The organism is Streptomyces sp. NPDC092296, assembly GCF_044755465.1.
Lineage (GTDB): Bacteria > Actinomycetota > Actinomycetes > Streptomycetales > Streptomycetaceae > Peterkaempfera.
This window is the reverse complement of the sequence record NZ_JBIVRB010000001.1, coordinates 1,098,267-1,322,651: the sequence shown is the minus strand read 5'-3', so window position 1 is coordinate 1,322,651 and position 224,385 is coordinate 1,098,267. Positions and strand designations below refer to the sequence as shown.

203 protein-coding genes and 4 pseudogenes (1 of these 207 cut by a window edge) are annotated in these 224,385 nt (G+C 72.7%); 81 read left to right on the top strand and 126 right to left on the bottom strand.

Annotated features, from left to right (window positions below; genetic code table 11):
- Window positions 1-406 carry the 3' portion of an NUDIX hydrolase gene (locus ACIQGZ_RS06140; RefSeq protein WP_402599629.1) on the top strand. Its footprint begins 167 nt before the window's first position, so the window shows 406 of its 573 coding nt (coding positions 168-573); its start codon lies beyond the left edge, outside the window; its stop codon occupies window positions 404-406.
- On the opposite strand, the gene ACIQGZ_RS06135 is transcribed toward ACIQGZ_RS06140, so the two are convergent.
- The 4 genes and pseudogenes from ACIQGZ_RS06135 to ACIQGZ_RS06120 form a co-directional block, all read right to left on the bottom strand.
- Complete coding sequence (locus tag ACIQGZ_RS06135; protein ID WP_402599628.1) at window positions 396-1,130, bottom strand: AIM24 family protein; 735 nt, start codon at window positions 1,128-1,130, stop codon at window positions 396-398. The two genes, ACIQGZ_RS06140 and ACIQGZ_RS06135, sit on opposite strands and share 11 nt — an antisense overlap.
- A 17-nt stretch (window positions 1,131-1,147) precedes the next feature.
- Window positions 1,148-1,825: an AIM24 family protein gene (locus ACIQGZ_RS06130; protein ID WP_402599627.1), complete on the bottom strand. Its 678-nt coding sequence runs from the start codon at window positions 1,823-1,825 to the stop codon at window positions 1,148-1,150.
- Window positions 1,826-1,839: 14 nt separating this feature from the next.
- Entirely contained in the window at window positions 1,840-3,186 is a 1,347-nt protein-coding gene (locus ACIQGZ_RS06125; protein ID WP_402599626.1) for a TerD family protein, read from the bottom strand.
- A gap of 265 nt (window positions 3,187-3,451) precedes the next feature.
- Window positions 3,452-4,012 (bottom strand): annotated as a pseudogene (locus ACIQGZ_RS06120) (M48 family metallopeptidase); the annotation flags it as partial.
- Between the two features lie 261 nt (window positions 4,013-4,273).
- Between ACIQGZ_RS06120 and ACIQGZ_RS06115 the strand changes: the two are divergent.
- Window positions 4,274-5,515 carry a ThiF family adenylyltransferase gene (locus ACIQGZ_RS06115; protein ID WP_402599625.1) on the top strand — a complete coding sequence of 414 codons (1,242 nt, stop codon included), beginning with the start codon at window positions 4,274-4,276 and terminating at the stop codon, window positions 5,513-5,515.
- A complete protein-coding gene (locus tag ACIQGZ_RS06110) occupies window positions 5,512-6,855 on the top strand; it encodes an ABC1 kinase family protein (RefSeq protein WP_402599624.1) in 1,344 nt (447 codons plus the stop codon). The genes ACIQGZ_RS06115 and ACIQGZ_RS06110 overlap by 4 nt, the downstream gene beginning before the upstream one ends.
- Window positions 6,856-6,962: 107 nt before the next feature.
- Here ACIQGZ_RS06110 and ACIQGZ_RS06105 read toward each other — a convergent pair whose 3' ends face one another.
- The 4 genes from ACIQGZ_RS06105 to ACIQGZ_RS06090 form a co-directional block, all read right to left on the bottom strand.
- Window positions 6,963-7,322: a hypothetical protein gene (locus tag ACIQGZ_RS06105; protein ID WP_402599623.1), complete on the bottom strand. Its 360-nt coding sequence runs from the start codon at window positions 7,320-7,322 to the stop codon at window positions 6,963-6,965.
- A complete protein-coding gene (locus ACIQGZ_RS06100; RefSeq protein WP_402600000.1) occupies window positions 7,319-7,678 on the bottom strand; it encodes a WhiB family transcriptional regulator in 360 nt (119 codons plus the stop codon). The genes ACIQGZ_RS06105 and ACIQGZ_RS06100 overlap by 4 nt, the downstream gene beginning before the upstream one ends.
- 142 nt (window positions 7,679-7,820) lie before the next feature.
- A complete protein-coding gene (locus ACIQGZ_RS06095; protein WP_402599622.1) occupies window positions 7,821-8,204 on the bottom strand; it encodes a hypothetical protein in 384 nt (127 codons plus the stop codon).
- Window positions 8,205-8,385: 181 nt separating this feature from the next.
- On the bottom strand, window positions 8,386-10,659 hold the full coding sequence (locus tag ACIQGZ_RS06090) for an ATP-dependent DNA helicase UvrD2 (protein ID WP_402599621.1): 2,274 nt from the start codon (window positions 10,657-10,659) through the stop codon (window positions 8,386-8,388).
- Between the two features lie 219 nt (window positions 10,660-10,878).
- On the opposite strand from ACIQGZ_RS06090, the gene ACIQGZ_RS06085 reads away from it, so the two are divergent.
- The gene (locus tag ACIQGZ_RS06085) at window positions 10,879-11,115 is read left to right on the top strand and encodes a mycoredoxin (protein WP_402599620.1); all 237 of its coding nucleotides are present in this window, start codon (window positions 10,879-10,881) and stop codon (window positions 11,113-11,115) included.
- A 116-nt stretch (window positions 11,116-11,231) separates the two neighbouring features.
- On the opposite strand, the gene ACIQGZ_RS06080 is transcribed toward ACIQGZ_RS06085, so the two are convergent.
- Window positions 11,232-12,035, bottom strand: a complete 804-nt coding sequence (locus tag ACIQGZ_RS06080; RefSeq protein ID WP_402599619.1) for a GntR family transcriptional regulator — start codon at window positions 12,033-12,035, stop codon at window positions 11,232-11,234.
- Between the two features lie 97 nt (window positions 12,036-12,132).
- On the opposite strand from ACIQGZ_RS06080, the gene ACIQGZ_RS06075 reads away from it, so the two are divergent.
- Entirely contained in the window at window positions 12,133-12,585 is a 453-nt protein-coding gene (locus ACIQGZ_RS06075; RefSeq protein WP_402599618.1) for an ATP-binding protein, read from the top strand.
- Between the two features lie 233 nt (window positions 12,586-12,818).
- On the opposite strand, the gene nudC is transcribed toward ACIQGZ_RS06075, so the two are convergent.
- From nudC to ACIQGZ_RS06050, 5 genes are all read right to left on the bottom strand, one after another.
- A complete protein-coding gene (gene nudC, locus ACIQGZ_RS06070) occupies window positions 12,819-13,916 on the bottom strand; it encodes an NAD(+) diphosphatase (RefSeq protein WP_402599617.1) in 1,098 nt (365 codons plus the stop codon).
- Entirely contained in the window at window positions 13,913-15,343 is a 1,431-nt protein-coding gene (locus ACIQGZ_RS06065; RefSeq protein ID WP_402599616.1) for a M20/M25/M40 family metallo-hydrolase, read from the bottom strand. The genes nudC and ACIQGZ_RS06065 overlap by 4 nt, the downstream gene beginning before the upstream one ends.
- A gap of 114 nt (window positions 15,344-15,457) precedes the next feature.
- A complete protein-coding gene (locus ACIQGZ_RS06060; protein WP_402599615.1) occupies window positions 15,458-18,295 on the bottom strand; it encodes an FtsX-like permease family protein in 2,838 nt (945 codons plus the stop codon).
- Entirely contained in the window at window positions 18,292-19,062 is a 771-nt protein-coding gene (locus ACIQGZ_RS06055) for an ABC transporter ATP-binding protein (protein ID WP_402599614.1), read from the bottom strand. Before ACIQGZ_RS06055 ends, ACIQGZ_RS06060 begins: the two co-directional genes overlap by 4 nt.
- A 55-nt stretch (window positions 19,063-19,117) precedes the next feature.
- Entirely contained in the window at window positions 19,118-19,792 is a 675-nt protein-coding gene (locus ACIQGZ_RS06050) for a PadR family transcriptional regulator (RefSeq protein ID WP_402599613.1), read from the bottom strand.
- Between the two features lie 139 nt (window positions 19,793-19,931).
- Here ACIQGZ_RS06050 and ACIQGZ_RS06045 point away from each other — a divergent pair, with 139 nt between their 5' ends.
- Window positions 19,932-21,098 (top strand): endonuclease/exonuclease/phosphatase family protein, encoded by a 1,167-nt coding sequence (locus ACIQGZ_RS06045; protein ID WP_402599612.1) that lies wholly within the window; start codon window positions 19,932-19,934, stop codon window positions 21,096-21,098.
- A 78-nt stretch (window positions 21,099-21,176) separates the two neighbouring features.
- Here ACIQGZ_RS06045 and ACIQGZ_RS06040 read toward each other — a convergent pair whose 3' ends face one another.
- From ACIQGZ_RS06040 to ACIQGZ_RS06020, 5 genes are all read right to left on the bottom strand, one after another.
- Window positions 21,177-22,337 carry a PP2C family protein-serine/threonine phosphatase gene (locus ACIQGZ_RS06040; RefSeq protein WP_402599999.1) on the bottom strand — a complete coding sequence of 387 codons (1,161 nt, stop codon included), beginning with the start codon at window positions 22,335-22,337 and terminating at the stop codon, window positions 21,177-21,179.
- Window positions 22,338-22,515: 178 nt separating this feature from the next.
- A complete protein-coding gene (locus ACIQGZ_RS06035; protein WP_402599611.1) occupies window positions 22,516-25,752 on the bottom strand; it encodes a UvrD-helicase domain-containing protein in 3,237 nt (1,078 codons plus the stop codon).
- Window positions 25,753-25,911: 159 nt separating this feature from the next.
- Window positions 25,912-26,679, bottom strand: a complete 768-nt coding sequence (locus tag ACIQGZ_RS06030; RefSeq protein ID WP_402599610.1) for a hypothetical protein — start codon at window positions 26,677-26,679, stop codon at window positions 25,912-25,914.
- Window positions 26,680-26,787: 108 nt separating this feature from the next.
- Window positions 26,788-30,498, bottom strand: a complete 3,711-nt coding sequence (locus ACIQGZ_RS06025; RefSeq protein WP_402599609.1) for a UvrD-helicase domain-containing protein — start codon at window positions 30,496-30,498, stop codon at window positions 26,788-26,790.
- Window positions 30,499-30,687: 189 nt separating this feature from the next.
- The gene (locus tag ACIQGZ_RS06020; protein WP_402599608.1) at window positions 30,688-31,134 is read right to left on the bottom strand and encodes an MGMT family protein; all 447 of its coding nucleotides are present in this window, start codon (window positions 31,132-31,134) and stop codon (window positions 30,688-30,690) included.
- 144 nt (window positions 31,135-31,278) lie between these two features.
- Between ACIQGZ_RS06020 and ACIQGZ_RS06015 the strand changes: the two genes are divergently transcribed.
- A complete protein-coding gene (locus ACIQGZ_RS06015) occupies window positions 31,279-33,891 on the top strand; it encodes a lysylphosphatidylglycerol synthase domain-containing protein (protein ID WP_402599607.1) in 2,613 nt (870 codons plus the stop codon).
- A gap of 1 nt (window position 33,892) precedes the next feature.
- On the opposite strand, the gene ACIQGZ_RS06010 is transcribed toward ACIQGZ_RS06015, so the two are convergent.
- The 4 genes and pseudogenes from ACIQGZ_RS06010 to ACIQGZ_RS05995 form a co-directional block, all read right to left on the bottom strand.
- Complete coding sequence (locus ACIQGZ_RS06010; RefSeq protein ID WP_402599606.1) at window positions 33,893-35,050, bottom strand: hypothetical protein; 1,158 nt, start codon at window positions 35,048-35,050, stop codon at window positions 33,893-33,895.
- An 87-nt stretch (window positions 35,051-35,137) separates the two neighbouring features.
- A complete protein-coding gene (gene moeZ / locus ACIQGZ_RS06005; RefSeq protein WP_402599605.1) occupies window positions 35,138-36,316 on the bottom strand; it encodes an adenylyltransferase/sulfurtransferase MoeZ in 1,179 nt (392 codons plus the stop codon).
- Window positions 36,317-36,462: 146 nt separating this feature from the next.
- The gene (locus tag ACIQGZ_RS06000; RefSeq protein ID WP_402599604.1) at window positions 36,463-37,425 is read right to left on the bottom strand and encodes an NAD-dependent epimerase/dehydratase family protein; all 963 of its coding nucleotides are present in this window, start codon (window positions 37,423-37,425) and stop codon (window positions 36,463-36,465) included.
- A gap of 383 nt (window positions 37,426-37,808) precedes the next feature.
- A pseudogene (locus ACIQGZ_RS05995) lies at window positions 37,809-38,075 on the bottom strand (ABC transporter ATP-binding protein); the annotation flags it as partial.
- Between the two features lie 88 nt (window positions 38,076-38,163).
- Between ACIQGZ_RS05995 and ACIQGZ_RS05990 the strand changes: the two are divergent.
- A complete protein-coding gene (locus tag ACIQGZ_RS05990; RefSeq protein ID WP_402599603.1) occupies window positions 38,164-38,643 on the top strand; it encodes a hypothetical protein in 480 nt (159 codons plus the stop codon).
- On the opposite strand, the gene ACIQGZ_RS05985 is transcribed toward ACIQGZ_RS05990, so the two are convergent.
- Window positions 38,634-39,599 (bottom strand): alpha/beta fold hydrolase, encoded by a 966-nt coding sequence (locus ACIQGZ_RS05985; RefSeq protein ID WP_402599602.1) that lies wholly within the window; start codon window positions 39,597-39,599, stop codon window positions 38,634-38,636. The two genes, ACIQGZ_RS05990 and ACIQGZ_RS05985, sit on opposite strands and share 10 nt — an antisense overlap.
- 178 nt (window positions 39,600-39,777) lie before the next feature.
- Between ACIQGZ_RS05985 and ACIQGZ_RS05980 the strand changes: the two genes are divergently transcribed.
- The 4 genes from ACIQGZ_RS05980 (at window position 39,778) to ACIQGZ_RS05965 (ending at window position 41,867) form a co-directional block, all read left to right on the top strand.
- The gene (locus ACIQGZ_RS05980) at window positions 39,778-40,095 is read left to right on the top strand and encodes a hypothetical protein (protein ID WP_402599601.1); all 318 of its coding nucleotides are present in this window, start codon (window positions 39,778-39,780) and stop codon (window positions 40,093-40,095) included.
- Window positions 40,096-40,352: 257 nt separating this feature from the next.
- On the top strand, window positions 40,353-41,057 hold the full coding sequence (locus ACIQGZ_RS05975) for a TetR/AcrR family transcriptional regulator (protein WP_402599600.1): 705 nt from the start codon (window positions 40,353-40,355) through the stop codon (window positions 41,055-41,057).
- A 136-nt stretch (window positions 41,058-41,193) separates the two neighbouring features.
- Window positions 41,194-41,421: a DUF3107 domain-containing protein gene (locus ACIQGZ_RS05970; RefSeq protein ID WP_402599599.1), complete on the top strand. Its 228-nt coding sequence runs from the start codon at window positions 41,194-41,196 to the stop codon at window positions 41,419-41,421.
- A 167-nt stretch (window positions 41,422-41,588) separates the two neighbouring features.
- On the top strand, window positions 41,589-41,867 hold the full coding sequence (locus ACIQGZ_RS05965) for a hypothetical protein (RefSeq protein ID WP_402599598.1): 279 nt from the start codon (window positions 41,589-41,591) through the stop codon (window positions 41,865-41,867).
- Window positions 41,868-41,903: 36 nt separating this feature from the next.
- Here ACIQGZ_RS05965 and ACIQGZ_RS05960 read toward each other — a convergent pair whose 3' ends face one another.
- A complete protein-coding gene (locus ACIQGZ_RS05960; RefSeq protein ID WP_402599597.1) occupies window positions 41,904-42,668 on the bottom strand; it encodes a ferritin-like fold-containing protein in 765 nt (254 codons plus the stop codon).
- A 635-nt stretch (window positions 42,669-43,303) separates the two neighbouring features.
- Between ACIQGZ_RS05960 and ACIQGZ_RS05955 the strand changes: the two genes are divergently transcribed.
- From ACIQGZ_RS05955 to ACIQGZ_RS05940, 4 genes are all read left to right on the top strand, one after another.
- The gene (locus tag ACIQGZ_RS05955) at window positions 43,304-45,001 is read left to right on the top strand and encodes a DEAD/DEAH box helicase (RefSeq protein ID WP_402599596.1); all 1,698 of its coding nucleotides are present in this window, start codon (window positions 43,304-43,306) and stop codon (window positions 44,999-45,001) included.
- Window positions 45,002-45,244: 243 nt separating this feature from the next.
- Window positions 45,245-46,111: an alpha/beta fold hydrolase gene (locus ACIQGZ_RS05950; RefSeq protein WP_402599595.1), complete on the top strand. Its 867-nt coding sequence runs from the start codon at window positions 45,245-45,247 to the stop codon at window positions 46,109-46,111.
- 290 nt (window positions 46,112-46,401) lie between these two features.
- On the top strand, window positions 46,402-46,548 hold the full coding sequence (locus tag ACIQGZ_RS05945; RefSeq protein WP_402599594.1) for a hypothetical protein: 147 nt from the start codon (window positions 46,402-46,404) through the stop codon (window positions 46,546-46,548).
- A 146-nt stretch (window positions 46,549-46,694) separates the two neighbouring features.
- Window positions 46,695-47,108 carry a VOC family protein gene (locus ACIQGZ_RS05940; RefSeq protein ID WP_402599593.1) on the top strand — a complete coding sequence of 138 codons (414 nt, stop codon included), beginning with the start codon at window positions 46,695-46,697 and terminating at the stop codon, window positions 47,106-47,108.
- A 64-nt stretch (window positions 47,109-47,172) separates the two neighbouring features.
- Here ACIQGZ_RS05940 and ACIQGZ_RS05935 read toward each other — a convergent pair whose 3' ends face one another.
- Window positions 47,173-48,432, bottom strand: coding sequence for an MFS transporter (locus ACIQGZ_RS05935; protein ID WP_402599592.1), 1,260 nt, complete (start codon window positions 48,430-48,432; stop codon window positions 47,173-47,175).
- Window positions 48,433-48,582: 150 nt separating this feature from the next.
- Here ACIQGZ_RS05935 and ACIQGZ_RS05930 point away from each other — a divergent pair, with 150 nt between their 5' ends.
- The 3 genes from ACIQGZ_RS05930 to ACIQGZ_RS05920 all read left to right on the top strand — a co-directional run bounded on the left by ACIQGZ_RS05930 (window position 48,583) and on the right by ACIQGZ_RS05920 (window position 51,026).
- Window positions 48,583-49,221, top strand: coding sequence for a DUF6758 family protein (locus ACIQGZ_RS05930; protein WP_402599591.1), 639 nt, complete (start codon window positions 48,583-48,585; stop codon window positions 49,219-49,221).
- Between the two features lie 139 nt (window positions 49,222-49,360).
- Window positions 49,361-50,218: a PHP domain-containing protein gene (locus tag ACIQGZ_RS05925; protein ID WP_402599590.1), complete on the top strand. Its 858-nt coding sequence runs from the start codon at window positions 49,361-49,363 to the stop codon at window positions 50,216-50,218.
- Window positions 50,219-50,411: 193 nt separating this feature from the next.
- Entirely contained in the window at window positions 50,412-51,026 is a 615-nt protein-coding gene (locus ACIQGZ_RS05920) for a MarC family protein (RefSeq protein ID WP_402599589.1), read from the top strand.
- An 85-nt stretch (window positions 51,027-51,111) separates the two neighbouring features.
- Here ACIQGZ_RS05920 and ACIQGZ_RS05915 read toward each other — a convergent pair whose 3' ends face one another.
- On the bottom strand, window positions 51,112-51,771 hold the full coding sequence (locus tag ACIQGZ_RS05915) for a suppressor of fused domain protein (RefSeq protein ID WP_402599588.1): 660 nt from the start codon (window positions 51,769-51,771) through the stop codon (window positions 51,112-51,114).
- Window positions 51,772-52,408: 637 nt separating this feature from the next.
- Between ACIQGZ_RS05915 and ACIQGZ_RS05910 the strand changes: the two genes are divergently transcribed.
- Complete coding sequence (locus ACIQGZ_RS05910) at window positions 52,409-53,521, top strand: magnesium and cobalt transport protein CorA (RefSeq protein WP_402599587.1); 1,113 nt, start codon at window positions 52,409-52,411, stop codon at window positions 53,519-53,521.
- A 27-nt stretch (window positions 53,522-53,548) separates the two neighbouring features.
- On the opposite strand, the gene ACIQGZ_RS05905 is transcribed toward ACIQGZ_RS05910, so the two are convergent.
- The 3 genes from ACIQGZ_RS05905 to ACIQGZ_RS05895 form a co-directional block, all read right to left on the bottom strand.
- Complete coding sequence (locus tag ACIQGZ_RS05905) at window positions 53,549-54,496, bottom strand: DMT family transporter (RefSeq protein ID WP_402599586.1); 948 nt, start codon at window positions 54,494-54,496, stop codon at window positions 53,549-53,551.
- Window positions 54,497-54,593: 97 nt separating this feature from the next.
- Window positions 54,594-55,262, bottom strand: coding sequence for a response regulator (locus tag ACIQGZ_RS05900; protein WP_402599585.1), 669 nt, complete (start codon window positions 55,260-55,262; stop codon window positions 54,594-54,596).
- 3 nt (window positions 55,263-55,265) lie between these two features.
- The gene (locus tag ACIQGZ_RS05895) at window positions 55,266-56,219 is read right to left on the bottom strand and encodes a histidine kinase (protein ID WP_402599584.1); all 954 of its coding nucleotides are present in this window, start codon (window positions 56,217-56,219) and stop codon (window positions 55,266-55,268) included.
- Window positions 56,220-56,451: 232 nt separating this feature from the next.
- On the opposite strand from ACIQGZ_RS05895, the gene ACIQGZ_RS05890 reads away from it, so the two are divergent.
- The 5 genes from ACIQGZ_RS05890 (at window position 56,452) to ACIQGZ_RS05870 (ending at window position 61,224) form a co-directional block, all read left to right on the top strand.
- Window positions 56,452-56,769, top strand: a complete 318-nt coding sequence (locus tag ACIQGZ_RS05890) for a TraR/DksA C4-type zinc finger protein (RefSeq protein WP_402599583.1) — start codon at window positions 56,452-56,454, stop codon at window positions 56,767-56,769.
- Between the two features lie 160 nt (window positions 56,770-56,929).
- Window positions 56,930-57,283 (top strand): TraR/DksA family transcriptional regulator, encoded by a 354-nt coding sequence (locus tag ACIQGZ_RS05885; RefSeq protein ID WP_402599582.1) that lies wholly within the window; start codon window positions 56,930-56,932, stop codon window positions 57,281-57,283.
- Window positions 57,280-58,101, top strand: a complete 822-nt coding sequence (locus ACIQGZ_RS05880; RefSeq protein WP_402599581.1) for a rod shape-determining protein — start codon at window positions 57,280-57,282, stop codon at window positions 58,099-58,101. The genes ACIQGZ_RS05885 and ACIQGZ_RS05880 overlap by 4 nt, the downstream gene beginning before the upstream one ends.
- Before the next feature lie 218 nt (window positions 58,102-58,319).
- Window positions 58,320-60,614, top strand: a complete 2,295-nt coding sequence (secD, locus tag ACIQGZ_RS05875) for a protein translocase subunit SecD (RefSeq protein ID WP_402599580.1) — start codon at window positions 58,320-58,322, stop codon at window positions 60,612-60,614.
- A gap of 58 nt (window positions 60,615-60,672) precedes the next feature.
- Window positions 60,673-61,224 (top strand): hypothetical protein, encoded by a 552-nt coding sequence (locus ACIQGZ_RS05870; RefSeq protein WP_402599579.1) that lies wholly within the window; start codon window positions 60,673-60,675, stop codon window positions 61,222-61,224.
- Between the two features lie 150 nt (window positions 61,225-61,374).
- Here ACIQGZ_RS05870 and ACIQGZ_RS05865 read toward each other — a convergent pair whose 3' ends face one another.
- A complete protein-coding gene (locus tag ACIQGZ_RS05865) occupies window positions 61,375-62,115 on the bottom strand; it encodes a hypothetical protein (protein WP_402599578.1) in 741 nt (246 codons plus the stop codon).
- A 339-nt stretch (window positions 62,116-62,454) separates the two neighbouring features.
- On the opposite strand from ACIQGZ_RS05865, the gene ACIQGZ_RS05860 reads away from it, so the two are divergent.
- The 3 genes from ACIQGZ_RS05860 to ACIQGZ_RS05850 all read left to right on the top strand — a co-directional run bounded on the left by ACIQGZ_RS05860 (window position 62,455) and on the right by ACIQGZ_RS05850 (window position 65,671).
- A complete protein-coding gene (locus ACIQGZ_RS05860) occupies window positions 62,455-63,744 on the top strand; it encodes a magnesium transporter MgtE N-terminal domain-containing protein (RefSeq protein WP_402599577.1) in 1,290 nt (429 codons plus the stop codon).
- Window positions 63,745-63,787: 43 nt separating this feature from the next.
- Complete coding sequence (locus ACIQGZ_RS05855) at window positions 63,788-64,417, top strand: DUF1003 domain-containing protein (RefSeq protein WP_402599998.1); 630 nt, start codon at window positions 63,788-63,790, stop codon at window positions 64,415-64,417.
- 84 nt (window positions 64,418-64,501) lie between these two features.
- Window positions 64,502-65,671, top strand: a complete 1,170-nt coding sequence (locus ACIQGZ_RS05850) for an Mrp/NBP35 family ATP-binding protein (RefSeq protein ID WP_402599576.1) — start codon at window positions 64,502-64,504, stop codon at window positions 65,669-65,671.
- Window positions 65,672-65,722: 51 nt separating this feature from the next.
- On the opposite strand, the gene ACIQGZ_RS05845 is transcribed toward ACIQGZ_RS05850, so the two are convergent.
- The 5 genes from ACIQGZ_RS05845 to sigE form a co-directional block, all read right to left on the bottom strand.
- Window positions 65,723-66,379: a hypothetical protein gene (locus ACIQGZ_RS05845; protein WP_402599575.1), complete on the bottom strand. Its 657-nt coding sequence runs from the start codon at window positions 66,377-66,379 to the stop codon at window positions 65,723-65,725.
- Between the two features lie 260 nt (window positions 66,380-66,639).
- Window positions 66,640-67,116 (bottom strand): sec-independent translocase, encoded by a 477-nt coding sequence (locus ACIQGZ_RS05840; RefSeq protein WP_402599574.1) that lies wholly within the window; start codon window positions 67,114-67,116, stop codon window positions 66,640-66,642.
- Between the two features lie 122 nt (window positions 67,117-67,238).
- Window positions 67,239-68,558 (bottom strand): S1C family serine protease, encoded by a 1,320-nt coding sequence (locus tag ACIQGZ_RS05835; RefSeq protein ID WP_402599573.1) that lies wholly within the window; start codon window positions 68,556-68,558, stop codon window positions 67,239-67,241.
- A gap of 238 nt (window positions 68,559-68,796) precedes the next feature.
- The gene (locus tag ACIQGZ_RS05830; RefSeq protein ID WP_402599572.1) at window positions 68,797-69,726 is read right to left on the bottom strand and encodes an anti-sigma factor family protein; all 930 of its coding nucleotides are present in this window, start codon (window positions 69,724-69,726) and stop codon (window positions 68,797-68,799) included.
- The gene (gene sigE / locus ACIQGZ_RS05825) at window positions 69,723-70,433 is read right to left on the bottom strand and encodes an RNA polymerase sigma factor SigE (RefSeq protein WP_402599571.1); all 711 of its coding nucleotides are present in this window, start codon (window positions 70,431-70,433) and stop codon (window positions 69,723-69,725) included. The genes ACIQGZ_RS05830 and sigE overlap by 4 nt, the downstream gene beginning before the upstream one ends.
- 288 nt (window positions 70,434-70,721) lie before the next feature.
- Between sigE and ACIQGZ_RS05820 the strand changes: the two genes are divergently transcribed.
- On the top strand, window positions 70,722-71,369 hold the full coding sequence (locus tag ACIQGZ_RS05820) for an O-methyltransferase (RefSeq protein ID WP_402599997.1): 648 nt from the start codon (window positions 70,722-70,724) through the stop codon (window positions 71,367-71,369).
- A 134-nt stretch (window positions 71,370-71,503) separates the two neighbouring features.
- Here the strand turns inward: ACIQGZ_RS05820 and ACIQGZ_RS05815 are convergent, their stop codons facing one another.
- Entirely contained in the window at window positions 71,504-71,671 is a 168-nt protein-coding gene (locus ACIQGZ_RS05815) for a DUF3117 domain-containing protein (RefSeq protein ID WP_271316856.1), read from the bottom strand.
- A 414-nt stretch (window positions 71,672-72,085) separates the two neighbouring features.
- On the opposite strand from ACIQGZ_RS05815, the gene ACIQGZ_RS05810 reads away from it, so the two are divergent.
- Window positions 72,086-72,961 carry an enoyl-CoA hydratase-related protein gene (locus ACIQGZ_RS05810; RefSeq protein ID WP_402599570.1) on the top strand — a complete coding sequence of 292 codons (876 nt, stop codon included), beginning with the start codon at window positions 72,086-72,088 and terminating at the stop codon, window positions 72,959-72,961.
- A gap of 15 nt (window positions 72,962-72,976) precedes the next feature.
- Here the strand turns inward: ACIQGZ_RS05810 and ACIQGZ_RS05805 are convergent, their stop codons facing one another.
- On the bottom strand, window positions 72,977-73,561 hold the full coding sequence (locus ACIQGZ_RS05805) for a DNA-3-methyladenine glycosylase I (protein WP_402599569.1): 585 nt from the start codon (window positions 73,559-73,561) through the stop codon (window positions 72,977-72,979).
- Window positions 73,558-74,028, bottom strand: a complete 471-nt coding sequence (locus ACIQGZ_RS05800; RefSeq protein ID WP_402599568.1) for a DivIVA domain-containing protein — start codon at window positions 74,026-74,028, stop codon at window positions 73,558-73,560. Before ACIQGZ_RS05800 ends, ACIQGZ_RS05805 begins: the two co-directional genes overlap by 4 nt.
- Window positions 74,029-74,200: 172 nt before the next feature.
- Between ACIQGZ_RS05800 and folP the strand changes: the two genes are divergently transcribed.
- A complete protein-coding gene (folP, locus tag ACIQGZ_RS05795; protein WP_402599996.1) occupies window positions 74,201-75,013 on the top strand; it encodes a dihydropteroate synthase in 813 nt (270 codons plus the stop codon).
- A gap of 57 nt (window positions 75,014-75,070) precedes the next feature.
- Here the strand turns inward: folP and ACIQGZ_RS05790 are convergent, their stop codons facing one another.
- Both ACIQGZ_RS05790 and dapE read right to left on the bottom strand, forming a co-directional pair.
- Entirely contained in the window at window positions 75,071-75,841 is a 771-nt protein-coding gene (locus tag ACIQGZ_RS05790) for a TIGR00730 family Rossman fold protein (RefSeq protein WP_402599995.1), read from the bottom strand.
- Between the two features lie 180 nt (window positions 75,842-76,021).
- Window positions 76,022-77,140 carry a succinyl-diaminopimelate desuccinylase gene (gene dapE, locus ACIQGZ_RS05785; protein ID WP_402599567.1) on the bottom strand — a complete coding sequence of 373 codons (1,119 nt, stop codon included), beginning with the start codon at window positions 77,138-77,140 and terminating at the stop codon, window positions 76,022-76,024.
- Between the two features lie 105 nt (window positions 77,141-77,245).
- Here dapE and ACIQGZ_RS05780 point away from each other — a divergent pair, with 105 nt between their 5' ends.
- A complete protein-coding gene (locus ACIQGZ_RS05780; protein WP_402599566.1) occupies window positions 77,246-78,175 on the top strand; it encodes a hypothetical protein in 930 nt (309 codons plus the stop codon).
- A 330-nt stretch (window positions 78,176-78,505) separates the two neighbouring features.
- Complete coding sequence (locus ACIQGZ_RS05775) at window positions 78,506-79,129, top strand: ATP-binding protein (protein ID WP_402599565.1); 624 nt, start codon at window positions 78,506-78,508, stop codon at window positions 79,127-79,129.
- Between the two features lie 111 nt (window positions 79,130-79,240).
- On the opposite strand, the gene dapC is transcribed toward ACIQGZ_RS05775, so the two are convergent.
- Together dapC and fdxA are read right to left on the bottom strand one after the other, a co-directional pair.
- Window positions 79,241-80,413, bottom strand: a complete 1,173-nt coding sequence (dapC, locus tag ACIQGZ_RS05770; protein ID WP_402599564.1) for a succinyldiaminopimelate transaminase — start codon at window positions 80,411-80,413, stop codon at window positions 79,241-79,243.
- Between the two features lie 20 nt (window positions 80,414-80,433).
- On the bottom strand, window positions 80,434-80,751 hold the full coding sequence (gene fdxA, locus ACIQGZ_RS05765) for a ferredoxin (RefSeq protein ID WP_055572727.1): 318 nt from the start codon (window positions 80,749-80,751) through the stop codon (window positions 80,434-80,436).
- Between the two features lie 112 nt (window positions 80,752-80,863).
- Between fdxA and ACIQGZ_RS05760 the strand changes: the two genes are divergently transcribed.
- Complete coding sequence (locus ACIQGZ_RS05760) at window positions 80,864-81,910, top strand: GNAT family N-acetyltransferase (RefSeq protein WP_402599563.1); 1,047 nt, start codon at window positions 80,864-80,866, stop codon at window positions 81,908-81,910.
- A 90-nt stretch (window positions 81,911-82,000) separates the two neighbouring features.
- Window positions 82,001-82,840, top strand: coding sequence for a transglutaminase family protein (locus ACIQGZ_RS05755; RefSeq protein WP_402599562.1), 840 nt, complete (start codon window positions 82,001-82,003; stop codon window positions 82,838-82,840).
- A 45-nt stretch (window positions 82,841-82,885) separates the two neighbouring features.
- Here ACIQGZ_RS05755 and ACIQGZ_RS05750 read toward each other — a convergent pair whose 3' ends face one another.
- A complete protein-coding gene (locus ACIQGZ_RS05750; RefSeq protein ID WP_402599561.1) occupies window positions 82,886-83,524 on the bottom strand; it encodes a response regulator in 639 nt (212 codons plus the stop codon).
- A 142-nt stretch (window positions 83,525-83,666) separates the two neighbouring features.
- On the opposite strand from ACIQGZ_RS05750, the gene ACIQGZ_RS05745 reads away from it, so the two are divergent.
- Window positions 83,667-85,919 carry an APC family permease gene (locus tag ACIQGZ_RS05745; RefSeq protein WP_402599560.1) on the top strand — a complete coding sequence of 751 codons (2,253 nt, stop codon included), beginning with the start codon at window positions 83,667-83,669 and terminating at the stop codon, window positions 85,917-85,919.
- Window positions 85,920-86,362: 443 nt separating this feature from the next.
- On the opposite strand, the gene ACIQGZ_RS05740 is transcribed toward ACIQGZ_RS05745, so the two are convergent.
- From ACIQGZ_RS05740 to ACIQGZ_RS05730, 3 genes are all read right to left on the bottom strand, one after another.
- On the bottom strand, window positions 86,363-87,643 hold the full coding sequence (locus tag ACIQGZ_RS05740; RefSeq protein ID WP_402599559.1) for a sensor histidine kinase: 1,281 nt from the start codon (window positions 87,641-87,643) through the stop codon (window positions 86,363-86,365).
- An 8-nt stretch (window positions 87,644-87,651) separates the two neighbouring features.
- Complete coding sequence (locus ACIQGZ_RS05735; RefSeq protein WP_402599558.1) at window positions 87,652-87,801, bottom strand: hypothetical protein; 150 nt, start codon at window positions 87,799-87,801, stop codon at window positions 87,652-87,654.
- A gap of 201 nt (window positions 87,802-88,002) precedes the next feature.
- Window positions 88,003-90,114, bottom strand: coding sequence for a prolyl oligopeptidase family serine peptidase (locus tag ACIQGZ_RS05730; RefSeq protein WP_402599557.1), 2,112 nt, complete (start codon window positions 90,112-90,114; stop codon window positions 88,003-88,005).
- Between the two features lie 337 nt (window positions 90,115-90,451).
- Here ACIQGZ_RS05730 and ACIQGZ_RS05725 point away from each other — a divergent pair, with 337 nt between their 5' ends.
- From ACIQGZ_RS05725 to ACIQGZ_RS05690, 8 genes are all read left to right on the top strand, one after another.
- Window positions 90,452-90,646, top strand: a complete 195-nt coding sequence (locus tag ACIQGZ_RS05725) for a DUF2304 family protein (RefSeq protein WP_402599556.1) — start codon at window positions 90,452-90,454, stop codon at window positions 90,644-90,646.
- Between the two features lie 52 nt (window positions 90,647-90,698).
- Window positions 90,699-91,682 (top strand): N-acetyl-1-D-myo-inositol-2-amino-2-deoxy-alpha-D-glucopyranoside deacetylase, encoded by a 984-nt coding sequence (mshB, locus tag ACIQGZ_RS05720; protein WP_402599555.1) that lies wholly within the window; start codon window positions 90,699-90,701, stop codon window positions 91,680-91,682.
- The gene (locus ACIQGZ_RS05715) at window positions 91,679-92,182 is read left to right on the top strand and encodes a DUF6113 family protein (RefSeq protein WP_402599554.1); all 504 of its coding nucleotides are present in this window, start codon (window positions 91,679-91,681) and stop codon (window positions 92,180-92,182) included. The genes mshB and ACIQGZ_RS05715 overlap by 4 nt, the downstream gene beginning before the upstream one ends.
- Window positions 92,183-92,504: 322 nt before the next feature.
- On the top strand, window positions 92,505-94,901 hold the full coding sequence (locus tag ACIQGZ_RS05710; protein WP_402599553.1) for a hypothetical protein: 2,397 nt from the start codon (window positions 92,505-92,507) through the stop codon (window positions 94,899-94,901).
- 709 nt (window positions 94,902-95,610) lie between these two features.
- Window positions 95,611-96,591, top strand: coding sequence for an ABC transporter permease (locus tag ACIQGZ_RS05705; protein ID WP_402599552.1), 981 nt, complete (start codon window positions 95,611-95,613; stop codon window positions 96,589-96,591).
- 48 nt (window positions 96,592-96,639) lie between these two features.
- A complete protein-coding gene (locus tag ACIQGZ_RS05700) occupies window positions 96,640-97,695 on the top strand; it encodes an ABC transporter permease (RefSeq protein ID WP_402599551.1) in 1,056 nt (351 codons plus the stop codon).
- A 65-nt stretch (window positions 97,696-97,760) separates the two neighbouring features.
- A complete protein-coding gene (locus ACIQGZ_RS05695) occupies window positions 97,761-99,869 on the top strand; it encodes a dipeptide ABC transporter ATP-binding protein (RefSeq protein ID WP_402599550.1) in 2,109 nt (702 codons plus the stop codon).
- Between the two features lie 71 nt (window positions 99,870-99,940).
- A complete protein-coding gene (locus ACIQGZ_RS05690) occupies window positions 99,941-101,656 on the top strand; it encodes an ABC transporter family substrate-binding protein (RefSeq protein WP_402599549.1) in 1,716 nt (571 codons plus the stop codon).
- Between the two features lie 65 nt (window positions 101,657-101,721).
- Here the strand turns inward: ACIQGZ_RS05690 and ACIQGZ_RS05685 are convergent, their stop codons facing one another.
- The 23 genes from ACIQGZ_RS05685 to ACIQGZ_RS05575 all read right to left on the bottom strand — a co-directional run bounded on the left by ACIQGZ_RS05685 (window position 101,722) and on the right by ACIQGZ_RS05575 (window position 124,559).
- Entirely contained in the window at window positions 101,722-102,741 is a 1,020-nt protein-coding gene (locus tag ACIQGZ_RS05685) for an ABC transporter ATP-binding protein (RefSeq protein ID WP_402599548.1), read from the bottom strand.
- Complete coding sequence (locus ACIQGZ_RS05680; protein WP_402599547.1) at window positions 102,734-103,795, bottom strand: ABC transporter ATP-binding protein; 1,062 nt, start codon at window positions 103,793-103,795, stop codon at window positions 102,734-102,736. Before ACIQGZ_RS05680 ends, ACIQGZ_RS05685 begins: the two co-directional genes overlap by 8 nt.
- 14 nt (window positions 103,796-103,809) lie before the next feature.
- On the bottom strand, window positions 103,810-104,799 hold the full coding sequence (locus tag ACIQGZ_RS05675) for an ABC transporter permease (protein WP_402599546.1): 990 nt from the start codon (window positions 104,797-104,799) through the stop codon (window positions 103,810-103,812).
- Window positions 104,792-105,715 (bottom strand): ABC transporter permease, encoded by a 924-nt coding sequence (locus tag ACIQGZ_RS05670; RefSeq protein WP_402599545.1) that lies wholly within the window; start codon window positions 105,713-105,715, stop codon window positions 104,792-104,794. Before ACIQGZ_RS05670 ends, ACIQGZ_RS05675 begins: the two co-directional genes overlap by 8 nt.
- A gap of 62 nt (window positions 105,716-105,777) precedes the next feature.
- Window positions 105,778-107,415: an ABC transporter substrate-binding protein gene (locus ACIQGZ_RS05665; protein WP_402599544.1), complete on the bottom strand. Its 1,638-nt coding sequence runs from the start codon at window positions 107,413-107,415 to the stop codon at window positions 105,778-105,780.
- A 243-nt stretch (window positions 107,416-107,658) separates the two neighbouring features.
- The gene (locus ACIQGZ_RS05660; RefSeq protein WP_402599543.1) at window positions 107,659-108,678 is read right to left on the bottom strand and encodes an ABC transporter ATP-binding protein; all 1,020 of its coding nucleotides are present in this window, start codon (window positions 108,676-108,678) and stop codon (window positions 107,659-107,661) included.
- Window positions 108,671-109,729, bottom strand: coding sequence for an ABC transporter ATP-binding protein (locus tag ACIQGZ_RS05655; protein ID WP_402599542.1), 1,059 nt, complete (start codon window positions 109,727-109,729; stop codon window positions 108,671-108,673). The genes ACIQGZ_RS05660 and ACIQGZ_RS05655 overlap by 8 nt, the downstream gene beginning before the upstream one ends.
- 15 nt (window positions 109,730-109,744) lie before the next feature.
- Window positions 109,745-110,704: an ABC transporter permease gene (locus ACIQGZ_RS05650; RefSeq protein ID WP_402599541.1), complete on the bottom strand. Its 960-nt coding sequence runs from the start codon at window positions 110,702-110,704 to the stop codon at window positions 109,745-109,747.
- Window positions 110,697-111,623 (bottom strand): ABC transporter permease, encoded by a 927-nt coding sequence (locus ACIQGZ_RS05645; RefSeq protein WP_402599540.1) that lies wholly within the window; start codon window positions 111,621-111,623, stop codon window positions 110,697-110,699. The genes ACIQGZ_RS05650 and ACIQGZ_RS05645 overlap by 8 nt, the downstream gene beginning before the upstream one ends.
- Window positions 111,624-111,746: 123 nt before the next feature.
- Window positions 111,747-113,396 carry an ABC transporter substrate-binding protein gene (locus tag ACIQGZ_RS05640; RefSeq protein ID WP_402599539.1) on the bottom strand — a complete coding sequence of 550 codons (1,650 nt, stop codon included), beginning with the start codon at window positions 113,394-113,396 and terminating at the stop codon, window positions 111,747-111,749.
- Between the two features lie 388 nt (window positions 113,397-113,784).
- Window positions 113,785-115,653: a translational GTPase TypA gene (gene typA / locus ACIQGZ_RS05635; protein WP_402599538.1), complete on the bottom strand. Its 1,869-nt coding sequence runs from the start codon at window positions 115,651-115,653 to the stop codon at window positions 113,785-113,787.
- Window positions 115,654-116,268: 615 nt separating this feature from the next.
- Window positions 116,269-116,544, bottom strand: a complete 276-nt coding sequence (locus tag ACIQGZ_RS05630; RefSeq protein ID WP_402599537.1) for a type II toxin-antitoxin system Phd/YefM family antitoxin — start codon at window positions 116,542-116,544, stop codon at window positions 116,269-116,271.
- Window positions 116,545-116,584: 40 nt separating this feature from the next.
- A complete protein-coding gene (locus ACIQGZ_RS05625; protein ID WP_402599536.1) occupies window positions 116,585-116,920 on the bottom strand; it encodes an NUDIX domain-containing protein in 336 nt (111 codons plus the stop codon).
- A gap of 203 nt (window positions 116,921-117,123) precedes the next feature.
- A complete protein-coding gene (locus tag ACIQGZ_RS05620) occupies window positions 117,124-117,777 on the bottom strand; it encodes a hypothetical protein (protein ID WP_402599535.1) in 654 nt (217 codons plus the stop codon).
- A complete protein-coding gene (locus ACIQGZ_RS05615) occupies window positions 117,774-118,157 on the bottom strand; it encodes a hypothetical protein (protein ID WP_402599534.1) in 384 nt (127 codons plus the stop codon). Before ACIQGZ_RS05615 ends, ACIQGZ_RS05620 begins: the two co-directional genes overlap by 4 nt.
- A gap of 1 nt (window position 118,158) precedes the next feature.
- On the bottom strand, window positions 118,159-118,593 hold the full coding sequence (locus ACIQGZ_RS05610) for an NUDIX domain-containing protein (protein WP_402599533.1): 435 nt from the start codon (window positions 118,591-118,593) through the stop codon (window positions 118,159-118,161).
- Window positions 118,594-118,676: 83 nt separating this feature from the next.
- The gene (locus ACIQGZ_RS05605; protein ID WP_402599532.1) at window positions 118,677-119,822 is read right to left on the bottom strand and encodes a radical SAM protein; all 1,146 of its coding nucleotides are present in this window, start codon (window positions 119,820-119,822) and stop codon (window positions 118,677-118,679) included.
- The gene (locus ACIQGZ_RS05600; protein ID WP_402599531.1) at window positions 119,809-120,507 is read right to left on the bottom strand and encodes a hypothetical protein; all 699 of its coding nucleotides are present in this window, start codon (window positions 120,505-120,507) and stop codon (window positions 119,809-119,811) included. Before ACIQGZ_RS05600 ends, ACIQGZ_RS05605 begins: the two co-directional genes overlap by 14 nt.
- A 276-nt stretch (window positions 120,508-120,783) precedes the next feature.
- Window positions 120,784-121,620, bottom strand: a complete 837-nt coding sequence (locus tag ACIQGZ_RS05595; RefSeq protein ID WP_402599530.1) for a helix-turn-helix domain-containing protein — start codon at window positions 121,618-121,620, stop codon at window positions 120,784-120,786.
- A complete protein-coding gene (locus tag ACIQGZ_RS05590) occupies window positions 121,604-122,128 on the bottom strand; it encodes a DUF6879 family protein (protein ID WP_402599529.1) in 525 nt (174 codons plus the stop codon). Before ACIQGZ_RS05590 ends, ACIQGZ_RS05595 begins: the two co-directional genes overlap by 17 nt.
- Entirely contained in the window at window positions 122,112-122,318 is a 207-nt protein-coding gene (locus tag ACIQGZ_RS05585; protein ID WP_402599528.1) for a hypothetical protein, read from the bottom strand. Before ACIQGZ_RS05585 ends, ACIQGZ_RS05590 begins: the two co-directional genes overlap by 17 nt.
- 425 nt (window positions 122,319-122,743) lie before the next feature.
- Entirely contained in the window at window positions 122,744-123,289 is a 546-nt protein-coding gene (locus tag ACIQGZ_RS05580; RefSeq protein WP_402599527.1) for an NUDIX hydrolase, read from the bottom strand.
- 646 nt (window positions 123,290-123,935) lie between these two features.
- Window positions 123,936-124,559: a hypothetical protein gene (locus tag ACIQGZ_RS05575; protein ID WP_402599526.1), complete on the bottom strand. Its 624-nt coding sequence runs from the start codon at window positions 124,557-124,559 to the stop codon at window positions 123,936-123,938.
- A 392-nt stretch (window positions 124,560-124,951) separates the two neighbouring features.
- Here ACIQGZ_RS05575 and ACIQGZ_RS05570 point away from each other — a divergent pair, with 392 nt between their 5' ends.
- From ACIQGZ_RS05570 to ACIQGZ_RS05555, 4 genes and pseudogenes are all read left to right on the top strand, one after another.
- On the top strand, window positions 124,952-125,893 hold the full coding sequence (locus ACIQGZ_RS05570) for a Scr1 family TA system antitoxin-like transcriptional regulator (RefSeq protein WP_402599525.1): 942 nt from the start codon (window positions 124,952-124,954) through the stop codon (window positions 125,891-125,893).
- A pseudogene (locus ACIQGZ_RS05565) lies at window positions 125,862-125,990 on the top strand (DUF397 domain-containing protein); the annotation flags it as partial. The gene ACIQGZ_RS05570 and the pseudogene ACIQGZ_RS05565, both read left to right, overlap by 32 nt.
- A gap of 110 nt (window positions 125,991-126,100) precedes the next feature.
- On the top strand, window positions 126,101-126,418 hold the full coding sequence (locus ACIQGZ_RS05560) for a DUF1778 domain-containing protein (protein WP_402599524.1): 318 nt from the start codon (window positions 126,101-126,103) through the stop codon (window positions 126,416-126,418).
- Window positions 126,415-126,966 (top strand): GNAT family N-acetyltransferase, encoded by a 552-nt coding sequence (locus ACIQGZ_RS05555; protein WP_402599523.1) that lies wholly within the window; start codon window positions 126,415-126,417, stop codon window positions 126,964-126,966. The genes ACIQGZ_RS05560 and ACIQGZ_RS05555 overlap by 4 nt, the downstream gene beginning before the upstream one ends.
- 34 nt (window positions 126,967-127,000) lie before the next feature.
- Here ACIQGZ_RS05555 and ACIQGZ_RS05550 read toward each other — a convergent pair whose 3' ends face one another.
- The 7 genes from ACIQGZ_RS05550 to ACIQGZ_RS05520 all read right to left on the bottom strand — a co-directional run bounded on the left by ACIQGZ_RS05550 (window position 127,001) and on the right by ACIQGZ_RS05520 (window position 136,831).
- The gene (locus tag ACIQGZ_RS05550; protein WP_402599522.1) at window positions 127,001-128,935 is read right to left on the bottom strand and encodes an ABC transporter family substrate-binding protein; all 1,935 of its coding nucleotides are present in this window, start codon (window positions 128,933-128,935) and stop codon (window positions 127,001-127,003) included.
- Between the two features lie 227 nt (window positions 128,936-129,162).
- Window positions 129,163-130,005: a siderophore-interacting protein gene (locus ACIQGZ_RS05545; protein ID WP_402599994.1), complete on the bottom strand. Its 843-nt coding sequence runs from the start codon at window positions 130,003-130,005 to the stop codon at window positions 129,163-129,165.
- Window positions 130,006-130,203: 198 nt separating this feature from the next.
- Complete coding sequence (locus tag ACIQGZ_RS05540) at window positions 130,204-131,292, bottom strand: Ldh family oxidoreductase (RefSeq protein WP_402599521.1); 1,089 nt, start codon at window positions 131,290-131,292, stop codon at window positions 130,204-130,206.
- 20 nt (window positions 131,293-131,312) lie between these two features.
- Window positions 131,313-133,043, bottom strand: coding sequence for a thiamine pyrophosphate-dependent enzyme (locus ACIQGZ_RS05535; protein WP_402599520.1), 1,731 nt, complete (start codon window positions 133,041-133,043; stop codon window positions 131,313-131,315).
- Window positions 133,044-133,056: 13 nt separating this feature from the next.
- Window positions 133,057-133,917 (bottom strand): amidohydrolase family protein, encoded by an 861-nt coding sequence (locus ACIQGZ_RS05530; RefSeq protein WP_402599519.1) that lies wholly within the window; start codon window positions 133,915-133,917, stop codon window positions 133,057-133,059.
- Between the two features lie 130 nt (window positions 133,918-134,047).
- On the bottom strand, window positions 134,048-135,259 hold the full coding sequence (lhgO, locus tag ACIQGZ_RS05525; protein ID WP_402599518.1) for an L-2-hydroxyglutarate oxidase: 1,212 nt from the start codon (window positions 135,257-135,259) through the stop codon (window positions 134,048-134,050).
- Window positions 135,260-135,382: 123 nt separating this feature from the next.
- Complete coding sequence (locus ACIQGZ_RS05520) at window positions 135,383-136,831, bottom strand: aldehyde dehydrogenase family protein (RefSeq protein ID WP_402599517.1); 1,449 nt, start codon at window positions 136,829-136,831, stop codon at window positions 135,383-135,385.
- Window positions 136,832-137,092: 261 nt separating this feature from the next.
- On the opposite strand from ACIQGZ_RS05520, the gene ACIQGZ_RS05515 reads away from it, so the two are divergent.
- Window positions 137,093-137,380 carry a putative quinol monooxygenase gene (locus ACIQGZ_RS05515; protein ID WP_402599516.1) on the top strand — a complete coding sequence of 96 codons (288 nt, stop codon included), beginning with the start codon at window positions 137,093-137,095 and terminating at the stop codon, window positions 137,378-137,380.
- Window positions 137,381-137,435: 55 nt separating this feature from the next.
- Here ACIQGZ_RS05515 and ACIQGZ_RS05510 read toward each other — a convergent pair whose 3' ends face one another.
- The 12 genes from ACIQGZ_RS05510 to ACIQGZ_RS05455 form a co-directional block, all read right to left on the bottom strand.
- Window positions 137,436-138,488: a methionine synthase II (cobalamin-independent)-like protein gene (locus tag ACIQGZ_RS05510; RefSeq protein ID WP_402599515.1), complete on the bottom strand. Its 1,053-nt coding sequence runs from the start codon at window positions 138,486-138,488 to the stop codon at window positions 137,436-137,438.
- 3 nt (window positions 138,489-138,491) lie between these two features.
- Window positions 138,492-138,962, bottom strand: a complete 471-nt coding sequence (locus ACIQGZ_RS05505; RefSeq protein WP_402599514.1) for a heme-binding protein — start codon at window positions 138,960-138,962, stop codon at window positions 138,492-138,494.
- Window positions 138,959-139,744, bottom strand: coding sequence for an alpha/beta fold hydrolase (locus ACIQGZ_RS05500; RefSeq protein WP_402599513.1), 786 nt, complete (start codon window positions 139,742-139,744; stop codon window positions 138,959-138,961). Before ACIQGZ_RS05500 ends, ACIQGZ_RS05505 begins: the two co-directional genes overlap by 4 nt.
- 25 nt (window positions 139,745-139,769) lie before the next feature.
- Window positions 139,770-140,141: a VOC family protein gene (locus tag ACIQGZ_RS05495; RefSeq protein ID WP_402599512.1), complete on the bottom strand. Its 372-nt coding sequence runs from the start codon at window positions 140,139-140,141 to the stop codon at window positions 139,770-139,772.
- Complete coding sequence (locus ACIQGZ_RS05490) at window positions 140,138-140,962, bottom strand: fumarylacetoacetate hydrolase family protein (RefSeq protein WP_402599511.1); 825 nt, start codon at window positions 140,960-140,962, stop codon at window positions 140,138-140,140. Before ACIQGZ_RS05490 ends, ACIQGZ_RS05495 begins: the two co-directional genes overlap by 4 nt.
- A 6-nt stretch (window positions 140,963-140,968) precedes the next feature.
- Window positions 140,969-142,417: an NAD-dependent succinate-semialdehyde dehydrogenase gene (locus ACIQGZ_RS05485; RefSeq protein ID WP_402599510.1), complete on the bottom strand. Its 1,449-nt coding sequence runs from the start codon at window positions 142,415-142,417 to the stop codon at window positions 140,969-140,971.
- Window positions 142,418-142,464: 47 nt separating this feature from the next.
- Window positions 142,465-143,382: a VOC family protein gene (locus tag ACIQGZ_RS05480; protein WP_402599509.1), complete on the bottom strand. Its 918-nt coding sequence runs from the start codon at window positions 143,380-143,382 to the stop codon at window positions 142,465-142,467.
- Between the two features lie 171 nt (window positions 143,383-143,553).
- Entirely contained in the window at window positions 143,554-144,465 is a 912-nt protein-coding gene (locus ACIQGZ_RS05475; protein WP_402599508.1) for a LysR family transcriptional regulator, read from the bottom strand.
- A gap of 163 nt (window positions 144,466-144,628) precedes the next feature.
- Window positions 144,629-145,579, bottom strand: coding sequence for a sugar ABC transporter substrate-binding protein (locus ACIQGZ_RS05470; RefSeq protein WP_402599507.1), 951 nt, complete (start codon window positions 145,577-145,579; stop codon window positions 144,629-144,631).
- Between the two features lie 98 nt (window positions 145,580-145,677).
- Window positions 145,678-146,694 (bottom strand): ABC transporter permease, encoded by a 1,017-nt coding sequence (locus ACIQGZ_RS05465; protein WP_402599506.1) that lies wholly within the window; start codon window positions 146,692-146,694, stop codon window positions 145,678-145,680.
- Window positions 146,691-148,232 carry a sugar ABC transporter ATP-binding protein gene (locus tag ACIQGZ_RS05460; RefSeq protein ID WP_402599505.1) on the bottom strand — a complete coding sequence of 514 codons (1,542 nt, stop codon included), beginning with the start codon at window positions 148,230-148,232 and terminating at the stop codon, window positions 146,691-146,693. The genes ACIQGZ_RS05465 and ACIQGZ_RS05460 overlap by 4 nt, the downstream gene beginning before the upstream one ends.
- 38 nt (window positions 148,233-148,270) lie before the next feature.
- On the bottom strand, window positions 148,271-148,834 hold the full coding sequence (locus tag ACIQGZ_RS05455) for a carboxymuconolactone decarboxylase family protein (protein ID WP_402599993.1): 564 nt from the start codon (window positions 148,832-148,834) through the stop codon (window positions 148,271-148,273).
- A gap of 229 nt (window positions 148,835-149,063) precedes the next feature.
- Between ACIQGZ_RS05455 and ACIQGZ_RS05450 the strand changes: the two genes are divergently transcribed.
- On the top strand, window positions 149,064-149,468 hold the full coding sequence (locus ACIQGZ_RS05450) for a cupin domain-containing protein (protein ID WP_402599504.1): 405 nt from the start codon (window positions 149,064-149,066) through the stop codon (window positions 149,466-149,468).
- Window positions 149,469-149,591: 123 nt separating this feature from the next.
- Here ACIQGZ_RS05450 and ACIQGZ_RS05445 read toward each other — a convergent pair whose 3' ends face one another.
- The 3 genes from ACIQGZ_RS05445 to ACIQGZ_RS05435 form a co-directional block, all read right to left on the bottom strand.
- A complete protein-coding gene (locus ACIQGZ_RS05445) occupies window positions 149,592-152,135 on the bottom strand; it encodes a SpoIIE family protein phosphatase (protein ID WP_402599992.1) in 2,544 nt (847 codons plus the stop codon).
- 454 nt (window positions 152,136-152,589) lie between these two features.
- A complete protein-coding gene (locus tag ACIQGZ_RS05440; RefSeq protein WP_402599503.1) occupies window positions 152,590-155,307 on the bottom strand; it encodes a SpoIIE family protein phosphatase in 2,718 nt (905 codons plus the stop codon).
- A 273-nt stretch (window positions 155,308-155,580) separates the two neighbouring features.
- Window positions 155,581-155,979 carry a (deoxy)nucleoside triphosphate pyrophosphohydrolase gene (locus ACIQGZ_RS05435; RefSeq protein ID WP_402599502.1) on the bottom strand — a complete coding sequence of 133 codons (399 nt, stop codon included), beginning with the start codon at window positions 155,977-155,979 and terminating at the stop codon, window positions 155,581-155,583.
- 503 nt (window positions 155,980-156,482) lie between these two features.
- Here ACIQGZ_RS05435 and ACIQGZ_RS05430 point away from each other — a divergent pair.
- The 5 genes and pseudogenes from ACIQGZ_RS05430 (at window position 156,483) to ACIQGZ_RS05410 (ending at window position 163,116) form a co-directional block, all read left to right on the top strand.
- Window positions 156,483-158,063 carry a cellulase family glycosylhydrolase gene (locus tag ACIQGZ_RS05430; RefSeq protein WP_402599501.1) on the top strand — a complete coding sequence of 527 codons (1,581 nt, stop codon included), beginning with the start codon at window positions 156,483-156,485 and terminating at the stop codon, window positions 158,061-158,063.
- Between the two features lie 238 nt (window positions 158,064-158,301).
- Window positions 158,302-160,722 (top strand): protease pro-enzyme activation domain-containing protein, encoded by a 2,421-nt coding sequence (locus tag ACIQGZ_RS05425; protein WP_402599500.1) that lies wholly within the window; start codon window positions 158,302-158,304, stop codon window positions 160,720-160,722.
- A 177-nt stretch (window positions 160,723-160,899) separates the two neighbouring features.
- Window positions 160,900-161,889: a hypothetical protein gene (locus ACIQGZ_RS05420; protein ID WP_402599499.1), complete on the top strand. Its 990-nt coding sequence runs from the start codon at window positions 160,900-160,902 to the stop codon at window positions 161,887-161,889.
- Window positions 161,890-162,276: 387 nt separating this feature from the next.
- On the top strand, window positions 162,277-162,825 hold the full coding sequence (locus ACIQGZ_RS05415) for a flavoprotein (protein ID WP_402599498.1): 549 nt from the start codon (window positions 162,277-162,279) through the stop codon (window positions 162,823-162,825).
- Window positions 162,826-162,895: 70 nt separating this feature from the next.
- Window positions 162,896-163,116 (top strand): annotated as a pseudogene (locus tag ACIQGZ_RS05410) (type II toxin-antitoxin system RelE/ParE family toxin).
- A gap of 441 nt (window positions 163,117-163,557) precedes the next feature.
- On the opposite strand, the gene ACIQGZ_RS05405 reads toward ACIQGZ_RS05410, so the two are convergent.
- The 4 genes from ACIQGZ_RS05405 to ychF all read right to left on the bottom strand — a co-directional run bounded on the left by ACIQGZ_RS05405 (window position 163,558) and on the right by ychF (window position 166,530).
- The gene (locus ACIQGZ_RS05405) at window positions 163,558-164,574 is read right to left on the bottom strand and encodes a hypothetical protein (RefSeq protein ID WP_402599497.1); all 1,017 of its coding nucleotides are present in this window, start codon (window positions 164,572-164,574) and stop codon (window positions 163,558-163,560) included.
- Between the two features lie 157 nt (window positions 164,575-164,731).
- A complete protein-coding gene (locus tag ACIQGZ_RS05400) occupies window positions 164,732-164,986 on the bottom strand; it encodes a Txe/YoeB family addiction module toxin (protein ID WP_402599496.1) in 255 nt (84 codons plus the stop codon).
- The gene (locus ACIQGZ_RS05395) at window positions 164,983-165,264 is read right to left on the bottom strand and encodes a type II toxin-antitoxin system Phd/YefM family antitoxin (RefSeq protein WP_402599495.1); all 282 of its coding nucleotides are present in this window, start codon (window positions 165,262-165,264) and stop codon (window positions 164,983-164,985) included. The genes ACIQGZ_RS05400 and ACIQGZ_RS05395 overlap by 4 nt, the downstream gene beginning before the upstream one ends.
- A 192-nt stretch (window positions 165,265-165,456) precedes the next feature.
- On the bottom strand, window positions 165,457-166,530 hold the full coding sequence (gene ychF / locus ACIQGZ_RS05390; protein WP_402599494.1) for a redox-regulated ATPase YchF: 1,074 nt from the start codon (window positions 166,528-166,530) through the stop codon (window positions 165,457-165,459).
- Window positions 166,531-166,726: 196 nt separating this feature from the next.
- Here ychF and ACIQGZ_RS05385 point away from each other — a divergent pair, with 196 nt between their 5' ends.
- Complete coding sequence (locus tag ACIQGZ_RS05385; RefSeq protein ID WP_402599493.1) at window positions 166,727-167,287, top strand: DUF6542 domain-containing protein; 561 nt, start codon at window positions 166,727-166,729, stop codon at window positions 167,285-167,287.
- Between the two features lie 20 nt (window positions 167,288-167,307).
- Here the strand turns inward: ACIQGZ_RS05385 and ppgK are convergent, their stop codons facing one another.
- Both ppgK and ACIQGZ_RS05375 read right to left on the bottom strand, forming a co-directional pair.
- Window positions 167,308-168,048, bottom strand: coding sequence for a polyphosphate--glucose phosphotransferase (gene ppgK / locus ACIQGZ_RS05380; protein WP_402599492.1), 741 nt, complete (start codon window positions 168,046-168,048; stop codon window positions 167,308-167,310).
- 69 nt (window positions 168,049-168,117) lie between these two features.
- Window positions 168,118-169,101, bottom strand: coding sequence for a 4-hydroxy-3-methylbut-2-enyl diphosphate reductase (locus tag ACIQGZ_RS05375; RefSeq protein WP_402599491.1), 984 nt, complete (start codon window positions 169,099-169,101; stop codon window positions 168,118-168,120).
- Window positions 169,102-169,253: 152 nt separating this feature from the next.
- Between ACIQGZ_RS05375 and xseA the strand changes: the two genes are divergently transcribed.
- Window positions 169,254-170,468 (top strand): exodeoxyribonuclease VII large subunit, encoded by a 1,215-nt coding sequence (gene xseA / locus ACIQGZ_RS05370; RefSeq protein WP_402599490.1) that lies wholly within the window; start codon window positions 169,254-169,256, stop codon window positions 170,466-170,468.
- 15 nt (window positions 170,469-170,483) lie between these two features.
- Here the strand turns inward: xseA and ACIQGZ_RS05365 are convergent, their stop codons facing one another.
- Window positions 170,484-171,011, bottom strand: coding sequence for a GNAT family N-acetyltransferase (locus tag ACIQGZ_RS05365; RefSeq protein ID WP_402599489.1), 528 nt, complete (start codon window positions 171,009-171,011; stop codon window positions 170,484-170,486).
- 87 nt (window positions 171,012-171,098) lie between these two features.
- On the opposite strand from ACIQGZ_RS05365, the gene ACIQGZ_RS05360 reads away from it, so the two are divergent.
- Together ACIQGZ_RS05360 and ACIQGZ_RS05355 are read left to right on the top strand one after the other, a co-directional pair.
- A complete protein-coding gene (locus ACIQGZ_RS05360) occupies window positions 171,099-171,377 on the top strand; it encodes an exodeoxyribonuclease VII small subunit (RefSeq protein WP_402599488.1) in 279 nt (92 codons plus the stop codon).
- A 132-nt stretch (window positions 171,378-171,509) separates the two neighbouring features.
- Complete coding sequence (locus ACIQGZ_RS05355; RefSeq protein ID WP_402599487.1) at window positions 171,510-172,121, top strand: malonic semialdehyde reductase; 612 nt, start codon at window positions 171,510-171,512, stop codon at window positions 172,119-172,121.
- Window positions 172,122-172,497: 376 nt separating this feature from the next.
- Here ACIQGZ_RS05355 and ACIQGZ_RS05350 read toward each other — a convergent pair whose 3' ends face one another.
- Window positions 172,498-173,025 (bottom strand): DUF4245 domain-containing protein, encoded by a 528-nt coding sequence (locus tag ACIQGZ_RS05350; protein ID WP_402599486.1) that lies wholly within the window; start codon window positions 173,023-173,025, stop codon window positions 172,498-172,500.
- Window positions 173,026-173,201: 176 nt separating this feature from the next.
- Here ACIQGZ_RS05350 and glpX point away from each other — a divergent pair, with 176 nt between their 5' ends.
- On the top strand, window positions 173,202-174,242 hold the full coding sequence (glpX, locus tag ACIQGZ_RS05345; RefSeq protein WP_402599485.1) for a class II fructose-bisphosphatase: 1,041 nt from the start codon (window positions 173,202-173,204) through the stop codon (window positions 174,240-174,242).
- 152 nt (window positions 174,243-174,394) lie between these two features.
- Here the strand turns inward: glpX and ACIQGZ_RS05340 are convergent, their stop codons facing one another.
- Together ACIQGZ_RS05340 and ACIQGZ_RS05335 are read right to left on the bottom strand one after the other, a co-directional pair.
- Window positions 174,395-174,808: a WhiB family transcriptional regulator gene (locus tag ACIQGZ_RS05340; RefSeq protein WP_402599484.1), complete on the bottom strand. Its 414-nt coding sequence runs from the start codon at window positions 174,806-174,808 to the stop codon at window positions 174,395-174,397.
- Window positions 174,809-175,110: 302 nt separating this feature from the next.
- Window positions 175,111-175,851 carry a DUF1707 domain-containing protein gene (locus ACIQGZ_RS05335; RefSeq protein WP_402599483.1) on the bottom strand — a complete coding sequence of 247 codons (741 nt, stop codon included), beginning with the start codon at window positions 175,849-175,851 and terminating at the stop codon, window positions 175,111-175,113.
- Between the two features lie 187 nt (window positions 175,852-176,038).
- Between ACIQGZ_RS05335 and ACIQGZ_RS05330 the strand changes: the two genes are divergently transcribed.
- Window positions 176,039-177,706, top strand: coding sequence for a fumarate hydratase (locus ACIQGZ_RS05330; protein ID WP_402599482.1), 1,668 nt, complete (start codon window positions 176,039-176,041; stop codon window positions 177,704-177,706).
- 69 nt (window positions 177,707-177,775) lie between these two features.
- Here the strand turns inward: ACIQGZ_RS05330 and ACIQGZ_RS05325 are convergent, their stop codons facing one another.
- Together ACIQGZ_RS05325 and ACIQGZ_RS05320 are read right to left on the bottom strand one after the other, a co-directional pair.
- A complete protein-coding gene (locus ACIQGZ_RS05325) occupies window positions 177,776-178,528 on the bottom strand; it encodes a DUF2637 domain-containing protein (RefSeq protein WP_402599481.1) in 753 nt (250 codons plus the stop codon).
- Window positions 178,529-178,637: 109 nt separating this feature from the next.
- Window positions 178,638-178,883 carry a hypothetical protein gene (locus tag ACIQGZ_RS05320; protein ID WP_402599480.1) on the bottom strand — a complete coding sequence of 82 codons (246 nt, stop codon included), beginning with the start codon at window positions 178,881-178,883 and terminating at the stop codon, window positions 178,638-178,640.
- Between the two features lie 176 nt (window positions 178,884-179,059).
- Between ACIQGZ_RS05320 and ACIQGZ_RS05315 the strand changes: the two genes are divergently transcribed.
- Together ACIQGZ_RS05315 and ACIQGZ_RS05310 are read left to right on the top strand one after the other, a co-directional pair.
- Window positions 179,060-180,457, top strand: coding sequence for a class II fumarate hydratase (locus ACIQGZ_RS05315; protein WP_402599479.1), 1,398 nt, complete (start codon window positions 179,060-179,062; stop codon window positions 180,455-180,457).
- A 128-nt stretch (window positions 180,458-180,585) separates the two neighbouring features.
- The gene (locus tag ACIQGZ_RS05310; protein WP_402599478.1) at window positions 180,586-181,803 is read left to right on the top strand and encodes an MFS transporter; all 1,218 of its coding nucleotides are present in this window, start codon (window positions 180,586-180,588) and stop codon (window positions 181,801-181,803) included.
- A gap of 64 nt (window positions 181,804-181,867) precedes the next feature.
- Here ACIQGZ_RS05310 and ACIQGZ_RS05305 read toward each other — a convergent pair whose 3' ends face one another.
- Window positions 181,868-182,821, bottom strand: a complete 954-nt coding sequence (locus ACIQGZ_RS05305; protein ID WP_402599477.1) for a LysR substrate-binding domain-containing protein — start codon at window positions 182,819-182,821, stop codon at window positions 181,868-181,870.
- Between the two features lie 207 nt (window positions 182,822-183,028).
- On the opposite strand from ACIQGZ_RS05305, the gene ACIQGZ_RS05300 reads away from it, so the two are divergent.
- Together ACIQGZ_RS05300 and ACIQGZ_RS05295 are read left to right on the top strand one after the other, a co-directional pair.
- Window positions 183,029-183,583 carry a peroxiredoxin gene (locus ACIQGZ_RS05300; protein ID WP_402599476.1) on the top strand — a complete coding sequence of 185 codons (555 nt, stop codon included), beginning with the start codon at window positions 183,029-183,031 and terminating at the stop codon, window positions 183,581-183,583.
- A 2-nt stretch (window positions 183,584-183,585) separates the two neighbouring features.
- Window positions 183,586-184,122: an alkyl hydroperoxide reductase gene (locus ACIQGZ_RS05295; protein WP_402599475.1), complete on the top strand. Its 537-nt coding sequence runs from the start codon at window positions 183,586-183,588 to the stop codon at window positions 184,120-184,122.
- A 79-nt stretch (window positions 184,123-184,201) separates the two neighbouring features.
- Here ACIQGZ_RS05295 and ACIQGZ_RS05290 read toward each other — a convergent pair whose 3' ends face one another.
- The 4 genes from ACIQGZ_RS05290 to ACIQGZ_RS05275 form a co-directional block, all read right to left on the bottom strand.
- Complete coding sequence (locus ACIQGZ_RS05290; protein WP_402599474.1) at window positions 184,202-185,701, bottom strand: AI-2E family transporter; 1,500 nt, start codon at window positions 185,699-185,701, stop codon at window positions 184,202-184,204.
- A gap of 175 nt (window positions 185,702-185,876) precedes the next feature.
- Window positions 185,877-186,563 (bottom strand): transglycosylase SLT domain-containing protein, encoded by a 687-nt coding sequence (locus ACIQGZ_RS05285; RefSeq protein WP_402599473.1) that lies wholly within the window; start codon window positions 186,561-186,563, stop codon window positions 185,877-185,879.
- Window positions 186,564-187,094: 531 nt separating this feature from the next.
- A complete protein-coding gene (locus tag ACIQGZ_RS05280; RefSeq protein WP_402599472.1) occupies window positions 187,095-188,414 on the bottom strand; it encodes a PhoH family protein in 1,320 nt (439 codons plus the stop codon).
- A 369-nt stretch (window positions 188,415-188,783) separates the two neighbouring features.
- Complete coding sequence (locus ACIQGZ_RS05275; protein WP_402599471.1) at window positions 188,784-189,575, bottom strand: isoprenyl transferase; 792 nt, start codon at window positions 189,573-189,575, stop codon at window positions 188,784-188,786.
- Between the two features lie 299 nt (window positions 189,576-189,874).
- Here ACIQGZ_RS05275 and ACIQGZ_RS05270 point away from each other — a divergent pair, with 299 nt between their 5' ends.
- Window positions 189,875-191,449, top strand: coding sequence for a chitinase (locus ACIQGZ_RS05270; RefSeq protein WP_402599470.1), 1,575 nt, complete (start codon window positions 189,875-189,877; stop codon window positions 191,447-191,449).
- A gap of 71 nt (window positions 191,450-191,520) precedes the next feature.
- Here ACIQGZ_RS05270 and ACIQGZ_RS05265 read toward each other — a convergent pair whose 3' ends face one another.
- The 3 genes from ACIQGZ_RS05265 to ACIQGZ_RS05255 form a co-directional block, all read right to left on the bottom strand.
- Window positions 191,521-192,072 (bottom strand): PIN domain-containing protein, encoded by a 552-nt coding sequence (locus ACIQGZ_RS05265; RefSeq protein WP_402599469.1) that lies wholly within the window; start codon window positions 192,070-192,072, stop codon window positions 191,521-191,523.
- Between the two features lie 4 nt (window positions 192,073-192,076).
- Complete coding sequence (locus ACIQGZ_RS05260) at window positions 192,077-192,532, bottom strand: excisionase family DNA-binding protein (RefSeq protein ID WP_402599468.1); 456 nt, start codon at window positions 192,530-192,532, stop codon at window positions 192,077-192,079.
- Window positions 192,533-192,638: 106 nt separating this feature from the next.
- Window positions 192,639-193,259, bottom strand: a complete 621-nt coding sequence (locus ACIQGZ_RS05255; protein ID WP_402599467.1) for a prepilin peptidase — start codon at window positions 193,257-193,259, stop codon at window positions 192,639-192,641.
- Between the two features lie 121 nt (window positions 193,260-193,380).
- Between ACIQGZ_RS05255 and ACIQGZ_RS05250 the strand changes: the two genes are divergently transcribed.
- The 3 genes from ACIQGZ_RS05250 (at window position 193,381) to ACIQGZ_RS05240 (ending at window position 195,771) form a co-directional block, all read left to right on the top strand.
- Window positions 193,381-194,595 (top strand): pyridoxal phosphate-dependent aminotransferase, encoded by a 1,215-nt coding sequence (locus ACIQGZ_RS05250; protein ID WP_402599466.1) that lies wholly within the window; start codon window positions 193,381-193,383, stop codon window positions 194,593-194,595.
- A gap of 132 nt (window positions 194,596-194,727) precedes the next feature.
- Window positions 194,728-195,234, top strand: a complete 507-nt coding sequence (locus ACIQGZ_RS05245) for a hypothetical protein (protein WP_402599465.1) — start codon at window positions 194,728-194,730, stop codon at window positions 195,232-195,234.
- 42 nt (window positions 195,235-195,276) lie between these two features.
- Entirely contained in the window at window positions 195,277-195,771 is a 495-nt protein-coding gene (locus ACIQGZ_RS05240; protein WP_402599464.1) for a hypothetical protein, read from the top strand.
- Between the two features lie 70 nt (window positions 195,772-195,841).
- Here the strand turns inward: ACIQGZ_RS05240 and ACIQGZ_RS05235 are convergent, their stop codons facing one another.
- Window positions 195,842-197,659 (bottom strand): phosphoenolpyruvate carboxykinase (GTP), encoded by a 1,818-nt coding sequence (locus ACIQGZ_RS05235; RefSeq protein WP_402599463.1) that lies wholly within the window; start codon window positions 197,657-197,659, stop codon window positions 195,842-195,844.
- A 408-nt stretch (window positions 197,660-198,067) separates the two neighbouring features.
- Here ACIQGZ_RS05235 and ACIQGZ_RS05230 point away from each other — a divergent pair, with 408 nt between their 5' ends.
- From ACIQGZ_RS05230 to ACIQGZ_RS05220, 3 genes are all read left to right on the top strand, one after another.
- Window positions 198,068-198,712, top strand: coding sequence for a hemolysin III family protein (locus tag ACIQGZ_RS05230; protein WP_402599991.1), 645 nt, complete (start codon window positions 198,068-198,070; stop codon window positions 198,710-198,712).
- A gap of 528 nt (window positions 198,713-199,240) precedes the next feature.
- Window positions 199,241-200,830, top strand: coding sequence for a DHA2 family efflux MFS transporter permease subunit (locus tag ACIQGZ_RS05225; RefSeq protein WP_402599462.1), 1,590 nt, complete (start codon window positions 199,241-199,243; stop codon window positions 200,828-200,830).
- The gene (locus tag ACIQGZ_RS05220; protein ID WP_402599461.1) at window positions 200,827-201,510 is read left to right on the top strand and encodes a TetR family transcriptional regulator; all 684 of its coding nucleotides are present in this window, start codon (window positions 200,827-200,829) and stop codon (window positions 201,508-201,510) included. The genes ACIQGZ_RS05225 and ACIQGZ_RS05220 overlap by 4 nt, the downstream gene beginning before the upstream one ends.
- Window positions 201,511-201,519: 9 nt before the next feature.
- Here ACIQGZ_RS05220 and ACIQGZ_RS05215 read toward each other — a convergent pair whose 3' ends face one another.
- Window positions 201,520-203,577 carry a thioredoxin domain-containing protein gene (locus ACIQGZ_RS05215; RefSeq protein ID WP_402599460.1) on the bottom strand — a complete coding sequence of 686 codons (2,058 nt, stop codon included), beginning with the start codon at window positions 203,575-203,577 and terminating at the stop codon, window positions 201,520-201,522.
- Window positions 203,578-203,875: 298 nt separating this feature from the next.
- Here ACIQGZ_RS05215 and ACIQGZ_RS05210 point away from each other — a divergent pair, with 298 nt between their 5' ends.
- Window positions 203,876-204,772, top strand: a complete 897-nt coding sequence (locus tag ACIQGZ_RS05210) for a hypothetical protein (RefSeq protein ID WP_402599459.1) — start codon at window positions 203,876-203,878, stop codon at window positions 204,770-204,772.
- A gap of 66 nt (window positions 204,773-204,838) precedes the next feature.
- Here ACIQGZ_RS05210 and ACIQGZ_RS05205 read toward each other — a convergent pair whose 3' ends face one another.
- From ACIQGZ_RS05205 to mca, 4 genes are all read right to left on the bottom strand, one after another.
- On the bottom strand, window positions 204,839-205,156 hold the full coding sequence (locus tag ACIQGZ_RS05205) for a helix-turn-helix domain-containing protein (protein WP_402599458.1): 318 nt from the start codon (window positions 205,154-205,156) through the stop codon (window positions 204,839-204,841).
- Window positions 205,153-205,515, bottom strand: a complete 363-nt coding sequence (locus tag ACIQGZ_RS05200) for a type II toxin-antitoxin system RelE/ParE family toxin (protein WP_402599990.1) — start codon at window positions 205,513-205,515, stop codon at window positions 205,153-205,155. The genes ACIQGZ_RS05205 and ACIQGZ_RS05200 overlap by 4 nt, the downstream gene beginning before the upstream one ends.
- Before the next feature lie 197 nt (window positions 205,516-205,712).
- A complete protein-coding gene (locus ACIQGZ_RS05195) occupies window positions 205,713-205,925 on the bottom strand; it encodes a hypothetical protein (protein ID WP_402599989.1) in 213 nt (70 codons plus the stop codon).
- Between the two features lie 84 nt (window positions 205,926-206,009).
- Window positions 206,010-206,891: a mycothiol conjugate amidase Mca gene (gene mca, locus ACIQGZ_RS05190; RefSeq protein ID WP_402599457.1), complete on the bottom strand. Its 882-nt coding sequence runs from the start codon at window positions 206,889-206,891 to the stop codon at window positions 206,010-206,012.
- A 125-nt stretch (window positions 206,892-207,016) separates the two neighbouring features.
- On the opposite strand from mca, the gene ACIQGZ_RS05185 reads away from it, so the two are divergent.
- Together ACIQGZ_RS05185 and greA are read left to right on the top strand one after the other, a co-directional pair.
- The gene (locus ACIQGZ_RS05185) at window positions 207,017-207,436 is read left to right on the top strand and encodes a DUF4307 domain-containing protein (protein ID WP_402599456.1); all 420 of its coding nucleotides are present in this window, start codon (window positions 207,017-207,019) and stop codon (window positions 207,434-207,436) included.
- 271 nt (window positions 207,437-207,707) lie between these two features.
- Entirely contained in the window at window positions 207,708-208,205 is a 498-nt protein-coding gene (gene greA / locus ACIQGZ_RS05180; RefSeq protein WP_402599455.1) for a transcription elongation factor GreA, read from the top strand.
- Window positions 208,206-208,297: 92 nt separating this feature from the next.
- On the opposite strand, the gene ACIQGZ_RS05175 is transcribed toward greA, so the two are convergent.
- The 3 genes from ACIQGZ_RS05175 to ilvA form a co-directional block, all read right to left on the bottom strand.
- On the bottom strand, window positions 208,298-209,152 hold the full coding sequence (locus ACIQGZ_RS05175) for an ABC transporter permease (protein ID WP_402599454.1): 855 nt from the start codon (window positions 209,150-209,152) through the stop codon (window positions 208,298-208,300).
- Between the two features lies 1 nt (window position 209,153).
- Window positions 209,154-210,149: an ATP-binding cassette domain-containing protein gene (locus ACIQGZ_RS05170; protein ID WP_402599453.1), complete on the bottom strand. Its 996-nt coding sequence runs from the start codon at window positions 210,147-210,149 to the stop codon at window positions 209,154-209,156.
- Between the two features lie 191 nt (window positions 210,150-210,340).
- Window positions 210,341-211,558 (bottom strand): threonine ammonia-lyase, encoded by a 1,218-nt coding sequence (gene ilvA, locus ACIQGZ_RS05165; RefSeq protein ID WP_402599452.1) that lies wholly within the window; start codon window positions 211,556-211,558, stop codon window positions 210,341-210,343.
- A gap of 173 nt (window positions 211,559-211,731) precedes the next feature.
- On the opposite strand from ilvA, the gene ACIQGZ_RS05160 reads away from it, so the two are divergent.
- Window positions 211,732-212,220, top strand: a complete 489-nt coding sequence (locus tag ACIQGZ_RS05160; RefSeq protein ID WP_402599451.1) for a MarR family winged helix-turn-helix transcriptional regulator — start codon at window positions 211,732-211,734, stop codon at window positions 212,218-212,220.
- A 70-nt stretch (window positions 212,221-212,290) separates the two neighbouring features.
- Here the strand turns inward: ACIQGZ_RS05160 and ACIQGZ_RS05155 are convergent, their stop codons facing one another.
- Window positions 212,291-213,448: a cystathionine gamma-synthase gene (locus ACIQGZ_RS05155; protein WP_402599450.1), complete on the bottom strand. Its 1,158-nt coding sequence runs from the start codon at window positions 213,446-213,448 to the stop codon at window positions 212,291-212,293.
- Window positions 213,449-213,596: 148 nt separating this feature from the next.
- Between ACIQGZ_RS05155 and msrA the strand changes: the two genes are divergently transcribed.
- The 3 genes from msrA (at window position 213,597) to ACIQGZ_RS05140 (ending at window position 218,327) form a co-directional block, all read left to right on the top strand.
- Window positions 213,597-214,256: a peptide-methionine (S)-S-oxide reductase MsrA gene (gene msrA, locus ACIQGZ_RS05150; protein ID WP_402599449.1), complete on the top strand. Its 660-nt coding sequence runs from the start codon at window positions 213,597-213,599 to the stop codon at window positions 214,254-214,256.
- 161 nt (window positions 214,257-214,417) lie between these two features.
- Window positions 214,418-215,521, top strand: coding sequence for an acyltransferase family protein (locus tag ACIQGZ_RS05145; RefSeq protein WP_402599448.1), 1,104 nt, complete (start codon window positions 214,418-214,420; stop codon window positions 215,519-215,521).
- A 517-nt stretch (window positions 215,522-216,038) separates the two neighbouring features.
- A complete protein-coding gene (locus tag ACIQGZ_RS05140) occupies window positions 216,039-218,327 on the top strand; it encodes a family 2 encapsulin nanocompartment cargo protein terpene cyclase (protein WP_402599447.1) in 2,289 nt (762 codons plus the stop codon).
- 116 nt (window positions 218,328-218,443) lie between these two features.
- On the opposite strand, the gene ACIQGZ_RS05135 is transcribed toward ACIQGZ_RS05140, so the two are convergent.
- Window positions 218,444-219,232, bottom strand: a complete 789-nt coding sequence (locus ACIQGZ_RS05135; protein ID WP_402599446.1) for a TetR/AcrR family transcriptional regulator — start codon at window positions 219,230-219,232, stop codon at window positions 218,444-218,446.
- Between the two features lie 188 nt (window positions 219,233-219,420).
- Here ACIQGZ_RS05135 and ACIQGZ_RS05130 point away from each other — a divergent pair, with 188 nt between their 5' ends.
- Window positions 219,421-221,133, top strand: a complete 1,713-nt coding sequence (locus ACIQGZ_RS05130) for an MFS transporter (RefSeq protein ID WP_402599445.1) — start codon at window positions 219,421-219,423, stop codon at window positions 221,131-221,133.
- 79 nt (window positions 221,134-221,212) lie between these two features.
- On the opposite strand, the gene ACIQGZ_RS05125 is transcribed toward ACIQGZ_RS05130, so the two are convergent.
- The 3 genes from ACIQGZ_RS05125 to ACIQGZ_RS05115 form a co-directional block, all read right to left on the bottom strand.
- Window positions 221,213-221,740, bottom strand: a complete 528-nt coding sequence (locus ACIQGZ_RS05125) for a DinB family protein (RefSeq protein ID WP_402599444.1) — start codon at window positions 221,738-221,740, stop codon at window positions 221,213-221,215.
- An 81-nt stretch (window positions 221,741-221,821) separates the two neighbouring features.
- Entirely contained in the window at window positions 221,822-223,087 is a 1,266-nt protein-coding gene (locus ACIQGZ_RS05120) for an Ig-like domain-containing protein (RefSeq protein WP_402599443.1), read from the bottom strand.
- A gap of 172 nt (window positions 223,088-223,259) precedes the next feature.
- Window positions 223,260-223,607: a hypothetical protein gene (locus ACIQGZ_RS05115; RefSeq protein ID WP_402599442.1), complete on the bottom strand. Its 348-nt coding sequence runs from the start codon at window positions 223,605-223,607 to the stop codon at window positions 223,260-223,262.
- 153 nt (window positions 223,608-223,760) lie between these two features.
- Here ACIQGZ_RS05115 and ACIQGZ_RS05110 point away from each other — a divergent pair, with 153 nt between their 5' ends.
- Window positions 223,761-224,081 carry an LAETG motif-containing sortase-dependent surface protein gene (locus tag ACIQGZ_RS05110; RefSeq protein WP_402599441.1) on the top strand — a complete coding sequence of 107 codons (321 nt, stop codon included), beginning with the start codon at window positions 223,761-223,763 and terminating at the stop codon, window positions 224,079-224,081.
- Window positions 224,082-224,385: the final 304 nt, after the last annotated feature.

Genomic DNA, 224,385 nt, shown 5'->3' with positions numbered 1-224,385 from the left:
GGTGGTGGACCCGGCGCACGACAGGGTGCTGCTCACCCTGCACGCCAAGGTGGGCCGCTGGCTCCAGATGGGCGGCCACTGCGAGCCGGAGGACGGCACGCTGGCGGCGGCGGCGCTGCGGGAGGCCACCGAGGAGTCCGGCATCCCCGGGCTGGTGCTGCTGGCGGCGGCCGACGGCCCGGCCCCGGTACGGCTGGATCGGCACCGGGTGCGCTGCGCCGGCCGGGACCGCCCGGAGAGCGACCATCTGGATGTGCAGTACGTCGCCCTGGCGCCGGCCGGCGCCGAGGCGGCGATCAGCGAGGAGTCGCTCGACCTGCGCTGGTTCGACTACGAGGCGCTGCCGCAGCTCACCGACCGCTCGGTCCGCGAGCTGGTGGCGCGGGCCCGCGAGCTCATCGGCTGACGCCGCGCGGGCCGCCCTGACCGAGGCCCGACTGGGTTGCCACCCCCCGCAGCGGAATCCGCCGCGGGGGGAGCAGCTCGCTCGGCTGGACGACCACGTACCCGGTGCCGCTGAAGGCCATCTCCCAGCCCTCGGTGGCGGTGCCGCGCCGCCGCCACACCTCGGTGTTGCGGCTCTGCGCCTGGAGCTGCACCTCAAGGCCGGAGGACCAGGCCACCACCGCGTCGGCGTCCGCGAAGCAGTACGCGCCGGGCCGGACCCGCATCACCAGCGGCTGCCCGGACGTCATCAGTACCAGCGTGCCGCTGCCGGTCAGCTCCAGGCTGCGGGAGCCGACGCCGCTGATGTGCTCGCCGCCCTGGACGCCGACGACCTGCCAGCGCAGCGAGGAGTCCATCGCCAGGACATAGGAGCTGGTGATGGTCAGCTGCTCGCGTTGCAGCTCCAGGATGTGCAGATGCTGGGCGAGGTTCGCCAGGTAGACGGTGCCGTCGCCGTCGCAGCGCATCAGCTCCAGTGTCGTCGGGTCGTTGCCGCGCCGGTTGCGGCGGCCGGCCGGCGACCAGCTGGTGAAGGCGACCTTGCCGGTGTAGGCGACCATGGCGCCACTGCGGGCCAGCACATCGCCGCTGCCGTCCACCCGTACTCGCAGCAGCTGCGGGTTCTGGAGTGCGTAGCGGCCGACGGCCTGGGTCTCGGTGTGGCCGAAGAGGGGGCTCTGCACGGTGTCGGTCTCCTGGCTCAGCCGCGGATCTTGAGTCGGTCGGAGGTGTCCTCGCTGGGCTGGACGACGACAAAGCCGGCGCCGCTGAAGCCCAGCTGCATCGCCTCGCCGCTGCCGCGCCCGATCAGCGCGCCGACCTTGAAGGTGCTGCGGGCCTTGACCTGGAGGCCGGTGGTCCAGGCGACCAGTGCGTCCGGGTCCACGCAGGTCTGCGCCTCGGCGCAGTCCAGCACCACCGGGACGCCGCGTGAGGTGACCGCCACCCAGCCGCTGCCCGAGACCGTCACGTTGTAGAGGCCGGTGCCGGCCAGCAGGGCGGGGCCCCTGACCTTCTCGACCTTGCACTGGAGGGTGGCGTCGAGCGCCAGCAGATGCGAGCCGTTGACCGACAGCGACTCGTCGTCCAGCTGGAGGATCAGGATGTCGGCGCCGAAGTCGGCCAGGTACAGGGTGCCGTCGCCGGTCCAGTTCATCAGCGGGGTGCGCTCGCCGGACGCCCAGTCCCCCAGCGCGCTGCGGAAGGACTGGGAGATCGGCTCGTACTGGAGGAACCCCTCGTAGGCGACCATGGCGCCGGGCTTGGCGTAGACGTCCTGGCCGGTGGTGACGGCCACCTTGCACATCGCCGACCCGTGGTTGCTCATCCGGGCGGTGGTCGGGGCCGGGGCGAAGCCGGCCAGCGGCTGCAGGTCCATGGTGCGGCGGCCTCTCAGACCTCGAAGGGCTGGACGACGATGAAGTTCCCCGGGGCGCCGCGGAACTGGAGGCTGTACGACTCCCCGGCATGGCCCGCGTACGCGGAGCGCTGGATGCGGACCGGCGCGGTGGTGATCACCTGGGAGCCCCTGGTCCAGGCGACCAGCGCGTTGACGTCGGCATAGGTCTCGGGAGCGGGGGTGACCGGCAGCATCACCGGGACGCCGTTGGTCTTGACCACGAGGGTGCCCCGGCCGCTGAACATCAGGGTGTAGAGGGCGCCGCCGGGCAGCCCCTCGCCCTCGATCCGCCGCACCTCATGCTCGATGCCCGCGTCGAAGGCCAGCACCCGGTCGGCGCTGACGCACAGCGCGTCGCCCTCCAGCTGCACCAGGTGGAGGTGGCTCGCCTCGTCGGCCAGGAAGACCTGGCCCTCGCCGCTGACCCGCATCAGCTTGAGCTGCTGGCCGGTGGCGTTGGCGGTGAGCTTGCGCAGCATGCCGGAGCTCTCATGGGCGAAGTCCGCCTTGCCCTGGTAGGCGACCATGCTGCCGTGCAGGGCGAGGACGTCCTGGTCCTTGGTGACGGTGACCCGGACCAGGTGGGGGTTCTGCTGGACCCAGCCGGACTGCTCGGGGACCTCGGCGTATTTGACCAGCGAGACCTTGACGCCGGGGGGTGGCGGCGGCAGGTCCGGCGGGGCGGGCCGGGGCAGCTCGGGTGGGCCAGGCTGGGCGGGGACGGCGGCCGGCTGGGCGGGTGCGGGGGGCGGGGCCGGTACGGGTGCGGGCTCGACGGACGCGGGTGCGGGCTCGGCTGCGGGCTCGTCCTCCAGCACCTCGCCGCCGTAGTTCTCCAGCAGTGCCCTCAGGCCCCCGTCGAAGCCCTGGCCGATCGCGCAGAACCGCCACTCGCCGTTCTTGCGGTAGATGTCGGCCAGCATCACGGCACGCTCGGTGCTGAACTCGGCGCCGGTGAAGGCGTACCGGCCGACCTCCTCGCCGCCGGCGACGATCCGTACATACCCGGACGCCACCTGGGACATCTGCCCGGCGCCGTCGATGGCGGCGGTGAAGCTGATCCGGTGCACGGCCTCCGGCACCTGCGACAGGAGCAGCCGGAACGACTCGCTGTCACCCGACTGGGCGCCGAGCAGCCGGATCGACTGCTCGGGCGAGGCGGGCTGGTTGAAGAAGATGAAGTACCGGTCGTCGCTCAGCCGCTCGGCGGCGTCCAGGCCGAAGCAGCTGATGTCGAGGGTCAGCCCCGGGGCGGAGAGCCGCACCCCGATGTAGAGGTCGTCGGCCGGAGTGAGGTCGCTGACGCGGACCCGGGCGGCCTTGAGGAGTTCCCTGGCCATGGTTCGCTTCGCTGCCCCTCCCTGCGTTCCGGCACGGTTCCGTGACCCTAACACCGCCGCTCGCGGCGGCCGAGGGGTGCTGCGATCAGGGGCAGTCGTCCTGCTCGGTACGCCCTTGGCCGTCCTCGTTCTGGAAGGCTTCGCCAGGGCCGTCTTCGGCCGAGCAGGCTTCGCCGGGCCCGTCTTCGGCCGAGCAGTCTTCCCCGGGCCCGTCTTCGCCCGGGTCGCCGTCGCGCCGGCCGGGCCCGTGCTGCTGGACCTGGCCGGACCCCGGGGCGTGCGGCAGCCGGGCGGCGGCGACCACGCCCTCCAGGTAGCCGCGTGCCCGCTCGGTGCGCGGGAAGGCGTCCAGCAGTGCCCAGAAGCGGCGGCCGTGGTCGGGCACCAGCAGATGGGCCAGCTCATGCAGCAGCACATAGTCGATGACGTACTCGGGCATCCCGCGCAGCCGGTGCGAGAGCCGGATCGAGCGCTCGGCGGGGGTGCAGGAGCCCCAGCGGGTGTTCTGGTTGGTGACCCAGCGGACCCGGTCGGGCGCCGCACGGCCGTCGAGATAGCGGTCGGACAGCTCGCGGGCGCGGGCGGCGAGCGCGTCGTCGCCCAGCGAGCGCCGGCTCTCCTGGGCGGCGAGCTTGTCCAGCATCAGCGCCACCCAGCGCTTCTCCTCGGCGGCCGACATCCGCGCCGGGATCAGGACGACCGTGCGGTCGCCCTCGCGGTAGGCGGAGACGGTGCGCCTGCGGCGGGCGCTGCGGCGCACCTCGACACCGTCGGAGGTCTCGGCCGTGCCGTCCACCGACGGATGGAAGTACCTTTCGGCTGCCACGGCAACGACGTTACCCGGTGGGACTGACGGAGTCCCCTGTTCCGGCCGGACCCGCAGCACGCCGGAGCCACTGCTCCGTGCACAGAGCAGCACATTCCCGCTGATTGCGGCCCCTTCGCTCGGCTGCGGGGTTCGGGTGGGCGTGGGTTGTCCACAGCGTCGCAGGCAGATGATCGGATGATCGCCGGGGGCTGTGGACAACGCGTTTCCCCCTCGGCCCGGCTCGGGGGCATGCTGCGGGAGAGGCGAAAGGGGGCCCGGATGATCCGTCCGATGCTCAAGACCGCGCTGCCCCGTACCTGGCGGGACCGCTCGGCACTGCAGTTCGGCGCGGTGGCCGAGCGGGCCACGGTGCTGGACGGCGTCGAACCGGAGGTGAGCGCCTTCCTCGACCTGGTCGACGGCAGCCGGGAGACCGCACGGCTGGTCGCGGAGGGCGAGCGGCTGGGCCTGGGGCCGGGGCAGCCGCTGGAGTTGCTGGCGTCGCTGGCCCGAGCCGGTCTGCTGGACGACGCCGGGGCACAGCAGGCCCTCGGTCCGCTCCCCGGTCGGCACCGGGAGCGGCTGGCCCCCGATCTGGCCTCGCTCTCCCTGGTGCATCCCGAGCCGGGGGCTGCTCCCGGTCTGCTGGCCGACCGGGCGGCGGCGATGGTGCGGGTGCACGGCGCGGGCCGGGTGGGTGCGGCGGTGGCGGCGCTGCTGACGGCGGCGGGCGTGGGGCGGGTGGAGGTGTGCGACGGCGGCCGGGTCACGGCGGCCGACTGCTCCCCGGCGGGCATCCCGCCGCAGGACGTCGGGCGGCTGCGCTCCACGGCGGTGCGCGAGGCGATGCACCGCGCCGGTGGCGGCCCGCAGGCGCGGAGCGCCGACGAGGGGCGCCCGCCCGACGTGGTGGTGCTCGCGCCGCGTGACGGCTCGGCCGGGCTGGCGGTCGATCCCGGGCAGGGACAGGAGCTGATGCGGGCCGGGGTGCCGCACCTCTATACGGGCGTGGTCGAGCATCTGGGCCTGGTGGGGCCGCTGGTGCTGCCGGGGGCGGCCGCCTGCGGCTCCTGCGTGTCGCTGCACCGTGGCGACCGGGACCCGGCCTGGCCCCGGCTGGTGGCACAGCTCTGCTCGGACGGCGCGGCGCGTGCCCGGACGCCCGCCTGCGACACGGCGGTGGCCGCCGCCGTCGCCGGGCTGGCGGCGCTGCATGTGCTGACGCTGCTGGGCGGCTTCCGGCCGCCGAGCGTGGACGGGCTGCTGGAGGTGTCGGCGGCGGACGGCATGGTCCGGCGGCTGCGGATGCCGCTCCATCCGGAGTGCGGCTGTGCCTGGTACAGCGGTGGCAGCAGCGTCGGCGGTGGTGGCGCGGGCGGTGGCGGCGCGGGGGGTGGCGGTGGCGGCGGTCACGCGCGAGGTCCGGCCGGGGCGGCCGAGGTAGCGGGCACAATGGCGAGGGGCCGCCTTTCCGCAACCGCGCGGGAGCCGGGCGGCCAGGTGCCAGGGAGGCCAGTGTGAGCGATCTTCCACGCAAGGCAGTCACGCGTACGGCGAGGCTCGCGGCGCTGCCTCTGGGGATAGCCGGTCGCGCCACGCTGGGCCTGGGCAAGCGCATCGGCGGCCGCCCCGCCGATGTGGTCGCCGCCGAGATGCAGCAGCGCACCGCCGACCAGCTCTTCAAGGTCCTCGGCGAGCTCAAGGGCGGGGCGATGAAGTTCGGGCAGGTGCTGTCCGTCTTCGAGGCGGCGCTGCCGGAGGAGGTCGCGGGTCCGTACCGGGCGGCGCTGACCAAGCTCCAGGACGCCGCGCCGCCGATGCCGGCGATCACCGTGCACACGGTGCTGGCCGAGGGGCTCGGTGCGGACTGGCGGGAGGACTTCCTGGAGTTCGACGACCGGCCGGCGGCGGCCGCCTCGATCGGGCAGGTGCACCGGGCCGTGTGGCGGGACGGCCGCCCGGTGGCGGTGAAGGTGCAGTATCCCGGTGCCGGTGAGGCGCTGCTCTCCGACCTCAACCAGCTGGCCCGGGTGGCACGGCTGTTCGGCCCGCTGATCCCGGGGCTGGACATCAAGCCGCTGATCAGCGAGCTGCGGGAACGGGTGGCCGAGGAGCTGGACTACGCCCTGGAGGCGAAGGCCCAGCAGGTGCACGCGGACGAGTTCCGCGACGATCCGGACATCCGGGTGCCCGGCGTGGTGGCTCAGGCGGACCGGGTGCTCGTCACCGAGTGGCTGGACGGGATTCCGCTGGCCGAGATCATCGCCGGGGGCACCCGGGAGGAGCGGGACCGGGCCGGATGGCTGCTGGTGCGCTTCCTGTTCGCCGGCCCCGCCCGCACCGGGCTGCTGCACGCCGACCCGCACCCGGGCAACTTCCGGCTGCTCAAGGACGACGGTCCGGCCGCGGGCTGGCAGCTGGGAGTGATGGACTTCGGCACCGTGGACCGGCTGCCGGAGGGGCTGCCGCTACCGGTCGGCACCGCGCTGCGGATGGCGCTGGCCGGGGAGGCGGGCGCCGTGCTGGAGATGCTGCGCGGGGAGGGTTTCGTCCGGCCGGAGATCGAGTTGGACGCCGATGCGGTGCTGGACTACCTGCGGCCGATGATCGAGCCGGCCGCCGAGGACCGCTTCACCTTCACCCGCAGCTGGATGCGGGCCCAGGCGGCCCGGATCGCCGATGTGCGCTCCCCCGCCTACAACCTGGGCAAGCAGCTCAACCTGCCGCCGTCGTACCTGCTGATCCACCGGGTGACGCTGAGCACCATCGGGGTGCTGTGCCAGCTGGGCGCCGAGGCGCCGTTCCGCCAGGAGATGCTGGAGTGGCTGCCGGGGTTCGCCGAGGACGAGGGGCTGGGCTGACGGGGGCCCGGTACACCGGGCTGCTACGCCGGACGGCCCCCCGCGCGCTGCGCGGGGGGCCGTCCGGGATTCAGTGGCATGCGCCGGGCCGACCGGGGTCGGCCCGATTACTGCATCAGCGCGGTCGCCAGGGCCCGGCGGGCGCGCATCGAGGCGCGCTCGGCCCGGCGCCGCAGCCGGCGGGCGTCGACGATCCGCCGGACGAGGCGTTCGTGCTCCGCCTCATGATGCAGTTGTTGGATATGCGCACGCGCCATGGCTTCGTGCATGAGATGCATGTCTCGGGTCCTGTTCTGGAGAGTCAGTTCAGAGGTCTGCTCGGGGCGGACGGTCGGATCGGCGATCGGGGTCATGGTGGGGTCCTGCTCGTCGTACGTGGAGTCGTGGAGGCGGGCGTCCGACTTGGCCGCGGCGATGCGGACGGAGATCCGCAGCACGTCGGCGGGGCGGACGGCGGTGGCGGTCACGCGGCGACCTCGGTCTTGCGCGGGCGGCCACGCGGCCGCTTGCGGGCCACGACGACGCCCTGCACGAACAGCTCCCCGCCCCAGACGCCCCAGGGCTCGCGGCGCTCAAGGGCGCCCTGGAGACAGGCCGCCTTCACCGGGCAGGTGGCGCAGAGGGACTTGGCGTACTCGACGTCCGCCGGGGTCTCGGCGAAGAAGACCTCGGGGTCGTAGGAGCGGCACGGGATGGTCGCGCCAAGGCCCTCGGCCTCGTCGAGCGCGGTGATCTGCATCAGGGATACCTCCGGGGGGCCGGCCTCGTGGGCCGGGGTGATCGGCTCTGTTGTCGGTACGGACGGGGGATGCGGTGTGGTGATCGTGGACACTGCTGCGTCTTCCTCGTCTTCGGGGTTCGTTCGGCCTTGTGGGCCGATGGAGCGTCTGGTACCGGACAAACAGAAGGGCCGCGGATCCCGGTGACGGGTTCCGCGGCCCTGGAGGCGCCGACCTGATGCTGGATCAGGTACGTTCTCTCCAGGGTTCGAGCCCGCGGAAGGCCCGCATCGAACGGGTGGCATCAGCCGTAAAGGCTGCTGCCTGAATCTGCTGGTCCTGCTGGGTGCCGGCACCGATGGCGTAGGCGTAGCCATAAGTAGCGGTGGCCGCTACTGCCTTCGGTGCCTTGGTCGGTCGGTCGCTGCGCTCCACGCGCTCCACGTCGACGGGAGTGGTCCAGTCACGGGACAGGCCGGTGTTGGACAGACCGGTCCCGCCGAGACCAAGCACGCCGCTGGCCAGCACGACGCCGCCACGCAGATGCGCGGCAACGGCGGAGACGCCCATGGCGACGGCGACGGTCTCGTCCGTCAGTTTGATCGTGGCGATCATCTTCGTGGTGTCCACTGTCCCCGCCTCCTCTCGGCGTCTCGCGAGCCCCGGTCCCCCGGGCCCCGACTGGTCGGCATTGTCGGTGATGCGTGTCATACGTGGGGTGCAGCTGTGACGGAGGGGCATCCGCACGGCCTGCGACCTCGTCCCCTTGGCCGCTCCGGCAGGCTATTGCGCCTGACGTGAGGCGCGCAAACTATTTTTCCGGCGAGTTTTCCGGACTGTCGTCGGCGCCGTCCTCCGCAGCCCCCGAGGGCGGCTCGGACTCCGCGCCGAGGGGCTGCTCCCCCCGGCACAACGACAGCACGGCGGCTCCGTACTTGTCCAGCTTCGACGGGCCGACCCCCGGGATTTGAGCCAGCGCCTGCTCATCGCCCGGCGGGTCCTCCGCGATGGCCATCAGGGTGGCGTCGGTGAAAACCACATACGCCGGCAGGCTGAGGCTGCGCGCCTGCTCGCTGCGCCACTCCCGCAACCGCTCGAACAGCGCCTCGTCCATGGAGGACGGGCAGTCCTCGCAGCGGCGCAGCTTGCGCTCCACCGCCTCGGTCAGCGGGCGGCCGCAGACCCGGCACTTCACCGGCCCCCGGTTGCGGCGCCCGGCGCGCTCGGCGCCCGCCTCCGCGCCGGTGCGGCCACCGCGCCCGGACCGGCCGCCGGAGCGCGAGCCGGAGCCCGGCCGCAGCCCGTCCAGGAACCGGGTGGGGATGCGACCGGCCCGGCCGCCCGGGGAGCGGGCGAGGGCCCAGGAGAGCGAGAGGTGCTCCCGCGCACGGGTGACCCCGACATAGAGGAGCCGGCGCTCCTCCTCGATCTGCTCATCGGTCTTGGCATAGGTGATCGGCATCATGCCCTCGGTGAGGCCGACCAGGAAGACGGCATCCCACTCCAGGCCCTTGGCGGCATGCAGCGAGGCCAGGGTGACGCCCTCCACCGCAGGGGCGTGCTGGGCGGCGGCGCGGGCGTCCAACTCGGCGACGTACGCCCCCAGGTCGGCCTCCCGGCCGTCCGGGCGCCGCCCGGCTTCGAACTCCTCGGCCAGCCGCACCAGCGCGGCCAGCGACTCCCAGCGCTCGCGCACCGCCCCGGAGCCGGCCGGCGGCTGCGGCGCGAACCCCCGGGTGGCGAGCACCGCCCGCACCTGGGCGGCCAGGTCGGGGCCGTCCACCGCCAGGGTGTCGGCGCCGGCTCGGGCGGCGCCGCGCAGCAGCATCCCGGCCTCCCGGATCTCCGGCCGTTCGAAGAACCGCTCGGCGCCCTTGAGCTGGTAAGGCAGCCCCAGGTCCGCGAGCGCCTGCTCATAGACCTCGGACTGGCCGTTGGTACGGAAGAGGACCGCGATCTCGCTGGCGCGCACGCCCCGGTCCAGCAGGTCCTTGATGCGGTGCGCGGTGCCCTCGGCCTCGGCGGGCTCGTCGGCGTACTCGGTGTAGACCGGGTCCGGCCCGGTGTCGCGCTGCGAGACCAGCTCCAGCCGGTGCTGGGCCGCCTGGCCGCGCGCCTGCGACAGCAGCCCGTTGGCCAACTGCACGACCTGCGGGGTGGAGCGGTAGTCGCGGACCAGCTTCACCATCGTGGCGTCCGGGTGCCTGGTCCGGAAGCCGAGCAGGTAGTCGGGGGTGGCGCCGGTGAAGGAGTAGATGGTCTGGCTGGCGTCACCGACCACGCAGAGGCTGGCGCCGGGCCCGGTCCACTGGTCGAGCAGCCGCTGCTGCAGCGGCGAGACGTCCTGGTACTCGTCGACGGTGAAGTGCAGGTACTGGGCGCGGACCTGCTCGGCGATCTCCGGGCGGTCCTCCAGGATGGCGGCGGTGAGCAGCAGCACATCCTCGAAGTCGATGACGCCGCGGTCGCGCTTGAGCTGTTCGTAGACGCCGTAGACCCGGGAGATCTCGGCGGCGTCGCGCGGGGCGTCGCGGCCCGCCTTGGCGACGGCGGCCGCGTAGTCCTCCGGGACGATCTGGGTGACCTTGGACCACTCGATCTCGCCGGTGAGGTCGCGCAGCTCGGTGCGCTGCACCCGTAGCCCGCACCGCCCGGCGGCCTCGGCCACCAGTTGCACCTTCCGCTCCAGCAGCCGGGGGACCTCCCCGCCCACGGCGCGCGGCCAGAAGTACTGGAGCTGGCGCAGCGCGGCGGAGTGGAACGTCCGCGCCTGGACGCCTTCGGCACCCAGCATCCGCAGCCGCCCACGCATCTCACCGGCGGCGCGGGCGGTGAAGGTGACGGCGAGCACCTGTTGCGGCCGGTAGACGCCGCTGCGCACCCCGTACGCGATGCGGTGGGTGATGGCGCGGGTCTTGCCGGTGCCGGCGCCCGCCAGCACGCAGACCGGCCCGTGCAGCGCCGTCGCGACGGCGCGCTGCTCGGGGTCGAGGCCGGCGAGCACCGCGTCGGCGTCGGCCGGTCGCCCACCGGGGGCTGCGTACGGTTCGCGCGGGTCGTCCGGGCCCGGAAGCTGTGCCTGCATGTCGCCCATCCTCTCAAGCCCGGGGGACAACGTGCGCCGCGTTGTCCACAGGGCCGGTGGGATAGTACGACCGACCTACCTTTGGGTGCGCAGGTAGGGCGCGTCGGAATGTTCCGGAGGCCGGAGGCGTTGGACTGCCCGGTGGCGCGGACAGCGTCTCGTGCGCCGCAGCGCCGCCGCCCGGCGCGGTACCGATCCCGAGCGAAGGAGCCTCCCGCGATGTCCGTGACCATGTACAGCACCACCTGGTGCGGCTACTGCCGCCGCCTCAAGGGCCAGCTGGACCGTGAGGGCATCGCCTACACCGAGGTCAACATCGAGCACGACCCGGCGTCGGCGCAGTTCGTGGAGTCCGTCAACAACGGCAACCAGACCGTGCCGACCGTGCTCTTCCCGGACGGTTCGGCGCTGACCAACCCGTCGCTGGCGCAGGTGAAGGCCAAGTTGGGCGTCTGACTCCCGGCTGTTCCACGACGGGCCCGCGACCGCTGACGGTCGCGGGCCCCGCCGTTTCCGCCGGCGCTCGGGCCAGCGGGGGCGGTGGGGCGTGGGGCGCTGGGGGCGCTCGGGGGTCAGCGCGCGCCCGGGACGCGCGCCGCGAGGTTGCCCAGGCCGTAGAGCAACCGGCTGCGGTCGCCGGAGTAGCGGGTCTCGATCGCCCGGACCGGCCCCCTGCCGTCATAGGTGGCCCTGGTCTGCACCATCAGCGGGACGCCCGGCCCCGCCTGGAACCACTGCGCCTCCTCGGGCCCCGGCATCCGGGCCGCGAGCTGGTCGACGGCGCCGATCTCGGTGCGGCCGATCGCGGCCAGCACCACCTCGTCACCGCCCCTGACCGGCTCCGGGTTCATCAGCGGCGTACCGGCCGCCAGACCGGCCGGGTAGTGGCTCTCCTCGATGGACCACGGCTCGCTGTCCATGAAGCGGAGCATCCGGCGGAGCACCACCGCCTCGCCCGGCCGGATGCCGATGCGCTCGGCGATGTCAGTGCGGGCCCTTACGATCAGCATCTCGAAGTCCGCAGTCAGTTTGCGGCCCGCTGCCTGGGCCTCCTCCGCGTACACCTCGGAGGGCGCCGCCAGGCTGTCGGTCGGCCGCAGTACGGTCGCGGAACGGTATGCGTGGTGGTCCAGGACCGAGTGGTGGTCCTTGAGAAATGTGCCCTTGCCCTGCACCCGGATCAGCAGGCCCTCGTTCACCAGTACGTCCACGGCCAGCCGGACGGTGTTCCTGGCGACGCCGTACTGCGCCTCCAGCTCCGCCTCGACCGGCAGGGCGATGGCGCCCTGCCACTCGCCGACGGCGATCCGGCGGCGCAGGTCGGCGGCGAGCCGCTGGTACTTGGGGGCCTGCCCGGGGGCTCGGGTGATGTTCACCGGATGAATGTAGCCAGCGACATTCGAGCAACCAGCCCATCTCCGTCAAGGCTGGCATCACTGGTCTGATTCCAATGACTTGCATTCAGGGGGAAAGATGCACATCCAGATCGATGACCGGGACAGCTGGGCCGCCACGGCCTCCTTCCCGCCGGACCCGCACAATGTCGTCCGCAGCCGCCTGCTGACGCGGACCGCGCTGGCCTCCTGGGGTCTGCCCAGGCTGGCCGGGGACGCGGAGATCGTGGTCTCCGAGCTGGTCACCAATGCCGTGCGATACGGGCGCGGCACCGTCTCGCTGGCGCTGGCCCTCGCCGGGGAGCAGCTGCGGATCTCGGTCTCGGACGGCAGCCCCGAGCTGCCCGTGCGGGCGGCCGGGCCGGACGACGAAGCGCAGGGTGGGCGCGGGCTGCTGATCGTGGAGGCGCTCTGTGACGGGTTGCGGGTGACTCCCCGGCCCGCCGGGAAGACGGTCAGCTGCCGACTGACCGGGGCGGCCGGGGGCGGGAGCCGGGCGGTTGATCCGCCTGGCGGTGAGCTGGGCGGGTGAGGGGGCCACCGGGCGGGGCGCGGGTGCCGGCCGTGGGCCCCTCTACCCAAAGGAGCACTGCCCGCGCAGTTCCGCGCGCCTCTGGGGTCGCGCAGGACCGCCGGTGGTGGGCCTCGCTCTGTGGGTGGGCTCGCACAGCCCCGCGCGCCCCGGGGGCGGGGTGCACCCGATCGGGTGCACCCGGTGCCTGGGGTGGACCGGGGGCGCGGGCTGGGTGCACGCGCCCCCGGGGGCTACCAGCGCGCCGCTGCGGGGATGGGGGCGCCGTACCAGCGTTCGATCAGATGGCGGGCGATGGAAATGCCCGAGGGCGGCAGCATCCGGCCGGACTCCCAGCCGGCCCGCAGCTCCTCGCGGCTGACCCAGCGGGCCTCGGACAGCTCCTCGCCGTCCACCGTGATCGTGGTGCCGTCGGGGTGCGCCCGAGCGACAAAGCCCAGCATCAGGCTGGACGGGAACGGCCAGGGCTGGCTGGCGACGTACTCGACCTCCGCCACCCGGACGCCCGCCTCCTCGGCCACCTCGCGCACCACCGCCTGCTCCAGCGACTCGCCCGGCTCCACGAAGCCGGCCAGCGTGGACCAGCGGCCCTCCGGCCAGAGGCTCTGCCGACCCAGCAGGCAGCGGTCCTGGTCGTCGGTGACCAGCATGATCACCGCCGGGTCGGTGCGCGGGTAGTGCTCGGCCGCGCAGGAAGTGCAGAGACGCACATGCCCCGCGCCCCCCTTACGCGTCGGATGTCCGCAACGGGAACAGAAGGAGTGCAGCCGATGCCAGTTCTCCAGCGCCACCGCGTGCACCAGCAGGCCGGCGTCGCGGTCGGAGAGCATCCCGCCCACCTCGCGCAGCCCGGCCGGGCGGGCGTCGCCGTCCAGTCGGCCGGGCAGCGACTCACCGGCCAGGGCGAAGTACGACACACCGTCCTCGTCGGTGCCGAGGAAGTAGCGGTCGCCCTCGTCCGGCGCCTCGAAGGAGGGCACCAGCACCAGTTCGGTGCCGGTCCCGGTGTCCACCACGAACGCCTCGCCGCCGGAGATCGGCAGCACCTGGGTGGCCGGGTGGCTCCAGGCTGCGGCCAGCCAGGGTTCGTCGAAGCGGTGGTGCGCCGCCCGGTCCACCCCGGCCCGGGACAGCGGGAGCGCGCGGCCGCCCAGCGGATCGGCCGGGGCGGCCTGGGCCGGTACCGCCTGCTCCACGGTCGGCTGCTCCACGGTCGGCTGCTCCGCCGTCGGCTGCGCGGTCTGAGGTGCTGTCTGCTGCGAGGTCACTGCCGTGCCGTCCCGTCCCGTCCGGTCGCCGTACTCCCTGTGGTCCGACAGCGCGGCGCTCATCGGACCTGCTCCCCCGGCGTCCAGGTCTCCGCGAGGTCGCCCCACAGGTATGCCGAGGTCTCCACCCCCTTGAACAGCAGGTCAAGCTCGATCTTCTCGTTCACCGAGTGCCAGCCGTCGGACGGCACCGAGATGCCGAGGAAGAGCACCGGCGCGCCAAGGATGTCCTGGAGGTCGGCGGCGGGGCCGGAGCCGCCCTCGCGGGTGAAGAGGATCTCCTTGCCGAACGCCCGGCCCATCGACCGGACCATCGACTGGAGGGCCGGGTGGTCCAGCGGCGTCAGGCAGGGCCGGGTCGCGCCCGGGAAGACGATCTCGTGCCGGATGCCCGCCGGCAGCCGGGCCGCGACCCAGTCGCGGACCGCGCTCCTGACGTGCTCCACATCCTGCCCCGCCACCAGCCGGAAGGAGAGCTTCAGATGAGCGGACGACGGCACGATGGTCTTGCCGCCGGGGCCGGTGTAGCCGCCCCAGATGCCGTTGACCTCGGCGGTCGGCCGGGCCCAGACCCGCTCCAGGGTGGTGTAGCCGGCCTCGCCCAGCGTGCCGTGCGACTTGGCGACCTCCAGCCAGCGCTGCTCGTCGAAGGGCAGCGCGGCGAACAGCTCCCGGTCGAGCTCGGTCAGCTCCACCGCGCCGTCGTAGAAGCCGGGCACGGCCACCCGCCGGTCGTCGTCGTGCAGGGCGGCGGCCAGCCGGGCGGCCTCGGTGGCCGGGTTGGGCACCGCGCCGCCGAAGGAACCGGAGTGGATGTCCTGGTCCGGTCCGTACAGGTCGATCTGGCAGTCCGCGAGACCGCGTGCGCCGGTGCAGACGGTCGGGGTGTCCTCGGCCCACATGCCGGTGTCGGAGACGATCACCGCGTCGCAGGCCAGCCGGTCCGCGTGGCGGCGCACCAGGTCCACGAAGTTCGGCGAGCCGGACTCCTCCTCGCCCTCGATCAGCAGCTTGAGGTTGACGGCGGGCGCGGTGCGGCCGGTCGCCGCCAGGTGGGCGCGCACCCCCAGGGTGTGGAAGAAGACCTGGCCCTTGTCATCGGCGGCGCCCCGGCCGGACATCCGGCCGTCGGCGATCACCGGCTCGAAGGGCTCGGTGGCCCAGCCGTCCGCCAGCGCCGCCGGCTGCACATCGTGGTGGCCGTAGACGAGCACGGTCGGCGCGGCGGGCTCGCCGGACGGCCACTCCGCGTACACGGCGGGCAGGCCGGGCGCGCCGCTCTCCGACTCCGTCTCCCACACCTCGGCGACCGGGAAGCCGGTCCGCCGCAGCCGGTCCGCGAGCCACTCGGCGGAGCGGCGCGACTCACCGGCGCGCGCCGGGTCGGCGGAGACGGACGGGATGCGCACCCAGGCGGCCAGCTCGTCGAGGAAGGCGGCACGGTGCTGGTCGATGTAGGAGCGGACGGCGCTGTCCGGAGTTCTCGTCATAGAGACGACTTTAGTTCGCCCGTACGGTCCCGCGCTGCCGTCGCTCGCAGCTCGGACACCGGCTCCGGACGTGTGATGCGTCACGCCCGGAGCCGGCCCGAGGCCGGGCGGCGGTCAGTCCGCGCGCCGGACCAGCGCGATCCGGGACCGGGAGAGCAGCGCGGCCATCAGCACCGCGAGCACCGGCAGCACCAGCACGGTGGCCGCCAGTTGCCACCATGGGAAGACCACGACGCCCGCCCCGCTGCCGCCGGAGAGGGTGAACATCGTCGCCCCGCTCCCGGCGAAGCTGCTCGCGGCCTGCTCGACCTTGCGCAGCGCCACTGCGGGCACCACACCGCAGACCGTCCCCAGCACCGCGCCCATCGCGGCGATCGTCCCGCACTGGAGGCCGGAGAGGGCCCGCCTGATCCGGGGCGTGGCGCCGACCGCCGCCAGCGTCGCCAGATCGTTCTGGGAGTCGGCGGCCGCCAGCCCGGTGGCGATGCCCGCCGCACCGAGCGCGACGACGGCGGCGAAGAGCGTCAGCCCCAGCGTCACCGGAGTGCGGTTGGAGTGGTAGCCACGCTCGACCGAGACCCAGCCCTGCCCCACGACCGTGGAGAGCGCCGCGTTGGCCCGCTGCTCCGCCGCCGAGGAGGGGGCGGTCGGCGGCGCCCAGACCGAGCCCTGGGGGGTGACCGTCAGGCCCGCCTTGCGGGCGGCCTCCAGCGGCAGCAGCACCGGGGCGGTGTAGACGGACGGGGTCCGCACCACCGCCGGGATGCGCAGCCTGGTCGACCGGGGTTCGGCGTGCTTGCCGTTCTGCTCGGGCTGGTCCGGGGCGTACTGGGTCAGCTCCAGCGTCGCGTAGCCGTCCACCACCAGCCGGGGGTCGAAGACCACCGCCTTGCCGTCCGCGAGCGCCTGCTCGGCCGCCGGGTCGTGGACGCCGTACAGGATGCGCAGCACCGCCGCGTCCCCGGCGGGCAGAGTGCCGAACCGGGAGGCGTAGGCACGGGAGGCCCGGCTCCCGCACCGGGGGTCTTCGCGGTTCAACCTGGCGCGCTCCGCGTCGGAGAGCGACTGGTCCCGCACGGTCGGGCACTCCCGCTCGGGCGGCAGCACCAGCGTGGCGTTGCCGCACCGCTCCCCGCCCGCCGTGCAGTTCCCCCGGTAGGAGGTCCCGTAGACGTCGCCGCGTTGGCCGAGTCCGCTGATCGCGTTCTCCACGGCCGTGCGGGCCTGGTCCAGTACGGCGCCGGAGTCGGCCCGCGCCGGGACGCCGACCAGGGTGACCACTCCGATCGGTGCGGTGGCCAGGTAGTCGGCCCGCATCTCGGCGTCCTGGCTGGCGCTGTAGACACCGACCGCCACCGAGCCCGCCACCGCCGCCATCACCGCGGCCACCGCCGGGGCGGTGCGCCCCCGGTGCCGTACGGAGTCGCGCAGCGCCAGCCGGGGGGTCAGCGGCAGCCAGCGGCCCAGCTTCCCGAACAGGCCGATCACGAAGGGGGTGCAGGCGACCATGCCCAGCTCCGCCAGCGCCGAGCCGCCGAGCACGGCGGCGGTCCCCTGGCCGGCCGCCGCACCGAGCAGCGCGAGGGCCGAGCCGCCCGCCAGCGCGGCCAGGCCGACCACCGCGAGCCGCTTGGACGGGGGCTTGAGCCGCCCCCGGCCGGTCAGCGCCGCGACCACGTCCTGTCGGGACGCCTGCACCGCCGGGACGACCGCCGCGAGCACCCCGGTGACCAGGCCGATCGCCGCCACCCCCAGCAGGTCCAGCGGCCGCAGGTCGAAGTGGCCGAAGCGCTGCCCGGCCGCCGCCTCCAGCCACGGCCGGGCCACCGCGACGACCACGACGGCCAGCACCATGCCGACGACCGCACCGGCCAGCCCCAGCACCACACCGCCGCCGAGCACCACCGCCCGGATGTGCGAGCGGTCACCGCCGCCGGCCGCCAGCAGGCCCAGCTGGCGCCGGGAGCGGCGCGCACCCACGGCGAAGGCGGGGCCGGCCAGCAGCACGATCTCCAGCAGCGCCATCCCGGCGACGGTGGCCGCGATGGTCAGCGTGACCGGGTTGAGGTAGCGCTGCCCCGGGTCGCCGGACTTCGCGTAGTACGGCACCTGCGAGCGCGGTGGCGGGTCGAGCAGCACCTGCCGGGAGGTCACCCGGAAGCCGTACGCGTTGGCCTCCTTGACCCGCTCCCAGGAGAAGCCGGCGCCGCCGGGCACCTGGATCAGCCAGCGCCGGCCGACTTCGAGCAGAGCGTCCGTCCCGGGCTTCCGGGCCACCGTACCGATCAGCGCGCCGGGCCGGGCGATCAGCTCGGAGGCACCGAGCGTGCCCGGGTACTCCACGGCGGCGGTGATGGTGAACGGCGTCGCGACACCCTGCACGGTGGTGGTCTCGCCCAGGTGCAGGCTCGACTCCTCCAGGAACTTCCGGGTGGCGGCGATCTCCTGCGGCCGGGTCGGGGCCCGCCCGGCCACCACATTGGCCATGCCCCGCCACACCGGCGAGGTCAGGTCCAGCTCGGTGGTGCCGGTACGGATCAGGCCCGCAGCACTGCTGGTGACGACGCTGGGCCCGCTGACCAGGGTGAACAGGGTGCTGCCCGGCGGCGCGATCCGCCGCAGCAACACGGTGGGGTCGGTGTGCGCGGCCCGCTGCTGCTCCGCAGTCAGCTGCTGTCCCGACTCACCGCTGATCATTCCCGTGTCGGGGTCTGGCGCCTGGGCGATCGGTTCACCGAGTTGCTCGACGGACACCTGCGCGTCCGCCGCTCCCAGCTGGCGAGTGATCCGCTCGCCGGGGTCCAGGTCGGCGCTGCGGTACACGATGTCGGCGCCGGCCACCCCGAGCACCGGCAGCGCGATCATGGCCATCACCAGGGCGCTGCGGCCCTTGGCGCGTACGGCGTCGCGGCGGGCGATGCGCAGCGCCGCCCGCCAGGCGGTGAGCTTCACCGGCTCACCGGCCCGCTGCCGTCCCGGCCCGCACCGGTGAGCAGGGCTTCGGCGGAGGCCGAGACCGTCTCGTCGACGATGCTGCCGTCGCGCAGGAAGACCACCCGGTCCGCCCAGGCGGCGTGCCGGGCCTCATGGGTCACCAGCATCGCGGCGGCGCCGGCGTCGCAGCGGGCGCGCAGCACGGCGAGCACCGTCTCACCGGTGGCGGAGTCGAGGGCGCCGGTGGGCTCGTCGGCCAGGACCAGGCGGCGGTCGCCGATCAGCGCGCGGGCGATGGCCACCCGCTGCTGCTGGCCACCGGACATCTCGTCCGGGAACCGGTCGGCCAGCTCGGCCAGGCCCAGTTCCGCCAGCGCGGCCAGTGCCTCGCGGCGGCAGGCCCGGGTGGAGACGCCGTCCAGCTCACGGGGGAGCGCGATGTTCTCCGCTGCGGTGAGCGCCGGTATCAGGTTGTAGTCCTGGAAGACATAACCGACGGCATGGCGGCGCACCGCCGCCAGCTGCTTGCGGGAGAGGTCGCCCAGTGAGCGGCCCTCGACCAGCACCCGGCCCGAGGTCGGGGCGTCCAGGCCGCCCGCGAGGGTCAGCAGCGTCGACTTGCCGGAGCCGGAGGGGCCCATCACGGCCACCAGCTCGCCGGGGCGGACCTCCAGGTCCACCCCGCGCAGGGCGTGCACCTCGGCGGCGCCCCGGCCGTGCACGCGGGAGACGTCCTCCAGCCTGAGGACGGGACCGGCGGCGCCGGTCGTCGTGTTGCCTGTCATGGTTCCCCCCAAAGGGTCGGTCACGGGATCGTGGTTCGCGGGTCCGGCAGCCGGCTCAGCGCCGCGCGGAGCCGCTCCCCCGCCGCCGGGCGGGTGCCTGCGGCGCGGCGGGGGCGGATGCCTGCGGCGCGGTGGCGGGTGCCTGCGGCGCGGCGGGGGCGGGGCGGTGGCGGGCGAGCCGGGTCTCGCAGTGGTCGAGCCACCGCACCTCGGCCTCGGTCTGGAAGATCAGCTGGTCCAGGACCAGCAGCCAGGCGAGGTCCCGGTCGGGGCCGTCGGGGTCGGGGCCGTCGGGGTCGGGGCCGGCGGCGGAGAGGTCCGCCGCCAGGGCGCGGGCCTTCAGCCGGGTGTAGTCCTGGAGCGCGCGCATGCTGTGCCGCCGCTGCGCCTGGACCACCTCGCGGACGTCCACGCCCGGCACGGTGACGGCCATGGCGAGCTTGATGGCCAGCTCGTCGCGCGGCGGGCTGTCCCGGCGCACCGGCGTGCCGAACCAGTCGCGCAGCTCGGCGCGGCCCGCGTCGGTGATGGCGTAGAAGACATGGCCCTCGCCGTCCTCACCGGCGGGCGCCACCAGGCCGTCGCGCTCCAGCCTGCCCAGCGTCGTGTAGACCTGGCCGACGTTCAGCGGCCAGGTGGCACCGGTGCGCTCCTCGAACTCGGTGCGCAGTTGGTAGCCGTAGTGCGGCCCCTGGTCCAGAAGGGCGAGCAGCCCATGACGGATCGACATACCGAGTATGTATACCCGGTATGCATCCCACTACCCAACCCGGGCCCGGTGCCGGAACGCGCGGGCCGGGACGTGCAGGGCGGGACGTGCAGGGCGGGTGTCCGGCGGGGAGGGGACGCGAGCGCGGTACGGTCGCGGTGTGAGCCAGCTGCGCATCGCCACCTTCAATCTGCTGCACGGCCAACCGCTGGCGCCGGACGGCGCCCCGCTGCCCTTCCCGCCGGAGCCCGCCGACCCGGCGGCGGCCGCCGCCGCGCTGGCCGAGGCGGTGGCCGCGCTGGACGCCGATGTGCTGGCCATGCAGGAGGTCGACCGCTACCAGGAGCGTTCCGGTCTGGTGGACCAGACCGCCGCCGCCGCCGCGGCGATGGGCGCCGCCGACTGGCGGTTCGCCGCCGCGCTGCACGGCCGCCCGGCGCCGGTCTCCGGCTGGCTGCCGGACGCGTCGGCCACGGGTTTCCGGGTGTACGGACCGGCCGAGGCCGGCACCGGCACCGGGCAGCCGGCGTACGGCACCGCGCTGCTCACCCGGCTCCCGGTGCACCACTGGCGGGCCCGGCGGTTCTCGCCCGCGCCGTTCGGGCTGCCGCTGCGGGTGGCCGGGCGGCGGGGGCTGACCCCCGTCCCCGACGAGCCGAGGGCCGCGCTGGCCGCCGTACTGGAGGGCGACCGGGGGCTGTTCACGGCGGTGGCCACCCATCTGTCGTTCGTCCCGGGCTGGAACGTCGCCCAGCTGGCCGGCATCCGCCGCTGGATCGCGGATCTGCCCCGCCCGTATCTGCTGCTGGGCGACTTCAACCTGGTGGGCGCGGTACCGCGCACCGTGCTGGGCGGTGCGGCGGTGATGGACGGCGTGACCCGGGCGCCCCGGCGCGGGCGGCGGACGGCGGCGCAGTCGCCGCTGCGCGCGCCGGTGTACGCGCCGCTGCCGACGGCGGACCCGGCCGCTGCGGGCGCCGGGACGGCGGGCGGGGAGGCCGCCGAGGACCCGGCGCGCGGGCCGGGGCGCGCCACCCGGGTCCGGGGCACGCGCCGCCGGCTGGGACTGCGCGACGCCCGGCGGGCCCGTCTGGAGCGCGGCGCCCACACCCGGCTGCGGGTCCGCCGCGTCCCCCGGCAGCCGAACGACCGGCTGCGCGGCTGGCGCGACCTGGCCCGTACGGCCACCTATCCGTCACACCGGCCGACCGTCCAGTTCGACCACGTCCTCGCGGTCGGCGTACGCCCCGGCGCGGTCGGCGGCGTACACACCCCCCGCGCACCCATCTCCGACCACCGCCCCCTGCTGGTCGAAGTCGATCTCTGACCCGGGCGGCCGCCGGATACCCGACCACCCGGCAGCCGTACACCCGACCGCGCGCAAGACCACAGCCCCCGGCATACCTCAGCCGCGCTGCGGCACCTGGCCGTTGGGTCGCGGCAGCTGCTCCGGCAGTGCCGCCGGTTCGTACTGGAGCAGCAGCATCGCCGCGTCGTCACCGAGCTGCCGCCCGACGTGCCGGACCACGTCCAGGTGGAGGCGGTCCAGCACATCGGCGGGTGCGCCGGCTTTCGCGCAGTCGGGGAGGCGCTCCAGCAGCGGGTAGAAGGTCCCGGCCCGGTCGCGGGCCTCGATCACGCCGTCGGTGTAGAGCAGCACCCGGTCCCCCGGCAGCACGGGCGCCCGCCGCACCGGCGGGCGGACGGACTCCGGCGGCAGCACGCCCAGCGGCGGCACCGGGGAGGACGGCTCCAGCAGCCGTGGCAGCTCACCGTCGCGGAGCAGCACCGGCGCCGGATGGCCGCAGTTGACGATCTCGGCCATGCCGTCCGGGCCGACGCCGATCAGCACCAGGGTGACGAACTCCTCGCCCAGCCCGTCGTGGCCGTTCTCCCGCAGCGAGCGGTCCAGGCTGTCGGCCAGCCAGGCGGCGACCCGGTCGAGCGCCTGCTCCTGGTGCGCGGCCTCCCGGAACGCGCCGAGCACGGCCGCCGCCGTCTCCACCGCGCCGAGCCCTTTGCCGCGTACGTCACCGACGACGGCCCGCACCCCGTGCCGGGTGTTCACCACCTCGTACAGGTCACCGCCGATCCGGGCATGGGCGGCAGCGGCGGCGTAGTGGACGGCGGCGCGGACGCTGCCGACCCGGTCGGGGACCGAGCGCAGCAGCACCCGCTGCGCGACCTCGGCCACCAGCCGGGCGTCGGCCAGCGCCCGCTCCTGCCGCATCCGCAGCACCGCGCTGATCCAGCCGATCACGCTGACCAGCACGATCGCCAGCACGCTCGCGGTGTGCACCGACTCGTCCAGCCGCCCGTTGTACGCCGCCATCACAAAGGCGGCGCCCACGGTGACCACGCCGACCAGCAGCGGGTACCAGGTGCGGCGGCAGACCACGGCGGCCAGCGCCGGGGCGGAGGTGAGCGCCGGCTCCACCGTCACCTCGGTCTTGCTGAACCAGTCCAGCGCGACGATGAGCAGCAGGGCGAGGAACGGCAGGGTCAGAGCTGTCCGGGACCAGCCCCCGGCGAGCAGCTGCTTGAGGCGGCGGAGCCGCCCGGTCACGCTCAACGTCGGATTCTCCAGCGGGAAACGCCCTACGGCGGTGACTGAGGGTTAGGGCAGGGTCAAGCAGACGGCCGGGGCGCGGGGGTGACCGGTTACCGACCCCACAATAGGCACGAAAAACGCAAGCCGCACAGGTATCTCACGTCTTCGTGACGACTTGGGTGCGCTCTGTGACCTATTCATCACTGTTCCCGGTCAGGATGCGTTCCAATGCTGTTCGATCGGGAAGTTCTGTCGGATATTCCGCCCGGCCGCTGCGTACGTAGAGGAACGCCGCCGTGACCTGCTCCGGCGGCAGCCCCTGCTGCTCCGCCCACGCCAGCCGGTAGATCGCCAGCTGGAGCGGGTCGGCGGTCTCCCGCTGGTTGGTCTTCCAGTCCACGACCTCGTAGCGCGGCCGGTGCGGTGACATTGCGTCGCCCCCGTCCAGCCGGTACACCGCGTCGATCCGGCCGCGCACCACCCGCCCGGCCAGCAGCAGCTGGAACGGCGCCTCCACCCGGTAGGGCGTGCGGTGCGCGTACGGGGTGCGCAGAAAGGCGTCCTTGAGCCGGGCCAGGTCCCGCTCGTCCTCGATGCCGTCGTCCTCGGCGCCGGGCAGCGCATCCGGTTCGATCAGCATCAGCGGTTCGAACCGGGACTCCACCCAGGCATGGAAGCGGGTGCCGCGCCGGGCGGCGGGCTGCGGCGGCCGGGGCATCGGCCGGGCCAGCTCGCGGGCGAAGCCGTCCGGGTCGGCGGCCAGCCGCATCAGCTGCGAGGCCGACAGGGCGGCGGGCAGCGGCACCTCCCGTACCGCCCGCCGGGAGCGCTCCAGCTCACCGAGCAGGGCGTCCAGATCGCGGTCCCAGGACTCCACCTGCCGGCGCTCCTCCGGGAGCAGCGCGGGCGCGGGCTGCGCGGGCGGCCGCCCCTCCAGCCGGGCGCGGACGGCGTGGGCGGCCAGTCGGCGGGCGTGCTGGGCCGCCGGGTCCAGCGGCAGCGGCCAGGGTGTCTCGGTGGTGACCGCCAGCGCGGGATTCGCCGCGTCCTGCTCCGGCGGGTCGGCCCACGCCTCGACCTCCCCGAAGCCGCCCGGCCGCTCGCAGTGCTCGCGCAGCCGCACCAGGAAGTCGGAGGGCCCGGTCGGCCGCTTGCGGCCCGCCCCCCACCAGTGCCCGGAGGCCAGCAGCAGGCCGCGGGGGCGGGTGAAGGCGACATAGCCGAGCCGCAGCTCCTCGGTGGCCGTCTGCTCCTTCAACTGGGCGGCGAAGTCCTTCATCCCCTGCGGGTTCCAGCGCGGGGCGGCGGGCAGGGTGGCGGCGTCGCCGCGCAGCTCGTGCGGCAGCACCTGCCTGCGGCTGGTCCAGCGCTCGCGCGCCTTGCTGCTGGGGAAGGCGTCCTTGACCAGGCCGGGCACCGCGACCACATCCCACTCCAGGCCCTTGGAGCGATGGGCGGTGAGCACCTTGACGGTGTCCTCGCCGCCGGGGAGTGCCTGGTCGAGGCCACGGTCGTACTCCTGTGCCGCGCGCAGGAAGCCGAGGAAGGCGCCGAGCGAGGGGTCGCCGTCCAGATCCGCGAAGGAGGCGGCGACGTCCAGGAAGGCATGCAGGGTCTCCCGGCGGCGGGCGGCCAGCGCGTACGGGGAGGCGGCCAGCTCGACGTCCAGGCCGGTGGTGGCCAGCACCCGGTGCAGCACGTCCATCAGCGGGTCGGCCAGTGAGCGGCGCAGCTCGCGGATCTCGCGGGCCAGCCGGGCGAAGCGCACCCGGGCCTCGGCGGAGAACGGCAGCTCGTCCTCGGCGGCCACCGAGCCGGGGTGCAGAAAGGTCTCCAGCGCGTCCGCCAGCGAGACCACCTCGGTGGGGTCGGCCTCCGCGACCGCGTCCGCCAGCCGGTCGGCCGGGGCGCCGCCCCGGTCCACCCGGACCAGATCGCGGGCCCGGCGGCCGAGCAGCGCCAGATCGCGCGGGCCGATCCGCCAGCGGGGGCCGATCAGCAGCCGGACCAGCGCGGCGTTGGCCGTCGGGTCCTGGAGCACCTCGCAGGTGGCGACCAGGTCCGCGACCTCGGGCAGGTGCAGCAGCCCGGACAGGCCGACCACCTCGACCGGCACCTCGCGGGCCACCAGCGCGGCGTGGATGTCGGGGAAGGCGGCGCCGCCCCGGCAGAGCACCGCGATCCGGCCGGGCGGGGTGCCGGTGCGCACCAGGTGGGCGAGCGAGTCGGCCAGCCAGTCGATCTCCTCGGCGTGGGTGGGCAGCAGGGCGCAGCGGGCGAAGCCGTCGTGCTCGGCGCCGGGGGCCGGGCGCAGTGCCTCGACGCCCTCGTGCATCTCGCGCAGCGGCGCCGCGAGGTCGTTGGCGAACGCCAGCAGCCGGCCGCCGCTGCGGCGGTTCTCGCTGAGCGAGTGGCGCAGCGCGGGCCGACCGTCGGCGTGCGGGAAGTGCGCGGGGAACTCGTCGAGGTTGGCCACCGAGGCGCCGCGCCAACCGTAGATGGCCTGGCAGGGGTCGCCGACGGCGGTGACCGGGTGGCCGCCGTCGCTGCCGGGGCCACGGCCGAAGAGGCCGGCCAGCAGCAGTCGCTGGGCGACCGAGGTGTCCTGGTACTCGTCCAGCAGGACCACGCGGAACTGGTCGCGCAGCAGGGCGCCCACCTCGGGCCGGGACTGGGCCAGGGTGGCGGCGGCGGCGATCTGGTCACCGAAGTCCATCAGCCCGGCGGCCTGCTTGCGCCGCCGGTAGTCCTCGACCAGGCCCAGCAGCTCCAGCCGGCCCCGGGCGGCCTCCGGCACCTTGCGCAGGTCGTCGTTGCTGAGCCGGACATCGGCCAGCTCGTCCAGCAGGTCGGTGTCATGGGTGCGCAGCCGCTCCGGCGGCACCAGGTGCTCGGCCAGCTCGCCGTCGAGGGCCAGCAGCTCGGTGACCAGGGTGGAGACGCTGCCGGTGAGTGCGCGGTACGGGCCACGGGCGGCGCGCAGCACCCGGGCGGCCAGCTGGTAGCGGGTGGCGTCGGCCAGCAGCCGTACGTCCGGCTCGATGCCGATCCGCAGGCCGTGCTCCTTGATCAGCCGACCGGCGAAGGCGTGGTACGTGGAGATCTCGGGCTCGCCGAACACATCGCCGTCCGCGCCGGGATCGGTGCCGCCGGACACTCCGGCCCGCGCCAGTGCGACACGCACTCGCTCGGAGAGCTCGCCGGCCGCCTTGTTGGTGAAGGTGAGGCCGAGCACCTGTTCGGGGCGGACCAGCCCCCGGCCCACCAGCCACACCACCCGGGCGGCCATCACGGTGGTCTTGCCGGACCCGGCGCCCGCGACGATCACCGCCGGAGCGAGCGGCGCGGTGATCGCGGCCACCTGCTGGGCGGTGAAGGGTATGCCGAGGAGCTCCTTGAGCTGCTCGGGGCTGGTGATGGCGGCGGACACCCGAGCAACGGTAACCGGAGGCTCGGACAGTTGCTCCGATCGCCCACTCCTTGAACAGGACAGGTCAGTTCATGGGGCCGTCAGCCCTTGAGTTGACCGGTCGGTCCTTGAGTTTGCCCGTCAATCCTTGAGTTCGCCGCCAGTTCCCGAGTGTGCCCGTCAGTCCTTGAGTTGCGAGGAGTCGATGACCTGGTCGGCGGGCGGGGCCTTGACCGTCACCGACTTGCCGAAGTCGCTGAGGGTCACGGTCGCGGTGGTGTCGCCCTTGTGGATCATCTTCAGCGGGTAGGGGATGCCCTCGGTCGCGACGTAGATCGAGGTCTGGCCGTCGTCCGCCGTGGTGCTGAGCACCACCGCGCGGGCGCCGTTCACGGTCTCGGTGCCGACCTTGGTGACCTCGTTGCCGACGCTGCCGTCGGGGATCTCCTCGGCGAACCCGGTCATGTCGCAGAAGGACACCAGGTCGTCGTCGCCGCCGCCCTTGATGTACTGGCCCAGCTTGACCTTGGCGGCCGCCTTGCTGTCCATCATCTTCAGATAGCCGGCGTCGGGCTTGACCCAGGAGGTGTCGCCCGACTTGAGGATCTCGGCCGAGCCGCCACCGGTCGACATGGTGCCGGAGCAGTGCCCGGACTTGTCCATCGACAGCTTGCCCTTGACGCCCTGGCTACCGGAGGAGACGTCCAGCTCCATGGTCAGCGACGCCGCTTGCAGCAGGGCCGCCTTGGCCTTGGCGGTGATCTCCGCAGGGGGCAGCGCTTCGAGGGCCGACTCGGCCGCCTCGGTCTCCTCCGCGTTGCTCCCCGAGGCGGAGCTGCCGGCGGACGGGGTGGCGGTGGTGGACTTCTTGTCGTCGCTGCAACCTGCCAGGCAGGCCACTGCGGTGGCGCAGGCGAGCGCGCCGGCGAGTAGGCGGGTGGTACGCATATATGGTGATCCGATCCGTAAGCTGTCCGAAGATATGGCTTCTCCGGATCCCGCGAGACGCTAACAGCTCACCGCAGCGGGCGGATCGGGCTTGCGCTCATTCGAAAGTCATTCGATGACCTGTCGGCCCTCGGACCGGGCCGAGCAACTGCGACGGAACGAGCACCGGTCGCAGCCCGCCCCCGGGCCGGGGGTGAACCGCTCGTCCAGCACCCGGCCGGCCGCCTGGGCGAGCAACTGCTCGATCAACGGCTCGGCGGGCAGCGCCTCCTGGGCCTGCACCTTGGGGCCCAGCGGATCGGCGCCCTTGCCCTTGGGCGACTCGCGCAGCTGCACCAGCTCGGCGCCGCCGGGGCGCGCGGGCGTACCGTCGAAGGCGGGCAGGCCGTCCAACGCGCCCTCGCGCACCGCCAGCTGGTACACCGCCAGCTGCGGATGGTCGGCCACGGCGGCGGCGGTCGGGGCGGACCGGCCGGTCTTGAAGTCCACCACGTAGGCCAGCCCGGCCGCGTCCCGCTCGACGCGGTCCATGCTGCCCCGGACCTCCACCGTCCGCTCCCCCACCGTCAGCGTGACGTCGAAGCCGTGCTCGGTGGCCACCGGCACCCGGCCCCGCTCCAGGGTGTGCCAGTGCAGGAACCGCTCCAGCGCGGCCCTGGCCTCGCGCTTCTCCTGCTCCGACTTCCACGGCGCGTCGAAGGCGAGGGCGTCCCAGACGCCGTCCAGCCGCTCCATCAGCACCTCAAGGTCGGCCGGCGTCCGGCCCGAACCCACCTCGTCCGCCAGCACATGCAGGACATTGCCGAAGCCCTGCGCGGTCGAGGACGCCGTACGGGCCCGCACCTCGCGGTCCAGGAACCACTGGAGGGAGCAGTCGTGCAGCTGCTCCACCGAGCTGCCGGACAGCTGCACCGGCCGGGCCGGGTCGCGCAGCGGCACCTCGGCGGCGGTCGGCTCCTCCAGCCCCCACCAGCGCTCGGGGTGCGCGGCCGGGACCAGCGGTGTGCCGTCCTCGCCGACGGCCGCCGCCAGCCGGGCCAGCCGGTCGGCGGCGGCGCGGCGCAGCGCCGGGGTGGCGGTGGCGTCCACGCTGACCGAGCGCAGCTCGGCCACCAGGGCGGGGACCGACAGCGGGCGGCGCGGGCGGTGGGTGACGTCCTCCACCACGGCGGGCGGCACCCGGCGCAGCACCCGGCCGGAGCGGTCGGTCTCCTCGCGGTAGAGCTCGCGCAGGAAGCGGGACGGCTCGTCGCCGTCCTCGGACTGCGCCTTGACGGCGGTGACCACCAGCCGCTCCCGGGCCCGGGTGACGGCGACGTAGAACAGCCGCCGCTCCTCGGCCAGCAGGGCGCCGGGCGGCATGGGGGCGGCGAGGCCGTCCCGGCCGATCCTGTCCGCCTCCAGCAGCGAGCCGCGCCGCCGCAGGTCCGGCCAGAGGCCCTCCTGCACCCCGGCCACCACCACCAGCCGCCACTCCAGTCCCTTGGACCGGTGGGCGGTCATCAGCCGGACCGCGTCGGGGCGGACGGCCCGGACGGCGAGGGTGTCGGCCGCGATGTCCTGGGCGTCCAGCTCCTCCAGGAAGTTGAGCGCGCCACGGTGGCCGGTGCGCTCCTCGGCGCGGGCGGCGGCCTCGAACAGGGCGCACAGCGCGTCCAGGTCGCGGTCGGCGTTGCGGCCGGCCGGGCCGCCGCGCTGCGCGGCCCGCTCCAGCCGCTCCTGCCAGCGGGTGGAACTCTCCCAGAGCGCCCACAGGGCCTCCTCGGCGGTGCTGCCGCCGGCCAGCATCTCCCGCACCTTGCGCAGCAGCATGCCCAGCTCGCGGGGGCGGCGGGCGTACGCGGGGTCGAGGGCCACCAGCCGCTCGGGCTCGGCCAGCGCCTCGCGGATCAGCTCGTCGGCCGGGCGGACGGCGGCGGGGGCGTCGCCGTCGCGCTCGCGCAGCGCGATCCGCTCCTCCTCGCGCAGTGCCCGGCCCAGGCGGCGCAGGTCGGAGCCGTCCATGCCGCCGAGCGGGCCGGTGAGCAGCAGCTGGGCGACCTCGGCGGTCAACGGGTCGGGCTCCTGGCCGCCGACGCGACCGGTCGGCGCGGGGGTGGGGGCGTCCGGCTCCGGTACGTCGGGCCCGGGGGCGGCCGGCCCGGGGGCGTCCGGCCCGGGGGCGTCCGGCCCGAGGGCGTCCAGCCCAGGCACGTCCGGCCCGAGGGCGTCCAGCCCAGGTACATCCGGCCCGAGGGCGTCCGGCCCGGGGGCGTCCGGCCCGGGGGCGTCCGGCCCGGGGGCGTCCAGCCCGGGGGCGTCCGGCGCAGGTACGTCGGGGGCCGCACCGGGCTCGGGTGGGCCCGGCTCGGCCGGGGTCGGCGCGGCCAGGGTGCGGTTGGCGCGGGCGGCGGCGAGGGCGGTGACCCGCAGCGCCAGCAGCAGCGGGGCGACGGCGGGCTCGTCGCGCAGCGGGATGTCCTCGCCGTCGGTCTCCAGCGGTACGCCCGCAGCGGTGAGCGCCCGCCGTACGCCGGGTATGGACCGGCCGCCCGCCCGGACCAGGACGGCCATCTCCCCCCATGGCACCCCGTCCTCCAGGTGGGCCCGGCGCAGGATGTCGGCGACGCCGTCCAGCTCGGCGCCGGGGGTGGGGTAGGTGTAGACCTCGATCCGGCCGCCGTCGCGCGCCGCCCTGGGAGTGCGGTGCGCGGCCAGCGCCGCTGCGGGCAGCCGCCCCATCGGCATCCGCCGCGCCAGCTCGCGGGAGGCGGCGAGCAGCGTAGAACCGGCCCGGCGGGAGACCCGCAGCACCTTGACCTCGGCGGGGCTGCCGTCCGCCCGGGGGAAGGCGGTCGGGAAGTCCAGGATGCCGTTGATGTCGGCCCCCCGGAACGCGTAGATCGACTGGTCGGGGTCACCGACGGCGACCAGGTCCCGCCCGTCCCCGGCCAGCGCGCGCAGCAGCCGGACCTGGGAGGGGTCGGTGTCCTGGTACTCGTCCACGAAGACCACCTCATAGCGGCCGCGCAGCTCGGCGGCCACCTCCGGGCGCTCGGCCAGCAGCACGGCCCGGTGGACCAGCTCGGCGTAGTCGAGCACGCCCTGCATGTCGAGGACGTCCAGGTACTCGGCGTAGAAGTGGGCGGCGGCCGCCCAGTCCGGCCGGCCGTCGCGGGCGGCGAACCGCCGCAGCCGGGCCGGGTCGAGCGCCAGCTCCCGGCTGCGGGCCAGCACCGCCCGGACCTCGTCCGCGAAGCCACGGGTGGTGAGGCAGGCCCGCAGCTCGTCCGGCCAGCCGATGCGGCCCTCGCCGCGCCGGGCGTCCTCCGCGTCGCCCGCCAGCAGCTCGCGCACCATGACGTCCTGCTCGGGGCCGGAGAGCAGCCGCACCGGGTCGGCGAAGAGGTCCGGGTCCTGGTGGGCGCGGACCAGTGCATAGCAGAAGGAGTGGAAGGTGGTGGCCTGCGGAGTGCCGCCCAGCCCGGCCGCGCCGCCGAGCCCGGCCGCACCGCCCAGCCCGGCCGCGCCGCCGAGCCCGGCCGCACCGCCCAGCCCGGCCGCACTGCCGAGCCTGGCCGCCATCCGGTCCCGCAGCTCCACCGCCGCCTTGCGGCTGAAGGTGAGCACCAGGACGCGCTCCGGGGCGGTGCCCCGGGCGATCCGGCCCGCCACGGCCTCCACCAGCGTGGTGGTCTTGCCGGTGCCGGGCCCGGCGAGCACCAGCAGCGGCCCGCCGGTGTGGTCCGCGACCGCCTGCTGGTGGGCGTCCAGCACCGGCGGCGCCGACTGCGCCAGCGGGGCGCGCAGCAGGCGGTACGGGGAGGCGGGCGAGGTCAAGGGCGGTTCCTGTGGGGCTGCGGTGGTGGTACGGGTACGGACCCGGTGCTCGCGGGGGCCGTAGGGATCGAGACTACGATCCTCCGCCGTCACTCCCGGCCGGGTGGGCGCTTCCGGAAACGCTCACCCGTTCGAGTGGGGGTGTGAGCGTACTACCCGGCGTGCGGCGGCCGGTGCGCGCCCGCGCCGCTATCGCCCGTCCCAGCGGGCCGCCGCCATGTCCACCCGGGGCAGGCTCCGTACCGGTTCCGGACCGCCCGGGGCCGCCCCCTCGGCGCCCTCCCGCTCGGCGTCCTCCCAGTCGGCGCCCTCCCGCTCGGGAGCGGGCCGCCGCCCGCCCGGGTAGCGCAGCGGGGTGCCCTCCTCCCGGTAGCGGGCCAGCGCCCTGGCCTCATGCCCGGGGAGCAGTGAGCCGTCCGCCCGCACCACCCGCCACCAGGGCACACCGCCGCCGTAGAGCGCCATCACCCGGCCCACCTGCCGCGGACCGCCCTGTTCCAGGAACTCCGCGACATCCCCGTACGTCATCACCTTGCCGGGTGGGACCCGCTCGGTCAGCTCCAACACCCGCTCGGCGAACGGCGGGAGCTCCGACCGCTCGCCCGACCCCGTACCGTCCACCACACCGTCCGTCACCCTCGCGATTCTGCCGCACCGGCCCTCCCGGAGAGCCCGGTGCGAGGGATGTCACGCCGTCGCTGCGCCCCCTGGCCTGCACGCGCCGTCCGGGCATGCCACCATCTTCCGGGGCGGTGACTGGTGATACGAGGAAACGAGCAGATGACGGGGAAGACCGGTGCGGAGGCCGGCGAGTCGGCGGCCGGGTCTCCGGCCGCCGACTCGGCACGCCCCGATCCGAAGAAGGTCTCGCTGGTCAAGGCGGACCACCCGACCCGGCCCGAGCAGCAGCCGTCGGGCAGCCATGTCTCGGTCGACGAACCGCTGCTCGCCGCCCGGGTGCACCGCCCGTCCGACCTGATCCGCTTCTTCGCCGGGCTGCTCGGCGTGATCGCGGTCTTCGTGCTGGCGAACATCGCCCAGAACACCACCACCGGCATCGAGAACGACATCACCGTCGGCGCCACCAAGGTGCCCGGCTTCCTCACCACCGTCGCGGGTTTCCTGTCCAGCGTGGCGGTGCTGGTGGTCCCGGTCGCCTTCGCCATCGAGCGGCTGATCAAACGCGACGGCCTGCGGGTGGCCGACGGGGTGCTCGCCGCCGTACTCGCGCACGGAGTGTCACTGGCCATCGACCTCTGGGTGGCCGACGCCGCCACCCAGAGCATCCGCAACGCCCTCACCCGCATCCCGCAGCCCGGCGGCAGCCTCACCGACCCGGTGCACGGCTACCTCTCCCCGGTGATCGCCTATATGACGGCGGTCGGCATGGTGAGCCGGCCCCGCTGGCGGTTCGCGCTGTGGGCGGTGGTCGTGATCAGCGGCGGCACCGAACTCATCAGCGGATACACCACCCCGCTGTCGCTGGTGCTGACCGTGCTGCTCGGCTGGACGGTCGCCTACGGCACCCTCTACACCATCGGCTCCCCCAACGTCCGGCCGACCGGCCAGAGCCTGCTGCTCGGCCTGCGCAAGGTCGGCTTCCAGCCGCTGACCGCCCACCGCGCCCCGGCCGGCCCCGGCGACACCCGCCGCTACTACGTGGTGCAGGCCGACGGCGCCCCACCGCTCGACGTCCATGTCATCGACCGCGAACAGCAGGCGTCCGGCTTCTTCTACCGGCTGTGGCGGCGGCTCCAGCTGCGCGCGGTCGCGGTGCGGCGCAGCCCGCAGTCGCTGCGCGAGGCGCTGGAGCAGGAGGCGCTGATCGCCTACGCCGCCGCGGCCTCCGGAGCGCTGGCGCCGCACCTGGTGGCCACCTCCGAGCTGGGCCCGGACGCCGCGATCCTGGTGTACGAGCACATCGACGGCCGCACCCTGGACGAGCTGCCGGACCAGGAGGTCACCGACGGGTTGCAGGTCAGCTTCTGGGAGTCGGTACGGGCGCTGCACGACCGGCGGATCGCGCACCGCCGGCTCACCGGCGAGTCGCTGCTCTGCCCGCCCACCGAGCCCGGTCGGCTGATCAACCTCTCCGGCGGCGACATCGCCTCCGGCGACCTGGCGCTCCGCATGGACCTGGCCCAGCTGCTCACCACCTTCGCGCTGCGGGTCGGCGCGGAGCGGGCGGTGGCCTGCGCCGCGCAAGTGCTGGGCCCGCGCCGGGTCGCCACCGCGCTGCCACTGCTGCAACCGGTCGGGCTCAGCCGCTCCACCCGGGTCGACCTGCGGCAGTTCAACCGAAAGCGGAAGGCGGAGGCCAGGGCGGCGGCCGACGCGCAGGTCGCCTCCGGCGAGAAGACCCAGGCCGAGGCGGACGACGAGCTGGCCGCCCACACCGGGGACCTGCTGGCCCGCATCCGCGAGCAGGTGCTGGAGATGGTGCCGGAGGCGCCGGTCGCGCCGGTCCGGCTGGAGCGGCTCAAGCCCAAGACGCTGCTCACCGCCATGGCGGGGGCCTTCGCGGCTTACTACCTGCTCACCAAGTTCCCCGCCGCCCAGATCGACTTCGCCGACGTGGACTGGGCCTGGGTGCTGGCCGCCCTGGCCGCCGCCGTCTTCAGCTACGTCGCGGCGGCGATGAGCCTGATCGGCTTCGTGCCCGAGCGGCTCTCGTTCGGCAGCACCCTGCTGGCCCAGGTCGCCGGCTCGTTCGTGAAGCTGGTGGCACCGGCGGCGGTCGGCGGGGTGGCGCTCAACACCCGCTTCCTCCAGAAGTCCGGCGTACGGCCGGTCCAGGCGGTGGCCAGCGTCGGCGCCTCGCAGCTGGCTACCCTCGCCTCGCACATCTCGCTGCTGTTCGCCTTCGGCTACGTCGTCGGCAACCAGCGGACCGAGGAGCTGACGCCCTCCCGGACGGTGATCGCCGGTCTGCTGACCGCAGCCGTACTGGCGCTGGTCGTCGCGGCCGTCCCCCCGCTGCGGCGGTTCGTGGCCACCCGGCTGCGGTCGCTGCTCGCCGGGGTCATCCCCCGGATGCTTGACCTGCTGCAGCGGCCGTCCAAGCTGGTCACCGGTCTGGGCGGCATCCTGCTGCTCAACATGGCGTTCGTGACCTGCCTCTACACCTCGATCCGCGCCTTCGGCGGCTCGGTGGGCATCGCGACCGCCGCAGTGGTCTTCCTGACGGCCAACGCGGTCGGCTCGGCGGTGCCCACGCCCGGCGGGGTCGCGGCGATCGAAGGGGCCCTGATCGGCGCCCTCTGGGCGCTGGCCCAGGTACCGGCCGACATCGCCACGCCCGCCGTGCTGCTCTACCGGATTCTCACCCTCTGGCTGCCGGTGCTGCCCGGCTGGGCCTGCTTCACCCGCCTCCAGCGCAAGGGCGTGCTGTAGCTCACGGCGGGCCGGAGCCGAGCAGCCAGCAGGCGCCATAGGCGGCGGAGGCCAAGGCGACGGCGGTGAGGAGCAGGGCGGCGCGCACCGGGCGCAGCCGGGCCACCGCGAGGGCGAGCGGCAGCAGCAGCGGGAAGGCGGGCAGCAGCAGGCGCGGCTTGGAGCCGAAGTAGCCGGCGCCGGTCAGCGCCAGGGCGAGGACCACCGCCGTGTAGATCAGCAGCGGCAGCGGCTGGCGCTGCCGTACGCAGCGGGCGTAGAGCCGGCCGAGCAGCCCGACCGCGACCAGCAGGCCGAGGCCGCCGACGTACGGGGGTGCGGTCAGCTGGCCGCCGATGAAGCGGGCGAAGGCCAGGCCGCCGTCGAAGCCGTTGCCCCAGCCGCCCTGCACGTCCAGGTAGCCGAGCGGGTTGCCGGTGCGCACGCCCACCCAGCCGACGTAGCCGAGCCAGCCCAGCGGTGCGACGGCCAGGCCGAGCAGCAGCCGGGCGCCGGGGCGGCGGCGGTCGCGGTGGAGGAGCGCGGCGGCGGTCAGCCAGACCGCCGCGACGACGGCGACTCCCACCGGCCGGGTCAGCCCGGCGAGGGCGGCCAGGGTGCCGGCCCAGAGCCAGTCACGGCGGAGCAGCGCGTACAGCGCCCAGGCGGCCAGCGCCGTGAACAGCGACTCGGTGTACGCCATCGACTGGACGATGCCGGTGGGCTGCACCGCCCAGAGGGCGACCAGGGCGGTACCGACCCGCCGGCCGTGCAACCGGTCGCCGACGGCGAAGATCCCCCAGGCGGCGGCGAGCGAGGAGAGCCAGCCGACCGCGAGCCCGGCGTCGGCCGGGTGCAGCGGGGTGACGGCGGAGACGCCCCGCTCCAGCCAGGGCAGCAGCGGGAAGAACGCCTGGTCGGAGTGGACCCGGCCACCCGGCAGATGCAGCGTGTAGCCGTAGCCGTGCTCCGCCACCCTGGTGTACCAGAGGGAGTCCCAGCGCAGGCAGAGCAGCTTGTGCGGGCTCTTGCCGGTCACCCCGGCCCAGAGCGCCAGCACCGCGACGCCGAGCAGCCGCACCGCCGCGTACCCCAGCAGGGCGGGTGCCGCCCGGCGCAGCAGCGCGGTGCGGGGCTCCGCGCCGGTGGGCGGGGCGGCGGCGGGAGCGAGAGCGGTCACCGGGTGATTATGCGGGAGAACCCGGAACGGGCGAGGGCCCGCCCTCCGGTTGCGGAGGGCGGGCCCCGGTGCTGCGGGGAGCGCGGATCAGTAGATCGGCTTCTCCGGCTCGATCTGGTTGACCCAGCCGACGACGCCGCCGCCGACGTGCACGGCGTCGGAGAACCCGGCGGCCTTCAGCACCGCGAGCACCTCGGCGGAGCGGACACCCGTCTTGCAGTGCAGGACGATCTTCTTGTCCTGCGGGAGGTCCTGGAGGGCATCGCCCATCAGGAACTCGTTCTTCGGGATCAGCCGGGCGCCGGGGATCGAGACGATCTCGTACTCGTTGGGCTCGCGGACATCGATGATGTCGATGTTCTCGCCGTCGTCGATCCACTCCTTGAGCTGCTTGGGAGTGATGGTCGAGCCGAGGACGGCCTCCTGGGCCTCCTCCGACACCACGCCGCAGAACGCCTCGTAGTCGATCAGCTCGGTGACGGTGGGGTTCGCACCGCAGAGGGCGCAGTCCGGGTCCTTGCGGACCTTGACCGTGCGATACTGCATCTCCAGGGCGTCGTAGATCATCAGCCGGCCGACCAGCGGCTCACCGATGCCGGCCAGCAGCTTGATCGCCTCGTTCACCTGGATGGAGCCGATGGACGCGCAGAGCACGCCCAGCACGCCGCCCTCGGCGCAGGAGGGGACCATGCCCGGCGGCGGCGCCTCGGGGTAGAGGCAGCGGTAGCAGGGGCCGTGCTCGGCCCAGAAGACGCTGGCCTGGCCGTCGAAGCGGTAGATCGAACCCCAGACGTACGGCTTGCCGAGCAGCACCGCCGCGTCGTTCACCAGGTAGCGGGTGGCGAAGTTGTCGGTGCCGTCGACGATCAGGTCGTACTGGTCGAAGATCTCCATGACGTTGGAGGTGTCCAGCCGCTCCTGGTGGAGCACCACGTTCACCAGGGGGTTGATCTCCTTGACCGAGTCGCGGGCCGACTCGGCCTTGGAGCGCCCGATGTCGGACTGGCCATGGATCACCTGGCGCTGGAGGTTCGACTCGTCCACGACGTCGAACTCCACGATGCCGAGCGTGCCCACACCGGCCGCGGCCATGTACAGCAGCGCCGGCGACCCGAGACCGCCGGCGCCCACACAGAGCACCTTGGCGTTCTTCAGCCGCTTCTGCCCGTCCATCCCGACATCAGGAATGATCAGGTGGCGGGAGTACCTGCGGACCTCGTCGACGGTGAGCTCGGCAGCCGGCTCGACCAGGGGTGGCAGCGACACGGGGACTCCGATGGTCGTCAGTTCGTCTGTTGTCCAGCTCAACAGTGGCATGACGGCCCTTATTCCGAGACACCCGGTCCGAAAGGCGAGACGTTCGGCTCCGGATGGTGGACCGAGCCGCCCCCGGTCGGCGGCCCGGGGCCTGGTCAGATGCGGCAGGCGGCCTCCGTCCAGACGTCGGACAGCGACTCCTCCAGCGGCACCCGGGGGCGCCAGCCGAGCCGGTCCCGGGCGGTGCGCACATCGGCCTGCCGCCACAGGACCGGCTCCGCGAGCGGGCGGGGCTCCGGCAGCCGGGGCTCATGGCCGCCCGGTACGTCGACGGTCGGCGCCGGGGCGGGCAACGGGAGCCCGGGGCGGTTCTCCTCCAGCAGCCGGCCCTCGAAGCCGGAGACCCGGACCAGCGCCTGGGCGGCGTCACGGACCCGCACCGCCGCCCCGCTGCCGATGTTGATCACCCCGGTGGCCGCCGACACGGCCGCCGACTGCACCGCCCGCGCCACATCCCGTACGTCCACGAAGTCGCGGAAGGCCGACAGGTCGGCGGTGCGCAGCTGGGGCTCCCCCCGCTCCACGGCCCGCCGCAGCCCCTCGGCCAGCCGGCCGAAGAGCGAGGCCGCGGGCACCCCCGGCCCGACCGCGTCGAAGACCCGCAGCACCACCGCGTCCAGCCCGGAGGAGAGCACCAGCTCGCTGCCGGCCAGCTTGGTCACCCCGTACGGGCCGATCGGGCGCGGCTCGGCGCTCTCCGGGATCGGGGTGCCGATGGAGGTCGGGCCGTATTCGGCGGCGGAGCCCACATGGACCAGCCGGGCCGGGTCGTGGCTGCGCCGGACGGCCTCACACACCGTGGCCACGGCCACCGTGTTGCTGCGGGTCAGGGCGCGCGGGCTGCCATGGGTGGCGCCGGCGCAGTTGACGATGACCCGTGGCATCACCGCGTCCAGGAAGCGGGAGAGCGCCCCCGGGCTGCCTGCGGCCAGGTCGAAGCGGATGTCCGCCGTGTCGCGGCGGCCGAGGACGGTGACCTGCAACTCGGGGTCGGTGAGCAGGCGGTCGGCAACGCGGCGGCCGATGAAGCCGTCCGCGCCGAGCAGCAGCACCCTCATGAGGGGGAACGTCCTTCCGTGAGCGGGGCCCGCGTCGGGGCCCGGAGACGTGCCGGGGTCGGGGCGGGAGTGGCGAGAACACGCCCGGCGAGCACCACGGCACGCTCGGTGCGTGGCGTGGCGTGGCGCGCACCGCACCGCCGCCGACCCGCACCGCCCGTGCCCGTATCCACCACGCATGCCACGGACCCACGAGGAGGCGCACCCCGACGCCTGTTCGGTCCGACACCATGACGGTAGGGCCGACCACTGACAGACCGTCGGTCACTTGCCTGAGTGCCACCTGAACGAGTGAACGACCGTGACCCGGCCCGCCGCTCGGCCGAGCCCCCGACCCAGGACGCGACCCAGGACACGGCTCAGGGGACGCCTCAGGAGACGGCTCAGGACGCGGCGGCCTCGCGCTCCGGCGTCCGCAGCGCGCGCCGGGCCCGCCGCCGGGCCGCCGCCTCCGCCGGGTCCAGCACCGGTACGGCCGCCAGCAGCCGCCGGGTGTACGGGTGCTGCGGGGCGTCGTACACCGCGTCGGCGTCGCCCTGCTCCACCAGCCGCCCCTGCCGCATCACCGCCACCCGGTCACTGACCTGCCGGACCACCGCCAGGTCGTGCGCGATGAAGACCAGCGTCAGCCCCAGCTCCCGCTGGAGCTCATCGGCGTATCGAGACATACACCACATCCGACCGGCCTCCCCGCTCGTTCCCACGGCAAGGCACACCCGTCCCGCCGGAGGAAATCCGATGTCCGCCACCCCGCCCGCCGGCCGGCCCGGCATCGGCCGCGCGGCGCGCCTGGCGCCGCTGGCGCTGCTCTGCGCGCTCCTGCTCAGCGGCTGCATCTCCACCACCGCCCGCACCGGCCCCGCGCCCGAACCGGCCCCGGCCTCCCCGGCGGCGGCCGCCCACCCCTCACCGCCGCTGCCCAGCCCCCGGGAGGCGCCCGACCCGCAGCCCGTGGAGCGCCTCGGCGTCGCCGGGAGCGACCCCGACGCCAAGCCCGCCAAGTCCGGCCACGACGCGCAGCAGGGCCACCGGGGCGCACACCACCCGGCCCGCGTCCACACCGCTCCCCGGCACCGCGCACACGCCCACCACCCGGCCCACCACCCCGGCAACCGGCGCGGCGGCAGCGGCATCGGCCTCTGCGACCTGGGCACCCGCTTCGGCCGCTGGGCCCCCGGCAGCGCCGCCGAGCGCAGCTGCCGCGGCCTCTACGGCTGAGCGGCCATCAGCAGACCGTCACCCTCGCCGTCCACACTCCCGGCGGCCGCCGGCCGTGCCAGCAACTCCCGGAAGGCCCGCGCCACCTGCACCGGGTGCTCCATCATGGCGACGTGCCCGGAGTCCGGCAGCACCAGCAGCCGGGCGTCGGGGAAGGCCAGGCAGGCCCGCCGGGCGCTGCGGTACGACACCAGCTTGTCCTTCAGTCCGTACACCAGCAGCACCGGCACCCGCACCCGCTCGGCCTGCCGCCACAGCGCCTCGCCGCCGCGCTCGGTGTACGCCCGCACGATGCCGCGTGCCGAGCGCACCAGCACGTCCGTCCCGTACGGCAGGTCCATCCGCCGCTGGTACTCCTGGACGGCGGCCGCCCGCCGCTCCTGCGGGATCAGCCCCGGCTCCCCGTACACCAGGTCGAACAGCCCGGCGGTGCGCTGCTCCACGCTCTGCCCGGCGGTCAGCCGCCCGAACAGCCGCAGCACCCCGGGCACCCCCAGCAGGCCGGTGGGCAGCGCGGTCCGCTGCGGCGGCAGCTCGGGCAGCGCCGGGGAGATCAGGGTCAGGGTGCGCACCAGGTCCGGCCGGAGCGCGGTCAGCCGCACCGCGACCGCGCCGCCGAGTGAGTTGCCGAAGAGGTGCACCGGGCCGCGACCGGCCGCCTCCAGATAGCCGATGACCGCGCGGACGTGCCCGGAGATCGACAGGTCGCCGTCGTCCGGCGGCGCCGAGTGCCCGAAGCCGGGCAGGTCCACGGCCTCGGCATCGACGTCCCCGTCCAGCTCGGCCATCAGTTCGGCCCAGTTCTGGGTGGAGCCGCCCAGCCCGTGCACCATCACGGCGGGCGGCAGCCCGGGTCGCGCGGGCGGCACGGCGCTCACCGCCAGCGCGCAGCCGGGCACGTCCACCGTGCGCAGCGGCCGTCCGGGGGCGTCGTACGGAGTCTGCTGACCGGTCATGGTCATCGATGCTACGGACCGCGCCGTGCTCGCCGGGCTGCTCTGTGCCGCACGTCACAGCGGCCGGTACGCACCCGTGCGGGCCGGTGTGCGCGACGGCGCCCGGGGCACGCTCCCCTGTGCCCAGCCACGGGACCGGCCCGCACCCGGAGACCGGCTAGTCGAGGAGGCAGCCCCCATGTCCGACACCACGCCATCCGACACCACGCCGCCCCACACCACACCGTCCCCCACCACGCCGTCCCCCACCGCTCCGCGCGGCGGGACGCCGCCCTCCGACCCGGAGGAGCTCGCGGAGCTGGACGAGGAGCAGGAGTCGGCGGACGCCCCCGAGCTGGACATCGAGGCCCCCGAGGCCGACGCCCAGGAGCAGCAGCGCGAGGTGCGGCAGCACCACGACGAGCCGGACACCGGCGAGGCTGGCTTCGACGCCGACCCGGCGGACACCACCGAGCAGCGCCGGGTGGTGGAGCTCGACGAGGACGACTACCGCTGACCGGCGTCCGGCTGCCGGTGCACCAGGTCCCGCCGGGGGCCGATTGTGGCCTTCCCACAAGGAGGAGCTGCGCATTTCTCCGCTCGGCCGTGGGCATGAGGGGTTACCCAAAAGTAGGATGGGGTCCTTGCAAGGCACCGACCGCACGGCCCCCGGCCGCCGGCCGGCCGGCGAAGGGCCGCAGCAATGGCGCGCGGTCCGACCTCGGCCAACCGGACGGCGCACCGGGAGCCGTTGACCGTGATGTGAGGAGCGCCGTGACGGCCATCCAGGACACGGACGAGCGCCCGCGCCCAGGCAGCAGGAGCACTGGACGCCTTCCGCGGAGCGCCCGCCGCAACCAGCTGCTCGGCGCCGCCCAGGAGGTGTTCGTCGCCCAGGGTTACCACGCAGCCGCCATGGACGACATCGCCGAGCGCGCGGGCGTCAGCAAGCCCGTGCTGTACCAGCACTTCCCCGGCAAGCTGGAGCTCTACCTGGCGCTGCTGGACAAGCACTGCGACGCGCTGGTGGAGGCGATCCGCAGCGCGCTGGAGGCGACCACCGACAACAAGCAGCGGGTGGCGGCCACCACCGAGGCGTACTTCACCTATGTCGCCAGCGAGTCCGGCGCCTTCCGCCTGGTCTTCGAGTCCGACCTCACCAACGAGGACGCGGTCAGGGAGCGGGTGGAGCGGGTCACCCGGGAGACCGCGACGCTGGTCAGCAAGGTGATCGCGGAGGACACCGACCTGCCGCCCGAGGAGGCCATGCTGCTGGCGGTGGGCGTCTGCGGCCTCTGCCAGGTGACCGCCCGCTACTGGCTGGCGGAGTCCGGCTCGATCCCGCGCGACGAGGCGGTCCGGCTGGTGTCCAGCCTGTCCTGGCGCGGTCTGAAGGGCTTCCCGATGCACGGCGCGGGCGCCACCGCCCCGCGCCCCGGCGAGGACGACGAGCCGCAGCCGCCGGCACCGGCGGACTGACCGCCGCGATCGGTCTCCGCAGTCGTGCACGTCAGCGCGCCCGCCCGGTTAAGGTGGGGCCGTACGGCGCGGAGGAGCCGCGGCTCCGCCTCACCCCCGCGCGAGGAACGCTGCAACCCCCGGAGGGACGGAAGCCGTGGAGGTCAAGATCGGCGTGCAGAACTCGGCTCGCGAGATCGTTCTCGAAAGCTCGCAGACTGCCGAAGAGGTCGAGCGGTCGGTGGCACGGGCGCTCGAGGGCGCCTCGAAGGTGTTCACGCTGTCCGATGAGCACGGCCGCCGCGTGATCGTCCCGGCCGAGCGCCTGGCGTACGTGGAGATCGGCGAGCAGGCGGTGCGCAAGGTGGGCTTCGGCACCATCTGAGCCCGTCCGGCTCCCCAGGGCCCCGGTCCCCGCCGCTTGGCGGAGGCCGGGGCCTTGACGCGTTCCCGCGCATGTCACAGCGGGTACCTGGGTAGTCACTCCGGTGAGCGGACCGGCGGGCCGCAGCGGAGCGGCCGAGCCCGGCGGACGGCACAAGGAGGCGCCCCGTGCTGGTGGAGTCGCTGGTCCTCGCCCTGGTGGGAGCGGTCGTCGGAGCGGCGGCCGTGGCGCTGCTGCGGCGGTACTTCCCGCAGCCGCCCTCGCTGGCCGTCTGCACCGGCGCGGCGGCGGCGCTGGTCGCCGGGCTGGTGGCGCGGGCCACGCTGGGCGCGGGCCACACGCTGCTACAGACCGCCCTGGGGGCCGTCACCGCCGCGCTGCTGGTCTCCGTACTGGCGCGGCCGGACCGGGTGGTTCCGGCCCGGCACCGCCGCCGTACGGTCTGAGCGGCCGCCCAGCCCCGAGCGCGCAGCCCGGGAGCCTCAGGAGGCCAGGCCCAGCGCGGCCATCCGCTTGGTGTGCGCCTCGGTGATCCGGTTGAACATCTTGCCGACCTCGACCAGGTCGAAGCCCCGCACCTCGGCGCCGCCGATCAGCAGGTTGGACAGCGCGTCCCGCTCGGCGACCACCCGCTGCGCCTGGCTGAGCGCCTCGCCCATCAGCCGCCGGCCCCAGAGCGCCAGCCGCCCGCCCACCCGGGGGTCCTGCTCGATCGCGGCCCGCACCTTGGCCACCGCGAACTGGGCGTGGCCGGTGTCGGCCATCACCCCGAGCACCAGGTCCCGGGTGTCGTCGTCCAGCCGCACCGCGACCTCGCGGTAGAAGTCGGACGCGATGGCGTCCCCGACGAACGCCTTGACCAGGCCCTCCAGCCAGTCGGCCGGGGCGGTCATCCGGTGGAAGGCGTCCAGCGGCTCCACGAAGGGGCGCATGGACTCGGTGGGGTCGGCGTCGACCGCCGCCAGCCGGTCGTGCAGCAGCCGATAGTGCTGGAACTCGGCCGCCGCCATCCCGGCCAGCGCCGCCTTGTCCTCCAGGCCGGGCGCCAGCTTGGCGTCCTCCGCCAGCCGCTCGAAGGCGCTCAGCTCGCCGTAGGCGAGCGCTCCCAGCAGGTCCAGCACGGCGGCGCGGTAGTGCGGGTCTGCCGAGCACCTGGCCCAGTCGCCGATCGAGTCGTGCCCGGTCGCGGCGGCCTTCCCGGTGCCCTGGCCGACCGCGTTCGCGGGGGCGTCCCCATGAGTCTCCATGCCTCCGCACTGTAGTGCCGGGACCTGCGGCGCAGTAGCGGGACCGGGCCCGGCTGTCGGACCCGTCACGTACTGCCCCCTGTCCGACTGGCGTCCGGCAGGTATGGTGGTAGCGAGGATCGCCATGTTCTCCCGAACGAAGCGGCTCCCTGAACGGAGCAGCCTCCCGAGGGAGCAGCCGGTCCTCACGTACGCGGATGCCCGGTCGGAGGACCGATCGGCTCCGACCAGACAACGCTTCAGTGGCCGAGCGAGGGCCGTCGCGGATCGCGCCGAACGGCGCCGGTCCCGCGCCGGGGCTCTTCGCGGGAATCTCCCGACGCCACGGGGCGCCGAGCCCGACGGGTCCGGCAGGACGGTATGCGACGCACGCCAGGGGTCAGTGGCCCACGGCCTGCGGCCAGGCCGTCCGCCGCCCGCCTCCGGCACCGGCGGCGCCCCGCAGGCCGCAGGGACCGGCGCGGTTGCGCGCCCACAGGCCGTACGGCCTGCCAGGGCGCCCGCCGACTTCGCTCCCGGCCCCCCATCACGGAAGAGGCAGCATCCTGTCCACGTTCAGAGACCTCGGGATCCTCCCCGAGACCGCCGAGGCCCTTGATGCCGTCGGCATCACCACTCCCTTCCCCATCCAGGAGATGACCCTCCCGGTCGCGCTGACCGGCCACGACGTCATCGGCCAGGCCAAGACCGGCACCGGCAAGACGCTGGGCTTCGGCCTGCCGCTGATCGACCGGGTCGTCGTCGCCGCCGACGTGGAGGCCGGGCGGGCGACCGCCGCCGACCTGCGCGACGGCCCGCAGGCGCTGGTCGTGGTCCCGACCCGCGAGCTGTGCACCCAGGTCACCAACGACCTCCAGACCGCCGGCAAGGTACGCAACGTCCGGGTGCTGGCCGTCTACGGCGGCCGGGCCTACGAGCCGCAGGTGGAGGCGCTCAAGAAGGGCGTCGACATCGTCGTCGGCACCCCGGGCCGGCTGCTGGACCTGGCCGGCCAGAAGAAGATGGACCTGTCCTCCGTCCGCGCCCTGGTGCTGGACGAGGCCGACGAGATGCTCGACCTGGGCTTCCTGCCCGATGTCGAGAAGATCCTCACCATGCTGCCCGCCGACCGGCAGAGCATGCTCTTCTCGGCCACCATGCCGGGCCAGGTGATCAGCCTGGCCCGCCGGTACATGCGCCAGCCGACGCACATCCGGGCCACCTCGCCGGACGACGAGGGCGCGACCGTCGCCAACGTCACCCAGCATGTGTTCCGCGCGCACTCGCTGGACAAGGTCGAGATGGTCTCCCGGCTGCTCCAGGCCGACGGGCGCGGGCTGGCGATGATCTTCTGCCGGACCAAGCGCACCGCCGCCGACGTGGCCGACCAGCTGACCCAGCGCGGCTTCGCCGCCGGGGCGGTCCACGGCGACCTCGGCCAGGGCGCCCGCGAGCAGGCCCTGCGGGCCTTCCGCAACGGCAAGGTGGACGTCCTGGTCTGCACCGATGTCGCGGCGCGCGGCATCGACGTCGAGGGCGTGACCCATGTGGTCAACTACCAGTGCCCGGAGGACGAGAAGACCTATCTGCACCGGATCGGGCGCACCGCCCGCGCCGGGGCCTCCGGCACCGCCGTGACGCTGGTCGACTGGGACGACATCCCGCGCTGGCAGCTGATCAACAAGGCGCTGGCGCTGCCGTTCGCGGAGCCGGAGGAGACCTACTCCACCTCCGCCCACCTGTACGAGCTGCTGCACATCCCCGCCGGCACCACCGGTGTGCTGCCGCGTGCCGAGCGCACCCGCGCCGGGCTGGGCGCGGAGGTGATCGAGGACCTGGGCGAGACCGGCGGGCGGGGCCGCGAGCGCGGCGCCCGCACCCGTGGCGGGCGGCCCGAGCGGGGCGCCGAGCGCGGCGGTCGGCGCGGCGCCGCCGACACCGTGGCGGACGCGGGCTCCGGCCCGGCGGCCGGCGGTGCCGGCACCGGTCCGGAGGAGGAGCGCCCGCGCCGCACCCGGCAGCGCCGCCGCACCCGTGGCGGCGCCGGGGAGGCGACCGCGACCGTACCGGAGCAGCCCACCGCCGAGGAGCGGTCCGCCGCCGAGGCGCCCGCGCCCGCCGCCGAGGGCGCTGCGGCACCGCGCCGCCGACGCCGCTCGCGCGGCAGCGGCTCCGGCTCCGGCAGCGGCGCTGCCGGTTCGGCCGCCGCCGAGGCACCGGCCGCCGCCGTGGCGCAGGCCGTGGCGCAGGCCGAGGCTCCGGCCAAGGACGCCGCCGAGGGCGGGGCCGCCGCCCCGCGCCGCCGCCGTCGCACCCGCCGCCCCGAGGGCGAGGCCGTCGCGACGGAGGGCTGACCCACCCCGTACAGCCGGGCCCCGTACAGCCGGGCCCCGTACAGCCGGGGCCCCGTACAGCCGGGGCCCCGTGCCAGCGGGTCCCGGGCAACCGGGTGACCGGGGCCGGGCGGATCGATCCGCCCGGCCCCGTCGTTTCCGGGTCGCGCACCCGCCGCCGGGCATGATGACGCTGGGGGCAGCAGCCCGCGCAGCGACGCACCGGGACCGGCGGAGGCGTCGCACCCCCGGAGGAGAGGCCCGATGAGCACCCCGCGCTTTCTGACCCTGCCCCGCTGTGCGCGGGCCGTCCGCCTGGAGACCGCTCGCGGCGGCTTCGCCGCGCTGGAGGCGCTGCCTGCCGGGCCGGTGCGGGCGACGGCGCTGCTGGTGCCCGGCTTCACCGGCAGCAAGGAGGACTTCATCGCGCTGCTGGAGCCGCTGTCCACGGCGGGCTACCGGGTGGTGGCGGTGGACCAGCGCGGGCAGCACGAGACCGGCGGCCCGGCCGACGAGGCGGCGTACGCGCTGCCGGAGCTGGGCCGGGACGTGCTGGCGCTCACCGAGGCGGTGGGCGGGCCCGTGCACCTGCTCGGTCACTCGTTCGGCGGATATGTGGTGCGCCAGGCGGTGCTGGCGGCCGGTGAGCCGCTGCCCTGGCGGTCGCTGACGCTGCTGAGCACCGGTCCGGCCGCGCTGGAGCCCGCCGAGGCGGCCCGGACCAAGCTGCTGCTGGACGCGCTGGCCGTCATGGACCTGGAGGCGATCTGGCAGGTGATGAAGGAACTGGAGGAGGGCGCCGGTGACCAGGCCGTGCCGCCGAGCACCGAGGTGGCCGACTTCCTGCACCGGCGCTGGCTCGCCAATGTGCCGCAGTCGCTGGCGGCGATGGGCCGGCAGCTGATCCGCGAGCCGGACCGGGTCGCGGAGTTGGCGGCGGTGCCGCTGCCCAAGCTGGTGCTCTCCGGGGTGCGGGACTACGCCTGGCCGGTGGCCTGGCAGTCCGCGATGGCGGAGCGGCTGGGCGCCCGCCGGGTGGTGGTCCCCGACGCGGGCCACTCCCCCAACGCCGAGCGCCCGGCGGAGACCGCCGGGGCACTGCTCGACTTCTGGTCCACAACCGGAGCCTGACCTACCGATACCGGCAAATGACAGGACCAATTTCCTTAGGCCCGATAAAATTCGACGTGTTGGGGAATCAGCGGACCCACAGATCGGTTGACCCCCATGGACACCGGCTCAGTCCCCCGCACTCGCGCGCTCAAGTCGCGGATCGCTGCCGATCGGTAGAGGATGTGCGAAACCCGGACTTAACGGACCGGCAACCGCAGCGAAGCAGTAGCCGGGCACCGTGGTCAGCGGGGGAAGAGACCGTGCCAGCACCATCCGCTCCTCGTGAGAGGCCAGGAAGGGAGAGGCCCATGCGCTTCGAGATCATGCGACTGGGCGACGCCGACGGCGCCGCCTCCGACCGTTTCGTCGCCGACGCCGAAACCGTACGTGAGCTCGTCGAGAACGCCGCCGCCACCGGTGAACGTCTCTACATCCGACCGTGCCCGACCGCCTGACGGCTCGCCGCCCCACCGGCACCGGCCCGGCAGCATCGACGCCCCGTCACCCGAACAGGTGACGGGGCGTCGTCCGTCTCCCCGAGCTGCCGACGCCTCCGTACGCCCGACGGGCGGCCCCGCGCCCGCCGGGGCACCCTGGACGCATGGACGAGAAGAGCGCATCCGCCCGCCCCGCCACCGCCGTCTGGCCCACCCTGCGCTACCGGGACGCCCCGGCGGCGATCCGCTTCCTGGTGACGGCGTTCGGCTTCGAGGAGGCCGCCGTCTACCAGGGGACGGACCCCTCGGTGGTCAACCACGCCCAGCTGAACTGGCCGCTGGGCGGCGGCGTCATGCTCGGCTCGGCCCGCGACGACAGCCCGATCGCGGCGCTGCCGCCCGGCACCGGCTCGGTGTACGTCGCCACCGACGCCCCGGACGCGCTGTACGAGCGCGTCCGGGCCGCCGGTGCGGAGGTGGTCATCGGGCTCACCGACCAGGAGTACGGCTCGCGCGACTTCATCGTGCGGGACCCGGAAGGCGTCTTCTGGTGCTTCGGCAGCTACGCCGGGGAGTGAGCCCGTACGCCCCGGCCCGTACGCCCCGGCCCGTCCCCCCGGCCCGTACGCCCGGCCCCTACCCTCAGCCGGTCTGCTCGGCCGCCAGCTCGACCGCCATCGGGTCGTGCCCGGCCAGCACCTGCTCCTCGTGCACCGCGTCCCGGTGCAGATGGCGGCGGCGCACCACGGCCACCAGCATCGCGATCAGCGCGGCGGCCGCCGCGACCACGAACGGCAGGTGGACGTCGAAGTGCTCCTCCAGCTTGGGCGCCAGGAACGGCGCTGCGGCGGCGGCGAACCAGCGGACGAAGTTGTAGCCCGCCGAGGCCACCGGCCGGGGCGCGTCGGAGATCTCCAGCGCCAGTTCGGTGTAGACGGTGTTGTTCATGCCGATGAAGGCACCGGAGACGATGGTCGCCACGATCGCGGCGGTGTGCGAGCCGTAGCCGAGCAGCACCAGATCGGCCGCCATCAGCACCAGCGAGCTGCCGAGCACCCGGAGCGAGCCGAACCGCTGCTGGAGCCGGGGCGCCACCAGCACCGAGAAGACGGCGAGCAGCAGGCCCCAGGCGAAGAAGACGGCGCCGCTGCGGTACGGGCTCATGTCGAGCACGAACGGCGAGAAGGCCAGCACGGTGAAGAAGGCGTAGTTGTAGAAGAAGGCACTGGCCGCCGTGGTGGCCAGGCCGCCGTGGGCCAGCGCCTTGATCGGATCACCGATCCCGGTGCGGCGGGCGGGCTTGGGCTGCTCCTTCAGCAGTGCGGAGATGGCGGCGAAGCCGATCGCCATCAGGGTGGCGGTGCCGAAGAACGGGTAGCGCCAGCTGGCATTGCCGAGCACGGCGCCCAGCAGCGGCCCGCAGGCCATGCCGAGGCCCAGCGCGGACTCGTACAGCAGGATCGCGGACTCGCTGCCGCCGCTGGCGGCGCCGACGATCACGGCGAGCGAGGTGGAGACGAAGAGGGCGTTGCCCAGTCCCCAGCCGGCCCGGAAGCCGACCAGTTGGCCGACCGTGTCCGAGGTGCCGGCCAGCGCGGCGAAGACGACCACCAGGGCCAGGCCGGCCAGCAGCGTCTTGCGGCCGCCGATCCGGCTGGAGACGAAGCCAGTGATCAGCATCGCGACGGCGGTGATCAGGAAGTAGCTGGTGAAGAGCAGCGACACCTGCCCCGGTGTGGCGTCCAGGCCCTTGGCGATGGACGGCAGGATCGGGTCGACCAGCCCGATGCCCATGAAGGCGACGACGGCGGCGCCGGCCGTGGCCCAGACGGCCTTGGGCTGGCGCAGGATGCCACCCTGTGCCTTCCGGTGTCCGGCGGTGGGGCCGGCCTCGGTACTCACTCTGCTTCTCCCTCCGGAGACTCTTAGCTTCGCTAATTGATGGTAGCTACATCAGTTGTAGGATACAACTCTAGAGTCGCACCGTCCGGCATGACCCGGTCGGGTGATCGTCCTTGACGCACCCCGCTTGACGGAGGAGCGTTGACAGCTATGAGGGGCGAGCCCAGTTGCCCGAGGTGCGGAGGTCGCGTCCGCGCCCCCGGCCTCTTCTCCGACACCTGGCAGTGCGGCATCCACGGCGCCGTGTATCCCCTGCAACCCGTGGTGCCGCCCAGCGTCGAGGCGCTCTCGGTGGCCGTCGCCCGGTCGCGGGTGCCGGTCTGGATGCCCTGGCCGCTGCCGGTGGGCTGGCTCTACACCGGGATCACCCACGCCGGGGACGACCTCTCCGGCGCCCGCGCCACCGCCGTCGCCTGCTCCGGCCCCGGGCCGCTGGGCGGCCTGGGGGAGCTGGTGCTGGTCGCGGAGGAGCTGGGGGTGGGCCTGGGCGCCCGGTACGCCGGGATCGCCGGACCCGACCCGGGCGACTCGCTGAGCATCGACCGGCCCGCCGACGCCAAGCTGCTGGCGGCAGGCCGGCCGACCCCGATGTGGCACGTCAGCGGCACCCCCGACGACCGCGCGGTCTTCGTCGGCGAGGCGATGGGGCTGTGGATCTGGGCGGTGGCCTGGCCGGAGCGGTCCGGGATGCTGATGTACGACGAACTGGTGCTGACCGATCTGCGGGACGCGGGGGCCGAGCTGGAGCTGCTGCCCTGCGGGGCGCTCTCGCCAAGGATTCTCTTCTAAACTCGCGCTTTCACCGAAGGATCTCCGGCATGTGACCCGATTCACCGGATGAATTGCAGGTCGGCTCGCCTTGGATCACCTCCGGGCGCGCTATCCTGGTGCCGCCCCTTCCCCGAGCCGCGACCAGGAGCCCCCCGCCGTGCGCATCGACCTGCACGCCCACAGCAACGCCTCGGACGGGACCGACTCCCCGGCGGAGCTGATCGCAGCGGCGGCCGGCGCCGGGCTCGACGTGGTGGCCCTCACCGACCATGACACCGTCGCCGGCTACGCCGAGGCGACCGCCGCCCTGCGTACGCTGCCGCCCGGCAGCCTCACCCTGGTCACCGGCGCCGAGCTGTCCTGCCGGGCCGGCGACGTCAGCATGCACCTGCTGGCGTACCTCTTCGATCCGGCGGAGCCGGAGTTCGCCCGGGAGCGCGAGCTGGTCCGTACCGACCGGTTCCGCCGGGGCGAGGCCGTGGTGGAGCGCTGCCGCGCCCTGGGCGCGCCGATCAGCTGGGAGCAGGTGCGCCGGATCGCCGGCAGCGGCGCGGTCGGCCGGCCGCACATCGCCAGCGCACTGGTCGAGGCGGGCGTGGTCGCCACCGTGGGCGACGCGTTCACCGCCGACTGGCTGGCCAACGGCGGCCGCGCCGACGTACCGAAGCACGAGCTGGACCCGGTGGCGGCGGTGCGGCTGGTCCGGGCGGCCGGCGGCGTACCGGTCTTCGCCCACCCGGGCGCCGTCAAGCGCGGCCGCACCGTGCCCGACCGGGTGATCGCGGAGCTGGCAGCGGCCGGGCTCGGCGGCCTTGAGGTGGACCACATGGACCACGACGAGCCCACCCGCGCCCGGCTGCGCGGCCTGGCCGCCGATCTGGGGCTGCTCACCACCGGCTCCAGCGACTACCACGGCAGCCGCAAGACGGTCCGGCTCGGCGGGCACACCACCGACCCGGCCGTGTACGAGGCCCTGATCGCCCAGGCCACCGGCGCCAAGCCCCTCTCCGCCTGACCCGCGCCCCCAGGGGACCGCCGCCGCCCAGCCCCGGGGACCCCCAGCCACCCTCACCCCCCGAAAAAGCCACTCCCCCACCCCGCACCGCCCTGCGGGGGGCGCCGACGCGCGCCCATTCCCGGGACAGACCACCCCGGATGCGGACAATCAACACCATCAGCTGTACCAAGGAACCTGCGAGCTGCCCCCCATGAGCCTCTTCGACGTCGCGACCTTCGGCTCCCTCTTCGTCACCCTCTTCGTGATCATGGACCCGCCGGGCACCATCCCGATCTTCCTGGCCCTGACCTCCGGCCGCGCCGCCCGCACCCAGCGCCGCATGGCCTGGCAGGCCGCCGCCGTGGCCCTCGGCGTGATCACCGCCTTCGGACTCTTCGGCCACCAGATCCTGGACTACCTGCACGTCTCCATTCCCGCGCTCCAGGTCTCCGGCGGCCTGCTGCTCCTGCTGATCGCGCTGGACCTGCTGACCGGCAAGATCGAGGAGCCCACCCAGACCAAGGACGTCAATGTCGCCCTGGTCCCGCTGGGCACCCCGCTGCTGGCCGGTCCCGGTGCCATCGTCGCGGTGATCCTGGCCGTGCAGGGCGCCCACGGGGCGGGCCAGGAGGTCGCGGTGTGGACGGCGATCGTGGCCATGCACGGGGTGATGTGGGTGACGATGCGCTACTCGCTGATCGTCATCCGGCTGATCAAGGAGGGCGGCGTGGTCCTGGTGACCCGCCTCTCCGGTCTGCTGCTCTCCGCCATCGCGGTGCAGCTGGTCGCGGACGGCGTCACCGCCTTCGTACGCGGCGCGGCCTGACGCCGACCGACCCGCCGACCGGCCCGCCGACCGACCCGCCGACCGACACGCAGCACGGCCCACAGGACGGCCCGCAGTTCGGCGCTCAGTCCAGCGGCACCGCGCGGCGCCCCGGGTCGCGCAGGTCGGTGCCGTGCCGCAGCCACAGCTCTTGGAGCGCCGCCGCGCCCCGCGCCCGCTTGTAGGCGGCCTCGGCCGGGGTCATCGGCAGCAGCGGCAGGAAGCGGACCGGCTCGGCCGGCTCCGGCAGCGCCAGATCGTCCACCAGCCCGCCCGGCTCCGCGACCAGTACGGAGTGGAACGGCGCCCCCTCCCAGAGCGGCCCGCCCAGGTCCAGCGAGCTGCCCGGCGCGACCACCACCCCCTCCACCTGCGGCGACGCCGCCAGCGTGGCCAGCGGGCGCAGCAGGTCGTCCCGGCCGCCGCGCACCGAGAGCAGCAGCTCCGCCCGGGGCCCGCGCTGCGGGTCGGCCACCGGCGCCATCGGGTCGGCCATCGGCGCGGCGGACATGCCGAGGGTCGCGTACCGCACCAGCGCCGGGTCGGCCGTACCGGTGACGGCGCCGGTCGCGGCGCCCGGCCCGAACCGCAGCACCTCGATGCGGTCGGCGCCGAGGAAAGTCACCGCCGCCCGCCCGGTCGGCTCACCGAAGGCGGCCAGCAGCCGCCGCCGCACCGCCGACAGCACGGCGTCACGGGCGAGCGGATCGGGGCCGGCGGTGAAGCCCGGGTCGTGGAAGGCCATGTCGGCGAGGTTAGCGGGCAGACTGCAAGGGGGCCGGTACGGGCGCGGTCTGCCCCGCGACCGCCCACGACTGATAGGGTAAGCCGTTGGCCGCACCAGCGGACATGCCGAAGAGACCCCTCAGGGGCCGGATGCACCACGGCCTACCCGGCCCGGGTGCGGACGAAACCGGGCGACGGCATTCCGTACGGCGGACGCAGCGCGCACCGCGCGCCGTGAGGGACGAGGCTCTCCCCCAGCGGGGACCGGCCGAGGGAGGTGGTTGCGGGTGGATACCAGCCGACCGTGCAGTACCGGCAGCTCTCCCGTACCGGTGCCCCGCGGCCGTCTGTCCTCGCTCTGAGGTTCTGAAAAGCAGCCGAACCCCGCCCGGCGCGAGCCCTCCCCGGCTCCGCCCCGGTGTTCCTCCTCCCGGATCGGGAGTGCTTGCCGTCCCTCAGCCGCAGCCGAGGCAGCAGCGGTTCTCCGCGGGCCTGTGTCACCGGGCGGGAGAGCGCCGCCCCGGGCGCTGTGACGTTCTCCTCTGGTCACTCGGCGCCACCGCCAGGCGTTCCCCGCCGCCGCACTCCCGGCATCGGCTGGGCCGGACACCCACCGGCCCGCCGGCAGTCGACGGCCCTGCCCGAAGGAGCCCGCCATGTCGATGATCCGCGACCTGCGCGCCGTCGTCCGTCCGCACCGCCGCCGCAGCGGTGCGCCCTTCGACGGAGCCCTCTGCGAGCCCACCCCCAGCGCGGTGGTGGACTGCGCCGTCTACTCCCGAGGCCGGCGGGTCGGTGAGAGCTGCTCACCCCGCGAGGCCGTACGCCGGGTCCGCCTGGCACACGATGACGAGCCCTCGGCCGACTCCTTCGTCTGGATCGGCCTGCACGAACCCACCGAGGCGGAGTTCGAGGGCATCGCCAAGCGCTTCGGCCTGCACCCGCTGGCGGTGGAGGACGCGGTCCACGCCCACCAGCGGCCCAAGCTGGAGCGGTATGACGATGTGCTCTTCGCCGTCTTCAAGACCATCCGCTACCAGGAGCACGACCAGCTCTCCCCGACCAGCGAGGTGATGTCCACCGGCGAGGTGATGGTCTTCACCGGCAAGGACTTCGTGATCACGGTCCGGCACGGCGGCCACGGCTCGCTGACCGCGCTGCGCCGCCGCCTGGAGCAGGACGCGGAGCTGCTGGCCAAGGGCCCCTCCGCCGTGCTGCACGCCATCGCGGACCGGGTGGTCGACGACTATCTCGCGGTGGTGGACGAGTTGCAGACCGATGTGGACGAGGTGGAGTTCGACGTCTTCGCGACCCGGACCGGCAAGAGCGCCGACATCGGCCGGGTCTACCAGCTCAAGCGCGAGGTGCTGGAGTTCAAGCGGGCGGCCGGCCCCCTGCTGCGGCCGATGCAGCTGCTCTCCGAGCGCCCGATGCGGGTGGTCGACCCGGACATCCAGAAGTACTTCCGCGATGTCGCCGACCACCTGTCCCGGGTGAACGAGCAGGTGTCGGCCTTCGACGAACTGCTCAACTCGCTGCTCCAGGCCAATCTGGCCCAGGTCTCGGTGGCGCAGAACGAGGACATGCGCAAGATCACCGCCTGGGCGGCCATCTTCGCCGTACCCACCATGATCACCGGCATCTACGGGATGAACTTCGAGCACATGCCGGAGCGCGACACCCTCTACGGCTATCCCACGGTGCTGGTCGGCATGGCGCTGATCTGCGCCCTGATGTACCGGGGCTTCCGGCGCAACGGCTGGCTGTGAGCGGCCGGGCCGCCCGGCCCCGCCCGCTCAGCTCCGCCGGTTCGGCCGGCTGACCAGCACCAGCCCGGCCAGGATCAGCGCCACCGCCGGGTAGGCGGCGACCGGCGGCAGCTGGCCCAGCCAGACGGCGGCGATCAGTGCGGCGCCCGGGGTCTCCAGCAGGATGGCGGTGGAGGTCACCGAGGCGCCCAGGGTGCGCACCACGCGGTTGCTGAGCGAGTGGCCCAGCAGCTGCGCGGTGCCGGTGAGCAGCACCAGCTTCCACCAGGTGCCGGCCGGCCAGCCGGACAGCGCCGCGCCGGACGCCAGCGCGGCCACCAGCAGCAGCACGGCGGTGGTGGTGTAGCAGAGCAGCGTGTACGCGGTGGTGCTGACCGTCCGCCGCACCTCGGCGCCCAGCAGCAGATATCCGGCGGCGGCCAGTCCGGCGGCCAGCGCCAGCGCGTCCCCGGCCAGGGCGCGGGCGGAGAGCGACAGGTCGACGCCGGTCAGCACCAGCACGCCGGTGAAGGCGACGCCGGTGCCCAGCCACACCCGGGCCGGCACCCGGCGGCCGTACAGCCGCATGATCAGGGTCGCCCAGAGCGGGGTGGTGGTGACCATCGCGGTCGAGGAGGCCACCGAGGTCATCCGCAGGCTGGGCAGCCAGAGGGCGAAGTGCAGGGCCAGCAGCGCCCCGGCGGCGAGGGTGAGCAGCAGCGCGCGGCGGCCGATCCGGCGCAGCTCGGCGCGGTGCCGCAGCAGCGCGTACGGGCCCAGTACGCCGACGGCCATGGTGTTGCGCCAGAAGGCGATGGCCAGGGCGGGCGCCGCGGTGGCGCTGATCAGCGGGGCGGACAGCGAGATGCCGCCCACCGAGACCGCGAGCAGCAGCAGGTCGGCCACCGGGAGCCGCTGCGGCGTCGCCTCGCCGGTCGCGGTCGGTGTGGTGTCCGCTCGGCGGTGGTCTGCGGTCTGGGGCCGGGCGGCGGGCACAGCGCTCCTCGGGGTGCGGGCAGGTCGGGGCACCCCCAACCGTAAGGCCCGTACGGGCTCCACACCACTGTCGCCCCCGGTGGTGGGCCGGTCGGGGTCAGGGCTCGATCAGGCCGGCCCGGATGGCGTAGCGGGTGAGTTCCAGGCGGTCGCGCAGGCCGAGCTTCTGAAGGATGTTCGCCCGGTGGCGCTCCACGGTCTTGACGCTGATGAAGAGGGTCTGCGCGATGTCCTTGGAGGAATGGCCCTCCGCGACCAGCTTGAGGATCTCCTCCTCGCGGGCGGTGAGCATCCGCTCCGGCAGCGCCTCGCCATTGCGTACCCGGTCCAGATAGGTGCGGATCAGGGCGGTGACCGCACCCGGGTAGAGGAAGGACTCGCCGCGCATCGCCGCCCGGCACGCCTCGACCAGATCGCGGTCGGCCACCGACTTGAGGACGTAGCCGCAGGCCCCGGCCTTGAGCGCCTCGAAGAAGTACTGCTCGTTGTCGTACATGGTCAGCATCAGGATGCGCAGGCCCGGTTGCAGCCGGGACAGCTCCCGGGCCGCCTGGAGGCCGGTCATCCGGGGCATGGCGACATCCAGCACGGCCAGGTCGACCGGTTGGGCGCGGGCCGCCTCCACGGCCTCGGCGCCGTCGCCGGCCTCCGCCACCACCTGGAGGTCCGGCTCGCCGTCCAGGATCAGCCGGACGCCGCGCCGGACCAGGACGTGGTCGTCGGCCAGCAGGATGCGGGTCTTGGCGGGGCGGGATTCGGTCGGCATGGGTCAGCTGCTCCTGTCGGCTGCGGGGACGTGCAGGGTCACCTCGGTGCCCTCGCCGGCCACGCTGGTGATGGCGAGTTCGGCGCTCACGAAGAGCGCCCGCTCCCGCATGCCGCGCAGCCCGGCGCCCTCCCGGGAACGGCCCAGGCCCCGGCCGTCGTCGCGGACGCTCAGCATCACCCCGCCGGGGGTGCGGCGCAGCGCCACCTCGGCACCGGCCGCGTCGGCGTGCCGGGCGACATTGGTCAGGCTCTCCTGGGCGACCCGGTAGATCACCAGCTCCGCCTCCGCGCCCAGCTCGGGCAGCTCGGGGTCGAAGCGGCGCCGGATGTCCAGGCCGGTGTGGGTGCGGAAGTCGGTGGTGAGCGCGGTGAGGGCGCTGACCAGGCCGAGGTCGTCCAGGACGCCGGGGCGCAGTCGGCGGGCGAGCCGGCGGACCTCGTCCAGGCTGCCCCGGGTGGTCTCCTGGGCGTCGTACAGGTCGGCGCGCAGCTCGGCGGGGGCCCGGTCCGCGACCCGCTTGAGCTCCAGCAGGACGGCGGTGAGGCTCTGGCCCACCTCGTCGTGCAGTTCGCGGGCGATCCGGCGGCGCTCGGCCTCCTGGGCGGAGAGCGCCCTGGCGTTGCTGTCGCCGCGCTCGGCCTCCAGCCGCTCCAGCATCTCGTTGAAGGTCCGCAGTACGTCCGCGATCTCGCCGTGCCCGGTCACCGGCAGCCGCTGCCCCGGCCGCAGCAGGTCGATCCGGGTCATCAGGCGGGTCAGCCGGTCCAGCGGGGCCAGGCCGATCCGCAGCAGTACGGCGTTGGCGAGCAGCATGACGCCCAGACCGCCGATGAGCACCGCCGCCTCGGTGAGGACGATCGGCACCGACACGGTGACCGGCGCCCAGAACAGCAGCGCGGTGGCGGCGGACAGCACCACGGCGTTGAGCAGGAAGATCCGCCAGAACAGGGACACCCGGTATGCGACCTCCTCCGGCCTCGTGGTTGCGCTGGTGTGCGTCCAGCTTGTCCCGGACGGGGCCCCCGCGTCGAACCCGGGCCCGGCCGCTGCCCCCGGGTACACCCCGCCACCCATCCGATATGGGTGCCGGCACCGATGGTCGGCGGCCGTCCCGGCGAGCAGGGTGGAGGCATACGCACCGGGCCAGGTGGCCCGAACCGGCCCGGCTCACCAACGGAGGAAGCGGATGTCGACCGAGACCGCACGCTCGTACCAGCAGCACCGCATCACCGCGCACGACGCCCGCCAGTGGCTGGAGCGCGAGCACAACACCCGCCTGGTGCAGCTCGCCGCGATCGAGGAGAGCGAGCCCGACTCGTCGGACCAGCTGATGGCGGCCCAGACCCAGGCGATCCGCAATGTGCTGGAGGAGATCGCCGCCGCCCGGCGCCGGCTGGACGAGGGCGGCTACGGGACCTGCCAGACCTGCGCGCAGCCGATCCCGGTGGAGCGGCTGGAGATCCTGCCGTACGCCCGCTGCTGCGTGGGCTGCCGGCCCAAGTAGCCGGGCCCACGGAGCTGGGCTCAAGGAGCCGGGCCCAGGAAGCCGGGCCCGCCCATCCGTCCACCGTACGAACCGCGCTTCTCCTGCACAGTTGAACCGCCCTTCGCCCCTGAGCCCGCTCTCCGCACTGAGCCCCCCTCCACACTGAGGACGTGAAGCCGTGAGCAACGAACGGGTCGCCCGAGCCGTCGCACCCCGCCTCCCCCGCCACACGCTGGACCGGCTGCGGGAGTCGCTGGAGGAGCAGCGGCGCTTCCGGCGGCAGCAGCTGGCGGAGTTCGCCACCGTCCCCGCCGGACACCCGGCGGCCGGCCAGCTGGAGGTCCAGCACCAGCTGGCCGCCTCGGCGCGGATGGTGCTGGACGACGTGGAGGCCGCGCTGGAGCGGATGGACGACGGCAGCTTCGGCCGGTGCGAGCTGTGCACCCGCCCGGTGGAGCAGGCCCGGCTGGAGATCGTCCCGCAGGCCCGCTACTGCGTGCGCTGCCATCTGGTGAGGGAGGCCATGCGGTGATCCTCCCCGGTCTGCGGCGGGTGCTCGACGACACCCCGGTGCCGGTGCTCGGCCACTGCCCCGGCATCGCGATCGACCTGGGCAGCGCCCGCACCCGCGCCTGGGTGCCGGGGCGCGGCGTGGTCGCGGACGTCCCCAGCGTGGCGTTCACGCCGCGCGGACCGCACTACCCGGTGCGGCGCGGGCGGGTCGTGGACGTGGAGCAGTGCGCCCGGATGCTCGACCGGCTGCTCGGCCGCCACACCCGGCGGCGGCGCCGGTCGCTGGTGGTGCTCTGCGGGCCGGTGCTCGCCGACGCCGCCGAGCGCGAGGCGGCGGCCGCCGCGCTGCGGGTGCTGGAGCCGAGGTCCGTACTGACCATCGACAGCGTGAAGGCGGCCGCCATCGGCAGCCCCGACCAGGGGCACGGCGGCCGGTCGCTGCTGGTGGTCGATGTCGGCGCCCAGCTGACCGAGGTCGCGGTGCTCAGCGACGGCGCCGTGGTCGGCGCCCGCCGCACCGACCTGGGCACCGGTGACCTGGGCCGGGAGCGGTCCGCCGCGCTGATCACCCGGGCGGTCACCCAGATGGTGACCGCGCTGCTCCAGGACCACACCGGGCCGGAGACGGTCGACGCGCTGGAGCGGGGCCCGCTGCTGGTCGGCGGCGGCGCGCTGCGGCCGGAGATCACCTATCGGCTGGCCGCCGAGCTGCGCACCAGCGTGCGCCCGGCGCCGGCCCCGCACTGGGCGGCGCTGCGCGGTGCGGCCGTCGCCCTCCAGGCGGCCCGGCGGCACCCGTCGGCCGCCGACGGGGAGCCAGTGGCCGCCGGGCGCTGACGCTCCCCGAAAGGTCCGGCCGGGGCCGCCCCGGCGCCCGTCCCGGTGTCGCAGCCAAGGGCGCCGCACCGCCCCGGCCGGACCGCCGCACCCACACCACCCGCACCCACAGCACCCACACCCACCCCACCCGCCCGAACCCGCCGCGCGGCGCCGGAGCACCCGCAGCGGCGGGCGCTCCGGCGTGGCGCGGCTGCCCCCGCATCCGGAGGTCTCCGATGACCCGCGCCACCGCCGTACGCGCCGTACTGGCCCTGGCCGTGCTGCTGACGTCCGCCTTCCTGGTCGCCACCAAGCCGCCCCGGCTGGGCCTGGACCTGCGCGGCGGCACCCAGATCGTGCTGGAGGCCCGCGACACGGCCACCGCCTCGGCGGACCGGGAGACCACCGCGCGGACCCTGGAGGTGCTGCGCAAGCGGATCGACGCACTGGGGGTGAGCGAGCCGGCGCTCACCCAGTCCGGAGAGCGCCGGATCATCGTGGAACTGCCCGGCGTGCAGGACCCGGCGCAGGCGGTGGACGTCCTCGGCCGCACCGCGCAGCTCGCCTTCCACCCGGTGCTGGGCACCGCCGTACCGGGCACCGCCTCCGGCGGCGACGGCAGCAGGGTGCTGGACGACGAGACCGGCAGCCCGCTGCTGCTCGGCCCCGCCCGGCTGACCGGCGGGGGCGTCAAGGACGCCGACGCGCTGCTGGACACCACGCAGGGGCTCGGCTGGTACGTCACCGTGGACTTCCGGGGCGACGGCGGCGGCGCCTGGTCGGCGCTGACCGGCGAGGCGGCCTGCCAGCCGCCCGGCGACCCCCGGCGGCGGGTGGCGATCGTGCTGGACGACCAGGTCGTCTCCTCCCCGCAGGTGGACCCCGGCGTCGGCTGCGGCACCGGGATCACCGGCGGCTCCACCCAGATCACCGGCTCCTTCTCCGCCGCCGAGGCCCGCGAGCTGGCACTGCTGATCCGCGGCGGCGCGCTGCCCGTCCCGGTGGACGTGGTCGAGCAGCGCACCGTCGGCCCGACGCTGGGCGCGGCGGCCGTCACGGCCAGCGCGCAGGCCGCCGTGATCGGTGTGGCCTGCACCGCCCTCTTCCTGATGGGCGTCTACCGGCTGTTCGGCGCGCTGGCGGCGGTCGCGCTGGCCGCGTACGGGCTGATCTCGTACGCCGCGCTGCTGGCGCTGGGCGCCACCCTGACGCTGCCCGGCCTGGCCGGGTTCGTACTGGCGATCGGGATGGCGGTGGACGCCAACGTCCTGGTCTTCGAACGGGCCAGGGAGGAGTACGCGCAGCGTCGGAAGCGCGGACTGGCCGCCGCGCTGGACGCGGGGTTCCGCAACGCCTGGAGCGCCATCGCCGACTCCAACATCACCACGCTGCTCGCCGCCGGGCTGCTGTTCTTCTTCGCCTCCGGGCCGGTGCGCGGCTTCGGCGTCACGCTGGGCATCGGTGTGCTGGCGTCCATGGTCTCCGCGCTGGTCGTCACCCGGGCGCTGACCGACCTGGCGGTGGCGCGCGGCTGGGTGCTGCGGCGGCCGGCCGTCACCGGCATCGCCGGGCTCGGCAGCGTACGCATCTGGCTGACCCGGCGCTCCCCCGACCTGCTGCGGCGGCCCCGGCGCTGGCTGGCGCTGTCGGCGGCGGTCGCGGTGCTGGCCGGCAGCGGGGTGCTGGTGCGCGGCCTCGACCTGGGCGTGGAGTTCACCGGCGGCCGGCTGGTCGAGTACTCCACCAGCAGGACCGTGGACGCGGAGACCGCCCGGGAGGCGGTCGCGGCGGCCGGCTTCCCGCGCGCCACCGTCGGCGCGTCCGGGCAGGACGCGATCTCGGTACGCACCGGGGAGCTGACCGAGGCCGACCGGGCGCGGATCGAGCAGGCGCTGGCGGAGGTCGGCGGCGGCGCCACCAAGCTGCGGGACGAGTTCATCGGCCCCAGCCTCGGCGCCGAGCTGCGGCGCGGCGCGCTGATCGCGGTCGGGGTGGCGCTGCTCGCCCAGCTCGGCTACCTGGCGGCACGCTTCCGCTGGACGTTCGCCGCCGCCTCGGTCACCGCGATGGCGCACGACGTGGTGATCCTGCTCGGTGTCTTCGCCTGGCTCGGCAAGCCCGTCGACGGGGTCTTCCTGGCGGCGCTGCTCACCGTGATCGGCTACTCCGTCAACGACTCGGTGGTGGTCTTCGACCGGGTACGGGAACTGTGGGCCCGGGACCGCAGCAAGCCGCTGCGGGGAGTGGTGAACAGCGCGGTGCTCCAGACCGTGCCGCGCACCGTGAACACCGGCCTGGGCGCGGTGTTCATCCTCACCGCGCTGGCCCTGCTCGGCGGCGACTCCCTCACCGACTTCGCGGTGGCCCTGCTGATCGGCATCGCGGTGGGGACCTGGTCGTCGATGTTCACCGCGGCGCCGCTCGCGGTCGAGCTGGAGCGGTGGCGGAGCACACCGCCGCCCTCGGAGCGCCGCCGGTCGGCGAAGGCGTCGCCGGAGACGGTCCGCTACCCCAACGGCGCGCAGGTCTGACCGGGCGTACGGGGCGGGGGGCGTACGGGGCGGGGAGCCGCCCCGTACGCTGTGGACCATGGACCGTGTGACAGCCGCAGCCACCCCGTCGGCCGAGGAGTTCTTCGACCCCGCCCTGGTGGAGGAGTCCGCGAAGAAGTCCGGGCTGCTCTGGGTGGCGGCGGACGGGCAGGGGCCGGGCCGGCCGCTCTGGCACGCCTGGCAGGGCGGGGCCGTGGTGGTCGTCGGGGACGGCGGCGAGCAGCCGCTGCACGGGCTGGTCGGCGGGGGCACGGCGGTGGTCACGGTCCGCAGCAAGGACAAGGGCGGGCGGCTGGTGCGATGGCCGGCCCGGGTGGTGGAGCCGGCGCCCGGCAGCGAGGCGTGGCAGGCGGCGGTCGACGAGCTGAAGGGGAAGCGGCTCAACGCCCCGGACACCGACACCGTGACGGACCGCTGGGCCCGGGAGTGCCGGGTGCTGCGGCTGGAGCCGGCCGGGGCGACCACCCAGCGGCCCGGCGCCATGCCCGACACCTCCCACGCCGCCCAGCCCGTCCCCACCCCCGCCACCACCCGCCACCCCGCCCCGGCCGGCCTCCCCAAGCTCCTCTTCCGCCGCCGCCGCCCTTAGCGGCGCAAGAACGCGAGCAACCGCGCAAACAACCCCACCCAGCGCACCCCACACCCCAGACCCCACGGCCATGGGCACAGGCCAACCCCCCGACCACCTGCCGGCAAACGATCCTCGCGCCCCCGCCGCCACGACCGGACCGCCGCGCGGCTAGGAGTGGGCGGTGCCGTAGTCCAGGATGTCGGCGGCGGGTGGGGTGGCGATCTTGAAGTCCCGGCCGAACTCGGTGAGGTCCAGCGTGCCCGCCCCGCCCGCCCGCTCGACCCGGACCGGGTACGGGGTGCCGACCAGCGAGACCCGCAGGGTGCTGCCCGCGTCGGTGGCGACCGACACCGTCCGTACGCCGTCGACCCGGGTGTAGTTCCCCTTGTGCACCGGGCCCCCCAGGTCGGTGACGCTCCCCAGCAGCGCGTCCTTCTCGGTGAAGACGGACAGCTCCTTGTACGACGGGTCGCTGGAGTGCACCCGTACGTACCGCCCCTCCAGGGTGCTCGCCGCCGACCCCGCCGAAGCGGTGACGGAGGCCGTGGCCGTGGCGGACGCCGACGCGCCCCCGGCCGCGTAGAAGGCGGCGTCGCCCTTGACGTACAGCTTGGAGCCCACCCGCAGCAGCTCGAAGGTGCGGTTGCCGCTGACCACCTTGCCGGTGCCGCCGGACTCCTTGAGCCGCATGTCCAGCCGGTAGGTGGCCCCGGCGCTGACCACGCTGCCGGACAGCCGGACGGAGGGGGCGGCCAGGGCCGCCGCCCTGGCCTTGGCGGCGATGGCGTCCGGCGTCTGGCGGCCGACGCCGTTGGTGCCCTCGTCGGGGTCGGACGCCCCGCAGCCGGCGGTGAGCGCCAGGGCGGCGGTCACGCAGACGGTCCCGAGGGCGGAGCGGCGCATCAGCATGGGGGCTGTTCCTCCCGCGAGGGGTTGCCGAGGCGGCGGGCCGGATCACCGCGCCGCATCGGGGTAGGGGGGTGGAGTGCCAGCAAGCTACCGCAGCGTATGCCGGGAGTGGCAACGAGGGTTCCGTTCGGGGCCGTTCACGGGCGCCCCTTCACCGGACCTGCGCGCCCCGCGCGCGCCACGGTCACGGGTCGCGCTCCGGCGGGCCCGCGCCGGGACGCGCGGGTAGCCTGAACAGCACGCCGGGCGGGCCGGGGAGACAGGGACGCCGGGGAGACAGGAACAGAGACAGGGATATACGGGGACAGACGGGGGAGGCAGGGAGGAGACGGAGCGGCCATGGCAGGAGCACCCAACCGGGTCTTCATCTCCCACCTCTCCGGCGTCGCGGTGTTCGACCCCAACGGCGACCAGGTGGGCCGGGTCCGCGACGTGGTGGTGTCGCTGCGGCTGGCCGGCCGCCCGCCTCGGGTGCTCGGCCTGGTGGCCGAGGTGGTCAGCCGCCGCCGGATCTTCCTGCCGATGACCCGGGTGACCAGCCTGGAGTCCGGCCAGGTGCTCACCACCGGCGTGATCAACATGCGCCGCTTCGAGCAACGGGCCACCGAGACCCTGGTGCTGGGCGAGCTGCTGGACCGCCGGGTCACCCTCACCGAGACCGGCGAGCAGGTCACCGTGCTGGACATCGGCATGGTGCAGACCCGGCTGCGCGAGTGGGAGATCAGCAAGGTCTTCGTCCAGCGCGGCAAGACCGGCCGGCTGCGCCGCCGGGGCGAGACGCTGACCGTGGACTGGTCGGCCGTCACCGGCTTCACCCTCTCCGAGGAGGGCCAGGGCGCCGCCAACCTGCTGGCCACCTTCGAACAGCTGCGCCCCGCCGACCTGGCCAATGTGCTGCACCACCTCTCCGCCAAGCGCCGCGCCGAGGTGGCCGCCGCGCTGGACGACGAGCGGCTGGCGGACGTCCTGGAGGAGCTGCCCGACGACGACCAGGTGGAGATCATCGGCAAGCTGCAGGACGAGCGGGCCGCCGACATCCTGGAGGCGATGGACCCGGACGACGCCGCCGACCTGCTCTCCGAGCTGCCGGGCGACGACGCCGAGCGGCTGCTGCGGCTGATGGAGCCTCAGGAGGCGGCGCCGGTCCGCCGGCTGCTGAGCTACGAGGAGAACACCGCCGGCGGCCTGATGACCACCGAGCCGATCGTGCTGGAGCCGGACGCCTCGGTGGCCGACGCGCTGGCCCGGGTCCGGGTGGCCGACCAGAAGTCCGCGCTGGCCGCGCAGGTGTACGTCTGCCGGCCGCCCAACGAGACGCCGACCGGCACCTACCTGGGGATGGCGCACTTCCAGCGGCTGCTGCGCGAGCCGCCGTACACCCTGGTGGGCGCGATCGTCGACCGCGACCTGGACCCGCTGCCGCCGGACACCCCGCTGCCGGTGATCACCAGCTATCTGGCGACCTACAACCTGGTCGCGGCCCCGGTGGTGGACGACGCCGACCATCTGCTCGGCGCGGTGACCGTCGACGACGTACTGGACCACCTGCTGCCCGCCGACTGGCGGGAGTCCACCGTCCACCACATCGAGGACCTGCCGCCCCGGGAGGTGGCCGACGGTGGACGGTGAGCGCGGCGGCCGGGGCCGCCGGGACCACGACGGCCGCTCCCGGCTGCAGAACGAGCTGCGCGAACTGCGGGAACTGCGCGAACTGCGGCTGCGCGAGGGCGCCGCCCTCAGCGGCCCGGCGGCCGCCGCCGCCCGGCTGGGCGAGCGGGAGGAGCGGCGGCGCATCCGGCTGGACCAGCCGCAGAGCGGCCGCCGCCATCTGCTGCGGCTGCCCGCGTACGACCCGGAGGCGTTCGGGCGGATGTCGGAGCAGATCGCCCGCTTCCTGGGGACGGGGCGGTTCATCGTCTGGATGACGGTGGTGGTGATCGTCTGGATCGGCTGGAACACCCTCGCCCCGGCCCATGTGCGGTTCGACGAGTATCCGTTCATCTTCCTGACCCTGGCCCTGTCGCTCCAGGCGTCGTACGCCGCGCCGCTGATCCTGCTGGCGCAGAACCGGCAGGACGACCGCGACCGGGTGAACATGGAGCAGGACCGGGCCCGCGGCGAGCGCAACATCGCGGACACCGAGTTCCTGACCCGGGAGGTGGCGGCGCTGCGGCAGGGCCTGGGCGAGGTGGCCACCCGGGACTTCGTCCGCTCCGAACTCCAGGCGCTGCTCAAGGACCTGGAGGAGCACCGCCGGGAGCCGGCCGCGTCGGCGGCGGAGGACGCGCCCGACCGCCGCTGAGCGCCGACGGCCGCCACCGGCTGCGACCCGGTCCACCCGACCGGCGATGCCGGGGCGCCCGACCCCGCGCCGTACCATCGGTGCATGGCCAATCAGACGCAGGGCGCGACCGGCGGCGCGGCGGCACTCGAAGAGTCCGTACGCAGCGCGCTGGCCACCGTCCAGGACCCGGAGATCCACCGTCCCATCACCGAGCTGGGCATGGTGAAATCGGTGGAGATCGGCGCGGGCGGCGCGGTGCGGGTGGCCGTCTGGCTCACCGTCTCCGGCTGCCCGATGCGGGACACCATCACCAGCCGGGTCACCGAGGCGGTGGAGCGGGTCCCGGGGGTCACCGCAGTCGCGGTCGAGCTGGACGTGATGAGCGACGAGCAACGGCGCGAGCTGTCCACCATGCTGCGCGGCGGCACCGCCGAGCGGGAGATCCCGTTCGCCAAGCCGGGCTCGCTGACCCGGGTGTATGCGGTGGCGTCCGGCAAGGGCGGGGTCGGCAAGTCCTCGGTGACCGTCAACCTGGCGGCGGCACTGGCCGCCGACGGGCTGAAGGTCGCGGTGGTGGACGCGGACATCTACGGCCACAGCGTGCCCCGGATGCTGGGCGTGGACGGCCGGCCGACCCAGGTCGAGAACATGATCATGCCGCCGTCGGCGCACGGCGTGAAGGTGATCTCCATCGGCATGTTCACCCCGGGCAACGCCCCGGTGGTCTGGCGCGGGCCGATGCTGCACCGCGCGTTGCAGCAGTTCCTGGCCGACGTCTACTGGGGCGACCTGGACGTGCTGCTGCTGGACCTGCCGCCCGGCACCGGCGACATCGCCATCTCGGTGGCGCAGCTGGTCCCCAACGCGGAGATCCTGATCGTCACCACCCCGCAGCAGGCCGCCGCCGAGGTCGCGGAGCGGGCCGGCACCATCGCGCTCCAGACCCATCAGAAGATCGTCGGCGTGATCGAGAACATGTCCGGCATGCCCTGCCCGCACTGCGGCGAGATGGTGGACGTCTTCGGCACCGGCGGCGGCCGCACGGTGGCGGACGCGCTGACCCGGGCGACCGGCGCCGAGGTCCCGGTGCTGGGCAGCATCCCGATCGACGTCCGGCTGCGGCAGGGCGGCGACGAGGGCAAGCCCGTGGTGCTCTCCGACCCGGACTCCCCGGCGGGCGCCGCGCTGCACGCGGTGGCGGCGAAGCTGGGGCGCCGCGAGCGCGGCCTCGCCGGGATGTCGCTGGGGCTCACCCCGCGCAACAAGTTCTGACCCGCTGACACGGCCGGCGGGGCGCCCTGGGTGCCCCGCCGGCCGTACGCGTCAGGAGGCGCCGAGCGCCGTCGAGCCGGACGGGCCCGGCTCGGCGTAGCGGGCGATGTCCGCGATGTCGGCGAAGCCCAGCGCATAGGCGCTCACCCCCCGGCCGTAGGCGCCCAGCAGCACGCCGGGGGCCTCTCCGGCCAGCACCCAGCCGTACTCCGACTCCCGGTAGCGGAAGTCCTGCGGTCGGCCGCCCACCGGCAGGCTGAGCGAGGACCAGTTCGGGCCGGCCAGGTCGTCGGCCAGGTCCCAGGCGATGGCGGTCTGCTGGTCCAGCCAGTCCTGCCGCAGGCTGCGCCCCATCTGGCCGGGCCAGGTGGCGGAGAGCAGCCCGGAGCCGGCCAGCCAGGCGGCGGAGGACGCCGAGGTGGCCTCCAGTACGCCGGTGCCGTCCGCGCTGCGCCGCCCGGGGCGGCGGGCCACCGTCACCACCACGGCGAAGCGGCGGCTGTCCGGGCCCTCGTACTGCCGGGCCGTCGGCTCGTCGCCGTGGCCGACCGAGCCGTAGTCGACGGTGCCCTCGGCACCGGCGCCGACCTGCATCAGCCAGCGGTTCCCGGTCCAGCCGTCGTCCAGGCCGTACCAGGGGAAGTCGGCGGCCAGGTAGCCGTCGAGCGCAGCCGCCACTACTCCCGCCGCACGACTCGTCGTGTCCATCCCGGGCCTCCTCCGACCAACTGGTCACTGCTCCGGCGCGCGGTGCGCCGGGCCCGAGCAGCGGCGGTGCCGTAGCGTCCCGGCGCACACCGGTGCGGTGTCGGTGCGGCGCGGGCCCGGGTGCGGGCCCGCGAGCACACAGACGATGCATCATCAGGGCAGAAAATAGGATAGCGAGGGGAATGCCACCCCTCCGGCGTGTCGTGGCAGCCGCCGGTGTTTCGGGGGTGGCGTACGCCGGGTGGCGCCGCCCGGGTGGCTCAGGTGGCGTCGGGGTCGTACGGGGGGCGCTCGCCGGCCGCCAGCGGACCGCCGCTGCCCTTGATCAGGTCGGTCCTCGTCCGGTCGCCCCTGGTTTGGTCGCCCTTGGTCATGTCGATGGTGCCGTTGGCGGCACGGCGCGGCGGCGGGGCCGGGTCGTCCGCGTCCAGGTCCAGACCGAGATTGTCCAGGTCGAGGTCGAAGCCGTTGCGGATCTCCTTCAGACCCAGGTCGTCGCTGCCCAGCAGGTTCTTCCGGACGAAGGTCTTCGGGTTGAGGTCCTCGAAGTCGAAGTCCTTGAACTCCGGGCCGAGCTCCTTGCGGATGTCGGCCTTGGCGTTGTCCGCGAAGGACCGCACCTTGCGGATGAAGGCCATGGTGTCCTGGATGACCTTGGGCAGCTTATCCGGGCCGAAGATGATCACCGCGATGACGATGAGCACCAGCATCTCCGGCAGACCTATGTCATTGAACACCCGGAACTCCCTGCTGCTGGACGAGGTGCGGACACCACGGCACGACTCCGTCCAAGAGTAATGGCCGCTCGCGGCTGCGCGCGGTGGACGCCGGTTAAGCGGTGGCAAACACCGCAACCGGTCTAGCCGCCCGACGAGCCGTCCAGCGTCACCCGCACCTTCAGGCGGCCGCCGTCGCGCTCCACGGTCAGCTCGATGGTGTCACCCGGCCGGTGGCTGCGGATGACCACCACCAGCTGGTCGCCGTCGTGCACCGCCCGGCCGTCCGCCGAGGAGATCACGTCGCCCGGCCGCAGGCCCGCCCGCGCACCCGGGCCGCCGGGGGCGACCGGCTCGCTGCCGGACGGGCCCGCCTTGGCCAGCACCTTGGCGCCGTCGCCGGTGTACCGCATGTCCAGCGTGACGCCGATGACCGGGTGCACCGCCTTGCCCTTGTTGACCAGCTGCTCCGCGACCTGGCGCGCCTCATTGACCGGGATGGCGAAGCCCAGCCCGATGCTGCCCGCCTGCTTGTCGCCGCTGTACGGGTCCGCCGTGCTGCCGGACGCGGAGCGGATCGCGGAGTTGACCCCGATCACCCGGCCCCCGGCGTCCATCAGCGGGCCGCCGGAGTTGCCGGGGTTTATCGGGGCGTCGGTCTGGAGCGCGTCGACATAGGAGACGCCGTCGCTGCGGTCCTCGCCGCCGGCCGTGATGGGCCGGTGGGTGGCGCTGATGATGCCCGAGGTGACGGTGCCCTCCAGGCCGAACGGCGCACCGATGGCGACGACCGGGTCGCCCACCCGCACCCCGTCCGAGTCGCCGAGGGTGAGCGGGCTGAGACCGGAGACGCCGGTGACCCGGAGGACCGCCAGGTCGTACCCGCTGTCCCGGCCGACCACGGTGGCCCGGCGGGACTGGCCGCTGTCGAAGGTGACGGTGATGGTGCCCGTGGTGCCGGCCGGGGAGACCACATGGTTGTTGGTGAGGATGTGGCCCTTGGTGTCCAGGACGAAGCCGGTGCCGGTGTCCTCCGCCTTGGGCCCCTTGACGTGGATGTACACCACTCCGGGCAGCGCCGTCCGGGCGATGCCGGCCACGCTGTTGGGGGCGCGGTCCACGGCCGGGTCGCTGACCTGCGGCAGCGTGAGGTGGCCACCGGTGCTGCGGTCCTGGAGGTAGGCGCCGACGCCGCCGCCGATGGAGCCCGCCAGCAGGGCGAGCAGCACCGCGCCGACGACCAGCGGGCCGGTGGCCGGCGGGCGGCGGGGCGGGGCGGGCGCGGCCCAGTCGCCGGGTGCCGCCCAGGGGTCGCCCGGCCAGGCGAGCGGCGGTGCGGGCGGGGGCGGCGGACCGGGCAGTGCCGGGGGTGCGGCGTCCGGGGCGGCCACCGGCCGGTCCGGATGGCTCCACCACTCCGGCGCGCCGGGGTCCGGCGCCGCGCGGTCTTCCGTCGAGCTCATACGTGCAGCCGCTCCCCTGTAGGCACGGCGGCCGCGACGGCCGCCCACCTTGATTCAACCAGTCCCGGCGCCGCCACGGGCACTCGGTGCGCGAACCGGTGGCCCCGGGGCGCGGTGGACCGCGTGGTCTGCCGCGCCCCTGCCGACGGCCCGTCGGCAGGGGCGGGGCCGGCCCAGTGGTTGATCAGCCCAGTGGTTGATCGGCCCCGTGGTTGATCAGCCCCGTGGATGAGCCGGCTCAGTGGATGATCGGGGCCCGGACCGTGGTCAGCGGGGACGGGCCGGCGGGCAGCGAACCGGCGCCGGGAACGGAGACCGGGTAGCCCGCCCAGACCGGCGCCCGCAGCGGGATGGTCAGCGGCGAGACGTCCTCGGAGCCGATCTCGGCCACCGGGCTCACGCTGGTGCCGAACGGCTCCTCCGGGGTGCCGTCCACCCCGCCGAGCCCGCCGAAGCCGGTCAGCGCCACCGCCGCCACCGAGAAGGCACCGGCCGCCGCGAAGGCGAACCTGCGGCCCCGCGCCGCCGACGGCCGTACCGCCCGCTCGGCCGCCGTGCCGGCCGGCCGCCGGTCGGGGGGCGCCACCGCGTTGCGCAGCCGGGTCATCGCGGACCCGTCGCCGCGCCGCACCACGCCCGGCCCCTCCGGCCGGTAGCCGGGCAGCGGGGGTACGGGAGCGCCCAGCGAGCCGCTGCCGAAGACGGCACCGCCGCGCCCGAAGGAGCCGCCGTCCAGCCGGCTGCCGCCGATCGAGCCCACGCCGTCGCGCAGCCGGTCGCCCAGCGGGTCACCGCCGTCCCGGCCGCCGCCGCCCACGGCCAGCAGCCGGGACATCAGCAGCGCGGACGGCTCCGGCGTCGCGGCGGCGGCCAGCAGCCGCTTGGCGGCCCGCTCGTCCTCCGCCTCGGCCAGGCAGTCGGGACAGGTCGCCAGGTGGGCCTGCACCCGGTCCCGGGCGTCGTGGTCCAGTTCGCCGTCGACGAAGCCGGCGAGCCGCTCACCGAGGTGGTGCTCCTCCATCGGCTGGTCGGTGCCGGGGCCGGGCCCCACATTGCTCAGCGCGACCAGCGCCCCGGAGCCCTGCGGACGCTCCTCGGCGGCCTCGGTCTCCGGGCGTGCCTGCTGGCTCCGGCTGCGGCGCGACCCGGTGTAGCGCTCGGCGCTCACGGCCGCCTCCGTTCGGGCTCGGCACCGGTCGCCAGCGGGCCCACCGAGGCGACGGCCCGCTCCGCGGAGGTGGAACCGCCACGCCGCAGCCGACCGGGCGCGGAGCCCGGTGCGCGGTGCTTCAGGGCGGAGCGCAGGTGCGAGCGGCCCCGGTGGATGCGGCTGCGGACGGTGCCGAGCTTCACCCCGAGGGTGGCGGCGATCTCCTCGTACGACAGTCCCTCGATGTCGCAGAGGACCACCGCCGCCCGGAACTCCGGGGCCAGCGTGTCCAGCGCCTGCTGCACGTCGGCGTCGAAGTGGTTGTCGTGGAAGTGCTGCGCCGGGCTGGGCTCGCGACTGGGCAGCCGCTCGGCCGCGTCCTCACCCAGGGCGTCGAAGCGGATGCGCTGGCGGCGGCGGACCATGTCCAGGAAGAGGTTGGTGGTGATCCGGTGCAGCCAGCCCTCGAAGGTGCCGGGCGTGTAGGTGGAGAGCGACCGGAAGACGCGGACGAAGACCTCCTGGGTGAGGTCCTCGGCGTCGTGCTGGTTCCCGGTGAGCCGGTACGCGAGGCGGTAGACGCGGGCGCTGTGCGCCTGGACGATCTCCTCCCACGTGGGCGGCGTCCAGGTCTGCGCGTCGGCACCCTCGGCGAAGGCGGCCGTGACCACCGGTTGCGGGTTGGCGGACGACTCGTCGGCGGGGGACTGCGCAGGCTGGTTCATCACGGGCTCCGGCGTACGGGCCGACGCAGTACCGCGGACATACCGCCGCACAGGGGCGTCGCCCTCAGCCACACCTCCTCGGTCGGCTCTTCTGCCCAGCAGGGCCACCACCATATCCGCCTCGCCCGTCAGTTCCGGATAAAGCCTGTCCACACTCTCGACCGGCCGGGGTCGGTCCGGCCGCAGGGCGACTGCCCTCACCGCCTCAACGGACCGCCGTCGGACGCGGTTCCCGGGACGGCCAGTAACCTGTGGCTGGAAATATCGACATCCACTTCGGCCAGGTCCCTGACGGAGGCAGCCATCACCGGCTTCGGGCTCGCGGGTGCGGCCCTCGCCGACACCTATGTCGGGGAGGACCACGCCTTGGCACGTGCCCGCGCGCGGGCCGTACGCGCCGGGGTGCGGGCGATCGACCCGGGCGGCGGGGCCTGCCTGCGGCTGCTGGCGGCGGCGCTGAGCGCCAAGGCGGTGGCGGAGATCGGCACCGGCACGGGGGTGTCCGGCATCTACCTGCTGCGCGGCATGCGCCCGGACGGCGTGCTGACCACCGTGGACCCCGAGCCGGACCTCCAGCAGCTGGCCCGCGAGGCGTACGCGGAGGCCGGGTTCGCCGCCAACCGGTCCCGGGTGATCCACGGGCGGGCGCTGGAGGTGCTGCCCCGGCTGGCCGACGGGCAGTACGACCTGGTGTTCTGCGACGGCGAGGCGGCCGAGTCGCGGGAGTACCTCGAAGAATCGTTGCGCCTGCTGCGGCCCGGTGGGATGGCCTGCTTCGAGGGCGTCTTCCAGGAGGGCCGGCTGGCCGACCCGGGGTTGCGCGACCCGCAGACCCATGCGATGCGGGAGCTGGTACGGATCGTCCGGGAGAGCGACGCGCTGCTGCCCGCGCTGCTGCCGGTGAGCGACGGCCTGCTCTGCGCCGTCAAACGGTGAGGCCCGCCGAACGCTGAGACGCTGCGGCCGCCAGACGCTGCGGCGGGCGGCCCGGCCCCGGGCACCGCGAAGGCCCCGCCGGAAACGGTCCGGCGGGGCCTTCGGGTGCTCGTGGAGAGAAGATGCCGACCGGCTCAGCCGCAGGCCTTCTTCAGGGCTTCGCCCAGCGCACCGGCCTCATCGGGCGTGAGCTCGACGACAAGTCGGCCGCCGCCCTCGAGCGGAACTCGCATGACGATGCCCCGCCCCTCCTTGGTCACCTCGAGCGGGCCGTCGCCCGTCCGCGGCTTCATGGCCGCCATGCTCGTTCCCCTTCCTGCAACCTGCTCATCGACATATCGCCGGTCCGTCCACCACCGGTATCGAACGCATTGATCGGAGACCATTATCCCGCATCGGGGCACCCGATGACCAACATCACTCTGCGCGCATCCGCCGCGACCGGCTCCGGAACCGGCCCGAGCCGCCGTCCGGACCACCCCCGGACCGCCCCCGGACCACCGGGAGGAACCGTCAGAAGCGGTATCGCGGACTCCCCTTTCGGGTCTTCCTCTCCGACGCGCCGCACCCCGGCGCCCGTTCCCGGCCGACACGGAAGGTGCCGCACGTCACACTGCCCCGAGCGGCACCGACTCCGGCATCCTGTCCGGGGACCCGGCCCACCGGCCCGGCCCCAGCGCCCCAGTCCGCCACCCGCACAGGACAGGACCCCTCCCATGGCCGACAGCACCGCCCCCACCACCCCCTCCGGCCCGGCCATCCCCTCCGGCCCGGCCACCCCCTCCGGCCCGGCCGCGCAGAGTGTCCGGTACGAGATCGACGGCGCCCTGGCCGTCATCACCATCGACCGCCCGGCCGCGATGAACGCGCTGGACACCGCCACCAAGGTCGCGCTGCGCGACACCGTCGCGGCGGCGGCCGCCGACCCCGCCGTGCGGGCGGTGCTGCTCACCGGCGCCGGGGACCGGGCGTTCTGCGTCGGCCAGGACCTCAAGGAGCACATCGGCAAGCTGGCCGAGGCGCGCAACGGCGGCGGCCCGGCGCTGTCCACCGTGGCGGAGCACTACAACCCGCTGGTCAGGGCATTGGCCGGGATGCGCAAGCCCACCGTGGCGGCGGTGGGCGGGGTGGCCGCCGGGGCCGGCGCCTCGCTGGCGTTCGCCTGCGACTTCCGGATCGTCGCGGACACCGCCGGGTTCAACACCTCCTTCGCCGGGGTGGCGCTGACCGCCGACTCCGGCGCCTCCTGGACGCTCCCCCGGCTGGTCGGCCACGCCCGCGCCACCGAGCTGCTGATGCTGCCCCGCACCGTGCGGGCGCCGGAGGCGCTGGAGATCGGCCTGGCCACCCGGGTCGTCCCGGCGGCGGAGCTGGCCGAGACCGCCCGCGAGTTCGCCGCCCGGCTGGCGCAGGGCCCCACCGTGGCGCTGGGCGCGCTCAAGGAGTCGATCGCGTACGGCTGGTCGCACTCCCTCGACGAGACGCTGACCAAGGAGGAGGAGCTCCAGACCCGCGCTGGTGAGTCCGCGGACCACGACATCGCGGTACGGGCCTTCCTGGCCAAGGAGGAGCCCCGCTACCTGGGCCGCTGACCGGGCCGGCCGGGATCAGCCGACCCCGGCCCCGCCCCGGGCGCAGCAGTCCGCCAGGTGGTCGTCCACCAGCCCGCACGCCTGCATCAGCGCATACGCGGTGGTCGGCCCGACGAAGCGGAAGCCCCGGCGCTTGAGCTCCTTGGCGAGCGCGGTGGACTGCGGCGTGGTGGCGGGCACCTCGGCCAGGGTGCGCGGCGCGGGGCGGGCCGGGTCCCCGGCGTACGACCAGATCAGTTCGGACAGCCCGTCGGGCAGTTCCAGGGCGGCGCGGGCATTGGCCACCGCCGCGTCGATCTTGGCGCGGTTGCGGATGATGCCCGCGTCCAGCAGCAGCCGCTCGCGGTCGGCGTCGGTGAAGGCGGCGACCTTCTCGATCACGAAGCCGGCGAAGGCGAGCCGGAAGTTCTCCCGGCGGCGCAGGATGGTGAGCCAGGACAGCCCGGACTGGAACGCCTCCAGGCTGACCCGTTCGAAGAGGGCGTCGTCGCCGCGGAGCGGGCGGCCCCACTCGGTGTCGTGGTAGATCCGGTAGTCCTCCGCCGTGCCGGCCCAGGGGCAGCGCAGCAGGCCGTCGGCCCCGGCCACCGCGTCGCTCACGCCCGGACCTCCGGGGTGTCGGACCGGGCGGCGTCCTCGGGCTGCTCGGCGGCGGCGGTGTCCTCGGGCTGCTCGGCCGCGTCCTTGGACAGCGAGACCGGCTCGGCCCCGGCCGCCGCGAGCGCCTGCTCGCCGCGCTCGCCCGCCACCGCGGTCTCCAGCTCCGCGATCCGGGCGTCGCGCAGGGCCAGTTCGGCGCCGAGCCGGTCCAGTACGTCGTCCACCTCGTCCATCCGGTAGCCGCGCACCGCCATCGGCAGCCGCAGCTCGTCGACGTCGGCCCGGCCCAGCGGCCGCTCGGCGGGGAGCCGGGCCGTCAGCCGGTCGGGGACGGCCTCCGGCATGGCGCCGCCCGCGCCGAGCGCCACCAGCGCCGCGCCGCCCACCACCACGGCCATACCGACCACGATCACCCAGAACACGATCCGCTCCTCCCGGTCACCCTGCGCCGCCTGGTGGGGGATCATGACCCCTGGCGACGGCCCCCGGCCATCATCGCGCACCGGCGCCGACCATGATGGACCACTCGGGTGAGAAACGGGGCGGCCGGGTGTGAGCGGAAGACCGGCGGCCGGATCGGGAGGAAGCGTGGCACTGAGGCTGGGACCCCGGGAGTTCGGCGACGACGACCTGGTCATCATGGCGATCGTCAACCGGACGCCCGACTCCTTCTTCGACCGGGGCGCCACCTTCGCGGACGACGCGGCGTTCGCCGCCGCCGACCGGGCGGTGGCCGAGGGCGCCGAGATCCTGGACATCGGCGGGGTCAAGGCCGGGCCGGGCGAGGAGGTCACGGTCGAGGAGGAGTTGCGCCGTACGGTGCCGTTCGTCGCGGAGCTGCGCCGCCGCCACCCGTCCACGGTGATCAGCGTGGACACCTGGCGGCACGAGGTCGGGGAGGCCGTCTGCGAGGTCGGCGCCGACCTGCTGAACGACGCCTGGGGCGGGGTGGACCCGCTGCTGGCCGAGGTGGCGGCCCGCTATGACGCCGGGCTGGTCTGCACCCACGCCGGCGGCGCCGAGCCGCGCACCCGGCCGCACCGGGCCGGCTATCCGGACGTGATGGCGGACATCCTGCGGGTGACCACCGGGCTGGCCGAGCGGGCGGTGGCGCTGGGGGTGCGCCGGGACGCGGTGGTGATCGACCCGGGGCACGACTTCGGCAAGAACACCCGGCACTCGCTGGAGGCGACCCGGCGGCTGCCGGAGATGACCGCGACCGGCTGGCCGGTGCTGGTCTCGCTCTCCAACAAGGACTTCGTCGGGGAGACGCTGGACCGGCCGGTGGCCGAGCGGCTGCTCGGCACCCTGGCCACCACCGCCGTCTCCGCCTGGCTGGGCGCCCGGATCTACCGGGCGCACCAGGTGGCGGAGACGCGGCAGGTGCTGGACATGGTGGCCTCGATCCGCGGCACCCGGCCGCCGGCGGTGGCCCGCCGCGGCCTGGCCTGACGGGCCCCGGCCCGACCGGCTCCGACCTGACCGGGAGCCGGCCTGGCCGGGCCCCGGTCAGAGCTCGGTGACGTCCTCCTCGAAGGCCGCGTACGCCGCGCGCTCGGCGGCCACCTGGTCGGAGGAGCCGTTGCGCCGCCGGGCGTCGGCGAGGATCTTCATCACCTCGTCGACGTCATCGGTGACGTGGAACAGCTCCAGGTCGGCCGGTGACGCCTTGCCCTGGGCGATCAGGGTGTCGCGCAGCCAGTCGACCAGGCCGCCCCAGTACCGCGTGCCGAACAGGACCACCGGGAACCTGGTCACCTTGCGGGTCTGCACCAGGGTGAGCGCCTCGAACAGCTCGTCCAGGGTGCCGAAGCCGCCCGGCAGCACCACGAAGCCCTCGGCGTACTTCACGAACATCGTCTTGCGGACGAAGAAGTACCGGAAGTTGAGTCCCAGGTCGACGTACTGGTTGAGCCCTTGTTCGAAGGGCAGCTCGATGCCGAGCCCCACCGAGACGCCGCCCGCCTCGGAGGCGCCCCGGTTGGCGGCCTCCATGGCGCCGGGGCCGCCGCCGGTGATCACCGCGTAGCCGGCCTCGGCCAGCGTCCGGCCGATCTCCATGCCCGCCTGGTACTCGGCGGAGTCCCGGGCGGTGCGGGCGGAGCCGAAGACGCTGACGGCGGGCGGCAGCTCGGCCAGCCCGCCGAAGCCCTCGACGAACTCCGAGGTGATCCGCAGCACCCGCCACGGGTCGGTGTGCAGCCAGTCGGTGGGCCCGGTGGTGTCCAGCAGCCGCTGGTCGGTGGTCTCCTCCCCCACCCGGCCGCGCCGCAGCAGCATCGGCCCCTGCTGGCGCTCCGGCCAGTCACGGCGGCTCGGCGCGTCGCCCGCCGGCTCCGGTCCGTGGCCGCCGTGGCGGGTGGCGTCGGGGCCGCCCCGCTGGTCCGCTGTTCCTTCTGTGCCGTTTCCTGCTGTGCCGTTCATGCAGGCAGGGTAGTGGGGGGCGGCACCGGGCGGGGGTCAGCCGGTGAGCCAGGCGGCGATGCGCCGCTCACACTCGGTGATCGCGGCCAGCGAGCAGTGCTCCTCGCGCTTGTGGGCCAGGTTGGGATCGCCGGGGCCGTAGTTGACCGCCGGGATGCCCAGCCCGGCGAAGCGGGCGACATCGGTCCAGCCGTACTTCGCCCGGGGGACGCCGCCGGTGGCGGCCACGAACGCCTGGGCGGCGGGGTGGGCGAGGCCGGGCAGCGCGCCGGGGGCCGAGTCGGTCAGCTCCACGTCGAAGCCCGCCAGCACCTCCCGGACATGGGCGAGGGCCTGCTCCTCGCTGCGGTCGGGCGCGAAGCGGAAGTTGACGGTGACGGTGCACAGGTCGGGGATGACATTCCCGGCCACACCGCCGTCGATCAGTACCGCGTTGAGGCCCTCGCGGTACTCCAGGCCGTCGATCTCCACCCGGCGCGGCCGGTACGCGGCCAGCCGGCCCAGCAGCTCGGCGGCGCCGTGGATGGCGTTGTCGCCCAGCCAGCTGCGGGCGGAGTGCGCGCGCTGCCCGGTGATCCGCACCACGACCCGCATGGTGCCCTGGCAGCCGCCCTCCACCACCGCGCTGCTGGGCTCCAGCAGCACCGCGAAGTCGCCGTGCAGCCAGTCGGGGCGCTCCCGGGCGAGGTGGCCGAGGCCGTTGCGGTCGGCCTCCACCTCCTCGCAGTCGTAGAAGACGAAGGTGAGGTCGCGGTTGGGCTCGGGCACGGTGGCGGCGATCCGCAGCTGCACCGCCACCCCGGCCTTCATGTCGGAGGTGCCGCAGCCGTACAGCAGGTCGCCCTCGACCCGGGAGGGCAGGTTGTCCGCGATCGGCACGGTGTCCAGGTGTCCGGCGAGCACCACCCGCTCGGCGCGCCCGAGGTTGGTGCGGGCGACCACGTTGTTGCCGAACCGCTCGACGCTCAGGTGCGGCAGCGGACGCAGGGCGGCCACCACGGCGTCGGCAAGCGCCGCCTCGTCGCCGCTGACGGAGGGGAAGTCGACCAGCCGCGCGGTGAGCGCGCCGCCGTCCAGGGCGAGATCGAGGCGGCCGAGGCCGTCGAAGGGGCCTGGGCCGTCGGAGAGGGCGGGGCGGGGGTGCGGGCTGCTCATGGCCCACCACCCTATCCGGGGGCCGGAGAACAGCCGGGGAACCGTGTGTCCCGGGGCCGGGACCTGCCGGTACGGTGGGTCGACACAGGGACGGGAGGGCGGCGGGTGAAAGCGGCGAGGACGACACCGGGACGGGCCCGCAAGCGGCGGCGCTGGATTCTGCCGCTGGTGCTGGTGCTGGCGGTCGCGGCCACCACGCTGCTCTATGTGAACCGCCGTCAGGTGCTGCCGTCCACCCAGGAGTGCCGGGTCGCCACCGCCGCCGGCCGGGTGGTGCTGGACCCGGACCAGGCGTCCAACGCCGCCGTGATCGCGGCGGTGGCCCGCTCCCGCAGCCTGCCGGAGCGGGCGGTGACCATCGCGCTGGCCACCGCGCTCCAGGAGTCGCACCTGGAGAACCTGGAGGGCGGCGACCGCGACTCGGTCGGCCTGTTCCAGCAGCGGCCCTCGCAGGGCTGGGGCACCGCCGCGCAGATCTCCGACCCGGTGTACGCGACCAACAAGTTCCTGGACGGGCTGGTCAAGGTCCCCGGCTACTCCCGGCTGCCGCTGACCGAGGCCGCGCAGGCGGTGCAGAAGAGCGGCTATCCGCAGGCGTACGCCAAGCACGAGACCGATGCCACGGTGCTGGCCGCCGCCCTCACCGGCCGTGAGGCGGCCTCGCTGGGCTGTGTGCTGTCGGACACCGCGCCGGTCGCGGCGTCCTCGCCGCAGCTCGGCAAGGACGGCCTGACCCAGGGTGCCCACCGGATCGCCGCCCAGGTGCGGCGGGACTTCGGCCGGACCGTCACCGTGCACCCCGCCGCCTCCGGCGCGGGGCGCGTCCTGGAGCTGGTCCCGGCGGGTACGGCCGACGCGGCCGACCGGGGCGGCTGGGCCGCCGCGCACTGGGCGGTGGCGCGGGCGGCCGAGCTGGGCGTCGGCTCGGTGGTCTTCGGCGGCCAGGAGTGGCGCAGCGGGGCTCCCGGGGGCGGCTGGTCGCCGTACCGGGGGGTGGCACCCCTCGGCCGGGTGCTGCTCACCGCCGCCGGCTGACCGCGACCCGGCGTCCGTTCCGGGCGGCCGTGCGACGCACCCGAGGGTGAACAATCGCCGCTCCGCTTGACGCGGTGGCGGCCTGGAAGGCCCTGCGGGGCGCCTTGGGCCCGACTGATACCGATGACCGTACTGGCCTTGTGCGGCTTGGGAAGTGACGTTCCGCCGCGCGATCGGCGGCGAAGCACAATGTCCGCAATGTCACAAGAAGGCTGATAGTACGTTTACCGAGTCTTTGCCAAAGTCGCCCGCAACCTTCCTGCTCCTGGAGCGGTAATCACCACGTCCGCCCGGCGGACGGGTCTTGTCCTCATCTCCGTTAGGAGCACCATGTCTCTCCCCCTCACGCGTCGGATCGCCCAGGCCGCGCTGCTCGTCGCGGCCGGCGCGGTCCCCGTGGTCGCGGCTTCCGGCACCGCGTCCGCCGCGGAGCTGCCTCGCACGGCCGACCTGGGTGGGCTGACGCAGCTCGACAGTGACAGCCTCGCCACCCACGTGCAGGGCGTCGCCCACCAGACCGGCCGCCAGGTCGGCAAGACCGGCAGCAGCGCGGTGGCGGCGGGCGTGCCGACCGTGGCCGACACCCTCGGCGCCACCGCCGCGGCCGCCGTCCCGCAGGTCAACAAGCTGGCCGGCGCCGCCGCCCAGCAGGCCGGTGCCACCGCCGCCACCACCGGCACCATGGCCGCCGGTGCCGCCCAGCGCGCCGTCGCGCCGGTCAGCGGGGGCAACCCGGTCAGCGCGCTCACCGGCGCCCTGCCGCTCGGCCAGCTCCCGCTGGCCCCGGCCGGCGGCGCCCACAACCGCCTCGGCGGCCTGCCCGACCTGGGCTCCGGCTCCAGCCCGCTGAGCAGCCTGACCTCGCTCACCTCGGTGATCCGCACCATCAGCGGCGCGGCCACTCAGGGTCCGCTGCAGGGCGCCGGCTCCCCGCTCGGGGGCCTGCCGCTCTGACGTCCCCGCGACCTCGGGCAGCACGCACGGACCACGGCGGGGCCGGGGAGCACCAAGCTCCCCGGCCCCGCCGTACGTCCCTCAGCCGTGCAGCCCTCAGCCGTGCAGCCCTCAGGCGCCCAGCCGCCGCACCGCCGCGTCCACCCGCTCGTCGGTCGCGGTGAACGCCACCCGGACGAACCGCTCCCCGGCCGCGCCGTAGAACTCACCGGGCGCCACCAGGATGCCCAGCCGCGCCAGCTCCGCCACCGTGTCCCAGCACGGCTCGTCCCGGGTCGCCCACAGGTAGAGGCTCGCCTGGGAGTGCTCGATCCGGAACCCGTACGCCTCCAGCGCCTCCCGCAGCGCGTCCCGGCGGCGCGCGTAGCGCTCCCGCTGCTCGGCGACGTGCTCGTCATCGGCCAGCGCGGCGATGGTCGCCGCCTGCACCGGCGCGGGCACGATCATGCCGCCGTGCTTGCGCACCTGGAGCAGCTCCCGCACCACGGCCCGGTCGCCCGCCACGAAGGACGCGCGATAACCGGCCAGATTGGAGCGCTTGGAGAGCGAGTGCACCGCCAGGATGCCGTCATGGCCGTCCCCGCAGACCTCGGGGTGCAGCACCGACACCGGCTCGGCGTCCCAGCCCAGCTCCAGATAGCACTCGTCGCTCACCAGGAGCACCCCGTGCTCGCGGGCCCAGGCCACCGCGCGGCGCAGCTCCTCGCGGTCCGCCACCCGCCCGGTGGGGTTGGACGGCGAGTTCAGCCAGAGCAGCCGCAGCCCGGTCGGGTCGAGCCCGGCGCCCGCCGGGTCGGCCGCGAAGACCTCCGGGTCGTACGGCACCGGCTCGGCCCCGGCCAGCCGGGCGCCCACCTCGTACGTCGGATAGGCGAGCTGCGGGAAGGCCACCCGGTCGCCCGCGCCCAGCCCCAGCTGGATCGGCAGCCAGGCCACCAGCTCCTTGGACCCCACCGTGGGCAGCACGCCCGCCGGGTCCGCTCCGGTGGCGCCCAGCCGGCGGCGCAGCCAGCCCGCGATGGCGTCGCGCAGCTCCGGCGTCCCCCACACCGTGGGGTAGCCCGGCGCGTCGGCGGCGGCGGCCAGTGCCCGCTGGATCACGGCCGGCACCGGGTCCACCGGGGTGCCGATCGAGAGGTCGACGATCCCGCCGGGGTGCGCGGCGGCGGTCGCCTTGTGCGGCTCCAGCCGGTCCCAGGGGAAGTCCGGCAGCCGCTCGGAGACGCGGCGCGCCGCTCCCGAACCGGTCGGGAGCGGCGCGCGCGTACTGTCGTTGGTGCTCACAGCTTGAGTGCCACCGATCGTCAGGCCTGCGGCGGCAGGGCCGCGATGAAGGGGTGGTCCCGCTCGATCAGTCCGAGCTTGGAGGCGCCACCGGGCGAACCGAGGTCGTCGAAGAACTCGACGTTCGCCTTGTAGTAGTCCTTCCACTCCTCCGGGGTGTCGTCCTCATAGAAGATCGCCTCGACCGGGCACACCGGCTCACAGGCGCCGCAGTCGACACACTCGTCCGGGTGGATGTAGAGGGACCGCTGACCCTCGTAGATGCAGTCGACCGGGCACTCTTCGATGCAAGCCTTGTCCTTGACGTCGACACAAGGCTGCGCGATGACGTAGGTCACGCTGTCGTTCCTCCTCGTAGGGGCTGGCTCTCGCGCGGGGGAGCGCGTCGTCGTCGATGCCCGCCCCTAGTATCGCGGGTCTACGACACTGGATGCACGGGAGGTGGCCGGGATGGCCGACGATCCACCGCGACAGGGGCGCGCAGAGATCCGGATAACCCGGTCCGACCTGGGAAGACGCGTCTCCGTACGGCGGATTCTGGACATTGCCGACGGGCGTCCGGTGTTCGGCGATGCCGTCGGCGTGCTCACATCGTGGGACAGCGGGGTGCTGGAGATCGTGCGGCGCGACGGCGAGACGGTACGGATCGCGGAGAACCTGCTGGTCGCGGGCAAGCCGGTGCCGCCGGCGCCCGCCCGGCGGCAGTCGGCCGCGCCGGTGGAGCCGGTGGAGCCGGTGGAGCCGGTGGACCCGGTGGAGTTGCAGCGCGTCGCCGCGCGCGGCTGGCCCGCCCCGGAGAGCGCCGCGCTGGGCGACTGGACGCTGCGCGCCGCCGACGGCTTCACCCGGCGGGCCAACTCGGCGCAGGCGCTGGGCGACCCCGGGGTGCCGCTGCCCGCCGCGCTGGCCGCGGTCCGCGACTGGTACGCCGCCCGGGGGCTGCCCGGCTATCTGGAGGTCAGCGAGCCGGGCTCGCCCGCCGGGCTGCGCGAGGAGCCGGCCCGGCTGGGCGCCGTGGAGGCGCCCACCCTGGTCCGCACCGCGCCGCTGGCGCCGCTCGGCCGGCTCGCCGCCGATGCCGACGCCGCCCGGGTGCGGCTGGCCCGGACCGCCGACGCGGGCTGGCTGTCCCGGTATCGCCGGGTCGGCGGCGACCCGGTGCGGGAGCGCGCCGCGCTGACGGTGATCCACGGCGGGCCCTCGGTGTGGTTCGCCACCCTGGAGGCGGCGGACGGCAGCGGGCCCGACGCCATCGGCCGCTGTGTGGTGGACGGCCGCTGGGCGGGCTTCTCCGCCGTCGAGGTGGTGCCTGAGCGGCGCCGCAGCGGGCTGGCCTCGCTGGTGATGGCCGCGCTCGCGGCGCGGGCCGCCGAGGAGGGCGCGACCACCGCCTACCTCCAGGTGGAGTGCGAGAACGGCGGCGCCATCGCGCTGTACGACCGGTTGGGCTTCACCACCAGTCACACTTACCACTACTGCCGGCTGCCGGAGAGTTGACGGGCGGTCCGGCCGCCGTCCCCTGCCCAGCCTTGCCTACCGCTCCCTGCTTCCTTGCCGAAACCGAGACGTGAACGGGCCTGACCAGTCGTGACCGATAAGAGCCGGGCGCGGTTCAGCGCCGAGGCCAGGGCCGAGCGCCCGGACCCGGTGCTGCTCTGCGCGCTCGCCGCCGTGGAGGAGGACCCGCACGCCGACCCCGACGAGGTGGTCGCCGCCACCGGGGCGGCGCTGGACCGGCTGGCCGAGGCGGTGCGCCGGGCCGCCGCCGAGCGGGGGCCGCGCACCCCCGGCGCGGTGGCCGCGCTGCTGGCGGCGGTGCTGGCCGGGCGGGAGCGCTTCCACGGGCGGCCGTCGGACTACGACCGGCTGGAGTCCTCGCTACTGCCGGACGTACTGCGCCGCCGCCGGGGCCTGCCGATCCTGCTGTCGCTGGTCTGGTCGGCGGTGGGCACCCGGGCCGGGCTGCCGGTGCACGGGGTGGCCCTGCCCGGCCACTTCGTGGTCTCGGTGGGCTGCGGGACCGAAGCCGTCCTGGTCGACCCGTTCCACGGCGGCCGGCGGCTCTCCCGCGAGGACGCCGCCGAGCTGGTCGCCGCCGCCATCGGCCAACCGCTCACCGACGACATGCTCACCCCCGCCCAGCCGCTGGACGTGGTGCTGCGGGTGCTCGGCAACATCCGCAACTGGGCCGCCGCCCGCCCGGAACACGCCCGGACCGGCCTCTGGGCCACCGAACTCTCGCTGCTCCTCCCCCGCCACCCGGCCCAACTGCGGCTGGAGCGCGCCGAGAGCCTGCTGCGGACCGGCGACTTCCTGGGCGGCGCCGCCGAGATGGAGTCGTACGCCCGAATCCTGGACGCCTTCGACCCGGACTCCGCCGCCCGCGTCCGCCTGGAAGCCCGCGCCGCCCGGCACCGCCTCAACTGACGCCGCGGCCCGGCCGGACACCCGCCCCGGGCCGTGAGGCACCCCCTACAGCCAGCCCTTCTCCCGCGCGATCCGCACCGCCTCCGTACGATTGCGCGCCCCCGTCTTCTGGATCGCCATCGACAGGTAGTTCCGCACCGTCCCCTCCGACAGGTGCAGCCGCGCCGCGATGTCCGCGTTGACCGACCCGTCGGCGGCGACCTCCAGCACATCCCGCTCCCGGGACGTCAGCGGGTTGGCCCCCTCCGCGAGCGCCGCCGCCGCCAGCGTCGGATCGATCACCCGCTCCCCCCGCAGCACCCGCCGGACGGCATCGGCGAGCTGCGCTGCCGGCGCGTCCTTCACCAGGAAGGCGTCCGCCCCGGACTCCATCGCCCGGCGCAGATAGCCGGGGCGTCCGAAGGTGGTCAGCACCACGATCTTCGTGGCCGGCTGCCGCCGCCGCAGCAGCCCGGCCGCCTCGATCCCGGTCATACCGGGCATCTCGATGTCCAGCAGCGCCACATCCACCCCGTGCCGCACCGCCGCGTCCACCACCTCGTCGCCCCGCGCCACCTGCGCCACGACGTCGATGTCCCCCTCCAGGCTCAGCAGGGCGGCCAGCGCCTCCCGCACCATCCCCTGGTCCTCGGCAAGGAGCACCCGCACCCGCCCGACCGGCTGCCCACCGTCACGATCCGTCATGCGGCCAGCCTAGACAGCCGGGGCGCCGCCGGGCACCGCGAGCGCCCACCGGGCGCCAGGTCCGCCGTCCGGGCCCGGCGCCGCGCGACAGCCAGCCCGGCGGTACCGCAGGGACGCCCGGCCATCGATGACACTGGGTCACATGGCGGACACACATCGACACCGGTCCGGAAGCGACGGCCCACAGCACCCCGGCGCGGCCGACCCCTCGGCTCTGCTGCCGGGGCTCGACGCGGAGCAGTTGCGGGTGCTGCACCGGGTGGGGCGGGAGTGGGGGCGGGTGTCGGGCGACCCCGAGCTGTGGCGGCGGGCGCTGCCCGTCCAGCCCGACCTGGGCAGCTTCCCGCCGGCCGCCGAGGTCCGGCCGACCCGCTTCGGGCGCCTGGTGCGCATCCCCAGACTCGGCGGGCAGCCCGACGCGGCCGAGGCGGCCGAGCTGCCGACGTCCCGGCTGAGCCGGGCCGGCTACCGGACGCGGCGGGTGCTGCTCGGGGCCGCGCTGCGGAGCACCGCCATCGCGCACGAGCGGATGAGCAAGCTGCTGGCACTGCCGGTGCTCTCCGCCGACGCGCTCTCGTCCGTCGCCTACGGCCCCGAGGCGATGCTCGCCGTCCTGGTGCTCGGCGGTGTCGCCGGGCTGCGGTACTCGCTGCCGATCGCGGCGGCGATCGTCTTCCTGATGCTGGCGGTCGGGGTGTCGTACCGGCAGACGATCCGGGCGTATCCGCACGGCGGCGGCTCCTACATCGTGGCGAGCGCCAATCTGGGCCGGGTGCCGGGGCTGATCGCCGCCGCCGGGCTGACGACCGACTACATCCTGACCGTCGCCGTGTCGATCGCCTCCGGGGTGGCGGCGATCACCTCGGCGGTGCCGTCGCTCACCGCCGCCACCGTCCCGATCGGCGTGCTGGTGATCGCCGCGCTGCTCGCCGGGAACCTGCGCGGCATCCGGCAGGCGGGCGCGCTGTTCGCCGCGCCGACGTACGCCTTTCTGATCGCGCTGTTCGCCCTGGTCGCCGTCGGCCTCCACGACGCCGCCGGCCGTGGCTTCCAGCCGACCCCGACCCCCCGGCTGAACGCCACGGAGGGCGTCGGGCTGTTGCTGGTGATGCGGGCCTTCGCGTCCGGCTCGACGGCGATGACCGGTATCGAGGCGATCTCCAACGCGGTGCCGGCGTTCAAGCCGGTCGAGTGGCGCAACGCCCGCACCACGCTGACCTGGATGGTCGGCCTGCTGATCGCGCTCTTCGCGGGTACGGTCGCGCTGGTCCACCTGGACGGCGTCGTACCCGGCACCCGGGAGACCGTCCTGTCGCAGCTCGCCCACCGCAGCTTCGGCTCCGGCTGGATGTACGTCGCCACCCAGGCGGCCACGGCGGCGGTGCTGCTGCTGGCGGCGAACACCGCCTACAACGACTTCCCGCGTGTGCTGTCCCTGCTGGCCCGGGACGACCACGCACCGCGGATCTTCATGCGGCTCGGCGACCGGCTCGCCTTCAGCAACGGGATCATCCTGCTCTCGGTCGCGGCGGCGCTGGTCTATGTGGCGTTCGGCGGCGAGACCGCGTCGCTGATCCCGCTGTACGCCGTCGGCGTCTTCCTCGCCTTCACGCTGTCGCAGGCCGGGATGGTGGTGCACTGGTGGCGGCTGCACGACCGCCACTGGCGCAAGAGCCTGTTCTTCAACGCCACCGGCGGCGTGCTGTCGGCCGTCGTCTTCATCACCGCCGGGATCACCAAGTTCACCGAGGGCGCCTGGGTCGCGGTGCTCGCCATCGGGCTCTTCCTGCTGGTGACCATGCGTATCCGGCACTACTACAGCGCGGTCCGTACGGCCCTGCGGCTCCATCCGCACGCCATCGAGCTGCCCATGCGCCCGATCTCGCCGCACGTCGACGACGGCGCGGCGCGCACACCCGTACCGGCGGCGGGACCCTCCGGCAAGGCCGCCGGGGAGCGGGACCCGGAGGGGGAGCACGAGGAGACGCCCGAGCAGCTCCGCCATCTGTCGGTCGTCCCGCTGGGCACCCTGGACCTGGCGGGCATGCGCGCCCTGGCCTATGCGGCCTCCCTCCAGCAGCCGGTCCTCGCGCTGCACGTCAGCCCCAGCGACGCCGAGGCCGAGCGCTTCACGGGCTACTGGTCGGTGTGGGGCGACCACCTGCCGCTGGAGGTCCTGGTCTCGCCCTACCGTGCGATCGTGGCGCCGCTGGTCAACTACATCGAGGCGCTGCACCGGCAGCGCCCGGACCTCACCCTGACCGTCATCCTCCCGGAGATCGTCACCCGGCACTGGTGGCACCGGCCACTGCACAGCGGCCTCGCGGCCCGGCTGCGCCGTGCGCTCCGCCCGCTGCCACGGATCGTCGTCACCACCGTCCCCTTCCACGTCTGACCACCGCCCACCGGCACCGCTCAGGGCCGGGCGGGGCCCGCCGTGCTCAGTGCTTCCGCAACCGGGCCAGCGCCCGGGTGGCCGCCAACCGCCACCACGAGAGACCGGGGCAGCTCGGCAACGGAAGCCCGAAGAAGGCCCCGCATCGCGCGCACCACGGCAGCCCGCTCTCCACGATGGATGTTCGGATCGTGACGCGGGGACGGCCCCCACCCGGCATCGGGAAGTACAGGCCCCCGTACACCCCCGCGATCAGAGCCGCACCGAGACCCGCGCGCACCGCAGGCACAGCGGCGGATCGGTCACCGCCATCCCCTCCGGCCACGCCGGCCACCTGCCGCGTTCGTCGCGCGGCAGCCACAGACTCCCCAGCCCGTCCACATCCGCCGGACCGGGCCTGTGCCGGCGCTTCTGCCGCCGTGGCCCGGGGCGGGTGGCCACGGTCAGGGCCGGGTGGGGCCGGTCGGGTGGGGGGCGGTGGTGCGGAGGGGGACTGCGGCGCGGAGGCGGAAGCCCTTGCCGCGCGGGGCCGGGCCGGTCTCCAGACGGCCGCCGGCCAGGGCGAGCCGTTCACCGAGGCCGGCCAGGCCGTGGCCGCCGATCCCCGGGGTGCGGGTCCTGGCAGTGCGGCCGGAGCCGTTGTCGGTGACCTCCAGGACGGCGTGGTGGCCCTCGTCCGACCAGTCCGCGTCGAGGGCGACCGTGCAGCGGGTCGCGCCCTCGGCGTGCCGGACCACGTTGGTGACGGCCTCCCGCAGCGCCCAGCCCAGCGCGCCCTCCTCGTCCGGCCCGAGCCCCGGCAGGCCGTCCACCGCCGCGCCCCGGACCTCGACCGCCACCCCGGCGGCGGTCAGCGCGGTACGGGCGGCCGCCAGCTCGACGGCGAGCCTGGGCTGGCGGTAGCCGCCGACCGCCTCCCGCACGTCGACCAGCGACTGCCGGCCGACCCGCTCGATGTCGGCCACCTGCTGCCGCGCGTCGTCGTACCGGTCCTGCTCCAGGAAGCGCCCGGCCAGCTCGCTCTTGAGCGTGATCAGCGACAGCGAGTGGCCGAGCAGGTCGTGCAGGTCGCGGGCGAGGCGCAGCCGCTCGTCGGCGGCGGCCAGGTGGGCGACGGCCTCCCGGGCCTCGCGCAGTTCGCGCATCGTACGGACCAGCCGCTGGAGGCCGGTCATCGCGGCGCCGCCCAGGAAGGCGGGCAGCAGCACGCTGGGCAGGGTGTCCGCGTCGGCGTGGACGGCGAGGGCGACGGCGGCGGTCAGCGCGGTGATCCCGACGACTCCGCCGAGTGCGTAGCGGGACGGCAGCACCACGCCCAGGGTGACCGAGGCGTATGCGAACAGGGTCAGCCACTCCTGGCCGAGCCCGAAGGAGGTGGCGATGGCGATGGCCAGCATGACGACGACCGGCCAGAGGGTGAGCCGCCAGCGGTCGCCGCCGAAGTTCCGGACGATCACCAGGCCGATGTAGCAGCCGAGGAAGACCGCCAGCCCCACCCCGCCGAGGACCGTCGCGGTGGTGCCGTGCCGCCCGGAGGTCAGATTGCCGATCGGATAGGCCAGGTAGACCATCCACAGCAGCATCCAGCAGAGCTTGACCAGCAGTTGGCGGCGGTTGTCGACGGGTGACCCGGGGTAGCCGCCGGGCGCCGGAACCCCCGGCCCCGCCACCGGCCGCCCGGTCGTCCCGGGCGGCAGCTCGGCGGGGTCGGGGGGCGTCGGCATGGCCGTCATCATGCCTGCTTGGTGTCCCGCCGGTACAGCCAGGCGGCGAGCGCCCCGAACACCACGAAGTACGCCGCCAGGCCGACCATCGGGCCGACGCCCGGGGCGGTGCCGTCCTGGGCGATCGAGCCGATCTGGTTGTACAGCCACGTCGGCATGGCCTTGCCGATCCGCTGGAGCCACGACGGGGAACCGGCCAGCGAGAGGGCACCACCCGGGGAGCCGGGGGCCCGTACGTTCGGCGCACTACGGGGGCGGTGGGCTGGGCGCGCAGTTCCCCGCGCCCCTGGCCGGGCCGGCTGGGCGCGCAGGTCCGCGCGCCCCTGGCCGGGGTGGCCGGGGGCGCGGGGAGGGGGTGGTCAGGGGTTGAGGGAGCGCTTGAGGAAGTCGACCTGGAGCAGCAGCAGGTTCTCCGCGACCTGCTCCTGCGGGGTCATGTGGGTCACCCCGGAGAGGGGGAGGACGGTGTGCGGGCGGCCGGCCGCGAGGAGGGCGGAGGAGAGCCGGAGGGTGTGCGCGGCCACCACGTTGTCGTCGGCCAGGCCGTGGACCAGCATCAGCGGCCGGGTGAGCGCCGGGGCGTCCGCGATCAGCGACTGGCTGTCGTAGACGTCGGGCCGCTCGGCCGGGTGGCCCAGGTAGCGCTCGGTGTAGTGGGTGTCGTACAGCCGCCAGTCGGTGACCGGGGCGCCGGAGACCGCCGCGTGGAAGACGTCCGGGCGGCGCAGTACGGCCAGCGCGGCCAGGTAGCCGCCGTACGACCAGCCCCGGATGCCGACCCGGTCCAGGTCGAGCGGGAACTCCTCGGCCAGCGCGTGCAGCGCCGTCACCTGGTCCTCCAGCGTCACGGCGGCCAGGTCGAAGGCGATGGCCTTCTCCCAGGCGGGGCTGCGGCCGGGCGTGCCCCTGCCGTCCGCGACCACCACGGCGAAGCCCTGGTCAGCGAACCACTGGGAGGTCAGATGGGCGTTGTGCGCGGCCACCACCCGCTGGCCGTGCGGACCGCCGTACGGGTCCATCAGGACCGGCAGCAGGCCGTCGCGGTCGCGGTCGTAGCCGGTGGGCAGCAGCACCGCGCAGGGGATGCCGCGCTTGCCGGCCGCCACCAGCCGGACGGCGGTGCCGATCACCGGTGTCTCGGCGTGCGAGGCGATCCCGGTGACCGGGGTGCCGTCGCGCAGCACCCGGACGCGGCTGCCGGGGTGCTCCAGGTCGGCGGAGACCAGCACGGTGACGTCGCCGGAGCGGACGGCGGAGTGGCGGCCGGGCTGGGCGCTGAGCCGGGCGGTGCCGGTGGCGCCGACCCGCAGGACGTGGATCTCGCCCAGTTCGGGTTCGGCGGCCTCCTCGCCCGCCGACGCGGTGACCAGCACGTCGTCCGCGCCGATGTCGAGGACGGCGTGCAGGTGCAGCGCGGCGCCGGTCAGCACCCGGTCGCCGACGACCAGCACCCGGGCGCCGCCCTCGTCCGCGATCCGCACCAGGCGGCCGTCCGGCGTCCAGGCGGGCACCCCGGGGAAGAGGTCCAGCCAGGCCGGGTCCTCGTCGGCGTGCAGGATGCGGGTGGCGCCGGTCGCCGGGTCCAGGGCCAGCACCCGCTGGCTGCGCTGGTCGCGGGCCTGGACCAGCAGCAGCGGCGGGCCGCCGGCCGACCAGTGGACCCGGGCGAGGTAGGGGTGGCTGGCGCGGTCCCAGTCGACGTCCGTCCGGGAGCCGTCCAGGCCCAGCACCGACAGGGTGACCTCGGCGTTGGGGGTGCCCGCCGCCGGGTAGCCGACCTGGGCGGGGGTGGCGGCGGGGTTGGCGGGGTCCGCGATCCACCAGCGCTGGACGGGGGTGTCGTCGACGCGGGCGGCGAGCAGCCGGTCGCCCTCGGGGGCCCACCAGAAGCCACGGCTGCGGTCCATCTCCTCCTGGGCGATGAACTCGGCCTGGCCCCAGGTCACCCCGTCCGCCTCCGGCTCGGCCAGCGGCCGGTCCCCGGTGCCGTCGGCCGCGACCACCCGCAGGTCGCCCCGGGTGGTGGCGTAGGCGATGTGGCGGCCGTCCGGCGCGGGCCGGGGGTCGAGCACCGGCCCCGGCACCGGCAGTTCGCGGGCCGGATCGCCGTCCCGCAGGCCGGCGGTGAACAGCCGTCCGGAGAGGGCGAAGGCGGCCGACTCGGCGGCGGCGTCGGTGGCGTAGCCGACCACGCCCGCCGAGCCCTCCCGGCTGCGCTCCCGGCGGGCCCGCTCCGCCGGGGAGAGGTCCTCCTCCCCGCTGCCGAGCAGCACCGCCGGGTCGGCGGCGACGCGTTCGCGGCCGGTGGCCACGTCCAGCACCCAGAGCAGGTTCGCCCGGTCGGTGCCGGAGCGGGAGCGCAGGAAGGCCACCCGGGTGCCGTCGGGTGCGACGGTGAAGGAGCGCGGTGCGCCGAGGCTGTAGCGAAGCGTCCGCGAGTACTGCCGGGGGAAGGAGGTCTCCGTGGTCATATGGGTGACCCTACGACGGCGGTCCGCCACCCGTAGGGAGCATCCTCGCTCGTCGTCTTGTCGCACCAGGTGCGGGGCCGCCGCACCGCTCCAGGCCGCTGCCGGCCCGGCTTCCGGGGGCCGTGCGCCCCGTCGGTGCATCCGTGCACCGGCATATGCGGGCTGACGGTCAGTAATGCGCGTCTTACCGATCGGGTATGAAGGGAGAGCCGGTTGGGCGCCGACCGGCACGGCGGACCCCACCTCCGCCATACCGCCACGTCCAGTCCCCGCCGTCCCCCGCTGGTCCCGACCGCCGCCGCCCCGGGCGGTGCGCGCTGAGAGGTGTTGAACCGCCATGGCCCTGACGATCTCCGCAGCCGTCCTGCTGCTGGTCATCGTGGTACTGCTGATCCGCCGCTCCGGCCTGAAGTTCTGGCATGCCCTGGCCTGCACCCTGCTCGGCTTCTACCTGGCCTCCAGCTCCATCGCCCCCTCCATCGCCCAGGTCACCAGCAATCTGGCCGGCATGATCAACGGCCTGAAGCTGTGAGCCCCGCCCACCCGTCGGCCGCGCGGCGGGAGGCGCCCGTACGCTGATCCCCATGAGCGACCTGCCGGAGCTGCCCGAACAGTCCCGAGAGACCGAACAGTCCCGAGACACCGCCGGTGCCGGGGCGGACCACCTCCCGCCCCGCCGGCTGCTGCTGGTGCACGCCCACCCCGACGACGAGTCGATCGGCAACGGCGCCACCATGGCCAGGTACGCGGCGGAGGGCGCCCTGGTGACCCTGGTGACGTGCACCCTGGGCGAGGAGGGGGAGGTCATCCCGGCCGAGCTGGCCCACCTGGCCGCCGACCGCGACGACACGCTGGGCGAGCACCGGGTCGGGGAGCTGGCCGCAGCGATGCGCGAGCTGGGCGTCACCGACCACCGCTTCCTCGGCGGGCCGGGGCGCTACCGCGACTCCGGGATGATGGGGGTGCCCGGCAATGACCGGCCCGGCTGCTTCTGGCGGGCCGACCTGGACGAGGCGGCGGCCCACCTGGTGGCGGTGGTGCGCGAGGTGCGGCCGCAGGTGCTGGTGACGTACGACGAGAACGGCGGCTACGGCCACCCGGACCACATCCAGGCGCACCGGGTCGCCATGCGGGGCCGCGAGCTGGCGGCGGACCCGGGTTTCCGCCCGGACCTCGGCGCCGCGTGGGAGATCCCCAAGGTGTACTGGAACTGCATGCCGCGCTCGGTGCTGGAGGCCGGTTTCGCGGCGCTGCGGTCGGCCGACCGGCCGAGCCCCTTCCCGGGGGTCGCGGGTCCGGACGACGTGCCGGGGGTGGTGGACGACGCCGAGGTGACGGCGGCGGTGGACGGTTCGGCGTACGCGCGGCGGAAGGCGGCGGCGATGGCGGCGCACGCCACCCAGATCGCGGTGGACGGGCCATTCTTCGCGCTCTCCAACCACCTGGGGCAGCCGATGCCGCCGGTGGAGTACTACCGGCTGGTGCGGGGCGAGGCCGGGCGGGCGGACGGCCGGGAGGACGACCTCTTCGCCGGTCTCGCCGACGCCGGGCCGGAGGCGGCCCGATGAGCGCCGCGACGCCCGGGGGCCCGCGCCCCGGCAAGGCCGCCGCCCGGCCGGCCCGCTCGGGGCCGTCCGTCGCGGCCCGGCTGATCGGCTCCCGCGCCGAGCGGCTGGCGGAGCCGCCGCCACCGCGCGGGGTCCGGATCGCGGCATATGTGGTGCTGGTGGTGCTGGGCGGGGTGACCGCGCTGGCCGGGTCGTTCGCGCAGTCGCTGTGGTTCCCGGGCGGGCTGGTGCTGGCGCTGGCCGCCACCGTGGGGGTCTTCTACGGCGGCCTGCGGCTGACCACCACCAAGCTGGGCGCGGGGCTGCCGCTGGCCGGCTGGTTCCTGGTGCTGATCGTACTGATGAGCCCCCGGCCGGAGGGTGACTTCATCCTGGCGAGCGATGCCGGCACCTATGTGTACCTGCTGGCGGGAGCGGTCGGCGGCATGGTCTGCGCCACCCTGCCGACCCGCACGATGTACGGGTTCGGCGCGGGCTCCGGGCGGCCGAAGGACCGGTGAGCGCCACCGTCCGACGGGCCGTCAACGGCGGTGCCCCGCACGCCATAGCACACGATTCGGACCAAGGGGCTTCTATCGGATCGCGGCCATCGCCCTGGCGTTCCCAGTAAGGTGGTGCCGCAGCCCGCGATGACCGGGTTGCGGGCAGGACCCTAGACTCTCGGCAGCAGTCCGCGAGCCAGGAGGCACCGGCCGTGCCCTTCCGGGGCCGGTCCGTGGGCCGGTGCCGGCCACCGCCGTCGTGCGCCGTACCGCACGGGGGTCGATCCACCCACCCGCGACTGGAGCCCCCGAAGGCGACAGAGGCGAACCCGGAGCAGCATTGAGCAGCCGCGAATCTGACAACGCGTCCCCGAGCCCCCGCCGGACCGGCGGGGACGCCTATCCCTCGGGCACGCCCCCGTACGGCATCCCGCAGGCTTCGGCTGCCTTCGGGCCGGACGGCTACGGGCCGGAGGGCTTCGGGCCCGACGGCCTGCCCGACGGCTACGGACCGGACGGCTTCGGCCCCGAGGGCTCGCCCGGCGAGCCGGAGGCGGACGAGGGCCCCAAGACCGAGACCACCCTGACCACCAGGATCAGGATCAACATCCCCGGCTCACGGCCGATCCCGCCGGTGGTGGTGCGCAGCCCGGTGGCCGACGCGGGCAAGGACGACCGGGCGGCGGCCGAGAAGGCCCCCGGCGACGGCCCCTCCCGGCGCCGTGCGGTCTCCCCCGGCTCTCCGGTGCTGGGCGTGATGGACGCCGAGAACCGGGTGTCCACCCCGCCCAATCTGCCGCCCGAGTGGCAGACCGCCGAGAGCGGGGGCGCTCCCCGGGGTCCCGGGGGTCCCGGCGAGCCGAACGCCGGCGAGTGGTTCCGGCCACGCAAGAAGTCCGGCGGTACGGCTCCGGCGGCCGCGCCCGTACCGGCCCCCGCCGGACCGGCGCCCGAGGAGAACTTCACGCCCCCGCCGGCCGCCGGGCACCCCGCCTTCGACGAGCCCGCCCCGGGCGGCCGCTCGGGCGCCGGGCTGCCGAGGCGCAGCCCCGGTCCCGGCAGCATCCCCCGGCCCGGTGGGCCGCAGGGTCCCCGGCCGACCGGTGCCCCGGCCACGCCGTTCGCCCCGCCCACCCCGGCGGGTGCGCACGGGCACGGTGAGGACGACGCCTTCCCCGGGGCCGCGCAGCCGCCCGCCCCGGGCCCGTTCCCGCCCGGCCTCGGGGTGCGCAGCCGCCCGGCCCCGGGCGGCCAGGAGCCGCAGCCGCCGCAGGGCCCGTACGGCGGCGCGCCGCTGCCGCAGCCGGGCGCAGCGGCGGTGGCGCCCGGACCGGACGGGTTCCAGCCGGACGGATTCCAGCCGGACGGGTTCCAGCCGGACGGGTTCCAGCCCGACTACGGGACCGACCCGTTCGGCACCCAGCCGGCCGGCGCCGCCCATGACGCGGCGCTCGGTGAGACCGTCGTCGGCGGTTTCCCGCCGGTGCCGGACGCCGGTCCCGGCGAGAGCACCGCCGCCTTCCCGGCGGTGGCGTTCGGCGACGGCCGGCCCGCGCCCGGCCCCCGCCCGGGACAGCCGGGCCGGGACGGCAACGCGCCCGCCCCCTTCGCGCCCAACCCCTTCGAGGACGGCTTCCGCGACGAGGACTTCCGGCCCGGCCCCGCCGCCGCCCCGCAGCCGACCCAGCAGCAGACGCCCCCGAAGCAGCCGCAGCAGCCGCAGCAGGCGAAGCAGCCGGAGCAGGACCAGGACGACGCCCCACGCCGACGCGGTCGCGGCCGCAAGCTGCTGGTGTACGCGGTCGCCGCCGTGGTCTGCGTGGCCGGTGTCGCCTACGGCGCGGGCCTGATGCTCAACCAGGCCGACGTACCCAAGGGCACCACCGTGCTGGGCACCGACATCGGCGGCAGCAGCCGGGACGCGGCGGTGCACACCCTGGACGCCACGGTGGCCAAGATCGGCGCCCAGCCGGTCCAGCTGCAACTGGCGGGCAAGGCGGTCGCCCTCGACCCGACCGCGGCGGGCCTCGGCTTCGACACCACCGCGACGGTGGACGGCCTGACCCACCACAGCTACAACCCGAAGGACGTCATCGGCTCGCTCACCGGCAGCACCAAGGCCGTCCCGCCGCAGGTCAAGATCGACCCGGCCAAGCTGCGGGCCGCGCTGGAGCAGCTCACCGCGCAGTCCGGCCAGGGCGCCCGCGAGGGGTATGTCTCCTTCACCGCCACCGGGAAGGCCACCACCGTGCTGCCCAGGGTCGGCCAGACGGTCGACCTGGATTCGGCGGTGCGGGCGGTCGAGCAGGGCTACCGGGCCCGCGCGCTCGGGGAGAAGACACCGCCGATCGTGCTCAAGGTGACCGAGTCGCAGCCCGAGGTGTCGGCCGCCGACGTCAAGGCCGCCGCCACCGGCCGGGTGGCGCAGTCCGTGGCGGCCAATGAGTTCGTCTACGTCAAGCGCGGTCCGGCCGACCTCTCGCCGGTGCCGTTCGGCCTGCCGTCGTTCAGCAAGGCGCTGCGGCTGGCCCCGGACAAGGACGGCAAGGTCGTGCCGACATTCGACCTGGCGGCACTCCAGGCCCGCTACAAGGACGCCTTCAGCGGCTATCAGCTGAAGCACGGCTCCACGGTGGGCCCGGTCACCGCGCAGGACGTGGCCGACGCGATCATCTCCGGTCTTGACAAGACCGGCGCCGCCCGTACGGTCACCCTGCCGGTGGTCACCACCGGCTGATCCGACCCGTCCCGTACGGCATGAGGCCGGGCCCTGACATCAGGGGCCCGGCCTCGTCGCTTCGGCGGGGCTTCTACGGTTGTGTCAAAGGCTTGTCTCAAGCGTGTTAACTGGCAGCTCAAGGCGTGGCGACTCAACGTCCATGGCGAGTTTTGGCCACACACCCCAAAGTGCGACCGGAATCCCCCCGCCGGGGGATTCCGCAACGGGTCAGCAAAGCCCGAACCCACTGATTAAAGCGGACATAAGTCAGCATACGACCCATATCCCTCATAAAGAACTCATCACCCATATCCCCGGCCGATATCCCGCCATCCGGGAGCGACGGGCGCTTCCCGCCATCCAGTGTCCGAAAATCGGACACCCACCCGCCCGGCGTCCTGAAATCGGATCAGGCCGCCGATCGTCTCCATGCCCCGGAAAACCCGCCGTCGGATGCTTCTGCACATGCAGAAGACCGTGCAAGAGCCCATAAACAACCGGGATTGAGTCGGCGTTACCAATCCTTGATCGGGCACTTGTCGACAACCCGGTGGCGCCGGGGCAAAGATATGGCGCGAAGCCGTTCACAGCGGCGGTTCAACGTCCGGGCGCCGTCCAAGGCGCAGGTGCATGCCTCATCAGCCCCGGCGCGAGTCGTGCAACTCGTACATGGCTCTCGTCGGGGGCTCCGTGTGCACTGCACCGGACCGTAGGGAAGGGTAAGAGCGTGGGTCGCTTCCTGCTGCGCAGGTTGGCCAACTACATGGTGCTCGTCATCGTGGCATCTTGTCTCGCCTATTTTCTGGCCGCTCTGAGCCTGAACCCGCGCGCCAACTTCGAGTCGAAGAACCCGCGGCCCCCCGAGGCGGTCATCACCAAGACCCTCCAGGAGTACAACCTCGACCCGCACACCCCCGTGTTCGAGCGCTTCGGGCACTGGGCCTCCGATGTCGTCCACGGCGACCTCGGCACCAACGTCAAGGGCGGCTCGGTCAACGCGGACTTCGGCCGCCGGGTCGGCGTCAGCCTGCGGCTGCTGCTGATCTCCACCATCATCGGCTCGCTGCTGGGCGTGTTCACCGGTGCCTGGGGGGCGATCCGGCAGTACCGCTTCTCGGACCGGGTCGTCACCCTGGGCTCCTTCTTCATCCTCGCGATGCCGGTCTTCGTGATCGCCATCTCGCTGGAGCTGCTGGCGATCGACGTCAACAAGGGCATCGGCACCAATCTGTTCCAGTACACCGGCGAGTACGACCCCACGGTGCACGGATTCGGAGCGCAGCTGCTCAGCCGGCTCAACCACCTGCTGCTGCCGACGCTGACCCTGGTCCTGGTGCAGGTGGCGACCTACAGCCGCTACCAGCGCAACACCATGCTGGACGTACTGGGCAGCGACTTCCTGCGCACCGCGCGGGCCAAGGGGCTGCGTCGCGGCTCCGCGCTGATGAAGCACGGCCTGCGGACGGCGGTGCTGCCGATCGTCCCCCTCCTGGTCTACAACGTCGTGCTGCTCTTCACCGGAGCGACCTTCACCGAGAAGATCTTCGCCTGGCACGGCATGGGTGAGTGGCTGGTCGACTCCATCCAGACCAACGACACCAACTCCGTCGCCGCCGTCAGCCTCTTCACGGCCGTCGTCGTCCTGGTGGCGGGTCTGCTCTCCGATGTGATCTACGCGGCGCTCGATCCCCGTGTACGCGTCAGTTGAGCCCCGGCCGCCCCGCACCAGCCCGTCGTCGCCCCAGGAGATCGCACCATGAGTCTTCAGCAGCAGCCGGCCCTCGAACCGGAGGAGGCACCCGCCGCCGCGGTGGGCGCCCCGGTTCCCGCTGCCTCCGCCCCGGCCCGTGCCCGCAGCAGCCGCTCGCGCCTCACCCTGCGCCGCTTCGCCCGCAACCGGCTGGCGCTGGTCGGCATCGGCCTGCTGGTGCTGCTCTTCCTGCTGGCCTGGGTGGGTCCGCTGGTGGACAAGTGGGGCTATGACGACCTGGACTTCGATTCCTTCCTCCAGTCGCCGTCCGGGAACCACTGGTTCGGCACCGACCAGGCCGGCTCCGACCTGTTCGCCCAGACCTGCCGGGGCCTGCAGAAGTCACTGATCATCGGCATCCTGGTCGGACTGATCGTCACCACGCTGGCCGCGGTGACCGGCGCCTGCGCCGGGTACTTCGGCGGCTGGGTGGACCGCGTCATCATGTGGGTGGTCGACCTGCTGCTGGTGATGCCCAGCTTCCTGCTGATCGCCGTGCTGTCGCCGGTCTTCCAGGGCGCCACCTGGCTGATCTTCGTGGTGCTGCTGGCCGCCTTCAGCTGGATGATCACCGCGAGGGTGATCCGCAGCATGACGCAGACGCTCAAGGACCGCGAGTTCGTCAAGGCCGCCAAGTACCTGGGCGTCCCCACCTGGAAGATCATCGGCCGGCACATCCTGCCGAGCATGGCCTCGCTGCTGATCATCGACGCGGTGATCCAGGTCAGCGTGGCGATCATCGGGGAGAGCGGCCTGTCCTACTTCGGCTTCGGCATCCAGCCGCCGGACGTCTCGCTGGGCACCGTGATCGCGGCCGGCACCTCCTCCGCCACCACCTACCAGTGGCTGTTCTGGTTCCCGGCGGCCTGCCTGGTCATGGTCGGCCTGGCCATCGCCTTCATCGGGGACGGACTGCGCGACGCGCTCGACCCCAACGCGGCCGGCGCCCGCGCCCGGATCAAGAAGCCGCGCGGCGGCAAGGCCGGGTCCCGTACCAGGAAGCCCAGCAGCGGGCCGACCGGAGTGCCGGCCGCCCGCACCGAGTCGCTGGGGGCGGAGTGAGCACCGCCCCGCAGGACGACACCACCGCCGGCCACCGGCACCAGCAGTCAGAAAGGACCCCCCGCGTGATCGAGACCCGTCCCGAGCCGGGTCGGGCGCCGGCCGCCGCGACCGCCCCGGTCCTGGAGGTGGAGAACCTCCATGTCTCCTTCCCCAGCGAGGCCGGGGAGGTGCGCGCGGTGCGCGGCGTCTCGTACGCGGTGCGGCCGGGCGAGGTGCTGGGCATCGTGGGCGAGTCCGGCTCCGGCAAGTCCGTGACCTCGATGGCGGTGCTCGGCCTGCTGCCGGACTACGCCTCGGTCACCGGGACCGTCCGGCTCTCCGGCCGGGACATCCTGGGCCTCAACGACCGTGAGATGTCGAAGATCCGCGGCAAGGACATCGGCATGGTCTTCCAGGACCCGCTGTCCGCGCTCACCCCGGTCTACTCGGTCGGTACGCAGATCATCGAGGCCATCCGCATCCACCAGGACGTCTCCAAGGAGATCGCCCGCAAGAAGGCGATCGAGCTGCTGGACGTGGTGGGCATCCCCGACCCGGGCCGGCGGGTGGACGCCTTCCCGCACGAGTTCTCCGGCGGCATGCGCCAGCGCGCCATGATCGCGATGGCCATCGCCAACGACCCCAAGGTGATCATCGCGGACGAGCCCACCACGGCGCTGGACGTCACCATCCAGGCCCAGGTGCTGGACGTGCTGAAGACCGCCCAGGAGGTCACCGGCGCGGCGATCGTGATGATCACCCACGACCTCGGGGTGATCGCCGGCTTCGCCGACCGCGTCATGGTGATGTACGCCGGGCGGCCGGTGGAGACCGGCACGGTGGACCAGGTGTACTACACCCCCCGGATGCCGTACACGATCGGCCTGCTGGACTCCATCCCCCGACTGGACGACGACCGGGAGGCCCTGGTCCCGATCGAGGGCAACCCGCCGTCCATGGTGGAGCTGCCCCCGGGCTGCCCCTTCGCCCCCCGCTGCCCCATCAAGGTCGACCGCTGCCTGGACGTGGAGCCGGAGCTGGTCGCGCCGGACGGCGTGGACCACCCGATCGCCTGCATCCGCGGCGAGGAGCTGGGTGTGGAGGGCGGCCTGGACCCGGCCGCGATCTTCCCGGTGCCGGAGGTCCCGCCGGCCCACGAGCAGGAGCGGCGGCCGCGCGCCGAGCGGACCACCGTGCTGGAGGTCGACGGCCTGGTCAAGCACTTCCCGCTGCTCAAGGGCGCGGTCTTCAAGCGCCGGGTCGGTACGGTGCGCGCGGTCGACGGCATCAGCCTGGAGATCCGCGAGGGCGAGACGCTCGGCCTGGTCGGCGAGTCCGGCTGCGGCAAGACCACCACCCTGCTGGAGATCCTGGACCTGCCCACCGGGCAGGGCGGCTCCATCACCGTGCTGGGCAAGGACACCCGTACGCTGAACCGGTCCGGCCGCAAGGCGCTGCGCCGCGACGTCCAGGTGGTCTTCCAGGACCCGATGGCCTCGCTGGACTCCCGGATGCCGATCGGTGACATCCTCGCGGAGCCGCTGTCGACGCACGGCTGGTCCCGGGACCGGATCAGCGACCGCATCCCGGAGCTGCTGAAGCTGGTGGGCCTCAACCCGGACCACGCCGACCGCTATCCGCAGGAGTTCTCCGGCGGCCAGCGGCAGCGGATCAGCATCGCCCGCGCGCTCGCGCTGGAACCCAAGCTGGTGATCCTGGACGAGCCGGTGTCCGCACTGGACGTCTCCATCCAGGCCGGTGTGCTCAACCTGCTGAACGACCTCAAGTCGCGGCTGGGGCTGAGCTACCTGTTCGTCGCCCACGACCTGTCGGTGGTGCGGCACAGCGCCGACCGGGTGGCCGTGATGTACCTGGGCCGGATCGTCGAGATCGGGGAGACGGCGGACGTCTTCGCGGCGCCGTCCCACCCGTACACCCAGGCGCTGCTGTCGGCGGTGCCGCTGCCCGATCCGCGCCGGGAGCGGGAGCGGGAGCGCATCCTGCTCTCCGGCGACCTGCCCAGCCCGGCGGATGTGCCCAGCGGCTGCCGCTTCCGCAACCGCTGCCCCAAGTACGCCCAGCTGGACGAGGCGAAGGCCCAGCGCTGCCGGGACGACGACCCGGTCCTGCAGGGGCTCGCCACGGACCACTCCGCCGCGTGCCACTACGCGGCGGCGCTCCAGGTGGTCTGAGCCGTGGCAGCCGGATGCCGCGGCCCCGTACAACCGAACACCACCCTCTCGTTGACCTTGGGAGAAACCCTGTGAACCGTTCCAGAACGATGGTCGCCCTGGTGGCGTCCCTCGCGGCCGCCTCACTCAGCCTCACGGCATGCAGCAGCAGCGGGGGTGAGAAGAAGGCCAGCAGCCCGGAGGCGAGCAAGTCCGCCGAGAACACCGTGAAGATCACGGTCAGCGCGAACAACCCGGTGCCGCGCGAGAAGCTCAAGCAGGGCGGCACGCTCACCTGGGCGGTCGACCAGTACTCCGAGCAGTGGAACTACCTCCAGATCAACGGCGCCGAGTACACCACCGACTCGGTGATGGAGGCGCTGCTCCCGTCCCCGTTCCACGTGGACGAGAACGCGACGCCGTATGTCGCCAAGGAGTACTTCAGCAACGTCCAGCAGACCGTCAGCAACGGGAAGCAGGTCGTCACCTACGACATCAACCCCAAGGCCAAGTGGTCGGACGGCACCCCGATCACCTGGAAGGACCTGGCGTCCGAGGCCAACGCGCTGAGCGGCAAGAACGGCAAGTTCCAGGTCGGCAGCACCACCGGCTTCGAGGACATCGAGAGCGTCACCAAGGGCACCAGCGACCAGCAGGCCGTAGTGACCTTCAAGCGGAACTTCGGTGACTGGACCAGCCTGTTCGCCCCGCTCTACCCGGCGAAGTACACCGCGACCCCGGACGCCTTCAACAAGGGGTACCTCAACAAGATCCCGGTGACGGCCGGCCCCTTCAAGCTCCAGTCGCTGAACCCCACCACCAAGACGATCACCATCGTCCGCGACCCGAAGTGGTGGGACCAGCCCGCCATTCTGGACAAGATCGTCTACCGGGCGCTCACCAGCGACGCCGGGCCGGGCGCCTTCGCCAACGGCGAGGTCGACTTCATCAACATCGGCCCGGACCCGTCCGGCTTCAAGCAGGCGCAGAGCCGCAAGGACGGCGAGATCCGCGAGGCCGCCGGCCCGCAGTTCCGCCACTTCACCTTCAACACCAAGAGCCCGGTGCTGTCGGACGTCAACGTCCGCAAGGCCATCGCGCAGGCCATCAACCGCGAGGCCATCGCCAAGTCGGACCTCCAGGGCCTCAACTGGCCGCCGCTGATGCTGAACAACCACTTCTTCGTCAACGGCCAGAAGGGCTACCAGGACAACTCCGGCGACGTCGGCAAGTACAACCCGACCTCCGCCAAGGCGCTGCTGGACGCGGCCGGCTGGAAGACCAGCGGCCAGTACCGCCAGAAGGACGGCAAGACCCTTGAGGTGAAGTTCATCTACCCCGAGGGCACCGGCGTCTCGGAGAACGAGGGCAAGCTGGCGCAGAAGATGCTCCAGCAGGTCGGTGTGAAGCTCGACATCCAGCCGGTTCCGTCGGACGACTTCTTCGACAAGTACGTCCAGCCCGGCAAGTTCGACATCACCGCCTTCGCCTGGCTGGGCAACGCCTGGCCGGTGTCGTCCAACAAGTCGATCTACCAGAGCCCGCAGGGCGACAACAACTTCCAGAACTTCGCCTGGTACGCCAACCCGGAGATCGACGCCGCCATCGCCAAGAGCGCCGGCGACCTCGACCCGAACCAGGCCATCGCTGACGCCAACGCCGCCGACAAGCTGATCTGGGAGGGCGTGACCGTCTTCCCGCTGTACCAGCGTCCGGCCATCTTCGGCGCCAAGAAGAGCCTGGCCAACCTGGGCTCGCCGCAGAACCAGCAGGAGATCATCTACCAGAACATCGGCTTCACCAGCTGATCCCTGCTCCACACGACGCGGGCCCCGGGGCGCACCACCGCCCCGGGGCCCGCCCGCGCCTTTGGTCAGCCCGCGCCCACCACGTCCTTCTCCTCCGCGAAGTGGCAGGCCGAGGCATGCGCCGCCGCACCGCTCAGCCAGGACGGGGCGGCCAGCGGCGGCTCCTGCCGGGCGCACACCTCCTGGGCCTTCCAGCAGCGGGTGCGGAACCGGCAGCCGGACGGCGGATTGGCCGGGGACGGCACATCGCCCTGGAGGATGATCCGCTCCCGGTGCGCACGCGCCTCCGGGTCCGGCACCGGCACCGCCGAGAGCAGCGCCTGCGTGTACGGATGGGTGGGGTGCTCGTAGATCTGGACGTCGGTGCCGATCTCCACGATCTTGCCGAGGTACATCACGCCGACCCGGTCCGAGATGTGCCGGACGATCGACAGATCGTGCGCGATGAACATGTACGACAGCTCGAAGTCCTGCTGGAGCCGGCCCAGCAGGTTGATCACCTGGGCCTGCACCGAGACGTCCAGCGCGGAGACCGGCTCATCGCAGATGATCACCTCGGGCTTGAGCGCCAGCCCCCGGGCGATCCCGATCCGCTGCCGCTGACCGCCGGAGAACTGGTGCGGATACCGGTTGATGTACTCCGGATTCAGCCCCACCACGTCCAGCAGGTCCCGCACCGCCTTGCGGCGGTCCCCCTTGGGCGCGACCTCCGGGTGGATCTCATACGGCTCACCGATGATGTCACCGACCGTCATCCTCGGGTTCAGCGAGGTGTACGGGTCCTGGAACACCATCTGGATGTTCCGCCGCACCGCCTTCAGCGCCCGCCCGGACAGCTTGGCGATGTCCTCGCCCTTGTAGAGCACCTGGCCGGCCGTCGCCCGCTCCAGGTTCATCAGCACCTTGGCCAGCGTCGACTTGCCGCAGCCGGACTCCCCCACGATGCCCAAGGTCTCGCCCTGCGCCAGGTCCAGCGAGACCCCGTCCACCGCCCGTACCGCGCCGACCTGCCGCTTGAGGACGATGCCCTGGGTGATCGGGAAGTGCTTGACCAGGTCCCGCACCTGGAGGATGGGCTCAGCCATGAAGGGTCTCCTCCCAGAAGTGGCAGGCGCTGCCCCGGCCGGCCAGTGGAGTGCCGTCCGGCTCGGTGACCGGGTACAGCGGCGGCTCCTGGGCCGTGCAGACCTCGCGGGCCTGCGGGCAGCGCGGGTGGAAGGCGCAGCCCGGCGGGATGCGCAGCAGGCTGGGGGGCAGTCCCTTGATGGCGTACAGCTCCCGGCCCTTCTGGTCCAGGCGCGGGATGGAGCGCAGCAGGCCCTTGGTGTACGGGTGGGCCGGGCGCTGGTACAGCTCGTGGACCGGGGAGGTCTCCACGATCCGTCCGGCGTACATCACGGCGATCTTGTCGGCCACGTCGGCCACCACGCCGAGGTCATGGGTGATCAGGATCAGGCCCATGTGGTATTCGCGCTGGAGGTCCGCGAGCAGGTCCATCACCTGGGCCTGGACGGTGACGTCCAGCGCGGTGGTGGGCTCGTCCGCGATGATCAGGTCGGGCTCCAGGGCCAGCGCCATCGCGATCATGATCCGCTGCCGCATGCCACCGGAGAACTGGTGTGGGTAGTCGTTCACCCGGTCGCGGGCGGCCGGGATGCGTACCCGGTCCATCAGCTCCACGGCCTTGGCCTTGGCGTCCCGGCGCGAGGCGCCCTGGTGCACCCGGAACATCTCGCCCAGCTGGTAGCCGACCGTGAGCACCGGGTTGAGCGCGGACAGCGCGTCCTGGAAGATCATCGCCATCTTGGCGCCCCGGATCTGCCGCCGCTGGTCCTCGGAGACCTTCAGCAGGTCGCGGCCCTGGAAGAGGATCTCGCCCTGGGTGACCTGGCCGGGTGGCGAGTCCAGGATGCCCATCACGGCCTGGGAGCTGACCGACTTGCCGGAGCCGGACTCGCCCAGGATGGCCAGCGTCTCACCGGCCCGCACGCTGTAGTCGACGCCGTTGACGGCCTTGGCGACGCCCTCGCGGGTGCGGAACTCCACATGCAGGTTCCGCACCTCCAGCAGCGGGGAGCGGTCGCTGCCGCCGGTCCGGTCGCGGCCGGTGGGGGCGGTGGTCTGTTCGATGCTGCTCATCACGTCCTCCGGGCTCAGCGCAGCTTGGGATCGAGGGCGTCGCGCACCGCGTCGCCGAGCATGATGAACGCCAGCACGGTGAGGCTGAGCGCGCCTGCCGGGTAGAGCAGCATGTGCGGGGCGTTGCGGATGTACCCGGCGGCGGCCGAGATGTCGATGCCCCAGGAGACCGTCGGCGGCTTCAGCCCGACGCCGAGGTAGCTGAGGGTGGCCTCCAGCGCGATGTAGGTGCCCAGCGCGATGGTGGCGACCACGATCACCGGGGCGACGGCGTTGGGCAGCACATGGCGGGTCATCAGCCGGGTGTTGCCCGCGCCGAGGGCGCGGGCGGCCATCACGTAGTCGTGCTGCTTGGCGGTGATCACCGAGCCCCGGGCGATCCGGGCGACCTGCGGCCAGCCCAGCAGCACGATGAAGCCGACCACCGTCCAGATGGTGCTGCTGGGCAGTACGGAGAGCAGCACCAGGCCGCCGAGCAGGATCGGGATGCCGAAGAAGACATCGGTGATCCGGGAGAGCAGGGCGTCCCACCAGCCGCCGAAGAACCCGGCGAGGCCGCCGAGCACGATGCCGGCCAGCGCCGCCCCGGCGGTGGCGCAGACGCCGACGGTCACCGAGGCGCGGGCGCCGTAGACCACCCGGGTGTAGACGTCGCACCCCTGGGCGTCGAAGCCGAACCAGTGCCCGGCCGCCGGAGGGTCCAGCGACCGGCCCAGGTCGCAGGCGAGCGGGGAGCGGCTGGCGATGCTGCCGGGCCAGATCGAGACGAACACCAGGAAGAGGATCAGCAGCGCGGAGAGGATGAAGATCGGGTTGCGTCCCAGGTCCCCCCAGGCGTCCTGCCAGAGGCTGCGGGCCTTCTCGGTCCCGGGTCCGCCGGGGCCGGCCGCGCGGGCGTACTCGGCGCGCTCCAGCGAGTCGGCCTCGCCCATCGCCATGCCGCTGGGGTTGACGCCGGTCCGGTCCAGGCCCTCCGGCTCGCCGGGCTGATGGGGGTCAGGCATACCGGATCCTCGGGTCCAGGACCGCGTACAGCAGGTCGACCAGCAGGTTGGCGATCAGGAAGACGATGACCAGGATGGTGACGAAGCCGACCACGGTCGGTGAGTTCTGCCGCAGGATGCCCTGGTAGAGCTGGAAGCCCACCCCGTGGATGTTGAAGATCCGCTCGGTGACCAGGGCGCCGCCCATCAGCGCGCCGATGTCGGTGCCGAGGAAGGTGACCACCGGGATCAGCGAGTTGCGCAGCAGATGGCGGGTGATCACCCGGTGCCGGGGCAGTCCCTTGGCGACGGCGGTGCGCACATAGTCGGCGCGGGCGTTCTCCGCGACGGTGGTGCGGGTCAGCCGGGTCACATACGCCAGCGAGACGGCGGCCACCACGATGCCCGGCACGATCAGCTCGTTGAACGGCGCGTCGACCGAGACCGTCGCCGGGGCGACGCCCCATTTGACGCCGAGCAGCAGTTGCAGCAGGTAGCCGGTGACGAAGGTGGGCACCGCGACCACGATCAGGGTGAGGATCAGCACCGTGGTGTCCACCCAGCCGCGCCGCCGCAGGCCGCTGACCACGCCCAGCGCGATGCCGAAGACCGCCTCGACGATGATGGCCACCACGGTGAGCCGGATGGTGATCGGGAAGGCGCTGCCCATCAGTTCGGTGACCGGCTGTCCGTTGAAGGAGGTGCCGAAGTCGCCGGTGAAGATGCCGCGCATGTAGAGCAGGTACTGCTTCCACAGCGGCTCGTCCAGGTGCAGGTCATGGCGGATCTGGGCGGCGGTGGCGGGGTCCGGCGCCCTGTCGCCGAAGAGCGCCGCCACCGGGTCGCCCAGCGCGTACACCATGAGGAAGATCAGCAGGGTGGTGCCGATGAACACCGGGACCATCTGGAGCAGCCGCCGGATGATGTAGCGTCCCATGCGCCTCTACTCTCCGAGGGGACGGTGCGTCCGGCCCCGGGCCGGGACGCTCGGACGGCGGCTCAGCTCTTGACGGTGATCTCGTTGTACACCGGCACGCTGAACGGGTTGAGCCTCACGTGGGAGACATGGGCGGAGTAGCCGCCGACCGCGTTCTGGTACCAGAGCGGGATGGCCGGCATCTGCACCGCGAGGATCTTCTCGGCGTCCTGGAACTTGGCCACCGCGGCGGCGGAGTTGGGGGCGGCGTTGGCCTGGTTGACCAGCCGGTCGAAGTCGGCGTTGCCGAAGTGGGCGTCGTTGGAGGAGCCGCCGGTGGTGTAGAGCGGCTCCAGGAAGTCCTGGATCAGCGGGTAGTCCATCTGCCAGCCGGTGCGGAACGCGCTGGTCATCCGCTTGTCGGTGACCTGGCTGCGGAAGTCGGCGAAGGTGCCGACCGGGTTGCCCACGCAGGCGCGGTCATTGCCGAGCACGGTGTTGATGCTGTTGCAGACCGCGTCCACCCAGCTCTTGTGGTCGCCGTCGGCGTTGTAGCTGATGGTCATCTTCCCGCCGGGCAGGCCGCCGCCCTGCCGGATCAGCGTCCTGGCCCGGCCGGGGTCGTAGCCGCACGCCTGGCCGCAGAGGGTCTTGGAGTAGCCGCCCTTGGCGCCGAGCACCGGGGAGGTCCAGTCGGTGGCGGGGGTGCGGGAGTTGTGGAAGATCTTCTGGGTGATCTGCGGGCGGTTGATCGCCATCGACAGGCCGAGCCGGACCTTCTGCGCCTTGGCGGTGTTCCAGGCCGACTGGTACATCGGGAAGGAGATGGTCTGGATGATGCCGGCCGGCTGGTTGATGAAGCGGCCGGAGAGGTCGGTGGGGGCGTTGGCCAGCTGGGCGGCCGGGATGATGTCGATCACGTCCAGGTTGCCGGCCTGGAGGTCGGTGTAGGCGGTGTCGGCGTCGGTGTAGACGATCAGGTCGACCCCGTCGTTGCGTGCCTTGTCGGGTCCGCTGAAGGTGCTGCTCCTGCGCAGCTGCATCTGGGAGCCCTTGGTGTAGCTGGAGATGGCGTACGGGCCGTTGCCGATCGGCTTGTCGAGCCAGGCGGCGCGGTCGGTGAAGAAGGCCCGGGGCAGCGGGTAGTAGGCGGAGTAGCCGAGGGTGTCGGGGAAGGTGGAGAACTTCTGGGTGAGCCGGACGGTGAAGGTCAGGTCGTCGATCCGCTTCAGCCCGGACATGGTGCTCGCGGTGGGGCTGCCGGTGGCCGGGTGGACCTTGTCGTAGCCGTCGATGTACGCGAAGAAGGGGGCGTTGAGCTGCTTGCTGCTGAGCAGCGCCCCGAAGTTCCACGCGTCGACGAACGACCGGGCGTCGACCGGCTCGCCGTTGCTGAACTTCCAGCCCGGCTTCAGCTTGACGGTGAAGTTCTGCTGGTCGCTGCTGGTGATCGACTGGGCGACCTCGTCCTCGGCGGCGCCGGTGTCGGGGTTGTAGCGCTTCAGGCCCCGGAAGATCATGTCCAGTACCTTGCCGCCCTGCACCTCATTGGTGTCGGCGGGCTCCAGCGGGTTCTGCGGGTCGCCCCAGTACGCGCGGACCACGCTGCCGGAGTGGGAGCCCCCGCCGCCCGAGCCGCCGCCACCGCCGGAGCAGGAGGTGGCCGCCAGGGCGATGGCGGCGGTGCCGACGACCCATCCGACGTGCGCGGTTCCCCGCATGGAGTGCCTCCCTCAGCACAGGGACGGCGGCCTGCCGGACGCAGACCGGACCGGCGCCCCTTATGCCCGGTACGGGAGTTTCGGGCGCCGTGTCCACCATCGCACCCCCACCGTCGGCCATCCGCAAAGACCGGCACCCCCATGCGGGTGACGCCCGGTCCGTACGACGACGGCCCGGCCGCGCCACCCCGTGCGGGGGTGATGCGGCCGGGCCGTCGTCGTACAGCTCGGGTCGGGCTCGGCTCAGGCCGCGCCCACCACGTCCTTCTCCTCCGCGAAGTGGCAGGCCGAGTCATGGGCCGCGCCGCCCTTGAGCACGGTCGGCACCGCCAGCAGCGGGACCTCCTGCGCACAGCGGTCCTGGGCCTTCCAGCAGCGGGTGCGGAACCGGCAGCCGGACGGCGGATTGGCCGGGGACGGCACATCGCCCTGGAGGATGATCCGCTCCCGGTGCGCACGCGCCTCCGGGTCCGGCACCGGCACCGCCGAGAGCAGCGCCTGCGTGTACGGATGGGTGGGGTGCTCGTAGATCTCGGCGTCGGTGCCGATCTCGACCATCTTGCCGAGGTACATCACGCCGACCCGGTCCGAGATGTGCCGGACGATCGACAGATCGTGCGCGATGAACATGTACGACAGCTCGAAGTCCTGCTGGAGCCGGCCCAGCAGGTTGATCACCTGGGCCTGCACCGAGACGTCCAGCGCGGAGACCGGCTCATCGCAGATGATCACCTCAGGCTTGAGCGCCAGCCCCCGGGCGATCCCGATCCGCTGCCGCTGACCGCCGGAGAACTGGTGCGGATACCGGTTGATGTACTCCGGATTCAGCCCCACCACATCCAGCAGGTCCCGCACCGCCCTGCGGCGGTCCCCCTTGGGCGCGACCTCCGGGTGGATCTCATACGGCTCACCGATGATGTCACCGACCGTCATCCTCGGGTTCAGCGAGGTGTACGGGTCCTGGAACACCATCTGGATGTTCCGCCGCACCGCCTTCAACGCCCGCCCCGACAGCTTGGCGATGTCCTCGCCCTTGTAGAGCACCTGGCCGGCCGTCGCCCGCTCCAGGTTCATCAGCACCTTGGCCAGCGTCGACTTGCCGCAGCCGGACTCCCCCACGATGCCCAGCGTCTCGCCCTGCCGGAGGTCGAAGGAGACACCGTCGACGGCCTTGACCGCGCCGACCTGGCGGCGGAACAGCACGCCCTGGGTGAGCGGGAAGTGCTTGACCAGGTCCCGCACCTGGAGGATGGGCTCAGCCATGAAGGGTCTCCTCCCAGAAGTGGCATGCGCTGCCCCGGCCGACGAGTTCGGTGCCGTCCCGCTCGGTCACCTGGTGCAGGGCCGGGACGTCGGCGCGGCAGGTGTCCTGGGCCAGCGGGCAGCGCGGGTTGAAGGCGCAGCCGGTCGGGATGTGCAGCAGGTTCGGCGGCAGTCCCTTGATGGCGTACAGCTCCTGGCCCTTCTGGTCCAGGCGCGGGATGGAGCGCAGCAGGCCCTTGGTGTACGGGTGCGCGGGCCGCTGGTACAGCTCGTGCACCGGCGCGGTCTCCACGATCCGTCCGGCGTACATCACGGCGATCTTGTCGGCCACGTCGGCCACCACGCCGAGGTCATGGGTGATCAGGATCAGGCCCATGTGGAACTCGCGCTGCAACTCGGACAGCAGGTCCATCACCTGGGCCTGGACGGTGACGTCCAGCGCGGTGGTGGGCTCGTCCGCGATGATCAGGTCGGGCTCCAGGGCCAGCGCCATCGCGATCATGATCCGCTGCCGCATACCGCCGGAGAACTGGTGCGGGTAGTCGTTCACCCGCTCCCTGGCGGCGGGGATGCGTACCCGGTCCATCAGCTCCACGGCCTTGGCCTTGGCCGCCTTGCGGGACATGCCCCGGTGCACCCGGAACATCTCGCCCAGCTGGTAGCCGACCGACAGCACCGGGTTGAGCGCGGACAGCGCGTCCTGGAAGATCATGGCGATCTTCTGGCCGCGGATCTGCCGCCGCTGCTCATTGCTCATCTTGAGCATGTCCTGGCCCCGGAAGAGGATCTCGCCGTGCGAGATCCGGCCGGGCGGCATGTCCAGGATGCCCATGATGGTCTGCGCGGTCACCGACTTGCCGGAGCCGGACTCGCCCAGCACCGCCAGGGTCTCGCCGGCCGCGACGCTGTAGTTGACCCCGTTGACGGCCTTGGCGACGCCCTCGCGGGTGTGGAACTCCACATGCAGGTCGCGGACGTCCAGCAGCGGGGTGCCGGGGGCGAGGCGGTTGCCCGCCGTGGACCCGCCGGTCTTCTCGATCGTGGTGGTCATCGTGCCGCCCCTCTCTCAGCGCAGCTTGGGGTCGAGGGCGTCGCGCACCGCGTCGCCGAGCATGATGAACGCCAGCACCGTGATGCTCAGCATGCCCGCCGGGAAGAACAGGACGTGCGGAGCGGTGCGGATGACGTTCTGCGCCGACGAGATGTCGATGCCCCAGGAGACGGTGGGGTCGGCGAGCCCGATGCCCAGGAAGGACAGCGTGGCCTCGGTGGAGATGTAGCCGCCGAGCGCGATGGTGGCGACCACGATCACCGGGGCGATCGCGTTGGGCAGGATGTGCCGCATCATGATCCGCCAGGTGCCGGCGCCGAGCGCCTTGGCCGCGGTGACGTAGTCGGCCTGCTTCACGGTGATGACCGAGCCGCGCATCACCCGGGCGATCTGGGTCCAGCCGAGCACGGAGAGGCCGAGGACCACGATCCACACGGTGCGGTGGGTGAAGGCGTTCAGCACCACCAGGGCGCCGAGCAGCATCGGGATGCCGAAGAAGATGTCGGTGACCCGGGAGAGCAGGGTGTCCACCCAGCCGCCGAAGTAGCCGGCCACCAGGCCGACCAGGCCGCCCACCAGGGTGACGGCGGCGGTGACGCAGATGCCGACGATCACCGACGCGCGGGCGCCGTGGATGACGCGGGCGTAGATGCTGCGGCCCTGGCCGTCGTAGCCGAACCAGTCGGCGCCGAAGAAGTGGCCGTAGTCGGGCGCACCCAGGTAGTGGTGCATCAGGTCGCCGTCGCGCGGCGAGGCGGAGGTGAACAGCCCCGGCGCCACGGTGATCACCACCAGCACCAGGATCAGCAGCGCGGAGACCAGGAAGAACGGGTTGCGGCGCAGGTCCCGCCAGGCGTCGGACCACAGGCTGCGGGTCTTCTCCGGCTTCGCGGGGGCGGCCGCGACCCCGGCGACGGCGACGGCGTCCGCCGGTTCCTTGTCGGAGGCGATCATGTCAGGGATCACGTCAGGCATACCGGATCCTCGGGTCCAGGACCGCGTACAGCAGGTCGACGATCAGGCTGGCGAAGAGGTACACCACGACCAGCACGGAGACGATGCCCACCACGGTGGGCGACTCGGACGCGGTGATGGCCTTGTAGAGGGTCAGACCGACGCCCTTGACGTTGAAGATGCCCTCGGTGACCATGGCGCCGCCCATCAGGGCGCCCAGGTCGGTGCCGAGGAAGGTGACCACCGGGATCAGCGAGTTGCGCATCAGGTGGTTGGTGATCACGCGCCGCTTGGGGAGGCCCTTGGCGACGGCGGTGCGCATGTAGTCGGCGCTCAGGTTCTCCGCCACCGAGGTACGGGTCAGCCGCGCCACATAGGCGAGCGACACCGAGCCCAGTACCACGGCGGGCAGGATCAGCTGGCCGAGGTTGGTCGAGTCCTGGACGGTGGGGGTGACCCAGCCCAGGTTGATGCCGATCACCGTCTGGAAGATGAAGCCCAGCACGAAGACGGGTATGGAGATCAGCAGCAGCGTGACCACCAGGACGACCTTGTCGGCCCACCGGCCGCGCCACAGGCCGCCGACCATGCCGAGCAGCAGCCCGAGCACGGCCTCCACCGCGAAGGCCATCAGGGCCAGCCGGATGGTGACCGGGAAGGTCTCCTTGAGCACGTCCACGACCGCGCGGCCGCCGAACGTCTTGCCCAGGTTGCCGTGGATCAGGTTCCACAGGTAGTGCAGGTACTGCTGCCACCAGGGGAGGTCGAAGCCGTACTCGTGCCGCATCTGGGCGAGCTGGGCCGGGTCGGCCGGGCGGTCGCCCCACATCGCCTTGAGGGGGTCGCCGGGGAGGGCGTACACCATCAGGAAGATGAGAAAAGTGGTCCCGATGAACACCGGGATCATCTGGAGCAGTCGTCGTGCGACGTAGCGCCCCATCGTGCCTCCATGTAAGTCGGCGTGGGGACGGCCGACGCACCCGGTCGGGGTGCGCCGGCCGCCGTCCTCACTGGTCGTGCCTCGCCTGGAGGGCACGAGTTCGGCCGAGCGGTGCCGACCTGCTTACTTCTGCTTGACCTCGACGTCGGTGAAGACCGGGTTGCCGAACGAGTCGAACTTCACGTTGGTGACGTTGTTCGAGTAGCCGGAGGTGGTCTTGTAGTACCAGAGCGGGATCGAGGGCATGTCGACCGCGAGCTGCTTCTCCGCCTCCGCGTAGAGCTTCGCGGTCTCCTCCACCGAGGTGGCCTTGTCCGCGGCGTGGGCGAGCTTGTCGAACTCGGGGCTGGAGTAGCCGGCGTCGTTGGCGTCGGCGCCGGTGACGTAGACGTCCCGCAGGAAGTTGGCGTTCAGCGGGTAGTCCATCACCCAGCCGGTGCGGCTCAGGCTGTCGAACTTCTTGGTGGTGACCAGGTCACGCGCCGTCTTGAAGTCCGGCTTGCTGTCACCCGCGCACTCCACGCCGGTGGCCTGGCGGATGGAGTTGCAGACCGCGTCCACCCACTCCTTGTGGCCGCCGTCGGCGTTGTACAGGATGGTGACCTTGTTGCCGGGGACGCCGCCGCCCTGCTTGATCAGCTCCTTGGCCTTGGCGGGGTCGTAGGTGCAGGCCGCACCGCAGACGCCCTTCTCGTAGCCCATGACGCCCGGCGCCACCCAGCTGTCGGCCGGCTCGCGGGAGCCCTGGAGCACCGTCTTGGTGATGGTGTCGCGGTCGATCGCCATCGACAGGCCCTGGCGGACCAGGTTCTTGTCCTTGCCCTGCCACGCCTTGTTGAACATCGCGAAGGAGATGTTCTGGATGGCGCCCTGCGGCTGGTCCACGGCGCGGTCGCCGAGGTCGGCCTTGTAGCTGGCCAGCGCGGACGGCGGCACCTGGTCCATCACGTCCAGCGTGTCGGACTGGAGCTCCTTGTAGGCCGCCTCGCCGGTGGTCTCCACCTTGAAGACGATCCCGCCGTTCTTCGGCTTGTCCACGCCCGCGTAGTTCGGGAACGCCTTGACGGTGACGCCCTGGTTGTGGACCCACTTGACGAACTCGTACGGGCCGTTGCCGATCGGGGCCTCGCCGTACTTCTTCGGGTTGGTGAAGAAGACCTTCGGCAGCGGGGAGAACGCCGCGTAGCCGAGCTTGTACTCGAAGTACGAGACCGGGCCGGTCAGGTCGATGGTGAAGGTGTGGTCGTCCACGACCTTCAGGCCCGACATGGTCGTCGCCTTGGCGGCGCCCTTGTCCGGGTGGACCTCGTCGTAGCCCTTGATGTCGGAGAACCAGGAGCTGTTGATCTGGTCGTTCTTGGGGTTGGCGGCCCAGTTCCAGGCGTCGACGAAGGACGCGGCGTCGACCGGGGTGCCGTCGTGGAAGGTCCAGCCGGACTTCAGCTTGACGGTGTAGTGCTGGGCGTCCTTGGTCTCGATGGACTCGGCGACCTGGTTGCGCAGCTTGCCGGTGCTGGGGTCGTAGTCGACCAGGCCCTTGAAGAGCTCCTGGATGATCCGCCCGCCACCGACCTCCATGGCGTTCGCCGGCTGGAGCGGGCGCTGCGGCTCACTGCTCTGGTAGCTGAAGGTCCCCTGGGCGTTGATCGCCGACTTGGACCCGCCGTCACCGCTGCTCTTGCTGCTGCCGGAGTTGCTGCTGCCGCAAGCGGTCGCGGCGAGAGCTATGGCAACTGCCGCCACGACCATCTTGGTCTGAGTAGCACCGCGCATGGGGGGATGCCTCCTGATGAGAAACGTGCAACGTGGAGGTCGGTGCCTCCTCGCTCGGACCCGGCGCGCACCCCTGCGCATGACCCTTGACCCGAGCACAACGTCACCCACTATCCGTCACCCGGAGGCACGGAGTTGCTGATTCCGGATATCAATTTGGTGAAGTGACGCATGAAACAATCCCGCAAAACGGACAAACCTTACCTATACAGACACGTACGAAACGGACAGTCGCCTCACATGACGGACCGCTAGCACCGGTATCCGTACACTTTGCATCACACTGCGCTACGCGCGTTGATCACAGAGCGTTGATACGCCCCCGGGTGAGACCTCCACACCGGGGGCGTACGGGACTACCTCGGCGCCGGAAAGCCGGCGGGGCTGCTCAGCCCTTCTTGGCCCGCGAGGTGGCCCGACCGCGCTCCTTCTGGTCCAGCACCACCTTGCGGATGCGGACGGTCTCCGGGGTCACCTCGATGCACTCGTCCTCGCGGCAGAACTCCAGCGACTGCTCCAGCGAGAGCTTGCGCGGCGGCACCAGCGACTCGGTCACATCGGCCGTGGAGGAGCGCATGTTGGTGAGCTTCTTCTCCTTGGTGATGTTGACGTCCATGTCGTCGGCACGGGAGTTCTCACCCACGATCATGCCTTCGTACACCTCGGTGCCCGGGTCCACGAACAGGGTGCCGCGCTCCTGGAGGTTGGTCATCGCGAAGGCGGTGACCGGACCGGGACGGTCGGCCACCAGCGAGCCGCTGCTGCGGGTGCGCAGCTCGCCGAACCACGGCTCGTGGCCCTCGAAGATGGAGTGCGCGATGCCGGTGCCCCGGGTGTCGGTGAGGAACTCGGTACGGAAGCCGATCAGACCGCGCGCCGGGACCACAAACTCCATCCGGACCCAGCCGGACCCGTGGTTGGTCATGGTCTCCATGCGGCCCTTGCGGGTCGCCATCAGCTGGGTGATCGCGCCCAGGTACTCCTCGGGGCAGTCGATGGTCATCCGCTCGACCGGCTCGTGGACCTTGCCGTTGATCTCCTTGGTGACCACCTGCGGCTTGCCGACGGTCAGCTCGAAGCCCTCCCGGCGCATGGTCTCCACCAGGATGGCCAGCGCCAGCTCACCGCGGCCCTGCACCTCCCAGGCGTCCGGGCGCTCGGTCGGCAGCACCCGCAGCGACACATTGCCGACCAGCTCGCGGTCCAGCCGGTCCTTGACCAGCCGCGCGGTGACCTTGTGGCCCTTGCCGCCCTTGCCGACCAGCGGCGAGGTGTTGGTGCCGATGGTCATCGAGATGGCCGGCTCGTCCACCGTGATCAGCGGCAGCGCGATCGGGTTCTCCGCGTCGGCCAGCGTCTCGCCGATCATGATGTCCGGGATGCCGGCCACCGCGCAGATGTCGCCGGGACCGGCCTTCTCGGCCGGCTTGCGGGTGAGCGCCTCGGTCATCAGCAGCTCGGTGATCCGGACGTTGTGGACCGTACCGTCGCGCTTGATCCAGGCGACGGTCTGCCCCTTCTTCAGCTCGCCCTGCTCGACGCGGAGCAGCGCGATCCGGCCGAGGAAGTTGTCGGCGTCCAGGTTGGTGACATGCGCCTGGAGCGGGGCGTTCTCGTCGTACTCCGGGGCCGGGACGTGCGCCAGGATGGTGGAGAAGAACGGCTCCAGGCTGTCGCTGTCGGTCGGGACGGTGCCGTCCGCCGGCTTGGTCAGCGAGGCGATGCCGTCCCGGGCGCAGGCGTAGACGATCGGGAACTCGATCTGCTCCTCGGTGGCGTCCAGGTCCAGGAAGAGGTCGTACGTCTCATTGACGACCTCGTCGATCCGGGCGTCCGGGCGGTCCGTCTTGTTGATGCAGAGGATCACCGGCAGCTTGGCGGACAGCGCCTTGCGCAGCACGAAGCGGGTCTGCGGCAGCGGGCCCTCGGAGGCGTCCACCAGCAGCACCACGGCGTCCACCATCGACAGGCCGCGCTCGACCTCGCCGCCGAAGTCGGCGTGGCCGGGGGTGTCGATGATGTTGATGACGATCGGGTCGCCACCGTCCTTGGGGTGGTAACGGACGGCGGTGTTCTTCGCGAGAATGGTGATGCCCTTCTCGCGCTCCAGGTCGTTGGAGTCCATCATGCGCTCGTCGAGGTGCTGGTGGGCGGCGAAGGCACCGGCCTGCTTCAGCATGGCGTCGACCAGAGTGGTCTTGCCGTGGTCGACGTGGGCGACGATGGCGACGTTGCGGATGTCATTGCGCGTGGGCATGCGGAGCGGAGTCTCCCGGATCGTGGATCGTGGCGCCCCGGCCTGCTACCGGTCCACCTGCCGGGCTCGACATGCCACGGCTTGCTCCATGGTACGGGGACCGGGTGAACCTGGCAGAAACGGGCAGGTCGGCCGGGGCGGCACCCGGACCGGGCCGCGGGTGCCGACCACGCTGCGGCCGAAGTGGTCACCCGTACGGCGGGAGGCCGGCACGATCACGCCGCGTCCTTCCGCGACAGAACCACAGCCCCGCGCCCCGTCGCCCCGGCCGCCCTGCCCCGCTTCCGGCGGCCGGGTCTGCGGCTGCGGCTCGCGACCTCCCGGCGGACGCAGCCCTGCTGCGGGGCCGGCCGTCGGACGCCGTACCGCTCGCCCGGCAGGGCTGGCCCACGCCTGGTCCCTGGGCACCCTCGCGGCGGCCCTGACCGCCCACGGCCGCCCCGACGAAGCCCGCGCCACCCTGGCCCGCGCCAAGCGGTCGACCCCCGGCCTGCCCCGGATCGCCACCGTGACCGCCCTCCTCGACCGCAACCACGTCGACCCCGGCCCATCGCCCGCCCCCGGCCACTGACCCGCCGCCTTGACGAAGCGCTCCCACGGCCGACGCCCCGCTGGTCAGCCCCGGATGCGCGTCCAGGGGTCGTCGGCGGCGCGGTCCTCGGTGCCGAAGAACTCGTCCGCCTCCTGCCGCAGCAGGGCGTGGTCCACCTGCGGAAGTCTGCGGTGCCGCGCCGCCAACTGCTCGGCGCTCAGGCTGCGCCTGCGGTTGACGGGGCGCAGTTCGGCCACCTCGGCGCCGTTGCGGGTGATGCGGTAGCTCTCACCCGCTTCGACCGCAGCCATGACAGCCGCAGCGTGATTGCGGAACTCACGTTGGCCGATGGTCTTCATCCGGCCAGTGTCGCGCGATGTGTCCTGGGGCCATGCCGGGTCAGCGGAGGGCGGACAGGACGCGATCCCGCAGCCGCTCGTCAGCGATCGTCTCGGCGTCGCGCCAGGCGTAGTCGCTGACCTCCTCCGTTTGCAGGGTCACAGCGCTGTCCCCGGTGGTACGGAAGAGGAAGCGGAAGTCGATGTGCTGGTGTGCGGGCTCGCCCTTGGCGTCGTTGGCCGGGACGGGGTGCACGTCGATACGGACCGGGGACGCCTCCACCAGGGCGATCCCGGCGGGGCTGATGCCGGTCTCCTCGGCCAGCTCCCGCAGTGCGGCACCGGACAGGGTGTCGTCCTCCGGCGCACTTCCTTCGCGGCGAGCGGTGCCGGCCATCATTCGCCCGCCGAGGCCGGCAACGTCCGGCCGCTTCCGATCGGCGGCCGGTAGGCCGCGCGCTCGGCCTGGTCCCCGGCCCGTACGCACTCGGGAGCTGATCCGTACCCCCACCGAGCGGCGCCGGATCGACGCCGAGGCCGGCCACCGGGGGCATGGTCAGGCATCTACTGGCGGAAGCGTTGACCGCTGAACGGCCCTGGTCAGATGAGGTCGAGCCGGTCCAAAATGCGGGTGCAGTGGGCGAACTGGTGGTCGGTCATCCGCTTCGCGGTGGCTTCCTCGGGGCTCTCGGTGGCGGCGCCGTACTGCCACCACACATGGCCGGTGGTCCGGTCGGTGACCAGGAACCTGTCCTTGACGGCCGGGCCACGGACGATGAGTGAGACCGTGTCCGGGTCGGCGACGGCGGCGTGGACCATCGAGTGGTGCAGCGTGTAGTGGTAGCCGGAGCGCTCGGAACGGACCATCTTGGCCTGGAGCTCGGACACCTGCGTGGTCTCGTCGAAGCCGTCTTCCGTGCCGTAGAGGGTATGGGTGTACCGGCCGGAGATGAGCCTCGCGGAGTAGGTCCAGCGGTGGTTGTGGGGCCGGTCGTAGTGGTTGGCGCCGAAGAGGTGCAGGCGGATGCGGAACCCGGTCTCGTCGTCGTGGAGGACGATCTTGTCGAGGATGTCGTAGTGCTCGCACAGGCCCCGCAAGTGCGGGTTGGCGAAGGTGTTCTCGACGGCGGCCCGCAGGGCGGCGCGGTCCTCGGCCAGGTGGGCGAGGAGGTCGGCGGTCGCGGTCTCGACCGTGGCCGTATCGTTCCAGTCGAGTCCCCGGAGCCGGCCGGCGTAGGTCTGCATCGAACTCATGTGCGGACTCCTTGGGGTGAGCGCGGGTGGGCGGTGGTGCAGTGCGCGGTGCCGGTGGTGCAGGCCAGGCGCAAGCAGATGGGTATGTCGCGGTCGGCCAGGTAGGTGGCTGCGAAGCCTGCGGAGAACGCGGCGTCGGCTCCGTGGGTGTGGACGATGGGGCCTTGCCCGGTGGGGGCTCGGTGGCGGGCGGTGCTGGTGCGGCCCACGGCACCGTGCTGGCCGACGGCGGTCAGCGCAGTGATCGGGCCGTCTCCGGCGAGCGAGTGGAGGACGCCGTGAACCTCGGTGCCGGTGTCGGCAGCCGGGTACCGGTCCACGGTCAACAGGCGTGCGCCGGCCAGGTAGCTGAAGCAGGCGAGGTCCACGGCGTCGGTCATGTCAGGACCAGCCGCGCTCGGAGTACAGGGTGCCCTTGCGGTAGTGGGCCAGGGCCTCGGCGGCGTACGGGATCATTTCGTCGGGCAGTGCATCCAGGCTGAACCACTGCCAGGCGGCGCACTTGTCGGGCTCCAGGTTGATGACCTCGCCCGCCCAGTCGGCGGTCTCGAAGAACAGGGCGGTGCGGGCGTCGTCGGTGCGGTGGTGCATGACGTGGACGAGGCGGAGCCGGGCGGGGTCGATGGTGACGCCGATCTCCTCGGCGGCCTCCCGGGCGGCTCCGTTGGTGGCGCTCTCGCCGGGGTCGAGATGGCCGGACGGCAGGTGCCAGGCGCCGTCGGCGAAGCCGGTGTTCTGGCGCCGGCCCAGGAGGACCTGGCCGTCCCGAACGAGGATGATGTGCAGGTCAAGGCAGGTCTTGTAGCGCTCGGCCACAGTGGTTCCTTCGGGTTGTCCGGCGTGCGGCCGGATGGCCTCACGGGCTGATCAACGACACCTCAAACGGACTGTTTCGGCACTCAGTTCGCCGGGCTGGACTTCCACAGGCGGCACACCGGCAGGATGTCGGGCTCTTCGGCGCACGAGGCGCGCTTGTCCACGATCTCCTCGGCGGGGCAGCCGCCCATGCAGGAACCGGGGGCCTTGCAGCCGCCGCACGCGGACTGGGTGAGGGCCCCGGTGAACAGGTCGAACTCGTTCGGCCCCTTGTTCACGGTGATCGTGCCGTCGGGGGTGGTGATGGCGAAGTGGAGGTCGGTGTCGAACAGGAAGGAGCACACGTACGACCGGCCGTCGGGGAAGACGCTGATGCGGTCCAGGGTGCGGCCGATGCAGCCCCGGTAGCCCTCGGCCTCGAAGCGGGCCATCTCGGACCGATGGGCGAAGGTGGGCTGGTACCAGACCCGCGTGCGGTGGTCGGCGGCGACTGCGGGCAGCCGGCCGGTGAAATCCAGCCACTCGCGGGGGCTCATGCCCCACTCCTCGTTGCCGTGGCCGCGTCCGATCACGCTCATGACGTGGAACTTCACCAGGCTGACGCCCAGCGAGTCAGCGATGTCCAGCAGCCGCAGGCAGTCTGCCTCGTTGGCCTTGCTGACGGTGCAGATGATCCGGGTGTCGAAGCCGCGCTCGCACAGCTCGGCGACGTTCTTCAGGGTGGTCTTGAAGGTGCCCTCCCCGCGCACCTTGTCGTGGGTGGCGGGGCTGCCGCCGTCCACGCTGATCTGCACGTAGGAGAAGTCGCTGGGCTCCAGCTTCCGAAACTTCCTGATGGCCGGGTCGAGTCCGTTGCTGGTGGTGATGACGTGCTCGTAGCCGAGCTGCTTGGCCAGCCGGATGGTGTTCACGTAGTCGTAGTGCAGCGTGGGCTCGCCGCCGAGGACGGTGAGCTTGGAGCCGCCCATCTGCCGCCACGCGGTGAGGTTGGCCCTGATCTGTTCGGGCGGCATCTTCAGGGCGCGCTCCAGTCGGGTCCCCATGTAGCAGTCACCGCAGCGGAGCTGGCACGCCTCGGTGATGTAGAGGTACACGTTGCGGAACCGGCCGTACTCCACGCGCTCGATCCACCGCACGTCCTCGCCGGAGGCGGAGACGGAGGTCGGCATCCGGGCGTGCCCATAGGCGTCCTGGCGCAGAGCCGGACTGGGTAGATCAACGATGCTCACGGGGTGATCCCTTCGGGAGATGGACGTGAAGTTCCGCCTCTGCGGCGGCGAGGACCAGCGCCGGCGGCAGCTCGGCGTCGAGGATGCGCCAGGTGACGCCCTGAGTGCTCAGCGCGTTGCGGATCGACGGAAGGTTGCGCAGGAATCGGGCGGTCCGCGCATCATGCTGTTGCGGCTGGTCGGAGCCCCTACGCTGGACCTGGGCGCCGCAGCAGGCGCACAGGCCGTCCTGGCCGATGCGCGCGGGTCGGTGCGGCTCTGCGTCCTCGGTGGTGCAGGCCGGGCACACCCGGCGGTCCTCGGCGCGCCGCCGGGCCACCTGCGGTGCCAGCCGCAGCACCAGCGCCAGTGCGGGCACGCGCAGGGCGGCGAGGAGCCGGGCCAGGCAGTCTGCCTGATAGCCGTTGCCCGGATAGCCTTCGAAGATCACCGGTGTGACCTCTGTGGGCTGGTACTGGCCGGTGACGGCCTCGCGGACCAGGGCGACGGCCGCCTTGTCGGGCAGCCACCCCAGCGAATCGGCCCCCTCCCGCATGACCGCGGCCAGGGCCGCGTCGGTGCGGGCCCGTTGGTCGGCACACTCACGCAGTCGGAAAGTGCGCGTGTGGTGTCGGTCCTCCAACTGCCGGCTGAGGGTGCTCTTGCCGCTGGCGGGTGGCCCCAGCAGGAACACGGCAACGGCCATGGCCTTCTCCTCCGTAGGCGGGACAGGGGAACGCCTCGGCGTCAGTCGACGCCCGGTCAGGCGGCGCTGCGCACTCCTTCAAAGGGTGAATGTTCTGGCGAGCTGCGACAGGACCCGTCTGCTTTCCCCGCCTCTCATGCGGGCAGCCGAACTGGTGCCGTGCGCCCTGCCGTTATCCGCCATGGCCCGCCCCTATTCCGTGAATTCTTGGATCCACACCAATGATCCATCGACGGGTGGGCGTTGCCTACCATTATTTGCGTTGATGACTAAAGATCATCGACGGCAGTGTTCAGCCCAGTTGCTCAGGAATTCTCGCGCCTGCTCACCGAAGAGTGCGTGCTCCTCATAGCGCGTGAACCGGAGGATCAACTCTTGAACGTCTCGACTGTCTCTGAACACGATTGCTCCCAGATCGAGTTCGGCAGTCGCCAAGGTCTCGTCGTACACCGTGAAGGTGTTCAGCGCCCCCGAAGTGAAGTGGACCCCCGCAGGGATCACACCCACTCGGATATTCGACTGGCGGCTCAGGGACGCAAGCCGTTCGATCTGCACGGCCAGTTCATCCGACGGGACGAGTGGATACCTGACAGCCTGTTCAGTAAGGATGAACGTGAACTGCTTGGAACGATCGAACAGCACCTTCTGCCGGCCGAGCTTCATGGCCACAGCCTTTTCCTGCTGCTCCGGCGGGGCTTGAGCGAGACTCGCTCGGACATATTCCGGCGTGGCCAACAGCCCCGTGATCATGGAAAGCAGAAAGTATCGAAAGGTGGTGGACGATGCTTCCAGGCCAGCCAGCTGCACCTGCTTCTTGTCGATCCCCTTCCGGCGGAGGGTGCGCCCGTTCTGCCACTCCGTCTGGGCGATCCTGGCCAGGGCCATCACCTCGGCCGCAACGGCCGGGGATGCGTCGAGCCCTCGAAGCAGTTGTTCGACATCCAACAGTGACGGACGGCTCCTGTTACCTTCGATCCTACTAATCTTGGATTGGGACATGTTGCAACGTGCAGCAAGCCGGACCCCTGAGAGTCCGGCTTGTTTACGCAGATGTCTGAGCATCGCCGCGAGCTCCAGCCCCGACTGGTCCAGCTCGTCAGGCTCGATCGCCACCGTTGACGTACTCCCTGAAAGGCACCGATTCTGCGAGCGCGATCCGCTGGTATTCGATGTACGGCGACGGGTCGCCTTCATACAGTTCCCGGCTGATCTGTGTACCGTCCGCCTCGTAGTTCATGAGCACCACCTCCGACTGGTCGAACAGCCAGAAGTCCTGTACACCTTCAAGTGGGTTGGCGCGGTCGGTTGCATCGAGGATGCGAATATCATCCCCGGCTCGTGAGTGCACGTCGTAGTACATGAACTCAAAGCGGAGATAGTCCGTAAGCGGCTTCCTGACGATGTGGACGCGCCCCTTCGACTTCCCCTCTGCCTTGATTTTCCGTAGCCCCTCCGTGTAGCCGGAAGAGTAGTTCTGCGGGTCGATCCGCTGCCCTGCGAGGAAGTCTCGGATGTCACCGTCTTCGGTCGGAACCCGATATACAGGGAGCGTCTCAAGACGCCACGCCTCGTGCTTGAAGCCCTGAACCTTGGCCGTCCAGGATTCACCATCCAAGAGCATGGAATGCCTCCCTCAAGGTCCCCTCGGGGATCTCAACGAGTCCTTCGCCGTCCGGTGCGGTGAAGGCACTGGAAACGTCCCCCTGCACCACGAACGAGCCGGACGCAGTCCGGTAGACGTTCGGGCAGTCGTCGTTGTTGCAGTTGCCGTTCCCATTGCCGGTCAGTCGGGTCAGTTCCTCACGAGCCATAGCCACGAACCCCCTGATACGAGCCCCCTGCGGGCCGGTCGTCACGACAATACGAGCGAGGCGGGCAGGCCGTCTATGCAGGAACGCGGCTATGCGCGTCTTTGCATAAAGAGGGGCGCGGGCAGCCCAAGGAGACCGGTTAGCTGCGCGACCAACGCATGACCGACAGCCGTCCGAGACAGTCCGAAACAAGGGTGGCGCATGACCCATGCGAGCCGTCCCTGCCGGCCTGGGCCAATGGATGTCGGCGGCCCTTGGACCGGCGCGGATCGAGCACCGCCGCAGAACAGCGCAGCGGACCGGCCGACCTCCGGCATGGTCGCCCCCGAGGGCCGCAGCCGTGGCGGAGCAGGCTGACCCGGTCACCCCACCGGCCGCGTGAGCACTGACGCGAGCCCGGCGCTCGGCCCGTGGCACCCGTGCGGTCAGCGAAGGGCGGACAGGACGCGATCCCGCAGCCGCTCGTCAGCGATCGTCTCGGCGTCGCGCCAGGCGTAGTCGCTGACCTCCTCCGTTTGCAGGGTCACAGCGCTGTCCCCGGTGGTACGGAAGAGGAAGCGGAAGTCGATGTGCTGGTGTGCGGGCTCGCCCTTGGCGTCGTTGGCCGGGACGGGGTGCACGTCGATATGAACCGGGGACGCGTCCACCAGGGCGATCCCGGCGGGGCTGATGTCGGTCTCCTCGGCCAGCTCCCGCAGTGCGGCACCGGACAGGGTGTCGTCCTCCGGCTCCAGATGCCCGCCCGGGGCCAGCCACTTGTCGAGCACCACATGCCGGATGAACAGCACCCGCCCGTCGCGGTCCACCAGAACGGCCCCGGCGGTGGCGTGGCCCCTGAACTCCTTCCGGCTGGTCACCTCGGCGCCGCCGTCCACCAGGGCGATGACGGCCGACAGCTCCGGCCTCTCCTCGGGGTGGGCATCCAGGTAGGTCATGACGGTCTCGCTGATGTGCTGTGCCGTGATGGGCATGCGATCACCTGTGGGAGTAGTCGAGCAGCGGGTAGCGGCGGTGGCGGCGCAATCCTCGCCGGGCACCCCGTGCATGGTGGCATCCAGGCCCCGCTGGGCCGCGCGCACCACCAGACCCGCACGTCCGATGGCTCGTTCCCGGGCCTGCTCCACCGCGAAGCCCCGAGAACAGTCACACAGAGCGACCGTGCAGACACGATCCCGAAAAGAGGGGCCTTTCCCCCAGCGCCCCATGAGGCGGCATGGAACCGCCCGAAGATGGCGGCCGACATCCCTGACGTGGTCGCCTTCGGGACACGGCGACCGGCTAGGGTCAACGCCATGACGCCGGAGGCGTGGGCTGCCTTCACCACTGCCGCGAAGGTCGCGAGCTCGGCCTGAGCACCTGACACCCTCGGAGAGCCGGTGGAGCACTGCCCGCAGTGTGGAGAAGCAACCGACCGCGACCCGGAGGGCGGCTGGACGTACTGCTTCGCCTGCGGGCGGCACCTCACTCCACCGGCACCCCCACGTTGCCCCGGGCCCCAGCCATGGACGGGCCGGTCGACCCGGTCGCCCTACCGGCCCCGCGAACACTGACGCCGCCTGGCCGGGCATTGCGGGGCCTCCTGCGGGGTGTTGCCGATCGCCGGGGCCGGGCCGCCGATCAGTCGGGCAGGTCGATGAAGGTGCAGCCGCGCAGCTCCATGACCTGCTGGGCGGCCAGGATGCGATGGATGTTCGGATCGTCGTACGGGACGGTCACATCAGCCGCGACGCGGGGACGGCCCCCGCCCGACTTCGGGAAGTACAGGCCCCCGTACACCCCCGCAACCTGCGCATCCCTGACCCGTACCGCGACATAGCGCCCCCGCAGATGCGGGCAGAGCCGCACCGAGACCCGCGCGCACGGCAGGCACAGCGGCGGATCGGTCGCCGCCATCCCCTCCGGCCACGCCGGCCAGTCCGCACGCACACCCCGCTCGTCGCGCAGCAGCCACAGACTCCCCAGCCCGTCCACATCCGCCGGACCGTCGCACACCTGGCACCGCAGATCCCGCATCGCATGCCGCTGCCGACGCGGATGCACCAGACCGAACTGCGGACGCCCCCGCTTCGGCCGGCAGTCCGCACGCACCCACAGCACACCGTGCTCATCCCGGTCCCCCGGCCGCTCGTCCCGATACGCCAGACGACCCGTCACCGGATGCACCACCAACGACTCGTGGTGCCGCTTCTCACTGCTCCACGTCGCGATGTACGGCACCGGAACACCGCTCCCCGCGTTCATACGGCCTCCCCCCGACTCAGCGCGTTCAGCCGCGCCACCTCAGACACCAACCGGTCACTCAACAACGCCACCCGAACCAACTCCGGCGGCACCGGCCACTCGCACCCACCCCCCTGCGGCCGCAACATCCACCGCCGCCCCACGGCACCCCGGAACTCCCCGACCCGTCCCGACCGGATGTCCACCAACACAGCGCCCACCTCCGGCAGTTCGCCGTGGCTCGTTGCTGTTTCCACTTCCTACCTCGCATACCTCGAACCGGACTCCGCCGCTGTGAGCGGCCGTCTACTCTGTGTATCCAAGATTGCGTACGGATAGGACTCCCCGACAGTCCCGCCGACTTGACGATCTCAGCTCGTAAAGTCCACCGCTCCCATTGAGTGCGAGGCCCCATGCCCAGCAAAGCCCTCGATCCGTCGTCCAGCGCTGCCGCGTTCTACGGCTGGAACTTGCGCGAAGCTCGAACAGCTGCTCGCTTGACACAGCAGCAGCTGGGGAGGGCAATCCACGTCACGCACAGTCGAATCGCACAGATCGAACTGGCTGCGGCGCTGCCGACACTCGACAACAGTCGGGATTTCGATCGGGTATTCGGGCGGAACAAGTTCTTCGAAGAACTGTGGAAGATGGTTCGGCGCGAGCGATTCCCTGACAAGTACCGGCGATACATGGAACTGGAAGCGCAGGCGACGAATATCTGTGAGTTTGCCGCGCATGCGGTGCCAGGCCTACTACAGACGCATGACTACGCCCACGCCATGCTGCACGTCGGCCTTCCTGTCCCAGAGAGCGAGAGGGAGGACAAACACGCCGCGAGGATGGATCGAAAGTCACTGCTCACCGGCCCGCAACGTCCGGGACTGTGGGCGGTACTCGATGAAGCTGTGATCAGTCGGCCGGTCGGTGGCCGCGCCGTCATGCGGAATCAGCTGCGCGCCCTACTGGAGGCAGCCCGTGACCCCCGCAACACGCTGCAAGTCTTGCCGTTCGAGCGCGGGGAGCACGGTTGCATGGGCGGGTCCATGATCGTACTCGAAAACCCGAACGGGACACGGATCGCCTACACAGAAGACGCTTTCTCCGGAAGACTGTTCGAGGACAGGGAGGAGGCCGAGCCCTATATCGTGACCTACGATCAGCTGCGGGCTTCGGCCCTGCCGCCGGACGAGTCGTTGGCGATGATCTCGCGCGTGATGGAGGAAAAGTATCGTGACCCCCACATTCCGACCCAATCTGAGCGCCGCCGCCTGGCGCAAAAGCAGCTACAGCAACAGCGACGGGGGAGCATGCGTCGAGGTCGCTCCGGGGTTCCCCGGCTTGGTCCCCGTCCGTGACAGCAAGGACCCCCACGGCCCGGCCCTGGTCTTCACCGCCGACGCCTTCGCCGCCTTCGTCTCGGCCGTTGCCGCCGGGGAGTTTCCCGGCGCCTGAGTCTGTCCTCGGACCCCGCCCATCCCTCGGGAGAGGCGGGGTCTCGCCGCCGCTGCCCCAGAGCGGAAATGCGCATGGCTCTGTACGGACAGGCGTAGTACGGTGAGCGCATGGACGTGAGACTCAACTCGGGCCAGGAGAGCGTCGGGCGCCGCCCCAAGGACCAGAGATTCGAGATGCGCCTGTCCCGGGAGGACGACGCGCTGATCACCGAGGCCGCCGCCCTGGCCGGTGTGAGCCGGACGGAGTTGGGCACCGCTGCCATCGTGTCCTACGCCAAGGACGTCATCGCCGACTACCGGGCGACCCAAGTCAGCGCGGAGGAGTTCGCCCGCATCCTGGCGTCGCTGGACGGCCCGCCCGAGCCCAACGAGCGCATCCGCCGTGCGGCGCGCGAGCTGCGTGATGAGCGGACGGCACAAGAGTGAGCTCTCCGCTGTACACCGAGCCGATCGATGATCCGCTCACCGGTGCCGACACCTTTGATTCCGGCGTTCCCGTCCTGGACGACTGGCTCCGGTCGACCGCCGTCACCATGGAGCGCGCCGGGCTCGGTCGTACCCATGTCTGGCGCGACCGGGACGGGCTGGTGATCGCCTACTTCACCCTGTCGCCGCACCAGGTGGCCCAGGATGGCGTCCCCAGCCGCGACCGCTACTCGAAGGCCAGTCGCCCGGTCCCCGGGTATCTGCTCGGCAAGCTGGCGCTCGACAAGAGCCTGCACGGCAGGCGCCTGGGGACCAGGCTCCTCACGCAGGCGCTTGAGCGGGTGGCCGACGCGGCGCAGTTGGCCGCAGGGCGGCTCCTGGTGGTGGACGACATCGATGACAACGCCGCGGGGTTCTACCGCGCCCACGGGTTCAGGGACATCCGGAGAGATGACCCGACCCGCCCGCAGCGCCTCTACCGGCGGGTCTCCGACATCCTCGCTGATGTATCCCCCGGCCCTGGCGACGGGGCCACGGCCAGCGGCTAGGCCGCCACCGGTGCCGGCCCAGCGGCCGGGGGCGTCACGAGGTCAGGGTGTAGCCCATGTCCTGGAAGCGCGGGGTGGCGAAGCCGAAGGCGCCGACGCCCACCAGGCCGTCGCGGACGGCGACGATCTCGGGGCGCTGGAAGAGCGGGACGGAGGGGGCCAGTTCCCAGATGCGGGTGTCGGCCTGCTGGGTCAGGCGGGTGGCGGCCGCCGGGTCGAGGGTGGCGGCGGCGCGGTCGAGCAGCCGGTCGATCTCGTCGGTGCCGGTGCGGGCGAAGTTGAGGCCGACCATGGGCAGCCCGTCCGGGCCGGGCTGCGGCTTGGCGTACAGCGGACGCTCGTCGGCCACCGTGTTGGCGCTGGCGGGCCAGGAGAAGACCGCCAGGTCGAAGTCGCCGGCCGCGACGTGGTCGGTGAAGAACCCGTCGCCGTCCACGGCACGCGGGACGGTGACAATGCCGATCTTCGCCAGGTCGGCGCCGATCACCCGGGCGATCCGGCGGGCGGTGGCGGACCCGGCCGGGATGAGCACGTTCAGGCTGAGCGGCCTGCCGTCCTTGACCCGGGCGGCGGCCGATCCGGGCACCGGCGAGGCGGCGGAGGCGAGGGCCGCCGGCAGCGCCGAGGCACTGGGCGTACCGGCGGTGGGCGTACCGGCGGTGGGCGTACCCATCCGCCAGCCGGCCGACTCCAGCTGCTCGGCCGCCGCCTTGTCGCCGGTGCGGCCGAGGGCGGCGGTGTTGTCCCGGTAGCCGTCCTGGTCGCCCATCAGCAGGTGGTTGCCGAGCGGTACGGCGGGCAGGCCGAGCGGCTTCAGTACGGCGTCCGCGATCCGCTGCCGGTCCAGGGCCGCCGCGACCGCCCGCCGGACCCGGGCGTCGGCCAGCGGGCCGCTGCCGCCGTTCAGGGTGACTTGCGTGTACGCGGCTCCGGAGGCCCGGCGCAGCCGGAAGCCGGGCAGGGCGGCGGCCTGGTCCAGCAGGCTCCGGGTCGCCGCCACCGTGGCGCCCGCCGCGTCGGCGGCGGGGGCGGCCGACTGGCCGGCCGGGGTGTCCGGGACGGCCGGGGCGCTGTCCGCCTCGCGGTCGAGGGCGGCGACGTCCAGCCGGCCGTGGGCGAGGGCGTCCAGGCGCTTGCCGGTCGGTACGGCGAGCAGTTCGACCCGCTCCAGCTTGGCCCGGTCGCCCCACCAGGACGGATTGCGGACCAGGGTGACGCTGCCCGCGTCCCGGTCCAGTCGGTCCACCCGGAACGGCCCGGCGGACGTGGCGAGCCCGTCCTTGGAACCGTCGTTGAACGCCGCCGGGGTGCGCATCGCGGCGGCCGGGTACAGCGGGCTGAACAGGCCCTTCCACGGCGCGTACGGCTGCTTGAACACCACCTTGACCTGGTGCGGGTCCGCGCCGGGGGTGACCGACTCGATGGCGGAGTAACCGGCGGCGTGGTCGGTCCAGTACGCGGAGTCGGCGCCGCGCAGCGCCTGCCACTGGGCGGCGAAGTCGGCGGCCGACAGCGGGGTGCCGTCGCTCCACACCGCCTTGGGGTTGAGCCGGTATACCACGGTCTGCCGGGGGTGCGCGGGGGACGGGGCGGTGGCGTCGGCGGCGGCCAGGTAGTCGGGGTCGGGGGTGGGGCGGGCGCGGTCGTCCAGCCGGAACAGGGTGGGCAGCACGGCGCGGGCCACCAGGGTGGAGTCGGCGGTGGCGTCGGCCTGGAAGACGTTGAGGGTGGTGGGTACGGAGTCCACCGCCCAGCGCAGGGTGCCGCCCTCGCGCAGGTCGGCCCGGTCGGCCGTGGGTACGTCGGAGGCGACGGGGCCGGGCGCGGAGCCCGAGCAGGCCGCGAGGCCCACCCCCAGGACGGCGGTCAGGACCAGGGCCGCCGTACCCGCGTGACGTGCGGGGTGGCGGCGGATGGCGGTGCGCCCGGACGCGGGCGAGCCCTCCTGGACGTCCTGGGTGATGGGCACGCTCTCCTCCTCCGGCCGCGGTGGGCGCCAGGCCCGGCCTAGGGCGCGCACACTTCGCGTCCACTGAAGAGCACCCCCGGGACCGCGCCCCGCAGGACACGGCCGCCCCCGCCGCGTACCACTCGAACGGCGGACGCGGGGGGGCGGCGTCGGCTACCCAGCCGCTCACGGCCCCGGCGGAGTGGCCCTGGCGCGGGGGCGGCAAGGGGCGGGGCGGGGCGGGGGGGTCAGGCCGGTGAGGCCGGCTCCTGTTCGGCTTCGACCTGGGCGTTCCATTCGCGCTTGGAGGACTGCCAGCCGTCCTCGTTGAGGCCCAGGCGCCAGTAGCCGGAGATCGACAGCTGGTCGCGGGGGATGTCGTGCTCGATCCGCAGCAGTCGGCGCAGCTCCTTCACGAAGCCGGCCTCGCCGTGGACGAAGGCGTGCACCCGGCCCTGCGGGAAGTCCAGGGCGCGTACGGCCTCGACGAGGGCCGCCCCCACCGGCCGGCCGGCACGGTGCAGCCAGGTGATCTCCGCGCCGGTGTCGATCTTCTGCTCCTCCTCGGGGCCCGGGATCTCGACCAGGACGCGGGCCTCGGCGCCGTCGGGCAGCGACTCCAGGGCGCGCGCGATGGCGGGCAGGGCGCTCTCGTCCCCCGCGATCAGGTGCCAGTCCGCAGTCGGGTCCGGCGAGTAGTCGCCGCCCGGACCCATGAACCGCAGCACGTCGCCCGGCTGGGCGTGGGCGGCCCAGGGGCCGGCGATGCCCTGGTCGCCGTGGACGACGAAGTCGACGGTCATCTCCTGCTGCTCGGCGTCCCAGTCGCGCACCGTGTAGGTGCGGGTCACCGGCCACTGCTCCCGTGGCAGCTCCTCCCGGATGCGCTGCATGTCGAAGGGCTCCGGGTAGGTGACGCCCTCCGCCGGGAACAGCAGCTTGACGTAGTGGTCGGTGAACACGTCGGCCGGGAGTCCGGCGAGACCGTCGCCGCCGAACACCACCCGCTGCATGTGGGGGGTGAGGCGTTCGGTCCGGACGACCTGGGCGATACGGGCGTTTCGCCCCTTACGGGCCGGGCGCTCGGTCATGTCGGCCTCCTGGAATCTCTGCTCGGGCATAGTCGATCACCTGCCGCCCACCCTACGTCCGGGCCGAGCGGTACCCGGCGGGCAGGCCCGGCCGGCCCGGCTGGGCCGGTATGGCGGGGCACGGCGTGCGGACGGAACCGGGACGGCCCGGTACGGCGCTCGGACCCGCCGTACCGGACCGCCCGCGACCGGACGGGTTCAGCCGCCGGCCCCGGACCACGGCGGGGTGACCCCGAGCTGCTCGGCCTTCTCGTTCAGTTCACGCCACACCTTCGGCGCCACCGGGATGCCGTCGGCAGCGCGCTGCGCCGCCACGGCGGCGCTGCGCTCCCCGGGGTAGAAGACGCCCTCGGCACCGTCCGCCGCCGGCAGCCCCTTGAGGGTGCCCAGGGTGGCGCCGACGGCCGCGCCGAAGGCGTCCGCGTCACCGAACGCCGCCGGGTCGACGGCGATCAGCAGGGCGTTCTGCCGGTGCTTGCGGCCCTGGGGGTCGTCCGAATGGAAGGAGGAGAAGATCGGCGCACCGACCAGCACACTGGTGAGCAGTTCGAAGGCGAGCGACATGCCGGAGCCCTTGGCGCCACCCAGCGGCAGCGGCAGCACGGCCGCTGCGGGGTCGGTCGTCGGGGTGCCGTCCTCGGTGGCCGCAGCGCCCTCGGGCAGTGGGGTGCCGCTCGCCTTCGCCTGGCGGATCCTGCCGAGGGCGATGGTGGCGGTGGCCATGTCGAGGAGCAGCGGGGCGTGCCCCGACGACGGGTCGGTCGGCACGGCGATGGCGAGCGGGCTGGTGGCCACGGCGGCGCCCTTGGCACCGGTGTAGCCCATGTTGGGCATGCCGGCGACGAAGCCGATGCCGACCAGCCCTTGGTCCGCGATCTGCGACACGTAGTAGCCGATGGCGCCGGTGTGGACGGTGCGGCGTACGCCCACTGCGGCGATGCCGCTGGTCCTGGCCCGGTTGACCGCCTCCCGGGCCGCCGCGCTGAGGGCCACCGGGCCGGGTGCGCGGTCGGCGTCCAGGACGGCGGCGGCAGGTGTGGTGGACTCGACCCTGATCTGGTACCGGGCGTTGGCCACGCCCTTGGCCAGCAGGTCCAGGTAGGCGGGGACGCGGGCGATGCCGTGCGAGTCGACGCCGCGCAGGGCGGCCCAGACGAAGACGTCGGCGGTGGTGCGGGCGTCGGCGGCGGCGAGTCCTCCCTTTTCGAGGAGGCGGGCGGAGAAGGCGCGCAGGTCCTCGGCGGGGACCAGGGTCTTCCCCGGCTTGGGGGCGGGGGTGTCGGTCATGGTGGCGGGTGCCTCCTGGTTCAGCGGGTGACGAGGACGTCGACGACGGCGGTGGTGCCGTCCGCCACGGACTTGAGCGCGCGCTCCAGGGCGGGAGCGAGGGCGTCGGAGGTGTCGACGGTCTCGGTGTGCATCCCGAACGGCTCCGCGAACGCGGCGAGCCGGGGCAGCCGGTGCAGGTCGGTGCCGAGCCACTCGCCGGTGTCGGCGGCTGCGCCCTTTGGGTAGAACCTGCGGTGGTTGAGGTTCATCGACTTGTACACCCGGTTGTTGAACACCACGATCAGCAGTGGCAGGCCGTACGCCTTGGCGGCGTCGTACGACTGGATGACCGGGTTGTAGGTGAACGCCCCGTCGCCGAGCGTGAGCACCACGGGACGTTCCTTGGCGGCGAGCTTGACGCCGAGCGCGACCGCGATGCCCTGGCCGAGGCCGCCCTGCACATAGAAGTACGAGTCGGGGGCGGCGGTCTGCACATGGCGCTTGACGACGCGGCTGTGCGTGATGGTCTCGTCCACGACGATCGCGTCCCGGCCCTGGAGCAGTCTGCGCAGTGTCGCGGCGACGAGCACCGGGTCGACGCCCTCGGTCCGCGGCTGGGCGGTTCTGTCGTCGGCGGCCCTGGCCTCGGCGGCGGCGATCGCGGCCTGCTCGGCGGCGTGCCGCTCCTCCTGCGCCGTACGGCGTGCGGTGCAGGAGGCCGGGTCGATGTCCCGGGCCCGCTTGGCGAGCTGGCGCAGGGTGTTGGCCACGCCGCCCTCCAGGTACCGGTCCGCGAACAGGACCTGGTAGACGACGTGCGGGCGCTGCGGCACCTCGTCGATGACGACGATCGTCGCCTTGGCGGGGCGCCGGCTCGGCGGGTAGAAGGGGGCGCGGCAGTTGACCAGGAGGATCAGGTCCGCCTCGTCCATCCACGGCCCGATGTCGCTGCCGGCGTGCAGCGGGTGGGTGCGCGGGAAGTTGCCGCAGACGGCCGAGTCGGGTTCGACCACCGGGATGTTCCATGCCTCGGCGAAGGCGACCAGGGCCTCGAAGCCGCCGCTCTCCCGGCCGGCCGTCTCCGTGACGATCACGGGGTTCCTCGCCTCGCGGAGCAGCTGGGCGACGGCGTCCGCCTCTTCGGGCGAGCTGTGCGTGGAGCCCGGCCGCACGAGGGGCTTGGCCTCGCGGCCGTCCCACTCCGTGAGCAGGATCTCCAGCGGGATGTTGAGGTACGCGGGGCCGGCGGGGGCCCGCCAGGCCAGTTCCGCAGCCCGCGTGATCATGGTGGGCAGCGTATGGACGCTGGCGGCCTCGTTGGACCACTTGGTGAACGGCTGGGCGACGTGGTGCGGGCCGCCCACGATCGACAGGTTGCGGTACCACTGGCCGCCCGGGTCCTGGCCGGGACCGTCCCCGTAGGTGGTCGACTCCGAGGAGGAGACCACCATCGGGACCCCGGCCAACAGTGCGCCGTGGACGGCCATGGAGCCCTGGAGCAGACCGGGTGCGGCGTGCAGCAGCACGCCCTGCGGTCGGCGCCTGACGAGACCGTAGCCGGTGGCCATGCCCACGGCCACGGTCTCGTGCGTCAGGTCGAGGTACTCCGGGCAGGGGATTCCGTCGCGGTGGTGCCGGGCGAGGGACTCCCACACCGGGGCCCACTCGGAGCCCGATGAGCAGAAGATGTAGTCCGCGCCGATGGCGTTGAAGGCGGAGACGACGGCGTCACCACCGTCGGCGCCTGGCGTGTTCGTGCTCTCCGTCATCTCTGGTGTTCCCTCAGCCCTCGATCGGCCAGTTCAGTACTTCGGAAATGCCCCGGCCCAAGATCCACTCAAGCTCCTCGGGCGTGAAGTCCCAGTGCTTGGTGAACTGCTCGATGGTGTCGGTGTAGGTGATGCCGTGGCCGAGCAGCCGGGTGATGTCGGTGCCGTAGAAGCAGCGCTGCGGCCCCATCTTGTCGACCATCTCGCGCACGTACTTCTCGATGTTCTTGTTCGGGAAGGGCTGCGTCGAGTAGCCGGGCAGCGCCGAGACCTTGACGTAGATGTTGGGGTGCTCGGCCAGGTCGGCGGTCTCCTGGACCCAGTAGCCGATCGCGTCGTCGACGCAGCGGGCCATGATGCCCATGTGGTCGATGATGATCTTCAGCCCGGGGTGCCGGCCGGCGATCTGGCCGAGCTCGCGCTTCCAGATCGGGGCGTGCACCATCGTGGGGATGGAGAGCGCCTCCGCGATCGGCCAGTACCAGTCATTGGTGCCGTCGATCATCCAGTTGCGGTCCTGCGGCCGGTGGAAGGTCAGCCGGGTGCCCTTGATGTGCGGGTTCTGGGCGAAGTCCTTCAGCATGGCCGTGCCCTCGACCTCGTCGTCCTGCGGGACGCGGGCCATGATGCCGAAGCGGTCCGGGTGCGCCTCGCAGGCCTCAAGCGCGTAGTCGATGCGGTTGCCCTCCCAGGACGGCGGCAGGATGAGCGCCCGGTTGACGCCGGCCTCGTCCATCAGCTCCAGGGCCTCCTCGTACGAGAAGGGGTCCTCGCGGTGGCCGTTGAGGCGGATGCGCTCCCGGGCGCCCGGGACCCAGGGGCGGTCCGGGGACTCTTCCTTCCAGATGTGGATCTGCGTGTCTACGACGAACATGGCGTCAGCTCTCTCTCGACGGAGGTGGTCGGGTGGGTGTGGAAGGAACGCTAGGCGGGTCGTGAGCGCTTGCAGAGCCCTGGGAGCGCAAGCACTAGTTGCGCGGAAATCCGCTCTGGGCAGGGCATTCTCAGCTTGCTCGCGCGTCGTCGAAGACGGTGTCGACGATGTGTCCGGCGATCGCCATCGAGGAGGTCGCGGCGGGGGAGGGCGCGTTGCGGACGGCCGTGACGGAGCCGACGCGGTGGATGGCGAAGTCGTCCACGAGCGAGCCGTCCCTGGCGAGCGCCTGCGCCCGGACGCCGGCGCCGCCGCGCACCACGTCCGAGGCGTGGATGTCCGGGACGTACACCCGGGCGTCCTTCATATAGGCCCGTACCGACAGTGAGCCGCGCATCTCCTTGATCCCGGTGCGCCAGTGCTGCCTGGCCAGGTGCCACAGGCCGGGGAAGGCGGCCATCCGGGCCAGCTCGCGCGGCTGGACGCTCGACAGGCGGTACCCCTCGCGGGAGAAGGCCAGCACCGCGTTGGGCCCGACCTCCACCTCCCCGTTCACCCGGCGGGTGAAGTGCACGCCGAGGAAGGGGTAGCGCGGGTCGGGCACGGGGTAGATCAGGCCGCGCACCAGGTCCGCCTTGGCCGGGGAGACTGTCATGTACTCGCCCCGGAACGGGACGATCCGGGGTTCGTCGCCGTCGTCAGCGAGCCGGGCGACCTGGTCGCTCTGGAGCCCCGCGCAGAGCACCAGGCGGTCCACCTCCAGGGTCCGGGCACCGGAGGCGACCACCACGCCGCCGCTCCGCAACCGGGTGACGCCGGTGACGGGGAAGCCGAGCCGCACCTCGCCACCGGCCCGCTCGATGTCCCCGGCGAAGGACCGGGCGATGGCGGTGTAGTCGGTGATGGCGGTCCGGGGCGAGTGCAGGGCCGCCCTCCCCACGGCATGCGGCTCGATCTCCCGGATCTCGCCCGCGGCGACCCGGCGCACCCCGGGCACCCCGTTCTCCACGGCGTTGGCGTACAGCGCGTCCAGGCGCGGCACCTCCGCCTCGGTCACGGCGACGACCAGCTTGCCGCACTCCTCGTACGGCAGCTTCCGCTCCTGGCAGTACTCGCGGATCAGCGCCATGCCCCGGGTGCACAGCCGGGCCTTGAGGCTGCCGGGCTTGTAGTAGATGCCGGCGTGCACCACGCCCGAGTTGTGCCCGGTCTGGTGGACGGCGACCTGCTGCTCCTTCTCCAGCACCACGACCCGGGTGCCGGGGCGGCGCAAGGTGATCTCGCGGCCCACGGCCAGGCCCACGATGCCGGCTCCGATGATGCCGATCGTCTCGTCAGCCATCGGCGTCCTCCTTGTCTCTGACGGGGTTGTCCGCGACGGGGTTGTCCGCGACTGGGTTCTCCGCGACTGGGTTGTCCGCGATCCGGCCGACCCGGGCCCGGGGCCCTTGCGCGGCGGCCGGTGTCACGCGCCGAAGTGGACGGCGACGGTCTTGACCCGGGTGTAGAAGCGCAGCGCCTCCTCGCCCTGCTCCTTGAACGGCGACCCCGAGTCGCGGAAGCCGCCGAAGGGCTGGTGGACGTCCCAGCCGGACGTGGTGGTGTTCACCGCGATCTGGCCGCACTCGGCCTCGTCCGCGAAGCGGTGGGCGGCACTCAGGCTCCGAGTGAAGACGGCGGCGGCCAGGCCGAAGGCGGAGTCGTTGACCGCGGTGACGGCCTGCTCGAACGAATCCACCGGAAGCAGGGCGACGACGGGGCCGAACACCTCCTGGTGCCAGATGTCCATGTCGCGGGTCACCGCGCCGAGCACCGTGGGGCTGACGTAGCAGCCATGGCTCAGCTCCTCGCCGGCCGGCCGCCCGCCGCCGGTGAGGACCGACGCGCCCTGGGCGACAGCGCGCTCGATGTCCGCCAGCACGCTGTCCCGCTGGCGGGCGCTCACCAGCGGCCCCATGGTGGTGCCGGCCGCGAGGCCCGAGCCGAGGCGCAGCGCCGCCGCCTCGGTGAGCAGCAGGGCGGTGAACTCCTCGTACACCGGACGCTCCACGATGACCCGGCTGGTGGCGGTGCAGCGCTGCCCGGCCTGGGCGAAGGCGGCGGCGGCCACCGCCTTGGCGGCGGCGGGCAGGTCGGCGTCGGCCAGCACGACGGTGGCGTTCTTGCCGCCGAGTTCGCCCTGGAAGCGGACGTTGCGGGCGGCGACCCGGGCGCGCAGGCTCTCACCGACCTCATTGCTGCCGGTGAAGGTGAGCGCGGCGATCCGCGGATCGGAGACCAGTGCCTCGGAGATCTGCGCGCCACGGCCGGTCACCACATTGAGGACGCCGGCCGGCAGGCCCGCGTCGTCCAGGGCGCGGGCGAGGTGCAGGGCGGCCTGCGGGGTGTCGGTGGCCGGCTTGAGGACGGCCGCGTTGCCTGCCGCGAGGCACGGCGCCAGCTTGCGGGCCGGGGTGATGAGCGGATCGTTCCACGGGGTGATCGCGAGGACGACGCCGAGCGGTTCACGCTGGTAGCTGGTGCGGGTGTCCGGGCGGACGTCGTGCACGAGCGCGCCGTAGCCCTGGCGGGCGACGCCCGCGTAGTACTCCAGGAAGTCCGCCGCCTTGATCGTCTCGCCTGCCGCCTCGGCCCGGGTCTTGCCCATCTCCCGGGTGACGTCCTCGGCGATCTCCGCGACACGCTCCCGCAGCAGCCGGGCCGCCTCGGTCATGATCCGGGAGCGCTCGAACGGGCTGGTGCGCCTCCAGACCGCGAAGCCCTGCTCGGCGTGGTCATAGGCACGGGTGACATCGGCGGCGCTCATGGCCGGCACCCGGGCGACGGCGGTGCCCGGGTCGGCGGGATCGTGGACGTCGATCCAGTCGCCGGTCGTCAGCCACTTCCCGCCGGAGAGGGTTTCCAGGGTACGCATGGGGATCACTTCCTTCGTCGACCGCGCTGCGGGTGCGGCGGTCTGCCCAGAGAGCGGCCGAGGTGGCCGGATGCGACAACACACCATGCCGGGGGCGGGTCACCAGTCCCGGGCGGGCAGCCATTGCTTGCGCCACGCGGGGGACGGCGGGCGGTCGATCCATGCTGGAATCGGCAGGCCGGAGGGTGACCGCCGTGCCGCGCGGCCCTCCGCGCACCGGACCGGGGTCCCCGAGCCGTGAGAGCCGTGAGGAGCAGAGAGATGGCCTACGCAGTCGTCGCCCACTACCGCTGCGCGCCCGCCGACGAGGCCGCCGTGCGAGCCGCGCTGCTGGAGATGCGCGAGCACACCCGCCGGGAGCCGGGGAACCTGGCGTACGAGGTGCACGCGGAGGTGGACCGTCCGGGCGGGTTCGTGCTGTACGAGCGGTACACCGACCGGGCCGGTTTCGACGCCCACGCGGCGGCCGGCTACTTCTCCGAGCTGATCGTGGGGACGGTGCGGCCGCTGCTGACCGAGCGCAGCGTGACCTTCGCCGAAGTGCTCTAGCCGGGGCCCTGCCGGGAAGCGCCCGTGCGCTTCCCGGCAGCCTGGCGGTCCGGGGTCAGAACTCGTTGCCCCAGCAGTAGCGCGCCAGGGTCTCCACCAGGACCAGCTTGCGGCGCTGGGCGTCGGCGGTCAGCAGCGGCCGGGCGGCGGAGTCGGCGAAGCCACGGGACGGCGAGAGGGCCATGTCCTCGATGTCCTTGACCTCGGCGGCCGCGTCGACCCGCGCCAGCACGGTGTCGATGTCCTCCAGGTCGGGCACGGTCGCGTCCACCACGCCCAGGCACACGTCCCGGTCCTCGGGCAGCGCCTTCAGCAGGTCCAGTTCGGCCGCCGTTCCCTGGTCGTACGGCAGGACCCACCGGTCGGCCCGGACTTCGCCGTACAGCCGCTCGGCTCGGGCCGGGTCCACTGCGGCGGGCGCCGCCCAGCCGGGGCAGAAGCCGAGCCGGACGCCCTCCGGGGAGTCGGCGGGCCGCATCAGCAGGGACTCCACCGCGAGCAGGTCCGCGAAGGACAGCGCACCGGGCGCGGCCGGTTCGGCGGCGAGGTGGCCCAGCAGCAGCGGGTTGGTGAGCTGGATCAGCCGGACGCCCCGGGAGACCAGCAGGGCGATCTCCGCCTGGATGACCTCCGCAAGGGCCTCACCGAGCTCGCGGGCCGAGGCCGGGCCGCCGGAGCCGGTCAGCCCGGGGTCGAAGGTGGTGGCGGCCAGATAGGCCGGGGACGGCAGCGAGACCTTGGGGGCGATGACCGTCAGGGCGGCGAGCCGGGCCGCCCGGTCCGCGACCAGCGGGCCGTCCGCCTTCGGCAGCGACTCCGCCACCCAGCGGGGCAGGCCGTCGGCCTCCCCCTCGGTGCGCCGGAAGCCGGAGACGGCGTCGAGGACGGCGCTGCGGAAGTCCGCCCGGGGGAAGTCCCCGTCGGTGACGACCGTGGACCGCAGCGTGCGCTGGTAGGCCACCGCCTCGGTGACCGCTTCGGCTTCCGCCGCGTGCAGGGCCTCTGCGTCGAGGTCGCCGGCCGCCGCCCGCCGCCGGGCGTCCAGCAGCGCCGCCGGGCGGACCAGGCTGCCGTGGTGGTCGATGCGGTAGTTGAAGGTGTCCGCCATGGCTCAGTCGTCCTCTCCGGCCGGCTTGCCCGCAACGCCCCAGGCCGCGAACTCCAACTCGTACCCCAGGGAGGCGAGCACCTCCTCGGCTATCTGCTGGTCCTCGTCCGCGGTGCCCCCGGCGATGCCGAGACCGCCGATGACCTGGCCGTCCTTCTTGATCGTGACGCTGCCCTCGGTGGCGAGGATCGGCAGCGCCGCACCGGGGAGCTGGGAGAGCTGGGCGAAGAAGACGGGCTGGCTCTCCTGCCACTTCTTCAGCATCGGGCCGGGCCGCTGCATCACGGCCGCGGTGTACGCCTTGGCGCGTGCGATGTCCGGGGTGAGCGGGCGCGCCCCGTCCGGGCGGCGGATGCTCACCGGGAAGCCGCCCGCGTCCACCACGGCGACGCTCACCGCCTTCCCGATCGACCTGGCGCGCTTGAGGGCGGCGTCGACGATGTCCTCGGCGGCGGCGAGGGTGAGGCTGCTCATGCTGCTTCCTTCTGTCCGGTGAGGGTGCGGCGCAGGTGGGCGACGGCCGCGTTGTACTGCGCGGGCGCCTCCCAGTACATGGAGTGCGGGGCGTCCGGGACGACGGCCAGGTGCGAGCCGGGCAGCAGCTCATGGGCGCGGGACACCGTCTTCACGCTGAGCACCGCGTCCCGCTCCCCGGCCAGGAAGGCGACCGCGACGCCCGAGTCCTGGATCTGCCGGATGGTCGGACCGTCGGTGTTCAGATTGCGCAGATCGGCCATCTTGGCGACGTTGAACGTGCCCATCTGCTGGAAGAGGAAGGTGAGGTCGGCCCGCTCCCGCTGGAACCGCCTGGTGAGCAGGCGGTCGATCACGGGCAGCTTGACCGCCTCGGCACGGTCGGCGGCGGCCAGCTCGGTCAGCTCCGGGTGGCTGATGCCGCCGAGCGAGTGGCCGAGCACGACCGAACCGACCCGCTCGGGCCGCAGCAGCCCGGCGCGCAGCGCGGCGACCGAGCCGATGGACTGGCCGACGAGCATGACGTCGGTCAGGTCCTCCTGGTCGAGTACGGCGACCACGTCGCCGGGGAAGTCCTGTCCGTCGAACGTGGTGCCGGCGGAGTCGGACTTGCCGAAGCCGCGCAGGTCCACGGTGACGACCGTGAACTCCGCGCGGAGGGCGGCCACTTGCTGCCACCAGGCGGCGTGGTGTCCGCCGCTGCCGTGCACGAAGAGGATCGCCGGACCGCTGCCGTGGCGCTCGTAGTAGATGGACGTGCCGTCGGAGTCGGCAACAGGCATGGTGAGGGGCTCCCGTCGAGGGCGGTCAGTTGGGGCGCTTGCCGTGGAAGACCAGCTCGATCATGGTGTGGTCGGGGTCATGGATGTAGCAGAACTTCGACTGGTTCTCGGGGCGCTCGATCGGGCGGGTGTGGCGGATGCCCAGGTCCTTCAGGTGCGCGAGGAAGTCGTCCCAGTCGTCGACCTCGACGGCGAAGTGGTACGGGGCCATCCGCTCCATCTCCTCCACCGGGGTGAAGTGCAGATCGAAGTTGCCGCGCGTCATCAGCACCACGCGGGTGTTGGACTTGGGCATGATCCGCTTCATGCCGAAAACCTTGGCGTACCACTCGGCGGTCCGGTCGGGGTCGGTGGTGGGGAAGTTGACGTGGTGGATGTAGCGGGGTGCGCTGCTCATGGCTGCTGCCTTTCCGTGGTCTCTCCTCGGACGGGGTTGGACAGGACGCCGATGCCGCTGATCTCGACGTCCACGGTGTCCCCGGGCTCGATCTGGCAGGTGGACTCGGCCCCCATCCACAGCACGTCGCCCGGCCGCATGGTGATGTGCTTGGTGATCTCGACGATGTAGTCGAAGGGGTCGAAGACCATGTCGCCGGTGGGGAAGGACGCGCGGACCTCCCCGTTGACGCGCAGGGTGGTCGTCTGCGCCAGGGCGTCGACGTCCGTCTCCAGCCAGGGCCCCATGGGTTTGAAGGTGTCGCTGTTCTTGCTGCGCCAGAAGGTGCGGTCCTGGTGCTGCCAGCTGCGGGCGCTGACGTCGTTGCCGATCGTCCAGCCGAAGACGGCCGCGCGCGCCTCCTCGCGGGTGGCGTGCCGCAGGGTGCGGCCGATGACCGCGACCAGCTCCGGTTCCGCCTCGAACCGGCCCTGGACACCGGCCGGCCTGACGATCGGCGAGCCGTGCCCGGTCAGCGCGCTGTTGGCCCGGTAGCCGACCTCGGGGCGGTCCGGCAGCACGGCCGAGGCGTTGCCCAGCGCGGCGGCGTGCTGGATGTGCCGCCGGTAGTTCATGCCGACCGCGTAGAACACGGGCGGTACGACGACCGGCAGCCAGACGGCGGTGGCGCGCGGCACCACGCCGATGACGGTGGGACCGCAGGCGCCGGCCGGCCGGCGCTCGGCGGCCTCCAGGGGAGATTCGGACAGCAGCTCGATGTGCTGCTCGCCCACGCGGCCCCACACCGCGCAGCCGCCGACCGAGACGCGGGCGTACCGCATGGCGCCTCAGCCCGCCAGCAGGTGGGAGACGCGCTTGGTGACGAGGTAGGCGTCCAGGGCCTCGGGCCCGCCCTCCCTGCCGTACCCGCTCTCCTTCACCCCGCCGGAGGGGGCCTCGTGGACGGAGCCGCCGCAGTGGTTGAGGGAGAGGATGCCGGCCTCCAGCTCGGCCGCCAGGCGCTCGGCGGTGGCGGCGGACTCGGTGAAGCCGTACGCCGCCAGGCCGTACGGCAGCTCGTTGGCGGTGCGCAGCGCCGCGCCGAGGTCGCTGAACGCGCTGATCGGTGCCAGCGGCCCGAACGGCTCCTCCCGCATCAGGTCCGCGTCCGCCGGTACGCCGGTGAGGACGGTCGGCGCGAAGAAGTAGCCGGGGCGGTCCGGGCGCCCGCCGCCGGTGCGGACCACGGCACCACGGCTGACCGCGTCGGCGGTGAGCCGCAGCATGGCCTGGAGCCGGCGCTCGTTGGCCAGCGGCCCCATGGTCGTCCCCTCCGCCAGGCCGTCGCCGACGACGACCGCCTCGGCGGCCTTCACGAACTCGGCGGTGAAGTCCTCGACCAGGCTCTCGTGCACCAGGAACCGGCTGGGTGAGGTGCACACCTGCCCGGCGTTGGCGAACTTCGCCCGCGCGGCGCGGCGGGCGGCGGCGGCCGGGTCGGCGTCCGCGCACACGATCACCGGGGCGTGGCCGCCCAGCTCCATCAGGGAGGGCTTCATCACCTTCCCGGCCTCGGCGGCGAGCAGCTTGCCCACGGGCACCGAGCCGGTGAAGGCGATCAGCCGGGTGACCGGGGAGGCGATCAGGTGGGCGGAGACCTCGGCCGGCTCCCCGAACACCAGGTTCAGCGCTCCGGCCGGCAGCCCCGCGTCCACGAAGCAGGCCACCAGGGCGGCAGCGGTGGCGGGGGTCTCCTCCGACGCCTTGATGACGATGGAGCAGCCGGCCGAGAGCGCGGAGGAGATCTTGCGCATCGGGCCGCCCGCCGGGAAGTTCCACGGGACGAAGGCGGCGACCGGGCCGATGGGCTCCCGGCGTACGGACAGCACGGTGCCGGGCGCCGAGGGGATGATGCGGCCGTAGGCGCGGCGCGCGTCCTCGATGTGCCAGCGCAGGGTGTCCGCGACCCGGCGGGCCTCGCCGGTCGCCTCCGCCAGGGGCTTGCCCTGCTCCAGGGTCATGGTCCGGCCGATGTCGGCGGCGCGCTCGGTGAGCAGGTCGGCGGCGGCGTGCAGGATCGCGGTGCGCCTGGCCGGCGGGGTGCCGCGCCAGGTCCGGAAGCCCTCGGCGGCGGCGGCCAGGGCGCGGTCCAGGTCGGCGGTGGTGGCGAGCGGTACCTCTCCGATGACCTGCTCGGTGGCCGGGTTCACGATCGGGGCGGTGCGTCCGGTGCCGCCCCGGCACCACTGGCCGGCGATGTACATGCGGACGGCGGGGTAGCCGTGCTCGGTGGTCATGGTGTGCCCTCTCAGGCTGGCTGGCTGGTGGGGACGGGGGCGGGGCCTCAGGAGTCGGCGGCGCCCTGGTCGCGGTTGGTGCGCAGCGCCCAGATGTGGTGGGGCGGGGTGGTCCGGTGGACCCGGGTCTCGTGGCTGCCGTCGGTCCGGTCCATGTCCGCGGCGTACTCGACCCGGCCGCCGCAGGGGGCGTGCAGGAAGCGGAAGACGTTCGAACCGATGGTGTGGCGGCCGAGCTTGCGGGCCTCCCGCCACCCCTGGTCGATCATGTGGTTGCCGCCTTCCACGACATCGTCGAAGCCCGGCACCTCGTACGCGATGTGGTTGACGCCGGCCCGGTCGGGGCGGTGGCACAGCAGCATGGTGTGCTGGTCGTCGTCGCCCGGGGCCTGCATGAAGACGCCCATGGGCTCCACCACGTCGGTCGGCCGGAAGCCGAGGCGGTCCACGTAGAACGCGACGGCGTCCTCGCGGCCCTGCTGGGGGATGTTCAGGGCCACATGGCACATGCGCAGCGGCCGGACCCGGTCGATCGGCTCCAGGGCGGTGTTCCAGCGGTTGACGCTGCCCAGGGTGTTCACGGGCCTGGGGGTGACGGCTGCGGCCTTGGGCCGGGCGAGGGTCAGGCCGGCGCCGAAGCCGGTCTCGTCCACGGTGTGGTGGACTCCGTCGGCGCTCTCGCGGACCCGGCGGTCGCGGCCTGCCTCGCCCACCAGCCGCTGGAGTTCGCGCGGGGTGTCGACGCCCCACACCACCTCGCGCAGGGTCGGTCCTTCCTCCACCGGTGGCGGCAGCAGCGGGTCGGGCCGGGTGTCCAGTCGGAGGGTCTGCCCGGTGAGCGTCTCGAACACCGCGTGCTCGTCGGTCTTCTCCACCAGGAAGAGCCCGAAGTCGTCGAAGAACCGGACACATGTGCCGAGATCGTCGACGCCATAGGTGACCGATTCGATTCTCTGGATTCCCATGGATTCCTCGCTTGGTCGCGGACCAGGTCTGCGGTACTCGTTGCGGTCACCGGTTCCGGGTGATCGTAGATTTCCGGCCCGCTCGGCTTCAACGGCCTTGTCGCGCAGGTACTGCAAACATTGTCTGCACTCTCGGACGGCCGGCTCGGACACCGGGCGGGCACGGGCGCTTCACTGTCCGATGGCCGGGATGGGGTTGTTCGAGAACCAGCCGGTGAGGAAGTTGAGAAAGACTGTGACTTTCCTGGGAGTCGCCTGACCGGGTCCATAGATCGCAAAGAGTGGGCGGTCCGGTACGGCGAGTTCGGGCAGCAGGATCTGGAGTGCACCTGACACAAGGTCGTCATAGGCCGACCGCTGCGGCAGCAGCGCGAGGCCGCGGCCGTGCACGGCGGCTTTCTGCAACGCGATGTAGGAGTTGGACAGGAACGCCACATTGCGAATCTTGTGCAGGGTCGAGGCGTGCCCGTGTCCGATGCGCCACACCGGGTCGTTGACGTGGACGAGGCAATCGTGGTGCGCGAGGCCGTTCGGCTCGGTGAGCGGCCCATTGCGGTCCAGGTACTCCTTCGACGCGCACAGCACGAAGGGCAGCGAAGCGATCTTCTTGAGCCTGACGCTGGAGTCCCGCAGGTCACGCGTGTGGAAGGCGATGTCGAAGCCACTGTCCAGAAAGTCGTAGGTACGGTCCGACATGCCGCCGAGCTCAAAGCGGACCTGGATCTTGGGATGGGCGGCGGAAAAGGCGGCGATGGCGTCCCCGAGATCCAGGCTGCCTATCCACTTGGGGCATATGATGTTGAGCGTCCCCTCGGCCCGGTCGTGGAGCCGGGCGATTCCGGCGTCCTCCGCCTCGATTTCATCCAGAATGCGGGCAGCGAATTCCGCATACCGCAGGCCCGGTTCGGTGAGACTCACCGAACGGGCCGTGCGGTTGACCAGGCGGACACCGAGCTGCCTTTCCAACTCGGCGACGTGACGCGAAACCAGCGAGCCGGAGGAGCCCAGCTTCCTGGCAGCCCCGCTGAAGCTGCCGACCTGCGCGACAGTGACCAGGCTGTGCATGAGAAGCAAGCGATCCATGTTTCCTCCGGAAGCTTCCGCTCGCGCGAGGCCGAGAGCGGGGACGCGTGGGGGTTCGCGCACCGGAACGCCCCCGAGGCGACTGCGAGGGCATTCCGGTGCTATGGCGGACCTGCGGCTCGGACACGGTGAGGCGGGCACCGCCCGTCGGTGTGCCGATCCCCTACTCGGGGCAGTACTGGGGCGCCTCGCTCAGGTTGTCCTTGGTGACCAAGACAAGAGGAATCTCAGTGATCTTGTCAACCTTTTCCTCCTTGGCAAGCAGGCCGATCGTGCTTTTCACCGCGGTCTGCCCGATGGTCAGGGCCGAGTTGCTCACGGTGGCGGCGAGGCGGCCGTCCCGCACGGCGGCCAGACCGTCCTCGGTGCCGTTGACCGATACGATCTTGACCCCCTTGGCGCCGGCGGCGTCGAACGCCTTGCGCACGGCCAGCGCCATCTCCTCGTTGGCGACGAAGGCGTAGTCCAGGTCGGGGTGGGCCTGGATCATGTTCTCGGCGACGTCCTGCGCCTTGGCGGGGTTGAACATGCCGGGCTGGTTCGCCACCACCTTGGCGTTGGCGGGCAGGGCCTTGACGAAGCCGCCGACCAGCAGGTCGGAGGCGGCGCCCGGGGCTCCCGCGACCACGCCGACGCTGACCTCCGCACCGGCGGCGTCCTTCGCCACCCAGCCCGCGTCCAGGCCGCCGACCTTCTCCAGGTCGACCACGGCCGCTCCCAGCACCTCCGACATGTCGTCGGTGGCCACGGAGGTCAGATAGATCGGGATGCCGGCCTTCCTGGCCTTGGCGATATCGCCCTCCAGAGCGTCGGTGTTGACGGTCTGAACGATCAGTGCGTCCACATTCCGAGAGATCATGTCCTCGATGTTGGACAGCTCGGCCCCGGCGTCCTGCTTGGAGTTGGCCGAGTAGAGCGTGGCCCCTTCCGCCTTGGCCGTCTGCTCCACGGACTTGAGCAGACAGCTGTGGAAGTGGGTGTTGGCACCGTTGACGAATCCGAGGGTGACCGAGCCGTCGCCGGAGCCGGACTGCGAGCTGCAGCCGGAGAGGACCAGGGCGGCGCCGACGAACGACGCCGCTGCGGTGCGGCGGGTGCGGGCGATGGGCTTCATGGGAACGCCTTTCCTGTCATCTTCGGAAGAATGTGCGCATACGGAGCGTGTGGGGGTGGCGCCGAGGAGACCGTGGCGGCCCGGGGCCGCCGGCCGGCTCAGTGGCCCGGCGAGGACCTGCGCTGGAACTCATTGACGATGGCGGCGGCCAGCAGTACCGCGCCGGTGACGACGAACTGGTAGTAGCTGTTGACCTGGAGCAGGTTCAGCGCGTTGGCCACCACGCCGAGCAGCACCACACCGAGGATCGTGCCGGGGATGGTGCCGTGGCCGCCGGCCAGCGCGGTGCCGCCGATCACCACGGCGGCGACGGCGGTCAGCTGGAGTTGCAGCCCGCCGGTGTTGGGGGCGGCGGCGCCGAGCCGGGAGAGCAGCATCAGGCCCGCCAGGCCCGCGAGCGCGCCGGCGAGGGCGTACATGGTGAGCTTGCGCGCGGCGACATTGATGCCGCTCAGCCTGGCGACATGCTCATTGCCGCCCATCGCGAAGGCGTCACGGCCGAAGGTGGTGAAGCGCATGATGAGCCCGATCCCGGCGAGCACCAGCAGCGCCACGATCAGCAGATAGGGGATGCCGCCGAGACCGGAGTTGCCCAGCGCCGACATCCGGTCGCCGATGGAGACGCTCATACCGTTGAGGACGAGCAGGGCCACTCCGTCCAGCAGCATCGCGGAGGCGAGGGTGGCGACAAAGGGGGCGACCCTGGTGAAGGTCACCACCAGGCCGTTGACCAGTCCGATCGCGGTGGCGAGCAGCAGCGCGACGACCACGGTGACGACCGTGGAGTGGCCGGTCGACAGGAGTTTCGCGGCCACCGACAGGGTGACGGCCGCGTTGCTGCCCATCGAGAAGTCCAGGCCGCCGGCCGTCATCAGCAGCGTCAGCCCGGCCGCGATGACGGCCATCACGCTGGTCTGCCGCAGCACGTTGAGCAGGTTCTGCGAGCTGGTGAAGGAGTCGGCCTGGAGGGCGGTGAACAGCGAGACCAGGACGAGGACGATGATCAGACCGCCGTGCGGGACCCGCAGCAGCGCCTGCGGCGACAGGCGGGACGCGGTGCGCTCGGGCAGGTGGGCCACGCTGTCCGCGGAGGTGGAGGGGGTTTCGAGGCTCACTGCGGTTGACCTCCGAGGGCGGTGGCGACGAGTTCGTCGCGGGTGATGGCGGTGATGTCGTGTTCGGCGACCGTACGACCGGCGCTGACGACGACCACGCGGTCGGCCAGGCGCATGACCTCCTCCGCGGACGAGGAGGCGAGCAGTACGGCCACGCCGCGCGCCGCGAGATCGTCGAGCAGGGCGTGGATGTCGGCCATGGCCGCGACGTCGACGCCGTTGGTGGGGTCCTCCAGGAAGCAGGCGACCGGCTCGGTCTCCAGCCACTTGCCCAGCAGGACCTTCTGCTGGTTGCCCCCGGACAGCGCGCCCACCGGCGGATTGCCGGAGAGGGCGACCACGCCGTAGCTGCTGCGCAGCGGCGCCGCACGGCGGGCGAGTTCGCCCCGCCGGTGCAGCCGCCGGCGTGCGAAGCGGTCGCCGGCGAGCATCAGGTTCTCGTCCAGGGACATCCCGGCGACCAGCCCCAGCGCCCGGCGGTCGCCGGTGACGCAGCGCAGGCCGCTGGCGAGCGAGGCCCGGACCCGGCCGAAGGGGACGGGCCTGCCGCCGACGTGCAGTTCCCCGGCGCTCGGACGCCGCCGTCCGGAGAGCAGGTCGAACAGGCGCGACTGGGCGTCACCCGCCGGCCCGAGGACGGCGACGATCTCGCCCCGGCGCACCTCGACGGTGAAGTCCCGGACGGCCTGCCCGTGGCTCAGACCGCGTACGGCGAGGCCGGTCTCGTCCTTCGGGGCGGGGCGCTCGGGGCGCCGGGAGACCACTTCGCGGCCGACCATGCTGCGGACCAGGGCGGCGGGGTCCAGCTCGGCGGCCGGTGCGCTGCACACCACGGCCCCGTCCCGCAGCACGGTGAGACGGTCCGCGACGGCCATCACCTCGTCGATGTAGTGCGAGATGTAGACGACGGCGACGCCCTCGTCGCGCAGCCTCCGCACCAGTGACCGGATCTGGTCCGCCGCCTCCGCGCTCAGGCAGGCGGTCGGCTCGTCGAGGATGAGGACGCGGCCGCCGCGGCGCACCTCCCGCGCCACCTCCACCATGGTCTGCTCGGCCACGGTGAGGGAGCCCGCCGTCCGCTGCACGTCGATGTCGATGCCGAGGCCGGACAGCGCCTTCGCCGCCTCGGCCCTGACCGCCCGCCACCGCACGGCACCCCGCCGGTTCGGCAGATCGCCCAGCATGATGTTCTCGGCGACGGTCAGTCCCATGACGAGTTCGCGCCGCTGCGGCAGGCAGGAGATGCCGAGCCGGCGGGCCCTGCGGACGGTCAGCCTGGCCTGCGGCCGTCCGCCGACCTCGATGGTGCCCTCGTCGGGCTGGTGGACCCCGGAGAGGATCTGCACCAGGGTCGACTTGCCGGCCCCGTTCATGCCCATCAGTGCGTGGATCTCACCGGGGTACAGGTCGAGGGCCACTCCGCTCAGCGCGGCCGCCCCGCCGAAGCTCTTGCCGATGCCTCGTACGCGGACCACGGCCTCCGGTGCGCCACCGGCGGCACTGCCGACCGTGGAGGTGGCCGAAGCCCGTGGGGTCACAGCGATGCCTCTCTGCGGGCTCGGGTCGGTACGGGACGTCACGGCTGGAGCCGGTCGCCCTCGGGGACCACCCGCTCGAAGCCCCGGATGTCCGGGAACGGCGGCTCGCGGTCGGGCTGGAGGTCCACCTGGAAGGCGTTGAGGCACATGCCGAGCATGGTGAAGTTGCCAAGCGCGCCGATGGCGTCGACCAGCCCCTTGGCGCCGAAGTGCTCCAGCGCCCGAGCGAAGGTCTCGTCGGACACCAGGTGCTGCTCCAGGACCTCACGGCAGAACCGGTAGAACGCCTGGTCCGCCTCGTCCTCGAAGACCGCCTCGCGCTTCTCGGCGATGGCCTTGACGGCGGCCTCCGGGACGCCCGCCTCGATCGCCTGCCGCACATGCGCGTTCCAGGAGTACTGCGCGTCCCAGTTCCGGGCGGCCATCAGCAGGGTGAGTTCGCGCAGGTGCCTGGGCAGGCTGCAGTCGAAACGGGCGAAGGCGCCGAGGGACTCGGCGCGCTCGCACATCTCCGGGCTGTGCAGCCAGACCCGGAACGGGCCTCGGACGGCACCGCGGCGGCCGGCGATCCGGGCGGCCAGCTCCTGCTGGCGCGGATTCATTTCCTGCTCGCTGAGAACGGGGAGCCTCATCTGGCCGATACCTACCTTTTCTTCCCGGAGCGTTCGGGTGCGGGACGGACACCTGCGACGCGAGCGACGCTACAACCGGGTACGGGGATGCTCACCCCTCCCGGAGTGCAAGGTAAAGGTGCACGCCAGAGGGCAGCCATTCACCCGAACGCGGCCTAGCGTCGACCGGTGTACGACCGTGGAGTGGAGAGGAACCCGGATGACCACCATCGTCAAGGCAGCGTCGGTGCCCTTGCTCGACCGAGGCGGCTCCGTCGTGACGACACCGCTGATCACCACGCCGTCCGCAGGCGGGGAGAACCGGATCACCAGCGGGATGAGCGTCTACCCGGTCGGCTCCGGGGCGCCCCTGCACTCGCACAACTGCGACGAGCACGTCACGGTCCTCGAAGGCGAGGCGGAGGTGTGGGTGGACGGCGAGGTGACGAGGCTGGAGCAGTTCGACACCACCTACATCCCGTCCCCCATCCCGCATCTGTTCCGCAACGTCGGCGACCGCCCGCTGCGCATTCTGTGGGTGTACTCCTCGGGGCATGTCACCCGGACGTTCACCGAGACCGGCAAGACCGTGGAGCACCTCACCGCCGAGGACCAGATGGGGTGAGACGGCGGGCCGCCCCCGGCCCGGCCCCGGTCCCGTGCGGCAGCGCACGGCTCGCGAACAGCGCGGGCCGTGCGCTGCCGCACGGCGGGCGCCACCCGACCCGGCCGGAGGCGAACGGCCGGGTCAGGGGCGGGGCTGGGTCAGGGCGGGCAGCGCGAGCTCAAACCAGACGATCTTGCCCTTGGGGGTGCGGCGGCTGCCCCAGCGCTCGGCCAGCAGGCTGACCAGCTGGAGGCCGCGGCCGCCCTCGTCGGTCTCCTGGGCGCGGCGCTGCCGGGGCTGGGCGTAGCCGTCGTCCCAGACCTCGCAGACGACCGTGGTGTCACGCAGCAGCCGGAGCCGGATCTCGCCGCGGCCGTGCCGCAGGGCGTTGGTGACCAGCTCGCTGACCAGCAGCTCGGTGGTGTCGACCAAATCGTCCAGGCCACGGGCGAGCAGCCAGCCGATGGCCAGTTCGCGGGCCCGGGAGACGGAGGTGGGCTCCGGGGGGAGCTGCCAGTCGCCCACGGCGTCGTCCGGGAGGGCGTGGATGCGGGCCATCACCAGGGCGATGTCGTCCTCGCCGTGGTGCGGGTCCAGCTCGTCCAGGACGTGGTCGCAGACGTCCTCCAGGCTGTGCCGGTGGTTGGACAGCGCCCGGCGGAACGCCTGGAGGCCCTCCTCCAGCTGGTGCTTGCGGGACTCCACCAGCCCGTCGGTGTACAGGCCGAGCAGTGCGCCGTCCGGCAGCTCGACCTCGATCTCCTCGAAGATCTCGCCGCCGACGCCCAGCGGCAGCCCCGAGGGGACGTCCAGCATCAGCGCGTCCTCGTCGGGGGCCAGCAGCACCGGCGGCAGATGGCCGGCGTTGGCGATGGTGCAGCGCCGGTTCACCGCGTCGTAGACGGCGTACACACAAGTCGCGAGGTACACCTCGGCGCCGGCCGGTTCGGGGGTGGGCTCCGGCGGCGGGGTGCCGCGCTGCTGGGCCAGCAGCGGCTGGTGCTGCCCGAACAGCGACGGGCCGCTGCCCAGCGAGAGCCGGGAGGCGCCCGAGCCGTCGCCCAGGCCCCGGGCGATCTCGTCCAGCGCGGTGAGCACCTCGGCCGGGTCCAGGTCGAGCATGGCCAGGGTGCGGACGGCGGTGCGCAGCTGGCCCATGGCGACGGCGGCGCGCAGGCCGCGGCCCATCACGTCCCCGACCACCAGGGCGGTGCGGTTGCCGGGCAGCGGGATCACGTCGAACCAGTCGCCGCCGACCTCGGTGCCGCTGCTGCCGGGCAGGTAGCGGCAGGCGATCTCCAGCCCGCTGGCGGCGGGGTTGCCGGGCGGCAACAGGCTGCGCTGGAGCATCAGGGCGCGCTCGTGCTCGCGGCGGTACAGCCGGGCGTTGTCGATACAGACCGCCGCGCGGGCGACCAGCTCCCGGGCGATGGCGGTGTCACGCTGGTCGAAGGGCTCACTGCCCTTGGCGCGGGAGAGCTGGACCAGGCCGAGCACGGTGTTGCGGGCCACCATCGGGACCACCAGGGTGCTGCGCACCAGCGGGTCGGGGTGGCTGTCGGGGGTGACGCTGCGGCCGGTGCGCAGCGCCTTGGCGTGCGGGGAACCGGGCGGGTAGCAGAAGGTGCCGCCGACCCGGGCGGCGTCGGTGGCGCGCGGCAGGGCGCTGGAGACGGCGACCCGGCGCAGTTCGCCCGCGCCGTCGGCGGAGCCGGCCGGGCCGCCGGCCTCGATGGGGGCGGTGTCGCCGGCCAGCAGGGCCGAGTAGAGGTCGACGGTGGCGACGTCGCAGAACTGCGGGACGACCACGTCGAGCAGTTCCTTGGCGGTGGTCTCCAGGTCGAGGGTGGAACCGATGTGGGCGCTGGCCTCGTTGAGCAGGGCGAGGTTGCGGCGGACGCTGGCGGCCTCGCGTTCGGCGCGCTGACGACCGGTCACATCGGTGATCTGCCCGGCGACGCCCATCGGCCGGTCGCCCGCGCCGACCAGCCGATACAGCGAGATCGACCAGTGGCGCGGGACCTGCCGGGGCGGGGTGGCCCAGGTGAAGCGCATGTCGACGACCGCGTCGCCGCTCTCCAGCACCTGGGTGAGGGCGGCCAGCAGCCGGTCGGCCTCGGCGCGCGGGAAGAGGTCGTACGGGTGCCGGCCGTGCAGGTCGGCCTGGGCGAGGCCGACGCCGGTGGCGAAGGCGTCGTTGACGCGTTGCAGCCGCAGTTGCCGGTCGAAGAGGAAGAAGCCGGTGGGGGTCTGGCCGAAGACGGCCTCGGCGGCGGCCAGGTCGGTCTCGATCCGGCGCAGCTTGCGCAGGTCGACGGCGAGGCAGACGGCGCCGGTGGCGTCGCCCTCGCTGTGGGAGGGCATCAGGTAGACCTCGGCGACGCCCTCGCCGCCGGTGAGGTCCCGGTACGGGACGGTGCCGACCCACTCCTCGCCGGCCAGGATGCGTTCCAACCGGGCGCGGCCGTCCCGCCAGACCTCGCGGGGCAGGAAGGCGGTGACCGGGTCGGCGCCGACCGCGTCGGCCGCGTCGACGCCGAAGAACTCGGCGGCCCGGTCGCTCCACTGGCTGATCCGGCCGTCGGCGCCGATCGCGAACGCGGCCACCCTGATGTAGTCGTAGATGGTGCCCGGCCCGCCGTGGCCCCACTCTGCCGGGTCGGTGGCCCGGGTGGGGCGCGGCACCCGCGCTCCGGACCGCAGCCCCTCAACGTTCCGCACCGGCGCCCTCCCGCCCGCTCGCCCGCCGTGGGCGGGCTCCGTCCGCCCGGTCCGGCCCGGCAGCGAGCCGCTGCCCGTGCACGCGTTCCGCGCCGGCCTGTCGTTCAACGAACCGACTCCCCTTCACCGGGTCGGACTCCGCCGTCTCCCGCTCGGCCGGGGGCGGCCGTCCGGGTATCGAGACCACGAGTATTCATCATCACGGGCGCACGGCCCATGCCCTCAGTGTCACAACATCAAATCGGGCGAAGGATTTTGCTTTCGTACGCCGTCGCTCCGCCACCACCTGCTCATACCTGTCCTGGACCTGCCGTCTCTGCCGGGACGCGCGTCCCGGGCCGGGTGCTCCCGGGCCGGGCCCTGCGGCGGCCGTACGGCCCACCGTCCTCACCCGCCCCCTACCACTCTGGCGCACGGCTCACACCAGGGCGTCGAGAAGCGGCAGTTCCAGCCAGACCACCTTGCCCGCGCCCTCCGCCCGGGTGCCCCAGCGGCGGGCGAGGCCGCTCACCAGCTCCAGGCCGCGGCCGCCCTCGTCGGTGCCGGTGGCGTGCCGCTCGGTGGGCGGGTCGGGCAGCGGGTCGGAGACCTCCAGCAGCAGTGCGTCCTCACCGACCGTCAGCCGCAGTCCGATCGGCGCGTCCGCGTACCGGACGGCGTTGGTGACCAGTTCGCTGACCAGCAGCTCCGCCGTCTCGGCCAGCGGCTCCAGGCCCCAGCCCGCCAGGGCGGCGCGGGCCAGGCGGCGGGAGCGGGCGGCGGCGCTGGGCTCGGCGGCCAGCGTCCAGCCGGCGGTGCGCTGGGTGGGGCCGCGGCCGAGCCGGGCCAGCAGCAGCGCCACGTCGTCCGGTTCGCGGCCCTGGTCCACGATGCCGAGCACCGCCTCGCACGCCTCCTGGATGGAGCTGTGCGGCTTCTCCAGTACGGCCCGCAGCCGGGCCAGCCCCTCGTCCAGGTCGCGGTCGCGGGACTCCACCAGGCCGTCGGTGCAGAGCGCGAGCAGGCTGCCCTCCGGGATCTCCACCTCGACCGACTCGAACGGCACCCCGCCGACCCCCAGCGGCGCCCCGGACGGCAGGTCCAGCACCCGGGCCGTGCCGCCCGGCAGCGGGCCGGACCCGGGGCCGGCGGCGGGCCCGGCGGTGTCCGGGACGACCAGCAGCGGCGGGATGTGGCCGGCCTTGGCCAGCTCGCAGCGCCGCGTCGCCGGGTCGTACACCGCGTACACGCAGGTGGCGATGAGCGCCTCGTCGGGCCCCTGGGCCAGGTCGTCGGCCAGCTCGTGGACCCGTTCGAGCAGCACGGCGGGCGGCAGGTCGAGGGCGGCCAGGGTGCGGACGGCGGTGCGCAGCCGGCCCATGGTGGCGGCGGCGCGCAGCCCATGGCCCATCACGTCCCCGACCACCAGGGCGGTACGGTCGCCGGGCAGCCGGATCACGTCGAACCAGTCGCCGCCGACCTCGGCGCCGCTGCTGCCGGGGACGTAGCGGTGGGCGACCTCCACCCCGGGCGGCTGCGGCACCTGCTGCGGCAGCAGGGTGCGCTGGAGGGTGAGGGCGGCGGTCCGCTCGCGGGCGTACAGCCGGGCGTTGTCCAGCGAGCTGCCGGCCCGGTCCGCCAGTTCCACCGCGAAGGCCAGGTCGTCGCGGTCGAACGCCTCCCGGCGGGCCGCCCGGCTGATCACCAGCAGTCCGATCACCAGGCCGCGGGCCCGCAGCGGCACCACCAGCATGGAGTGGATGCCGAGGTCCAGCGCGGCCTGCACCCGGGGGTCGCCGGGGAAGGTGGTGGCCTCCAACTCGTCGGGGGTGCTGAGCAGTTCGGGTCGGCCGCTGCGCAGCACCTGGCCGAAGACCGACTCGTCGGTGAAGTCGATCCGCGAGCCCCGGCGCAGCATGGCCTGCACCACCGGTCCGTCCTGCACCGTGCCGACGCCCAGCTGCACCAGGGCGGTGCGCCGGGAGTGCGGGTGGCGCGGCAGGTCGTCGCCGGAGGCGACCGCCTGGAGCAGGATCACCCCGGAGTAGTCGGCGAGCCGGGGGATCACGGCGCCGGCCAGCTCCTGGGCGATCCGGGGGGCGTCGAGCAGGTCACCGACCCGGGAGCCGAAGTCGTTGAGCAGCGACAGCCGGCGCCGGGAGTTCTCCACCTTGGCCACCGCGCGGTAGCGGTCGGTGACGTCCATCACCAGCCCGGCGATGCCGAGGACACGGCCGGCCCGGTCGGTGAGGCGGCTGTAGGAGATCGAGCGGTAGCCGGGGCGGCGGGCGCTGGGGGAGGCGACGGTGACGTCCACGATGGGTTCGCCGGTGGCCAGCACCTGCCGCTGGATGGCGCTCACCTCGTCGGCGCCGCGCTCCGGCAGCACCTCGCCGGTGGTGCGGCCGATGTGCTCCTCGGGCGGCAGGCCGTTCATCGCGGCCAGCGCCTGGTTGACGGCCGCGTACCGCAGGTCGCCGTCGATCACGCAGATGCCGAGCGCCGCCTGCTCGAAGAGCGCGTCGCGGACGGCGAGGTCCTGCTCCACCGCCTGGAGGGCGGTCGCCTCGGCCAGGGTGACCTGGAGGAAGGGCACTCCGTCGCCGTCCACCAGCAGCGTGATCCGGACGTCCACCGGGACCTCGTTGCCGTCCCGGTCGCCGAACCGGCTGCGGCCGTGCCAGCTGCCGGTGCGGATGGCGTGGTCCATGGCGCGGCGGGCGCGTATGGCGCGGTCCGGGGAGAGCATCACCTCCTGGAGCGGGTGGCCCACCAGCTGCTGGCTCGGCCAGCCGAGCAGTTCCTCGGCGGCCGGGCTCCAGAGCACCACCCGGCCGGCGGTGTCCAGCAGCGCGACGGCGAACCGGACGATGTCGAAGAGGCTGCCGGAGCCGCCGCCCCTGGCCGGTCCGGTGGCGGTCGGGGCGCCGGTGCCGGGGAAGCGGCCGGGGGTGCGGACCCGGGCGCCGGGCGATGCGAAGGAGTCCCGGGTGACGGCCTCGGGCGGGGGCGGCGCCAGCAGGCGGGCGGGGCGGACGCCGAGGGCCGCGCCCCGGCCCCGGCGCAGCCGGGCGCGGGCGGCGGCGCCGCCCGGTCGGCGTGGGCGGCGGTCCGGGCGGCCGCCCCGCTGGTCCGCGTCGCTACCCGCGCTCGACACCGACGGGCCCTCCGGCTCTGTGGCGCACCGCCCCGACGTGGCCGTGCGGTTCCGATCCCAGGACCGCGGGCCCCGCAGGCTGCGGCCAGATAGTGACATACCCGGCGCAAAGCCCGCGTATCCCGGCGTACGGGTCATCTTTCACCGCGTGCCCCAGCAGTCCCGCGTGCCCCAGCAGTCCCGCGTGCTCCAGCAGTCCCACGTGCCCCAGGAGCCCCACCGGTCCCACCGGCCCCGGCAGCCCCAGGGGTGCCGGTACGCCCCGGGGGTCGCTCAGTCCCCGGCGGTGAGCAGCCGGGCCACCTCGGGCAGCACCGCGCGGTCGTGGTCGAGCCAGTCGACCGTGTCCAGCTCGGCGGGGGTCAGCCAGCGCAGTTCGGAGTGGTCCTGGAGCGGCAGCGGCTCGCCGGACAGCAGCTCGGCGGTCCAGATCCGCAGCACCAGGCCGGCGCGGATCGGCCATTCGCCGGGCAGCGGGGCCAGGGCGCGGGTCCGCACGCCCAGTTCCTCGTACAGCTCGCGCTCCAGCGCCTGCTGCGGGGTCTCCCCGGGCTCCGCCTTGCCGCCGGGGAACTCCCAGCGGCCGGCCGTCTCGGGCGGGGCGCTGCGCCGGGCGGCGAGCACCCGGCCCCGGTGCAGCAGGGCTCCGCCGACCACGACACGGTTCTCCATGGGGCCAGAGCGTACGGGGGTCGCGGGGCGGGGCGGGCGTCCGGGGCGGGCCGGGCAGGGGGTTCGGGGTCAGGAGCGTCGGGGTCGGGGGCGTCGGGGGCGGGGGCGTCGGGGGCGGGGACTTCGGGGTCGGGCGGGCCGGCCTCACTGGCTCCTCCTCGATCGGGTCGATTCGGGACGGCCACGGGTGCCCGCCGGTCCCCGAGGAGTTCCGTACGCGAGGAGAGGAGTTCCGTACGCGAGGAGCGGAGTTCCATACGAGGTCGGGGGCGTAGGGCTCTGCCGGACCGGGCAGGGCCGCCAACCAATGGGAGCGCTCCCAAAGCGTGATGGCAATCCGACGTCCCGTCAAGAGCCGCCGTCAGCACGCCGCTGGCAAGCGTTTACCGGTGAAAACCCGGTGCGCGGGGTCTGTTGCGGAGCGGGGTCGAGGTCTACCTTTTCTCCGGACCAGTGGGAGCGCACCCATCATCCACCGCACCTCACCCACCAGGAGCAAGCTCATGCGAGCGCGCACCAGAACCGTTCTCGCCGCCGTGGCGGCGACTGTCGCGGGTACCGTGCTACCCGCCGTCGGGCCCTGGGCCGGCGGCGCCGCTGCGGCCGCCTTCGGCTGCGGCGTCACGTACACGACCAGTGACTGGGGCACCGGCTTCACCGCCAACGTCACCATCAGCAACACCGGCACCGCCTCGGCGAGCGACTGGACCCTGGCCTACTCCTACAGCGGCAACCAGAAGCTCCAGTCGGGCTGGAGCGGCGACTGGACGCAGTCTGGCAACGTTGTCACGGTCAAGAGCCTCAGCTGGAACGGCAGCCTGGCACCCGGCGGCTCCACCAGCATCGGCGCCAACTTCGGCTACAGCGGCAGCAACGCCGCGCCGACCTCCTTCACCGTCAACGGCGTGACCTGCAACGGCGCCCAGCCGCCCACCCAGCCGCCGACCACTCCCCCGACGACGCCGCCCACCACACCCCCCACCAAGCCGCCGACCACCCCGCCGACGACGCCCCCCACCACACCCCCGACCACTCCGCCCACCACGCCGCCCACCACGCCGCCGCCTGGCGCCGCCCCGCAGCTCCAGGTCTCCGGGAACACCCTGGTAGACGCCTCCGGCAAGGCCGTCACCCTGCACGGCGTCAACCGGTCCGGCACCGAGTTCATGTGCGTGCAGGGCCGCGGCCTCTTCGACGGCCCGTCCGACGCCGCCTCGGTCGCCGCGATCAAGAGCTGGCACGTCAATGTGGTCCGGGTCCCGCTCAACGAGGACTGCTGGAACAGCCTGCCGAACGTCGACGCGGCCTACAGCGGCAACACCTACCGCACCGCCGTGAAGAACTACGTCAACCTGCTGCACCAGAACGGCATCGTGGCCATCGTCGAGATGCACTGGTCGCACGGCGTCTACTCGGGCAACTCCTCGGCCTGCACCGACGTCAACGCCACCTGTCAGAAGCCGATGCCGGACGCCGACAACGCGACCAGCTTCTGGACCTCGGTCGCCTCGGCCTTCAAGGGCGACCGCGCCACCGTCTTCGACCTCTTCAACGAGCCGTACGTGGACCGGGCGGTCTCCGGCTCCACCCAGGCGTGGACCTGCTGGCGGGACGGCGGCAGCGCCTGCCCCGGCCTCAGCTACACCGTGGCCGGCATGCAGTCGATGGTGAACGCGGTGCGCGGCACCGGCGCCGACAACGTCATCATGCTGGGCGGCCTGGCGTACTCCAACGACCTCACCTCCTGGCTGACCTACAAGCCGAGCGACCCGCTGAACAACCTGGCCGCCTCCTGGCACTCGTACAACTTCAACACCTGCAGCTCCAGCTCCTGCTGGGACAGCCAGATCGCCCCGGTGGCCGCCAAGGTGCCGGTGGTCGCCGGTGAGATCGGCGAGAACGACTGCGCCCACGGCTACATCGACACCCTGATGAACTGGCTCGACCAGCACAAGATCTCCTACCTCGGCTGGACCTGGAACAACTGGGACTGCTCCTCCGGGCCGTCCCTGATCACCGCCTACGACGGGACTCCGACCGCCTTCGGCGTCGGGCTGCGCGACCACTTCGCCAAGCTGTCCTGACCAGGCGCCGGACCGCCGCCCCCGGGGCACGGGGCGGCGGTCCGGTTCTATTCACTGTATGAGTGCGCTGAATTCAGTTCATACAATGAAAATGAAGACTTGACTGTTCTTGGACAATAAATTACTGCGGCATTAGCCGCTTGGACCGGAATTTCTGCGAAGTTCGGCCGTGCGTTTCCGTCCCGAGACGCACGCCCCTTTGCCGGCCCCCTTGGCGCCGGTACCAGGAGGAACTTTCGTGAAGTCCCGTCACCTTGCCGCGGCGGCGGCCGCCGCGCTGCTGCCCCTCGGCGTCGCAGCCGTGGGCACCGCGCCCGCGTACGCCACCGCCGGCCCCTCCGCCGCGTCCCGTACCGTGCTCCCCCAGACGCTCTCCCCCGCCGTGGCGCACTCCCAGGCCCAGGGCGACGTACCCGACAGCCGGCGGATATCCGTCGCGGTGAGCCTCAAACTCCGCGACACCGCCGGACTCGACCGCTTCCTCGCCGCCGTGAGCACGCCGGGCTCCGCCGAGTACGGGCACTACCTCACCCCGGACCAGTTCGCCGCCCGCTACGCCCCGACCGCCGCCGACGTCGACCGGGTCAGCGGTTATCTGCGTGACCAGGGCCTGACGGTCACCGGGGTCAGCGCCAACCGGCAGGTGGTGGACGCCAGCGGCCCGGCCGACCGGATCGAGGCCGCCTTCGGCACCCGGGAGCGCGACTACCTGGACACCGAGCGGCAGCAGCACTTCTACGCCAACGACCACGCGGCCACCATCCCCGCCGACCTCGCCCAGGTCGTGCAGGGCGTCTCCGGCCTGGACAACCACACGGTGCGCCACACCAACCTGGTCAAGCCGGACGCCACCTCGCACGCCACCCCCAGCGGCTACGGCCCGACCCAGTACAACGCCGCCTACCGCTTCGACCAGCTCGGCGCCGACGGCACCGGGCAGACCGTGGCGCTCTGGGAGTTCGACGGCTACAGCTCCACCAACCTGCGCGCCTACGACACCCAGTACGGCCTGTCCGGACCGGCTGTCAGCACCGTCTCGGTGGACGGCGCCAACTACGACTCCCGCCCCGGCGGCGGCCAGGGCGAAGTGGAGCTGGACAGCGAGATCGTCCGCGGCGTCGCCCCCAAGGCCACCCAGCTGGTCTACGAGGCGCCCAACAGCGACGCGGGCGAGATCGACATGGCCGCCAAGATCGTCTCGGACAACCGGGTCTCGGTGGTCTCCATCTCCTGGGGCTCCTGCGAGCCGGACACCACCGCCTCCTCGATGACCGCCGTCGACAACTCCTTCAAGCAGGCGGCGGCGCAGGGCATCAGCATCTACAGCGCCTCCGGCGACGACGGCTCCCGCGACTGCACCCGCTCCACCAGCGGCTCCAAGGTCAAGGCCGTGGACTTCCCCGCGTCCGACCCGTACAACACCGGCGTCGGCGGCACCAACCTCTCGCTCTCCGGCGGCGCCTACGGCTCGGAGAAGGCGTGGAGCTCCAGCGGCGGCGGCACCTCCACGGTGTTCGGCAAGCCGTCCTGGCAGACCGGCTCCGGCAGCGGACGCACCGTACCGGACGTCGCCTCCAACGCCGACCCCAACTCCGGCTTCGCCATCTACACCGCCGGCAAGTGGGCGGTCTACGGCGGCACCAGCGCGGCGGCGCCGCTCTGGTCCGGCTACAGCGCGCTGTACAACCAGCGGGCGGCCGCCGCGAGCAAGGCCAAGCTCGGCTCGGCCAACGCGGCGATCTACCAGCTGGCCGGCGGCTCCGGCTACAGCGCCGCCTTCCATGACACCACCAGCGGCTCCAACCAGGACTTCGCCACCGCCACCGGCTACGACCAGGTGACCGGCTGGGGCTCCCCGATCGCCGACGGGCTGACCAACGCACTGCTCGGCGGCGGCAGCGGCAACCCCGGCAGCACGGTGACCGTCACCAACCCGGGCAGCCAGACCGGCACCGTGGGCACGGCGGTCAGCCTCCAGATCCACGCCACCGACTCCGCCTCCGGCCAGACGCTGTCCTACAGCGCCGCCGGACTGCCCGCCGGACTGTCCATCAACGCCTCCACCGGCCTGATCTCCGGCACCCCGACCACCGCCACCACCGCCACCGTGACCGTCACCGCCAAGGACGGCGCGGGCAGCACCGGCACCGCCACCTTCGGCTGGACCGTCTCCGCCGCCGGCGGCAGCGGATGCAGCGGCCAGCTGATCGGCAACGGCGGCTTCGAGACCGGCAGCGCCGCGCCGTGGACCACCACCTCCGGCGTGGTCAACAGCTCCTCCTCCCAGGCCGCGCACAGCGGCTCCTGGAAGGCGTGGCTGGACGGCTACGGCCAGACCCACACCGACACCCTGGCGCAGAGCGTCACCATCCCGGCGGGCTGCAAGGCCACCCTGGCCTTCTGGCTGCACATCGACACCAGTGAGTACGGCTCCACCGCGTACGACAAGCTCCAGGTGCAGGTGCTCTCCAGCTCCGGCAGCGTGCTGGGCACCCTGGCCACGTACTCCAACGCCAACGCGGCCACCGGCTACACCCAGAAGTCCTTCGACCTGTCGAGCTGGGCGGGCTCGACGGTCTCGCTGAAGTTCACCGGCACCGAGGACGTCTCGCTGGCGACCAACTTCGTCGTCGACGACGTGACGGTCAACGTGTCCTGACACCGCATCGGTGACATGCCGCCGGGGTGGGCCGTGGGCCCGCCCCGGCGGTCCGCTGCTCAGTTGTTCGGACACCCTCGCTTTGTCGTGAGCATTTCCATACCCTTGGCCGGGTGACGCGGGGTCGCGCGCTTGCGTACCGTCCGACCCGTCCACCGCGTCGGGGGAGGAAACCGCATGGTCCCTCAGCAGCTGCCGACCGGTCGGCCACTGTGGCTGGTCGAGAGCCGGTCCGCCCCCGAGCCGACGGCCGCCCGGGGCGCGGGCGGCTTCGCGGAGACGCTGCACGCCGCCGTGGAGGCCAGCGGGCTCAGCCTGGACCGCATCCGGCACACCCTGGCCGCGCGCGGCGCCCGGGTCAGCGTCACCACGCTGAGCTACTGGCGGCGCGGGCGCAGCCAGCCCGAGCGGGCCTCGTCCATGCACGCCGTACGGCTGCTGGAGGAGATCCTCGACCTGCCCGGCGGCACCCTGACCACCCTGCTCGGGCCGCCCCGCCCGCGCGGCCGCTGGGCGGCGGCCCGGCCGTCCGCGCCCGCCGCCTCCGAAGGGCTGGGCGTGGCCGAGCTGTGGCCGGGCGAGCGCTGGCTGGCGGAGGTCTTCGAGGAGCTGGAGGCCACCCCGGGCGATGAGCTGGAGCGGCTGAGCGTGCACGACACCTTCCAGGTCGACGTGGGGCGCGGCGAGAGCGTGCTGCGGATGCACCAGGTGGTGCGGGCCACCGCCGGCGGGGTCTCGCGCTGCCTGGTGGTGCACCGCTCCGACGAGGACAGCGACCAGCTGCCGGCCATCGGCCGGGTCCGCCATGCCCGGCTGGGCCGGGTCCGCCACCAGCCGGAGGCCCGGATCGTGGTCGCGGAACTGCTGCTGGACGCCCCGCTGGGGCTCGGTGACACGGCCGTCTTCGAGTACGAGGTGCGGATCGCCTCCCCCACCCCGGCCACCTGCTACGGCCGCCGGTTCGCCGTGCCGGTGCGGCAGTACGTCCTCCAGGTGCAGTTCGCCCCGGGCGAGGCGCCGGCCCACTGCTACCGCTACGAACGCGACCCCGGCGCCGACACCGACCGCCTCCGCCGCCAACTCTGGCTCGGCGCCTCCGGCGGCGCCCACCTGGTCTCGCTGGACCAGCAGCCCGGCCAGATCGGCATCCGCTGGGAGTGGACCTGACCCCGGCCCGAGCACCACCACGCCGTGAGCCAAGGCCCAGGCAGCGCGGGCCCGGTCCCGGTCGCCTCCGGTGGCCTGCGGGGATCGGCTCCGAGGCCCGTCCGTCCGGGCAGGCCGCCGACGCGTCAAGCGACGGTGGGCGATCGGCCATCAGCCGGTACCGGTACGGGTGGGCCATCGCGAGCACCGCTGTCAGGCCCTCGCACCGCCGACGGCGACCTCCAGGTCGTCGGCCCGTCTCCAGCAGCACCCGGGCGACCGCCGCGCGCAAAGCCGCACCGTCCCACCCTCAGCACGGCAGACTGACCCCGGAGACGTCGCCGCGCGCAACCGGCGCGGGGCCGTCCCCGAACCTCGCCTTTTCCGCCGGGAGTTGGGAGTCCAGGGGTGACCGACCAGCGCGCACCTTTCCTGTACGTCATCGTCTGCGCCTCGGGCATCGCGGACGGCGTGGGCACCCTGATCGCCGCCGCCCACGCCGAGGGCTGGCGGGTCGGCGTGGTGGCCACCCCGAACGCGCTCGGCTTCATCGACCGGGAGGCTGTCGAAGCCCAGACCGGCTACCCGATCCGGTCGGCCTGGCGCACCCCCGGCGCCCCGCGGCCGCTGCCCCCGGCCGACGCCATCGCGGTCGCCCCCGCCACCTTCAACACCATCAACAAGTGGGCCGCCGGCACCTCCGACACCCTCGCCCTCGGCATCCTCTGCGAGGCGTACGGACTCGGCATCCCCACCGCCGTCCAGCCCTACCTCAACTCCGCCCAGGCCGCCCACCCCGCCTACGCCGAGAGCCTGGCCCGGCTCCGCTCGATGGGCGTCATGATCGGCGACTACGTCCCCCACCAACCCAAAGCCAACGGCGCCCCCGACACCTACAACTGGACCCACGTCCTCGACCTACTCCGCCCCACCCGGCATCAGGCCCACACCAGCTGACACCGGCAAAAAGGGTCCAACCGGACGATAGCCGTACCGCGCCGCCTTCCACCCCGAGGCCCAGGCCAAGCTGCGCAAGATCCCCCACGACACGGCGCTCCGCATCCTCGCCAAGCTGACCGAACTGGAGAGGGACCCGCTCGGCTTCGACACCACCGCACTCGTGGGTCCCAACCCGGCAGACGCCGCCTGCGAGTCAGCGACCACCGGATCGTCTAGACGATCGACAACGGGAAACTGGTGATCTGGGTCGTACACGTCGGCCACCACTCCACCGTTTACGACACCTGAGGGCGGTCGAACCCCGACGAGCCTCGACTGATCCGGCGGTGGAACGGCCACGCCTGGGAGGGGTTCGCGGCCAGGGCCAGGGCCCGGCCCCGGAGGGTCGGACCCCTTTTGATCTGCACTTTTACTGGATCAGCGGCGTGGTGTCACTCAGTGACGGGCCTCGAGAGTGTCGCATCCAGCACCGTAGCTGTTCACCAACACATCCAGCACCCGCGACCGCGATGGAGGGGCCCTCCCGCCACCACCCGATCAAAAACGTCACGAAGCAAACGCTGGCGCGCGGTGCGCGAGTACCATCCGTAAGACGGACGGAAGCGCAGGCCTCGCTGCGGAAGACCCATGGCGACACGGCGGTGCGCAATCTAGGCAGGCTGTCCGTACCGGAGGAGATCCTCTCGGTTCAACACCGCCGCACTCGTTTCTCAGCTGGTAATCGTCAGGTCAGTCGAGCTTGTCGAACGACGGCCTCGGCGCGATGATGGGCGTACGCTTTTCATTGATATGGAGCCACGTAGGAGCTTCCACCGACATGAGCTTTCGGTCGACAGTAATCAGATTCTGCTGCGCCGCTTCATTCAGGGCGCCAAGTATGTCGAATACCTTTACCTTCCCATACTTTTCCAGTTGTGCCTGAATCTTCTGCGCCTTCGCACTCGGCTTGTAGTAGTAGGGAGCACGATCGTGCTTGCCAACCGTCAGAATCGCTTCAGCAACCGCCTCGTACGCATCGTTGAACAATCCCATAAAGCCGTCCGGGTCTGGCAGAGCGATCATGTGGAGGCCCTCCCACCTCTGATATCCCGCCGGAAGGTCTACGGCCTGGGGGACAATCGCCACTCGGAGCCCATTACCATCTTCGAGTTGATGCCAATTACTCTTAACAGTCGCGGCAGCAAATCGCGTCTTCGCTGTACTGCTCAGGAACAGGTCGGTCTTCCATACCTTCTTGATCCGCTCCCGAAGCTGGGGCTCGGCAGCGACACCGCGAGCAGCAATCGGCACCCAGGACCCGAATGCGAATGGTCGGCCTGATCCGTCAGGCAACAACACTGCATCACCACTAGCGTTGTTGACAACGGCCTCAGTGAATCCGAGATGGCGCGCACGCTCATGCCCGAACATCAAGGACGTCGGCCTGTCCAAATCGGCAAATGATCTAGGGCTCACCTTCTTGAGCGTTTCGCCTACCAGGTCGACAACGCGTGGTTCGCCACCGACAATTGCCTCGTGAACAGCCCACTCAAACCCATCTCCGCGCGATCCCTTGTCGCGATGAAGGCGAGCGAGCTTAGCGAGTTGCCGAAACGTGACGTCCACCCGATCGCAATTGAGGTCTTCAAGGTCCGCTTGCGACAATTCATCGAAATGAGCCCTCAAAATCGATCGCGACACCGCATAAAGAGCGCGACCGTACTCATCGACTGGTTCAGCCTGACTCAAAAAGGTGACATCAGCCATTCGAGAATCCCCCTATTTCTTCGGACCGAAGGCGGGAATGGAACTTGGCTAGCGTGAAGCGGAACAACGTGAACCAGGGGTTTCGCCTGCGAAACGGAGATTTCGAGGAGGCCATCGGAGCCCGGAGGGGCACTCCACCCCCACCGTCACCCATCGATCAGTAGTGGTACCTGGCAGCGAGAATGACGATCTCCTCGCTCGTCACCAGGTAGACGAGGCGGTGCTCGTCATCGATCCGTCGCGACCAAGCCCCCGGCAAGTGGTACTTCAGTGGCTCAGGCTTGCCGATTCCCGAGAAGGGATCACGCCTGACGTCTTCGACGAGTTTGTTGATCCGAGCGAGCATCTTACGGTCATTCTTGAGCCAGGACGTGTAGTCCTCCCAGCCCTGGTCCTCAAAGACAAGCCTCACACGGCACCCGCACCAGCATCTGACGGGCCCGGATCGATCAACTCACGCTCCGACACGTTGACGTGAGACAGGGCGTTCTCGTACGCCTTGAGCAGCCGCCGGGCGTTCGTCGGCGAGCGCAACAGGTACGAGCCCTCGCGCAGCGCCGCATAGTCATCGGCCGAGACAAGCACGGCGTTACCGTGCTTCGAGACGATCTCAACAACCTCGTGGTTCTCGTTGACCTTCTTGATCAGCGGAAACAGTTCCCTGCGGGCTTCACTCGCGGTTATGGACATGCCCTGACCCTTCCATCGAGCGGTACCTAATAACGTACCACTCTTGGCGCCACTCAGGGGGAGGAAAATAACTGACGGATGATCAGCCACTCCGACATCGATCCAGCACGGGAAAGGGCAAGGGGCCCACCCCCGGAGGAGTGGGCCCCTTCTGACCTGCACTTTTGCCGGATCAGCGGTGTGGTGCGGCCGCTACACGTTGAAGCGGAACTCCACCACGTCGCCGTCCTGCATGACGTAGTCCTTGCCCTCCATGCGGGCCTTGCCCTTGGCGCGGGCGTCGGGGATGGAGCCGCACTCGACCAGGTCGTCGAAGGAGACGATCTCGGCCTTGATGAAGCCCTTCTGGAAGTCGGTGTGGATGACCCCGGCGGCCTCGGGGGCGGTGGCGCCCTTGCGGATCGTCCAGGCGCGGGCCTCCTTGGGGCCGGCGGTGAGGTAGGTCTGGAGGCCGAGGGTGCGGAAGCCGACGTGGGCCAGGGTGACCAAGCCGGGCTCGTCCTGGCCCATGGACTGGAGGAGTTCCAGGGCTTCGTCGTCGGCCAGCTCGATCAGCTCGGACTCGATCTTGGCGTTGAGGAAGACCGCCTCGGCCGGGGCGACCAGTGCGCGCAGGCCATCCTTGAAGTCCTCGTCGGTCAGCTCGTCCTCGTCCACGTTGAAGACGTAGATGAAGGGCTTGGCGGTGAGCAGGTGCAGTTCGCGCAGCGGCTCGGGGTCCAGGCCGGCGTGGAAGACGGTGTCGCCCGCCTCCAGCACCTTCTGGGCCTGCTCGACGGCGGCGGCGACCGCGACCGTCTCCTTCTTCAGCCGGGCCTCCTTCTGGAGCCTCGGCAGGGCCTTCTCGATGGTCTGGAGGTCGGCCAGGATCAGTTCGGTGTGGATGGTCTCGATGTCGTCCTTGGGCGAGACCTTGCCGTCCACATGCACCACGTCGGGGTCGTTGAAGGCCCGGATGACCTGGCAGATCGCGTCCGACTCGCGGATGTTGGCCAGGAACTTGTTGCCCAGGCCCTGCCCTTCGGAGGCGCCCCGGACGATACCGGCGATGTCCACGAAGTCGACCGTCGCCGGGAGCTTGCGCTGCGAGCCGAAGACCTCGGCGAGCTTGTCCAGGCGGGGGTCGGGGACGCCGACCACGCCGACGTTGGGCTCGATGGTGGCGAACGGGTAGTTGGCCGCCAGCACGTCGTTCTTGGTCAGGGCGTTGAACAGGGTCGACTTGCCGACATTCGGCAGGCCGACGATTCCGATCGTGAGCGACACGTGGCGACTTCCCGTGGAGGAGAGGCTGGGATGGGGCGCGGCCCGCGTACGGGGCCGATCCACAAGTCTACGGGTCGGCACCCACCCCCGGGCCGCCCCCGGGCGGCCCTGCGGCGCGCGGGGCGTTCGGGTGACCGGGGCGCGGTCGGCGTGTCCGTGACGGAGAGTGGCGTTCATCTGACCGTACGTTGTAACGGTGGAGCAGCAACGCACGCGCAGTCAACCGCCCCGGCCCCGCAGCCGGAGCGCCGCCGGGGGCGCCCCGAAGGCCGCCGTGCCCGGACCGGCCGGCCCCCGCGAGCCGGTGTCCCGGGGGCGGCTGCGGCTGCCCGGGGCCCGGCCGCAGTCGGACACCGTCGGCGGCGCACGCGGCGGAGTGGCGCCCAGCCGGCGGCTGACCGCCGTGGGCGTCGCGGTGGTGGCGATGGCCGCCACGCTGCTGGGCGCCCTCGCCGACCATCTGCTGCTGGGCGGCCTCGGGGTGCTGTTCGGGCTGGTCTATGTCGCCGTCTGCTTCCAGGTGGCGGTACGGGTGCGGCGGGCCGACCTGCCGGCCGCGCCGATCAGCGGGCCGATCGCCTTCGCGCTGGCCCTGCTGGTGCTCGGGCCGTCCACCGGGCACGGGTTCGGCGGGCATCTGATGGCGCTGGCCGCCGGGCTGGCGACCCACGCCGGGTGGCTCTTCACCGGTACCGGACTCGCGGCGGCCATCGTGGCGGCCCGCTATCTGGCGCTGCGCAGGTCGCGGCGCCGCTGAACCGCCCCGGCCGCGCCGGGTCAGCGGAGTTTGGCGGCGGCCATCGCCGCGCCGACGATCCCGGCGTTGTTGAGCAGCTGCGCCGGTACCACCTCGGCGCGGCGCCGGGTCAGCAGCGGCAGGAACCGGTCGTGCTTGCGGCTCACCCCGCCGCCGACGATGACGGTCTGCGGTGAGAACAGCCCCTCCAGGTGGGCCAGGTAGGCGTCCACCCGTTCGGCCCACTTCGCCCAGCTGAGGTCGTGCCGCTCCTTGGCCGCCGAGGAGGCGCGCCGCTCGGCGTCCTTGCCGCCCAGCTCCAGGTGGCCCAGCTCGGTGTTGGGCACCAGCACCCCGTCCACGAACAGGGCGCTGCCGATCCCGGTGCCGAAGGTCAGCATCAGCACCACGCCGCCCCGGCCCCGCCCGGCGCCGTACGCCATCTCGGCCACTCCGGCCGCGTCCGCGTCGTTGAGCAGCGCCACCGGCAGGCCCAGCGCCTGGGCGAACAGGTCGACCGCGTCGGTGCCGACCCAGCCGGAGTCGACGTTCGCCGCCGTCAGGGTGTGGCCGTCCACCACGACGCCGGGGAAGGTGATGCCGACCGGCCCGCGCCGCCCGAAGTGCTCGACGACCTGGCAGACGGCGTCCACCACGGCCGGCGGCGCGGCGGGGTGCGGGGTGAGCACCTTCATCCGCTCCGCCGAGAGGTCCCCCCGGGCCAGGTCGACGGGCGCGCCCTTGATGCCCGAGCCGCCGATGTCCACGCCGAACGACTTCACCGATGCCTCCTCGACCGGGGGTGCCGCGCCGCCCTGCTCCTACCCGGTGCGGCGCGGCGAAGACCCGCGCTACTTCCCGCTCATCCGGTCGGCGGCCTCGGCGCGCAGGTCGCGGCGCAGCTCCTTGGGCAGCGAGAACTGAAGGTGCTCCTCGACCGAGCGGACGGTCTGCACGTCCTCGTACCCGCGAGCGGCCAGCCACTCCAGCACGCCCTGGACCAGCACCTCCGGCACCGAGGCGCCGCTGGTGACGCCGACCGTGGTGACGCCGGTCAGCCAGGTCTCGTCGATCTCGTCGGCGAAGTCGACCAGGTGGGCGGCGCCGGCGCCGTACTCCAGGCCGACCTCGACCAGGCGCACCGAGTTGGAGGAGTTCTTGGAGCCGACCACGATCAGCAGGTCGGTCTCGGGGGCGATCTGCTTGACCACCACCTGGCGGTTCTGGGTGGCGTAGCAGATGTCGTCGCTGGGCGGGCTGACCAGGGCGGGGAAGCGCTGCTTGAGGCTGTCGACGGTGGCCATCGTCTCGTCCACCGAGAGGGTGGTCTGGGAGAGCCAGACGACCTTGCTCTCGTCGCGCACCGTGACGTTGGCGACGTCCTGCGGGCCGTCGACCAGGTGGATGCGGTCGGGGGCCTCGCCCTTGGTGCCGATGACCTCCTCGTGGCCGTCGTGGCCGATCAGCAGGATGTCGTAGTCCTCCTCGGCGAAGCGGACGGCCTCCTTGTGGACCTTGGTCACCAGCGGGCAGGTGGCGTCGATGGTGGCGAGCCGGCCGCGCTCGGCCTCGTCGTGGACGGCGGGGGCGACGCCGTGCGCGGAGAAGACCACGATGGAGCCCTCGGGCACCTCCTCCGTCTCGTCGACGAAGATCGCGCCCTTCTTCTCCAGGGTCTGCACGACGTACTTGTTGTGGACGATCTGCTTGCGGACGTAGATCGGCGCCCCGTACTGCTCCAGGGCCTTCTCCACGGCGATGACGGCACGGTCGACGCCGGCGCAGTAGCCCCGGGGGGCGGCGAGCAGGACGCGGCGCTGGGCAGTTGCAGACATGGGGCCATCGTACGGGCCGAACCCCGCCCGGCAGCAGGCGATCCCGCACCCCGGCCGGACTTGTCGGGCCTCGGTGTCGGACTCACCGTCGGGCCTCGGTGTCGGGCTCACCGTCGGGCCTCGGTGTCGGGGGCCGCCGCTAGGCTCGGCGCATGGCCCTCGACACCTCACCGGACGCGCCGATCCCGGTCGGCAAGGTCTCCTCCCTGATCGGCGGCTGGATCGACCGGCTGGGCGCGGTCTGGGTGGAGGGCCAGATCACCCAGCTCAGCAGGCGTCCCGGGGCGGGCGTGGTCTTCCTGACGCTGCGCGACCCCTCGGCGGACGTCTCGATGACGGTCACCTGCTTCCGCGCCGTCTTCGACCCGGTGGCGGACGTGGTCACCGAGGGCGCCCGGGTGGTGGTGCACGCCAAGCCCGAGTGGTACGGCGCCCGGGGCACCCTGTCGCTGCGCGCCGCCGAGATCCGCCCGGTGGGGCTGGGCGAGCTGCTGGCCCGGCTGGAGCAGCTGAAGCGGCGCCTCGCCGGGGAGGGGCTGTTCGCGGCCGACCGCAAGAAGCCGCTGCCGTTCCTGCCGCGCTGCGTCGGCCTGGTCACCGGCCGGGCGTCGGCCGCCGAGCGGGACGTGCTGCACAACGCCCGGCACCGCTGGCCCGCCGTCCGGTTCGAGGTGCGCAATGTCGCCGTCCAGGGGGCGACCGCCGTCGCCCAGGTGGTGGCGGCGGTGCGGGAGCTGGACGAGCACCCCGAGGTGGACGTGATCGTGGTGGCCCGGGGCGGCGGCAGCGTGGAGGACCTGCTGCCCTTCTCCGACGAGCAGCTGGTCCGTACGGTGGCGGCGGCGCGGACGCCGGTGGTGAGCGCGATCGGCCATGAGCCGGACCAGCCGCTGCTGGACTTCGTCGCCGACCTGCGGGCCTCCACGCCCACCGACGCCGCCAAGCGGGTGGTGCCGGACGTGGGCGAGGAGTCCGCCCGGATCGCCCAGCTGCGCGACCGGGCGCGGCACGCCGTGCGCGGCCGGATAGAGCGCGAGCAGGCGGGGCTGGCGGCGGTGCTGAGCCGGCCGGTGCTGGCGGCGCCGCTGCGGATGGTGTCGGACCGTACGGCGGAGGTGGCGGCGCTGCTGGAGCGCTCCCGGCGGTCCGTGGGCCACCAGCTGGACCGGGCCTCCTCCGACCTGGAGCACACCCTGGCCCGGGTGGTGGCGCTCTCCCCCGCCGCCACGCTGCGGCGGGGTTACGCGGTGCTCCAGCGGGCCGACGGGGCGGTGGTGCGCGCCCCCGACGAGGTGGCGACGGGGGACACGCTGCGTGCCCGGGTGGCCGAGGGCGGCTTCACGGTGACGGTCGCCGAGCCCGACTGATCCGGCTGACCCGGCTCACGGCCCGAGCGGCCCGAGCGGCTCGAGCGGCTCGAGCGGCTCGAACCGCAGCCGGGTGCGGGAGAGCGGGATGGAGTGGTCGGTGAAGCCGAGGCTGCGGTACAGGGCCTCCGCCTCGGTGGTCGCGTGCAGGTCGACGCGGGTGGCGCCGCGCCGGTCGAACCAGTCGAGCAGCGCGACGGTGCAGGCCCTGGCGTGGCCCCGGCCGCGCTGCCCGGGGTCGGTGCAGACGTTGAAGACGAAGCCGAACAGCCCCGAGGGGTTGCCCGGCGCGGGCAGCCGCTGCTCCAGGGTGCCGACCGCGCAGGCGGCCAGCCCACCGGGCCGGTCCGGGTCGTCGGTGACGAACGCGGCCAGTCGGCTCCCGGCGGCGGCCAGCTCCCGGCGCAGCATCGCCTCGGTGGTGTCCTGCCACGGGCCGGGGTGGGCGCGGTCGGCCATCGAGGGCATGGCCTGGAACATCAGCAGCCGCAGCCGGGCCAGTTCGGGCGCGTCGGCGGGGGCGGCGGGGCGTACGGCGTGCATGACCGGACGGTAGCGAGTAGGCCGGTCGGCGGCTACCGGATATGCGGTGCGCCCGTTCTGTCGGCGGTTCCCCCTACGCTGGCAGACATGGCGAACCAGGAGATCCGCGACGAGGGCGGCGTGCAGGCGGGCGGCGAGGGCGGCAGCGGCGACGCGGACGGCGCGCTGGGCTATGAGCAGGCGCGTGAGGCGCTGCTTGAGGTGGTGCGGCGGCTGGAGGCGGGCGGCACCTCGCTGGAGGAGTCGCTGGCGCTGTGGGAGCGCGGCGAGCAGCTGGCGAAGGTGTGCCGGCGGTGGCTGGACGGCGCGCGGGAGCGGTTGGACGCGGCGCTGGCCTCGGAGGGGGCGTCCGGCGGCGCGGAGTGAGGCGGTCCGGGTTCGGGGTGTTTGTGAGGTACCTCACTGCGCCATCCGGAAGCGGTTGAAGATTCACCTACGTTGTCATCGGGCGAGCGGTGTTCCGGCCGTTCCCGTCCGATCAAGAAGGTACGACACACGATGACGACCGCCACCCCCGGCCTGCTGGCTCTCGACCCCGCCGCCCAGGACCTGCTGTTCCGCGAGGCCCACACCACCAACGGCTTCACCGACGAGCCCGTCAGCGACGAGCTGATCAAGGCCGTGTACGAGCTGGTGAAGTATGCGCCGACCGCGTTCAACCAGCAGCCGCTGCGGGTGGTGCTGGTGCGTTCCGCCGAGGCTCGGGAGCGGCTGGTCGGCCTGATGTCGGACGGCAACAAGGAGAAGACCGCCAAGGCCCCGCTGGTCGCCATCTTGGCTGCGGACTACGAGTTCCACGAGGAGCTTCCGAAGCTGGTTCCGCACTTCCCGCAGGCCAAGGACGTCATCTTCGGTGAGCGGCCGGTCCGTGAGCAGGCCGGCAGCTTCAACGCGACCCTCCAGGTCGGCTACTTCATCCTGGGCATCCGGGCGGCGGGGCTGGCCGCCGGGCCGATGACCGGCTTCGACGCGGCCGGCATCGACAAGGCGTTCTTCCCTGACGGTGACCACTCGGTGCTCGCCGTGGTGAACATCGGCAAGCCCGCCAAGGACGGCTGGTTCCCCCGCAACCCGCGCCTCGCCTACGACGAGGTCGTCACCACCGTCTGACCTGCTCCGTCTCCGCACCGGCCCCGTTCCTTCCCTCCCGGGAGGCGGGGCCGTCGGCTGTTCACGGGGGCTTGGCGGCTGCGCGTACGGTTTCGGGCCGCCGTGGGGGGTTTGTCGCGCAGTTCCTCGCGCCCCTGGGGGGTGCCGGGTGGCTGTGTGTACGGTTTCGGGCCGCCGTGGGGGGTTTGTCGCGCAGTTCCTCGCGCCCCTGGGGGGTGCCGGGTGGCTGTGCGTACGGTTTCGGACCGCCGTGGGGGGTTTGTCGCGCAGTTCCTCGCGCCCCTCGGGGAGGTGCCGGGCCGCTGTGCGTACGGTTTCGGACCGCCGTAGGAGGCTGGGCGCGCAGTTCCTCGCGTTCCTGGGGGAGGGGGCGGGGTCAGTGGAGGGCTTGGGCGAGTTGTTCGAGTTCGCCGTAGGAGGCGCTGCCGGTGACCATCGTGGTGCCCGTCGTGCCCGTGCTGCGGACCAGGGCGCGGTAGTGGTCGCCCCGGTAGCGGTCCCAGGGTCGGCCGTCGACCGAAGCGGAGCCGTCCGGCCGGCCGCCCTTGACCTGGGCCCGGACCAGGCCCCCCGCGCTGTCGTCGCTCTGCTCGACGGCAGCGTACGAGCCGGAGGGCGTGAGGAAGCCGAGGTGCCAGGTGGCATGGCCCTCGTCGTCGGCGCTGTACCGCACCGAGGTGGCCCGCCACTGCTGCGGCAGCCCCTCCGGCGCCAGCACCGGGTAGGGCGCCGCCCGGCGCGCGGTCGCCAGGTCGACGGAGTAGCTCACCGTCTCCACGCCCTTGCCCTCGCTGTGCGGGATGAAGACGTACACCGCCGCCGCCACCGCGCAGATCGCCAGCAGCGAGAGGACCATGTCCCGCACCGTCTGCCGACCCCGCTTCGCCTTCGCATCACTCGCCACGACCCCATGGTGACCCATCCCGGCCCCCACCCCGAACCCGGGGTCCCGCGCACTGCCGGGGCGTGCCGCGCTTCGGCGGCTCCGGGGCGGGCAGGCGGCCAGCAGACGCCTTGCGCTGCGCGGATACGATCGCAGCACCCTCATTCCCGGCCGTCGCACACAGAGAGGTGTCGCCGATGACCGCCCAGAACTCCCACCACCTGCCCCCGCCGCTGGAGGTCGCCCCCGAAGCCCCGGACCGCAACCTGGCCCTGGAACTCGTCCGTGTCACCGAGGCCGCCGCGATGGCCGCCGGCCGCTGGGTCGGCCGGGGCGACAAGAACGGCGCGGACGGCGCGGCCGTCAAGGCCATGCGCACCCTCGTCCACACCGTGTCGATGAACGGCGTGGTCGTCATCGGCGAGGGGGAGAAGGACGAGGCCCCGATGCTCTTCAACGGCGAGCGGGTGGGCGACGGGACCGGCGCGGAGTGCGACGTCGCCGTGGACCCGGTGGACGGCACCACCCTGACCGCCAAGGGCATGGGCAATGCGGTGTCCGTGCTCGCGGCGGCCGACCGGGGCACCATGTTCGACCCCAGCGCGGTCTTCTACATGGACAAGCTGGCGACCGGCCCGGAGGCCGCCGAGTACGTGGACATCACCGCGCCCCCGGCGGTGAACGTCCGCCGGGTGGCCAAGGCCAAGGGCACGGCGGTGGAGAACGTCACCGTGGTCATCCTGGACCGGCCCCGGCACGAGGAGCTGGCCAGGGAGGTGCGCGAGGCCGGCGCCCGAATAAAGTTCATATCCGACGGCGATGTGGCCGGTGCCATCATGGCCGCCCGCGAGAGCACCGGCGTCGACCTGCTGCTCGGCGTCGGCGGCACCCCCGAGGGCATCATCACGGCCTGCGCCATGAAGTGCATGGGCGGGGTGATCCAGGGCCGGCTGTGGCCCAAGGACGACCAGGAGCGGCAGAAGGCGCTGGACGCCGGCCACGACCTGGACCGGGTGCTCACCACCGACGACCTGGTGAGCGGCGAGAACGTGTTCTTCGTGGCCACCGGGATCACCGACGGCGAGCTGCTGCGCGGGGTGCGCTACCGCGCCGAGACGGCGACCACCAGTTCGCTGGTGATGCGTTCCAAGAGCGGCACCATCCGAGAGATCAACTCCACCCACAGGCTGTCCAAGCTGCGGGCCTACAGCGCGATCGACTTCGACCGCGCCAACTGAGGGACCGCGCCAACTGAGGGACCGCGCCGACTGACGGCCGGCCCACTCGGCGCCGCAGACACGACCGGCGCCGGCGGCGCCCCGGAGTGATCACCTCCGGAGCCCCGCCGGCGCCGCCCGGCCCGGCCGGTCCGCCCCCGTACGGCCCGCGCTCAGCCCGCAGCCGCGATGCGCCCCCGGGTGGCCCGCTGCACATCGGCCCGCAGCTCCACCTCCCGGCGTCGGCGGCGCGCCAGCACCACCCGGCGCTCGGCGGCGGTCAGCCCGCCCCAGACGCCGTACGGCTCCGGCTGCGCGAGGGCGTGCTCACGGCACTCCAGCAGCACCGGGCAGCGGGCGCACACCCGCTTGGCCGCCTCCTCGCGGGCCAGCCGGGCGGCCGTCGGCTCCTTGGACGGCGCGAAGAACAGGCCGGCTTCGTCCCGCCGGCAGGCGGCTCCGGAGTGCCAGGGGCTGTCGTCACCCGGGGCGTGCTGGCCGGGCTGCTGACCGTGCTGGCTCGGGCTGAACTGACCCGGAACGCTCTGGTCGGTGGCGCTCTTGGTGGACTCGATCGGGTGCAGCACGGCGTACTCCTGACGACGGCTCGGCGGGGAGGCTCGTGTCGGTGCGCGGCCAGGCGTACACGCTCCGCAGTTACCCCTGGCCGAGTGGCAGCCCCTGCGGAACCTCGCAGCCGCGCAACAGACGATGTGCAGGAGGAACTACCCGGCGTTCCGGCGATTCATGCACACCGCACGCACTTGCCGCCCAAGTCGTTGTGCCGAATTGTCAAGTACGCGGAGCGCACTGAAAGAGGCAAGTGCTGCTGGCACATGCGCCGATCACGCCCCCCGTACGCCCCTCCCCGCGCGGCCGTCCGGTCCGGCTACCCCTCCAACTGCCTGCGGACCCACTCCTTGAGCATCTTGCCCCGCTTCGGCCGGGCCTCGCAGCCGCCGAAGATCGCCGCGCCGCGCACCCGCACCACCGGCGCGTACGGGTCGTCCGCCGTCTGCTCGCGCACGTCGAAGCCGCCGAAGATGCCGACGCCGCTGCCGTGCAGCGAGACGTTCTCCGGCACCTTGACCGTCACGCCGCCGAAGACGGCCGCCACCTCGATCACCACCTCGGGCGACTCGAAGACCGCGTCGGTGAGGTCGATGTCCACCCCGCCGAAGACCGCCACCGCCTTGATCCGCGACCCGACCCGCCAGCGGCCCTTGCGGGTCGCCCCGCCGAAGATCGCCACCGCCGTCGGGGCGTAGTCGCGGGCCGGGGGCAGCCGGGGGCCGGGCTCGGCCGGGGCGGGGGCGGGCCGGGGGGCGGCGGCCGGGCGGTGCGCCGGGAGGTCGCGGGTGAGCGGCTCCAGCTCACCGAGGGTCTTGGCGGCGTACACCGCCTCGATCCGCTCGGCGTGCTCCACCACGTCGAGCCGACCGTCGGCGAAGGCGTCCCGCAGGACCTCCGCCACCCGTTCGCGGTCGGCGTCCGAAGCGCGCAGCTCCGGCTCGGCGAAGGTCGGCTTGGCCGCGGGCTTGGCCGCCGGCTTGGTCATCGGGACCGCCGGCGGGGTGCGCTCGGCGGTGGGGTCCTGGGCACGAGGGTCCTGGGCAGGCGAGTTGTCCACAGGGCCAGCGTAGCCAGCCGGGCAGGCTCCGAACACCCGATCGGGACGCGGCGGGTGACTCCGCTCACCGGAGGCCACCTGCCCCCGGCGCACCGGCGGCGGGGATCTAACCTGGGAGGCGCTTCGTCGATGCCGCCGGACAGACCGCGGTGCCGGACAGACCGCAGTCAGTGAGGAACACCCGCAGATGGCCGCCATGCCAGACTTCGCCTACTCCGACCTTCTCCCGCTGGGTGCCGACCCCACCCCGTATCGCCTGGTCACCACCGAGGGGGTGTCCACCTTCGAGGCCGGCGGCCGCCGCTTCCTCCAGGTCGAGCCGGAGGCGCTGCGCCTGCTCACCGCCGAGGCGATGCACGACATCTCGCACTACCTGCGCCCCGCCCACCTCGCCCAGCTGCGCCGCATCCTGGACGACCCGGAGGCCAGCCCCAACGACCGCTTCGTGGCGCTGGACCTGCTGAAGAACGCCAACATCTCGGCCGGCGGCGTGCTGCCGATGTGCCAGGACACCGGCACCGCGATCGTGATGGGCAAGCGCGGGCAGCAGGTGCTGACGGCCGGCGGCGACGAGGAGGCCATCTCGCGCGGCGTGTACGACGCGTACACCAAGCTGAACCTGCGCTACTCCCAGATGGCGCCGCTGACCATGTGGGACGAGCGGAACACCGGCTCCAACCTGCCCGCGCAGATCGAGCTGTACGCCACCGACGGCGACGCCTACAAGTTCCTCTACATGGCCAAGGGCGGCGGCAGCGCCAACAAGTCCTTCCTGTACCAGGAGACCAAGGCCGTCCTCAACGAGGCCGGCATGCTGGCCTTCCTGGAGCAGAAGATCCGCTCGCTGGGCACCGCCGCCTGCCCGCCGTACCACCTGGCGATCGTGGTGGGCGGCACCAGCGCCGAGTTCGCGCTGAAGACGGCCAAGTACGCCTCCGCGCACTACCTGGACAGCCTGCCCACCGAGGGCTCCCCGGTCGGCCACGGCTTCCGGGACCTGGAGCTGGAGCAGAAGGTCCATGAGCTGACCCAGCGGATCGGCATCGGCGCGCAGTTCGGCGGCAAGTACTTCTGCCACGACGTACGGGTGGTCCGGCTGCCCCGGCACGGCGCCTCCTGCCCGGTGGCCATCGCCGTCTCCTGCTCCGCCGACCGGCAGGCGCTGGGCAAGATCACCGCCGAGGGCGTCTTCCTGGAGCAGCTGGAGCGCGACCCGGCCAAGTACCTGCCGGAGACCACCGACGAGCAGTTGGACGACACCGTGGTCCGGGTCGACCTCGACCGGCCGATGAGCGAGATCCGCGCCGAGCTGTCCAAGCACCCGGTCAAGACCCGGCTGTCGCTCACCGGGACGCTGGTGGTGGCCCGCGACATCGCGCACGCCAAGATCAAGGAGCGGCTGGACGCGGGCGAGGGCATGCCGCAGTACCTGCGGGACCACCCGGTGTACTACGCGGGCCCGGCCAAGACCCCCGAGGGCTACGCCTCCGGCTCCTTCGGCCCGACCACGGCGGGCCGGATGGACTCCTACGTCCAGCAGTTCCAGGCGGCGGGCGGCTCCATGGTGATGCTGGCCAAGGGCAACCGCTCGCAGCAGGTCACCGACGCCTGCGCCGAGCACGGCGGCTTCTACCTGGGCTCCATCGGCGGCCCGGCGGCCCGGCTGGCCCAGGACTGCATCCGCAAGGTGGAGGTGCTGGAGTACGCCGAGCTGGGCATGGAGGCGGTCTGGCGGATCGAGGTGGAGGACTTCCCGGCGTTCATCGTGGTGGACGACAAGGGCAACGACTTCTTCACCTCGCTGACCCCGTCGCAGACCTTCGTCGGCTCGATCCCGGTCCGCTCCCGCAGCTGACCGGCGCACGGCATGCGTGAGGGGCCCGTACCGAACCGGTGCGGGCCCCGGCCGTCAGCACCCCGGCCGTCAGGTGCGGCCCTTGGCGCCCTGCGGCGGCAGTGTGCCGGTGGGCCGGTGCCGGGCGCGGCGGGTGGCGGTGAGCTGGCGGACCAGCTGGTGGAAGGAGACCACCGCGGTGATCGGCGGCAGCCCGGCCACGATCATGTTGGAGAGCGTCTCGGCGGCGGAGGCCACGCAGAGCCCCGCCGCCAGGCCGGAGAACAGGCCCAGCACCACCCAGGAGTGCGCGATCCGCCGCCGGTCCAGCGCCGCCCGCAGGATGGACAGCGAGGCGACGAACCACGGCCCGTAGATGATCACCGGCCACAGCGCGGCCAGCCCGCTGCCGACATGGGCGGCCGCCAGCCGCCGCAGCGGCTCATACGAGAAGATCCAGCCCAGCACGCTGACGGCGGTCACCGTGCAGACGGTCAGTACCGCGAAGACCGAGCTGGTGAGCTGGTTCCAGGACGCCAGCGGCGGGCGCGGCCGGCGGCGCCGGTGCGGCACCGGGCGCCGGGGGCGCGGCGCGTCGTAGCCGGTGGCGGACCGGCTGCCGCCGTCCTGCTCGGCGCTGCGCGGCGGCGGGATGTAGCCCGCGACCGGGTCCCGACCGGTGTCCAGCAGGTCCCCGATGGGGCTGTAGGAGTGCGGTACGTCGCGCAGCGGCACGCCCAGGTACCAGCCGCTCTGCTGGTAGGTGGTGGCGTGCGGCTCGGGTGCGAAATCCTCGTGGCCCATCCCGCCGAACGGCAGGAATGCCTCCCGGGTGTCGTACATGGCGCTTGCGCCGCCTTTCGCACTGGGCTTTCGGTGGTGGAGGGCTGGATTCGGTGGGGGCTGGTTTCCGGGGCGTTCTTCCGTTGAACCGTTCTTCCGACGAATCCGGTCATCCGCCGCCGATCCGCCGGGAGAAGTCGGCCTCCAACTCCCGGATCAGCCGGGCGAAGTCCGCGACCAGCCAGGTGCTGTACTCCAGCCGTACCTGCTCACCATCGCGCTCCAGGCAGGCCACCCCGACGCCGTCCGGGTCGTCCTTCGGCGGCGGCACGAACAGCCACTCCCCCAGCCGGGAGCAGCCCTCGTCGTGATGCGTCCCGGACGCCGGCGTGGGGATGAGAGAGGGAGAGGTCACGCCACCTCAACGACACCCCGGCGGAGTCGGCATTGCGGCATTCGGGGGTCCTTAGATATGCCGATGAATCCCAACGGCCTAATCCGCCGCGCATCGGCCCTGTTCGGCCGGGGCCGGGGAACAGATCCGGCGTCAACGGGCGCTGGGTCGGACAGACCGAGAGAGGGAGGCACGCGATGGCCGGCAGTGAGGGCGGGTACCGGATCGAGCATGACTCGATGGGCGAGGTCCGGGTGCCCGCCGCAGCCAAGTGGCGGGCGCAGACCCAGCGGGCGGTGGAGAACTTCCCGGTGTCCGGCGGGCGGCTGGAGCGGGCCCAGATCGAGGCGCTGGCCCGGATCAAGGCCGCCGCCGCCGAGGTCAACGCCGAGCTGGGCGTGCTGGACCGGGACGTGGCCGAGGCGATCCGGGACGCGGCGGCCGAGGTGGCCCGGGGCCGCTGGGACGACCAGTTCCCGGTGGACGTCTTCCAGACCGGCTCCGGCACCTCCTCCAACATGAACGCCAACGAGGTGATCGCCACCCTGGCCGGTGAGCGGCTGGGCCGGCCGGTCCACCCCAATGACGACGTCAACGCCAGCCAGTCGTCCAACGACGTCTTCCCGTCCTCCATCCACATCGCCGCCACGGCCGCCGTCACCGGCGACCTGGTCCCGGCGCTGGAGCGGCTGGCGGTCGCGCTGGAGCGCAAGGCGGCGGAGTTCGCGCAGGTGGTGAAGGCGGGGCGTACGCATCTGATGGACGCGACCCCGGTCACCCTCGGCCAGGAGTTCGGCGGCTATGCGGCGCAGGTCCGGTACGGCATCGAGCGGCTGCGGGCCACGCTGCCCCGGGTCGCCGAGCTGCCGCTCGGCGGCACGGCGGTGGGGACGGGCATCAACACCCCGCCCGGCTTCGCGGCGGCGGTGATCGAGTCGGTGGCCCGGACCACCGGGCTGCCGCTGACCGAGGCGCGCGACCACTTCGAGGCGCAGGGCGCCCGGGACGGGCTGGTGGAGCTGAGCGGCCAACTGCGTACCGTCGCGGTCGGCTTCACCAAGATCGCCAATGATCTGCGCTGGATGGGCTCCGGCCCGCGCACCGGCCTGGGCGAGATCAACCTGCCCGACCTCCAGCCCGGTTCCTCGATCATGCCGGGCAAGGTCAACCCGGTGATCCCGGAGGCCACCGCCATGGTCGCGGCCCAGGTGATGGGCAATGACGCCACGGTGGCGCTGGCCGGTGCCTCGGGCAGCTTCGAGCTCAATGTGATGCTGCCGGTGATCGCCCGCAATGTGCTGGAGTCGATCCGGCTGCTGGCCAGTGTCGCCCGGCTGCTGGCCGACCGTACGGTGGACGGCGTCACCGCCAACGAGGAGCGGCTGCGGGAGTACGCGGAGTCCTCACCCTCCGTGGTCACCCCGCTCAACCGGTACCTCGGCTACGAGGAGGCGGCCAAGGTCGCCAAGCAGTCGCTGGCGGAGCGCAAGACGATCCGGCAGGTGGTGCTGGAGCGCGGCCATGTGGCCCGGGGCACCCTCACCGAGCAGCAGTTGGACGAGGCGCTGGACGTCCTGCGGATGACCAGGCCCTGAGGGCCGGCCCGGGGCCCGGGAATGCCGGGCGGGCGCGGATGGTTCGCTGGAGGAGCCGCGCTGTGTCACCGCCGACACGGCGCGGCTCCGTCCTGTCCGCCCCCGTTGTCGTAGGGAGCACCTCCCCCATGCCTCTGGCGCTCCTCGCCCTGGCCGTCACCGCCTTCGGCATCGGCACCACCGAGTTCGCCGCGATGGGCCTGCTGCCGCAGGTCGCCGGAGACCTCTCGGTGTCCATCCCCAAGGCCGGCTGGCTGATCTCCGCCTATGCGGTCGGCGTGGTGCTCGGCGCCCCGCTGCTCACCGGGGCCGCCGCCCGGCTGCCCCGCAAGACCGTGCTGGTGGGCCTGGCGGGGCTGTTCACCCTCGGCAACCTGCTCTGCGCGATCTCGCCGAACTTCTGGTCGCTGGCCGCCTCGCGGCTGGTCACCGGGCTGCCGCACGGCGCGTTCTTCGGCGCCGGGGCGGTGGCGGCGGCCGAGCTGGCCGCGCCGCACCTGCGGGCCCGAGCGGTGTCGGTGATGTTCGCCGGGCTGACGGTCGCCAACATCGTGGGCGTGCCCAGCGCCACCCTGCTGGGCCAGCACCTGGGCTGGCGGGCGACGATGCTGGTGGTGGTGGCGATCGGCGCGCTGGGCACCGCCGCCATCGCCCGGCTGATGCCCGCGCTGCCGAGCCATGAGCACGCCGGGCTGCGCCGTGAGCTGTCGGCGTTCCGCAGCGGCCAGCTCTGGCTGGCGCTGGCCACGGTGATCTTCGGCTGCGGCGGCTTCTTCGCCTGCTACAGCTACATCGCGCCGCTGATGACCGAGGTGGCGGGGTTCGCCCCCGGGTCGATGACGCTGGTGCTGGCGCTGTTCGGGGTCGGGATGACGATCGGCAACGCGGTGGGCGGCTGGGCGGCCGACCGGGCGCTGCGGCCCAGTGTCTGCGCGGCGTTCGTCCTGCTGACGCTCACTCTGGCCGCCTTCGCGTTCACCGCGCACACCGAGTGGTCGGCGGCGCTGACGGTGATGCTGGTCGGCGTCTTCGGGTTCGCCATCGTGCCGACGGTGCAGACCCTGGTGATGGAGAAGGCGCGGCACGCCCCGACGCTGGCGTCGGCCACCTTGCAGGGCGCGTTCAACCTGGCCAACGCCCAGGGTGCCTGGTTCGGCGGCCTGGCGATCTCGGCCGGTCTGGGGTGGACCTCCCCGGCCCTGGTGGGCGCGGGCCTGGCCGGGCTGGGGACGCTGCTGGCCATCACGTCCTGGGCGGTGGACCGGGGTGGGCGGTCCGGGTCGCGGCTGGTGGCCGGGGCCGCCGCGCCGCAGCCGACCGGCGAGCCGACCGCCGCCGACTGCTGACTGGTTACTGCTGACTGGCCCGCCCGGCTCCGTCCACAGGCTGTGGACGGAACCGGGCGGGCGGTCAGCCGATGATCCGCACCGGCAGCGGCCGCAGGACCTCCCGCAGCGAGGCGGCGAACCGGTCGTACTCGGCGGTGCGGGCGGACCCGGCCCGGCAGAGCAGCCCGATCCGGCGGCCGGGGGCCGGGGCGGCGAACCGGGTGGCGGCCAGCCGGCCGGCCCGGCCGGACTCCACGTCCAGCGCGGTGGCGGGCAGCAGGGTGGCCCCGAGGCCGCCCGCGACCAGCTGGACCAGGGTGGAGAGCCCGGCGGCGCGGGTGGCGGCGGCGGCCGGGTCGGCGCCCACGTCCCGGCAGATGTCCAACGCCTGGTCGCGCAGGCAGTGGCCCTCCTCCAGCAGCAGCAAGTCCAGGTCGAGCAGCGCGTCGCGGGGGACGTCGGTCCGGCCGGCCAGCGGGTGGTCCGGCGGGGTGACCAGGATGAAGTCCTCGTCGTACAGCGGGATCTCCCGGACCGGGTGGCCGCCGCCGGCCGGCAGCGCCAGCAGCAGCAGGTCCAGCCGGCCGTCGGCCAGCCCCTCCAGCAGCGAGCCGGTGCGCTCCTCGTGGACCTGCAACTCGAGGTCGGGGTAGCTGTCGCGGGCCAGCCGCAGCACGGCGGGCAGCAGATAGGGCGCGACGGTGGGGATGACGCCGAAGTGCAGCGGACCGGTGAGCGGCCGGCGGGCGGCCTCCACCTCCTCGGTCAGCGAGTGCAGTGAGGCGAGGACCCGGCGCGCGTGCTCCGCCACGCGCTCGCCCAACGGAGTGATGATGACCCTGCGGGTGGTGCGTTCCACCAGCTGCGCGCCGAGGGTCTCCTCCAATGCGGCCACCGCACCGGACAGGGCGGGCTGGCTGGTGCCGATGGCCGCCGCCGCGTCCCGGAAGTGCCGGTGGTCCACGACCGCCGCGAACGCTCTGAGCTGGGCAACCGAGGGGGCACGGGAGCTGCGGGAGGCTGTGGATTTCGCCACAGCGGGTGCGGGTTTGCCAGGACGGCCCCCGGGATTCCCGGGCTTGCGGGTACTGATAGCCACCTCCGATCAGACGCTTCGAGTGTAGCTATTTCACGGATCAAACATCTCCGTGTCACTGTGGCTCAGGTCCGTACGGTACGGAACCATACGTAACACGGACCAAGCAGAACGAAGCACCTGCAACAAGCTCAAGGAGGAGCGAACGTGCTCACCATCGGTGACAAGTTCCCCGAGTACGATCTGACCGCCTGCGTCGACCTCGACCCGGAGAAGGCGTTCGCCCAGATCGACCACAAGTCCTACGAGGGCAAGTGGCGCGTGGTGTTCTTCTGGCCGAAGGACTTCACCTTCGTCTGCCCCACCGAGATCGCCGCCTTCGGCAAGCTCAACGAGGAGTTCGCGGACCGCGACGCCCAGATCCTCGGCGTCTCCGGCGACTCGGAGTTCGTGCACCACGCCTGGCGCAAGGACCACAAGGACCTGCGCGACCTGCCCTTCCCGATGCTGGCCGACTCCCGGCACGAGCTGATGCGGGACTGCGGCGTCGAGGGCGAGGACGGCTTCGCGCAGCGTGCCGTCTTCATCGTGGACCCCAACAACGAGATCCAGTTCGTGATGGTCACCGCCGGTTCCGTGGGCCGCAACCCCAAGGAGGTCCTGCGGGTGCTCGACGCCCTCCAGACCGACGAGCTGTGCCCCTGCAACTGGAGCAAGGGCGAGACCACCCTGGACCCCGTCGCGCTGCTCGCGGGTGCCTGACCGTGGCGCTTGACGAGCTGAAGGCAGCTCTCCCCGACTACGCCAAGGACCTCAAGCTCAACCTGGGCTCGGTCATCGGCAACTCCGGCCTCCCCGAGCAGCAGCTCTGGGGCACCGTGCTGGCCTGCGCCATCGCCTCGCGCAGCCCCAGGGTGCTGGCCGAGCTGGAGCCGGAGGCCCGGGAGCACCTGTCGGAGCAGGCGTACACCGCCGCCAAGGCGGCCGCCGCCGTGATGGCGATGAACAACGTCTACTACCGGACGCTGCATCTGCTCTCCGACAAGGAGTACGGCACCATGCGGGCCGGCCTGCGGATGAACGTGCTGGGCAACCCCGGCGTGGACAAGGTCGACTTCGAGCTCTGGTCGTTCGCCGTCTCCGCGATCAACGGCTGCGGCATGTGCCTGGACTCGCACGAGCAGGTGCTGCGCAAGGCGGGCGTGGAGCGCGAGACCGTACAGGAGGCGATCAAGATCGCCGCCGTGCTGGCCGCCGTCGGCGCCACCCTGGACGCCGAGGGCTCCCTCGCCGCCGTCTGACCCGACCGGCCCCGTCGCCCGAGGCCCCGTCGCCCGAGGCCCCGGCTCCAGGGGCCCCGTTACCAGGGGCCCCGTCACCTCAGTCCCCCGTACCGGCCCCGCCGGGCGGGGGACTGCCGTTCTCCCCCTCGCCGGTGCCGGTGCCCTCGCCGGTGCCGGTGCCACCGGCCGCCGGAGTGTCCTCGGCGCCCGGCTCCACCACGACGACGGTGGCGCCGCCCGCCACGGCGGGCGGTTCCGCCTCGGCCGCGGAGCTCTCCCGGGCCTGGTCCTCCTGGGCGGCCACCAGTGCGGTGAACACCTCCTCGCCGGCCGCCTTGCGGCGGCGCAGATAGCCGACCACGGTGTTGGTCACCGCCACCAGCGGCACCGCCACCACCGCACCGCCGATTCCGGCGATGATCGACCCGGCGGTGACCGCCAGCACCACGGCCAACGGGTGCACCCGCACCGCGCGCCCCAGAATCAGCGGTTGCAGCAGATGGCCCTCGATCTGCTGCACGGCCACCAGCACCACCAGCACCATGGCGGCGGTGAAGACGCCATTGGTGACGATCGCGATCAGCACCGCGATGGTGCCGGTGACCAGCGCGCCGACCAGCGGGACGAACGCCCCCAGGAAGATGATCACGGCCAGCGGCACCGCCAGCGGCACATGCAGCAGCGCGATGCCGACCCCGATGCAGACCGAGTCGATGAAGGCCACCAGCACGGTGCCCCGCACATAGCTGGTGAGCGTCGCCCAGGCGCGCGGCCCCGCCCCGGCCATCGCGTACCGGGAGTGGCGCGGCAGCAGCCGCAGCGTCCACTGCCAGATCCGCGCGCCGTCGTACAGCAGAAAGAAGGTGCAGAAGGCGGCGAGGACGACACCGGTCAGCAGCTCCACCGCGATGGTGACGCCGGTGAAACCGGCCGACGTTATGGCGTCGGAGTTGGTGCCGATCGCCTTGGAGATCTGCTTGGCGAAGTCGCTTATCTGCTTGTCGGTCAGGTGCAGCGGTCCCTTGACCAGCCAGTCGCGCAGCTGGTCCACGCCCTGCTGCACCCGGTTGGTGACCGACTCCAGATTGGTGGTCACCTGCCACACCACGAACCAGCCGACCAGCCCGATGCCGACCAGCCCGCTGAGGAAGGTCCCGGCGGCGGCCAGCGCACGCGGCAGGCCCCGCCGCCGCAGCCAGGTGACGGTGGGCTGTAGCAGCGCGGTGATCAGCAGCCCGGCGATGAAGGCCAGCGCCACCAGCCGCAGGGTGATGACCACCCGGAAGAGGATGTAGAGGGCCGCGCCGAGCAGCAGCAGCCGCCAGGTGGACTCGGCGGCCACCCGCAGGCCCCAGGGGACGGCCTCGGCGGGCGTCGCGGGGCGCGGCGGGTGCGCCTCCCGGACGTACGGGGTGGCCGGGAGCTGCTGGGCGTGCTCCGGCTCATCGGGGTGCGGCAGTCCCTCGCCGGGCGGCAGGTGCTCGTCGTCCCGCAGCCGCGCCTCGGCCTCCCGGCGGCGCTGCTCCAGCCGTGCTGCGGTGCGCGCGGCGGTGGACTTCCCCCAACCGACCACGTCCCACCTGCCGAATCGCGACACCGCGACACCGTCCTTCTCCCCCTGGAACCCCCGCGGCCCGCAGTCCGCGTCTGCCCGGCACCGGCGCCGCGCGTCGGGATGACCGTACCCGGTGCCGGGGTGGGCAAGCACGCCTACGCCCCCGACCAGCAGGGGTCGGGGGCGTGGTACGGCGGTGGTCCGAGCCGGACGGGGCTCAGTAGGAGTGGTGCACCTGCCAGTACGCCCAGGCCCCGCAGGGGCTGCCGTACCGGGAGTTCATGTAGCTCACACCCCACTTGATCTGGGTGGCGGGGTTGGTACGCCAGTCGGCGCCGGCCGAGGCCATCTTGGAGCCGGGCAGCGCCTGGACCAGACCGTAGGCACCGGAGGACGGGTTGGTCGCGGTGTAGGACCAGCCACTCTCCCGGGTGATGATCGCGCTGAAGCACTGGAACTGCGCGTCGTCGCCGATGATCGAGCGGGCCAGCGCCTGGACCGACCCCGGGGAGACACTCACCAGGGGCGCTTCGAGCAGCGAGCGGGCCTGGGCCCGGCTGGCCTCCTCGGCCTTGCGCTTGGCCTCGGCCTCCTTGGCCTTGCGCTCGGCCTCCGCCTTCGCCTTGGCGACCTCGGCGGCCTTCTTGCGCGCGGCCTCCTCGGCAGCCTTCTTCGCGGCGGCGTCGGCGGCGCTCTGCTGAGCGTCGGCCTGCCGACCGATGTTGTCGCTGATGGTCTGCGCCTGGGCGCCGGAGGGGATGTCCGCGAGCAGCGTGGCGCCGGCGACATCGACCGTCTGCGTGGTCCTGCCCTCGCTGCCCGAGGCCACGCCGACGACGGCACCGACAGCGGTGACGGCGGTGGCGGAGACCACGGCAACTCCCCGGACCGAGATCCGAGTCACATGATTTCCTTCCAGCATCGACCGCGCGTGACCGGGCGGACGCGACGTAGCCCTGTCGCTGGCCTCCACCGGTGCTGGTCACGGGAGGCGCGGGCCCGGTGCCCCCGGTGGGATGACGGGGGCGGTGGTTCTCGGGCGGCGTACGGCTTCAGCGGTCTTCAGTTGTTCGCACATACCGTCACCGTGAGGTGCCGTCGCCGCCTGGGTCGGGTGGCTAGTCACGCCGTACGCAGGGCCTGACAGAACCCACACCATGCCCGACGGACGGCTGTCCACGCAATTCCCTGTTGCGTGTCGAAATTCACATCCGGTGGCGACCTGGAACTTTGCCGTACTGCTGGCGGGCGCCCCGGTGCGCCGTTACGCTCCGGCCTCCGCCGGGCCGCCCGCAACGGAGTTGAGGGGCGGCCACGGCGAAGGGGCCGACCCTCGGCGGACCCGGCCCCTTCGCTATTCACTGCCGCTTTTATCGGTTATCAGTACATTTGACCGACCGTTATGCTGGCCTTTGTCGCTTTGTGCCGACTTCTCCTAGGGCCCGACGTCCTCCAGCATCTCGGTGACCAGCGCGGCGATCGGCGAGCGCTCCGAGCGGGTCAGGGTGATGTGCGCGAAGAGCGGGTGGCCCTTGAGCTTCTCCACCACCGCGACCACCCCGTCGTACCGGCCGACCCGCAGGTTGTCCCGCTGCGCCACATCGTGGGTGAGCACCACCCGGGAGCCCTGGCCGATCCGGGAGAGCACGGTGAGCAGCACATTGCGTTCCAGCGACTGCGCCTCGTCCACGATCACGAAGGCGTCGTGCAGCGAGCGGCCCCGGATGTGGGTCAGCGGCAGCACCTCCAGCATCCCCCGGGAGACCACCTCTTCGATCACGTCCGAGGTGGTGACGGCCGAGAGGGTGTCGAAGACCGCCTGCGCCCACGGGCTCATCTTCTCGGCCTCGCTGCCCGGCAGGTAGCCGAGCTCCTGGCCGCCGACCGCGTACAGCGGCCGGAACACCATCACCTTGCGGTGCTGCCTGCGCTCCAGTACGGCCTCCAGCCCCGCACAGAGCGCGAGCGCGGACTTGCCGGTGCCGGCCCGCCCGCCCATCGACACGATGCCCACCTCCTGGTCGAGCAGCAGGTCGAGGGCCACCCGCTGCTCGGCGCTGCGGCCGCGCAGTCCGAACGCCTCCCGGTCGCCGCGCACCAGCCGCACCCTGCCGTCCCCGGTGACCCGGCCGAGTGCGCGGCCGCGCTCCGAGGTCAGTACCAGGCCGGTGTGCACGGGCAGGTCGCGGGCCTGCTCGATGTCCACCGCGTCCTGGCCGAAGAGGGCGTCCACCTGCTCGCCCGCCACGGACAGCTCGGTCATCCCGGTCCAGCCGGAGGTGATGGCCAGCTCCGCGCGGTACTCCTCGGCCAGCAGGCCCACCGAGCTGGCCTTGATCCGCATCGGCAGGTCCTTGGAGACGACGGTGACGTCGTACCCCTCGGCCTGGAGATTGCGGGCCACCGCGAGGATGCGGGTGTCGCTGTCACCGAGCCGGTAGCCGGCCGGCAGCACGGACGGGTCGGAGTGGTTGAGCTCCACCCTGATGGTGCCGCCGATCTCGCCGACCGGGATCGCCTCGTCCAGCCTGCCGTACCGCACTCGGAAGTCGTCCAGCAGCCGCAGCGCCTGGCGGGCGAAGTAGCCCAGCTCGGGGTGGTGCCGCTTGGCCTCGAGCTCGGTGACCACGACCACCGGGAGCACCACCTCGTGCTCCTCGAAACGGGTCATGGCCATCGGGTCGGCCAGAAGCACGCTGGTGTCGAGAACGTACGTGCGCCGGTCGTGCGTCCGGCGGCTCTTGGAACTGACCACAGGGCCTCCCGGGCGGGTGACCCATCGTCACCCGCGGCTCACCGGTCCCCGCGGCCCCGGTGGCCGAGGTCCCGGTCTGGCCCGAGTATTCCCGCGCAGCCGCCGGTGCATGCCGGGAGCGGGCAACTGACAGCGCGTCCACCGGGGGCGTTTGCCCTTGTGGGGCGGGGGTATCGCACTCTTTTGGCATATGCCACGATCAGCGGCGATGCGGTCCGGTCGATTGCGGCCACTACCGGCCGTTACCGGGCATTCCCGGCTCCGGCCCGAACCGCCCCGGCCCGGTCGGACGCCCCCCGTACGACCCCCGCGCCCCCGCGTGGCGCCCCCGCCCGGCCTGCCCGGCCCGCCTTGCCGCAGCCGCAGCCCTCAGCCGCCGAAGCGCCGGTGCCGTGCGGCGTAGTCACGGACCGCCCGCAGGAAGTCGACCTTGCGGAACGCCGGCCAGTACGCCTCGCAGAAGTAGAACTCGCTGTGCGCGCTCTGCCAGAGCAGGAAGCCCGAGAGCCGCTGCTCGCCCGAGGTGCGGATCACCAGGTCGGGATCGGGCTGGCCCCGGGTGTAGAGGTGGGCGGCGATGTGCTCGGTGTCCAGCGAGTCGGCCAGGTCCTCGATGGAGGTGCCGCGCTCGGCGTGGTCATGCAGCAGCGAGCGCACCGCGTCGGTGATCTCATGCCGCCCGCCGTAGCCCACGGCGACATTGACCAGGATGCCGGTCACCTCCATGGTGTCCTGCTCGGCCGCCTTCAGCACCCGGGAGGTGCTCTGCGGCAGCAGGTCCAGCGCCCCCACCGGGTGGACCCGCCAGCGGCGGGCGTCGGCCAGGCCCTGCACCGCGTCCTCGATGATGCCCAGCAGCGGCACCAGCTCCTCGGCCGGACGGGTGAGGTTGTCGGTGGAGAGCAGCCACAGGGTGACCACCTCGACGCCGGTCTCCTCGCACCAGCCCAGGAACTCCTGGATCTTGTCCGCGCCCCGGCGGTGCCCGTCGGCGGTGCTGATCCCGGCGGCACGGGCCCAGCGGCGGTTGCCGTCCAGCATGACGCCCACATGGCGTGGCACCCGCGCGGGATCGAGGTGCGCCTCCACCCGGCGTCCGTATACCCCGTAGACCAGGTTCCGCAGACCCGGCGTGCGATAGACCAGGTCACGCAGACCCATGGCGCTCAGCCCCTCCGTGCACTTGCCCCTCAGCAGACTACTCCGCTCGGCTGTACGCGGACGAAACCGCCTGGTCGACGGCGGCAACGGCCTGTCCTGATCGGCACCTTAAGGGAGCCGTAAGTCGCGCACGGACCCTTGACGCCCCCCATTGGTCTAGTCCACCTTGTGAGCGCAGCCCCGCGAGCCCACCGCCCCTGGGACGGGCCGCGCCGTGCCGCATGCACCACCCTTCCCCCCATCGGACCGCCGCGCCCCTCACGCGGCGGTCCGCCCTCCGCGCAAGGAGACACGTACCCATGGCACGTGCTGCACACAGAAGGCGTCAGCGCACCATCGGCGCCCTCGCCGCCGGCGCCACCGCCCTCGGCGCCGCCGCGGCCGGGCTCGTCCTGCTGCCGGCCGACGCCGGCGCCGCAGAAGGCAACCTGACCGTCAACGGCGGCTTCGAGTCCGGCACCACGGCGAACTGGACCTGTTCCGGCACCGCGAGCGTCGGCACCTCCCCGGTGCACTCCGGCTCGTACGCCCTCACCTCGACCCCGAGCGCCTCCGACACCGGCCAGTGCGAGCAGAAGGTGTCCGTGCAGCCCAACTCCACCTACACGCTGAGCGCGTGGGTGCAGGGCTCGTACGTCTACCTCGGCACCACCGGCAACGGCACCACGGACGTCTCCACCTGGACCAGCTCCACCTCCTGGAGCCAGCTCAGCACCAGCTTCAAGACCGGCGCCGCCACCACCAGCGTCACCATCTGGCTGCACGGCTGGTACGGGCAGGCCGCGTTCAGCGCCGACGACGTGCTGCTCGTCGGGCCGGGCGGCACCGGCCCGACCACCCCGCCCACCACGCCGCCGACCACCCCGCCGACGACGCCCCCCACCAAGCCGCCCACGACCCCACCCACCACGCCGCCGACGACTCCGCCCACGACCCCGCCGACCACACCGCCGACCACCCCGCCCAGCACCGGCGGGCTGCCCAAGCACGTGGTCACCGGCTACTGGCAGAACTTCGACAACGGCGCCACCGTGCAACGGCTGTCCGACGTGCAGAGCGCGTACGACATCATCGCCGTCGCCTTCGCCGACACCGACCCGACCAAGCCGGGCGGCATCACCTTCACCCTCGACCCGGCGCTCTCCGGCAAGCTCGGCGGCTACACCGACGCGGACTTCAAAGCCGACATAGCGGCCAAGCACGCGGCGGGCAAGAAGGTCATCCTTTCGGTCGGCGGCCAGAACGGCACCATCAGCGTCGGTGACGCCACCTCCGCCGCCAACTTCGCCAACAGCACCTACGCGCTGATGCAGCAGTACGGCTTCGACGGCGTCGACATCGACCTGGAGAACGGCGTCAACCCGACCTATATGGCGCAGTCGCTGCACTCCCTGGCCGCCAAGGCCGGCTCGCACCTCATCCTCACCATGGCGCCGGAGACCATCGGGACGTACAGCACCGGCGGTGCGTACTTCCAGCTGGCGCTGGCCGTGAAGGACATCCTGACCGTCGTCAACACCCAGTTCTACAACTCGGGCGCGATGAACGGCTGCGACGGCAAGGTGTACTCCCAGGGCACCGAGGACTTCATCACCGCCCAGATCTGCACCCACATCCAGGGCGGCCTGGACCCCTCCCAGGTCGGCATCGGCGTCCCCGCCTCCACCCGGGCGGCCGGCGGCGGCTATGTCTCGCCGTCCGTGGTGAACGACGCCCTGGACTGCATCGCCACCGGCACCCACTGCGGCAGCTTCGTCCCCCCGGCGAAGTGGCCCACCATCCGCGGCGCCATGACCTGGTCCACCAACTGGGACGCCGCCAACGGCAACGCCTTCTCCAATACCGTCGGCGCCCACGTCCACACCATGCCCTGACCGCCCGCACCGCACCACCGGCGCGGCAAGGCCGCCGTCACGGATCTCCGTGGCGGCGGCCCTGCCGCGGCTCAGGCCCTGAGCAGTGCCACGCTCTCCAGCAGGCCGTCCTTCTCCAGCCTGACCAGCACGTCCTCCACCGCCCCGGGCGGATTCCGCCAGGAGTCCGCGATCTGCCGTACTGCGGCATAGACGGCCTGGCGGTCGAGTCCGATCTGGTCCACGACGAAGTCGTCCGGATGCTTGGCCTCCACTCCCCAGTCCGCCAGGACGTCGGCCGGGAAGTCATCCAGGTTGCGGGTCACGACGAGCTGCGCCTTGGCCTTGATCGCAGCGGCCAGCACATGACGGTCATCGGGGTCGGGAAGTTCCAGGACCTCGATCAGTGGTTGGTAGTTCAGCACCGCACAGTCACCGACCGCGCGCATCATCAGCCTGCGGGTCCGGTCGAGCTTGTCGGGGCTCAGGTCCGGTCGGTTCTCCTTGAGGTTCCGGAAGACCTCGTCCAGGATCTGGTCCGTCCACTTCGCCTGAACCAGCCCCGCCTGTGCGATGCGGATCAGCAGGTCACGGAGCGTGCTCGGATACAGGACGCAGGCGTCATAGACCACGACGAATGCCACCGGTTCAGATCAGCCCCATCTCCTGGTTCAGCGCAGTGAGCTCGTCGGCCGCCGCACGCCTGGACTGGTCGTCCCGGTGCTTGTAGGCCAGCAGCGACTCCGCGCGGATGCGGCGGTGGGTACCGACCATCCGGTACTCGATCTCGTCCGCCTTCAGCAGGCCGATCAGGAACGGACGCGACACATTGAGCAGATCCGCCGCCTGCTGCGTGGTGAGTTCCGCATGCGCGGGCACCACGGAGACCGTGCGGCCTGCGGCCATCAGCGCGAGAACCCTGGCCAGCAGCTCCACCGCTTCCCGGGGAAGGGTCAGCTCCCCGGCCGGCTCGTCCTCCACCCGGACCTGGATCGACGCCCGGCCGGGGTGCTGGGCGAGCGACCTTCGCACGGTCTTGAGCGCTTCGGCAGCAACGGCGGAATCGGCCAAAGGTTCGGGCCGATCGGTCGTAGAACCCTTCATACCAACCACTCCTTCCCTGCTATCCCCTGCTATCCACTATCCGAAATAAACGAAGCAACCGCAACATCCGAAGGCTGGCGCAGCCATGCGACGTGCGTACCGGCGGTCAGGCCGCGAGAAGCACCGCCGCCAGGGCGCCCAGCAGCATGAAGGGGCCGAAGGGGAGCGGGTCGTCGCGGCGGGCGCGGCGGGTGAGGAGCAGGGCGGTGCCGTGCAGGCCGGCCAGGAGGAAGCCGGCGAGGAGGCCGGTGAAGACGGCGGACCAGCCGTACCAGCCGAGCAGGGCGCCCAGGGTGGGGGCGAGCTTGGCGTCGCCGAGGCCGACCGGGGCGACCAGCGCCATGGTGCCGTACAGCGCGCCCAGGGCGGCGGCGGCGAGCAGGCAGCGCAGCAGTACACCCGGATGGCCGGTGCCGAGGGCGGCGGCGGTGAGCAGCACGGCGGTGCCGGCGAAGGCGGGCAGGGTGAGGGCGTTGGGGAGGCGGTGTTCGGCCGCGTCCACGAAGGCCAGCGCCACGCCGAGCAGGGCCGCCCAGCCCAGTGCCGCCGTGATGGGCGCGAAGCCGGTGGCGGCGCCGAGCAGGGCCAGCGCGGTCGCGGCGGCGGCCTGGACGGCGGGCAGCCGGGGCGGGTCGGTGTGGCGGGCGGCGGCGGTGCGCAGCCAGGGGCCGGCGAGCAGGCCCAGCAGGGCTCCGGCCAGTGCCGCCGGGATGCTCGGATGCGCCATGGTGACGTCCCCCCTCGTCGGCGTCGAGTCTAGGGCTCGTCCGGGTGGGGTCGGGTCCAGTTGGGTCCAGGTGGTGAACAACAAGGGGCGGCGGCCGGGGGCGGCCCGTAGAGTGGCCGGCATGCAGGTCATCCAGTCCAGCAAGCTCGCCAATGTCTGCTACGACATCCGCGGTCCGGTGCTCGACGAGGCGATGCGGCTGGAGGACGAGGGTCACCGCATCCTGAAGCTGAACACCGGCAACCCCGCGACCTTCGGCTTCGAGGCCCCGCCGGAGATCCTCCAGGACATCCTGAAGAACCTGGCCAACGCGCACGGCTACGGCGACTCCAAGGGTCTGCTCGCCGCCCGGCGGGCGGTGGTGATGCACTACGAGGAGCGCGGGCTGCACGGTCTCACCGTGGAGGACGTCTACCTGGGCAACGGCGTCTCCGAGCTGATCCAGATGTCGATGCAGGCACTGCTGGACGACGGGGACGAGGTGCTGGTCCCGGCGCCGGACTACCCGCTGTGGACGGCGTCGGTGAGCCTGGCGGGCGGTACGGCCGTGCACTACCGGTGCGACGAGCAGTCGGACTGGTATCCGGACCTGGCCGACATCGAGGCCAAGGTGACCGACCGCACCCGGGCGATGGTGGTGATCAACCCCAACAACCCGACCGGCGCGGTCTACCCGGTGGAGGTGCTGGAGGGCCTGCTGGACATCGCCCGCCGGCATCGGCTGCTGGTCTACTCGGACGAGATCTACGACAAGATCCTGTATGACGGCGTGACGCACACCCCGACCGCCTCGCTCGCGCCCGACCTGCTGTGTGTCACCTTCAACGGGCTGTCCAAGGCGTACCGGGTGGCCGGGTTCCGCTCCGGCTGGATGTCGCTGTCCGGGCCCAAGGACCACGCGGCCAGCTATATCGAGGGCCTGTCGGTGCTGGCCAATATGCGGCTCTGCGCCAATATGCCCGCGCAGCACGCGGTGGCGGCGGCGCTGGGCGGCCGGCAGTCGATCAAGGATCTGATCCTGCCCGGCGGGCGGCTGCTGGCGTCGCGGGACGCGGTCTGGCGGCTGCTCAACGACATCCCGGGGGTGAGCTGCGTGAAGCCCAAGGGCGCGCTGTACGCCTTCCCCCGGCTGGACCCCAAGGTCTACAAGATCAAGGACGATGCCCAGATGGTGCTGGATCTGCTGCGGTCCCAGCGCATCCTGATCGTCCAGGGCACCGGCTTCAACTGGCCGGAGCCGGACCACTTCCGGCTGGTGACGCTGCCGCGTGCGGAGGAGATCTCCGACGCGGTGACCCGGATCGGCACCTTCCTCCAGGGCTACACCCAGCCCTGAGAGCGTGGCCCTGACCGCGTTCGTGCTGCGCCGGAGCCGCCGTACGGGAAACACTCCGTTCGCCTGACATATACCGCAACCGGAATTAGACTTAGTCCAAGTCCGGATATGCTCGGCGTAAGGAGGGCACCCATGTACGAGCCGATCCGCCAGAAGTCCGTACACACCCTGCGGGAGCCCGCCCCGGTGGCCGCCGCCCGCCCGCGCGCCGCCCACCACAACAGCAGCGACCACAGCGCCACCGCCGCCCGGCCGGCCCATCTGACCAGTCAGCTCGCCGGCCATCTGACCGCACTGCTCGCCGCCACCGACGAGCTGCGCGCGGCCACCGCCGCCGCCCTGGCCGCCGCGCCGGACGAGCTGCTCGCCGCCCAGCGGGCCGACCTGGAGAGCGCGGCCCGGCAGGTCGCCGCCCGGATCGCGGAGCTGGCCCCGGCGGGCGGCCCGCCGCCGTACGGCCCCGCGTCGACGCCCGGCGGCACCCTCGCCCAGCTGCACGCCCGCGCCCAGACCCTGGCCGGGCGGGTCCTGGTGGTGGCAGCCGCCCAGCAGGACACCGCCACCGCGATGCTGGCCTGCACCCGGATGGACGCCCACCAGGACGCCAGGCAGGCGCTGCACCCGGCGACCACGGCCTGAATCCGGCTGCCCCGGCCCGGCGGCGGGTGCCAGGATCGGCCGATGAGCGATGCGTACTCCTCGTCCCTGGAGATCCGCCTCTCCGACGGGCCCGGCGCACCCCCGGGCCCCGAAGTGCTGACCGGCCCGCTCGAACCGGACGAGCAGCCCCGGCTGTGGGCGGCGCTGGCCCTGGTCAACGCCGATCTGGCCGCCACCCGGCCGGACCGGGCGCCGCTGGAGCTGCGGCGGTACGACTGGAGTGACGGCGGGCGGCAGATCAAGGTCGCGACGGCGGACGGCGAGTCATACGGTCCGGCCGTGTGGCAGCGCGGCTGGTCCGGCGACGCGGCGGAGCTGCTGGCCGATCCGCTGGAGCTGCTGGCGCTGGTGGCCGACGCCGCACAGCAGACCGTGCTGGAGTCCGGCCGCCAGGTGTGGCCGCTCTGCCCCGCGCACGCCCTGGGCCTGCACGCCTCCGGGGTCGCCGGCAGCTGGCACTGCTCGGCCGGCGGCGGCCATGTCGTCGCCCCGGTCGGCGGGCCGGCCCGGGGCTGAGCACGCCGACGGCCGGTGCCCCGGGGGTCGTCCCGGGGCACCGGCCGTACGCGGTCGGCGGACCGGGCGGTCAGCCCAGCCGCTCCACCAGCCGCTCGTACTCGTCCCACAGCGCACGCGGGGTGTGTTCCCCGAAGCGCTCCAGGTGCTCGGGGATCAGTGCCGCCTCCTGCTTCCAGATCTCACGGTCGACGGTGAGCAGCAGCTCCAGGTCGTCCTGGGTGAGGTTCAGGCCCTTGAGGTCGAGGGTGTCCTCGGTCGGCAGCACGCCGATCGGGGTGCGCACGCCCTCGGCGGTGCCCTCCAGCCGCTCGATGATCCACTTCAGTACGCGGCTGTTCTCACCGAAGCCCGGCCAGACGAACTTGCCGTCGGCGTTCTTGCGGAACCAGTTCACGTAGTAGATCTTCGGCAGCTTGGCCGGGTCGGCCTGCTCGCCCAGCTTCAGCCAGTGGCCGAAGTAGTCGCCCATGTGGTAGCCGCAGAACGGCAGCATCGCGAACGGGTCGCGGCGCAGCTCGCCCACGGTGCCCTCGGCCGCCGCCGTCTTCTCGCTGGCGACGTTGGCGCCGAGGAAGACGCCGTGCTGCCAGTCGAAGGACTCGGTGACCAGCGGGACGGCGCTGGCGCGCCGGCCGCCGAAGAGGATGGCCGAGATCGGGACGCCGGCCGGGTCCTCCCACTCGGGGGCGATGGTCGGGCACTGCGCGGCCGGGACGGCGAACCGGGCGTTGGGGTGGGCCGCCGGGGTGCCGGAGCCGGGCGTCCAGTCCTGGCCGCGCCAGTCGGTGAGGTGCGCCGGGGGCTCCTCGGTGAGGCCCTCCCACCAGACGTCGCCGTCGTCGGTGAGCGCCACATTGGTGAAGACCGTGTTGGCGTACAGGGTGTCGATGGCGTTGGCGTTGGTGTCCGGGCCGGTGCCGGGGGCGACGCCGAAGAAGCCGGCCTCCGGGTTGATGGCGTACAGCCGGCCGTCCGCGCCGAACCGCATCCAGGCGATGTCGTCACCGATGGTCTCCACCCGCCAGCCGGGGATGGTCGGCTGGAGCATGGCCAGGTTGGTCTTGCCGCAGGCGGAGGGGAAGGCGGCGGCGACGTACCGGGGTTCGCCGGTCGGCGGGGTGAGCTTGAGCACCAGCATGTGCTCGGCCAGCCAGCCCTCGTCGCGGGCCATGGTGGAGGCGATCCGCAGCGCGTAGCACTTCTTGCCGAGCAGCGCGTTGCCGCCGTAGCCGGAGCCGTACGACCAGATCTCGCGGGTCTCCGGGAAGTGCGAGATGTACTTGGTGCCGGAGCACGGCCAGGCGACATCGGCCTGGCCCGGCTCCAGCGGGGCGCCGACGCTGTGCACGGCGCGGACGAAGTCGCCGTCCGTGCCGAGGTGGTCCAGCACGGCCTGGCCCATGCGGGTCATCACGCGCATCGACACGGCGACGTACGCGGAGTCGGTGATCTCCACGCCGTACGCGGCCAGCGGGGAGCCGACCGGGCCCATGCTGAACGGGACGACGTACATGGTGCGACCGCGCATCGAGCCCTGGAACAGCTCCCGGAAGATGCCGCGCATCTCGTCGGGGTGCTTCCAGTTGTTGGTGGGACCGGCGTCCTCCTGCTGCTCGGAGCAGATGAAGGTCCGGTCCTCGACGCGGGCGACGTCACTGGGGTCCGAGGCCGCGTAGTAGGAGTTGGGGCGCTTCTCGGGGTTGAGCCTGGTGAAGGTGCCCTTCTCGACCAGCAGTCCGCACAGCCGCTGGTACTCCTCCTCCGAGCCGTCGCACCACTCGATCCGGTCGGGCTGGGTGAGCTCCGCGATCTCGTTCACCCAGGCCAGGAGTGGTTTGTGCTTGGTGGGGGCTGTCTTGTCGAGGGCAGAGTTCTCGTACGACACGATCGCTCCGTTTCACGCCGGTTCGTCCTTGAACCGGCGTCATGGTTGAGGGTTGTCGGCAGGGTATCTCCGCCGGACGTTGTGCGACATAGCACCTTTCCCGTCCCTGGGGCACCACGCGTGACTTTCCGGGCAGCAGGCGGGTGACGAACCGGAAATTCTGTGGCATCGAAGGCATCGGGGCGCGTGGAAGGCTGCGGGGGCGCAACGGCGCGAGTGACCATCGACACGTTGTACCTAGCGGTAACCTACGGTTCCGTAGGTAGCATGTCGGCCATGACAGCGGAGGATTTCCCGACGCCCGCGACCGCCCCGGCGGCCGACCCCCCGATCGCCGCCCTCGGGCCTGCCGCCGAGCATGCCGTCGAGCATGCGGTCGAGCATGCGGTCGAGCATGCGGTCGACGAGATGCGGCCGGTGAAACCCAAGCTGCGCGGCTGGCTGCACGCCGGCATGTTCCCGGCCTCGGTGGTCGGCGGCATCGTGCTCATCCTGCTGGCCGACTCCCCCCGGGCCCGGATCGCCTGCGCCGTGTACTCGGTGTCGGCCTGGCTGCTGTTCGGCGTGAGCGCCCTCTACCACCGCTTCACCTGGGGGCCGCGCGGCGAGGCGGTGCTGCGGCGGCTCGACCACGCCAACATCTTCCTGATCATCGCGGGCAGCTACACGCCCTTCACGCTGCTGCTGCTGCACGGCGGGCGGCGGGAGGTGCTGCTCTGGCTGGTCTGGGCCGGGGCGCTGGCCGGGATCGGCTTCCGGGTGTTCTGGGTCGGCGCGCCACGCTGGCTCTACACGCCGTGCTACCTGGCGCTGGGCTGGGCGGCGGTCTTCTTCCTGCCGGACTTCCTGCACACCGGCGGCGTCGCCGTGGTGGTGCTGATCGTGATCGGCGGGCTGCTCTACAGCGCGGGCGGGGTGATCTACGGCCTCAAGCGGCCCAACCCGTCACCGCGCTGGTTCGGCTTCCACGAGGTCTTCCACTCGCTGACGCTGGCCGCCTTCATCGTCCAGTACGTGGGGGTGTCGATCGTGGCGTACTCGGCCACCAGCTGAGGCCGCCCGCCCCGGGCGCCCCCGACATCCTTGCTCCCCCGGCCGCCCCCGACCCACCGGCCGCCCCCGACCCACCGGGTGGCAGCGCGGCCCGTGCCCGGCGGCAGCGCTCGCAGTGCTCCGCCGCCACCCCCGACCCGCCGGCCCCGGCAGCCGCTCCGCGCGCTGCCGGGGCCGCGTGCGTCCTGGGCCGCCCGGCGCGGGCCATCGCCCAGCCGGCGGCGACCGCCGCGACGGCCAGCACCAGCGGCGGGCCGCCCAGCAGGTACGCGCCCACCACCACCCCGGCCACCACGACCACGGCGAGACTCCCAGCGATCCGCCCGCCCATCGACGCCCCCTCCCGGCTCCATCCGGCGGTCACCGGCCCGGACCACCCACTGCACCCACGGTGGCAGCACTGTGCTGCGAGCAGACGAACGGAACGTCAACCATCCGACAATTCGGCATGCACCACCCGCCCATATTGACAGAAGCCATCTTTTGATAGCTACTCTCATTAGGTACCCACTACCGAAGGGCAGTAGCATGCCGACCGCTCCCACGCCCCCGAACACGCCCCCGGACCCGCGCCGCTGGTGGGCGCTGACCGCCGTGGTGCTCTCCGTCCTGGTGATCAGCTTCGACCTGACGATCCTCAACGTCGCCCTGCCGACCATGGCGACCGAACTGCACGCCAGCACCAGCCAGCAGCAGTGGATCATCGACTCGTACACCGTCGTCTTCGCCGCCGCGATGCTCCCGGCCGGGCTGCTCGGCGACCGGTTCGGGCGCCGCCGGATGCTCACGGTGGGCCTGGCGCTCTTCGGCACCGCCTCGCTGCTCGGCATGCTCGCCGACTCCCCCGGCACCGTGATCGCCGCCCGCGCCGTGATGGGGGTCGGCGGCGCACTGATCATGCCGCTGTCGATGGCGGTGGTACCCGGCCTCTTCCCCGTCAAGGAGCAGGGCCGCGCCATCGGGGCCCTCGCCTCGGCGCTCGCGGCCGGTATGCCGCTCGGCCCGCTGGTCGGCGGGCTGCTGCTGAACCACTTCTGGTGGGGCTCGGTCTTCCTGGTGAACCTGCCGCTGGTGGCCATCGGCATCATCGCCTGCGTCCTGCTCATCCCGGAGTCCCGCGACCCCGCCGCCCCCCGGATCGACCTGGTCGCCACGGTGCTCGCCGCCGGCGGCCTGGGCAGCCTCACCTACGGCATCATCGAGGGCCCCACCCGGGGCTGGAGCGACGGCCTGGTGGTCGCCACCCTCGGCGCGGCGGTCGCCGGGCTCACCGTGCTGGTGCTGCGCAGCCTGCGGCAGCGGCGGCCGATGCTCGACCTCTCACTGCTGCGCGACCGTGGCTACCGCTGGTCGGCGCTGGCCGCGACGCTGGTCTCGGTGATGGTCTTCGGCGGCTTCTTCGTCCTGCCGCTGTACTTCCAGGCCGTGCTGGGCACCGACGCCTTCGGCACCGGGCTGCGGCTGATGCCCATGATGGGCGGCCTGCTGGTGGCCTCCCGGATCACCGACCGGCTGCTGGTCCGGCTCGGCGCCCGGACCCTGATCACCGCCGGGCTGGCCCTGGTGGCGGCCGCGCTGCTGCTCGGCAGCCGTACCGGGACCGGCGACGGCTACGGCTTCGCCGCCTGCTGGCTGCCGCTGCTCGGCCTCGGCATGGGGCTGTCCATCATCCCGGCCATGGGCGCCGCGCTGGCCACCCTCACCCCGGAGCGGGCCGGGGTCGGCTCCGGGCTGCTCCAGACGCTGCGGCAGGTCGGCGGCGCGATCGGGGTCGCCGCCTTCGGCAGCCTGCTGGCCGGGGCGTACACCGCGCGGCTGGACACCACCGGCCTGCCCGCCGCCGCGGCCCGTACCGCCCGGGACTCCGTGGCCGCCGCCGACGCGGTCGCGCAGCAGCTGCACGACCTGGCGCTGACCGCCTCCGCGCACGCCGCGTACGTCCACGCCATGGACCGGGTACTCCTGGTCGCCGGGGTGGTCGCGGTGGTCTCCGCCGTACTGGTCGGCGCCCGGATGCCGGGGCGCGCCGCCGCCGCGCCGGTCACGCCCGCCCCGGGGGGACCTGAGGCCGCGCCCCTGGCAGCCATGGGCGGTGATCGCGGAGAATCGTCTGTATGACCTCCGCACAGCCGACCCCCGCTGCTCGCACCCTCGCCGCCGCCGGGCCCGCCACCGGTCCCGGCGGCGGCCCCCGGAAGGTGCAGCAGATCATCGAGGCGCCGCTGTCGCTGCGCGAGCGCAAAAAGCTGAAGACCCGGCAGGGGCTGCGCCGCGAGGCGTACCGACTCTTCGGTGAGCAGGGCTACGACGCCACCACCGTCGACCAGATCGCGGCCGCCGCCGAGGTCTCGCCGTCCACCTTCTTCCGCTACTTCGCCACCAAGGAGGACCTGGTCCTCACCGACGAGTACGACCCGGCGATCCTGGCCGCGTTGCGGAGCCGCCCCGCCGACGAGCCGTTCATGACCACCGCCCGCAAGGTGCTGCTCGTCCTGCTGGCGGAGGTGTACGAGAGCGACCACGACGAGCTGCTGGCCCGGATGCGGCTGGTCAACGAGGTGCCCGGACTGCGCGCCCGGTTGGCCGTGCAGACGACCCAGTCCCGCGATCTGATCCTCGGCGCGCTCACCGACCGGTCCGGCGGGGAGCCGACCCTGGAGATGCGCGTCGCCGCCGCCGGCCTGATGGCCGCCGTCACCGAGGTCATCCTGTACTGGGCCGACACCGGCGGCCGGGACCACCTGGTCGACCTGATGAGCCGCGCCCTCGACACCCTGGAGCACGGCCTGGACATCTGAGGGCGCCTCTCACTGCACGTGCGCCCCCACCGCCACCGCCAGCTCCGCCACGTCGTCGGTCGGCGCCTGGCAGGTGAAGCGGCGGCAGACGTACGCCGCCGGACGGCCACCCAGCAGCGGCCGGTCCCGCAGCAGCGGCACCTCGGCACTGCCCGGCGCCCCCACCGCCACCACCGCGCCCGGTGCGGTGCCCAGCAGCGCGGTACGGTGCAGCGCCTCGGTGGCGGGGTCGTCGGCCGGGCCGACCACGGCGACCTCGCGCGGCCCGTCCAGACACGCTTCGGCGGCGGCCAGCCCCCAGCCGATGAAGCGCGGGGCGCGGGTGGCCAGCGCCCCGACGATGCCCAGCGCCCGCTCGGCGGCGGCGCGGTGCCGCTCGGAGCCGGTGTACGCCGCGTAACCGAGCAGCGCCGCCGCAGCGGCCGTCCAACCGGAGGGGGTGGCGTTGTCGGTGGGGTCCTGCGGGCGGCGGATCAGCCGCTCGGCGTCGTCGGCGGTGTCGTACAGGGCGCCGCCGCCCGCCGGGTCCGCGAAGTGCAGCAGCACGGTGTCCAGCAGGCCGCCGGCCAGCTCCAGCCACTCGCTGCCGCCGGTGACCGCGTACAGGGCGAGGAAGCCCTCCGCCACGTCGGCGTAGTCCTCCAGCACTCCGGCGTTGGCGCCGGGGCGGCCGTCGCGGGAGGTGCGCAGCAGCCGGCCGTCGGGGGTGAGGTGGACGGCGAGCAGCAGGTCGGCGGCGGCCAGGGCGGCCTCGACCAGCTCCGGCTGCTCCAGCAGGGCGCCGGTCTCGGCCAGCGCGGCGATGGCCAGGCCGTTCCACGCGGCGACCACCTTGTCGTCGCGGGCGGGGCGGGTGCGGCGGCCCCGGGCGGCCAGCAGCCGGGCCCGTACCGACTCGTACCAGGGCAGGTCGGCCGGGTCCTCGGCCAGGGTGAGGACGGAGGCGCCGCCCTCGAAGGTGCCGCGCTCGGTGACCGCGAGCAGCCGGGCGGCGCGGTGGCCGTCCTCGGTGCCCAGGACGGCGGTCAGCTGCTCGGGGGTCCACACGTAGTAGGCGCCCTCGGTGGGCTTCCCGGTCTCCGGGTCGGGGCTGTCGGCGTCCAGCGCGGAGGCGAAGCCGCCCTCCGGGGTGCGCAGCTCGCCGAGCAGGAAGGCCGCCGTGTCCAGCGCCACCCGGTGGGCCTGCTGGGAGCCGGTGGCCCGCCACAGGTGCAGATAGACCCGGAGCAGCAGCGCGTTGTCGGACAGCATCTTCTCGAAGTGCGGCACCCGCCACTCGGCGTCCACCGAGTACCGGGCGAAGCCGCCGGCCAGCTGGTCGTGGATGCCGCCGCGGGCCATCGCGTCGCAGGTGCGCTCGGCCATCCGCAGGGCGAGGTCGGAGCCGGTGCGGGCGTGGTGGCGGAGCAGGAACTCCAGCGTCATGGACGGCGGGAACTTCGGCGCGCCGCCGAAGCCGCCGTGCTGCTGGTCGAAGTCCCGGGCCAGGCCCTGGAGCGCCTGGTGCAGCTCGGCCTCGGCGGGGGCGGCGCGGTCGGGCGCCCCGCCGCGCGCCGGGGCTCCCAGCGAGGGCCGCCCGGCCAGGTCGGCGGCGATCCGCCCGGCGACCTCGGTGACCTCGGGGCGGCGCTCCTGCCAGGCGTCGTGGACCCCGGTGAGCACCTGGCGGAAGGAGGGCATGCCGTGCCGGGGCGTGGGCGGGAAGTAGGTACCGAAGTAGAACGGCTCACCGTCCGCCGTCAGGAAGACGGTCATCGGCCAACCACCCTGCCCCGTGGCCGCCTGTACCGCCTCCATATAGACGGCATCGACATCAGGCCGCTCCTCGCGGTCCACCTTCACGGCCACGAAGTGCTCATTGAGATACCCGGCCAGCGCCTCGTCCTCGAACGACTCGTGAGCCATCACATGACACCAGTGACACGCCGCATACCCGACGCTGAGCAGCACCGGGACATCCCGCCGCCGGGCCTCCGCCATCGCCTCCTCCCCCCAGGGCCACCAGTCCACCGGATTGGCGGCGTGCTGCCGGAGGTAGGGCGACTGGGAGTCGACCAGGCGATTCATGCTTCCACTGTCCCACACGACGGCGACCCGGCCAGGCGGACGACGCGCCTTTCTCCCTCCCCCACATGAGCCGCCGCTACCCGACACCGCCCCCAGAAACCGGCGAATACGACATCACGGGCACGCGATCAGCAGGTGGCCTGGCGAAATAGCGGGGCCGAGCCAGCATGGGCCCAGGTGGTCACTATCAGTCGTCAACTATAGGGATTCAGGTCACCTGAATGACCGAACTGATCATTTCCAACGAGATTCGATAGCGGGAAGCGATAACGCTGATACCTGAGCAATACTGAGCGGCATGGCCGAAACCCAGCAGGCGACGTCAGTCCGACGAATGTCACTCACGTCACGCATCATGGATATCTCGCCAGGCGTCGCCGCCGAGATGCTGACTCGCAATCATGCGAATCGCCCCATCGACAGGGGTAGAGTCACGCTTCTCCGGGAGGCGATCCAAAGGGGAGAGTGGATCGTCAGCCATCAAGGGATCGCCTTTGCAGGCTCCTGTGCAGACAGTCGCCTGCTGGACGGACAGCATCGCCTGGACGCCATCCGCCAGTCCGGTCAAATCGTTCCGGTACTCGTATTTGAGAACGTTCCTGTCGAGACGTTCTCGGTGATGGATACCGGACGCTCCCGCACGGCATCGACGGTTCTTGCGATGCAGGGCGAGTATGACTCGTCCCTAGTGGCTGCGACCATCCGCCACATTCACCTCTTCAAGACCATGCCCGATGCGGAATGGAAGGGGCATTCCTCTCGGCTCACCAACGCCCAGGTGCTCACCTTCCTGGAGGCGAATCGGGAGAAGGTGACGGAAGCCTGTGGAACCGCGCGGCTCATGAGCAGGGAGAGACTCATCATCCCTACAGCCGCAGCAGTCGGTTACTACACCACTTCGGAAGCATCACCGGGCGTGGATCAGAGGTCATGGGTGCAGGGCGTGACCACGGGCGCTGACCTCTCCCCAGGAGATCCCCGACTCGCCCTTCGAAATGCCCTGATTTCACTGGGTACAGGTACCAGCGGCCGTCGCCGCAGTGATTCCCGTGGACAACTGGGCCTCTACCTCAAGGCATGGAACGCCTGGGTACTCCAGAAGCCGGTCAAGCAGCTCCGTTTCCAGCGCGGAGAAAAGATGCCCAAGCCTGTGCAGGTGCTCCCCGGGGATCTCTCGGTTGCACAGGAAGGATGACAGAGTGTGCACGCCTGGCTTTCCGCAGCGGACACAGCGATCTGCGCGGAAAGTCCAGCACACGGTTCAAGCGATGGCCGCGATGTTCCCGTCGTCGAAGTAGATGGCCTGGTGCAGACGGCCCCCGAGCGCGGTGGCAAACCGAGCAAGGACGTCCTGGCCGGAGATGTGTCCCCGCTCGATCTGCGACACACGCCCCTTGGTGACGCCCATGCGGTCGGCCACCTCCTGCTGGGTCAGCCCTCGGGCTCGCCGCAGCTCCGCCAGACGGCGCCCGGTCATCTCCGCGAGAAGTTCTTCCTTGCCCGCCTGCACGGCCTCCTCGCCGCCGGCGCGGGCAACGTGCTCGGCGCGGATGTCCTGCCAGCGCGTGTAGCCGCTCACGATCGCCCTCCTTCTGCCTGGGCCCGTTCCTTCACGTAGATCTCGTAGCGCTGCTCAGCCAGCGGAACAGCCTCCCGATACCACTCGTTCCACCGGCCGGCCTTGTCTCCCGCCACCAGCAGAATGCTGCAGCGCCACGGGTCGAAGGCGAACAGTATCCGTACTGTGCCAGGGCGCAGTTCCTTCAGGTTGGCCATCGACGAGCCATGGATGCTGTCCACCAACGGGCGGCCCAGCCCGGGGCCTCCCTCCGCGAGTGCGTCCAGCGCCTGCACCACCCGGGCGTGCGCCTGGTCGTCGAGGTTGTCGATCCAGTCGCGCACCTCGTCCACCAGGAAGATGTCCCACTCGCCGTCCACAGAGCGAGTATAGCGAACGCTATACATCTCGGGGGCGGTCCCCGCGCGGTGCGACTGCCTCACCGAGATCACTGGCACCACGTGGGCAACCGCATCCTCGGCATTGAACAGCGCCGGGAACCCCGCGCAGGCGAGGTGGTTCGGCATAGGCCTGTCCTGGCCCGGGGGCCCGGGGGGCGTGGGGTAGGTGGGGCGGGTCAGGTGGTGGGGGTGTCCTGGGTGGGGGTGTCGGGGGTTTCGGGGGCCTCGATGAAGTTCACCTTGCCGAACTGCTGGTTCATGCTCTTCAGCAGGAACCAGGTGGCGACGCCGAGGACGGCGAAGACGACGAAGCCCAGCAGGCCGGGGGTCACCTTGTCCTTGTCGAACGCCAGGGTCGTCAGGTGGGTGAGGGCGACGGGGTCGGTCATGGGGGTGCTCACCTCTCTATGGTGGCCCGGCCGTGCTGCGGCCGGGCCACCGGGGTCACGGTTGGCTGCCGGTGGCCGGCCGGGTCAGACGGGTACGTCGGCGGTGACGCCCGCGAACAGGTCGTCCTCCGGCAGGGTGGTGTCGACCAGGGAGCGGGCCAGCTCGAAGTCCTCGGTCGGCCAGACCGCCCGCTGGACCTCCAGCGGGACGCGGAACCACGGGCCGTCCGGGTCGATCTGGGTGGCGTGGGCGATCAGCGCGCGGTCGCGGACCTCGAAGTAGTCGGCGCACTCGACCTGGGTGGTGATCTCCCGCTCGATGCGGCCGCTCTGCTCCCAGTTCTCGATCCACTCACCGTACGGGGACTCGTGCCCGTGCTCGGTGAGATAGGCGTGCAGGGCGCGGATGCGGCCCATCGGGAAGCCGTGGTTGTAGTAGAGCTTCAGCGGCTGCCAGGGCTCGCCGGTCCCCGGGTAGGCGTCCGGGTCCCCGGCGGCCTCGAAGGCCAGCATGCTGATCTTGTGGGTCATGATGTGGTCGGGGTGCGGGTAGCCGCCGTTCTCGTCGTAGGTGGTGATCACATGCGGACGGAACTCGCGGATCAGCCGGACCAGGGGCTCGGCGGCCTTCTCGACCTCCTGGAGGCCGAAGCAGCCCTCCGGGAGCGGCGGCAGCGGGTCGCCCTCCGGCAGGCCGGAGTCGACGAAGCCCAGCCAGGACTGCTTGACGCCCAGGATCTCCCGGGCCGCGTCCATCTCCTTGCGGCGGACCTCGTGGATGTTGTCCTCGATCTCGGGCTTGCCCTGGAGCCTGGGGTTGAGGATGGAGCCGCGCTCTCCCCCGGTGCAGGTCGCCACCAGCACGTCCACCCCACGGGCGACGTACATGGCCATGCTGGCGGCGCCCTTGCTGGACTCGTCGTCCGGGTGGGCGTGCACCGCCATCAGTCGCAGCTGCTCAGTCAACGCTGGCTTCCTTCCGCATCCTTCGCGTACCGCCCCGCCGCGTCCGGTCGGGGTCGGTTCCTCCTATAGTGACGGACTGGAGGGCCCATACATTCCGCGGCCTTGCCGGGGAAGGAACGATCCAGATGAGCACCACAGCCCCGAAGCTCCCCGAGGGCCGGTACGGGTCCGGGCGCTTCGGCGGCGACGACCGCAAGGCCGATCGGCGGCTGCGGGTCGCCGCCATCGTATGCGGGGCGCTGATGCTGGGCCTGATCGCCTGGCTGGGCACCTCCTATCTGGTCCGGGAGACCAGGCTGCACGGGGAGGTGCCGACCTTCACCCCGGTGTCCGACACGATGGTGAAGGCCCATCTGTCCGTGCAGAAGCGCGGCGGGGTGAGCGGGGTGTGCACGCTCCGCTCGCAGTCGCAGGACGGCGATGTGGTGGGCCAGGTCGATGTGGCGGTGCCGGCCGCCGGCAGCAGCTTCGAGAAGGACGTCACCATCCGCACCGTCCGGGCCGGCACCACCGCCGAGCTGGTCGGCTGCGTGGCCCACAAGTAGCCCGGGTCACGAGTAGCCCAGCTCCGGGGTGGCCCCGGGCGGCGGCGCGCCGGTGCCGGGCCGGGCGTGGAATCCGGGTTGTCACACCCATGGGGCATATTCGATCCTGGTGGCGGGCATGCGGGCAGCAGCCGGCGGGTAGCCGTGCGCAGTCAGCCACTCCCCCTCACCGCTGAGAAATTGTTACGCTCGTGGTTTCGCCCCTTCCGCGCCGTCGGCCCGGGAGCGGGCGTTGCTTTGTAGTACAGCCGAGTACCGACGAGGAGCACCAGTGACCCAGACCAGCGAAAACGTCACCTGGCTCACCCAGGCGGCGTATGACCAGCTCAAGGCCGAGCTGGACTATCTGTCGGGTCCCGCACGCGTGGAGATCGCCAAGAAGATCGAGGCGGCCCGTGAAGAGGGTGACCTGCGCGAGAACGGCGGGTACCACGCGGCCAAGGAGGAGCAGGGCAAGCAGGAGCTGCGTATCCGCCAGCTCACCCAACTCCTGGAGAAGGCCAAGGTCGGCGAGGCGCCGTCGGACTCCGGCGTGGTCGCCCCCGGGATGGTGGTCACGGTCGCCTTCGACGGCGACCCCGACGACACCATGACCTTCCTGCTCGGCTCCCGCGAGGTGGCCGGCGACGATCTGGACATCTACTCTCCGCAGTCGCCGCTCGGCACCGCCATCAACGGCAAGAAGGTCGGCGCGGACGCCTCCTACGAGCTGCCGAACGGCAAGAAGGCCACCGTGAAGGTGCTGGAGGCCAAGCCCTACTCCGGCTGACCCGCCCGTGGACCCGCCGGAGGGCGGTCGCGGCCCGTGATGGAACGGGCCGGCGACCGCCCTCCGGCATGGTGGAGCCGCGGCGGGGCGGCTCAGGCGATGGCATTGCGGTACTTGCGCACCGCGAGCCAGGAGAAGAACGCCAGGATCAGCAGCGACCAGGCGAGCGACGCCTCCACCGGGTGCGCCATGGGCCAGACGTGCGAGGTGTCCACGCCCGGGTTGCCGAAGAGCTTGCGGCAGGCCTGGACGGTGGCGCTGAACGGGTTCCAGTAGGCGATGGCCTGGAGCCAGCCCGGCATGGTGGTGACCGGGACGAAGGCGTTGGACAGGAAGGTCAGCGGGAACAGCCAGATCAGACCGGCCGAGGTGGCCGCCTCCGGGCTGCGCACCGAGAGTCCGATCAGCGCGCCGATCCAGGAGAAGGCGTAGCCGAGCAGGAGCAGCAGCACAAAGGCGCCCAGCGCCTTGAGCACGCCCTCGTGGACCCGCCAGCCGACCACCAGCGCCACCGCGGCCAGCACCAGCACGGTGAAGGCGGTCTGCACCACGTCCGCCAGGGTGCGGCCGACCAGCACGGCGGAGCGGGCCATCGGCAGCGAGCGGAACCGGTCCACCAGGCCCTTGGTCATGTCCTCCGCGATGCCGGCCGAGGCACCGGCCGTGGCGAAGGTGACCGTCTGGGCGAAGATGCCGGCCATCAGGAACTCCCGGTAGGAGCTGCCGCCGCCGGAGCCCGGTACCTGGATCGCGCCGCCCATCACATAAGAGAAGAGCAGGACGAACATCACCGGCTGCATCAGGCCGAAGACGACGATCTCCGGAATCCGGGTCATCCGGCGCAGATTGCGCCGGGCCACGACCCAGGAGTCACGCAGGATCTGCACCACGCCGCCGCGCGGCTGCGGGATCTCGTGCCCGATCGCCGTAGGGGTGGTCGCCGCCATGTCATGCGTCCCTTCTGCCGGTGCCGGTACCGCTGGTCTCGCTGCCGCCCTCGGCGTCCTCGGCGGCGTGGCCGGTGAGGGAGAGGAAGACATCGTCGAGGGTGGGGCGGCGCAGGCCGATGTCGTCGATGAGGATGTCGTGTGCGTCCAGCTCGCGGATGACGTCCGCCAGCACCCGGGCGCCGCCGCTGACCGGGACGGTGATCCGGCGGGTGTGCTGCTCGACGGCGGGCTCGCCCTTGGCGAACGGGGTGAGCGCCTCCAGGGCGGTGGCTATCCGGTCGCGGTCGTGCACCACCACCTCGACCCGCTCGCCGCCGGTCTGCGCCTTGAGCTGGTCGGCGGTGCCCCGGGCGATGACCCGGCCGTGGTCGACCACCACGATGTCGTGGGCCAGCCGGTCGGCCTCCTCCAGGTACTGGGTGGTGAGCAGCAGGGTGGTGCCCTGCTCGACCAGGGTCTCGATGACCTCCCACAGCGCCATCCGGTTGCGCGGGTCCAGGCCGGTGGTGGGCTCGTCCAGGAACATCACCGGCGGACGCACCACCAGTGCCGCCGCCAGGTCGAGCCGGCGGCGCATGCCACCGGAGTAGGTCTTGGCGGGCCGGTCGGCGGCCTCCGCCAGGTTGAACCACTCCAGCAGCTCCTGGGCGCGGGCCTTGGCGTCCCGGCCGCGCATCTGGTACAGCTCACCGACCATCCGCAGGTTCTCCCGGCCGGTGAGGTACTCGTCGACGGCCGCGTACTGGCCGGAGAGCCCGATCAGGCTGCGGACCCGCTCCGGGTGCTTGAGCACATCGACCCCGGCGACCACGGCGCTGCCCGCGTCGGGGCGCAGCAGGGTGGTGAGCACCCGTACCGAGGTGGTCTTGCCCGCGCCGTTGGGCCCCAGGAGGCCGAGCACCGTCCCCTCGGGCACCTCCAGATCGACCCCGTCCAGGGCCCGGACGTCCCCGAAGGACTTCACCAGTCCCTCCGCTCTGATGGCTGGCGCCATGGTGTCCTCTCTCCTCCGTTGTCGGTGGTGGGGCGCACGTCCCCCGCAGCGCGGGAAAAAGCGATACATCGCGACCATGACAGAACGCGATGTATCGCGTCAAGCGAATATCGCACATACGCCCGCTCCCCCGGGTGCCGCTGCACGCAACAGCTTGGCGCATCCCACCGACAACGGACACCGGCCGCAGGTCAGCCCTGCCGCAGCACCGTGTACCCGGCCTCGCGGAGCAGCGAGACCACCGCCGCGCAGTGATCCGGACCCTTGGTCTCCAGATGCAGGTCCACCTCCGCCTCGCCCACCCCCAGGCCGGGCGCGGTGCGCACATGGGCGACGTCCAGCACATTGGCGTCCGCCCCGGAGAGCACCCCGAGCAGCGTCGCCAGCGCGCCCGGCCGGTCGCTGAGCAGCAGCCGCAGCGAGAGGTACCGGCCGGCCGCCACCATGCCGTGCCGCAGCACCCGCTGCATCAGCAGCGGGTCGACATTGCCGCCGGAGAGCACCGCCACCACCGGCCCCTCGGCGGCCTCCGGCTCCTGGAGCAGCGAGGCGACCGGGCTGGCCCCGGCCGGCTCCACCACCTGCTTCATCCGCTCCAGGCAGAGCAGCAGCGCCCGGGAGAGCGAGTCCTCGGTGACCGTCCGCACCCCGTCGGCAAGCGCGTTGACCACGGCAAACGGCACATCGCCCGGCCGGCCGACCGAGATCCCGTCGGCCATGGTGGCGTAGCTCTCCAGGCCCACCGGGCGGCCCGCCGCCAGCGACGGCGGATACGCCGCGGCCCCCGCCGCCTGCACCCCCACCACCCGTACGTCCGGGCGCAGCGGCTTCACCGCGGCGGCGATCCCGGCCAGCAGCCCGCCGCCGCCCACCCCGACCAGGATGGTGCGCACCTCCGGGCACTGCTCCAGGATCTCCAGGCCGACCGTGCCCTGGCCGGTCACCACGTCGGGGTGGTCGAAGGGGTGGATGAAGACCGCGCCGGTGGTCTCCGCGTAGTCCTGGGCGGCCAGCAGCGCCTCGTCGACGTTCAGCCCGTGCAGCCGCACTTCGGCGCCGTAGTCGCGGGTGGCCGCCACCTTGGGCAGCGGCGCGGCGACCGGCATGAAGACGGTGGAGCGCACCCCCAGCAGGGACGCCGCCAGCGCCACGCCCTGCGCGTGGTTGCCCGCGCTGGCCGCGACCACGCCCGCCGCGCGCTGCACCGGGGACAGCCCGGCGATGCGCACATAGGCGCCGCGCAGCTTGAACGAGCCGGTGCGCTGGAGGTTCTCGCACTTGAGGTGGACCGGCGCGCCGATCAGCGCGGAGAGGTAGCGGCTGCCCTCCATCGGGGTCACCCGGGCCACCCCGGCCAGCATCTTGTGGGCACCGCGCACATCGTCCACGGTGATCGTCCAGCTGCGCATGGAACCAGCGTAGGGCGCGGGCGAGCCCGCGCGCGGGGCGACGCCCGGTGCCGCCGGGGAGAAGTTCACGCTGTTCGGAGCGTTACCCCGGCAGGGTCGACTCACGTACCCTCGAAGGCGCCCGGTCCCCAGGACCGCAGGCGCACAGCACCGACTGAACATCGCGAGCCGCCATGACCACGGACCACACCCTCCACGACCGTCTGCAGTACCAGGTGGCGATCTTCGCCCGCCGGGTCGAACAGGTCCGCATCGGCGGCGTGGGCGCCCAGCGCAACTCCATGGACCGGGCGGCGTTCCTGCTCCTCAACCGGCTGGACTGGCAGGGCCCGATGGGCGTGAAGGCGCTCGCGGAGGCGATGGGGATCGACTCCTCCACGGTGACCCGGCAGGTCGCCCCGCTGGTGGACACCGGCCTGGTCGAGCGGGTGCAGAACCCGGACGACAAGCGGGCCGTCTTCCTGGGGCTCTCGCCGCTGGGCCGCGAGCGGCTGGAGGAGGTGCGGAGCAGCCGCCAGGAGCTGGTCCGCCGGCTGCTCTCCGACTGGCCGCAGGAGGACCGGGAGGCCTTCTGCGAGCTGCTGGCCCGCTTCAACCTCTCGCTGGAGTCGTACTCGACCGGCGGCGGCGCCCCGGACGAGGCGGCGGTGCCCAGCCGCTGACCGGCCCGGCACCGCCGCCCGCTGCCCAGCCCAGGACCGCTCAGCCCAGGACCGCTCAGCCCAGGACCGTTCAGCCCAGCGCCTGGGCCAGGTCCGCCAGCAGGTCGTCCGCCGACTCGATGCCGACCGACAGCCGCACCAGGTCGGCGGGCACCTCGAGCGCCGAACCGGCCGCCGAGGCGTGCGTCATCCGGCCCGGGTGCTCGATCAGCGACTCCACGCCGCCCAGCGACTCCCCGAGGGTGAACAGCTGCGCCCGGCCGCAGACGTCCACGGCCGCCTGCTCGCCGCCGGCCACCCGGAAGGACACCATGCCGCCGAACGCCCGCATCTGCTTGGCCGCGACCTCGTGCCCCTCGTGGTCCGGCAGCCCCGGGTAGTACACCTGCACCACCTTGGGGTGGCCGGTGAGCATGTCCGCGATCCGGGTGGCGTTGTCGCTGTGCCGGTCCATCCGGACGCCGAGGGTCTTGATGCCGCGCAGCACCAGCCAGGCGTCGAACGGGCCGGAGACCCCGCCCATGGCGTTCTGGTGGTACGCCAGCTCCTCGCCGAGCCCGGCGTCGGCGGTGATCAGGGCGCCGCCGACCACGTCGGAGTGGCCGCCCATGTACTTGGTGGTGGAGTGCACCACCACGTCCGCGCCCAGCGCCAGCGGCTGCTGGAGGTAGGGGCTGGCGAAGGTGTTGTCCACCACCAGCAGCGCGCCCGCGTCCCGGGCGATCTGGGCCAGCACCGCGATGTCCGCGATGCCCAGCAGCGGGTTGCTCGGCGTCTCCACCCAGAGCGCCCTGGTCGTGGTGCGCAGGCCGGCCCGGACCGACTCGGGGTCGTGCATGTTGGCCACCGACCACTCCACGCCCCAGCGCTGGAGCACCTTGGAGAACAGCCGGAAGGTGCCGCCGTAGGCGTCGCTGGGGATCAGGATGTGGTCGCCCGGCTTCAGTACCGTACGCAGCAGGCAGTCCTCCGCCGCCAGCCCGGAGGCGAAGGCCAGCCCGCGCCGGCCGCCCTCCAGCGCCGCCAGGTTCTCCTCCAGGGCGGTACGGGTCGGGTTGGCGGAGCGGCTGTACTCGTAGCCGCCGCGCAGGCCGCCGACACCGTCCTGCTTATACGTGGAGACCTGGTAGATGGGCGGGACCACCGCCCCGGTCTGCGGGTCGGCCTCTTGGCCCGCATGGATGGCAAGGGTTTCGAAGGCGTACTGCTGCCCGTGCTGGTCGCTCATGGTTCCCGAGCGTAGCCCGCCGTACCCGCCGGGGCCGACGCTCACCGCGCCGGGCCGGAAATTCCCGCTCCGCCCCGCACGTTGACGCAGGACAGGACAGGACCCGTCCACCGCGCTGCGGCTCGTCCGCGCCGACCGAAGGCCGCTCATGATCTTCAACCGTTTCAAGAACCGCATCCCCACCGCCGAGGAGGCCCTGCCCGGCCGCGCCGAGCCCGCCTTCGCCGTCCCCGACCGGCACACCGTGCTCGGCCACCCGCTGCTCGGCCCGTACCCGGCCGGCCTGGAGACCGCCGACTTCGGTCTCGGCTGCTTCTGGGGCGCCGAGCGCCGCTTCTGGCAGGTGCCCGGCGTCTGGACCACCCTGGTCGGCTACCAGGGCGGCCACACCTCCAACCCGACGTACGAGGAGGTGTGCAGCGGCCTCACCGGGCACACCGAGGCCGTCCGCGTCGTCTTCGACCCGGCCCGGGTCTCGTACGAAGAGTTGCTGAAGGTGTTCTGGGAGGCGCACGACCCGACCCAGGGCTTCCGGCAGGGCAATGACACCGGCACCCAGTACCGCTCGACCATCCACACCCACTCCCCCGCCCAGCAGGCGGCCGCCGAGGCCACCCGCGCCGCCTTCCAGCCGGTCCTGACCGCGCGCGGCTACGGCCCGATCACCACCGAGATCGTCCCGGCCGGCCCCTTCTGGCCCGCCGAGTCCTACCACCAGCAGTACCTGGACAAGAACCCCGCCGGCTACTGCGGCCTCGGCGGCACCGGCGCCTCCTGCCCCATCGGCGTCGCCCGCACCGAGAGCTGACCCGGCCAGCGGCTGACCCCAGCCCGGCCGCCCGGGAGTACGCGACTGCCGGGCGGCTGCGGGCTTCGTAGGGGCACCGACATGGAACCGGACCTGTGTGCTATTCATAAGCCTTCTCAGCCAGGCGTCAGTGCGCACTTCGCATACGGGGAACACATCAGATGACCGATCAGGCAGCCGTGCGCATGCCGCCGCAGTACAGCCCTGAGCAGCAGTCCCCCGCCACCCGGGTGCGCGACCCCTTCATGGACAACGCCAAGTACCTGGCCGTCGCCCTGGTGGTCTGCGGTCACACCTGGGGGACCATGGCCTGGCACTCCAAGGCCGTCACGGCGGCGTACGAGCTGGTCTACACCTTCCACATGCCGGTCTTCGTCGTGATCACCGGGTTCCTCTCCCGGAGCTTCACCGGCCGCCCGGACCAGTGGAAGCGCCTGCTCACCGGGGTCGTCGTGCCCTACCTGGTCGTCCAGGTGCTCTTCAGCGTCTGGGTGAACGCACTCAGCGACTCCTGGACGCCGATCCGGATGCTGACCCCGCTGTACCACCTGTGGTTCCTGCCGGCGCTCTTCGTATGGCGGATGACCACCCCGCTGTGGAAGGCCCTGCGCCCGTCCGCCGGCCTGACCCTGGCAGTCGCGCTCTGCCTGGTCGCGGGTACGTATCCGCTGGGCGCGACCCTCGACCTTCCGCGCGTCCTCCAGTTCATGCCGTACTTCGTCCTCGGGCTGCACCTCCGCCCGCAGTACTTCGCGCGCCTCCGCGCCAGCAGGGCGGCCCGCCCGCTCGCCCTGCTGGTGTTCGCGGCCGCCGGGGCGGCGATCTACCTCCGGGGGACGGACCAGAACCTCAGCTGGCTGATGCGCCACTTCGACCACCAGAGCCTGCACGTCAGCTATCCGCGCTGGATGCTGGACAACCTCGCCCTGGCTGCGGCGGCGCTGGTGCTCGGCATCGCCTTCCTCGCGCTGGTCCCCACCCGCCGCACCTGGTTCACCGCCCTGGGCAGCAGGAGTCTCTACGCCTACCTGCTGCACCCATTCGTCACCTACGGCGGCACACTGCTGCACTGGTGGTCCCCCGAGTTCTGGTGGACGCCGCTCGGCGAGATCGTGCTCACGGTCATCGCGTTCTCCCTCGCCACCATCCTGTCCCTGGGGTTTGTGCAGCGAGTGCTTCGGCCTGTGCTGGAACCCAGGCTCCCCTGGCTGTTCGCCCGGACCGAACTGGCGGTTGCGGAACTTCGGGACGAAACCCGGCGCTGATTCCCCGTCAGCCCTGGTGGGTGGCCTACGGGGCGTCGGTCGCCGGACGGTTCTGAAGTCCGAGGGTTCTGCTCGTCGGCACCCACGACGCTGACCGCCCGGCCACCGATCAGGAACTTCTCGCCTGTTCAGACTGTCGGAGTGGCGCCGCCGTCCATGACGTGGACGGTCGTCGCGGCCGTCGCGGCCGTCGCCGCCGCGTACGGGAGCGAGGCAGCGGCGGGCCGGCGGCCCGTCGACCAGTGTGCGGACCGCGACCAGGCGCCATGGGCATGTTCCTTGATCGTTAATGGCGGAATGGCCGAGATTCACCCGATCGGTCGGCAAGGGGCGATGTCCATGGCCCGGCGGGGGCGGGGCGCCTAGCGTGAGCGGCGGGTCACCGGGTGGCCCGCGGGTCCCGTGCTGCGCGGGGCCGCACGGGGCCGGGGGGGACGTACCCGTACCGCAGGACCGGTCGCGGCGCGGTTCCGGCGCGCCCGGGGCCCGGAGGACCACGAAGAGAGGCTGGGCGCAGATGCCGCAACCATTCACGCTTCCGGAGTTCTACCTGTCCTATCCGGCGCGGCTCAATCCGCACCTGGAGAGCGCCCGGGAGCACTCCAAGGCGTGGGCCCGCGAGATGCGGATGATCGAGGGCTCCGGCATCTGGGACGAGGACGACTTCGACTCGCACGACTACGCCCTGCTCTGCGCCTACACCCATCCGGACGCCTCGGCGGCGGAGCTGGCGCTGGTGACCGACTGGTATGTGTGGGTGTTCTTCTTCGACGACCACTTCCTGGAGGTCTTCAAGCGCAGCCGGGACATGGTCGGCGCCAAGGAGTACCTGGACCGGCTGCCCGCCTTCATGCCGGTGCAGCCGGGCGGCGAGCCGGCCGAGCCGACCAACGCGGTGGAGCAGGGGCTGGCCGACCTGTGGGCGCGTACGGTGCCCAGCATGTCGGAGGACTGGCGCCGCCGCTTCGCCGAGAGCACCCAGCACCTGCTGGAGGAGTCGCTCTGGGAGCTGTCGAACATCAACGAGGGCCGGGTCTCCAACCCCGTCGAGTACATCGAGATGCGCCGCAAGGTCGGCGGGGCGCCCTGGTCGGCCGGGCTGGTGGAGCACGCCGCCGGGGCCGAGGTGCCCGCCGTGATCGCGGCCAGCCGCCCGATGCGGGTGCTCAAGGACACCTTCTCCGACGGGGTGCACCTGCGGAACGACCTGTTCTCCTACCAGCGGGAGATCGAGGAGGAGGGCGAGCTCTCCAACGGCGTGCTGGTGGTGGAGCGCTTCCTCGGCTGCGACACCCAGCAGGCCGCCGAGACCGTCAATGAGCTGCTCACCTCGCGGATGCAGCAGTTCGAGCACACCGCGCTGACCGAGCTGGAGCCGCTCTTCGCCGAACACGGCCTGGACGCCGAGGCCCGGCTGAAGGTGCTGGCGTACGTCAAGGGCCTCCAGGACTGGCAGTCGGGCGGCCATGAGTGGCACATGCGGTCCAGCCGCTACATGAACGGCAGCACCGGCGGCTCCTCCCCGGCGGCGCAGGCGCTGGGCGGCCCGACCGGGCTGGGGACCTCGGCGGCCCGGCTGCTGACCTCGGTGGCGGCGACGGCGCCGCGCCGACTGCGGCGGCACACCCGGGTCCCGCACCAGGTGGTGGGTCCGGTGCCGCTGCCGGACTTCCGGATGCCGTACACCACCCGGCTGAGCCCGCATCTGAACGCCTCCCGCCGCGCCATCATGGACTGGGGGCGCCGGATGGGCATGCTGGACGACGCCGTGCCCGGGGTGCCCGGCTCCGGCATCTGGGACGCCCACAAGCTGTGGAGCTTCGACTTCGCCCTCTGCTCGGCCGGCATCCACCCCGACGCCTCACAGGCCGAGCTGGACCTGACCACCGGCTGGCTCACCTGGGGGACGTACGGCGACGACTACTTCCCGGTGGTCTTCGGCCGCACCCTGGACATGACCGGCGCCAAGGTCTGCAACGCCCGGCTGTCGACCTTCATGCCGGTGGACGACTCCCCGATGCCGGAGCCGGCCAACGCGCTGGAGCGCGGCCTGGCCGACCTGTGGACCCGTACGGCGGGGCCGATGACCGGGCAGGCCCGCCGCAGGTTCCGCACCGCGATCGAGGACATGACCAGCAGTTGGCTGTGGGAGCTGGCCAACCAGATGCAGAACCGCATCCCCGATCCGATCGACTACATCGAGATGCGGCGGATGACCTTCGGCTCCGACCTGACGATGAGCCTCTGCCGGCTCGGCCACGGCAAGACGGTACCGCCCGAGGTCTACCGCAGCCGCCCGATCCAGGCCATGGAGAATTCGGCGGCCGACTACGCCTGCCTGCTCAACGACGTCTTCTCGTACCAGAAGGAGATCGAGTTCGAGGGCGAGGTGCACAACGCGGTGCTGGTGGTGCAGCACTTCCTGGACTGCGGCCTCGACCGGGCGCTGACCGTCGTCAACGATCTGATGACCGCCCGGATGCAGCAGTTCGAGCACATCGTCTCCGTCGAACTGCCCGCACTATACGACGAGTTCGCACTCGACGCCGAGGCCCGCCGCACCCTCACCGGGTACGCGGAGGAGTTGCAGGACTGGATGGCCGGCATCCTCACCTGGCACCAGGGCTGCCATCGGTACGAGGAGGCCGAGCTGCGGCGCAACGCCGGGCTGGCGGAGCCGGGTCGGCTGCTGCGCGGCCCCAGCGGGCTGGGCACCTCGGCGGCCCGGCTCGGGGCACTGGCGGCCGGGCGGTCCGGCGGCGGTGCGCGGCCGGACGGCGGCCGGATGGCGCTGGTGGGCGGCTGACGGCGGCTGACGGCGACTGACGGCGGCTCCGCTGTTGGGGTACCTGCTGTTGGGGCGCCCGCTGTTCGACTGCGGCCTCCGGGGCTTCCGTACCCCGGAGGCCGCGGCATGGCCGGTCAGGCCGAGCTCCCGCCGTCGCTCTCGCTGTCGTTCTTGCCGTCGTCGAGGTAGCTGGCGATGCCGCGCACGATGATCTCCAAGCCCAGTTCGAAGCGGTCGTCCTGGGTCTCATCGGACATCAGCCGGCCCAGCGCGACCAGATGCGGGAAGCGGTCCGGCGGCAGGGCCGCGAAGTACTCCTCCAGCTCGGACTTCATCTTCCGCCAGGACGCCGGGTCGTCCGAGCCCACCTCGCGCCGCATCCGGTCGGCCCAGACGCCCTCTTCCAGGGCGAAGCCGTCCATGTAGGTGGAGAGGACGTCCCCGGCCACCGCCGTGATGCGGTCGGGCACCCCGGCGGTGCGGAAGATGGCGAGCAGCCGTTCCACCTGCGGGAGCAGCTCCGAGGTGAACGGCACATGCGCCATGGAGATCCGGGCCAGGTCACGGTGGGCCAGCAGCCGCGCCCGGCCCTCGCGGGCGTACTCCTTGATCTGCTCCTGCCACCGCTCCGGGTCGGCGTCGGGCAGCTCGTAGCCCTCGAACATCCGGGTGTACATCAGCTCCAGCAGCTCGTCCTTGGCGCTGACGTGCGCATAGAGGGCGGAGACGGCCACCCCCAGCTGGGCGGCGACCTGGCGCATGCTCATTCCGTCCAGGCCCTCGCGGTCCAGCACGGTGTACGCGGCGTCGACGATCCGCTCGCGGGTGAGCGGCACCCGGGTGACGGCGGCAGGTCTGCGCGAACGCTCCCAGGGGGACTTCGGCAGGGAGCGGTCCGGGTCTGGGGGCGCCGCGTCACTCATACGGCCAAGTTTAAACCGGTGGGGTGAACAGTGATCGGCCGGACTGAACGGCGATCTGGAAAGAGACGCGATATAGCTTGATACTCGGCATGGATGCGCTATATCGTGGCAAGGCACCAGAACACTGTTCACGGGGTGAACAGCGATCAGCTACGCTGAACGCTGTTCACCAACGAGGGAGCCCTTCCATGACCACCACCGGGGTCGCACCCGACAACCTGGCAGCAGCCGACGAGCCCACCCCTTACCGGTGGCGCTGGGCCGCGCTCTTCGTCATCCTGGCCGCCGAGGTGATGGACCTCCTCGACGCCATGGTCTCCAACATCGCCGGTCCCTCGATGCGCGCCGACCTCGGGGGCAGCGCCAACACCATCCAGTGGCTGGCCGCCGCCTACACCCTGTCGATGGCCGTCGGCCTGATCACCGGCGGCCGGCTGGGCGACATCCACGGCCGCAAGCGGATGTTCCTGATAGGCGCGGTCGGCTTCACGGCCGGCTCGCTGCTCTGCGCGGTGTCCCAGTCGCCGGAGATGCTGATCAGCGCCCGGGTGGTGCAGGGCCTGTTCGGCGCGGTGATGCTGCCGCAGGGCCTCGGGATGATCAAGGAGATGTTCCCGCCCAAGGAGATGCAGGCCGCGTTCGGCATGTTCGGCCCGGTGATGGGGCTGTCGGCGGTCGGCGGCCCGATCCTGGCCGGCTGGCTGGTCCAGGCCGACTACTTCGGCACCGGCTGGCGCATGATCTTCCTCATCAACCTGCCGCTGGGGCTGGCGGCCCTGTTCGGGGCGCTGCGCTTCCTGCCGGAGAGCCGGTCCCCGCACCCGCTCAAGCTGGACGTGCCCGGGATGTTCCTGGTCTCGGTCTCCGCGCTGCTGATCGTCTACCCGCTGGTGCAGGGCCGCGAGCTGGGCTGGCCGCTCTGGACGTTCGCCATGATGGCCTGCTCCGTGCTGCTCTTCGTGGCCTTCGGCCGCTGGGAGGCGCGCCGCAGCCGGGCGGGCGGCGACCCGTTGGTGGTGCCGAGCCTGTTCCGCAAGCGGGGCTTCAGGGGCGGTCTGGTCGTCGGTCTGGTCTTCTTCTCCGGCATGAACGGCTTCATGCTGGTCTTCAACCTCTACACGCAGCTGGGCCTCGGCTACTCCACCCTGCGGGCCGGTCTGGCCATGGTGCCCTGGTCGGTCGGTATGGTCGGCGGCTTCGGCGTGGCCCAGGCGGTGCAGCGGTTCGGCCGCCGGGTGCTGCACGGCGGCGTGCTGGTCATGGCGGGCGGTGTGTTCGGCATCTGGCTCACCCTGGAGGCGGTCGGCGCCGGGGTCACCCCGTGGCAGCTCATCCCGGCGCTGCTGGTCACCGGGCTGGGCATGGGGCTGCTGATGGCCCCGTTCTTCGACACCGTGCTCGCCAGCGTGGAGCCGCACGAGACCGGCTCGGCGTCCGGCACGCTGACGGCGGTGCAGCAGTTGGGCTCCGCGTTCGGCGTGGCGCTGCTGGGCACGGTCTTCTTCAGCCTGCTGGGCGGCGGGGTGACCTCCGCAGCCGACGACCACGCGCCGCAGCTCCGCGCGCAGTTGGCGGCGGTGCAGGTCACCGGGGCCGCTCAGGACGCCATCGTCAGCGACCTGCGGGCCTGCGTCCGCGACCGGGCGGGGACCGACGACGGTGCCGCGACGCCGGCCTCCTGCGTACGGCTTGAGCGGGAAGGCCGGGCAGCCGCAGGGTCTCCGCAGGCCGGGGCGGTGATCGCGCAGGCGGTTCAGCAGGGCGGTACGGATGCCTTCCGGAACGGCTTCGGGCAGGCGATGCGGATCATCCTCTGGGTGGTCGACGGGATGCTGCTGCTGACCTTCTTCGCGGCGTTCCTGCTGCCGAAGCACGCGCGTGAGGGTGGCGCCGGGCACTGAGTCACGGGATGCGATGCGGGCCGGGGCGCCGGGGGGCGCTCCGGCCGGCTGCGTCCTCGGGTCCGGACGGGGGGGACGGTCAGGGGTTGACGTCGTGGAGGTGGTGGATGGGGTCGTGGATGCAGTAGCGGGCGAGGGTGGCGACGGTGAAGTGGGCGCCGTCGCTGCGGTCGCCCGTACGGTGCCACTGGTCGCCGGAGACCCGGTCGAGGATGGCCGCCAGGGCTTCGGCGTCGGCGCCGAGCTCGCCGGCGACCCGGGTGGGGTCCTGTTCGGCGTAGCGGTCCGCCACGGCGGTCTCGTCCTGGTCCCAGTTGGGGAAGAGCGGGCCGTCCTGGGTGAGCATCAGCTCGAACCGGACGGCGAAGATCCGGAAGACGTCCCGTACGTGGCAGGCGTACTCCAGCGGCGACCAGACGTCCGGCCGGGGGCGGCGGCGCAGCGCGTCGGGGGTGGCGGCGGCCAGCAGCGCCGTCCAGTCGGCGGCGTTGGCGCGCAGCAGGCCGGCGACGGCCGTGGGGTCGACGGCGGCGGTGTCCAGGCCGCAGTCGGGGCAGGGGCGCCGCAGCACCCAGGTCCAGTCCTTGGTGTCAGGGGTGATGATCACCGTCCCAGGATGCGGCCGCTCGGCGGGCGCCCTCCAGCGGCGGCACTGCCGTGCTGCGTCGGAAAACTGCCAACGGCCGGGTCAGAGCGCGCTGCCGGCCTTCCAGTCGGCCCAGGGGACGTTCCAGCCGCTGAGCCCGTTGCCGGGGCTGACGACGCGGTCGCCGGAGTGGACGACCTCCACCACGTCGCCGAGCATCGACCCGGCGTAGAACTCGGCGGCCGGGGTGTGCGGGTCCTTGGCGCCCTTGACGTCCCGCAGCCCGATGCAGCCGTGGCTGGTGTTCTGGTGGCCGAAGACCGAGGGGGCGGCCCAGTAGTTGCCGTGGATGAAGGTGCCGGAGGTGGTGAGCCGCTGGGCGTGCGGCACATCCGGGATGTCGTACTCGCCGCCGAGGCCGACGGTGCGGGAGTTCATCCGGGTCTTCAGGTGCTGCTCGGAGATGACCATCCGGCCCGCCCAGGTGGTGTGCTCGGGGCTGCCGCCGGAGACCTCGTAGGTGGCGGTCACCCGGCCGTCGCGGCGGACCGTCATCCGCTTGCTGCCCAGGTCGACCACGCTGATCTGGCTGCGGCCGATGGTGAAGTGCACGTCCTTGGACTGGATGCCGTACACGCCCGGGGCGCCCTCGACGTCCTTGAGCCGCAGGCGCAGGGTGATCCGGGTGCCGGGTGCCCAGTACTGCTCGGGCCGGAAGTCCAGCCGGGTGTCGTCGTACCAGTGGCCGACGATCTCCACATCGGGGTCGGCGGTCACGGTGATGGCCTGCTGGACGGCCTTGCGGTCGCGGACCGGGGCGTTGAAGTTGATCGACACCGGCATGCCGACGCCGGAGGTGGAGCCGTCCTCGGGGGTGAAGAAGCCGACGAAGGTGTGGTCGGCGGCCTTGGTGGTGAAGGTGGCGGCGGCCTCGGCGGGCAGTCCGCCGGGGTCAACCGCGCCGGCGGTGACCGCGTACCGGGCGGATATGCCGAGCCTCCCGGTGGACTGCCAGCGGGTGGAGTCGGCGGACATGGTGCCGGGCACCGGCCGGCCGCTGTCGTCGGTGACCTTGACCGAGGTGAGCCGACCGCCGGTGGCGGTGATGGTCACGCCCCGCTCGAAGTCGGCGTCGCGGGTGCCGTCGGCGGGGCTGACGGTGACCCTGGCGGTGGAGACCCGGGGGGAGGCGGCGGCGCTGCCGCCCGGACCGGCGCCGGGGGTCTGTCCCGCCCGGGGCGGGGCCGGGTGGTCCGGGCTGCTGCACGCCGCCAGCAGGGCCGCCGGGGCGGCGGCCAGCCCGGCGAGCAGGCTGCGGCGGGTCCAGTCGCGGGTGGTGGCCGGGGGCTGCTTCTCGGGTGCCGTCACGTCGCCGTCTCCCTGGTGCTCCTCGTCGTCCGTACGGTTCTACCCATTCACGGGGTGCCGATCCGTCCGGGCCGCCGGGCCCGCCGGGGCGGCGGGGGCACCCCGGGGGCGCGCGCCGGGGTGCCCGTCCCCCCGGACCGGCGCTGGGCGGGTACGGGGGGACGGGTACGGGTCACGCCCCGGCGGCGTCCTCCTCGGACTCGTACAGGTCCCAGTCCTCGCTCTCCGGGTCGAACTCGGCCTGGCCCGACTCCCAGGTGGCCTGGGTCAGCTCGACGCCGGGTACGTCGCCGAGCAGCTGTACCGGGTCGACGAAGTGGGCGAGCGAACCCGCCGGGTCGACCTCGATGGCCTCCACGGCCTGGGCCCGCTCCTCGTCGTCCAGGTAGGAGTCGGCCTCGACCTGGCGCAGGGCGGCGGCCTTCAGGGCCGACTCGTCGGTGATCTCGGCAATCAGTTCGATGTGCAGGCGTACATAGCGGGGCTGGACGTCGTCGTCGGTCATGTCGGTGCTGGTCATGCAAGTGAGGGTAGGCCAGTGGCGGGCCGGGTGCGGCACCGGCCGATCCGGGCTTCGGCTACCCAACCGGGCTTCGGCTACCCATCCGGGCGCGGGCTCACTACGATCGTGCGGACGGCCCGAGCGGGCCGGACACGACGTGAGGAGGCACCGGTGGCCCGGCGACACGTGGCGAAGCACAGTCCGCTGGCGATCGCCGGGGCGTCGGTCGGCGGTGCGGTGCTGCTCGCCCTGGTCCTGGGGCCGGTGGCTTCGGCTGCTTCCACGGGCTCCGAGGAGGTCGCGGCGGCGAAGCCGGTCCCGGCCGCGCGGCCTGCCGTTGCGGCGGCGGGGGCGGGCGTGGAGGGGCTGCGGCTGGCCGACACCGGCAGTGTGCGGACGACGCCCTATCTGCTGGGCGGTACGGCGTTCCTGGTGGTCGGCGGGGGGCTGCTGTACGCCCTGCGGCGGCGTGAGGTGGAGGACGCGGCCTGACGGGCCTCGGGGCTGGGCTTCGGGGGCTGGGCCGGGGGCGTTGGTGGTACTCGCGCTCCGCTGGGTGCGGCGTTGCGGGGCGCTGATTTTGGTGTGCGGGTTCTTTGGCTTTTGGGGCTTGGTGCGGGCTCGGTGGGGTTGTTCGCGCAGTTCCCCGCGCCCCTGACGGGGGTGCCGGGCTGGGCACGGGGGCCTGGTGCGGGTTTGGTGGGGTTGTTCGCGCAGTTCCCCGCGCCCCTGACGGGGGTGCCGGGCTGGGCACGGGGGCCTGGTGCGGGTTTGGTGGGGTTGTTCGCGCAGTTCC

Bases quoted from the DNA above. Each gene is read 5' to 3' on its own strand.
- ACIQGZ_RS06130 (WP_402599627.1), bottom strand. From the start codon at position 1,825: ATGGACCTGCAGCCGCTGGCCGGCTTCGCCCCGGCCCCGACCACCGCC.
- ACIQGZ_RS06125 (WP_402599626.1), bottom strand. From the start codon at position 3,186: ATGGCCAGGGAACTCCTCAAGGCCGCCCGGGTCCGCGTCAGCGACCTC.
- ACIQGZ_RS06115 (WP_402599625.1), top strand. From the start codon at position 4,274: ATGATCCGTCCGATGCTCAAGACCGCGCTGCCCCGTACCTGGCGGGAC.
- ACIQGZ_RS06090 (WP_402599621.1), bottom strand. From the start codon at position 10,659: ATGCAGGCACAGCTTCCGGGCCCGGACGACCCGCGCGAACCGTACGCA.
- ACIQGZ_RS06085 (WP_402599620.1), top strand. From the start codon at position 10,879: ATGTCCGTGACCATGTACAGCACCACCTGGTGCGGCTACTGCCGCCGC.
- ACIQGZ_RS06075 (WP_402599618.1), top strand. From the start codon at position 12,133: ATGCACATCCAGATCGATGACCGGGACAGCTGGGCCGCCACGGCCTCC.
- nudC (WP_402599617.1), bottom strand. From the start codon at position 13,916: ATGAGCGCCGCGCTGTCGGACCACAGGGAGTACGGCGACCGGACGGGA.
- ACIQGZ_RS06065 (WP_402599616.1), bottom strand. From the start codon at position 15,343: ATGACGAGAACTCCGGACAGCGCCGTCCGCTCCTACATCGACCAGCAC.
- ACIQGZ_RS06055 (WP_402599614.1), bottom strand. From the start codon at position 19,062: ATGACAGGCAACACGACGACCGGCGCCGCCGGTCCCGTCCTCAGGCTG.
- ACIQGZ_RS06050 (WP_402599613.1), bottom strand. From the start codon at position 19,792: ATGTCGATCCGTCATGGGCTGCTCGCCCTTCTGGACCAGGGGCCGCAC.
- ACIQGZ_RS06030 (WP_402599610.1), bottom strand. From the start codon at position 26,679: ATGCGTACCACCCGCCTACTCGCCGGCGCGCTCGCCTGCGCCACCGCA.
- ACIQGZ_RS06015 (WP_402599607.1), top strand. From the start codon at position 31,279: ATGACGGGGAAGACCGGTGCGGAGGCCGGCGAGTCGGCGGCCGGGTCT.
- ACIQGZ_RS06000 (WP_402599604.1), bottom strand. From the start codon at position 37,425: ATGAGGGTGCTGCTGCTCGGCGCGGACGGCTTCATCGGCCGCCGCGTT.
- ACIQGZ_RS05990 (WP_402599603.1), top strand. From the start codon at position 38,164: ATGTCCGCCACCCCGCCCGCCGGCCGGCCCGGCATCGGCCGCGCGGCG.
- ACIQGZ_RS05985 (WP_402599602.1), bottom strand. From the start codon at position 39,599: ATGACCGGTCAGCAGACTCCGTACGACGCCCCCGGACGGCCGCTGCGC.
- ACIQGZ_RS05980 (WP_402599601.1), top strand. From the start codon at position 39,778: ATGTCCGACACCACGCCATCCGACACCACGCCGCCCCACACCACACCG.
- ACIQGZ_RS05960 (WP_402599597.1), bottom strand. From the start codon at position 42,668: ATGGAGACTCATGGGGACGCCCCCGCGAACGCGGTCGGCCAGGGCACC.
- ACIQGZ_RS05955 (WP_402599596.1), top strand. From the start codon at position 43,304: ATGACCCTCCCGGTCGCGCTGACCGGCCACGACGTCATCGGCCAGGCC.
- ACIQGZ_RS05950 (WP_402599595.1), top strand. From the start codon at position 45,245: ATGAGCACCCCGCGCTTTCTGACCCTGCCCCGCTGTGCGCGGGCCGTC.
- ACIQGZ_RS05945 (WP_402599594.1), top strand. From the start codon at position 46,402: ATGCGCTTCGAGATCATGCGACTGGGCGACGCCGACGGCGCCGCCTCC.
- ACIQGZ_RS05940 (WP_402599593.1), top strand. From the start codon at position 46,695: ATGGACGAGAAGAGCGCATCCGCCCGCCCCGCCACCGCCGTCTGGCCC.
- ACIQGZ_RS05930 (WP_402599591.1), top strand. From the start codon at position 48,583: ATGAGGGGCGAGCCCAGTTGCCCGAGGTGCGGAGGTCGCGTCCGCGCC.
- ACIQGZ_RS05920 (WP_402599589.1), top strand. From the start codon at position 50,412: ATGAGCCTCTTCGACGTCGCGACCTTCGGCTCCCTCTTCGTCACCCTC.
- ACIQGZ_RS05915 (WP_402599588.1), bottom strand. From the start codon at position 51,771: ATGGCCTTCCACGACCCGGGCTTCACCGCCGGCCCCGATCCGCTCGCC.
- ACIQGZ_RS05910 (WP_402599587.1), top strand. From the start codon at position 52,409: ATGTCGATGATCCGCGACCTGCGCGCCGTCGTCCGTCCGCACCGCCGC.
- ACIQGZ_RS05900 (WP_402599585.1), bottom strand. From the start codon at position 55,262: ATGCCGACCGAATCCCGCCCCGCCAAGACCCGCATCCTGCTGGCCGAC.
- ACIQGZ_RS05890 (WP_402599583.1), top strand. From the start codon at position 56,452: ATGTCGACCGAGACCGCACGCTCGTACCAGCAGCACCGCATCACCGCG.
- secD (WP_402599580.1), top strand. From the start codon at position 58,320: ATGACCCGCGCCACCGCCGTACGCGCCGTACTGGCCCTGGCCGTGCTG.
- ACIQGZ_RS05870 (WP_402599579.1), top strand. From the start codon at position 60,673: ATGGACCGTGTGACAGCCGCAGCCACCCCGTCGGCCGAGGAGTTCTTC.
- ACIQGZ_RS05865 (WP_402599578.1), bottom strand. From the start codon at position 62,115: ATGCTGATGCGCCGCTCCGCCCTCGGGACCGTCTGCGTGACCGCCGCC.
- ACIQGZ_RS05860 (WP_402599577.1), top strand. From the start codon at position 62,455: ATGGCAGGAGCACCCAACCGGGTCTTCATCTCCCACCTCTCCGGCGTC.
- ACIQGZ_RS05850 (WP_402599576.1), top strand. From the start codon at position 64,502: ATGGCCAATCAGACGCAGGGCGCGACCGGCGGCGCGGCGGCACTCGAA.
- ACIQGZ_RS05845 (WP_402599575.1), bottom strand. From the start codon at position 66,379: ATGGACACGACGAGTCGTGCGGCGGGAGTAGTGGCGGCTGCGCTCGAC.
- ACIQGZ_RS05835 (WP_402599573.1), bottom strand. From the start codon at position 68,558: ATGAGCTCGACGGAAGACCGCGCGGCGCCGGACCCCGGCGCGCCGGAG.
- sigE (WP_402599571.1), bottom strand. From the start codon at position 70,433: ATGAACCAGCCTGCGCAGTCCCCCGCCGACGAGTCGTCCGCCAACCCG.
- ACIQGZ_RS05815 (WP_271316856.1), bottom strand. From the start codon at position 71,671: ATGGCGGCCATGAAGCCGCGGACGGGCGACGGCCCGCTCGAGGTGACC.
- ACIQGZ_RS05810 (WP_402599570.1), top strand. From the start codon at position 72,086: ATGGCCGACAGCACCGCCCCCACCACCCCCTCCGGCCCGGCCATCCCC.
- ACIQGZ_RS05800 (WP_402599568.1), bottom strand. From the start codon at position 74,028: ATGATCCCCCACCAGGCGGCGCAGGGTGACCGGGAGGAGCGGATCGTG.
- folP (WP_402599996.1), top strand. From the start codon at position 74,201: ATGGCGATCGTCAACCGGACGCCCGACTCCTTCTTCGACCGGGGCGCC.
- ACIQGZ_RS05790 (WP_402599995.1), bottom strand. From the start codon at position 75,841: ATGCTGCTGCGGCGCGGCCGGGTGGGGGAGGAGACCACCGACCAGCGG.
- dapE (WP_402599567.1), bottom strand. From the start codon at position 77,140: ATGAGCAGCCCGCACCCCCGCCCCGCCCTCTCCGACGGCCCAGGCCCC.
- ACIQGZ_RS05775 (WP_402599565.1), top strand. From the start codon at position 78,506: ATGTCTCTCCCCCTCACGCGTCGGATCGCCCAGGCCGCGCTGCTCGTC.
- ACIQGZ_RS05760 (WP_402599563.1), top strand. From the start codon at position 80,864: ATGGCCGACGATCCACCGCGACAGGGGCGCGCAGAGATCCGGATAACC.
- ACIQGZ_RS05750 (WP_402599561.1), bottom strand. From the start codon at position 83,524: ATGACGGATCGTGACGGTGGGCAGCCGGTCGGGCGGGTGCGGGTGCTC.
- ACIQGZ_RS05745 (WP_402599560.1), top strand. From the start codon at position 83,667: ATGGCGGACACACATCGACACCGGTCCGGAAGCGACGGCCCACAGCAC.
- ACIQGZ_RS05740 (WP_402599559.1), bottom strand. From the start codon at position 87,643: ATGCCGACGCCCCCCGACCCCGCCGAGCTGCCGCCCGGGACGACCGGG.
- ACIQGZ_RS05735 (WP_402599558.1), bottom strand. From the start codon at position 87,801: ATGCCGACGTGGCTGTACAACCAGATCGGCTCGATCGCCCAGGACGGC.
- ACIQGZ_RS05730 (WP_402599557.1), bottom strand. From the start codon at position 90,114: ATGACCACGGAGACCTCCTTCCCCCGGCAGTACTCGCGGACGCTTCGC.
- ACIQGZ_RS05725 (WP_402599556.1), top strand. From the start codon at position 90,452: ATGGCCCTGACGATCTCCGCAGCCGTCCTGCTGCTGGTCATCGTGGTA.
- mshB (WP_402599555.1), top strand. From the start codon at position 90,699: ATGAGCGACCTGCCGGAGCTGCCCGAACAGTCCCGAGAGACCGAACAG.
- ACIQGZ_RS05715 (WP_402599554.1), top strand. From the start codon at position 91,679: ATGAGCGCCGCGACGCCCGGGGGCCCGCGCCCCGGCAAGGCCGCCGCC.
- ACIQGZ_RS05700 (WP_402599551.1), top strand. From the start codon at position 96,640: ATGAGTCTTCAGCAGCAGCCGGCCCTCGAACCGGAGGAGGCACCCGCC.
- ACIQGZ_RS05685 (WP_402599548.1), bottom strand. From the start codon at position 102,741: ATGGCTGAGCCCATCCTCCAGGTGCGGGACCTGGTCAAGCACTTCCCG.
- ACIQGZ_RS05680 (WP_402599547.1), bottom strand. From the start codon at position 103,795: ATGAGCAGCATCGAACAGACCACCGCCCCCACCGGCCGCGACCGGACC.
- ACIQGZ_RS05675 (WP_402599546.1), bottom strand. From the start codon at position 104,799: ATGCCTGACCCCCATCAGCCCGGCGAGCCGGAGGGCCTGGACCGGACC.
- ACIQGZ_RS05670 (WP_402599545.1), bottom strand. From the start codon at position 105,715: ATGGGACGCTACATCATCCGGCGGCTGCTCCAGATGGTCCCGGTGTTC.
- ACIQGZ_RS05665 (WP_402599544.1), bottom strand. From the start codon at position 107,415: ATGCGGGGAACCGCGCACGTCGGATGGGTCGTCGGCACCGCCGCCATC.
- ACIQGZ_RS05660 (WP_402599543.1), bottom strand. From the start codon at position 108,678: ATGGCTGAGCCCATCCTCCAGGTGCGGGACCTGGTCAAGCACTTCCCG.
- ACIQGZ_RS05655 (WP_402599542.1), bottom strand. From the start codon at position 109,729: ATGACCACCACGATCGAGAAGACCGGCGGGTCCACGGCGGGCAACCGC.
- ACIQGZ_RS05650 (WP_402599541.1), bottom strand. From the start codon at position 110,704: ATGCCTGACGTGATCCCTGACATGATCGCCTCCGACAAGGAACCGGCG.
- ACIQGZ_RS05645 (WP_402599540.1), bottom strand. From the start codon at position 111,623: ATGGGGCGCTACGTCGCACGACGACTGCTCCAGATGATCCCGGTGTTC.
- ACIQGZ_RS05640 (WP_402599539.1), bottom strand. From the start codon at position 113,396: ATGCGCGGTGCTACTCAGACCAAGATGGTCGTGGCGGCAGTTGCCATA.
- typA (WP_402599538.1), bottom strand. From the start codon at position 115,653: ATGCCCACGCGCAATGACATCCGCAACGTCGCCATCGTCGCCCACGTC.
- ACIQGZ_RS05630 (WP_402599537.1), bottom strand. From the start codon at position 116,544: ATGAAGACCATCGGCCAACGTGAGTTCCGCAATCACGCTGCGGCTGTC.
- ACIQGZ_RS05625 (WP_402599536.1), bottom strand. From the start codon at position 116,920: ATGGCCGGCACCGCTCGCCGCGAAGGAAGTGCGCCGGAGGACGACACC.
- ACIQGZ_RS05620 (WP_402599535.1), bottom strand. From the start codon at position 117,777: ATGAGTTCGATGCAGACCTACGCCGGCCGGCTCCGGGGACTCGACTGG.
- ACIQGZ_RS05615 (WP_402599534.1), bottom strand. From the start codon at position 118,157: ATGACCGACGCCGTGGACCTCGCCTGCTTCAGCTACCTGGCCGGCGCA.
- ACIQGZ_RS05600 (WP_402599531.1), bottom strand. From the start codon at position 120,507: ATGGCCGTTGCCGTGTTCCTGCTGGGGCCACCCGCCAGCGGCAAGAGC.
- ACIQGZ_RS05590 (WP_402599529.1), bottom strand. From the start codon at position 122,128: ATGCTCTTGGATGGTGAATCCTGGACGGCCAAGGTTCAGGGCTTCAAG.
- ACIQGZ_RS05585 (WP_402599528.1), bottom strand. From the start codon at position 122,318: ATGGCTCGTGAGGAACTGACCCGACTGACCGGCAATGGGAACGGCAAC.
- ACIQGZ_RS05580 (WP_402599527.1), bottom strand. From the start codon at position 123,289: ATGCCCATCACGGCACAGCACATCAGCGAGACCGTCATGACCTACCTG.
- ACIQGZ_RS05575 (WP_402599526.1), bottom strand. From the start codon at position 124,559: ATGAACGCGGGGAGCGGTGTTCCGGTGCCGTACATCGCGACGTGGAGC.
- ACIQGZ_RS05570 (WP_402599525.1), top strand. From the start codon at position 124,952: ATGCCCAGCAAAGCCCTCGATCCGTCGTCCAGCGCTGCCGCGTTCTAC.
- ACIQGZ_RS05560 (WP_402599524.1), top strand. From the start codon at position 126,101: ATGGACGTGAGACTCAACTCGGGCCAGGAGAGCGTCGGGCGCCGCCCC.
- ACIQGZ_RS05545 (WP_402599994.1), bottom strand. From the start codon at position 130,005: ATGACCGAGCGCCCGGCCCGTAAGGGGCGAAACGCCCGTATCGCCCAG.
- ACIQGZ_RS05540 (WP_402599521.1), bottom strand. From the start codon at position 131,292: ATGACCGACACCCCCGCCCCCAAGCCGGGGAAGACCCTGGTCCCCGCC.
- ACIQGZ_RS05535 (WP_402599520.1), bottom strand. From the start codon at position 133,043: ATGACGGAGAGCACGAACACGCCAGGCGCCGACGGTGGTGACGCCGTC.
- ACIQGZ_RS05530 (WP_402599519.1), bottom strand. From the start codon at position 133,917: ATGTTCGTCGTAGACACGCAGATCCACATCTGGAAGGAAGAGTCCCCG.
- lhgO (WP_402599518.1), bottom strand. From the start codon at position 135,259: ATGGCTGACGAGACGATCGGCATCATCGGAGCCGGCATCGTGGGCCTG.
- ACIQGZ_RS05520 (WP_402599517.1), bottom strand. From the start codon at position 136,831: ATGCGTACCCTGGAAACCCTCTCCGGCGGGAAGTGGCTGACGACCGGC.
- ACIQGZ_RS05515 (WP_402599516.1), top strand. From the start codon at position 137,093: ATGGCCTACGCAGTCGTCGCCCACTACCGCTGCGCGCCCGCCGACGAG.
- ACIQGZ_RS05510 (WP_402599515.1), bottom strand. From the start codon at position 138,488: ATGGCGGACACCTTCAACTACCGCATCGACCACCACGGCAGCCTGGTC.
- ACIQGZ_RS05505 (WP_402599514.1), bottom strand. From the start codon at position 138,962: ATGAGCAGCCTCACCCTCGCCGCCGCCGAGGACATCGTCGACGCCGCC.
- ACIQGZ_RS05500 (WP_402599513.1), bottom strand. From the start codon at position 139,744: ATGCCTGTTGCCGACTCCGACGGCACGTCCATCTACTACGAGCGCCAC.
- ACIQGZ_RS05495 (WP_402599512.1), bottom strand. From the start codon at position 140,141: ATGAGCAGCGCACCCCGCTACATCCACCACGTCAACTTCCCCACCACC.
- ACIQGZ_RS05490 (WP_402599511.1), bottom strand. From the start codon at position 140,962: ATGCGGTACGCCCGCGTCTCGGTCGGCGGCTGCGCGGTGTGGGGCCGC.
- ACIQGZ_RS05485 (WP_402599510.1), bottom strand. From the start codon at position 142,417: ATGACCACCGAGCACGGCTACCCCGCCGTCCGCATGTACATCGCCGGC.
- ACIQGZ_RS05480 (WP_402599509.1), bottom strand. From the start codon at position 143,382: ATGGGAATCCAGAGAATCGAATCGGTCACCTATGGCGTCGACGATCTC.
- ACIQGZ_RS05475 (WP_402599508.1), bottom strand. From the start codon at position 144,465: ATGGATCGCTTGCTTCTCATGCACAGCCTGGTCACTGTCGCGCAGGTC.
- ACIQGZ_RS05470 (WP_402599507.1), bottom strand. From the start codon at position 145,579: ATGAAGCCCATCGCCCGCACCCGCCGCACCGCAGCGGCGTCGTTCGTC.
- ACIQGZ_RS05455 (WP_402599993.1), bottom strand. From the start codon at position 148,834: ATGAATCCGCGCCAGCAGGAGCTGGCCGCCCGGATCGCCGGCCGCCGC.
- ACIQGZ_RS05450 (WP_402599504.1), top strand. From the start codon at position 149,064: ATGACCACCATCGTCAAGGCAGCGTCGGTGCCCTTGCTCGACCGAGGC.
- ACIQGZ_RS05435 (WP_402599502.1), bottom strand. From the start codon at position 155,979: ATGGAGAACCGTGTCGTGGTCGGCGGAGCCCTGCTGCACCGGGGCCGG.
- ACIQGZ_RS05430 (WP_402599501.1), top strand. From the start codon at position 156,483: ATGCGAGCGCGCACCAGAACCGTTCTCGCCGCCGTGGCGGCGACTGTC.
- ACIQGZ_RS05420 (WP_402599499.1), top strand. From the start codon at position 160,900: ATGGTCCCTCAGCAGCTGCCGACCGGTCGGCCACTGTGGCTGGTCGAG.
- ACIQGZ_RS05405 (WP_402599497.1), bottom strand. From the start codon at position 164,574: ATGGCTGATGTCACCTTTTTGAGTCAGGCTGAACCAGTCGATGAGTAC.
- ACIQGZ_RS05395 (WP_402599495.1), bottom strand. From the start codon at position 165,264: ATGTCCATAACCGCGAGTGAAGCCCGCAGGGAACTGTTTCCGCTGATC.
- ACIQGZ_RS05375 (WP_402599491.1), bottom strand. From the start codon at position 169,101: ATGTCTGCAACTGCCCAGCGCCGCGTCCTGCTCGCCGCCCCCCGGGGC.
- xseA (WP_402599490.1), top strand. From the start codon at position 169,254: ATGGCCCTCGACACCTCACCGGACGCGCCGATCCCGGTCGGCAAGGTC.
- ACIQGZ_RS05365 (WP_402599489.1), bottom strand. From the start codon at position 171,011: ATGCACGCCGTACGCCCCGCCGCCCCCGCCGACGCGCCCGAACTGGCC.
- ACIQGZ_RS05360 (WP_402599488.1), top strand. From the start codon at position 171,099: ATGGCGAACCAGGAGATCCGCGACGAGGGCGGCGTGCAGGCGGGCGGC.
- ACIQGZ_RS05355 (WP_402599487.1), top strand. From the start codon at position 171,510: ATGACGACCGCCACCCCCGGCCTGCTGGCTCTCGACCCCGCCGCCCAG.
- glpX (WP_402599485.1), top strand. From the start codon at position 173,202: ATGACCGCCCAGAACTCCCACCACCTGCCCCCGCCGCTGGAGGTCGCC.
- ACIQGZ_RS05330 (WP_402599482.1), top strand. From the start codon at position 176,039: ATGGCCGCCATGCCAGACTTCGCCTACTCCGACCTTCTCCCGCTGGGT.
- ACIQGZ_RS05325 (WP_402599481.1), bottom strand. From the start codon at position 178,528: ATGTACGACACCCGGGAGGCATTCCTGCCGTTCGGCGGGATGGGCCAC.
- ACIQGZ_RS05315 (WP_402599479.1), top strand. From the start codon at position 179,060: ATGGCCGGCAGTGAGGGCGGGTACCGGATCGAGCATGACTCGATGGGC.
- ACIQGZ_RS05310 (WP_402599478.1), top strand. From the start codon at position 180,586: ATGCCTCTGGCGCTCCTCGCCCTGGCCGTCACCGCCTTCGGCATCGGC.
- ACIQGZ_RS05275 (WP_402599471.1), bottom strand. From the start codon at position 189,575: ATGGGTCTGCGTGACCTGGTCTATCGCACGCCGGGTCTGCGGAACCTG.
- ACIQGZ_RS05270 (WP_402599470.1), top strand. From the start codon at position 189,875: ATGGCACGTGCTGCACACAGAAGGCGTCAGCGCACCATCGGCGCCCTC.
- ACIQGZ_RS05260 (WP_402599468.1), bottom strand. From the start codon at position 192,532: ATGAAGGGTTCTACGACCGATCGGCCCGAACCTTTGGCCGATTCCGCC.
- ACIQGZ_RS05255 (WP_402599467.1), bottom strand. From the start codon at position 193,259: ATGGCGCATCCGAGCATCCCGGCGGCACTGGCCGGAGCCCTGCTGGGC.
- ACIQGZ_RS05250 (WP_402599466.1), top strand. From the start codon at position 193,381: ATGCAGGTCATCCAGTCCAGCAAGCTCGCCAATGTCTGCTACGACATC.
- ACIQGZ_RS05245 (WP_402599465.1), top strand. From the start codon at position 194,728: ATGTACGAGCCGATCCGCCAGAAGTCCGTACACACCCTGCGGGAGCCC.
- ACIQGZ_RS05240 (WP_402599464.1), top strand. From the start codon at position 195,277: ATGAGCGATGCGTACTCCTCGTCCCTGGAGATCCGCCTCTCCGACGGG.
- ACIQGZ_RS05230 (WP_402599991.1), top strand. From the start codon at position 198,068: ATGCGGCCGGTGAAACCCAAGCTGCGCGGCTGGCTGCACGCCGGCATG.
- ACIQGZ_RS05225 (WP_402599462.1), top strand. From the start codon at position 199,241: ATGCCGACCGCTCCCACGCCCCCGAACACGCCCCCGGACCCGCGCCGC.
- ACIQGZ_RS05220 (WP_402599461.1), top strand. From the start codon at position 200,827: ATGACCTCCGCACAGCCGACCCCCGCTGCTCGCACCCTCGCCGCCGCC.
- ACIQGZ_RS05215 (WP_402599460.1), bottom strand. From the start codon at position 203,577: ATGAATCGCCTGGTCGACTCCCAGTCGCCCTACCTCCGGCAGCACGCC.
- ACIQGZ_RS05210 (WP_402599459.1), top strand. From the start codon at position 203,876: ATGGCCGAAACCCAGCAGGCGACGTCAGTCCGACGAATGTCACTCACG.
- ACIQGZ_RS05195 (WP_402599989.1), bottom strand. From the start codon at position 205,925: ATGACCGACCCCGTCGCCCTCACCCACCTGACGACCCTGGCGTTCGAC.
- ACIQGZ_RS05185 (WP_402599456.1), top strand. From the start codon at position 207,017: ATGAGCACCACAGCCCCGAAGCTCCCCGAGGGCCGGTACGGGTCCGGG.
- ACIQGZ_RS05175 (WP_402599454.1), bottom strand. From the start codon at position 209,152: ATGGCGGCGACCACCCCTACGGCGATCGGGCACGAGATCCCGCAGCCG.
- ACIQGZ_RS05170 (WP_402599453.1), bottom strand. From the start codon at position 210,149: ATGGCGCCAGCCATCAGAGCGGAGGGACTGGTGAAGTCCTTCGGGGAC.
- ilvA (WP_402599452.1), bottom strand. From the start codon at position 211,558: ATGCGCAGCTGGACGATCACCGTGGACGATGTGCGCGGTGCCCACAAG.
- ACIQGZ_RS05160 (WP_402599451.1), top strand. From the start codon at position 211,732: ATGACCACGGACCACACCCTCCACGACCGTCTGCAGTACCAGGTGGCG.
- ACIQGZ_RS05155 (WP_402599450.1), bottom strand. From the start codon at position 213,448: ATGAGCGACCAGCACGGGCAGCAGTACGCCTTCGAAACCCTTGCCATC.
- msrA (WP_402599449.1), top strand. From the start codon at position 213,597: ATGATCTTCAACCGTTTCAAGAACCGCATCCCCACCGCCGAGGAGGCC.
- ACIQGZ_RS05145 (WP_402599448.1), top strand. From the start codon at position 214,418: ATGACCGATCAGGCAGCCGTGCGCATGCCGCCGCAGTACAGCCCTGAG.
- ACIQGZ_RS05140 (WP_402599447.1), top strand. From the start codon at position 216,039: ATGCCGCAACCATTCACGCTTCCGGAGTTCTACCTGTCCTATCCGGCG.
- ACIQGZ_RS05135 (WP_402599446.1), bottom strand. From the start codon at position 219,232: ATGAGTGACGCGGCGCCCCCAGACCCGGACCGCTCCCTGCCGAAGTCC.
- ACIQGZ_RS05130 (WP_402599445.1), top strand. From the start codon at position 219,421: ATGACCACCACCGGGGTCGCACCCGACAACCTGGCAGCAGCCGACGAG.
- ACIQGZ_RS05115 (WP_402599442.1), bottom strand. From the start codon at position 223,607: ATGACCAGCACCGACATGACCGACGACGACGTCCAGCCCCGCTATGTA.